Annotated in this window: 192 protein-coding genes, 5 tRNA genes, 4 pseudogenes and 1 riboswitch (1 of these 202 cut by a window edge); of the genes and pseudogenes, 119 read left to right on the top strand and 82 right to left on the bottom strand. The window is 58.4% G+C overall.

Going from position 1 to position 230,686, the window contains the following annotated elements; all coding sequences use genetic code 11:
• The 3 genes from EAH74_RS05680 to EAH74_RS05670 all read right to left on the bottom strand — a co-directional run.
• Positions 1-1,296, bottom strand: partial view of an RHS repeat domain-containing protein gene (locus EAH74_RS05680; RefSeq protein WP_140676901.1) — the start only. The gene continues 1,542 nt to the left of window position 1, outside the view; only the first 1,296 of its 2,838 coding nucleotides appear in the window; the start codon lies at positions 1,294-1,296; its stop codon lies off the left edge, out of view.
• A complete protein-coding gene (locus EAH74_RS05675) occupies positions 1,293-5,831 on the bottom strand; it encodes a SpvB/TcaC N-terminal domain-containing protein (protein ID WP_140676898.1) in 4,539 nt (1,512 codons plus the stop codon). Before EAH74_RS05675 ends, EAH74_RS05680 begins: the two co-directional genes overlap by 4 nt.
• Positions 5,832-6,066: 235 nt before the next feature.
• Positions 6,067-7,590, bottom strand: a complete 1,524-nt coding sequence (locus EAH74_RS05670; RefSeq protein ID WP_008156025.1) for a fumarate hydratase — start codon at positions 7,588-7,590, stop codon at positions 6,067-6,069.
• A gap of 447 nt (positions 7,591-8,037) precedes the next feature.
• On the opposite strand from EAH74_RS05670, the gene EAH74_RS05665 reads away from it, so the two are divergent.
• From EAH74_RS05665 to EAH74_RS05655, 3 genes are read left to right on the top strand one after another with little or no spacing between them, the layout of a single operon-like run.
• Positions 8,038-9,144, top strand: coding sequence for a GGDEF domain-containing protein (locus EAH74_RS05665; RefSeq protein ID WP_140676895.1), 1,107 nt, complete (start codon positions 8,038-8,040; stop codon positions 9,142-9,144).
• The gene (locus EAH74_RS05660; RefSeq protein ID WP_140676892.1) at positions 9,137-10,072 is read left to right on the top strand and encodes an iron-sulfur-binding ferredoxin reductase; all 936 of its coding nucleotides are present in this window, start codon (positions 9,137-9,139) and stop codon (positions 10,070-10,072) included. The genes EAH74_RS05665 and EAH74_RS05660 overlap by 8 nt, the downstream gene beginning before the upstream one ends.
• A 27-nt stretch (positions 10,073-10,099) precedes the next feature.
• A complete protein-coding gene (locus EAH74_RS05655; RefSeq protein ID WP_140676889.1) occupies positions 10,100-10,849 on the top strand; it encodes an enoyl-CoA hydratase-related protein in 750 nt (249 codons plus the stop codon).
• A 191-nt stretch (positions 10,850-11,040) separates the two neighbouring features.
• Here the strand turns inward: EAH74_RS05655 and pyk are convergent, their stop codons facing one another.
• A complete protein-coding gene (gene pyk / locus EAH74_RS05645; RefSeq protein WP_140676883.1) occupies positions 11,041-12,492 on the bottom strand; it encodes a pyruvate kinase in 1,452 nt (483 codons plus the stop codon).
• A 157-nt stretch (positions 12,493-12,649) separates the two neighbouring features.
• Here pyk and EAH74_RS05640 point away from each other — a divergent pair, with 157 nt between their 5' ends.
• Together EAH74_RS05640 and EAH74_RS05635 are read left to right on the top strand one after the other, a co-directional pair.
• Positions 12,650-13,036, top strand: a complete 387-nt coding sequence (locus tag EAH74_RS05640; protein WP_140676880.1) for a tetratricopeptide repeat protein — start codon at positions 12,650-12,652, stop codon at positions 13,034-13,036.
• 242 nt (positions 13,037-13,278) lie between these two features.
• A complete protein-coding gene (locus EAH74_RS05635) occupies positions 13,279-13,638 on the top strand; it encodes a PilZ domain-containing protein (protein WP_140677283.1) in 360 nt (119 codons plus the stop codon).
• Positions 13,639-13,787: 149 nt separating this feature from the next.
• Here the strand turns inward: EAH74_RS05635 and EAH74_RS05630 are convergent, their stop codons facing one another.
• Positions 13,788-14,159, bottom strand: coding sequence for a DUF6124 family protein (locus EAH74_RS05630; protein ID WP_140676877.1), 372 nt, complete (start codon positions 14,157-14,159; stop codon positions 13,788-13,790).
• Between the two features lie 466 nt (positions 14,160-14,625).
• Between EAH74_RS05630 and EAH74_RS05625 the strand changes: the two genes are divergently transcribed.
• The 4 genes from EAH74_RS05625 (at position 14,626) to EAH74_RS33045 (ending at position 31,568) form a co-directional block, all read left to right on the top strand.
• Positions 14,626-18,573, top strand: a complete 3,948-nt coding sequence (locus EAH74_RS05625; protein ID WP_140676874.1) for a hypothetical protein — start codon at positions 14,626-14,628, stop codon at positions 18,571-18,573.
• Between the two features lie 208 nt (positions 18,574-18,781).
• The gene (locus tag EAH74_RS05620; protein ID WP_170206611.1) at positions 18,782-23,482 is read left to right on the top strand and encodes a Tc toxin subunit A; all 4,701 of its coding nucleotides are present in this window, start codon (positions 18,782-18,784) and stop codon (positions 23,480-23,482) included.
• Positions 23,483-23,484: 2 nt separating this feature from the next.
• Positions 23,485-27,984, top strand: a complete 4,500-nt coding sequence (locus EAH74_RS05615) for a neuraminidase-like domain-containing protein (protein WP_140676871.1) — start codon at positions 23,485-23,487, stop codon at positions 27,982-27,984.
• Positions 27,981-31,568 (top strand): hypothetical protein, encoded by a 3,588-nt coding sequence (locus EAH74_RS33045; RefSeq protein WP_170206610.1) that lies wholly within the window; start codon positions 27,981-27,983, stop codon positions 31,566-31,568. Before EAH74_RS05615 ends, EAH74_RS33045 begins: the two co-directional genes overlap by 4 nt.
• A gap of 24 nt (positions 31,569-31,592) precedes the next feature.
• Here the strand turns inward: EAH74_RS33045 and EAH74_RS05605 are convergent, their stop codons facing one another.
• From EAH74_RS05605 to EAH74_RS05580, 6 genes are all read right to left on the bottom strand, one after another.
• A complete protein-coding gene (locus tag EAH74_RS05605; RefSeq protein WP_140676868.1) occupies positions 31,593-32,924 on the bottom strand; it encodes a DUF58 domain-containing protein in 1,332 nt (443 codons plus the stop codon).
• A 181-nt stretch (positions 32,925-33,105) separates the two neighbouring features.
• Positions 33,106-34,107: an AAA family ATPase gene (locus tag EAH74_RS05600; RefSeq protein WP_140676865.1), complete on the bottom strand. Its 1,002-nt coding sequence runs from the start codon at positions 34,105-34,107 to the stop codon at positions 33,106-33,108.
• Positions 34,104-35,267, bottom strand: a complete 1,164-nt coding sequence (locus tag EAH74_RS05595) for a DUF4350 domain-containing protein (protein ID WP_140676862.1) — start codon at positions 35,265-35,267, stop codon at positions 34,104-34,106. The genes EAH74_RS05600 and EAH74_RS05595 overlap by 4 nt, the downstream gene beginning before the upstream one ends.
• On the bottom strand, positions 35,264-36,808 hold the full coding sequence (locus EAH74_RS05590) for a DUF4129 domain-containing protein (RefSeq protein WP_140676859.1): 1,545 nt from the start codon (positions 36,806-36,808) through the stop codon (positions 35,264-35,266). The genes EAH74_RS05595 and EAH74_RS05590 overlap by 4 nt, the downstream gene beginning before the upstream one ends.
• Complete coding sequence (locus tag EAH74_RS05585; protein ID WP_140676857.1) at positions 36,795-37,772, bottom strand: stage II sporulation protein M; 978 nt, start codon at positions 37,770-37,772, stop codon at positions 36,795-36,797. The genes EAH74_RS05590 and EAH74_RS05585 overlap by 14 nt, the downstream gene beginning before the upstream one ends.
• On the bottom strand, positions 37,769-38,494 hold the full coding sequence (locus tag EAH74_RS05580) for an RDD family protein (RefSeq protein WP_140676854.1): 726 nt from the start codon (positions 38,492-38,494) through the stop codon (positions 37,769-37,771). Before EAH74_RS05580 ends, EAH74_RS05585 begins: the two co-directional genes overlap by 4 nt.
• Before the next feature lie 183 nt (positions 38,495-38,677).
• On the opposite strand from EAH74_RS05580, the gene sbcB reads away from it, so the two are divergent.
• Positions 38,678-40,108: an exodeoxyribonuclease I gene (sbcB, locus tag EAH74_RS05575; RefSeq protein ID WP_140676851.1), complete on the top strand. Its 1,431-nt coding sequence runs from the start codon at positions 38,678-38,680 to the stop codon at positions 40,106-40,108.
• 99 nt (positions 40,109-40,207) lie between these two features.
• Here the strand turns inward: sbcB and mvaT are convergent, their stop codons facing one another.
• The gene (mvaT, locus tag EAH74_RS05570) at positions 40,208-40,585 is read right to left on the bottom strand and encodes a histone-like nucleoid-structuring protein MvaT (protein WP_007933316.1); all 378 of its coding nucleotides are present in this window, start codon (positions 40,583-40,585) and stop codon (positions 40,208-40,210) included.
• A 339-nt stretch (positions 40,586-40,924) separates the two neighbouring features.
• Here mvaT and purU point away from each other — a divergent pair, with 339 nt between their 5' ends.
• Positions 40,925-41,773, top strand: a complete 849-nt coding sequence (purU, locus tag EAH74_RS05560) for a formyltetrahydrofolate deformylase (protein ID WP_008147434.1) — start codon at positions 40,925-40,927, stop codon at positions 41,771-41,773.
• Positions 41,774-41,859: 86 nt separating this feature from the next.
• Entirely contained in the window at positions 41,860-42,036 is a 177-nt protein-coding gene (locus EAH74_RS33040) for a hypothetical protein (RefSeq protein ID WP_170206609.1), read from the top strand.
• A gap of 217 nt (positions 42,037-42,253) precedes the next feature.
• Here the strand turns inward: EAH74_RS33040 and EAH74_RS05555 are convergent, their stop codons facing one another.
• The 5 genes and pseudogenes from EAH74_RS05555 to EAH74_RS33760 all read right to left on the bottom strand — a co-directional run.
• Entirely contained in the window at positions 42,254-43,249 is a 996-nt protein-coding gene (locus tag EAH74_RS05555; protein ID WP_140676848.1) for a lysylphosphatidylglycerol synthase transmembrane domain-containing protein, read from the bottom strand.
• Positions 43,246-44,022, bottom strand: coding sequence for a DUF2334 domain-containing protein (locus EAH74_RS05550; protein WP_140676845.1), 777 nt, complete (start codon positions 44,020-44,022; stop codon positions 43,246-43,248). The genes EAH74_RS05555 and EAH74_RS05550 overlap by 4 nt, the downstream gene beginning before the upstream one ends.
• Complete coding sequence (locus EAH74_RS05545; protein ID WP_140676842.1) at positions 44,015-45,136, bottom strand: glycosyltransferase family 4 protein; 1,122 nt, start codon at positions 45,134-45,136, stop codon at positions 44,015-44,017. The genes EAH74_RS05550 and EAH74_RS05545 overlap by 8 nt, the downstream gene beginning before the upstream one ends.
• Before the next feature lie 276 nt (positions 45,137-45,412).
• Positions 45,413-46,177: a methyl-accepting chemotaxis protein gene (locus EAH74_RS33765; RefSeq protein ID WP_409077343.1), complete on the bottom strand. Its 765-nt coding sequence runs from the start codon at positions 46,175-46,177 to the stop codon at positions 45,413-45,415.
• Positions 46,178-46,270: 93 nt separating this feature from the next.
• Positions 46,271-47,302, bottom strand: a pseudogene (locus EAH74_RS33760) (HAMP domain-containing protein); the annotation flags it as partial.
• 189 nt (positions 47,303-47,491) lie between these two features.
• Here EAH74_RS33760 and EAH74_RS05535 point away from each other — a divergent pair.
• Positions 47,492-48,979 (top strand): helicase HerA-like domain-containing protein, encoded by a 1,488-nt coding sequence (locus EAH74_RS05535; protein WP_140676835.1) that lies wholly within the window; start codon positions 47,492-47,494, stop codon positions 48,977-48,979.
• A 91-nt stretch (positions 48,980-49,070) separates the two neighbouring features.
• Here EAH74_RS05535 and EAH74_RS05530 read toward each other — a convergent pair whose 3' ends face one another.
• Positions 49,071-49,526, bottom strand: coding sequence for a DUF721 domain-containing protein (locus EAH74_RS05530; RefSeq protein WP_007945864.1), 456 nt, complete (start codon positions 49,524-49,526; stop codon positions 49,071-49,073).
• A gap of 307 nt (positions 49,527-49,833) precedes the next feature.
• Here EAH74_RS05530 and secA point away from each other — a divergent pair, with 307 nt between their 5' ends.
• The 4 genes from secA (at position 49,834) to EAH74_RS05510 (ending at position 55,664) form a co-directional block, all read left to right on the top strand.
• On the top strand, positions 49,834-52,569 hold the full coding sequence (secA, locus tag EAH74_RS05525; RefSeq protein ID WP_140676832.1) for a preprotein translocase subunit SecA: 2,736 nt from the start codon (positions 49,834-49,836) through the stop codon (positions 52,567-52,569).
• A gap of 122 nt (positions 52,570-52,691) precedes the next feature.
• Entirely contained in the window at positions 52,692-53,909 is a 1,218-nt protein-coding gene (gene argJ / locus EAH74_RS05520; RefSeq protein WP_123367875.1) for a bifunctional glutamate N-acetyltransferase/amino-acid acetyltransferase ArgJ, read from the top strand.
• Positions 53,910-54,084: 175 nt separating this feature from the next.
• Positions 54,085-54,717 carry a glutathione S-transferase family protein gene (locus tag EAH74_RS05515; RefSeq protein ID WP_140676829.1) on the top strand — a complete coding sequence of 211 codons (633 nt, stop codon included), beginning with the start codon at positions 54,085-54,087 and terminating at the stop codon, positions 54,715-54,717.
• Positions 54,714-55,664, top strand: a complete 951-nt coding sequence (locus tag EAH74_RS05510; RefSeq protein WP_140676826.1) for a Nudix family hydrolase — start codon at positions 54,714-54,716, stop codon at positions 55,662-55,664. The genes EAH74_RS05515 and EAH74_RS05510 overlap by 4 nt, the downstream gene beginning before the upstream one ends.
• A gap of 136 nt (positions 55,665-55,800) precedes the next feature.
• Here the strand turns inward: EAH74_RS05510 and EAH74_RS05505 are convergent, their stop codons facing one another.
• The 3 genes from EAH74_RS05505 to EAH74_RS05495 are packed head-to-tail and all read right to left on the bottom strand — an operon-like array spanning position 55,801 to position 59,384.
• Complete coding sequence (locus tag EAH74_RS05505) at positions 55,801-56,382, bottom strand: cob(I)yrinic acid a,c-diamide adenosyltransferase (RefSeq protein WP_140676823.1); 582 nt, start codon at positions 56,380-56,382, stop codon at positions 55,801-55,803.
• Between the two features lie 2 nt (positions 56,383-56,384).
• Complete coding sequence (locus tag EAH74_RS05500; protein ID WP_140676821.1) at positions 56,385-58,421, bottom strand: sensor histidine kinase; 2,037 nt, start codon at positions 58,419-58,421, stop codon at positions 56,385-56,387.
• A 45-nt stretch (positions 58,422-58,466) separates the two neighbouring features.
• Positions 58,467-59,384: a putative 2-dehydropantoate 2-reductase gene (locus EAH74_RS05495; protein ID WP_140676818.1), complete on the bottom strand. Its 918-nt coding sequence runs from the start codon at positions 59,382-59,384 to the stop codon at positions 58,467-58,469.
• A gap of 141 nt (positions 59,385-59,525) precedes the next feature.
• Here EAH74_RS05495 and EAH74_RS05490 point away from each other — a divergent pair, with 141 nt between their 5' ends.
• Entirely contained in the window at positions 59,526-60,011 is a 486-nt protein-coding gene (locus tag EAH74_RS05490; protein WP_028621905.1) for a YajQ family cyclic di-GMP-binding protein, read from the top strand.
• Between the two features lie 187 nt (positions 60,012-60,198).
• Entirely contained in the window at positions 60,199-61,041 is an 843-nt protein-coding gene (locus tag EAH74_RS05480; RefSeq protein WP_140676812.1) for a mechanosensitive ion channel family protein, read from the top strand.
• 228 nt (positions 61,042-61,269) lie between these two features.
• On the opposite strand, the gene EAH74_RS05475 is transcribed toward EAH74_RS05480, so the two are convergent.
• Positions 61,270-62,592 (bottom strand): OprD family porin, encoded by a 1,323-nt coding sequence (locus EAH74_RS05475; protein WP_140676809.1) that lies wholly within the window; start codon positions 62,590-62,592, stop codon positions 61,270-61,272.
• 916 nt (positions 62,593-63,508) lie between these two features.
• On the opposite strand from EAH74_RS05475, the gene EAH74_RS05470 reads away from it, so the two are divergent.
• A complete protein-coding gene (locus EAH74_RS05470; RefSeq protein ID WP_123367895.1) occupies positions 63,509-63,934 on the top strand; it encodes an HIT domain-containing protein in 426 nt (141 codons plus the stop codon).
• Positions 63,935-63,937: 3 nt separating this feature from the next.
• Entirely contained in the window at positions 63,938-64,144 is a 207-nt protein-coding gene (locus tag EAH74_RS05465; protein WP_008029236.1) for a SlyX family protein, read from the top strand.
• Positions 64,145-64,214: 70 nt separating this feature from the next.
• Here EAH74_RS05465 and EAH74_RS33580 read toward each other — a convergent pair whose 3' ends face one another.
• Positions 64,215-64,817: a cold-shock protein gene (locus EAH74_RS33580; RefSeq protein ID WP_008147390.1), complete on the bottom strand. Its 603-nt coding sequence runs from the start codon at positions 64,815-64,817 to the stop codon at positions 64,215-64,217.
• Between the two features lie 308 nt (positions 64,818-65,125).
• On the opposite strand from EAH74_RS33580, the gene EAH74_RS05455 reads away from it, so the two are divergent.
• The 19 genes from EAH74_RS05455 to nadA all read left to right on the top strand — a co-directional run bounded on the left by EAH74_RS05455 (position 65,126) and on the right by nadA (position 80,305).
• Positions 65,126-65,596: a Dps family protein gene (locus tag EAH74_RS05455; protein WP_140676806.1), complete on the top strand. Its 471-nt coding sequence runs from the start codon at positions 65,126-65,128 to the stop codon at positions 65,594-65,596.
• A 265-nt stretch (positions 65,597-65,861) separates the two neighbouring features.
• Positions 65,862-66,200 carry a ribbon-helix-helix domain-containing protein gene (locus EAH74_RS05450; protein ID WP_123367882.1) on the top strand — a complete coding sequence of 113 codons (339 nt, stop codon included), beginning with the start codon at positions 65,862-65,864 and terminating at the stop codon, positions 66,198-66,200.
• A 136-nt stretch (positions 66,201-66,336) separates the two neighbouring features.
• A complete protein-coding gene (locus tag EAH74_RS05445; protein WP_010457489.1) occupies positions 66,337-66,558 on the top strand; it encodes an FmdB family zinc ribbon protein in 222 nt (73 codons plus the stop codon).
• A gap of 122 nt (positions 66,559-66,680) precedes the next feature.
• On the top strand, positions 66,681-68,456 hold the full coding sequence (aspS, locus tag EAH74_RS05440) for an aspartate--tRNA ligase (protein WP_123367883.1): 1,776 nt from the start codon (positions 66,681-66,683) through the stop codon (positions 68,454-68,456).
• Positions 68,457-68,579: 123 nt separating this feature from the next.
• A complete protein-coding gene (locus EAH74_RS05435) occupies positions 68,580-69,326 on the top strand; it encodes a YebC/PmpR family DNA-binding transcriptional regulator (RefSeq protein ID WP_129437845.1) in 747 nt (248 codons plus the stop codon).
• Positions 69,327-69,481: 155 nt separating this feature from the next.
• Positions 69,482-70,006, top strand: coding sequence for a crossover junction endodeoxyribonuclease RuvC (gene ruvC / locus EAH74_RS05430; RefSeq protein ID WP_008147379.1), 525 nt, complete (start codon positions 69,482-69,484; stop codon positions 70,004-70,006).
• A gap of 115 nt (positions 70,007-70,121) precedes the next feature.
• Positions 70,122-70,736, top strand: coding sequence for a Holliday junction branch migration protein RuvA (gene ruvA, locus EAH74_RS05425; protein ID WP_046049661.1), 615 nt, complete (start codon positions 70,122-70,124; stop codon positions 70,734-70,736).
• The gene (gene ruvB / locus EAH74_RS05420) at positions 70,737-71,798 is read left to right on the top strand and encodes a Holliday junction branch migration DNA helicase RuvB (protein ID WP_046049660.1); all 1,062 of its coding nucleotides are present in this window, start codon (positions 70,737-70,739) and stop codon (positions 71,796-71,798) included.
• 127 nt (positions 71,799-71,925) lie between these two features.
• Complete coding sequence (gene ybgC / locus EAH74_RS05415; protein ID WP_008147372.1) at positions 71,926-72,393, top strand: tol-pal system-associated acyl-CoA thioesterase; 468 nt, start codon at positions 71,926-71,928, stop codon at positions 72,391-72,393.
• Positions 72,383-73,078, top strand: a complete 696-nt coding sequence (gene tolQ / locus EAH74_RS05410; RefSeq protein WP_046049659.1) for a protein TolQ — start codon at positions 72,383-72,385, stop codon at positions 73,076-73,078. The genes ybgC and tolQ overlap by 11 nt, the downstream gene beginning before the upstream one ends.
• A 23-nt stretch (positions 73,079-73,101) precedes the next feature.
• Complete coding sequence (gene tolR / locus EAH74_RS05405; protein ID WP_161807482.1) at positions 73,102-73,554, top strand: protein TolR; 453 nt, start codon at positions 73,102-73,104, stop codon at positions 73,552-73,554.
• A complete protein-coding gene (gene tolA / locus EAH74_RS05400) occupies positions 73,554-74,633 on the top strand; it encodes a cell envelope integrity protein TolA (RefSeq protein WP_140676803.1) in 1,080 nt (359 codons plus the stop codon). Before tolR ends, tolA begins: the two co-directional genes overlap by 1 nt.
• Positions 74,630-75,931, top strand: coding sequence for a Tol-Pal system beta propeller repeat protein TolB (gene tolB / locus EAH74_RS05395; protein WP_074879460.1), 1,302 nt, complete (start codon positions 74,630-74,632; stop codon positions 75,929-75,931). The genes tolA and tolB overlap by 4 nt, the downstream gene beginning before the upstream one ends.
• Positions 75,932-75,983: 52 nt before the next feature.
• Positions 75,984-76,481: a peptidoglycan-associated lipoprotein Pal gene (pal, locus tag EAH74_RS05390; protein ID WP_003178634.1), complete on the top strand. Its 498-nt coding sequence runs from the start codon at positions 75,984-75,986 to the stop codon at positions 76,479-76,481.
• 6 nt (positions 76,482-76,487) lie between these two features.
• Positions 76,488-77,327 (top strand): tol-pal system protein YbgF, encoded by an 840-nt coding sequence (gene ybgF, locus EAH74_RS05385; protein ID WP_140676800.1) that lies wholly within the window; start codon positions 76,488-76,490, stop codon positions 77,325-77,327.
• A gap of 167 nt (positions 77,328-77,494) precedes the next feature.
• Complete coding sequence (gene queE, locus EAH74_RS05380; RefSeq protein WP_008072914.1) at positions 77,495-78,142, top strand: 7-carboxy-7-deazaguanine synthase QueE; 648 nt, start codon at positions 77,495-77,497, stop codon at positions 78,140-78,142.
• A 1-nt stretch (position 78,143) separates the two neighbouring features.
• Positions 78,144-78,836: a 7-cyano-7-deazaguanine synthase QueC gene (queC, locus tag EAH74_RS05375; RefSeq protein ID WP_140676797.1), complete on the top strand. Its 693-nt coding sequence runs from the start codon at positions 78,144-78,146 to the stop codon at positions 78,834-78,836.
• Between the two features lie 63 nt (positions 78,837-78,899).
• Positions 78,900-78,975 (top strand) — tRNA-Lys (locus EAH74_RS05370).
• 271 nt (positions 78,976-79,246) lie between these two features.
• On the top strand, positions 79,247-80,305 hold the full coding sequence (gene nadA, locus EAH74_RS05365) for a quinolinate synthase NadA (RefSeq protein WP_123367889.1): 1,059 nt from the start codon (positions 79,247-79,249) through the stop codon (positions 80,303-80,305).
• Positions 80,306-80,400: 95 nt separating this feature from the next.
• Here the strand turns inward: nadA and EAH74_RS05360 are convergent, their stop codons facing one another.
• The 8 genes from EAH74_RS05360 to EAH74_RS05325 all read right to left on the bottom strand — a co-directional run bounded on the left by EAH74_RS05360 (position 80,401) and on the right by EAH74_RS05325 (position 90,202).
• Positions 80,401-80,889, bottom strand: a complete 489-nt coding sequence (locus EAH74_RS05360; RefSeq protein ID WP_140676794.1) for an RDD family protein — start codon at positions 80,887-80,889, stop codon at positions 80,401-80,403.
• A gap of 96 nt (positions 80,890-80,985) precedes the next feature.
• Positions 80,986-81,198: a cold-shock protein gene (locus tag EAH74_RS05355; protein WP_003175786.1), complete on the bottom strand. Its 213-nt coding sequence runs from the start codon at positions 81,196-81,198 to the stop codon at positions 80,986-80,988.
• Positions 81,199-81,601: 403 nt separating this feature from the next.
• On the bottom strand, positions 81,602-82,726 hold the full coding sequence (gene gcvT, locus EAH74_RS05350; RefSeq protein ID WP_140676791.1) for a glycine cleavage system aminomethyltransferase GcvT: 1,125 nt from the start codon (positions 82,724-82,726) through the stop codon (positions 81,602-81,604).
• Between the two features lie 38 nt (positions 82,727-82,764).
• A complete protein-coding gene (locus EAH74_RS05345) occupies positions 82,765-84,141 on the bottom strand; it encodes an L-serine ammonia-lyase (RefSeq protein WP_140676788.1) in 1,377 nt (458 codons plus the stop codon).
• A gap of 207 nt (positions 84,142-84,348) precedes the next feature.
• Positions 84,349-87,201: an aminomethyl-transferring glycine dehydrogenase gene (gene gcvP / locus EAH74_RS05340; RefSeq protein WP_140676785.1), complete on the bottom strand. Its 2,853-nt coding sequence runs from the start codon at positions 87,199-87,201 to the stop codon at positions 84,349-84,351.
• A gap of 11 nt (positions 87,202-87,212) precedes the next feature.
• Positions 87,213-87,596: a glycine cleavage system protein GcvH gene (gene gcvH, locus EAH74_RS05335; protein WP_008027813.1), complete on the bottom strand. Its 384-nt coding sequence runs from the start codon at positions 87,594-87,596 to the stop codon at positions 87,213-87,215.
• Between the two features lie 452 nt (positions 87,597-88,048).
• Positions 88,049-89,557: a sigma-54-dependent transcriptional regulator gene (locus EAH74_RS05330; RefSeq protein WP_140676782.1), complete on the bottom strand. Its 1,509-nt coding sequence runs from the start codon at positions 89,555-89,557 to the stop codon at positions 88,049-88,051.
• A gap of 279 nt (positions 89,558-89,836) precedes the next feature.
• Positions 89,837-90,202 carry a DUF5064 family protein gene (locus tag EAH74_RS05325; RefSeq protein ID WP_123367217.1) on the bottom strand — a complete coding sequence of 122 codons (366 nt, stop codon included), beginning with the start codon at positions 90,200-90,202 and terminating at the stop codon, positions 89,837-89,839.
• Between the two features lie 190 nt (positions 90,203-90,392).
• On the opposite strand from EAH74_RS05325, the gene EAH74_RS05320 reads away from it, so the two are divergent.
• Complete coding sequence (locus EAH74_RS05320; protein WP_140676780.1) at positions 90,393-91,256, top strand: DNA-3-methyladenine glycosylase family protein; 864 nt, start codon at positions 90,393-90,395, stop codon at positions 91,254-91,256.
• A gap of 200 nt (positions 91,257-91,456) precedes the next feature.
• On the opposite strand, the gene EAH74_RS05315 is transcribed toward EAH74_RS05320, so the two are convergent.
• The 5 genes and pseudogenes from EAH74_RS05315 to gap all read right to left on the bottom strand — a co-directional run bounded on the left by EAH74_RS05315 (position 91,457) and on the right by gap (position 96,987).
• Positions 91,457-92,800, bottom strand: coding sequence for a CoA transferase (locus tag EAH74_RS05315; RefSeq protein WP_140676777.1), 1,344 nt, complete (start codon positions 92,798-92,800; stop codon positions 91,457-91,459).
• Between the two features lie 113 nt (positions 92,801-92,913).
• Positions 92,914-93,441, bottom strand: a pseudogene (locus tag EAH74_RS33755) (methyl-accepting chemotaxis protein); the annotation flags it as partial.
• A 378-nt stretch (positions 93,442-93,819) separates the two neighbouring features.
• Positions 93,820-94,779, bottom strand: a pseudogene (locus EAH74_RS33750) (chemotaxis protein); the annotation flags it as partial.
• A 581-nt stretch (positions 94,780-95,360) separates the two neighbouring features.
• Complete coding sequence (locus EAH74_RS05305) at positions 95,361-95,825, bottom strand: methylglyoxal synthase (protein WP_008155845.1); 465 nt, start codon at positions 95,823-95,825, stop codon at positions 95,361-95,363.
• A 160-nt stretch (positions 95,826-95,985) separates the two neighbouring features.
• Positions 95,986-96,987 carry a type I glyceraldehyde-3-phosphate dehydrogenase gene (gene gap / locus EAH74_RS05300; protein ID WP_140676771.1) on the bottom strand — a complete coding sequence of 334 codons (1,002 nt, stop codon included), beginning with the start codon at positions 96,985-96,987 and terminating at the stop codon, positions 95,986-95,988.
• Positions 96,988-97,207: 220 nt separating this feature from the next.
• Here gap and edd point away from each other — a divergent pair, with 220 nt between their 5' ends.
• From edd to EAH74_RS05245, 11 genes are all read left to right on the top strand, one after another.
• The gene (edd, locus tag EAH74_RS05295) at positions 97,208-99,034 is read left to right on the top strand and encodes a phosphogluconate dehydratase (RefSeq protein WP_008155848.1); all 1,827 of its coding nucleotides are present in this window, start codon (positions 97,208-97,210) and stop codon (positions 99,032-99,034) included.
• Positions 99,031-99,990, top strand: coding sequence for a glucokinase (locus EAH74_RS05290; RefSeq protein WP_140676768.1), 960 nt, complete (start codon positions 99,031-99,033; stop codon positions 99,988-99,990). The genes edd and EAH74_RS05290 overlap by 4 nt, the downstream gene beginning before the upstream one ends.
• A 189-nt stretch (positions 99,991-100,179) precedes the next feature.
• Positions 100,180-100,911: a response regulator gene (locus EAH74_RS05285; RefSeq protein WP_008155851.1), complete on the top strand. Its 732-nt coding sequence runs from the start codon at positions 100,180-100,182 to the stop codon at positions 100,909-100,911.
• Positions 100,901-102,370, top strand: a complete 1,470-nt coding sequence (locus tag EAH74_RS05280) for an ATP-binding protein (protein WP_140676765.1) — start codon at positions 100,901-100,903, stop codon at positions 102,368-102,370. The genes EAH74_RS05285 and EAH74_RS05280 overlap by 11 nt, the downstream gene beginning before the upstream one ends.
• A 315-nt stretch (positions 102,371-102,685) precedes the next feature.
• Entirely contained in the window at positions 102,686-103,945 is a 1,260-nt protein-coding gene (locus EAH74_RS05275; RefSeq protein ID WP_140676762.1) for an AGE family epimerase/isomerase, read from the top strand.
• A 116-nt stretch (positions 103,946-104,061) separates the two neighbouring features.
• Positions 104,062-105,363 carry an ABC transporter substrate-binding protein gene (locus EAH74_RS05270; RefSeq protein WP_140676759.1) on the top strand — a complete coding sequence of 434 codons (1,302 nt, stop codon included), beginning with the start codon at positions 104,062-104,064 and terminating at the stop codon, positions 105,361-105,363.
• Positions 105,364-105,511: 148 nt separating this feature from the next.
• Positions 105,512-106,420: a carbohydrate ABC transporter permease gene (locus tag EAH74_RS05265; protein ID WP_046056150.1), complete on the top strand. Its 909-nt coding sequence runs from the start codon at positions 105,512-105,514 to the stop codon at positions 106,418-106,420.
• Complete coding sequence (locus EAH74_RS05260; RefSeq protein WP_123367208.1) at positions 106,413-107,258, top strand: carbohydrate ABC transporter permease; 846 nt, start codon at positions 106,413-106,415, stop codon at positions 107,256-107,258. The genes EAH74_RS05265 and EAH74_RS05260 overlap by 8 nt, the downstream gene beginning before the upstream one ends.
• Before the next feature lie 2 nt (positions 107,259-107,260).
• On the top strand, positions 107,261-108,421 hold the full coding sequence (locus EAH74_RS05255) for an ABC transporter ATP-binding protein (protein ID WP_140676756.1): 1,161 nt from the start codon (positions 107,261-107,263) through the stop codon (positions 108,419-108,421).
• Between the two features lie 195 nt (positions 108,422-108,616).
• On the top strand, positions 108,617-109,963 hold the full coding sequence (locus EAH74_RS05250) for a carbohydrate porin (RefSeq protein WP_123367206.1): 1,347 nt from the start codon (positions 108,617-108,619) through the stop codon (positions 109,961-109,963).
• 108 nt (positions 109,964-110,071) lie between these two features.
• Positions 110,072-110,926 carry a D-hexose-6-phosphate mutarotase gene (locus tag EAH74_RS05245; RefSeq protein WP_140676751.1) on the top strand — a complete coding sequence of 285 codons (855 nt, stop codon included), beginning with the start codon at positions 110,072-110,074 and terminating at the stop codon, positions 110,924-110,926.
• 95 nt (positions 110,927-111,021) lie between these two features.
• On the opposite strand, the gene EAH74_RS05240 is transcribed toward EAH74_RS05245, so the two are convergent.
• Positions 111,022-111,882: a MurR/RpiR family transcriptional regulator gene (locus EAH74_RS05240; protein ID WP_173667542.1), complete on the bottom strand. Its 861-nt coding sequence runs from the start codon at positions 111,880-111,882 to the stop codon at positions 111,022-111,024.
• Positions 111,883-112,121: 239 nt separating this feature from the next.
• Between EAH74_RS05240 and zwf the strand changes: the two genes are divergently transcribed.
• From zwf to EAH74_RS05220, 4 genes are all read left to right on the top strand, one after another.
• Positions 112,122-113,591: a glucose-6-phosphate dehydrogenase gene (zwf, locus tag EAH74_RS05235; RefSeq protein ID WP_008151108.1), complete on the top strand. Its 1,470-nt coding sequence runs from the start codon at positions 112,122-112,124 to the stop codon at positions 113,589-113,591.
• Positions 113,578-114,291, top strand: coding sequence for a 6-phosphogluconolactonase (gene pgl / locus EAH74_RS05230; RefSeq protein ID WP_140676748.1), 714 nt, complete (start codon positions 113,578-113,580; stop codon positions 114,289-114,291). The genes zwf and pgl overlap by 14 nt, the downstream gene beginning before the upstream one ends.
• Before the next feature lie 17 nt (positions 114,292-114,308).
• Positions 114,309-114,974: a bifunctional 4-hydroxy-2-oxoglutarate aldolase/2-dehydro-3-deoxy-phosphogluconate aldolase gene (locus EAH74_RS05225; RefSeq protein WP_140676745.1), complete on the top strand. Its 666-nt coding sequence runs from the start codon at positions 114,309-114,311 to the stop codon at positions 114,972-114,974.
• Positions 114,975-115,317: 343 nt separating this feature from the next.
• Positions 115,318-116,043: an intradiol ring-cleavage dioxygenase gene (locus tag EAH74_RS05220; protein WP_140676742.1), complete on the top strand. Its 726-nt coding sequence runs from the start codon at positions 115,318-115,320 to the stop codon at positions 116,041-116,043.
• A 2-nt stretch (positions 116,044-116,045) separates the two neighbouring features.
• Here EAH74_RS05220 and EAH74_RS05215 read toward each other — a convergent pair whose 3' ends face one another.
• Together EAH74_RS05215 and EAH74_RS05210 are read right to left on the bottom strand one after the other, a co-directional pair.
• On the bottom strand, positions 116,046-117,227 hold the full coding sequence (locus EAH74_RS05215) for an aminotransferase class V-fold PLP-dependent enzyme (protein ID WP_140676738.1): 1,182 nt from the start codon (positions 117,225-117,227) through the stop codon (positions 116,046-116,048).
• A gap of 36 nt (positions 117,228-117,263) precedes the next feature.
• Complete coding sequence (locus EAH74_RS05210) at positions 117,264-117,500, bottom strand: DUF3820 family protein (protein ID WP_007949456.1); 237 nt, start codon at positions 117,498-117,500, stop codon at positions 117,264-117,266.
• A 203-nt stretch (positions 117,501-117,703) separates the two neighbouring features.
• Between EAH74_RS05210 and EAH74_RS05205 the strand changes: the two genes are divergently transcribed.
• From EAH74_RS05205 to EAH74_RS05190, 4 genes are all read left to right on the top strand, one after another.
• Positions 117,704-118,171 carry a ferritin-like domain-containing protein gene (locus tag EAH74_RS05205; RefSeq protein ID WP_140676735.1) on the top strand — a complete coding sequence of 156 codons (468 nt, stop codon included), beginning with the start codon at positions 117,704-117,706 and terminating at the stop codon, positions 118,169-118,171.
• Positions 118,172-118,366: 195 nt separating this feature from the next.
• A complete protein-coding gene (locus EAH74_RS05200) occupies positions 118,367-120,355 on the top strand; it encodes an FUSC family protein (RefSeq protein ID WP_140676732.1) in 1,989 nt (662 codons plus the stop codon).
• Positions 120,342-120,548, top strand: coding sequence for a DUF1656 domain-containing protein (locus EAH74_RS05195; protein WP_008151119.1), 207 nt, complete (start codon positions 120,342-120,344; stop codon positions 120,546-120,548). Before EAH74_RS05200 ends, EAH74_RS05195 begins: the two co-directional genes overlap by 14 nt.
• Before the next feature lie 10 nt (positions 120,549-120,558).
• Entirely contained in the window at positions 120,559-121,419 is an 861-nt protein-coding gene (locus EAH74_RS05190) for an efflux RND transporter periplasmic adaptor subunit (RefSeq protein ID WP_140676729.1), read from the top strand.
• Positions 121,420-121,520: 101 nt separating this feature from the next.
• On the opposite strand, the gene EAH74_RS05185 is transcribed toward EAH74_RS05190, so the two are convergent.
• Together EAH74_RS05185 and EAH74_RS05180 are read right to left on the bottom strand one after the other, a co-directional pair.
• On the bottom strand, positions 121,521-121,991 hold the full coding sequence (locus tag EAH74_RS05185; RefSeq protein ID WP_008151121.1) for a MaoC family dehydratase: 471 nt from the start codon (positions 121,989-121,991) through the stop codon (positions 121,521-121,523).
• 40 nt (positions 121,992-122,031) lie between these two features.
• Positions 122,032-122,976, bottom strand: a complete 945-nt coding sequence (locus EAH74_RS05180) for an alpha/beta hydrolase (RefSeq protein ID WP_140676726.1) — start codon at positions 122,974-122,976, stop codon at positions 122,032-122,034.
• A 246-nt stretch (positions 122,977-123,222) separates the two neighbouring features.
• On the opposite strand from EAH74_RS05180, the gene fadD2 reads away from it, so the two are divergent.
• A complete protein-coding gene (gene fadD2 / locus EAH74_RS05175; protein WP_140676723.1) occupies positions 123,223-124,911 on the top strand; it encodes a long-chain-fatty-acid--CoA ligase FadD2 in 1,689 nt (562 codons plus the stop codon).
• Positions 124,912-125,271: 360 nt separating this feature from the next.
• The gene (gene fadD1 / locus EAH74_RS05170; protein WP_140676719.1) at positions 125,272-126,972 is read left to right on the top strand and encodes a long-chain-fatty-acid--CoA ligase FadD1; all 1,701 of its coding nucleotides are present in this window, start codon (positions 125,272-125,274) and stop codon (positions 126,970-126,972) included.
• 121 nt (positions 126,973-127,093) lie between these two features.
• Here the strand turns inward: fadD1 and EAH74_RS05165 are convergent, their stop codons facing one another.
• Complete coding sequence (locus EAH74_RS05165) at positions 127,094-127,471, bottom strand: hypothetical protein (protein ID WP_033056806.1); 378 nt, start codon at positions 127,469-127,471, stop codon at positions 127,094-127,096.
• Between the two features lie 199 nt (positions 127,472-127,670).
• Here EAH74_RS05165 and EAH74_RS05160 point away from each other — a divergent pair, with 199 nt between their 5' ends.
• The 3 genes from EAH74_RS05160 to def all read left to right on the top strand — a co-directional run bounded on the left by EAH74_RS05160 (position 127,671) and on the right by def (position 129,524).
• Complete coding sequence (locus EAH74_RS05160) at positions 127,671-127,862, top strand: CsbD family protein (RefSeq protein ID WP_129437765.1); 192 nt, start codon at positions 127,671-127,673, stop codon at positions 127,860-127,862.
• A 169-nt stretch (positions 127,863-128,031) separates the two neighbouring features.
• Positions 128,032-128,988 carry a YihY/virulence factor BrkB family protein gene (locus EAH74_RS05155; RefSeq protein WP_140676716.1) on the top strand — a complete coding sequence of 319 codons (957 nt, stop codon included), beginning with the start codon at positions 128,032-128,034 and terminating at the stop codon, positions 128,986-128,988.
• Positions 128,985-129,524 carry a peptide deformylase gene (def, locus tag EAH74_RS05150; RefSeq protein ID WP_123367191.1) on the top strand — a complete coding sequence of 180 codons (540 nt, stop codon included), beginning with the start codon at positions 128,985-128,987 and terminating at the stop codon, positions 129,522-129,524. The genes EAH74_RS05155 and def overlap by 4 nt, the downstream gene beginning before the upstream one ends.
• A 54-nt stretch (positions 129,525-129,578) precedes the next feature.
• Here def and EAH74_RS05140 read toward each other — a convergent pair whose 3' ends face one another.
• The gene (locus tag EAH74_RS05140; RefSeq protein ID WP_140676710.1) at positions 129,579-130,058 is read right to left on the bottom strand and encodes a GNAT family N-acetyltransferase; all 480 of its coding nucleotides are present in this window, start codon (positions 130,056-130,058) and stop codon (positions 129,579-129,581) included.
• Between the two features lie 350 nt (positions 130,059-130,408).
• Here EAH74_RS05140 and EAH74_RS05135 point away from each other — a divergent pair, with 350 nt between their 5' ends.
• From EAH74_RS05135 to EAH74_RS05120, 4 genes are all read left to right on the top strand, one after another.
• On the top strand, positions 130,409-131,350 hold the full coding sequence (locus EAH74_RS05135; RefSeq protein ID WP_140676707.1) for a fatty acid desaturase: 942 nt from the start codon (positions 130,409-130,411) through the stop codon (positions 131,348-131,350).
• Positions 131,351-131,493: 143 nt separating this feature from the next.
• The gene (locus EAH74_RS05130) at positions 131,494-132,285 is read left to right on the top strand and encodes a phosphate/phosphite/phosphonate ABC transporter substrate-binding protein (protein ID WP_140676704.1); all 792 of its coding nucleotides are present in this window, start codon (positions 131,494-131,496) and stop codon (positions 132,283-132,285) included.
• 220 nt (positions 132,286-132,505) lie between these two features.
• Positions 132,506-133,048 (top strand): sigma-70 family RNA polymerase sigma factor, encoded by a 543-nt coding sequence (locus EAH74_RS05125; RefSeq protein WP_140676701.1) that lies wholly within the window; start codon positions 132,506-132,508, stop codon positions 133,046-133,048.
• The gene (locus EAH74_RS05120) at positions 133,045-134,058 is read left to right on the top strand and encodes an ABC transporter substrate-binding protein (protein WP_140676698.1); all 1,014 of its coding nucleotides are present in this window, start codon (positions 133,045-133,047) and stop codon (positions 134,056-134,058) included. The genes EAH74_RS05125 and EAH74_RS05120 overlap by 4 nt, the downstream gene beginning before the upstream one ends.
• Before the next feature lie 142 nt (positions 134,059-134,200).
• Here EAH74_RS05120 and gstA read toward each other — a convergent pair whose 3' ends face one another.
• The gene (gstA, locus tag EAH74_RS05115) at positions 134,201-134,803 is read right to left on the bottom strand and encodes a glutathione transferase GstA (RefSeq protein ID WP_140676695.1); all 603 of its coding nucleotides are present in this window, start codon (positions 134,801-134,803) and stop codon (positions 134,201-134,203) included.
• A gap of 99 nt (positions 134,804-134,902) precedes the next feature.
• On the opposite strand from gstA, the gene EAH74_RS05110 reads away from it, so the two are divergent.
• The 3 genes and pseudogenes from EAH74_RS05110 to EAH74_RS33740 all read left to right on the top strand — a co-directional run bounded on the left by EAH74_RS05110 (position 134,903) and on the right by EAH74_RS33740 (position 137,512).
• Positions 134,903-135,775: a LysR family transcriptional regulator gene (locus tag EAH74_RS05110; RefSeq protein ID WP_140676692.1), complete on the top strand. Its 873-nt coding sequence runs from the start codon at positions 134,903-134,905 to the stop codon at positions 135,773-135,775.
• A gap of 417 nt (positions 135,776-136,192) precedes the next feature.
• Positions 136,193-136,969 (top strand): annotated as a pseudogene (locus tag EAH74_RS33745) (PAS domain-containing protein); the annotation flags it as partial.
• Positions 136,970-136,972: 3 nt separating this feature from the next.
• Positions 136,973-137,512: a methyl-accepting chemotaxis protein gene (locus EAH74_RS33740; protein WP_430539729.1), complete on the top strand. Its 540-nt coding sequence runs from the start codon at positions 136,973-136,975 to the stop codon at positions 137,510-137,512.
• 181 nt (positions 137,513-137,693) lie between these two features.
• On the opposite strand, the gene EAH74_RS05100 is transcribed toward EAH74_RS33740, so the two are convergent.
• The 3 genes from EAH74_RS05100 to EAH74_RS05090 all read right to left on the bottom strand — a co-directional run bounded on the left by EAH74_RS05100 (position 137,694) and on the right by EAH74_RS05090 (position 140,382).
• Positions 137,694-139,118, bottom strand: a complete 1,425-nt coding sequence (locus EAH74_RS05100; protein WP_123367182.1) for an MFS transporter — start codon at positions 139,116-139,118, stop codon at positions 137,694-137,696.
• Between the two features lie 143 nt (positions 139,119-139,261).
• Positions 139,262-139,894 (bottom strand): glutathione S-transferase family protein, encoded by a 633-nt coding sequence (locus EAH74_RS05095; RefSeq protein ID WP_140676686.1) that lies wholly within the window; start codon positions 139,892-139,894, stop codon positions 139,262-139,264.
• A gap of 56 nt (positions 139,895-139,950) precedes the next feature.
• Positions 139,951-140,382, bottom strand: coding sequence for a PACE efflux transporter (locus tag EAH74_RS05090; RefSeq protein WP_140676683.1), 432 nt, complete (start codon positions 140,380-140,382; stop codon positions 139,951-139,953).
• Positions 140,383-140,502: 120 nt separating this feature from the next.
• On the opposite strand from EAH74_RS05090, the gene EAH74_RS05085 reads away from it, so the two are divergent.
• Positions 140,503-141,375 (top strand): LysR family transcriptional regulator, encoded by an 873-nt coding sequence (locus EAH74_RS05085; protein WP_140676680.1) that lies wholly within the window; start codon positions 140,503-140,505, stop codon positions 141,373-141,375.
• Positions 141,376-141,495: 120 nt separating this feature from the next.
• Here EAH74_RS05085 and EAH74_RS05080 read toward each other — a convergent pair whose 3' ends face one another.
• On the bottom strand, positions 141,496-142,527 hold the full coding sequence (locus EAH74_RS05080; protein WP_123367178.1) for a LacI family DNA-binding transcriptional regulator: 1,032 nt from the start codon (positions 142,525-142,527) through the stop codon (positions 141,496-141,498).
• A gap of 294 nt (positions 142,528-142,821) precedes the next feature.
• Between EAH74_RS05080 and EAH74_RS05075 the strand changes: the two genes are divergently transcribed.
• Positions 142,822-143,355, top strand: a complete 534-nt coding sequence (locus EAH74_RS05075; RefSeq protein ID WP_046049516.1) for a gluconokinase — start codon at positions 142,822-142,824, stop codon at positions 143,353-143,355.
• Between the two features lie 82 nt (positions 143,356-143,437).
• A complete protein-coding gene (locus EAH74_RS05070) occupies positions 143,438-144,790 on the top strand; it encodes a GntP family permease (RefSeq protein WP_140676676.1) in 1,353 nt (450 codons plus the stop codon).
• Positions 144,791-144,967: 177 nt separating this feature from the next.
• On the opposite strand, the gene alaC is transcribed toward EAH74_RS05070, so the two are convergent.
• Positions 144,968-146,185 carry an alanine transaminase gene (gene alaC, locus EAH74_RS05065; RefSeq protein WP_140676673.1) on the bottom strand — a complete coding sequence of 406 codons (1,218 nt, stop codon included), beginning with the start codon at positions 146,183-146,185 and terminating at the stop codon, positions 144,968-144,970.
• Positions 146,186-146,324: 139 nt separating this feature from the next.
• Between alaC and EAH74_RS05060 the strand changes: the two genes are divergently transcribed.
• The 4 genes from EAH74_RS05060 to EAH74_RS05045 all read left to right on the top strand — a co-directional run bounded on the left by EAH74_RS05060 (position 146,325) and on the right by EAH74_RS05045 (position 148,298).
• Positions 146,325-146,987: a LysE family translocator gene (locus EAH74_RS05060; protein WP_140676670.1), complete on the top strand. Its 663-nt coding sequence runs from the start codon at positions 146,325-146,327 to the stop codon at positions 146,985-146,987.
• A gap of 67 nt (positions 146,988-147,054) precedes the next feature.
• Entirely contained in the window at positions 147,055-147,540 is a 486-nt protein-coding gene (locus tag EAH74_RS05055) for a GyrI-like domain-containing protein (RefSeq protein WP_140676667.1), read from the top strand.
• A gap of 97 nt (positions 147,541-147,637) precedes the next feature.
• Positions 147,638-148,135 carry a GNAT family N-acetyltransferase gene (locus EAH74_RS05050; protein ID WP_140676664.1) on the top strand — a complete coding sequence of 166 codons (498 nt, stop codon included), beginning with the start codon at positions 147,638-147,640 and terminating at the stop codon, positions 148,133-148,135.
• Entirely contained in the window at positions 148,128-148,298 is a 171-nt protein-coding gene (locus EAH74_RS05045; RefSeq protein WP_240050478.1) for a hypothetical protein, read from the top strand. Before EAH74_RS05050 ends, EAH74_RS05045 begins: the two co-directional genes overlap by 8 nt.
• A gap of 8 nt (positions 148,299-148,306) precedes the next feature.
• On the opposite strand, the gene EAH74_RS05040 is transcribed toward EAH74_RS05045, so the two are convergent.
• From EAH74_RS05040 to EAH74_RS05005, 8 genes are all read right to left on the bottom strand, one after another.
• Positions 148,307-148,993 (bottom strand): dTMP kinase, encoded by a 687-nt coding sequence (locus EAH74_RS05040; protein ID WP_140676661.1) that lies wholly within the window; start codon positions 148,991-148,993, stop codon positions 148,307-148,309.
• The gene (locus tag EAH74_RS05035; protein ID WP_140676658.1) at positions 148,990-150,126 is read right to left on the bottom strand and encodes a radical SAM protein; all 1,137 of its coding nucleotides are present in this window, start codon (positions 150,124-150,126) and stop codon (positions 148,990-148,992) included. The genes EAH74_RS05040 and EAH74_RS05035 overlap by 4 nt, the downstream gene beginning before the upstream one ends.
• A gap of 28 nt (positions 150,127-150,154) precedes the next feature.
• Positions 150,155-150,991 carry an inositol monophosphatase family protein gene (locus tag EAH74_RS05030; protein WP_140676655.1) on the bottom strand — a complete coding sequence of 279 codons (837 nt, stop codon included), beginning with the start codon at positions 150,989-150,991 and terminating at the stop codon, positions 150,155-150,157.
• 1 nt (position 150,992) lies between these two features.
• A complete protein-coding gene (locus EAH74_RS05025) occupies positions 150,993-152,045 on the bottom strand; it encodes a hypothetical protein (RefSeq protein WP_140676652.1) in 1,053 nt (350 codons plus the stop codon).
• Positions 152,046-152,102: 57 nt separating this feature from the next.
• Complete coding sequence (locus EAH74_RS05020) at positions 152,103-153,431, bottom strand: MATE family efflux transporter (RefSeq protein WP_140676649.1); 1,329 nt, start codon at positions 153,429-153,431, stop codon at positions 152,103-152,105.
• 93 nt (positions 153,432-153,524) lie between these two features.
• Positions 153,525-154,583: a hypothetical protein gene (locus tag EAH74_RS05015; protein WP_140676646.1), complete on the bottom strand. Its 1,059-nt coding sequence runs from the start codon at positions 154,581-154,583 to the stop codon at positions 153,525-153,527.
• A gap of 309 nt (positions 154,584-154,892) precedes the next feature.
• Positions 154,893-155,498, bottom strand: coding sequence for a pyridoxamine 5'-phosphate oxidase family protein (locus tag EAH74_RS05010; protein ID WP_140676643.1), 606 nt, complete (start codon positions 155,496-155,498; stop codon positions 154,893-154,895).
• 7 nt (positions 155,499-155,505) lie between these two features.
• Positions 155,506-155,991 (bottom strand): GNAT family N-acetyltransferase, encoded by a 486-nt coding sequence (locus EAH74_RS05005; RefSeq protein WP_140676640.1) that lies wholly within the window; start codon positions 155,989-155,991, stop codon positions 155,506-155,508.
• Positions 155,992-156,131: 140 nt separating this feature from the next.
• Between EAH74_RS05005 and EAH74_RS05000 the strand changes: the two genes are divergently transcribed.
• From EAH74_RS05000 to EAH74_RS04990, 3 genes are all read left to right on the top strand, one after another.
• A complete protein-coding gene (locus EAH74_RS05000) occupies positions 156,132-156,557 on the top strand; it encodes a YybH family protein (protein WP_074879292.1) in 426 nt (141 codons plus the stop codon).
• A gap of 80 nt (positions 156,558-156,637) precedes the next feature.
• The gene (locus EAH74_RS04995) at positions 156,638-156,988 is read left to right on the top strand and encodes a YciI family protein (RefSeq protein ID WP_140676637.1); all 351 of its coding nucleotides are present in this window, start codon (positions 156,638-156,640) and stop codon (positions 156,986-156,988) included.
• Positions 156,988-158,223, top strand: coding sequence for an RNA polymerase sigma factor (locus EAH74_RS04990; RefSeq protein WP_140676634.1), 1,236 nt, complete (start codon positions 156,988-156,990; stop codon positions 158,221-158,223). The genes EAH74_RS04995 and EAH74_RS04990 overlap by 1 nt, the downstream gene beginning before the upstream one ends.
• Positions 158,224-158,329: 106 nt before the next feature.
• On the opposite strand, the gene EAH74_RS04985 is transcribed toward EAH74_RS04990, so the two are convergent.
• On the bottom strand, positions 158,330-159,184 hold the full coding sequence (locus EAH74_RS04985; protein WP_140676631.1) for a LysR family transcriptional regulator: 855 nt from the start codon (positions 159,182-159,184) through the stop codon (positions 158,330-158,332).
• Positions 159,185-159,274: 90 nt separating this feature from the next.
• Between EAH74_RS04985 and EAH74_RS04980 the strand changes: the two genes are divergently transcribed.
• Positions 159,275-159,712, top strand: coding sequence for a multidrug/biocide efflux PACE transporter (locus EAH74_RS04980; protein ID WP_140676628.1), 438 nt, complete (start codon positions 159,275-159,277; stop codon positions 159,710-159,712).
• Between the two features lie 109 nt (positions 159,713-159,821).
• Here the strand turns inward: EAH74_RS04980 and EAH74_RS04975 are convergent, their stop codons facing one another.
• Positions 159,822-160,580, bottom strand: coding sequence for an SDR family NAD(P)-dependent oxidoreductase (locus EAH74_RS04975; RefSeq protein ID WP_140676625.1), 759 nt, complete (start codon positions 160,578-160,580; stop codon positions 159,822-159,824).
• Positions 160,581-160,701: 121 nt separating this feature from the next.
• On the opposite strand from EAH74_RS04975, the gene EAH74_RS04970 reads away from it, so the two are divergent.
• Positions 160,702-161,598 carry a LysR family transcriptional regulator gene (locus tag EAH74_RS04970; protein WP_140676622.1) on the top strand — a complete coding sequence of 299 codons (897 nt, stop codon included), beginning with the start codon at positions 160,702-160,704 and terminating at the stop codon, positions 161,596-161,598.
• A 121-nt stretch (positions 161,599-161,719) separates the two neighbouring features.
• On the opposite strand, the gene EAH74_RS04965 is transcribed toward EAH74_RS04970, so the two are convergent.
• The gene (locus EAH74_RS04965) at positions 161,720-163,333 is read right to left on the bottom strand and encodes an inorganic phosphate transporter (protein WP_140676619.1); all 1,614 of its coding nucleotides are present in this window, start codon (positions 163,331-163,333) and stop codon (positions 161,720-161,722) included.
• A gap of 193 nt (positions 163,334-163,526) precedes the next feature.
• The gene (locus EAH74_RS04960; protein WP_140676616.1) at positions 163,527-164,549 is read right to left on the bottom strand and encodes a transporter; all 1,023 of its coding nucleotides are present in this window, start codon (positions 164,547-164,549) and stop codon (positions 163,527-163,529) included.
• 275 nt (positions 164,550-164,824) lie between these two features.
• Between EAH74_RS04960 and EAH74_RS04955 the strand changes: the two genes are divergently transcribed.
• The 3 genes from EAH74_RS04955 to EAH74_RS04945 all read left to right on the top strand — a co-directional run bounded on the left by EAH74_RS04955 (position 164,825) and on the right by EAH74_RS04945 (position 167,506).
• Positions 164,825-166,450 carry a methyl-accepting chemotaxis protein gene (locus EAH74_RS04955; protein ID WP_140676613.1) on the top strand — a complete coding sequence of 542 codons (1,626 nt, stop codon included), beginning with the start codon at positions 164,825-164,827 and terminating at the stop codon, positions 166,448-166,450.
• Between the two features lie 111 nt (positions 166,451-166,561).
• On the top strand, positions 166,562-166,999 hold the full coding sequence (locus EAH74_RS04950) for a hypothetical protein (RefSeq protein ID WP_140676610.1): 438 nt from the start codon (positions 166,562-166,564) through the stop codon (positions 166,997-166,999).
• Between the two features lie 159 nt (positions 167,000-167,158).
• Positions 167,159-167,506, top strand: coding sequence for a hypothetical protein (locus tag EAH74_RS04945; protein ID WP_140676607.1), 348 nt, complete (start codon positions 167,159-167,161; stop codon positions 167,504-167,506).
• A 229-nt stretch (positions 167,507-167,735) separates the two neighbouring features.
• Here the strand turns inward: EAH74_RS04945 and EAH74_RS04940 are convergent, their stop codons facing one another.
• Entirely contained in the window at positions 167,736-168,041 is a 306-nt protein-coding gene (locus EAH74_RS04940; protein WP_140676604.1) for a PepSY domain-containing protein, read from the bottom strand.
• A gap of 109 nt (positions 168,042-168,150) precedes the next feature.
• Complete coding sequence (locus EAH74_RS04935) at positions 168,151-169,278, bottom strand: glycerophosphodiester phosphodiesterase (RefSeq protein WP_140676602.1); 1,128 nt, start codon at positions 169,276-169,278, stop codon at positions 168,151-168,153.
• A gap of 234 nt (positions 169,279-169,512) precedes the next feature.
• Here EAH74_RS04935 and EAH74_RS04930 point away from each other — a divergent pair, with 234 nt between their 5' ends.
• Positions 169,513-169,839: a DUF2025 family protein gene (locus EAH74_RS04930; protein WP_140676599.1), complete on the top strand. Its 327-nt coding sequence runs from the start codon at positions 169,513-169,515 to the stop codon at positions 169,837-169,839.
• A gap of 140 nt (positions 169,840-169,979) precedes the next feature.
• On the opposite strand, the gene EAH74_RS04925 is transcribed toward EAH74_RS04930, so the two are convergent.
• Together EAH74_RS04925 and EAH74_RS04920 are read right to left on the bottom strand one after the other, a co-directional pair.
• Positions 169,980-170,303: an antibiotic biosynthesis monooxygenase family protein gene (locus EAH74_RS04925; RefSeq protein ID WP_140676596.1), complete on the bottom strand. Its 324-nt coding sequence runs from the start codon at positions 170,301-170,303 to the stop codon at positions 169,980-169,982.
• The gene (locus EAH74_RS04920; protein WP_140676593.1) at positions 170,300-171,007 is read right to left on the bottom strand and encodes a CTP synthase C-terminal region-related (seleno)protein; all 708 of its coding nucleotides are present in this window, start codon (positions 171,005-171,007) and stop codon (positions 170,300-170,302) included. Before EAH74_RS04920 ends, EAH74_RS04925 begins: the two co-directional genes overlap by 4 nt.
• Before the next feature lie 15 nt (positions 171,008-171,022).
• Here EAH74_RS04920 and EAH74_RS04915 point away from each other — a divergent pair, with 15 nt between their 5' ends.
• A complete protein-coding gene (locus EAH74_RS04915) occupies positions 171,023-171,964 on the top strand; it encodes a LysR family transcriptional regulator (protein WP_140677277.1) in 942 nt (313 codons plus the stop codon).
• A 6-nt stretch (positions 171,965-171,970) separates the two neighbouring features.
• Here the strand turns inward: EAH74_RS04915 and EAH74_RS04910 are convergent, their stop codons facing one another.
• A complete protein-coding gene (locus EAH74_RS04910) occupies positions 171,971-172,513 on the bottom strand; it encodes a DUF1003 domain-containing protein (protein WP_140676591.1) in 543 nt (180 codons plus the stop codon).
• Between the two features lie 139 nt (positions 172,514-172,652).
• Positions 172,653-173,261 carry a TetR/AcrR family transcriptional regulator gene (locus EAH74_RS04905; protein WP_140676588.1) on the bottom strand — a complete coding sequence of 203 codons (609 nt, stop codon included), beginning with the start codon at positions 173,259-173,261 and terminating at the stop codon, positions 172,653-172,655.
• Between the two features lie 214 nt (positions 173,262-173,475).
• Here EAH74_RS04905 and EAH74_RS04900 point away from each other — a divergent pair, with 214 nt between their 5' ends.
• Positions 173,476-174,534 carry an MBL fold metallo-hydrolase gene (locus tag EAH74_RS04900; protein ID WP_140676585.1) on the top strand — a complete coding sequence of 353 codons (1,059 nt, stop codon included), beginning with the start codon at positions 173,476-173,478 and terminating at the stop codon, positions 174,532-174,534.
• A gap of 47 nt (positions 174,535-174,581) precedes the next feature.
• Here EAH74_RS04900 and EAH74_RS04895 read toward each other — a convergent pair whose 3' ends face one another.
• On the bottom strand, positions 174,582-174,899 hold the full coding sequence (locus EAH74_RS04895) for a helix-turn-helix transcriptional regulator (protein ID WP_140677275.1): 318 nt from the start codon (positions 174,897-174,899) through the stop codon (positions 174,582-174,584).
• Positions 174,900-175,175: 276 nt separating this feature from the next.
• Here EAH74_RS04895 and bglX point away from each other — a divergent pair, with 276 nt between their 5' ends.
• The gene (gene bglX, locus EAH74_RS04890; protein WP_140677273.1) at positions 175,176-177,449 is read left to right on the top strand and encodes a beta-glucosidase BglX; all 2,274 of its coding nucleotides are present in this window, start codon (positions 175,176-175,178) and stop codon (positions 177,447-177,449) included.
• A 41-nt stretch (positions 177,450-177,490) separates the two neighbouring features.
• On the opposite strand, the gene EAH74_RS04885 is transcribed toward bglX, so the two are convergent.
• Entirely contained in the window at positions 177,491-178,258 is a 768-nt protein-coding gene (locus EAH74_RS04885) for an AraC family transcriptional regulator (RefSeq protein WP_140676582.1), read from the bottom strand.
• A 110-nt stretch (positions 178,259-178,368) separates the two neighbouring features.
• Here EAH74_RS04885 and EAH74_RS04880 point away from each other — a divergent pair, with 110 nt between their 5' ends.
• The 3 genes from EAH74_RS04880 (at position 178,369) to EAH74_RS04870 (ending at position 180,360) form a co-directional block, all read left to right on the top strand.
• Positions 178,369-179,184: a sulfite exporter TauE/SafE family protein gene (locus EAH74_RS04880; RefSeq protein WP_140676579.1), complete on the top strand. Its 816-nt coding sequence runs from the start codon at positions 178,369-178,371 to the stop codon at positions 179,182-179,184.
• Positions 179,185-179,255: 71 nt separating this feature from the next.
• The gene (locus EAH74_RS04875; protein ID WP_140676576.1) at positions 179,256-179,624 is read left to right on the top strand and encodes a hypothetical protein; all 369 of its coding nucleotides are present in this window, start codon (positions 179,256-179,258) and stop codon (positions 179,622-179,624) included.
• Positions 179,625-179,655: 31 nt separating this feature from the next.
• A complete protein-coding gene (locus EAH74_RS04870) occupies positions 179,656-180,360 on the top strand; it encodes a DUF6933 domain-containing protein (protein WP_140676573.1) in 705 nt (234 codons plus the stop codon).
• Between the two features lie 14 nt (positions 180,361-180,374).
• Here the strand turns inward: EAH74_RS04870 and EAH74_RS04865 are convergent, their stop codons facing one another.
• From EAH74_RS04865 to EAH74_RS04840, 6 genes are all read right to left on the bottom strand, one after another.
• Positions 180,375-181,364: a hypothetical protein gene (locus EAH74_RS04865; protein ID WP_140676570.1), complete on the bottom strand. Its 990-nt coding sequence runs from the start codon at positions 181,362-181,364 to the stop codon at positions 180,375-180,377.
• 207 nt (positions 181,365-181,571) lie between these two features.
• The gene (locus EAH74_RS04860; protein WP_140676567.1) at positions 181,572-182,285 is read right to left on the bottom strand and encodes an HNH endonuclease; all 714 of its coding nucleotides are present in this window, start codon (positions 182,283-182,285) and stop codon (positions 181,572-181,574) included.
• A gap of 120 nt (positions 182,286-182,405) precedes the next feature.
• Entirely contained in the window at positions 182,406-182,939 is a 534-nt protein-coding gene (locus EAH74_RS04855; protein ID WP_140676564.1) for a BRO-N domain-containing protein, read from the bottom strand.
• 417 nt (positions 182,940-183,356) lie between these two features.
• Positions 183,357-184,607 carry a ribonucleotide-diphosphate reductase subunit beta gene (locus EAH74_RS04850; RefSeq protein ID WP_008034875.1) on the bottom strand — a complete coding sequence of 417 codons (1,251 nt, stop codon included), beginning with the start codon at positions 184,605-184,607 and terminating at the stop codon, positions 183,357-183,359.
• 517 nt (positions 184,608-185,124) lie between these two features.
• Entirely contained in the window at positions 185,125-185,400 is a 276-nt protein-coding gene (locus tag EAH74_RS04845; RefSeq protein ID WP_140676561.1) for a hypothetical protein, read from the bottom strand.
• A gap of 188 nt (positions 185,401-185,588) precedes the next feature.
• Complete coding sequence (locus EAH74_RS04840; protein ID WP_123368728.1) at positions 185,589-185,852, bottom strand: DUF2790 domain-containing protein; 264 nt, start codon at positions 185,850-185,852, stop codon at positions 185,589-185,591.
• Between the two features lie 446 nt (positions 185,853-186,298).
• Between EAH74_RS04840 and acs the strand changes: the two genes are divergently transcribed.
• The 7 genes from acs (at position 186,299) to argR (ending at position 194,358) form a co-directional block, all read left to right on the top strand.
• Positions 186,299-188,254: an acetate--CoA ligase gene (gene acs / locus EAH74_RS04835; protein WP_140676558.1), complete on the top strand. Its 1,956-nt coding sequence runs from the start codon at positions 186,299-186,301 to the stop codon at positions 188,252-188,254.
• 697 nt (positions 188,255-188,951) lie between these two features.
• Complete coding sequence (locus EAH74_RS04825) at positions 188,952-189,725, top strand: ABC transporter substrate-binding protein (RefSeq protein ID WP_008154331.1); 774 nt, start codon at positions 188,952-188,954, stop codon at positions 189,723-189,725.
• A 91-nt stretch (positions 189,726-189,816) separates the two neighbouring features.
• Positions 189,817-190,506 (top strand): ABC transporter permease, encoded by a 690-nt coding sequence (locus EAH74_RS04820; RefSeq protein WP_140676553.1) that lies wholly within the window; start codon positions 189,817-189,819, stop codon positions 190,504-190,506.
• On the top strand, positions 190,503-191,201 hold the full coding sequence (locus EAH74_RS04815) for an ABC transporter permease (protein ID WP_111451530.1): 699 nt from the start codon (positions 190,503-190,505) through the stop codon (positions 191,199-191,201). Before EAH74_RS04820 ends, EAH74_RS04815 begins: the two co-directional genes overlap by 4 nt.
• A 1-nt stretch (position 191,202) precedes the next feature.
• Entirely contained in the window at positions 191,203-192,315 is a 1,113-nt protein-coding gene (locus EAH74_RS04810; protein ID WP_140676550.1) for a M14 family metallopeptidase, read from the top strand.
• Between the two features lie 27 nt (positions 192,316-192,342).
• The gene (locus EAH74_RS04805; RefSeq protein ID WP_033056742.1) at positions 192,343-193,107 is read left to right on the top strand and encodes an ABC transporter ATP-binding protein; all 765 of its coding nucleotides are present in this window, start codon (positions 192,343-192,345) and stop codon (positions 193,105-193,107) included.
• 270 nt (positions 193,108-193,377) lie between these two features.
• The gene (gene argR, locus EAH74_RS04800; RefSeq protein ID WP_033056741.1) at positions 193,378-194,358 is read left to right on the top strand and encodes a transcriptional regulator ArgR; all 981 of its coding nucleotides are present in this window, start codon (positions 193,378-193,380) and stop codon (positions 194,356-194,358) included.
• A 31-nt stretch (positions 194,359-194,389) separates the two neighbouring features.
• On the opposite strand, the gene EAH74_RS04795 is transcribed toward argR, so the two are convergent.
• Positions 194,390-199,255 (bottom strand): leucine-rich repeat domain-containing protein, encoded by a 4,866-nt coding sequence (locus EAH74_RS04795; RefSeq protein WP_140676547.1) that lies wholly within the window; start codon positions 199,253-199,255, stop codon positions 194,390-194,392.
• Positions 199,256-199,542: 287 nt separating this feature from the next.
• Here EAH74_RS04795 and EAH74_RS04790 point away from each other — a divergent pair, with 287 nt between their 5' ends.
• The 7 genes from EAH74_RS04790 (at position 199,543) to astE (ending at position 207,400) form a co-directional block, all read left to right on the top strand.
• On the top strand, positions 199,543-200,763 hold the full coding sequence (locus EAH74_RS04790) for an aspartate aminotransferase family protein (protein WP_140676544.1): 1,221 nt from the start codon (positions 199,543-199,545) through the stop codon (positions 200,761-200,763).
• A 214-nt stretch (positions 200,764-200,977) separates the two neighbouring features.
• Complete coding sequence (gene aruF, locus EAH74_RS04785) at positions 200,978-201,997, top strand: arginine/ornithine succinyltransferase subunit alpha (RefSeq protein ID WP_056741423.1); 1,020 nt, start codon at positions 200,978-200,980, stop codon at positions 201,995-201,997.
• Between the two features lie 95 nt (positions 201,998-202,092).
• Positions 202,093-203,118 (top strand): arginine N-succinyltransferase, encoded by a 1,026-nt coding sequence (gene astA / locus EAH74_RS04780; RefSeq protein ID WP_008154313.1) that lies wholly within the window; start codon positions 202,093-202,095, stop codon positions 203,116-203,118.
• Positions 203,115-204,584 carry a succinylglutamate-semialdehyde dehydrogenase gene (gene astD / locus EAH74_RS04775; protein WP_170206614.1) on the top strand — a complete coding sequence of 490 codons (1,470 nt, stop codon included), beginning with the start codon at positions 203,115-203,117 and terminating at the stop codon, positions 204,582-204,584. Before astA ends, astD begins: the two co-directional genes overlap by 4 nt.
• Before the next feature lie 137 nt (positions 204,585-204,721).
• A complete protein-coding gene (astB, locus tag EAH74_RS04770; RefSeq protein ID WP_140676539.1) occupies positions 204,722-206,068 on the top strand; it encodes an N-succinylarginine dihydrolase in 1,347 nt (448 codons plus the stop codon).
• Positions 206,069-206,089: 21 nt separating this feature from the next.
• Entirely contained in the window at positions 206,090-206,377 is a 288-nt protein-coding gene (locus tag EAH74_RS04765; RefSeq protein ID WP_033056735.1) for a hypothetical protein, read from the top strand.
• Between the two features lie 12 nt (positions 206,378-206,389).
• Entirely contained in the window at positions 206,390-207,400 is a 1,011-nt protein-coding gene (gene astE / locus EAH74_RS04760; RefSeq protein WP_123368735.1) for a succinylglutamate desuccinylase, read from the top strand.
• Positions 207,401-207,531: 131 nt separating this feature from the next.
• Here the strand turns inward: astE and EAH74_RS04755 are convergent, their stop codons facing one another.
• Positions 207,532-208,041 (bottom strand): 6,7-dimethyl-8-ribityllumazine synthase, encoded by a 510-nt coding sequence (locus EAH74_RS04755; protein ID WP_140676536.1) that lies wholly within the window; start codon positions 208,039-208,041, stop codon positions 207,532-207,534.
• Positions 208,042-208,155: 114 nt separating this feature from the next.
• Positions 208,156-208,326, bottom strand: a riboswitch (FMN riboswitch).
• Between the two features lie 195 nt (positions 208,327-208,521).
• Here EAH74_RS04755 and ltaE point away from each other — a divergent pair.
• The 7 genes from ltaE to EAH74_RS04720 all read left to right on the top strand — a co-directional run bounded on the left by ltaE (position 208,522) and on the right by EAH74_RS04720 (position 214,491).
• Entirely contained in the window at positions 208,522-209,526 is a 1,005-nt protein-coding gene (gene ltaE / locus EAH74_RS04750; RefSeq protein WP_140676533.1) for a low-specificity L-threonine aldolase, read from the top strand.
• A 146-nt stretch (positions 209,527-209,672) separates the two neighbouring features.
• Positions 209,673-212,297, top strand: coding sequence for an alanine--tRNA ligase (alaS, locus tag EAH74_RS04745; protein ID WP_140676530.1), 2,625 nt, complete (start codon positions 209,673-209,675; stop codon positions 212,295-212,297).
• Between the two features lie 91 nt (positions 212,298-212,388).
• Entirely contained in the window at positions 212,389-213,630 is a 1,242-nt protein-coding gene (locus EAH74_RS04740) for an aspartate kinase (protein ID WP_140676527.1), read from the top strand.
• A gap of 187 nt (positions 213,631-213,817) precedes the next feature.
• Positions 213,818-214,006 (top strand): carbon storage regulator CsrA, encoded by a 189-nt coding sequence (csrA, locus tag EAH74_RS04735; RefSeq protein WP_002554426.1) that lies wholly within the window; start codon positions 213,818-213,820, stop codon positions 214,004-214,006.
• A gap of 62 nt (positions 214,007-214,068) precedes the next feature.
• Positions 214,069-214,159: transfer RNA gene (locus EAH74_RS04730), tRNA-Ser, on the top strand.
• 107 nt (positions 214,160-214,266) lie between these two features.
• Positions 214,267-214,343, top strand: a tRNA-Arg gene (locus EAH74_RS04725).
• A 71-nt stretch (positions 214,344-214,414) separates the two neighbouring features.
• A tRNA-Arg gene (locus EAH74_RS04720) sits at positions 214,415-214,491 on the top strand.
• 19 nt (positions 214,492-214,510) lie between these two features.
• Here EAH74_RS04720 and EAH74_RS04715 read toward each other — a convergent pair.
• A complete protein-coding gene (locus EAH74_RS04715; protein ID WP_140676524.1) occupies positions 214,511-215,029 on the bottom strand; it encodes an outer membrane protein assembly factor BamE in 519 nt (172 codons plus the stop codon).
• A gap of 320 nt (positions 215,030-215,349) precedes the next feature.
• On the opposite strand from EAH74_RS04715, the gene mgtE reads away from it, so the two are divergent.
• Positions 215,350-216,792, top strand: a complete 1,443-nt coding sequence (mgtE, locus tag EAH74_RS04710; protein WP_095130991.1) for a magnesium transporter — start codon at positions 215,350-215,352, stop codon at positions 216,790-216,792.
• 100 nt (positions 216,793-216,892) lie between these two features.
• Here the strand turns inward: mgtE and EAH74_RS04705 are convergent, their stop codons facing one another.
• Positions 216,893-217,219 (bottom strand): Arc family DNA-binding protein, encoded by a 327-nt coding sequence (locus EAH74_RS04705; protein ID WP_003178899.1) that lies wholly within the window; start codon positions 217,217-217,219, stop codon positions 216,893-216,895.
• Positions 217,220-217,329: 110 nt separating this feature from the next.
• On the opposite strand from EAH74_RS04705, the gene EAH74_RS33035 reads away from it, so the two are divergent.
• Positions 217,330-217,485 (top strand): hypothetical protein, encoded by a 156-nt coding sequence (locus EAH74_RS33035; RefSeq protein WP_170206250.1) that lies wholly within the window; start codon positions 217,330-217,332, stop codon positions 217,483-217,485.
• A 121-nt stretch (positions 217,486-217,606) separates the two neighbouring features.
• Positions 217,607-218,179, top strand: coding sequence for a phosphonate metabolism protein/1,5-bisphosphokinase (PRPP-forming) PhnN (phnN, locus tag EAH74_RS04700; RefSeq protein WP_140676521.1), 573 nt, complete (start codon positions 217,607-217,609; stop codon positions 218,177-218,179).
• Here the strand turns inward: phnN and EAH74_RS04695 are convergent.
• Both EAH74_RS04695 and EAH74_RS04690 read right to left on the bottom strand, forming a co-directional pair.
• Complete coding sequence (locus tag EAH74_RS04695; protein WP_140676518.1) at positions 218,154-218,333, bottom strand: PA3371 family protein; 180 nt, start codon at positions 218,331-218,333, stop codon at positions 218,154-218,156. The two genes, phnN and EAH74_RS04695, sit on opposite strands and share 26 nt — an antisense overlap.
• A gap of 22 nt (positions 218,334-218,355) precedes the next feature.
• Positions 218,356-218,589, bottom strand: coding sequence for a hypothetical protein (locus tag EAH74_RS04690; RefSeq protein ID WP_140676515.1), 234 nt, complete (start codon positions 218,587-218,589; stop codon positions 218,356-218,358).
• Positions 218,590-218,881: 292 nt separating this feature from the next.
• Between EAH74_RS04690 and EAH74_RS04685 the strand changes: the two genes are divergently transcribed.
• Positions 218,882-218,958, top strand: a tRNA-Arg gene (locus tag EAH74_RS04685).
• 83 nt (positions 218,959-219,041) lie between these two features.
• Here EAH74_RS04685 and EAH74_RS04680 read toward each other — a convergent pair.
• A complete protein-coding gene (locus EAH74_RS04680) occupies positions 219,042-230,282 on the bottom strand; it encodes a VCBS domain-containing protein (protein WP_140676512.1) in 11,241 nt (3,746 codons plus the stop codon).
• Positions 230,283-230,686 lie beyond the last annotated feature (404 nt).

Raw genomic sequence — 230,686 nt, 5'->3', positions numbered from 1 at the left:
GACCGATGCCAGTTGATCCAGGCTGTTCCACTGCAAGGCTTTGCCCGGCTGCAAGTCCTGGAGATTGCCGTGGCGGTCGAACAACTCGGGGAAATCGGGGGCAGGATCTCCCTCTTTCCAGCGCACACCGCGATTGCTGGCAGGGTCGATGAACATCTCGCGGGTCTGTGAGGCGCCTGCCCGCACATGACGCAGTTTGATCAGGTTGCCGCCGGAATCGTACTCATAGTCTTGTTGGTAGTTGAGCCGATTGTTCGGATCTCCGGGCAGGGGCCGCCCCGGAATATCCGACGGTGGGGCATCGTCGTAACCGCTGGCGCTGGTCAGCCGGTACAGCGAGTCATAGGTGAAATCGCGGTGGCCGTCGACGAACTGGTTGGCGAAATGAATCGGCTGGAAGGTGTGGTCTTCGAGGCGGGTGATGTTGCCGACGCGATCGTAGAAATATTCCAGATCCTGCAGCGCCGGCTCGGCGTTTTTTTGTGCGCGTTGCGTGGACAGGCGCCCATCGACCGGGTCGTAGCTCCAGGTGCTGAGCACGTCATTGCCGGCGCGTTGCTCGATGATCTGGCCGGCGGCGTTGTACTGCGCATCTTTCAGAACCGGTTGCCAACTCAAACTGTCTTTGATCCGCAGCTGAACCTGCTGGAGCTGCCCGGCAACGTCGTAACGCGGTTGTTGCTGGTGATCCCCTGCATCGGTCTGGCTCAACACCGTGCCCAGCGGGCTGTAAATTCGGCTGCTGCGGTAGGGGATGCCCTCGACCAGGGTTTGGGTTTCGCGCAGGGGTTGTCCGAGCAGGCTGTAGCTGTCGAGCTTCAAGGTGCCGGAGCGGTCGAGTTGTTCGGTCAACTGGCCGCGCCGGTTGAAAGCAGGATCGACGGAGGCATCGGCATAGGTAAAGATTTCGACGTTGGGCTCGTCATTTTCCTCGATGGCAATCGGGCGCAACAGAGCGTCGTAGGTGGTGCGCCAATGACTGCCGCGTTGATCCCAGTGCTGCAGTGCTTCACCGGTCAGCCCTGGCAGGCTCAAGCGCCAACCGGCATCCACAGAGGAGACCTTAAGCGGTTGACCGGACAGGCGGTAGACCGTGGTCAGGTTCGGGACGAGCCCAAACAGACGCGGATCCCATTGTTCGAGCAATCGCCCGGCAGCGTCGTAGTGCTGGCGGGTGATCAGGGTTTCCACGGGGCCGGCAGCGACCTTGCGCAAGTACTCGATCTGGCGAATCGGCAAGCCCCGACTATCAATAACCGCCAGGTTCGGCGTGCGCCAATGGACCCCGGTCGTCATGGTTTGCTCGCTTTCAGCTCACTTTCAGGCGGCGCAACGTAGGTGTCATTAAAGTCCAGGCTGGTGGTGTACCAGGGGTGGATGATCTCGAGCGCGACATCTCCTTTGGCATTGATGACTTTGTTCTGGCGACCCAGCACGTCGTAAAAGTTCTGATCGTGATGGCCGAACTCACGGAAGGAGTGGTCATTGATATAGCGGTGCCCGTTGGCGAAGTACGGGCGAAACACTCGCACGGGCAATCCTTTGTTGTTGTATTCCACTCGTTCGCTGACGCGCCAGCGCGGGTCGGCGTGCGCGACCTTTGGCTTGCCGTCTTCAATCACCAGCTCACCGTTTTCCACCACAAAAGCCTGCCCTGGCTCGACCAACTGTTTGGTCTGCAGTGGCCGGGCGAAACCATCCACAAAGGCTTTGACGATCTGGATTTGTTGCAGCTCATCATCCCAATAGCGGTCGGCGGTGAGGACGACGCTGTGCACTGGTTCGCGGGGAACCGTGTGAATCAGGTCGAGCAGCGCTTGTTCCGGCTCGCTCAGGGATTTGAGCCGGGACAGGCGACGGCGGGCGCTGGCGCAAATGTGCAGGCTGGGTAGCACGTAACCCTGCGCGATCCAGGTGGCCAGCCAGTCAGGTGTCTGTCTGACGGACTCGGGGAGTTCGCCCATCCAGCTGAACAGGTCCTTGCGCAATACGCTGGCCGCTTTTTGCAGGGCGCCTTTCGGATCTTCGATGGCAGGGTCCGGACGATGGTCCATAGGACGTTCGTGTTCGTCGAGGGGGCGAAAACCCATTTCTTTGCCGTCCTCAGTTCCATAAAAACTGATGGCAAGGGGTTGTCCGGACGGCTCGTAAAGGGCTTCCTCGACATTGTCATTGGCATCGATGCTGCGCATGAGTTGCAGCGCGTGATAGTCATATTCGAAACGGGCTTCGCACCCGTCCGGCTGCGTGATGCTTTTCGGCAGCAGGCAGTAGGCGTCGTAGCGGACTGTCGTGATGCCGTAACTGGGCGTTTCGTTGTACTCCATCACTTTGTAAAAACTATCGAGCTCGCCGTACTTGGCAAAACCATACCGGGACGACCATAGATTTCTCTCCTTGTCCTCTTCCTTGTCTGCCTCCTCGTCTACCCCCAGCACCAGAGGCATGGACGAATAGCCGATTTTTTCCAGTTCATCCCGAATAACGAGCGACGGCACCGTGTCGTAGGCTTGCAGTGCTGTCTTGTCCAGTTGGGCAATTTCCAGCGGTGCCCGCAGTGCCTCGAAATCGGCTTTGCCGTCGGCAAGCGGTGTTTGATCGGCAGTCTTGAGGTAGCGATAGATCGACTGCGTGGTCAGTAGCCTCTGAGCGACCCATTCGGGTGATTTGTACAGTTTGGTCAACCCTTCAAAGGATATCTCTTCAGGGATAAGTCCCTCGGGTACGAGCCCCTTGGGTAAGACCAACGCATTGCCACGTTGCAGATAGGGCAGGCCCAATCGCCAGCCTTGGAAATCCTCCAAGTGAATGAACTCGGCGCGGGACTCGCTCAGGTAATAGGATTGCTGGGCCGGGTCGTGGGCATCCGACCACCATGTTCTTTCGTCGGGATCTTCGAAGGGGTTTTCTATCTTGGTGTCGGTCCTTCGCCGTGCATAGCTCACGGTGATGGAATGGCTGGGCAGGCCAAACTCGTCATGGCTCAAAGTGATTTCATGTCGGCACAGAGGGTCATCCAGGAAACGTTCGTACTGATAGCTGATTGTTTCCAGCTGCGCTGGCAGCATGATCGGGTACGCGTCATGGTCTCCCTTTTTGCGCAGCTCGCGGACCTTGTAACGACTTTCCTGCACCGCGAACGGCACCGCCGTGGCCAAGTTATCGTCGGCGGCGTAGGTCTCCACGCGCAACACTGAACCTGCAAGGGCGCGGGCGATTTCATGGGCGGTGGCTTCATCGGGCGGCGGGATCGGCTCATCGAAAGCGTCGTTGCGGTGATATTGGCAAAACTGCGTGGATTTCAATGCAAGGGCTTCGGGATCGCGATTGAAATAGCCATCGCGTGGCAGGTCGATTTGCCGTCCGGTGTGAAACCAGGTGCAGACCAGCGCCGGGGCGGTAAAACCGATGTCGTCTGCACGTGCGGCAGTTTCGCTGTCTGTCTGGCGCAGCAGGCCAAAGCCGCGAAACTCACGGTTGCGGCCATCGTAGTAACCCTGCAAATACTGGAAAAACTGGTTCAGGCAGTTGCCGGTGATTTCATCGAGCTGGCTTTGTTGCTTGACCACGGGCACCGGGAACGGCAGGTAGCACACTGGGTCGATCGCCGGTTTTTCATCCAGCCATTCCTGTGCCGAACTGCGATACACCACCTGGGTGCTGCAGCCCATGTTGTTGTTACTGGCAACCAGCATGTAGGGCTTGGCGCTGACGAAGTCGTAGCGCCAGTGCCGTGGTTTCATGTGCGGCACGGTCAAAATCAGGCTCGCGCACCCCAGGCCTTGCAGGTCGGCGAGGGTGACCTGGCACAGGTTGTCGTAGCGGATTCCTTCGGGCCACGGGACCGTGACGGGGGTCTGCTCCAGACCATTGCCGCCGTGATTCAAATAGATCTCGAAACAGTCCGACCTCAGATAAATCAGTGCCGGTGCGCCGGAGCCGTTGAGGTCGGCAATGCGCACGCGCGCTGCATCGAATGTCGCGTAGTCGAAGGGCAGGTCACTCATGACAAAGCCCTCGCCGAACCGACCGTGACCGAGGTTCGGCCAGCATTTGATTTCGTTGTGCCGGATGCGGCACAGCTCGGTCATGTCGCTGCCGAGCAAATTGCCCAGCATCACCAGTTCGGTGCGAGAGTTGCTGAACAGCGGCAGGCGGTCGGTGTCGGGTGTGTGCTCAACGTCCTGACCGGGGGCGAAACCTTCCTCACGCCGATTGGCATACAGGCGCACGCTTCGCGGGCCGATCAGCGCCATCGAGCTGAGCCCGTCGCCCATCAAATCGCCAGACTGTGAAAGCGTGTGGAAGAACTCCACCGGGAACGCCGAAAAGGGAATGAAGCCTGACCAGCTGCGATCGGGATTCAGGGTATGGAAACCGCTCACGCCGGGTGAGGCGAGGATCCAGTCGAGCCGACCGTCGCCGGTCAGATCGGTTAACGCCTGATAGGTCGGTTGATTTCGATTGGCCACGGGAATTCGGGACAGTTCCGTCCATGGGCCGTAGTGGATGTCATCGGTCCCCGTCGGCGCGCGCAAGGGTTCGCGGTAATACCAGCTCTGGTCGTAACGACAGAGAAAACCCGGCACGCCTTCACCGAACAAATCAACGCACTGATGGAGCGCGCCGTCCTCGATACCGGGCATGTTTTCGAACGGGAAGAACGGGGTCGACTGCTTGTTGAGTTCGAAGCCCGAATAGTCGAATTCCACCGGTGGCATATTTTCCACGGCGCCGCTGGCGTCGTACGCCTGATAGTGCGCTTTTTCCAGTTGGGTGTACTCCAGGGGAGTCGTTTGGTATTGCAACAGCAATCGCCGAATCAGCGCCGGTCTTTGTTCTGATGTTGCGGGGAAATGGTGAAACATCAAGACCTGGTGGCACAGGCGTCGGGTGCCCAGTTCGAAACCATAGGTGTAGCTGTGGAAGGGGTCGCCGCGCAGTTGCCACTCACCATAACCCTCGCCGGGCGCATCGAACGGCGGGCCGTAGAGCGGCTTCTTTTCCAGATCGAGGGTGCGTTCGCCGTAGTCGAACACCAGGTGGAAATGCCAACCTAGGCTCGCCGGATTTTCCACCGTCCAGGCGTACAAATTTTCACTGGCCAGGGCATTGCCGTAATACACCCGGTGCAGAAAACGCTGGGCACGATAGTCGTGCGAGTCATCCGGGGAGTGAGTCTGATCTTCGGGCTTGTAGTCGAAACAGATGTGTTCGCCATGGGGGTTCATGCTTTCGAGCAGCAGCCACACACCGATACGCTGCGGCGCTTCAGGGTTGGCCGGGTCGACAGGTTCGGCACGGCGCGAAGCGTCGGTCTTGCCGTAGACATGCAAGCTGCCGTCGGCCCCATGCACCAGCCAGAAGGGCGCTTTTTCTGCTGGTTGCCAAAGCTCGATCAGGCTGAACGAACTCTCGACCCGCGGCCAGTAGCGCACCACGCTGTGCTCGCCGATGGAGAGGCCGCGATAGAACGTTTCGATTCTGGACTTGGGCTTGCCCTCGTCATCCAGTTCGGGCATCAACTCCTCGCCGCCGGGGCCGACCATGATGTCGGTGACGAGGTAATCGGGCACACCCTTGCTGGTCTGGCGAGTGATAGCGCTGGTGCCCAAACGCCAGCCAATGCCTAACGGACCGTTACCGCCCTGGCCGTCATAGCCCAGCGCCATGGCGGGATCGAAACCGCGCCCTCCGGAAAGGGGCAACGGTAACTCGAATGAAGCACTGCCCGTTACGCCGACCGATCCCCAGCTTTTGCCAATCGTGGCAATGGAAGCACTCTTGGCGATGGAGGGTTCAGTAATGCTCAGGGAGGCTTGCTCTTCCATTGGGCTGATCCTGTGTAGGCTTTGCGCTCTCCCGTAGCAACGGAGTTGCGTGATGAAGCAACGCTAACAAGATCAAGGTGCTGCGTGACCTGTCAGATGTGACAGGTAAGGCCGGTATTTTTAGACCGAATAAGATGGACGACACGACGCTTTATCGCGAATGGTAAAAGCGATGCCAAAAAAAACGGCCGGGTCATCTAAAAGACGACCCGGCCGTATTGGCAGGCTGAAGCGTTTACTGCACTTCTACCGCCAGGCTTTCACTGATCTTTTTCTGCCAGATGGCAGGACCGGTGATGTGGACCGACTCACCCTTGCTGTCGACTGCAACCGTCACAGGCATGTCTTTGACGTCGAACTCGTAGATCGCTTCCATGCCCAGTTCGGCGAACGCCACCACGCGGGATTTCTTGATGGCTTGTGCCACCAGGTAAGCCGCGCCGCCGACGGCCATCAGGTAAACGGCTTTGTGGTCCTTGATCGCTTCGATCGCGGTCGGGCCGCGCTCGGATTTGCCGATCATGCCCAGCAGGCCGGTTTGCTCGAGGATCTGACGGGTGAACTTGTCCATCCGCGTGGCCGTGGTCGGGCCGGCAGGGCCAACCACTTCTTCGCGCACCGGATCAACCGGGCCGACGTAGTAGATGAAGCGACCCTTGAGGTCCACCGGCAGGGTTTCACCCTTGTTCAGCATCTCGACCATGCGCTTGTGCGCGGCGTCGCGACCGGTGAGCATCTTGCCGTTGAGCAGGACGGTTTCGCCCGGCTTCCAGCTCTGCACGTCTTCCGGGGTCAGGGTGTCGAGGTTGACGCGACGGGCCGACGGGCCGGCTTCCCAGACGATTTCCGGGTAGGCGTCCAGCGGTGGCGCTTCCAGCGAGGCCGGGCCGGAACCGTCGAGCACAAAGTGGGCGTGACGGGTGGCGGCGCAGTTGGGGATCATGCAGACCGGCAACGACGCGGCGTGGGTCGGGTAATCCATGATCTTCACGTCGAGCACGGTGGTCAGGCCACCCAGGCCCTGAGCGCCGATGCCCAGTTGGTTGACCTTCTCGAACAGCTCCAGGCGCATCTCTTCGATACGGTTGGACGGGCCGCGCTTTTTCAGCTCGTGGATGTCGATGGATTCCATCAACACTTCCTTGGCCATCACGGCGGCTTTCTCGGCGGTGCCGCCGATGCCGATGCCGAGCATGCCCGGTGGGCACCAGCCGGCACCCATTTCCGGAACGGTTTTCAACACCCAGTCGACGATCGAGTCGGACGGGTTGAGCATGGCCATTTTCGACTTGTTCTCGGAACCGCCGCCCTTGGCCGCCACGTCCACTTCCACGGTGTTACCCGGAACGATGGAATAGTGGATAACGGCCGGGGTGTTGTCCTTGGTGTTTTTACGAGCGCCCGCCGGGTCGGCGAGGATCGAGGCACGCAGGACGTTTTCCGGCAGGTTGTAAGCCCGGCGCACGCCTTCGTTGATCATGTCGTCCAGGCCCATGGTGGCGCCATCCCAACGTACGTCCATGCCCACGCGAACGAAGACGGTAACGATGCCGGTGTCCTGGCAGATCGGGCGGTGGCCAGTGGCGCACATCCGCGAGTTGATCAGGATTTGCGCCATGGAGTCACGGGCCGCTGGCGATTCTTCGCGCAGGTAGGCTTCGTGCATCGCCTGGATGAAGTCAACGGGGTGGTAATAGGAAATGAACTGCAGGGCGTCGGCAACGCTCTGAATCAGGTCGTCTTGCTTGATCACGGTCATGAGTCGCGCTCCTCTAAAAGACGGGAACATTCAATAAGGTGCTTGCAGCTTGGGTGCATCGGTCGGTTGCAAGCACCTTTACAAGGCACGCCGGGGCAGCTGGCGCGACGCTAAAAAGGCGCGGCAGTATACCGCGCCTCGGTTCCGGGTACACCCGCCGGTAGTCAATCGTTGGTCGCATATCGAACACAATCCCTGTAGGAGCTGTGTAGGAGCTGTCGAGTGAAACGAGGCTGCGATCTTTTGATCTTGTCTTTAAAAAGCAAAGTCAAAAGATCGCAGCCTCGTTTCACTCGACAGCTCCTACAATGGAAATCAGTCAGCGTTCTGACGCCAGTTTTCTGCCCCGAAAATTGAATGGTCATTTATCAGGCACGCTACTAAAGTGGCATTCGGTCTGTAGAGTAGGACACTCAAGCAGCCTCCCTTCGCACGGTGAGTCAACGATTGACCCATAACGCCATCCAACGCTTGTTGCTCAAACGCTTTGCCCTCGCAGCCGGCACCTACGCCCTGGCTTTGTTGCTGTTGTGGCTGGCGTTTTTCACCGGTCATTACGATGAACCCCTGTCCAGCGTGGCCATCGGCAGTGCGCTGGTGGTTATCAGCCAGGCCGCGTTGTTTGCGGTGTTTTACAGCGGCTGCAACCTGCGTTTTTCCGACCCCAGCCTGACGGAAGCGCAAGTGTTGCTGGGGCTGGGTTGGCAAACCTGGCTGATCGCCCATCTGGACGAGGCACGCGGCGCGTTCCTGGTGTTCTACGTGCTGATTCTGCTGTTCGGGTTGTTCCATCTTTCGCGCCTGGCCTTTTTGCGGTGCGCGCTGTTGGTGTTTGTCAGTTTCAGCGCGATCACGCTGTGGGAGGGCTACCACTTCCAGTTACCCGACCCGGCACTGGCCGCGTTGCAGGTGTGCGTGCTGCTCATCGTGTTGGTCTGGCTGGAGCTTTATGCCCGTCACGTCCAGGCCTCCCGTCAACGCATGCGTCAGCGCCGATTTGCCTTGCAGGCGCATCAGGACACCCTGCGCGGGATGATGCGCCAGCTCGAAGACCTGGTGGCCACTGACGAACTGACCGGGCTGTTCAATCGCCGGCATTTCCTGCGCCTGGCCTCCCGCGAGCTCAAAGCCATGGGGGCCGATGTCGTGCATGGCCTGGCGCTGATCGACCTCGATCACTTCAAACGGATCAACGATGTACACGGCCACGCCGCCGGCGATCAGGTGCTGCAAGCCTTTGCCGCCGTGGCCACCGCCTGCTTGCGCGATGGCGATGTTCTGGCCCGTTACGGTGGCGAAGAATTCGTCGTGCTGTTGCCCGATTGCAACGCCGAGCGCTTGACCTCCTGTTGCGAGCGGCTGCGCATTGCGTTCACCGATGTAGAACTGATCGGACTCAACGTCGCCCATATCAGCTTGTCGGCGGGCATGACGTTGCTCGAACTGGGCGACGATCTCGATGAAGCCTTGCAGCGCGCCGATCAGGCGCTTTATCGCGCCAAGCGTGACGGCCGCAATCGTTGCGCGGCCGCGTGGGAGAACGTCGATGCCTGAGTTACGGGTCGGCGAACGCCAATGGTCGGTGGCGGCGGGCAGCAACCTGCTCGATGCGTTGAATCAGAACGGCGTATCGGTGCCCTACAGCTGTCGCGCCGGCAGTTGCCATGCCTGTCTGGTGCAATGTGTACAAGGGCTGCCGAGTGACAGCCGTCCCGACGCCCTGAGCGCAGACCAACGTCAGCAAGGCTGGCGCCTGGCGTGTCAGTGTCAGGTGGTCGAGGACTTGCAGGTGCACACCTTCGATCCGCAGCAGGATGGCCGCCCGGCCGAGGTGGCGGCTGTCGATTGGTTAAGCGCCAGCGTGTTGCGTTTGCGCCTGACCGCTCAGAGCCCTTTGCGCTACAGCGCCGGGCAGCATCTGGTGTTGTGGGCGGGTAACGTGGCGCGGCCGTATTCATTGGCCAGCCTGCCGGAAGAAGACCGTTTTCTGGAGTTCCATCTTGATTGTCGTCAGCCGGGGGAATTCAGCGACGCGGCCCGTCAGTTGAAAATCGGCGATTCGATCCGCCTCGGCGAGTTGCGCGGCGGGGCCTTGCATTACGACCCGGACTGGAACACCCGACCGCTTTGGCTGATGGCCGCCGGCACGGGTTTGGGGCCGTTGTTCGGTATCTTGCGTGAAGCGCTTCGGCAAGATCACCAAGGTGCCATTCGCGTCATTCACCTGGCCCATGATGCCGAGGCGCATTACCTGGCCAAACCCCTGCAGGCCATGGCCGCCAGCCGCCCGAACCTGAGCATTGAGCTGTGGACAGCGGCCGAGTTGCCAGAGGCTTTGGCACAACTGCGGCTTGTTTCACGGCAAACCCTGGCCTTACTCTGCGGGGCCCCTGACAGCGTCGACGCCTTTGCCCGGCGCTTGTATCTGGCGGGATTGCCGCGCAATCAACTGCTGGCGGACGTCTTTGTTCTCCGCGGTTGAGCGCTGATTTTCGATGCGAGACCGACCATGAGCGATGCCATCCAATTTGAACGTGAGCGCGGCCTGCTGACCCTGCGCCTCAACCGCCCCGACAAGAAAAACGCCCTGACCCGCGCCATGTACAGCCACTTGGCCGAAGCGCTGAAACTGGCGGATTCCGACCCGGAAATCAAAGCCGTGCTGATCACCGGCACTACCGAGTGCTTCACCGCTGGCAACGACATCGCCGACTTCATCCAGCAACCGCCGAGCAACCTCGACAGCCCGGTGTTTCAGTTCATGCTCACCCTGCTCGAATGCCGCAAACCGGTGATCGCCGCCGTGGCCGGCGCGGCGGTGGGCATTGGCACGACGATGCTGCTGCATTGCGATCTGGTGTATGTCAGCCGCGATGCGCGCCTTCGCATGCCGTTCGTGAATCTCGGTCTCTGCCCGGAGTTCGGTTCCAGCCTGATCCTGCCGCGACTGCTCGGGCAGGCCAAAGCCGCCGAGTTGTTGCTGCTGGGCGAAGGTTTCAGCGGTGAACAAGCCGCGCAGTGGGGCATTGCGACCGAAGCCTTGGGCAGTGGCGAAGAGGCACTGGCCAAGGCACGGGAGATGGCGTTGCGTTTCGAGTCGCTGCCACCGGAAGCGGTGCGTATCAGCAAGCAATTGATGAAAGCCCCGGACCGCGAACAACTGCGCAAGGCCATAGAAGAAGAGAGCGCACAGTTCACCCAACGGCTGCGCTCGCCGGAAGCGATTGCGGCGTTGACCGGGTTTATCAAACGCCATTGATTCTGCGGTGACTGGGCGGGCCCCTTCGCGAGCAGGCTCGCTCCCACATTGGATCTGTGGCGTACACAAAACCCCTGTGGGAGCGAGCCTGCTCGCGATGAGGCCAGCCCAGGCAACACATCTTCCGGATCAGAAACCAAAAAGCCCCGCCATTCACATGGCGGGGCTTTTGTTTTTCAGCAACCGGTCACTCAGACCATCTTGTCGCCAACGTGCAGGATTTTCATCCCGTTGGTGCCGCCGATGGTGTGGTAGCTGTCGCCCTTGGTCAGGATGACCCAGTCGCCTTTCTCGACTACGCCGCGCTTGAGCAACTCGTCGATCGCGGCCTGGCTGACTTGCTCAGGCGGCAGCGATGCCGGGTCGAACGGTACGGTGTAGACGCCACGGAACATGGCCGCGCGGGCCTGGGTTTCGCGGTGCGGGGAGAACGCGTAGATCGGCACCGAAGAACGGATGCGCGACATGATCAACGGCGTGTAGCCACTTTCGGTCAGGGCGATGATCGCCTTTACGCCCGGGAAGTGGTTGGCGGTGTACATGGCCGCCAACGCGATGCTCTGGTCGCAGCTTTCGAAGACCTTGCCGATGCGGTGGCTGGAGGTCTTGCTGGTCGGGTGCTTTTCAGCGCCGATGCAGATGCGCGCCATGGCTTGCACCGCTTCCAGCGGGTACAGACCGGCAGCACTTTCAGCCGAGAGCATCACGGCGTCGGTGTAGTCGAGCACGGCGTTGGCCACGTCGGACACTTCGGCGCGGGTCGGCATCGGGTTCTGGATCATCGACTCCATCATCTGGGTCGCGACGATCACAGCCTTGTTGTGGCGGCGTGCGTGCAGAATGATTTTCTTCTGAATGCCCACCAGCTCGGCGTCGCCGATTTCCACACCCAGGTCACCACGGGCAACCATGACGGCGTCGGATGCATTGATCAGCGCGTCGAGGGTTTCGTCGTCGGCCACGGCTTCGGCGCGTTCGATCTTCGCCACCAGCCAGGCAGTACCGCCGGCTTCGTCGCGCAGTTGACGGGCGTATTCCATGTCGGCAGCGTCACGCGGGAAGGACACGGCGAGGTAGTCGACCTGCATCTCGGCAGCGAGCTTGATGTCGGCCTTGTCTTTTTCAGTCAGGGCCGGAGCGGTCAGGCCGCCACCGCGACGGTTGATGCCTTTGTGGTCAGACAGCGGGCCGCCGATCAGCACGGTGCAATTCAGCTCGGTGGCATTGGCGGTATCAACGCGCATCACTACGCGGCCGTCGTCGAGCAGCAGCTCGTCGCCTACGCCGCAGTCCTTGACCAGATCCGGGTAGTCGATGCCGACGATGGTCTGGGTGCCTTCGGTCAGAGGATGGCTGGTGGAGAAGGTGAATTGATCACCGATCTTCAGCTCGATCTTCTTGTTGGTGAATTTGGCGATACGGATTTTCGGGCCTTGCAGGTCACCCAGCAGGGCGACGAAGCGGCCGTGCTTGGCAGCGAGGTCACGCACCAGCTTCGCGCGAGCCTTGTGCTCGTCGGGGGTGCCGTGGGAGAAGTTCAGGCGGGCGACGTCCAGGCCAGCCAGAATCAGCTGTTCGAGAACTTCCGGCGAGTTACTGGCCGGGCCAAGGGTAGCGACGATTTTGGTGCGACGGACGGACATGCATAGACTCCTGAGTTCAAGCGCTGAGTGAGGCTACTATGGTCCGAAGTTGTAGTCATTGTTCGTTTGCACTACTTATTCGTTTATATCTTTAACCGAACAATCCTGAAGATTTCTGCTCACGGGTCGATACAGAGCTCAAGACAGGAGAACCCCCATGCGATTCGTGCTCATTGCCGCCCTTGCCATCAGTGCCCTCAGCGTCACGGGCTGCACCCGTTGGTCGATGAACCATCATTTGAATAACGCCTACAGCGCCTACGACCGCGGCAATTGCGAGCAGGTGACGCTCGAACTGTCCAAAGTCGAACGCGCCAGTCGAGCTAGGCCTTATGTGTGGCCGGAAGTGTCGATGTTGCGCGGGTTGTGCCTGGAGCGGCAGAAACTGTTTGTCGATGCGGCACAAACCTACCAGTTCATCATCGCCTCGTACCCGCAAAGTGAATACGCCTACCGCGCCCGCGCCCGCCTGGAAACCTTGCAGTCGCTGGGCCACTATCCGCTACGCAGTGCTGCTGCGGTCGTGCGCCCGACGCAGTTCTGATGGTTGTAGTTGTTCAAAGGCTGGCTCACCGGCGGTGGTGAGCTATAGTCGAATAGATCGGTTTAGAGCCTTGCCTCTGATCGACGCAACACCTGTGATCGGCAGGAGTAAGCGGCAGCGGCTTTATGGACTGTCGCACCGGGATCGGGGAGAGCGCGCCCATGCCTCTGTATAAAAAGAAGCAGGCCCGTTCCGAAGCATTAGTGCGGCTCTGCTTAAGAGCCTTGCTGGGCCATTTGCGCATGTTTACTGACCGCCGGATCGAGCGGCATCAACTGCCGTATTTTCTAAGAGTGTTCAACAGCGTCACCGACAAACCCATCGGCTTTCTGGGCAACGTGTCCGAAGACGGGCTGATGCTGATCAGTCAGTTGCCGATGATGATCGGCGCCGATTTCGATTTGCGCCTGAAAATCCCCGCCAGCGATGGCTGCATGCAGGTCATTGATCTTCAGGCGTGTTGCCTGTGGTGCCATGAAGACACGACCCCTCACCACTATGACGCCGGGTTCAGCCTGCAACGGGCACCGCCGGAGTATGGGCAACTGATCAGCGCCTTGAAGCAATACTTCAGTTTTCAGCCGTTGCCTGCCTCTGCCTGAACGCCCACAACCTGTAGCAGCTGGCGCAGCCTGCGTTCGGCTGCGCAGCAGTCGTAAAATCAAAGCTCGCGGTGATCAGGTAGACCGTGCATCTCGGGTTTACGACTGCTGCGCAGCCGAACGCAGGCTGCACCAGCTGCTACAGGGGTTTAGGTCGTCTTGATCGCTGGCTCGTTAGCCAGCGACCTCTCTACCAGCATCAACCCCAACTCACTCAACTGATAAATCGCCATCGCCAGATGTCGCGGCTTGTCGTCCAGGCTTTCGGCCAGGTCGAGCAGCAGAATGCTGACGGTCGAAAAGGTCTCGTAGGTTTCGATGGTCAAGGCTTCGGGATTGGCATCGGGGACAACGGTGAACATTTTCATGGCACGGTCCTGGGATGAACGGAGGTGGTTGATGTCGGGTTTGAGGTAATGGTCCAGCGCCTTGTCGGCGGCGGCGTGGAGCTTTTTTGAATCGAGGGTGGCGTAGGGGGAAACCGGGTCGGTTTCGGGGGGATTGGGTGTGGCTTTGAACATGGTCGTATTGCCTCTATTAGGGCTACCACCGATTCGCGACTAAACGAGAGGGTGGCGGCTGTACGCAGGTTAGTCGACCGGGAGGCATACGAATTACCGGCGCGCCCGAGGGCGCCCTGCGCACAGCCACCATCGAGTGCGGGGATAGGGAATACCCGACTTGATGATGCTTATGCACCTACATATACCCACCGGGCGACTAAACCCGATCGCTGATTGGCAGCGACGCGGATCAAGTTACGGGGCAATACCAAGGCGCACAAGCCGGCGGATTCTGGCGGATCTGTAGGCAAATGCGCAAGACGCTGTAGCCGCGGACTGAGGCGTTGAAAACATTGGAGAAAGTGGCGGGGTGTAGGGTGACCGTTCGTCTGGACTGTCATATTTGACAGGTGTTGTGGCATAGGGAAACAGCCTAAAACAATTTTACGAGAAGTAAAAACCACCCCAGAACGGTAATACGATCATGACCGACGAACGCATTGACGTGGCTCCCGAAGAGGACGAAGTTCCAAGTGTGTCTACCCTGCCTGATTTGATCATAGAAGCTCCGATTAACGGAAGTATCCAATCCGGGGGCTTGGATGTCTGGTTCATGATTCCCGGGAACGGTTTTGTCTGGATGGAGTATTTTGTTAACGATGTAAAGATCTTCGAATACGATATTCAATTTTTCAGCGGGAATATTAGACACTGGAGACCCTTCGTATCCTACGTGCCGGGGCCGGCGCGCGTGGAGGGGTGGTGGAGTTACGGGCTCCAACCTTCCCGGCGAACGGTAACCAATTTTTGGATCAGCAACGTACCGATGATTACTTATCCGGCTGAAAATGAATTCATACAGAATCGCCGGCCAAAGATTACTGGGACCGGCGGCGGAAACTGTTCCCTCAAGGTGAGGAAAAGTTCCTCAACAATATCGCTAAGTGCTCCGTTCACGGCCACTGCAAATGAATGGACGGTAGACCTCAATCAGCGCTTGCCTTGGGGTGATTATTCAATTGCTATTGAACAATCAAGGGCGGGCTATACCACGCGTTACAGTCTAAACCGGACTTTTACAATTATCGGTGCAGAATTGTCTTCACCCATGGCCAATCAGATCGTGCCCAGCCATGAGCTTGTTTTCGAGGGCGAGAGTAATTCGGGTATGTCTGTTCACGTGGTTAGAGAGGACAATCATTATGTTGCGCTTAGTAACGCGGTTAACGTTCCTGGGAGCGAACAGTGGGAAGTGAAGCTGAAGGAGGATCTGGTTAGAACATTGCAAAGTGGTGAGTTAAGTGTAACAGCGCAATGGCGACGGGATGCATGGCGCTATGGTTATTCAGACATTTTGACTTTTAAAGTGTTAGGTGTGCCGGTCATTACCAGTCCCGCTGGGAGTAGTGCTCAGGAACAAACCTTTACCCTAAGCGGTAACAACGGATTAGCCGGGGCCAAGGTCGAAATATACGAGGACACGCAGACCGTCAAACTCGGTGAAAGCGGCGTGTTGACAGGGGCAACCTGGACCGTTCAGGTCGATCTGAAGCCAGGGCCTAGAAGTCTTGTTGCACTACAACGCCATAGCGGGAAACAGTCAGTGCGAGGTGCTCCCCGCTCCTTCAAAATCCGCCCCCCTGTACCCTCCATTACATCAAGGCTCAGTGGGGAAACCGTCACGCTATCGGGCACAGGCTATAACGGCACTGGTGTGCGTATGGACATTCACTTCCGTAACGATACAACGCCGTACCTGGACGCTACCGTCTCCGCAGGCAGCTGGTCGAAGGTCATTCCGCCGGATCTGCCGCCGTACAATTATAATTTCGGTGGTCGGCAAAGCGTTTCCGATGGCGGTAGCGGACGGATTTACAACACGGGCTGGGTCACTGATATTCCGGTCAACATCCCGACGCCTGTACCCACCTCCGTAAGCTTCACGGTCAACGGACAACGGGCAACCTTCAAAGGTCGGGGGCGCCAGTGGGGGACGGCTGCGGTCGGTGTCGGCATTTTCAATGACGGCGTTGCCCTGGCGGGTGTGCCCCACGCCAACGTACAGACAAACCTCAGTTGGGAAACGACCGCCATCGCTGACCTTGCTCCGGGCAACTACACACGGTTGACGGCCCGGCAAGGGGTGAACAGTCAGTGGTCTGCCGACAGTGCCAGATTTTCGATGGTCATAGCCTCGCCTCCTCCCACCTTTACCGCCCCTGGGGCGGGCGCCAACACCGGGCAACGCCCGACGATTTCCGGCACTGCCTGGCCCGGTTCGGCAATTGTCTTGACGATCCCGGGTAAAACCGATGTGCCGTTAACGGCAAACGGCGGCAACTTTAGCCTGACCGCCGCTGAAGACTGGGCGCCGACCACCTACACCATCACCGCAAAGGCGGTATCCGGCGGGCAGACTTCTACGGCCGCCAGCCGGACATTCACGGTCAAGACCCCGCTACCGATCATCACCACCGCCGCCGATGCCGAGGTCGACCTGTCTCCGGTCATCGACGGCGCAGGTTACAAAGGGTGTTGGGTGATCATCTATTCAAACGTTACCCACCAGTCCATCGGGGCCGGTCCGGTGGGCCCGGACAATAAATGGAAGGTGACACTGGTCGATCAGGCACCGGGCAATCTGGGTTATTACGCCATCCAGCAAGAAGAGCAAACCAGTAACAACCGGTCCGACCGAACCGCTGCGCGGACGGTAAAGGTGCGTGTGCCGAAGCCGTTAATCGGGGTGCCGACACAAAACGGCAAACCAGCGCGCGAGTCACTGTTTTCCGGTACGGGGCAATATCCCGGTACTGTCGAATTGTCGATCAAGGGACAGACCACGCCTTTTCTCAAAAACATCGTTGTGAAAAACGATGGCACCTGGCAGGCGCACGTGACGCTGCCGGCGGGCGGTCCCGTCATGCTGGAGGCGAGATTGCTGCAAAGAACCTATATCAGTGATCCGCTTGAGCACGTCGTTACGGTGGTGCCGGCGGTGCCGGTGATCGATACCCCCCGAAACGCAGAGGCGCTGGGTGCCCTGTTGAGGATTTCCGGGTTTGGTTATCCGGGGGACACCATACGTATCGACAGACGTAAAAATTTTGGGTACCTGGGTGTCGTTGAGGTAGCGGAGGCCGGCACTTGGTCGATGCTAGTCAGGCACAACATGGTTGCTGAAGACGGTATCTCTGCTATTGCGTATCCCGGCGGCAAGCCGGAATGGTGGTCGGGCTATTCATACATGCCTGTAATATCCTTGCTCCAACCCGCCCCAAAACTCACCGAGCCCCTGGCCGGCGACTGGGTCGGGATCAGACCGCAGTACAGCGGCCTGGCAATCCCCGGCGCGGCCATCACCGTCGCTTCATGGTTCGACGCCGACGACGTGCTGGCCCCGCCGACGACAGCGGACGCCAACGGTCGCTGGGCAGTGACAGGCAACAAGGATTTGCGTGAAGGTGCGATGCGGGTGGTGGTGCGTCAGACCGTGGACGGTACGCCTTCGGAGTGGTTCCAGAGCGAACGCTTCATGGTGGAGCGCAAGACCGCCGGCTTTGAGGCGCCCACCGTGCATTATCCGCTGGCGGGCCAACAGGTCGGACGGCGGCCAATGTTCTCCGGTTCGGGTGAGCCGGGCGCCGAGGTTCTGATCGTCAAGAAAGATTCGATGTCGACCGTGCTCGGCAGGACGCGAGTGGATCGTGAAGGACGCTGGGCGTTGCGATCGCAGATCGAGTTGCCGGTGGCGGCCACGTCTTATATCTATTCGGTGCAGCAGTCCCGCGATGGCGCCGTCTCGGACTGGTTGCTGCCCAATCGCAGCTTCGTCGTGACCCAGATTGCAGCCTCATTCGAAAAGCCGATTATCGACAAGCCGCTGGATAATGCCAGTCAGGTACTGGAGCGCCTGCCGCTGTTCTCCGGCAGGGGAGTGCCAGGGGCGGAGCTCAAAGTCCATCGGTTTAACACCAGCACTGTGCTGGCTACCACCCGGGTGGACGCCGCAGGCAACTGGTCGGTTCGCTGCGAAGTCGAGCTGACCGTACAGGCTGCCGCGCACCAGATCACGGCCCAGCAGAACATGGACGGCAAATTCTCGGTAGCTTCGTCCACTATCAGCTTCAAGGTCGAAGAGAAGCTGGACAAACCCGTATTCACCAGCCCGTCTCCCGAGAAAGCAGAGGTTTCGCCTCATGCAGTGATTCGCGGCACAGCATTACCGGGAGGCGAGGTGCGGCTGTACAAGTCGGGGAATCCCTACAGCGTATGGGGGCGTGGCATTGCCGATGTGCAAGGGCAGTGGGTGATTGTGACCGATGCGTTGCCGCTGCTGGAAGACTTCACAGTGGGGGGGCGGGTGTACAAGGGCGATATTTTCTCGCTATGGATGGACGAGCTTACGTTGAAAGTGGTCGATGGCGGTTGACCGCCCTTTGCGCCCTTGCATGGCCCTTCTCTGAGGGCCTTTTTTTTGTCATTTTCCGCGCGGTATATTCCGACCGACGGTCATAAAACCTGTCAGATATGACAGTAGTCAGGTTGCTCCGGCAAGCATTAAATCGACGAGACGCCAGCAATAGACAATCTCGCCTGGCGACCGATCACACGATTTTATGCCGAGGGGAATTACTGCGATGAATGAGTCTGACAATCGTCCGGTCAATCTATTGGTCAAGGCTGTGCTCGGAGAGAGGGACACGGACGAGGTCCTGCCTCTCGATGACTACATCGCACAGCAACCCAGCGTATTCGATTTGATCAAACTGCGGCCTGCTCAATTGCGCGAGCTCGGCTTGAGCCGCGCAGAGGCCCGATCTCTGCTGGCGCGTGGTAATGCCCTGGCGTTGTACATGGCCAGGCTGTTTCGCGAGCAGAGCCTGCGCGCAACGACGGCATCAGAGGATGAAAAGACATGGGTGCCGCTGCCCACGTACAAGGAGCAGTTCCAGCCCGATATCAACGCCGCCGCCCCGTCCGGCAGTCCCGAGCACAGTGCGTCGACCACCGCGTACATGGTGGCTCTGCGCGAGTGGATACAGGGCAAGATCGAGCCGCAGGGCGATCCGCAGCAGACTATCGGACTGGCGGAGCGTCGGCCCGATGTGGATGAACTGCTGATCGATGAAATGGCGATCACTCGCGGGCAATCGCGACTGGAGATCGCCAATTCGGTGCTGGAAGCGCAGATCCTGTCCAGGCCGAAAATATACTATTCGACCGTCAAGGCGTACCTGCGCACCGTGCGGTTTCATAACAGCCTGCCGTATGACCATGACTGGGAGAGTATTTCCCATGTCGTTGGCACGGCCCTGAAGGGTGGGGCACTGGGGGACATCATTCGCCGGGTCGATCCGGACTATCCGTATTTCAAGAATCCGGGTGCGCGGGGCGAGCGTGCCGATGTGGCCTTGCAGCTCGGTAGCGCCATCGGGCCTCTGAAATTATCGTTGCTGCTCGAAGACCCGTACTTCCCTCTGGATGCGACGATGGCCGAGGCGCCATTGCGCCGGGTGGATCCATTGACCCGACGGGTCGATCCGGATCCGCAGCAATCTGCGGACAGTTTTTATCCCGACAACTTCGGCAGTCTGGCGAATTTCCTCACTAGTCTGCGCATGTTGTGGATCTTCAAGGATGCGACACGCCTCGATCAGCGTCAGTTCGATTGCCTGCTGGGGCGCGGCGTCTTTACCCCCAAGCTTTCGGTCAACGCCCCCGTGTTGGGTAACCCGGATGTGCCGCTGACGGGGGTCGTGGCGGGCGCCCGGTTTATCCATGGTGGATCGGGGCCGGCCATCGATCTGGAGAAAGCGATTGTCGGTGGGGAGTTGACATTGGTGCGTGTGGGGGAAGCCGGCTTCACACAACTGGAACACCGCATTGATCGCATCAATCGCAAGTGTCGTCTGGATCGCATGCTGCAACTGCCCGGGCATCACGTCGATCAACTGCTCATCGCCGCCATGCAGGCCGAGCAGCGTGGCACCGGCGAGCCGTCAATCTGGATCCGTCCCAATACCCTGCGCTGTCTGGGCCTGTTCAAGGAACTCAACCTCGCTTACGAGTGCAAGGCCGAAGAGTTTGCGGCGCTGATCGATGTGCTGTCGGTGTATGGCCAGGATGGGCAACTGTCGCACTATGACCGCGTGTACAACCGCGAGGCCGTGTATGAGGAGGCGTTGCGAATCGATGATGTCGAGTTTGCAATCGTGCCGCGCACGCCAGCCGAGCAGCAAACGGTGCATCAGATTTGCAGCGCGCTGGAGATCAACTTCGAAACCTACCGTTACCTGGCCACGGTGATTGCCGAGGCATTCGGGCTCAAGACCCACTTGAGCCGCAGCCTGAACATTTTCTCGAGTTTCTGGCGACTGGTATTTATCGGCCGGCTGTTTGGCCTGACGCCGATTGAGTCGACGGCCCTGTTGCAGACCTTGAGCGCAGGGGAAGGCCTGGTGGCACAACTGGCAGGCGAGCCGGCGGTGTCCAGTTACGGTTCGGCGGACGGCGCTGACGCACTGAGTGCCATCCGCGGGTTGATGGCTTGCGCCAACTGGTGCCGGGAGCACGATTTGTCGCCGCTCTGGTTGGTGCAAAACGTCAATCCGGTGTATGTGCCGACGGTCTGGAGTGAATCCCAGGAGCAGTTGCTGCGCCAGTTGCGCAGCCAGGTGCAGGCGGTGCGGGTAGAGCAAGCCACCTTGCTGGAGGAAGGTGCGCCGCAGCGCGATGGTAACGAGCAGCTCATCGATTGGCTGGTTGCACTGACAGATCTGGTGGACGCCAACGGTCTGGTGATAGGCCGTGTCGGGGAAACACAGGACCAGTATCTCGAACGCGCCACCAGCGTGATCAAGCGCCTGGTTAAGACGATTTATCCCGATGCAGATGACAAGCAGCACCTACGTGAACCGCTGGAAACCGTGATCCGTACGATTGTATTGCGCTGCCGCGACGAGCAGCGGGTGGTGGTGGAAGCCGGTCTGTCGGTTTATCTGAAGCTCGATTCATTGCTGACGGCGCAGGTGATGTCCTGGGCGCAAGGCCAGGCTTATGATTTTTTGCAAGAAGCCATGCGTCTGCCGAACCTGACCACGCCGGGCGTGCAGGAGCAACCGGATTCATTTCTGCAAATGCTCGCGGAGCTTGAACGACGTGGCCGGATCGCTGACAAGCTGAAGCTGACGGCGACGATGCTCAGCACCCTGCTGGAGGGCGAGCAGTATCAATGGTTCAGCCTTGAGAGTCCCTACGAGATTTCGATCCGTGCGGTGTACTACCTGACGTTCTATCGTCGGCTGGTCTCCCGGGCCCGGCAGCCTGAAGAAAAAATCCTCGACTACCTCACCCAGGTCAATCAGTTACCCGACGACATGAGTGAGGATGGCCTGCGCCTGGTGCGCGACGCCGCTGCCGATAAACTGGCCAGTTATTTGGGCTGCGGTATCCGGCATGTGCTGGAGTGCGCCGAGCACATTAATCACGAGGTCGAAGGCAGCGCCAGCCCGGCCTGGCCGATTCTGCGCAATCTGGCGCAGCTGGATTTACTGGATCGCACGCTGGAACTGGCCCGACGCGGGATGGACATCACCGCTGCGCTCAGTCTGGGGGCGTTGAACCCGCTGGATCCGGAGCCGCTGTATGCACAGGCCGCGCAAAGTGCTCTGGAAAGCCTGGCCCGGTTCAACGCCACGACCACGCCGCAGGATTCGGCGGAGGTCGGCCAGAGTTTCACCACCCGTTGCGTGGTGGACAACCCGACCCTGATTGCCAACCTGCCGCAGGAAGTCGCCGAGTTCGAAATCACCCTGCTCGATTTCTACGGTGAACCGCTCAAGGGGGTGGTTCTCTACGTGGGAACCGACCTCGGGGCGGTGCTCACACCGGTGATTCGCACGGATGACAAGGGTCGTGCCTGGGCGCAATTGCAGGCCGGGGGCAGGATGGGCACCGCGCATCTGCACTACAGCGTGCCGCTGTACGAGCCGGTGTATGGCCCGTCGGTGGTCATCGATTGCGATGAGGCAACCTTGAAGTTCAATTCCGAGTTGAGCGGATTGCCGCCCACAGATCCGGTACTGGCCGGGCGTCTGTGGGAACAGGAGATGTATGCCGTGTTGATCGACGATTACGGCAACCGAGGCGCTCATCGCCAGGTGGCGTGGTCGACGACGCTGGGCGATATTCGCCCCAGTCAGACTTTCACCGACAGGGATGGCCTCAGTCGGGTGTGGATCTCCAGCCTGAGTCCTGGCGACGCCACCATCACGGTCGGCAATGTGGAGGGCAGTCACAGCCTCACGTTCAGTAGTTCCATTAAATTTGCCGACCAACCGCGAATTTTCAGCGCGCCCGTCATCACCACGGTGGCAATGGTCGGTCATGCCTTGCAGGTACGCTGCCGGGTTGTTGGACTGGACGATGCACCTGTGGAGGGTGGGAAGGTGATGTGGTGGACCAGTGCCGCGCTGGGCAAAGTCGAAGTGCCGAGCGGCGCTGACGGGTATTCGGAGTTTTCCGTGGACACTCCACCAGTGGGCGATCTGACCGTCTATGCGCAGCTGGACAGCAACCCGAGTGTCGAGGTCAAGGTGTGGGTGGCCAGTGATGCGCGGATCCAGAACTACTCGGAGGTTATTCGCTTCCCGGTCGCTGGCGCTGCACGACCGACTTTGCTTTGGGTCGATGTGAAAGAGTCCAGCGCTGCGGATGCGCGGCCGGTGAGCAACTACCCGGTGCAGTGGAAGGTCGAATTCATTCCTCCTGAAGAGGTGACGATTGCTACTGAAGAGGTGACGATTGCCACCGATGCCGAGGGCCGTTCGGTGTATCCGTTCAAGTCGACGAAGGAAGGGGACTTCATCGTGACGGCCAAACTGACACTCCACCCGGCACAACAGCGCCAGTTCGACTTGACCGTGTTGAAGGCCTTTGAATGGAAGGTGGAGTTGGTCGTCATCGAGGACGGCTCGGAAACCCGTACGCCGATCATTCCGGGGACCGATGAACTCACCCTGTTCAGGGACGGCCACTATCGCCTTGAAATTTCTCCGCTCAATACCTCGCAGCTCAAAGATAGCGGAGGTTCGCAGGGGTGGAGTTCCGACTACACCACTCAGGCGCTGGGCATGGTTTTCACACCACCACTGGCTACGCGTTTCACGTTCACCGACGACCCGTATCAGGTGGACATCCGCACCGCCAATATCCGCAATGGCCGCTTTCAGCTGAATCTTCACTGCGATCGCGTGATCGGGGCGCTGGTACTAGAAGGCACGTTGGGCAAGCGGCCCGCTACCCGCCGCGCGGGCAATCGCGCCGAGACAGGGAGATAACCATGGAAACGCTACAGATCAATGAACTGACAGAACGCTACACGGCGGCGATGGTGGAGGCGGTGCTGGGACAGAAACTGTGGACCGGTGCGGTCACCCTGAGAACCCCCGATGAGTTGAGCCGGTATCTGATGCTCGATACCCAGGACAGCGCGCAACTGCAAGCCACCCAGACTTCATCGACCGTGCGCTGTTTGCAGGAGCATATCCAGTCCGTCTACAGCGGCATGGAAAAGGGTTACGAAAACAGCCATTTCGAAGAGGAGGACCTGCAGTACTGGTATCAGTTTCTGAGCCACTACAGCACTTGGTCGGCCAATGTGCTGCTCAAGGATCAGGCGGAAAACTACATCGTCCCGTCACTTCGCCTGAAAAAAACCACCTTGTTCCGCGCCCTGGAAAACCGCTTGAATCAGATGCGCCTGAGTACCGGGTCGGTGCAACAGGGCTTGATGGAGTACACCCAGGCTTTCCAGCGCTTGTGCGATCTGGATGTGCTCAGCGGTTACATCGATGGCGAGAACGTTCAGGACGCACGCTATTACCTGATCGGGCAGGAACGCACGGCGCCGTTCGCCTATTTTTTGCGCAGTGTCAAAGTCGAGCTGGACAAGGAAAGCCGGAAAATCAATCCCGCCGCCTGGGGCGAGTGGCAGAAGATCGATGTCGCCACCACCGGCAGGGTGGTGGACATCCGTTGCGTGAACTGGCTGGGGCTGCCGGTGATGGTCTGGTGCGAATGGCGTGAACGCCAGATCGATAGCGACGGCGTGGTGCAGAACCCCTGGTCGCTGGAGATCAAGCTCGCCTTCAGTTCCCTGAACGGCCAGTGGTCGGCGCCGTTGTCGCTGCATCAGCGCGATTGCGAGTACGACGTTTCCAACGGTCGGCTGACTGTTGTGTCGTTGGGCGACGGTGATCCCCGGGACGACCGGTTGGCCGTCTGTTACACCAATCGGCATAGCCTGGACGGGCAGACCCCGTTCCACGACATCGAGATTCATGAAACCCGCGATGCATTGTTTCGCAAAGTGGCGGATGACACGGCAACCTTGCTGGCGATGACGTTCGGGCGTTTCAGCCACGTCGCCAGCCTGCAACAAAAGGTGGTGCCGGCGGATTATTCGACGGTCACCGTCAGCAGCGTGCCGGCCACGGTGGGGTCAATCACGGCAAATCTGTTTCTCGACGCTATCTATACGCGGGAACGTGCGGCGGACGACAACTTTTATGAAGTGATCAGGGTCCGCGGGCGCTGCGATGCGGTGGAAGAACAAGGGCGGGTACTCGAACGAGTGTCGATCAGTTGGCGGGCAACCACGGCCAGCACCTCCTTTGACGTCAGGATGGTCGAGGCCGGCGAGCAGCAACTGCGGATCACCCTGACCACGCGCCTGAAACCGACGCAGATTCATGTGGTGCAGTTGGTGAATGGCCAGGGCAAGGAAAATGTCCACTCGTTCGCCATCGCTGACTTCAAGGAAACCTCGCCGGGCGACGGCATTTGGGTGGCCGACGCCGTCGCCACGCTGACCAGCGAGGTGTTGGCGATTCTGCTGGCAAGAACCCTGGACGAGATTCGTGCCGGTGCCGGTTTCTCCATCACCGGTCTGGGCGATGCCGTGCTGAACGAGCTGAATCAGCTGGTACCGAAGGTGTTGTATGCCCCAGTGGTGTTCAGTCTAGTGTGGGCTGAACGCACGGTGGATGATCCGGCGGACTGGATCTCGACTGGCGTATTGAATGGCCAGTACGCAACGCCCTGGCGGACTTATCGTCGACAAACCCCGTCGATCGGTATCGGCAATTTTCCTATCGACTCACCGATCGACTTTTCTTTCGGTGAAGTGGATACGGGCAAGGAAGGCTATGGCCGCAACATGTTTTCAGTCACGCTCAAGGAGCGGCCGCGACTGTACGTGACCCCGTCCATCGACAAGAGCAGCGCCGAGGGCGCGCAGTTCCTGAGTTTCAACAATAGCAATCAGGCGCTCAAGTACACGCGAATAAACTCGACGTTCGGTCCCGTATTGACCAGTCGCGCCGCAGTCTCGGTGGATGCGTTGCTGGCCTGGGACACCCAGCATGTCGACGAGCCGCGCATGCCCGACGGCAACATTGAGGAAAACGGGCCGTTCGATGGCTGCAACGGTTTGTACTTCTGGGAGTTGTTCTTTCACACGCCGGATCTGGTAGGCGCTCGCTTGTCGGCAGAGGGTCGCCATCGCGAGGCGCAAGGTTGGTACGAGTACGTGTTCAACCCGCTGGCGCGTGAGGTGGAACCTGTCGAGAATCCGCAGCCCGATGACCCGCCGGTGATCCCGGCACCGGCCTACTGGCGCTGCCGTCCTCTGCAAAACGAACTTATCGAGTGTTCCCATGAAAGCGCCGCGCCATCGGATCCGGACGCCATCGGATACTGCGCACCGGTGCACTTCAAGATCGCCATTTTCCTGCGCTATGTGGAGAACCTGATCGCGTGGGGCGATGCACTTTATCGTCATCTGGATTACGACAGCATGGTGCATGCCGGGCTCAATTACAGCAGGGCCCTGACGTTGATCGGCGAAGAACCGGTCACTCGTACGGCGAGCACCTGGCAGCCGAAAAAGCTCAGCGAAGTATTGACCCTGATCAGCGGGCGCGATCCGCTCAAGGCGTTCGAAGCGGGTCTGAACCTCAGCCTTGCCGATGTGCCGAGCCAGATGCAGGTCACGCCGTACTTCGATCTGCTGGGTTCGGGGGTATTCCGTCCCGGGATCAATGAACGGCCCAAGGCGCTGTGGGATCTGCTCAACGCGCGGCTAAACAACTTGCGCAACAACCGCTCGATCGATGGCCAGCCCTTGTCGATCCCAATGTTCAGTCGGACGATGGACCCGCTGGAGCTGTTGCGTGCCCAGGCCAATGGCAATCAGGGCGCTGCGCGCAATCCGGGTGGCCAGGTGCAGGTGGTGCCATACAAATGGAACACCGTGTACAACCTGGCGCTGCAAGGTGTGGAGTTTCTGATCCAGCAGGAAGACCAGTTGCGCTCCTGGCTGGAACTGCGTGACCGCGGCGAGCTGGAGACGCTGCAGCAAGGTCACCTGATCGAGTTGGCCGACTACACCCGTGCAATCCATGAGACGACGATTGCCCAGCTCGAAGCCACTTCTGCGTCATTGCGGCAAAGCGAGAGCATGGTCAACGCCCGCGCGCAGCACTATGAAGCGTTGGCCGCGGAAGGGGTTTCCGAGGCGGAGCTAAGTGTTCTGGAGAAGAGCCAATCTGCCCGAGACTCTGCGGTAGTCGCTCAAGGGTTTCGGGTTGCGGGGGGCCTACTGGATCTGGCCCCCAATGTTTTCGGGACGTCTTTCGGCGGCGTTCGTATTGCCTCTCCCGTCTATGCTATTGCCGATATCCTTCAGATAGGCGTCGATGTCCTGCGGGGTGAAGCCGAAGAGATCGGCATCATCGAACAGCACCGGCGACGTCAGCAGGAATGGGAGCTCGCCCGCGATCAATCGTTTGCCGAAATGCGGGTGTTGCGCGAGCAACTGCTGGCCCAGGATCATGCGCTCGACGCTGCCCGTGCCAGTCTGCTACAGACCGAAATTGCCAACACTCAGGCCCTGGCGGTGTACGCGTTCTATCAGAATCGCACGACAGGTCAGGAGCTGAGCAATTGGGTGGTCGGGCAGATCAAAACCCTGATCTACCAGGTCTACGACGTCGTCGCCGGTGTGTGCCTGTGTGCCGAAACCTGTTGGCAGTATGAACTGGGCGATTACAAGAGCCGGTTTGTCCGCCCGGATGTCTGGATGGACGCCTGCCATGGGTTTACCACCGGCCAGTCGTTGAAACTCGATCTGTTGCGCATGGCCGCTGCGCGCATCAAGCGCGACGAGCACCGCTTGCAACTGGTTAAAACAATATCGCTCAAGAATCTGGACGCACACAAATGGGCGACTTTCAAAAGCTCGGGAACGCTGTCGATCGAGCTCAAAGAGAGTCTCTTCAACGAAGACTACCCGGGGCACTACTGCCGTCAGGTCAGAGGGGTATCACTGACCTTTCCCGGTCTGTTGGGACCCTATCAGAATATCTGTGCAACGTTGCTGCAGATCAGCAGTTCCACGCTGCTGGAGCCGGACATCGAGGCAGTCAAACTCCTGCATGGTCTTGAAGCTAAAGAGGTGCCGCCAGGTTCGCTGGTGCAGAACCTGCGTCCTTACCAGCAGATCGGCTTGTCCCTGGGGCTGGACGACAACGGCATCGCCACACGCATGGACGATGACCGCTATCTGCCGTTCGAAGGCACGGGCGCCCATGCTGAATATGTGCTGACACTGCCCCGACATGACAGCCCCTCCCAGGAACGACTTCTGGATTCTCTGACGGATGTCATTCTGACGCTGGTGTATCAGGCAAGGGACGGGGGCCAGAAGTTCGCCAGCCATGTTGAGGGCTTACCACCTCCAGCACCGTCAATGATTCGTCCAAGGAAGATACAGCCATGAATGAAGAATATATCCATGCCCGTCACAATTTCATCGTCAACGGCAATTTCACCAATGACCTGGAAGGCTGGACGATCGATGACGGAAGGAAGGTCACCCGTCAGGGAGGGTTATGGGAGGGCAGAACGGTCGACTTCATGAACGCCACAAACATGGGGCAAGGCTTTCAGACAATAACGCTGGCGTCGCTGCCACGCCCGATGCAGGGCAGAGCCGATTACAAACTGGTGTTCCACTACGAGGCGGTGCAGGGTGCGCTAGGTACGTTGCGGATCAATCCTGGTCTGGGTGGAGAAGTGGATCTGGACCTTGTGCCTTCGCGCCTGGCAGAACCCGAGCAAGCGGTTGGCCCCGATGGACTCCTGCTCGATCTGTATCTTGTCGAATATCCGCACATGCTTACGCTAGACCCAGCCGAGCAGACCGTCATGTTTACCGTCATCAGCCCTGACAATGGAGGGCCGGGCCGGCCTGGCGCCATACGGTTCACTTTTGCCCGCGTGGAGTTGTTGCTGGAGCCGTTACAGCTGGACAGTGTGGCCATCGATGGCGAACCACAATCGGTCGATGAAAAGTTGCACCTGTGCTTTGGTGCCAGCCATGAGCTTGCCTTGCAGCTGGCAAGCGACAGCGTCTGGTTCGGGACGCAGGCGGGATTGCTGGTCAATGATGATGAGCAGGATCCTGAAGGCATTCTCAATGCCGGCCCGCCCTGGGGGCAGGAGCATCCCGTAGCCGATCCGTGGACGATCAATTGCTCCGGGGTTGTTGAGGATACAGAGATCGAGCGTACCCTGGCCGTGCGCAGTCAGTACACCGCCGACACCTATCCGTTGCCAGCGGTCTGCGGGCATTTTCAGCTCGACGTCGTTGTGTTGCAGGAAGCCGAGTGGTATCCGGTGATCGACCTTGATCAGAGTGTGGACCTGCGCGTGCGGGTGCAATCGCATTACACCCAGACCCCGTTGGCCAACCGCGAGGTCACCTGGACGCTCAAGGGGGCCAATAGTGCGGATGATGTCGTGTTGGCCCGCCAACCCTCGGATCCGAACGGTGAGGCCTATTTAACCTGGACACCGGATACCGCTGGCGATTGGCGAATCGAAGCGTCGGTCGACAGTCACTATAAAAAGGAAAATGCCCGGCATGTGTTTGCGGTGCGGGCGCTGAAGGAGGATCCATGGCTGAGCGCCCGATTTTCTCTGGATGGCGCGCCGCGTGATTGGCTTTGGGGAGGCGAGACTGGCTACCCCTGCCGTGGCGCAACCCATGCCGTGGCCCTGGCGTTTGCGGCGGATCACGTCCTGGCCGAAACCGAATTGACATTGCATTGGGAGGGAGAAGACACCCCGGCCGGACTGAAGATGACGTTTACACCAAAGCTGGACGACGCCAATCCGGTGGAGGGGCCGGGACAGGTCTGGGTGATGGAGTGCGGCAATCAGAGGAACAGCTTTTTCAAATTCAATGTCAGTTGTTCGAAGCTGTTGAAACCCTCGCCTTTTCAGGCGCTGGAGCTTGCTCATAACAGGCTGGAGAGGGGTGAGGTGAAGTTTCGGACAAGGTTTCCTTCGGTCGACGGTGCGGCTTTGCCTTTACAGTTTCAGGTCCTGTCCAGTGTTCCGGGCGTGGGACCTGTGACAGGGGTCGATGTGGTATGGAGTCTCGCCGGCACGGAGGATCAGACACTGTCGACGGGCACTGACGGTTGGTCACAGTACGACTTCATTCCGAAAGAGGAAGGCTCGTTCACGGTCGCGGCCAAAGTTACCAGTCGCTATGACAGTGAGGAGATCGAGCATCCGTTCGAGATCACGGTGTTGGCTGAAAATCCGCTAGCGGGTTTGACAAAGGTGACACTGGCGGGACAGGAAGCCGGGGCGGTTGGATTGTTCTGTTTCCGCGACGCCGAGCCGGTAGAGCTGTTGATCAAGCCGGTTGGGAAAACGCTGGTGGACGAGTTCTTTTATCTGGAACTGAAAAGCGAAGATGGCTCCATTCCGGAGTTTCATTTTGAGCCTGCCATGGATGTTCTGCGCCGGTTACCGGAAGAAGGTTTGTCCTGGCAGGTCAGCTCTGCCTCCAGTGCCAGTGCCCGTTTCCTGTTGTATGTGTGCCATGACGAGATAACGCCCTACGAGTTACAGGGCAGATTATTGTCCAGAAACCTTGAGGACGAGGGTACCTTCACCTTTGACGGAAAAGCATTGGACATCACGAGCACGGCATATCCCTGCCTGGGTGGCCAGCACTTCCTGGAGTTCATGCCGAAGGTTGACAGCCCCTTGACCAGGCTTGAGGTCGCAGCACAATGGGTGGATGAGTCACATCGATCGCTCAATGCCAGGCTTGATCCTGTACATGCGCGGGACCTGCCGAGCGGTGGCCTGGAGTGGACGCTTGATGCGAGCAACAGCACTGAAAGCGGCCCGTTGGCGCTGGCGCTGACACTCCCGCAGGCCCGTTTCACATACCCTGCGATGACGATGTTGTTGGCCCACAACCGGATCGAGATCGCCGAGGTGCGCGGGCCAACGTTTGACATGGTCGTGGGCGAAACCGCTTATCTGGATATCAGGAATAAGTCGGTTTACACCGGACGATCCGTGCCGGGGATCGACGTCAGCTTCTCGTATCAAGGTGTTTCAACACCTATACGGACCCAGGACAATGGTTGGGCACGCTTTCCGTTCATTGCCACTCAAGTGGGCAAAGTGCAAGTGCTCGCCACGGTACCGAGCCCCTACAATGGCCCCGACAATTTCCCTTCATACAGCTTCGAGTTCACGGTATTGGCTGCTGTCGTGCAGGCGGACTCATCGTTGCCGGACAAGGTTCCACTCATTGCTGAAGGAGAGCAGCCAGTGTCTGTTGACGCCGAGATTGTCGAGGTGCGCGAGCCCACGTTCGACCCGGTGGAGGGAGAAAGTGTCTTGATGGGACTCAAGATTCACTTGTCGAACACCCGTCGGGCAGCGTCCGGTATTGCGGTGACCTTTCAGACCGGGCAAGAAACTGTGCAGGTGGTAACGGATAACGAAGGGTGGGCGCGTTTTTCCTACAAGGCCTCGTTTCCCAGGGATATGGCGGTAGTCGCCACACTGGACAGCTTCAACGACAGTGCCAGCGCAGTTCGATCCCACACCTTCCGCTTCAAGATATTGGCCGCCAATGTCTGGGACGATGCACTGATCCAATTGAACAGTGTGCCGAAAACGGTCTGGGGCGAGGAAACCCTGTTTCCCCGAACTCCACAGGTTCATACCATCAAGTTATCGGTCGACAACGTCGGCAGCCATTTGCTCAATCGCGAAATATGCCTCGGATTGAAGGGGTATTCATCCGCCCGGGACCTGGGATTGACTAATGTCCAGCCGGCATTGGGTGAGTATCAACGATTGACCAGTGCGGGGTTGAGCTGGCAGTGCACCGGTACGATCGGCGGTGCCTATGCCCTGCAACTGGAGGCATCGCGCCTGCTCAAACAGTCGCCTGTCAATGCGATGTCGTGGGGGCCAGTGCCGCCTGCCGGGTTGTCTGACGGTATTCCCGAAATCTCCAAAAATCCGGAAATTCCTGATTGAAGCTGGCGCTGTCTTGATCGATGGCTAGAAGGCCCCAGCCTTCTTCCAACTCAAATACTGCGTCACCAGCTCGGCCCCCAACTCCCCGGGCCGAACATCCAGCACCTGAACCCCATGAGCGCTCAACCGCTCATGGAGTTCGGCCCGCGCATTCAGGTAGTCCAGCGTGCCGCAATAGGCCAGTGCCTCTGGCAAGGTCTGTACTGGTGCCATTCTTGTCTGGTCGAAGATGTCTTCGCGCAAACTGGCGACCAATACGCGATGGTGTTTGCCCAGGCGTTTGACCGCACTCAATAGTTCGTCATCGTCCTCATCGCGCAGGTTGGTCACCAACACCACCAGCGCCCGACGCTTTTGCCGGGCGAGCAACTGGCTGGCGGCGGCCTGGTAGTCGGCGGGGCGCTGGCTGCTGTCGAGGTCATAAACGGCATTGAGCAACACGTTGAGCTGGCCGCTGCCTTTGACCGGGGCGAGGTGGCGTTGTCGATCGCCCGCGAAGGTGCAGAGGCCCACCGCATCGCCTTGGCGCAGGGCGATATAGCTGAGCAACAGGCAGGCATTGAGCGCATGGTCGAAATGCGCCAGTTCACCGTCCTGGCTGCGCATCCGGCGGCCGCAGTCGAGCATGAAAATGATCTGCTGGTCGCGCTCGTCCTGATACTCCCGGGCAATTGGAGTGCGCTGGCGGGCGGTGGCTTTCCAGTCGATTTGTCGCAGGCTGTCGCCTTCGCGAAATTCACGCAGCTGATGAAACTCCATACCCAACCCGCGACGCTGGCGCTGGCGGACGCCGAGCTGGCTGAGCCAGTTGTCCACCGCCAGCAATTGGCCGCCGTAGAGGCGGGCGAAGTCCGGGTAGACGCGGGTGTTGTCGGTGACGTTGAGCAGGCGTTTGTCGGACCATAAACCCAATGGGCTCGGCAGGTTGATTTCGCAGTGTTCAAAGGTGAAATGACCACGCTTGAGCGGGCGCAGGCGGTAGCCGACCTGGCTGTGCTGGCCGGGTTGCAGTTCGACCGACAGTGGCAGGTTTTCGAAGCTCAGGCCGTCCGGCACATGGTCGAAAATGTGTATGTTCAGTGGTTGGGCAAAGTCATGCTCGACCTCCAGTCGCACTTCACTCCATCGACCGAGTGCAAGGCTGCCGGGCATTTGTCGTTGTACGCGGGGAGTGGGCAGGCGTTTGAGGCGGATGGCGTCGAGTACTGCCAAGGCCAGCAGTGCCAGCAGCAATCCCCAGTTGATCGACAACAGGTTCGGCGCAACGCTGACGCCCAGCGCTCGGAGTGCGCCGAGCACAATGCTCAGGCCCAGCAGGGCGGCGAGCCAGATCAGCAAGAGGCGGGAGGGTTTCATCTTTCGTAACCCTGAGACTCGTTGAAGGGATCATGCACACCGAAGATCAAAGGATCGCAGCCTGCGGCAGCTCCTACGCCGACCGTATTCCCATTCCGATGATGGTGGTGTGCGCGATCCCGTAGGAGCTGCCGAAGGCTGCGATCTTTTCTGGTGTCGACGCGAATCTCGAGCACGGCGTTCACACTCTTGGAGCCGGCACTTGATCGAGCAATTGCTTGAGTACTTGATCGACGTCCAGCCCTTCGATGTCGAGCTCCGGCGCAATCCGCACACGGTGACGCAGCACCGCGAGGGCGCAGCCTTTGATGTCATCCGGGATCACAAAATCGCCACCACGCAACAAGGCGCGGGCCCGAGCGCAACGCACCAGGGCAATGGAGGCCCGAGGCCCGGCGCCGAGGATCAGGCCCGGCCAGGTGCGGGTGGTGCGGGCCAGGCGCACGGCGTAATCGAGCACCTGATCGTCCAGCGGCAAATCGCTGGCAATGCGCTGCAAGGCCAGCACGTCCTTGGCTTGCAGGACGGTGCGCAGTGGTTGCACATCAAGCATGTCGGCCCGGGTCGAGCGGCTGACCTGGCGGACCATGTTCAGCTCCTGATCGGCGTCGGGGTAATCCATGCGCACCTTAAGCATGAAGCGATCAAGCTCGGATTCCGGCAGCGGGTAAGTGCCTTCCTGTTCGATGGGGTTTTGTGTGGCGAGCACCATGAACGGTTGCACGATGGGCAGGGCGCGGCCTTCGAGGGTGACCTGGCGTTCCTGCATGGCTTCGAGCAACGCCGCCTGGGTTTTCGCCGGGGCGCGGTTGATCTCGTCGGCCAGCAGCAGGTTGGTGAACAACGGCCCTTTGCGCAGTTTGAATTGCTCGGTATGCAAGTCGTACACCGCGTGCCCGGTGACATCGCTGGGCATCAGGTCCGGGGTGAACTGAATACGTGCGAACTCGCCGCCGAAGCAGCGGGCGAGGGCGCGCACCAACAGTGTCTTGCCCAGCCCCGGCACGCCTTCGAGCAGTACGTGGCCACCGGCAATCAACGCAGTGAGGACGTCGTCGATCACGGTGTTTTGGCCGATCACGGCTTTCTGTAATTCGGTCCGTACTGCTTGGGCCAACTGGCTCGCGCGCTGGCGCTGCTGGGCGGCGTGGGTCTGTGTGCCGGGCTCGATCTGTTCACTCATAAGGCGTTCCTCAAGGTTTGCAGGTGGGCGACCTGACGGCTGAATTCAGCGCTGGACAGCCGCTGCTTCGGTCGCGGGCTCATGGCCTGGCTGATAGCGCGTGTGGATTGGCCGGTCAGGCGTGCGAGGACCAGCCATTGTTCGGCAACGCCGAGTTGTTCGAAACCGGGATGACGGCGCCGCACACGACGCAAGATGTCGTGCTGCAAGGCTTGCATCAGGTGTTGCTGACCGTTTCGGCGCAGCATGAAATCGGCGCTGGCGCGCAGGTGTTCCTGAAGTTGACGGCGGGCTCTCGGGGCCGGTTCCAGCAGCGGACCCTGGCGCACGCCGACGTGCCAGAAGCCAAGACCGATCAGGGCAAAAAGGGCGACCAATGCTTGGGGGAAATAGCGCAGGAGCAAGGTCAGAAGACTGTCGTGATCGGTGTTGAACAGCAGGGTCACGTTCGTGTCCGCGGTCAGGTACCAGAGCAGCCAGGCGTTGTCGTACTGGTCAATGGCCGGGGTTTTCCACAGGTCGGCGTCGGTGACCACGGTGATCGAACCGAGCCCGTGGGTCAGCTGCATCATGTGCGTGGCTTTGCCGCTGTTGGCCCAGGCCTGGGCGAGGTTTTTCGGGTCTTCGAGATGGAATGCGGTATCAAAACCGGCGTAGGCCGGCGCGTTTTCGTCTTCCAGATACAGCTTGGTCAGCTCGGGGTAAGGATCGTCGTCGATAGCGGGCGGCGGGTCCTTGAGGTCTTTGCTCAGCGACTGGTGCAACTGCACCCGGTCGAGCAACAGGTCATTGCTTTGGCCGATCTTCTCATCCCACAGCGACTGGGCGACAAACAAAAGTCGCCCGCCGGCCCGGGTCCAGTTCAACAGCTGATCGATCTGGCGCGGGGTCATGTTGTACCGGTCCCCGAGCAATAACAGACTGTGCTGATGCGGCTCCAGGGTTGGCATAATGTCGAGGCTGTTGGCGTGGTTCACCGACAGGCCCTGCTTGCGCAGGAAATACTCGGCGGCGAGATAGGGGTTGGCCTGGGCTTCGGGCGAGGGGCCATGATCGATATCTGTCTGATAGGGCGTCGCCTTGACGTACAGATAAACACTCAGCGCGATCAAGAGCACGGCGACGAACACGCCGACCGCCGGCCAGCGTTGCCGGTTCAACGCAACGCTCCCGGGCCGAACAGGGCTCGCCAGCCGTCACAGAGTTCCTGTTGCAAATGCGCGGGAGGCAGGCGATGCCCGTAGGCCATGTTCTGCCAGTGCCCGGTCAGGTTTTTACTGAAGGCCAGCAAGGCAGGTTGTTGCAGGTGTTCGATGCGCTCCAGGACCTGGCCTTCGGTGTCGGCGGGTTTCAGCGCCATGTTGAAGTCGTGCAGCAAGTGGCTGAGCAGACCGCGATAGAGCAATCCGAGGGCCTCGCGAGGATTGGTCTGCCAGAGGTGCTCGGCGCTGGCAGCGATGTCGGCGGGCAGGGTTTCGCGGTTGAGGTCCAGGCCGAAAGCCTGTTGCGGTAACGGCCGCGCGACCTTGCTGTTCAAGGCCGGTCGACGGCTGACGAAGGCTTGCAACCCGTCACGGTAATGCCAGATCAATAAGCCAATGGCACCGATCACGACACCCCATAACACAACTTCAATCAGCGAGGCCGCTGCGCCGAAGCGTTGGTTGTCCAGCAGCTTGAGCAGCGCCTTCAGCCATTCGGTTGTTTGGTCATCGTCTGCCGTATCGGCGGCGGGTTTTTCTTCGCCAAACCGATAGCGCGTGACCGATTCCTTGTTCTTGAACGGAGGCTGATCGAGGAGCGCCTTGATGCTGTCCCGGGATGCCTGACTGGTCAGTGGCTGGTCCAGCAGGCGTGGGCTGTCGGGTGAAATGACTGGCTCGGCGGCCCATACGGTGTGTGCTGTCGGTATCAACAGGAACGCTGCCAGCAGCAGGGTGACGGCGGCGCTGCTCAAGCGTTGGCGCATGCGACGGAACACCAGCTCGATATCCCAGGCCTCCAGCACCGTGCGCCGATTTAGATAAAGGCTGAAACCGCAGGCGACATAAACCGGTTCCCAGACAATGAGCACCAGTGCGTAAAAGGCGTTGGTCAGGTGCTCCAGCCATCGCCAGTCCTGTGTCGCGGCGGTGATCAAGGTCTGCCAGCTCCAGTCGAGTTCGACCTGTTGCGGCAAAAACAGGTAGAACAGCACCATCAGGCCGATCCACAGCGCGGTTTCCAGATGCACGCCGATGATGGTCAGCCACCGCGCGGCACCGGCGTTGCGCTGCAACAGCACCTGCAAGCGCTGTTGTCGCGTTTGCCCATTCAGCCCTTCGAGCTGCATCACCGGCATCAGGAAGCTGCGACTCAGGCTCAGGCGCCGCCAGGTCAGACTCACCAGCAGTTGCGGTTGGAGCAGCCGCGGAAATTGGCGCAACGCCTGCTTGAGCGTGGGCGTTTCGCCAAACATGGCTTTGGACAGTATGTACAGCGGCAGGCGGTCGAACGCCGGTTTCAGCCACCAGAAAATGAACACGGCGAGGGAGGGCGAATCCCACAGCACCCAGCTGAGCAGGGCGAAAACCGGCAAGGTCACGATGGCCCAACTGGTCATCAGCAGACACCGGTGTCGCTGGCTCAGCAGGACGCCCAGGTCCATGGCTTCCCAGGTGGTGCGCGGGCGGATGACAGCCGTGGCGTCACTCAGGCGCATGGCGGGTCCGTCCGGCAAACAGCAGATAGGTCGCCACCAACAACCAGAGCGCTGCACCGACCAGGTATTTGGTCATTGGCGCGACCCCGATCGTGGACGACCAGTAAGCTTCGATAAACGCCGCAATCAGCAGAAACAGCATGACCCCGCAAATCAGCAGTACGCTCTTGCGTGCCGCCAATCGCAGGGCTTCGGAGCGGGGCAGGCGTCCCGGCGCGATCAATGCCCAACCCAGTTGCAGGCCGGCGGCACCGGCCAGGGCGATAGCACTCAGTTCGAAGGCGCCGTGGCCAACCACGAATGACCAGAAGGTTTGCCCGTAGCCGATGTGCGTCAGGTGCCCGGCCACCGCGCCAATCATCAAACCGTTGAAGAACAGGAAAAACGCGCTGCCCAGGCCAAACAGCACACCGCTGGCGAAGGTCTGAAAGGCAATGCCGATGTTGTGCATGATGTAGTAACCGAACATCACCCAGTCTTCACTGGCCGCCCGTTCTGCCGAACGTCCCAAATGACCGGCGACGGGGTCGTACATGCCTTGCATCTCGCTGACCTGCTCGGCCGGGATCAGGTTGTAGACGAAGTCCGGGAACAGATACACCAGCAGCGCGATGCCGATCAGGCTGCCAAAAAACATCAGGCCGGCGGCGAGCACGAAGCGCCACTGTTCGCGCACCAGTCGCGGGAAGTCAGCCAGGATGAAGCCCAGCACGTTGGCACCCAGTCGACTGCGGTGGCGATAAAGCTGTTGATGCCCGCGCAGTACTTGTTGCTGTAATGAGTCGATCAGAAAGCTGCTGTAACCACGTTCCTGGGCCAGCGCCAGATGCTGGCAGAGACGACGATAATCGCTGGGGAAACCGGCGACTCGCTCTGCTTCCTTGCCTTGCTCCAGCTGTTCAAGCACGAGAGCAAATTGTTCCCATTCGGCCTTGTGGCGACTTTCGAAAAGGCTTTGTTTCATGTCGGGCCCAACAAGCCGCGGGCGATGCCATTGAGTTCGTCCACGGCCCCTGGCGCCGACACCTGCAACGTTTGCGCGAGTATGGCCGCCAGCTCTTTGACCCGTGCGTCAGAGAGTTCACCCTGACGCTCGGCAAACCCGAGGATGGCGCGTTGTTCGGTCAGCGTCAGCGCAAAGGCCGGGCGCCGGGGCTGGACGGCGGGCAGTTGTGGTCGGGCGAGCGGTTGTTCGCGGTAGATCACCAGCGTGCCGGCGGCCAGATCGCCGAGGCGTTTGAAGGTGGGATGTTGCAGGCAACTGATGGCCCCGAGGAAATAGCCGAACGGCAGCATGTCGACAAATCGCAGCAGGTTGCGCAGCAGCGAAGCAGACCAGCCGATGGGCGTGCCATCGTCCTGCACCACCCGCAGGCCCATCCATTGCTTGCCTGGTGAACGACCCTGGTTGAGCACTTCGAACAGCACCATGTACCACCAACTCACCACGAACAACAGAATCGAGCCGAGCCCTGCACCGAGTTTTCCGAGGAACGCCAGGACGATAAACAGCAGGCCGACGATCAACCCGCGCAGCCCGAGATCGATGGAGAACGCCAGCGCACGAACCATCAACCCGGCCGGGCGCAGTGGCAGGTCGATGCCTTCCGGCGTTTCGACTTGATACCGCGTATCCAGTGGCGGGGACAGCGTCGCATTCCTTGGCAGTGCTGTGGTCTCGAGCATGGGCAACCTTGATGTGGCCTGTTCGGGATTCGATGTCCGTCCGATGCTAGCAGCCTCTCGGGGGAAAACGACATAACTATGTATTGCACGGCACGTGGCCAGAGGTGATTGAATGAGAAGATTACTGGCCGGGGCGGGATGTGAACGCCTAGACTTCGCCGATCTTCAGTTCAGGAATAGCCCGTGACCTCTATCTTCTGGTACGACTATGAAACCACTGGCATCAACCCCCGTTGCGACCGCCCGCTGCAAATGGCGGGGATTCGCACTGACTTCGATCTCAACGAAATAGACGAGCCGGTCAACCTTTACTGCCAGCCCAGTGAAGACATCCTGCCCCATCCGGCAGCCTGTGCGATTACGGGTATCACGCCCGGCCGACTGGCCGAGCAAGGCTTGAGCGAAGCCGATTTCATGACCCGGGTGCATGCCCAACTCGCTGCGCCCGGCACGTGCGGGGCGGGGTACAACACGTTGCGTTTCGATGACGAGATGACCCGTTACAGTCTTTACCGAAACTTTTTCGACCCTTATGCGCGCGAGTGGCAGGGCGGTAATAGCCGCTGGGACTTGATCGATGTGGTGCGTGCAGCCTATGCCTTGCGCCCTGACGGCATCGTTTGGCCAACGGACGACGAGGGGCGGATAACGCTCAAACTCGAACGCCTGACCGCCGCCAATGGCATTGATCACGGAAATGCTCACGAAGCGCTTTCGGACGTTCGCGCCACCATCGCCCTGGCGCGTCTGATCCGGGAAAAGCAGCCGAAGTTGTATGACTGGTTGTTTCAGTTGCGCGGTAAACAAAAGGTGATGGATCAGATTCGTCTGTTGCAGCCGATGGTGCACATCTCCGGGCGCTTTTCGGCGGCGCGCAATTATGTCGGTGTGGTGCTGCCCTTGGCCTGGCACCCGAAAAACAAGAACGCCTTGATTGTCTGTGACCTGCACCTGGACCCTCAAGGTTTGCTCGATCTTGATGCCGACACCTTGCGCCAACGGCTGTATACCCGCCGCGATGACTTGGCCGAGGGCGAGTTGCCGGTGCCGCTCAAACTTATCCACATCAATAAATGCCCGGTGGTGGCGCCGTTGTCGGTTCTTCGTTCTGAAGATCAGCAACGTTTGGGGCTGGATATGCCGCTCTACCAAGAGCGCGCGCTGCGGCTAAGTGACGCACAAACAGTTCGGCGAGATAAAGTTCAGGCGATTTATGCCAGCGAAGCTTTCACCCCGAGCCAAGACCCTGAGCAACAGTTATACGATGGTTTTATCGGTGATAGGGATCGGCGTCTTTGTGAGCAAGTCAGGTCTGCCGACCCGGCTCAATTAGCGCAACAACAATGGCCTTTCGATGATGAACGATTGCCTGAATTATTGTTTCGATATCGCGCACGCAACTTCCCCGATACGTTGAATTTCGAAGAGCAAGAACGCTGGAGAATATTCTGTCAGCAACGTTTGTCAGCACCCGAGTGGGGGGCGCCAAATACGCTGGAAACTTTTGTAGAAGCCGCCGCCCAATGGAGTATTACGGCTACATCGTTTCAGCGAGAGGTGCTGAATGAATGGCAGAATTATGTCGAAGGATTACGCAAACGTTTGAATCTTTGAAATCGAAAATGTTCGGGGCTGAATACCGGACATAAAAAAACGCCAGCAGAGGCTGGCGTTCTTTTTTGTCGCGGATGAGTCTGCGACAAGCTCTGCGGCTTAGCCCAGCAGGGTAGCCCAGCCTTCAACCACGTCACCGCCCCACTTGGCTTTCCACTCTTTCAGAGTTTTGTGGTTGCCACCTTTGGTTTCGATGACTTCGCCGTTGTGCGGGTTTTTGTATTGTTTAACTTTGCGAGCACGCTTGGTGCCAGTAGTTTTTACTGCGCCGCCGCGTGGTGCTTTGGTTTTGGACTCTGGATCCAATAGCGCAATGATGTCACGCAGAGACTTGGAGTACTCGCCCATCAGGGTGCGCAGTTTGCCTTCGAATTCCAGCTCGGTTTGCAGTTTGTCGTCTTGGGACAGGTTCTTCAAACGGGCTTGCAGCTCTTTGATAGCTTCTTCGGTGGCGCGATATTCGTTGATCAAGGACATGAGGACTACCTTATGTTGGGGCGCTGGATGGCAGGTGACAGTGCGGCAATAATAGTCAGGGTGTTTCACCAAGTAAACATTTAACCGGAGTTTTATTTAAATTAGTTGCGGTGAATAGGCATAAATTGCCGGTGTAGTTAAATAGTGTGATGCAGTCATCACGAATATTCACAATTGGGCACTTGAAGATTGGCAACAGGAACACCATCGCGCGGGTTGCAGGTGCTGCCAGAACCTGTGCCGCTTACCTTTGTGTCGGGCCACACGTCATCAATACTGCAGTTTTGCTGCGCAATCGCTAGAATGGCCGCCTTTGCGAAGTTCTGGAGTTTGACCCTCATGCGCACTTTTCGGCTGGTGATTGCTTGCCCGGACCGCGTCGGCATCGTTGCTAAAGTCAGTAACTTTCTGGCGTCACATAACGGCTGGATCACTGAAGCGAGCCATCACTCGGACAATCTCAGTGGCTGGTTCTTCATGCGTCACGAAATTCGTGCCGATTCGCTGCCCTTCGGTATCGATGCCTTTCGCGAAGCGTTTGCACCGATTGCCGAAGAGTTCTCGATGAACTGGCGCATCACCGATACCGAGCAGAAAAAGCGCGTGGTACTGATGGCCAGTCGCGAGTCTCACTGCCTCGCCGACTTGTTGCACCGCTGGCACAGTGATGAGCTGGATTGCGAAATTTCCTGCGTGATTTCCAACCATGACGACTTGCGCAGCATGGTCGAGTGGCACGGGATTCCGTATTACCACGTACCGGTCAATCCGCAGGATAAAGAGCCGGCCTTCGCCGAAGTCTCACGCCTGGTCAAACAGCACGATGCCGAAGTGGTCGTACTTGCTCGCTACATGCAAATCCTGCCGCCCGAGTTGTGCCGCGAATATGCTCACAAGGTCATCAACATTCACCACAGCTTCCTGCCGTCGTTCGTCGGTGCCAAGCCGTATCACCAGGCATCGATGCGTGGCGTGAAGTTGATTGGCGCTACTTGCCACTACGTGACCGAAGAACTGGATGCCGGTCCGATCATCGAACAAGACGTCGTTCGCGTCAGCCACAGTGACAGCATCGACGACATGGTGCGTTTCGGTCGGGACGTCGAAAAGATGGTGCTGGCCCGTGGTCTGCGTTATCACCTGGAAGACCGCGTGCTGGTGCACGGCAACAAAACCGTGGTGTTCTGATAGCGATACAACACGGTTGAAATTCGAAGGGCCTGGGCGTTCAATCGCTTCAGGCCCTTCGCCGTTTCTGCACTGAGGACATGATCATGGCCGATCCACTCGACAAAGCCACTTCCAGGGCACCCGCCACGTTGGGCGAAGGGTGTTTGAGTCGTTATGACCCGGATGACATGAAACCCGAAGACGGTACGGAGTTTCCCGGTGCGGCGGAGTTGTGGGAGCAACTGAATCCGGAGTCCGACGAAGAAATGGGGGAGGCCTAAAAAGATCGTCCGAACGCGGCCCGAACCTTCGGCAGCGCCATGGAGATTTTCGGTGAATGATCCATCGTCATCGCGAGCAGGCTCGCTCCCACATTGGTCCTATGCCACACCGAAGATCCCCTGTGGGAGCGAGCCTGCTCGCGATGAGGCCCGAATCGGCGCTGCAAATCTCCATGTAGGAGCTGCCGAAGGTTCGGGCCGCGTTCAGACGATCTTTTTAGGCCTGCTTGAACTTCATCAACTTCTTCAGCAGCGGCCGCCCAAGCATCAGTAAAAATACCGGCCCGCCGACTACCAGATAAAAGTAATAAGTCACCGCCCGCCAGATCAGAATCGCCGCCGCCGCGGTGGATTTTCCCACCATCGGCGCCAGCAGCGCCGCCGACGTCAACTCCGCCGCCCCGGCACCGCCCGGCAACAGGCTGAACTGCCCCGCACTTAGCGAAAGCATCTGGATCAGAAAGCTCCAGGCCCACTGCAAATCCGCCCCAAGCCCACGCAATGCCAGATACAGCACGCTATAGCGCAAGATCCAATGCAGGCAAGTCAGGGCAAACACCTTGATGAGCGTCTGAAAGGGCAACTTCAGCGTGTCAGCAAAGGCCGCCAGAAAGTGCAGGAGTTTTCGCGCCCAGCGCAGACGCGTGGTGGTTTTGACATTCAGGCGAGCGAGCAATCGACCGCTCAGACGAATCAGTACTCGATGGTAGCGAGCGACCACCACGCAACTGAACAACCCGCCGAACATCGAAATGGCGCTGACAGTCAGCAGCCATTCCATGCGTTGGCTGAGGTGCTGGAACAACGCGTAAATCAGGATTCCGCTCAGCGCGCAGAGAAAAAACAGCAGATCGCTCAGTTGATCCATGGCAAACACGGCGCTGCCCCTGGCCGGACGCACGCCATTGCGCGCCAGCAGCGCCATGATCGTCAGCGGCCCGCCGCTGCCACCCGGTGTTGCGCAATAGGCGAATTCGGCGGCCATCACCACGCCGAGACTTTTTAGCGGGCCCACCTTGTCGCGCTGATCCCCTAGCAACAAACGCAAGCGCATCGTGTTCAGCACCCAGCACAGCAGGATCATGCCGAACATGATCAGTAACCATGTCAGCGGAAAGCTTTGCAGTCGATACCAGGTTTCGTTACCGCCCAGCAGCGACGGAATCAGCACCGCAGCAAGCAGCGCGACGAGCAGCAGAATCCCGCGACTCATGCGGCGCGACCGATACGGTCGCTTTGCAGCGCCAGCCAGCGTGCCTTGGTCATCGGCACACGTCCTTCGTCGAGCAGGCGCTTGAGGGTTTGTAGCCAGTAAGTACGCGAGAACTCATGGCGCATATCCACCGGGTGCAGGCCGAGACGAATCACCGGTGCTTGCTGCCAGCGTTGTTCGCGTTGATCACTGACGAGCTTCGACAACCCACGGCGCCAGGCACTGCGCGCACTCCAGACCAGTCCCGGCGCGTCGACCGCGGTGAAGTCTGGCAGACGATACAGATGCTGAGGATCGCTGGTGTAACGCAGGGGCAACTGGCGCAAGGCCTGGCGCGTCCCTTCGCTCATCAACCAGGCCGGGGCGACGAAGCCCTCCAGTGGCCAGTGATAACGGTGGAATATTTCGATACCGGCGCGCAGGCGGGCGAGGGCGACTTCTTGAGACAGGCTGTAAAACTCGCCTTCGTGGGTGTAGATCCGGCGCATGAACCAGTCTCGTGGGGTAGTGGGCGTGGGCGCTTCATCGCAATGAAAGTAACCGTGCAATGCCAGTTCGTCACCTCGGGCGATACGATGGGTGAGTAAACGTCGAAATCCCGGATGCTCCTCCAGATCGCTGTGCTTGTGGAAATCGGGCACCACCAACCAGGTCATCGGCACCTCGCCCAAGGCGTCGACAGCGTCGACAAAGGGTTGATAATCGGCCCAGGTTTGCGGTGCAACGTCGTGCAGCACGAGTAACAGGCTGGGCGGGTTCATGGGGTCAACCATTGGCCGTCAGTGGCCAGTGGCTGCCGAGCACGGCGTGATAGTGCCCCAGCAGGCTGTTGACCACCGTGTCCCAAGAGTAATGCCGTTCGACATGGCTACGGGCCTGTTTACCCAAAACCACGCTGCCCGAACTGAACAGCTCGCGCACCGCGTTGGCCATCGCCAATGAATTATTCGGCGGGCAGAGCAGGCCGCATTGATCGGTGATGATTTCCTGAAAGGCCCCGGCCGCCACGGCCACCACCGGAATGCCACTGGCCATGGCTTCAAGAATCACCAGACCGAATGTTTCCTGATCGCCGGCATGCAGCAGCGCATCGGCGCTGGCCATCAATCGCGCCACTTGTGCTGCCGGGCAGAACTCATCGACCACAGTGACGTTGTCGGGCACCACAGCCGGCATCGACGAACCTACCAGCAGCAGGTGATAACGTCGGCCCAGGCGTTTCATGCAGTCGAGCAGCACCGGCAGGTTTTTTTCCTTGGAGCCGCGCCCGGCAAAGATCAGCAAATGCGTGTTTTCATCAATGCCCAACTCGGCCCGCAGGCCCGTGTCTCGTGCAGAGGGATTGAAGGTTTGCAAGTCGACGCCCAACGGTTGAACGAAAACGTTCTTCACCCCCAGCCCGATCAGTTTGTCGGCCATGACCTGGCTGGGGGCCAGAACCCGATCGAAGTTGCCATAGAGCTTGCTGACATAGGCTTCGACGTTGGTGGTGACCCAGTTGCCCATGCGATTGCTGACCAGCAGCGGCAAGTCCGAATGATAAAAGCCGATCACCGGGACATCGAGTTGCCGCCGGGCATCGAGGGCCGCCCAAGCAGTGAGGTAAGGGTCGCCGACCTCGATCAGGTCGGGCTGTAAGTCCTGCAGAACATTGCGCCATGGCGCGAGACGGAGAGGGAATCGATAACCCTTGCCGAAGGGCAGGGCGGGGGCCGGAACCGTGTAAACGCCATCCTGTTCACTGAAGTAAGCCCCAGGGATCAGCAGACTGTGGCGAATGCCTGGCTTGATGCTCAGGCGACGGTGTTTTGCATCCAGATAAGTGCGCACGCCACCGCTGGCAGGGGCGTAGAACATGGTTATGTCAGCGATATGCACGATGAACATCCCTCCGGTCCGTTGTTCTCCCTTGGTTGACCTTTATGAAGGATAGATGTTCGGTTGGGGTTTTGTGGCGGGGCGTCGATCGCGCGCCCTCACCCTAACCCTCTCCCAGAGGTAGAGGGGACTGACCGAGTTGTTCTTAGAGCTACATCGACCTGAAAGTCCGAGTCGAACTCAGGTTTGAATGGCTTGAAGATCGGCTCCCTTTCCCCTCTCCCCACTGGGGAGAGGGCTGGGGTGAGGGGGGCTGCGCTTCAACGCCGATCCACCATCGAACCTTCAGATCCGGAAACTGCCCACCAACTGCTTCAACCGCGCCGCCTGCTGCTCAAGGTCAGCACACGCCCGCAACGTCGACTGCAGGTTTTCCACACCTTCCTGATTCAGCGTGTTGATCTCGGTAATGTCGACGTTGATCGACTCCACCACCGCCGTCTGTTCCTCGGTCGCCGTCGCCACCGACTGGTTCATCCCGTCAATCTCGCCAATACGCAACGTCACGCTGTTCAACCGCTCGCCGGCCAGGTTGGCGATTTCAACGCTGTCCTGACTGTGGCGCTGGCTGTCGCTCATGGTGCTGACGGATTCGCGGGCGCCGACTTGCAGCTCCTCGATCATGGTCTGTACCTGTTGCGCCGATTCCTGAGTGCGGTGTGCCAGGTTGCGCACCTCATCGGCCACCACGGCAAAACCACGTCCGGCTTCACCGGCGCGCGCCGCTTCGATGGCCGCGTTCAGCGCCAACAGGTTGGTTTGTTGGGAGATGCTGGTGATCACTTCAAGAATCTGCCCGATGTTCACGGTTTTGCTGTTCAGCGATTCGATGTTGGTGCTTGAGGCGCTGAGCATGCTCGATAGCTGATTCATCGCGACAATGCTGCGATCCACCACTTGCTGGCCATCTTCGGCCAGGCTGCGGGCATCGCTGGCCTGACTCGATGCTTGCGCTGCGTTGCGGGCGATTTCCTGAGCGGCGGCGCCGAGCTGGTTGATTGCCGCGGCCACGCTGCTGGTGCGCGAAGCCTGTTGGTCGGAGTTGAACATCGAGGAGTTCGAGGCGGCCACTACACGCAGTGCCACTTCGTTGACTTGCCCGGTGGCCGACGACACTTCGCGGATCGAACCGTGAATGCGCTCCACGAAGCGGTTGAACGCGGTACCGAGGACGCCGAATTCGTCGTTGTTCACGATGGTCAGGCGTTTGGTCAGGTCGCCTTCGCCGTCGGCGATGTCTGCCATGGCGCGGGTCATGACGTGCAGCGGCTGGATCAGGATGCGGATCAGCATGCCCAGCAGAGCGATGATGATGGCCACGGCAATGACCGTCGCTATGACCGCCGAAGCGCGGAATTCGCTGAGCATGGAGAAGGCTTTGTCTTTGTCCACCGACAGACCGATGTACCAGTTGACCGATGGCAGGCCTTTAATTGGGGTGAAAGTGACGATGCGGGTTTTGCCATCGACTTCCACTTCACTGAAGTCGCTGCTCAGGCGCGGGGTATTTTTCGGGTAGGCCTCGCTCAGGGACTTCATCACCATGGCTTTTTCCGGGTGGACCAGAATCTTGCCGTCGGCGCTGACCAGAAACGCGTAACCCATGCCGTCGAAGTCGCGGGCGCTGAGGGTGTCGATCAGGGTTTGCAGGCTCAGGTCGCCGCCCACCACACCGACGCTTTGCCCGGCCTTTTTCGAGGCGGTGGCGATCGAGATGATGGTTTGGCCGGTGGCTGCGTCGATGTAGGGTTCGGTCAGGGTGGCGGTGCTGCTGCTTTCGGCGCCTTTGTACCAAGGGCGAACCCGTGGGTCGAAGCCATCGGGCATCTTCGCATCCGGGCGGATGGTGAAGTGACCGGTGGCGTCGCCCAGGTAGGACGCCATGAAGGTCGACGTCAGGGCTTTCTGCTCAAGCAGGCTGGAAACGGTGGCCTGTTCGGGATTGATGGCGATGTTCTGGGCGAGGTTGTCGATCAGCAGGATGCGGCCGGCCAGCCAGGTCTGGATGTTGTTGGCGGTGACGTCTCCCATCTCATTGAGGTAGTTATCCAGGTCTTCGCGAATGGCGTTGCGCTGCAAATAGTCGTTGTACAGCGTGAACGTGGCGAAGGCGGCAATGACGATGAGGGCGGCGGCAAGCAGGATTTTATGGCTGAAGCGCAGATTTTTGTTCATGGCTCGGGGGGTCCGCTAAGGTCTTATTGTTCGGGGCGCGTTGCTGTTAATGCGCGCAAAATGAGTGCGCAACGGAGCGAGTCGGTAATTCCTGCTCTCCATAGGGGAATGTCGGACCTTGCTTTCAATTGGGTCTCTCGCTTATTTCTATCGGCCGTGAAGGATCAAAGATTAACCATGGGTGACCAAATGCCTGACTCATTGCAACTCGTTATCGGTGCTGATCTCGCCGGGCAGCCCATTGCCCAGGCCATGCGTCTGGCGAACCGTCATGGTTTGGTCGCGGGCGCTACCGGGACGGGCAAAACCGTCACCTTGCAGCGGATGGCCGAAGCATTCAGCGATGCCGGCGTGGCGGTGTTCGCCGCCGATATCAAGGGTGACCTGTGTGGTCTGGGCGCCGCCGGCAACCCTCAAGGAAAAATCGCCGAGCGGATTGCCGGGATGCCTTGGCTGCACCATAAGCCTCAGGCGTATCCAGTGACCCTGTGGGACATTCACGGTCAGTCCGGTCATCCGTTGCGCACAACCTTGAGCGAAATGGGGCCGTTATTGATTGGCAGCCTGCTGGAGCTGACCGACAGTCAACAGTCGGCGCTGTACGCCGCGTTCAAGGTGGCGGACCGTGAAGGGCTGTTGTTGCTGGACCTCAAGGACCTGAAGGCACTGCTCAATCACCTGCGTGACAACCCCGAATTGCTGGGTGAAGACGCCGCGCTGATGACCACCGGTTCCAGTCAGGCACTGTTGCGGCGTCTGGCGACCCTGGAACAGCAGGGCGCCGAAGCGCTGTTCGGTGAGCCGGCGCTGCAACTCGAAGACATTCTGCAGCCGACCGCCGAGGGTCGCGGGCGCATTCACCTGCTCGATGCCAGCCGTCTGGTGCATGAAGCGCCGAAGGTCTACGCGACGTTCCTGTTGTGGCTGCTGGCCGAACTGTTCGAGCAATTGCCAGAGCGCGGGGATTCGGACAAACCGCTGCTGGCGTTATTTTTCGACGAAGCGCATTTATTGTTCGCCGGTACGCCAAAGGCTTTGCAGGATCGTCTTGAGCAGGTGGTGCGGCTGATACGCTCGAAAGGCGTTGGCGTGTATTTCGTCACCCAATCGCCGGGCGACTTGCCGGATGACGTGCTGGCTCAGCTCGGTCTGCGCGTTCAGCATGGCCTGCGCGCGTTCACCGCCAAGGAACAGAAATCCTTGCGAGCGGTGGCCGAAGGCTTCCGGCCGAACCCGGCGTTCGATGCCTTGTCGGTGCTGACCGAGCTTGGGATCGGCGAGGCGCTGGTCGGCACTTTGCAGGACAAGGGCACGCCGGAGATAGTCCAGCGGGTTTTGGTGGCGCCGCCGCAATCGCGGATCGGGCCACTGAGCGAGACTGAGCGCACGGTGCTGATCGCGGGGTCGCCGTTCAAGGGACGGTATGACAAACCCGTTGATCGCGAATCGGCTTATGAAGTGTTGATGGGGCGCAAAGGGTTGGCGCCAGAGCCTGACGCTGTTCCGGGCAAACCGGCAGCCGAAGAGCCAAGCTTCACCGACAAGGCCGGGGAATTCCTCGGCACCGCGGCGGGGCAGGCATTGAAATCAGCGATGCGCCAGGCGGCCAATCAATTGGGCCGACAGTTGGTACGCGGTCTGATGGGGTCGTTGCTCGGCGGCAGCAAACGCCGCTAAAAGAGAAAGATCGCAGCCTGCGGCAGCTCCTACAGGGTGTTCGCCATCCCAATGTAGGAGCTGCCGCAGGCTGCGATCTTTTGACTTTGCGTTAAACCTTGGGTTTGGCGTGAGCCGCCAGCCGTTCCAGCGCCGCCCGCAGATTCGGATCGCTGATCCCGTCGGCAGTGGCCTGAATGGTCGCGCCAGCATCGGTCGACAAGCTGATGGTATGGCCGGCCGCCCCTTGCTGAACCGTGGGAGGCTGAACCTTGAACAGAATCCGCGTCAGGCTGGCGAATTCGTCGAACATCTGTAATTGCCGTTGCAGACGCTTTTGCTGATAACGCAGGCGGGTTGCCCAATGACCGTCGGTCACTATCAGCAACAAACTGCCTTCGCGCCACGACGCCACATGGCAATGCTCGCGGGCAGCGGGCTGCAATTGGCTTTCCAGCAGACGTTGTAAATGACCCAGGCGTTGAGCGTGGCCGAAGATGGCTTTCAGCGGTTTGGCTTCGCGAAGCAGGACGGCGGGTGCTCTGGCCGTAAGAGGGCGAAATGCCATGATCAGACACCTGAAGTAACAGAGCCGCCATGGTAGCAGAAAGCACCGGATGCACCCGAGCCATTGCTTTGTGAGCGCTTTACCCATTAAATCAACAAGTAACTTGTGCCGTGAATGGCTTGAAGTTCAGCAAAAAGCCCTTATTTTAAGTGAGCCCCGTCAAAGCGCTGTGCCAGCATCGTGGAATAACGCCACTTTCCTCACCATCGTTTCCGGGTAGAATGCTCGTTCGCATGCGGCCATGAGGGCTGCTCGGGCGACTCACGGGGCCGCCCTCCATCCCTTTAGTGTGGAAGATCCTGCCGATATGTTTGCGCCTTTGTTAAAGAAACTTTTTGGAAGCAAGAACGAGCGTGAAGTCAAACGCATGCTCAAGACGGTGCAACTCGTCAATGCCTTCGAAGAGCAAATGGTGGCCCTTTCGGACGATCAATTGCGTGCCAAGACAGATGAGTTCAAGGCCCGCATCGCCAAAGGGGAAACCCTCGACAAGCTGCTGCCAGAAGCCTTTGCGGTCGCCCGCGAAGCCGGTAAGCGCGTCATGGGTATGCGCCACTTCGACGTCCAGCTGATCGGCGGCATGACCTTGCATGAAGGCCAGATCGCAGAGATGCGTACCGGTGAAGGCAAGACCCTGGTGGCAACACTGGGCGTTTACCTCAACGCGCTGTCCGGCAAGGGCGTGCACGTTGTGACGGTGAACGACTACCTGGCCCGTCGTGACGCCAACTGGATGCGTCCGCTCTACGAATTCCTCGGAATGTCGGTCGGTGTTGTCACGCCGTTCCAGCCGCCGGAAGAGAAACGTCTGGCTTACGCTGCCGACATTACCTACGGCACCAACAACGAATTCGGTTTCGACTACCTGCGCGACAACATGGCGTTCAGCATGGAAGAAAAATTCCAGCGCGAACTCAATTTTGCCGTGATCGACGAAGTCGACTCCATCCTCATCGACGAAGCCCGTACCCCGCTGATCATTTCCGGTCAGGCCGAGGACAGCTCCAAGCTGTACATCGAGATCAACAAACTGATCCCGCAACTCGAGTTGCACATCGAAGAAGTTGAAGGCGAAGTCACCAAGGCCGGCCACTACACCGTCGACGAGAAGACCCGTCAGGTTGAGCTCAACGAAGCCGGTCACCAGTTCATCGAAGACATGCTGACCCGCGTTGGCCTGCTGGCTGAAGGCGAGAGCCTGTACTCGGCGCACAACCTCGGTCTGCTGACTCACGTTTATGCCGGTCTGCGCGCTCATAAACTGTTCAATCGCAACATCGAATACATCGTGCAGGATGGCCAGGTCGTTCTGGTCGACGAACACACCGGTCGCACCATGCCGGGTCGCCGTCTGTCCGAAGGCCTGCACCAGGCCATCGAAGCCAAGGAAAACCTGAACATTCAGGCCGAAAGCCAGACCCTGGCCTCGACCACGTTCCAGAACTACTTCCGTCTGTACAACAAGCTGTCCGGCATGACCGGTACCGCTGACACCGAAGCATTCGAATTCCACCAGATCTACGGTCTGTCGGTGATGGTTATCCCGCCGAACAAACCGCTGGCGCGTAAAGACTACAACGACCTGGTGTTCCTGACCGCCGAAGAGAAATACGCGGCGATCATCAATGACATCAAGGAATGCATGACCCAGGGCCGTCCGGTGCTGGTGGGTACTGCAACCATTGAAACGTCGGAACACATGTCCAGCCTGCTCGTGAAAGAAGGCATCGAACACAAGGTTCTGAACGCCAAGTTCCACGAAAAAGAAGCCGAGATCATTGCCCAGGCCGGTCGCCCAGGCGCACTGACCATCGCCACCAACATGGCCGGTCGTGGTACCGACATCCTGTTGGGCGGTAACTGGGAAGTGGAAGTGGCAACCCTGGAAGACCCGACCCCTGAGCAGATTGCCCAGATCAAGGCCGACTGGCAGAAACGTCACCAGCAAGTGCTCGAGTCGGGCGGTTTGCAGGTGATTGCTTCCGAGCGTCACGAATCGCGCCGTATCGACAACCAGCTGCGTGGTCGTGCCGGTCGTCAGGGTGACGCCGGTTCCAGCCGTTTCTACCTGTCGCTGGAAGACAGCCTGATGCGCATCTTCGCCTCTGATCGGGTGAAGAACTTCATGAAGGCCCTGGGCATGCAGCCAGGCGAGGCGATCGAGCACCGCATGGTGACCAACGCCATCGAGAAGGCTCAGCGCAAGGTTGAAGGCCGCAACTTCGATATTCGTAAGCAACTGCTCGAGTTCGACGACGTCAACAACGAACAACGTAAAGTGATTTATCACATGCGTAACAGTTTGTTGGCCGCCGACAACATCGGTGAAACCATCGCCGACTTCCGTCAGGACGTGCTCAACGCAACCGTCAGCGCACACATTCCACCGCAATCGCTGCCTGAGCAGTGGGACGTGGCCGGTCTGGAAGCGGCGTTGCAGAGCGACTTCGGTGTGGCGCTGCCGATCCAGAAATGGCTCGACGAAGACGATCACCTGTACGAAGAAACCCTGCGCGAGAAGCTCATGACCGAGCTGCTGGCCGCGTACAACGAGAAAGAAGAGCAGGCGAGCGCCGAAGCGCTGCGCACCTTCGAGAAGCAAATCGTTCTGCGTGTGCTCGACGACCTGTGGAAAGACCACCTGTCGACCATGGATCACTTGCGTCATGGCATCCACTTGCGTGGTTATGCGCAGAAGAACCCGAAGCAAGAGTACAAGCGCGAGTCCTACACGCTGTTCTCCGAGCTGCTGGATTCGATCAAGCGCGACTCGATCCGTGTGCTGTCCCACGTTCAGGTTCGCCGCGAAGATCCGATCGAAGAAGAACAACGCCTGCGTCAGGAAGCCGAAGCGCTGGCTGCGCGCATGCAGTTCCAGCACGACGAAGCACCGGGGCTTGAGCAACCGGAACTGCTGGGTGAAGAGGTCGATGTCGCCCTTGCCACCGCGCCGGTACGCAATGAACAGAAGCTGGGCCGTAACGAACTTTGCTACTGCGGTTCGGGCAAGAAGTTCAAGCATTGCCACGGGCAGATCCAGTAAAACCCGTTTCATACGCTGAAATACCCGCGCCGCGACCGGCTTATGCCGTCGCGGCGTTTTGCCATTTAAACCACCGTTCTTCCTGAAAGCGGTGCTGACATCATTTATTAAGGAGCGCATTCATGGCTGTTGGTCTTGGTCCTTTGCCAACGTTGCACCCGGTTGCCGGTTTTGAACTCGGTATCGCCTCGGCTGGCATCAAGCGCCCGGGGCGCAAGGATGTTGTGGTCATGCGCTGTGCCGAAGGTTCCACGGTCGCTGGCGTGTTCACCCTGAACGCTTTTTGCGCCGCTCCCGTGATCCTGGCCAAGCAGCGTGTGCAAGGTCCGGTGCGTTACCTGTTGACCAATACCGGCAATGCCAACGCCGGCACTGGCGAACCAGGCCTTGCCGCCGCCGAGCGCACGTGCGCCAAGCTGGCTGAGCTGACCGGCGTCGACGCCAGCCTGGTGCTGCCGTACTCCACCGGTGTGATCGGCGAGCCGCTGCCGGTCGAGAAAATCGAAGGGGCTCTGCAAGCCGCCCTCGACGACCTGTCGGTCAACAACTGGGAGGCTGCTGCCACCGGCATCATGACCACCGACACCCTGCCAAAAGGTGCCAGCCGCCAGTTCCAGCATGACGGCGTGACCATCACCGTCACCGGTATCAGCAAAGGCGCGGGCATGATCCGCCCGAACATGGCGACCATGCTCGGCTACATCGCCACCGACGCCAAAGTTTCCCGCGACGTGCTGCAAAACCTGCTGCTGGACGGTGCCAACAAATCGTTCAACCGCATCACCATCGACGGCGACACCTCGACCAACGACTGCTGCATGCTGATCGCCACCGGTCAGGCAGCACTGCCGGAAATCACTGAAGCCAGCGGTGATTTGTTCGCCAAGCTGAAACAGGCCGTGTTCGAAGTGTGCATGGACGTGGCCCAGGCCATCGTTCGTGACGGCGAGGGCGCGACCAAGTTTGTGACCGTAGAAGTCAATGGCGGCGGCAATCACCAGGAATGCCTGGACGTCGGTTACACCGTGGCTCACTCGCCGCTGATCAAGACCGCACTGTTCGCCTCCGACCCGAACTGGGGCCGCATTCTGGCGGCCGTGGGCCGTGCCGGCGTACCGAACCTGGACGTGAGCAAGATCGACGTGTTCCTCGGTGATGTCTGTATCGCCAGCCGTGGCGCTCGTGCATCGACCTACACCGAAGCCCAAGGCGCGGCCGTGATGCAGCAGGAAGAAATCACCATCCGTATCGAACTGGGTCGGGGTGATTGCAGCGAAACCATCTGGACCACCGACCTGTCCCACGAATACGTGAAAATCAACGCCGAGTACCGCACGTAATCAACCGTTAGACCGAGTCGCTGCATTCGCGAGCAGGCTCGCTCCCACAGGGGATCTTCAGTGGACACAGGTTTTGTGTACAGCAGGATCCAATGTGGGAGCGGGCCTGCTCGCGAAAGCGGTCTGTCAGTCACTCAATAGATTGGCTTGTCCCCTCCATCAAAAGGTCCCGAACATGAGCTTGCACCTGATCATCGGCGACAAACTGATTTCCTCCTGGTCCCTGCGCGGCGCGTTGGCCCTCGACCTGGCCGGCGTTCCTTACACCGAAGAACTGATCAAGCTGAACCAGCCGGATACGCGTGAGCGTCTGCTCAAGCACTCGCCGACCGCGAAAGTCCCGCTGCTGAAAACCGAACACGGCACCATCGCCGATTCCCTGGCGATTGCCGAGTATCTGGCAGAGCAGTTCCCCGACGCCGGCCTTTGGCCCAAAGACACCGCCGCCCGCGCCCAGGCCCGTTCGGCCTGCGCGCAGATGCACAGCGGTTTCTTCGCCATGCGCGGCAACATGCCATTCGACTTGAGTCACGACGCTGCGCTGTCGCCGACACCGGCTGACGTCCAGGCCGATATCGAGCGTATGTTGGCGTTGTGGGCCGAGTGCCGCGCCGACGCCACCGAAACCGGTCCGTTCCTGTTCGGCGGCGTGACCTTGGCGGATGCCTTCTTCGCACCGATCGCCGTGCGCCTGCGCACCTATCAGGTGAGGCTGCCCGCAGCGGACGCGGCCTACGTCGAAACCATCTACCAATGGCCAGCCTTCAAGGCTTGGCAGAAGGCAGGTCTGGAGGAAGTAGAACGGTGAAACGAGTCCACGTAGCTGCCGCTGTTATCCGTGATGGCAGTGGCAAGATCCTCATCGCCCGCCGTGCCGACACCCAGCATCAGGGTGGCCTGTGGGAATTTCCCGGTGGCAAGGTCGAGGCCGACGAATCCGTCGAAACCGCTCTGGCTCGCGAGCTCCATGAAGAGTTGGGCATCGTGGTCAACGCGGCTCGCCCGCTGATCAAGGTCCGGCACGATTACCCGGACAAGCAAGTGTTGCTGGACGTTTGGGAAGTGTCGGCCTTTACCGGCGAACCGCACGGCGCCGAAGGCCAGCCGTTGGAATGGGTCGCGCCCCGCGATCTGCTGAACTACGAGTTCCCGGCGGCCAACCAGCCGATTGTCGCGGCTGCTCGGTTACCCGCGCAGTATTTGATTACCCCGGAAGACCTGGAAACCCCGGCCTTGCTCCGCGGTATTCAAAAAGCCATTGCCGGCGGCATCAAGCTGATCCAGTTGCGGGCACCCAACGGCTACGATCCGAAGTACCGCGATCTGGCGGTGGACGCGGCGGGGCTGTGTGCGGGCAAGGCGCAGTTGATGATCAAGGGGCCGTTCGAGTGGCTGGGAGATTTCCCGTCTGCCGGTTGGCACATCACCTCCGCGCAGCTGCGTAAATACGCGGCGGCTGGCCGCCCGTTACCGGCGTCGCGCTGGCTGGCGGCGTCCTGCCATAACGCTGAAGAGCTGGCGTTGGCCGAGCAGATGGGGGTGGATTTTGTGACCCTGTCACCGGTGCAACCGACCCTGACTCATCCGGGGGCTCAGCCGTTGGGTTGGGAACAGGCTTGCGCGTTGATCGAAGGTTTCAGCAAACCGGTGTTCTTGCTCGGTGGTGTTGGCCCGACGGATCTTCAGGAAGCCTGGGAGACAGGGGCTCAAGGTGTGGCAGGGATTCGGGCGTTCTGGCCTGATTCTTTGGTGTAGCGGCTGGCCTCTTCGCGAGCAGGCTCGCTCCCACAATTGATCTTTGGTGTTCACAAATCTTGTGTTCACAGAAGATCCACTGTGGGAGCGAGCCTGCTCGCGATGAGGACCAGACAGGCGACAATGTTCTACCAGGTTAAACCCCAGGCTTCGCCGCCGGCTGCCACAAAATCTCGGCTATCCCTTGTCGCTTGGCAATCAACCGTGCCACCACAAACAACAAGTCCGACAACCGATTGATATACGCCAACCCAACCCCGGCCAGCGGTTCGACGGCGTTCAAATGCTGACAGCGCCGCTCGGCACTGCGCGCCAGGCTTCTGCACACGTGAGCCTGGGCAATCAACGGCGAGCCACCCGGCAGAATGAAATTCTCCAGCGGCCCCAATTCTTCATTCCACACATCGATCGCAGCTTCCAGCCGTTCGACTTCTGCCGTATTCAGTGCCTGATACACCGGCATCGCCAGTTCACCACCCAGGTCGAACAACCGATGTTGGCAGGGTGCCAAAACCTCGATCACTTCGTTCAAGCCTGGATACTCGCCAGTTTCCGCCGCCAACCCGGCCAATAGCACACCCACCTGACTGTTCAGCGTATCGACCTCGCCAATGGCTTCGATCCGCGGATGATCCTTGGGTACGCGGCGGCCATCGCCCAGCCCGGTTTCGCCTTTGTCGCCGGTGCGGGTGTAAATCTTCGACAAGCGAAAGCCCATGGTTACCTCGATAGCTGATTGAGTTCTTGAGAGACGAGCGGGGTGCCCGCCAAGGGCAGGCGCAAGGTGAAACATGTGCCTTGGCCCAGGGTCGATTGCACTTCCATCTGACCCTTGTGATTGTTGGTAATGATGAAATACGAGACCGACAGGCCAAGGCCGGTGCCCTGACCGATTTCCTTGGTGGTGAAGAACGGTTCGAAGGTGCGTTTGCGCACGTTCTCGCTCATGCCGATGCCGTTGTCCTCCACCTGGATTTCCGCCCACGGCGGATTCAGTTTGGTGCGCAGAATGATCCGTCCCGGCTCGCGGTCGTCTTCACGTTGGTGAATCGCCTGAGCGGCGTTTTTCAACAAATTGAGCAGCACTTGCTCCAGTTCGTTCGCGGTCCCGGGCACCGGGCCTAATGCTGGATCGAACTGGCGAATGATCGCCTGGCCCTTGAAGTCGAAACCGATCGCCAGGTCGAAGTCGTTACCGGCGATTTCCACCGCCTGATCGATCAGCGCCGGCAGGTCGCACGGGGCCATTTGCCGGGTACTGCGGCGGCTGAAACTGAGCATGTGCGTGACAATCTTTGCCGCCCGGGCGCCAGCCTGTTGAATGCCGTCGAGCAACTGCGGGACTTCGCGCGCTTGCAGGTATTTGTTGACCGTTTCCAGCGCGATCCCGGTTTGCTCGGCTTGTTCGAGGTTCTTCGGCAGATCAGGCGAAAGGCGTCGGCGTATGTTTTGCACGTTGTGCAGGATCGCGCCTAACGGGTTGTTGATCTCGTGAGCCATGCCCGCGGCAAGACCGCCGACCGAGAGCATTTTTTCCGACTGCACCATCATTTCCTCCAGCGACAGGCGCTGAGTGATGTCGTCGATCCGGATCACCACCCCGCGCCCGGCACCGCCCATCAGCGGGTAAAACGTCAGGGCGTAGTGCTTGGGTTCGTCGTCCTTGAACCAGGTGACACGCTCGATCTTGGCCACCGTGTGCTGCTCGACGGTTTGCTTGAGTTGCGGCAGAAACGGTTTGAGTGGTTCGAAAGCAAGGAAGATCGGCTGGTTCAAGGCTTCGTCGAGGCGGGTGCCGGAGAGGGCGCTGGCTTCCTGATTCCACTGCGTCACGTAGAGCTGTTCATCAAGGGCGATCAGCGCCGAGGGCATGGAATCGATGATGCTGTTGAGGTAGTTCTGGAAACCGGTGAGCTTCTTCTCGATCTTGCTGCGCACCTGAACTTCGAGTTCCAGTTTGCGATTGGTATGGCGGGTTTCTTCGGCCAGGCCCTGAGCCTGATCATACGCAGCCTGGGAATCGTCCCGGGCCCGCTTGAGTTGCTGCTCCCGGGCTTCGATCCGCGAGAGCATGGTGTTGAAGGCTTCGGCGAGGCTGCCGATTTCGTCATGGTTGCCGCGGGAGGCGCGCAGGGCGTAGTTCTCTTCCCGGGTCACTTGCCGGGACAGCTCTTCGAGCTGATGAATTGGCCGGGTGATCAGGCGTTTGATTTGTCGGGCAATCACCAGCCACAACAGCACACTGAAGATCAGAATCCCAAGACTGGCGGTGAGCGTCCCGGTATAGAACGCCATTGGCAGTTCGCTGCTGGCGACCAGTAACAGGTGGCCAGGCGCGGTGCCGGGGCGGGGCAGGGTGATGATTTGATTGCTGCGAAACTCCGTGGCTTGCCAGGACTCGATGTGCCGGTAGCGCTCCGGCAGGCTCAGCTTGTCGCCATGCTGCAACTGCGCCAGACGCTCGCCCTTGCCGTCATAAAGGGCCGCCGCGCGCAACGGTGAATAGCTGTTGAGCTCATTGAGCAGGCGTTCGGCGCTTTGCGGTGACTGCAAGGCTTCGGACACCAGGCTGGGGTTGGACACCAGGCGGCCGATGGTCTGCAAGGCCTGAGGTGCCATGCTTTCCTGGGAGATGTAGTACGCGGCGCTGATAAAGGTCAGGTTGGCGACCAGCAGGACGGTGGTCAACAGCACCAGCAGGGCGGCCAGCAATTTCTGGCCGACCGGAAGGTTTTCAAGGCGCTGGCGCAATGGCATCAGGTTCATCGCTGAAAAGGAACAAGTGGCCAGCGTAGCCGCTGCTCAGTCGCTGGGCAATCCAAGGCTGTGCAGATGGGTGATCAACCTTTGCTCAAGTTGATTGAGGTGTGGCAGGTTGAGTTGATGCCTCGCGGCGACTTTACAGGCATGACCCAATAGATAGCTGATCTCGGTCCGGCGCTGGTTCGCGACGTCCTGATACATCGATGAGTAATTGGCGGCGGTCGCGTGAATCACCCGTTCGACTTCCTGTTGAAGGTCCTCGGCTGCTGCTGGCTGACCGCACCGCTCAAGCAACTCGGTCAATTCGACGCAGAGGGTGGCGACTTCGCAGTGGTGTTCCTGTAAACCGCCATTACGGCAATCGTGCAGCACGGTCAGCGGATTGATCGCACAGTTGAGCGCCAGTTTTCGCCACAGCCGGGTCAGAATATCGGTGCTCCACTCATGGGGAATACCGGCGGCGCTCACATCATCCAGCCAGATCGGTGCTACGGGATGTCCGGCATCCCCCAGCCAGGTGTAACCGTGGCCGGCGAATACCACGCGCCAGTCGCCATCGCGAAAGGCACCTTCGGTGCTCGACGCACTAATACAGCGTGCCTGCGGCACCTGCGCAGCGACGGCGTCCTGGCTGCCAAGGCCGTTCTGCAACAGGATCAGCTCGGCGTCGGGAGCCAGGCGCGGAGCCAGTTGGGCCACGGCTTTCTCGGCATCGTAGGCTTTACAGGCCACCAGCAGGCGCTTGATCGGTTCACTGCTGTCGGGTGTCTCGGCAGGCACTGGATAGCTCTGCGCTTTACCGTGTTCGACCAGCGTCAACCCACCCGCAGCCTCATACGCCTGCAAGCGTGCAGCGTCCCGCACGATCAGCTTGACCGGCACGCCGGCCCGCGCCAGTCGAGTGGCCCATAAGGTGCCAAGGCTGCCGGAGCCCAGAACATGCCAGGTGGTGGACATCAGCTTTTTGCTCTGTTTATCGCGCGCATGGGAGGCTCGCAGTGAATGATGGGAAAGACCCGTTATAATCAGCGCGGATTTTAACCGCAAGCCAGGCGTGCTCCATCGTGATCGAGCATGCCCTTTTATTGGAGAGATTACATGCCGTCGTTCGACGTGGTATCCGAACTGGACAAACACGAAGTCACCAACGCGGTCGAGAACGCCGTCAAGGAACTCGATCGTCGTTATGACCTGAAAGGCAAAGGCACCTTCGAGTTCAAGGAAAAGGACCTGACCGTCAACCTGACCGCTGAAGCCGATTTCCAGCTCGAGGCGATGATTGAGATCCTCAAGCTGGCCCTGGTCAAGCGCAAAATCGACGTGCAGTGCCTTGAAGTCAAGGATGCCTATGCGTCGGGCAAGCTGATGAAGCAGGAAGCGGTCCTCAAGGAAGGCATCGACAAAGAGCTGGCGAAGAAAATCGTCGCTCATGTCAAAGACGCCAAACTCAAGGTTCAGGCTTCCATTCAAGGCGAGCAAGTGCGCATTACCGGCAAGAAGCGTGACGATTTGCAGGAAGCCATCGCGGCCCTGCGCGCCAAGACGTTCGATATGCCGCTGCAGTTCAACAACTTCCGCGACTGACCTTTCAGGCGGGAACCCTGTGGGAGCGAGCTTGCTCGCGATGAGGGCGTATCAGTCGACATCACTGTTGAATGACACACCGCAATCGCGAGCAAGCTCGCTCCCACAGGGATTGTGTTTATTCCGGCGGGTCTTTTTCTGCCGCTCATTTTTGCGTGCCGGATGGCCGGAAATCAGGAGAATGTAGATGGATTTGAATACTGAAGTGGACAACCTGGTCAAGGCGTCTCAAGCCTGGATTCCGATGATCATGGAATACGGCAGCCGTGTGTTGCTGGCGGTGATTACCCTGGCCATCGGCTGGTGGCTGATCAACAAGGTGGCGCAAAAGCTCGGCGGGTTGTTGGCGCTGCGTAACGCCGACCTGGCGTTGCAAGGCTTCATCAGCAGCCTGGCGAACATTATTCTCAAGGTTCTGCTGATCGTCAGCGTCGCGTCGATGATCGGGGTGGAAACCACTTCGTTCGTCGCAGCCATCGGTGCGGCAGGTCTGGCCATCGGTCTGGCCTTGCAGGGCAGCCTGGCGAACTTCGCCGGTGGTGTGCTGATTCTGTTGTTCCGCCCGTTCCGCATTGGTGACTGGATCGAAGCCCAAGGTGTTGCCGGCACGGTCGACAGCATTCAGATCTTCCACACTGTGCTGCGTACCGGCGATAACAAAACCATCATCGTGCCAAACGGCAACCTGTCGAACGGCATCATCACCAACACTAACCGTCAACCGACCCGCAAAGTTGTGTTTGATGTGGGCGTTGATTACGAAGCGGACCTGCAGAAGGCCCGTCATGTTTTGCTGGACCTGGCCAAAGATGAGCGCGTTTTGGCTGACCCGGCACCTCAGGCAGTGATTTCGACGCTGGGTGATAGTTCGATCACTGTTTCCCTGCGAGTGTGGGTGAAGACGGCGGATTATTGGGATGTGATGTTCATGTTTAACGAACAGTCCCGTGATCGTTTGAAAACGGCGGGTATCGATATCCCGTTTCCACAGCGGGTGATTCGAGTGGTTCAGGAAGCAACCGTGCAGTAACCATACTTTTATTAGTTGGCTGTCAGTAATGAGCCCAAGAGATTAATAGTCTCTTGGGTTTTTTTCTGCCCGCCAGTCAGTCCATTGAAAAAAGTTCTAATGTTATGACATGAAGTTGTTTGCTGGTGCGCCCGTTATTTGCCAGGCATAAAAAAACCGCCCACCTAAGCTGGTGAGCGGTTTTTGTTTAGAGCCAGGCTCTACGGTACTTCCGGTTTTACACCCTGATTACAGGATGCTCAGCGGGTACTCGATGATCAGACGGGTGTCGTAGTTGTCGGAAGCGTAGCCGCTGTACGCGCCGTTCGAGCGATAGTTGGCGAAACGTGCACGGAAGGACAGGTCTTTGGCTGGACCTTCTTGGATGACGTACTTGGACTCGAGGTTCCACTCGTTTTCCTTGCCTTCACCCAGACCGTTGGTCTTGATGTTATTACCCATTACGTAACGGGTCATGAAGCTCAGGCCAGGTACGCCGTAGGTAGCCATGTTCAGGTCGTAGCGAGCTTGATAGGATTTTTCCTCGCGGCCCACGAAGTCGGAGATCTGGATGGAGTTGGAAACGAAGATGGTGCTGTTGCCGTCAACGCCGTAGTAGTAAGCGTTGTCGCCGCTGGACTGCTGGTAAGCAAGGGTGAACTTGTGAGCGCCCAGGCTATAGGCAGCTGCCAGGGACCACAGGTTGTTGTCCACACCCAAGGTGCCGTCGCCAATGGCGTCAACCTGGTCACCACGTTTATCGCCTTTGGTTTTGTAACCGTTGAGGTCGAAGTTCAGGGACTGATTATCAGTGATCGGCAGCGTGTAGTTCAGGTTCGCGTAGTACTTTTTGAAGTACTCATCAGCATCCGACGCAGCCAGGGCTCCGGTGAAGTTGTCGGTGAAGGCGTAGCTGGCACCGAAGATGTTGATGCCGCTGCTCAGGCCTTTGGCATGGTTACCATCTTCATCTGGCAGGCCGCCGATGCTGTCACGAGCCATACCGGTTTGTTTGCTCAGAGCGGTGAAGCGACCGGCGCTCAGTTCCAGGCCTTTGATCTCTTTGGAAGTGATCAGTGTACCGGTAGCAACTTCTGGCAGCATACGGCTGTCGTCAGTAGCGAATACTGGGCTGGCAACAAACTGCTGGCCGTATTTCAGGACGGTGTCGGAAAGACGCAGTTTGACTGCACCGCCAATCTTGCCTTGGGATTTTTCAGGGTTGTTATCGCTATCGACTGCGAACAGACCGGTACCACGGTGGCCCGAACCGCCGTCAAGTTTGACCGCACCCATTGCCATTGCATCGAGACCGAAGCCTACGGTGCCTTGAGTGAAGCCCGACTCGTAAGTCAGCAACTGGCTGAGACCGGACTCCTGACGATAGCCGGAGTCTGCGTTGTTGCTTGCACCGTTCTTGAAATCGCGGTTCATGTACTCAAAACGGGTTTTGAGTTTCAGGCTCTGGTCGCCGAAGAAACCCTTGGATTCTTCCTGGGAAGACGCCATTGCGAACTGCGAGGTGCCTGCTGCAACTGCCAGTGCGATCATGCTCCACTTCATCACGCGCATCGTGATTTGCTCCTTTGGTTTTAGAAGAGTACTGCCGTCCCACCTGATTTATTATCTGGGCGGCTCTTTCTTTTTGTGTCGGCGCAAACTTATATCACGCCGACCATGTTGGCGATACTTGCGCATCTAACCTTTCAGCTTCTTTACGACCCTGTCGCAAACGGCTTGGTAGATGTCGCAAATTTACAGCCCCGACGCAAGCGGACTGACAACTTTTAGCGTTGTTTTCCAGGGCCTGAGCATCGGTAAAAAGAGTCCCTGGTGAAACGCTTGAATCTCCATCGGGCAACCCTGCCACTGTTTTTATTTGCCTTAAGGCTTCCACTTCCAGCGGACGCTTTAGAGGCGATGTGGGTGTGAATGCAACAAGCGTGCACAAATCAGAATCCTGTTGCTGTTTTTTTCTGAAAGCCTGCCTGTTGCTGTAAAAACCTCATAAAACCGGGGTGTTCAAGCACGTTTTGTTTGGGCTTGACGCCATGGTTTACATCGTGTTGCACCCTTGTGGCCGACTGCATGACAACCAAAAACGTTACCGGTTCACCCCGCCAGTGAGTAGATGGCGGATGCCTGACCGACTCAGCGTAGACGCAATGTGCGGTTTTGGTGCAAAAAATTTTAATCGTTGTGCTGAATTCATACAGTGCGGCTGTCTGCCAAATTCGAACGCGTCGTTGTTTATCAGTCAGTTCGGCGTTTTTTGTGTGGCTGCTGGTTCTGTAATGGTGCGTCCTGAACGAAAATGACTCATGTCGGGGCGCGTGACGGGTCGTTTGTAGTTTCTCGGGTTGGCTTCGACCATGGTTCGTCGTGAAGCCAGCGGCGTTCGCAGGTATGCTGCCGTCCTGTCGCTTGGTGCGCCGTCTCTCGGGATGGACGCTAAGCTGAAATTGATGACCAGGCGGGAGTGCGCGCAGTGTTCGCTTTAGATCCACGACTTCAACAAGACACGTTACCGATCGGGGATTTCCCACTCTGCCGGTTGCTGCTGTCCAACGATTCGAACTACCCCTGGTTCATTCTGGTGCCACGTCGCGAGGATATCAGTGAGATATTTCAGTTGGGTGTCGCAGATCAACAGCAGCTGTGGCAGGAAACGACCGCACTGGCGGAAATGCTCAAGGACTCGTTTGACGCGGACAAATTGAATGTCGCGGCCCTGGGTAACGTCGTCAGTCAGTTGCACATGCATGTGATTGTGCGCAAGCGTGAGGACGCCGCCTGGCCGGCGCCGGTCTGGGGGAAACACCCAGCCAAGCCTTATGGCTCAGAGCAGATCGCGCTGATTCGCGAACGGTTGCGCCTGGTATTGACCGATGACTTCACGTTTCTGGAGGGTTGAATCATGAGCCTGGAAGAACGCGTTACCGATCTGGAGAGCCAGCTGGCGTTTCAGGATGACACCATCCAGGCATTGAGTGATGTGCTGGCGACGCAGCAGCGTGCGGTTGAGCGCCTGCAACTGCAAATGGCCGCCTTGCTCAAGCGGCAAGAGGAAATGGCCGGTCAGTTCGAGACGTTTGAAGAAGAAGCGCCACCGCCTCATTACTGAGTGTGACCAACTGATGGGCAATAAAAAACCGCGAACAGCCAGGCTGTTCGCGGTTTTTTTTAGCCTTGGATCAGCGGCGCGGCAGTGCGGCGATCACATCTTCGGCTTGCAGGCCTTTGTCACGATTCATGACGGAGAACTCCACGCGCTGGCCTTCGACCAGGACGCGATGACCTTCGCCACGAATGGCCCGGAAATGCACGAAAATATCATCGCCGGAATCACGGGAAATAAAGCCGAAGCCTTTAGAAGTGTTGAACCACTTTACGGTACCGGTATCGCGGTTGCTCATGTCATAGCTTGGCGAGGCGGCAGCCGGTGAAGATTTGTAGAAGCTGATGGCCAGGTGCAGAAGAACGGCAATCAGGGCAGCGACCAGGCTGAACAGAACAGCAGGTTGACCGGCAATGACAGGCATTGGCGCGATCAGCGTCAGGGTTTGCAGGACGACGGTCAGAACCAGCAGGGCGCTGACCAGATTTTGCAGTTGATGACGTGGGCCTTTGTTCCAGTAGGGGATAACAGGAGCGAGGGTGAGGTTGAGCAGGCCGAAAAAGGCCAGGTACAGCGCATCAGGTTGTTGCAGGTAAGGTACGGCTTCGGATCGCAGGCTAGGGATGAAGGACAACAGCAAGGCTGCTGCGCCCATTAGCAGGTGGACAATTTTCAACATTTTGAGTAACTCACGTTAAGACGGATCACAAGGAAGAGCTGATGGAGCACGGTTCGCTTCAGAACAATAGGAGGCGTTGGACACGTACCCGGTACCAGCCTATGCGCAGCCCCCGGAAAATAGGCGGTAGCGACACACTGCCTATTTAACAGCAAAGCCTGCGGCTACTCAAATCAGGCAGTCCAGCGGTGCCCTGAGGGTCGATTTGTCGCAGGTGACCGGAACGTCCGGGGCTGCGGAGTGCCGGCAGGCTTGCTAGAGTGGTCCTGCACCTGCTGGATGAATTTCATCACCTTTAGGGGAAACGCATGGCAATCGATATCGGTATCAGTGAAGAGGACCGCAAGTCCATCGTCGACGGACTTTCGCGTCTGCTGTCGGACACTTATGTACTTTATTTGAAAACCCATAACTTCCATTGGAATGTCACCGGTCCAATGTTCCGGACCTTGCACTTGATGTTCGAGGAGCAATACAACGAGTTGGCCCTGGCCGTCGATTCGATTGCCGAGCGTATTCGTGCCCTCGGGTTTCCTGCGCCAGGCGCCTATTCCATTTATGCTCGACTGTCTTCTATTAAAGAAGAGGTCGGCGTGCCCAGCGCCGAAGACATGATCAAGCAACTGGTCGACGGGCAAGAGGCGGTCACGCGTACGGCGCGCGGGATCTTCCCGCTCCTCGATAAAGTCAGCGACGAACCGACGGCTGACCTGCTGACCCAGCGCATGCAAGTCCACGAGAAAACTGCGTGGATGTTGCGGTCTCTGCTGGATCAGTAACCTGCCAGTGCGCGGATGACGTTCGTTGGCGTTGTTCGCGTTCTGCTTCTTGTCTCTTTAAACCTCTTTCGCGCTAGTCAAATGGCGTCTGACTATGTAGGAAAATGGCCGGCCTAGGACGGTCTCCATGATCGCCCTTCAATTGTTGGCTTCTCCTACGTTGATGGTCATAAAGTCATCTGGATATACCTTTGCGCCTGCGCTTTTATAAGGCAACAGATATTGCTCTTAAAGAAGGCAAGGATGGCTAAGGAGTGTCAACGATATGGATTACGAAGACAGGAGAAGCGAGGGGAGGGTCGGTCCGGTCAAGGAGATAAGGATTGATCCATTTGTCAGTGAATTTGATATGGGGCTGGCCCAGCCTTTATCCCGATCGGTGCGGTTGAATGGCTTCGCCACCTGCTTGCGGCTTGAACAGGTGTACTGGGATATTTTGGGCGATATGGCCAAGGTCAATTGCTGTTCGGTCAGTGTGCTGTTGTCCCATCTGGACCGCGAGGTGCATTTGCGTCACGGTGGGGTCAAGAACTTCACCGGGCTGGTGCGGGTTGTGTGCGTCGTGCATAGCCTGAAGGAAGGCGGCTGCGTCGCCATGCCTTAGCCAACGCGGTGGAATGGGCAGAGTGTCGGTCTGTGCAGTCTTACGGCTGCACAGGCTGCATTTAATGGATATAATCCCGCTCTTTGCCGCAAAACCCAGCGTGTGCGGTAGCAATCTGATCGCCGAGACAACCCCCATGCCGATGTACGACTATCAATGTGCTTCCTGTGGTCATCAGTTGGAAGCCATTCAAAAGATCAGCGCAGCACCGCTGGTCGACTGCCCTGCCTGCCAGGCGCCAGAGCTTAAGAAGATGCTGTCCATGCCGGGCTTCCGCCTCAGCGGCACCGGCTGGTACGAAACCGATTTCAAGACCGGTTCCAAGAAGAATCTGGCCGGCGGCGACAAAGCTGACTAGGGTCTTGGACCTGAGTTGAACGACACGTGCGAGGTCTTGCATCATCTGGCGCCTTTCTAAAGGGCGGGGCTGTTGCAGGATCTCCAACCGAATTTCGAATTACGAGAAGTGAAACTACGACCATGATGCGCAGCCATTATTGCGGCCAACTGAACGAAAGCCTGGAAGGCCAGGAAATTACCCTTTGCGGATGGGTTCACCGTCGCCGTGACCACGGTGGGGTGATTTTCCTCGATATCCGTGATCGTGACGGTCTGGCCCAGGTGGTGTTCGACCCGGACCGCGCTGAAACCTTCGCCGCCGCCGATCGCGTGCGCAGCGAGTACGTGGTCAAGGTCACCGGTAAGGTCCGCCTGCGTCCGGCCGGTGCCGGCAACGCCAACATGGCGTCGGGCATGATCGAAGTGCTGGGCTACGAGCTGGAAGTATTGAACGAAGCGGAAACCCCGCCGTTCCCGCTCAACGAGTTCTCCGACGTCGGCGAAGAAACCCGCCTGCGTTATCGCTTCATCGACCTGCGTCGTCCGGAAATGCTCGAGAAGCTGCGTCTGCGTTCGCGCATGACCACCAGCATCCGTCGCTACCTGGACGAGAACGGCTTCCTCGACGTCGAGACGCCGATCCTGACTCGCGCTACCCCGGAAGGTGCTCGCGATTACCTGGTGCCGAGCCGTACTCACGCCGGTTCGTTCTTCGCCCTGCCGCAATCGCCGCAGCTGTTCAAGCAGCTGTTGATGGTTGCCGGCTTCGATCGCTACTACCAGATCGCCAAGTGCTTCCGCGACGAAGACCTGCGTGCCGACCGTCAGCCTGAATTCACTCAGATCGACATCGAAACCAGCTTCCTCGATGAAAAAGACATCATCGGCATCACCGAAGGCATGATCCGCAACCTGTTCAAGGAAGTGCTGGATGTGGAATTCGGCGAATTCCCGCACATGACCTGGGACGAGGCCATGCGTCGTTACGGTTCCGACAAGCCGGACCTGCGTAACCCGCTGGAACTGGTTGACGTTGCCGATCAGCTGAAAGAAGTCGACTTCAAAGTCTTCAGCGGCCCGGCCAACGACCCGAAATGCCGCGTGGCCGCCTTGCGCGTTCCAGGCGCAGCGAGCATGCCGCGCAAGCAGATCGACGACTACACCAAGTTCGTCGGCATCTACGGTGCCAAGGGCCTGGCGTACATCAAGGTCAACGAGCGCGCCAAAGGTGTCGAAGGCCTGCAATCTCCTATCGTCAAGAACATTCCTGAAGCCAACCTCAATGTGATCCTTGATCGCGTTGGCGCGGTTGACGGCGACATCGTGTTCTTCGGTGCCGACAAAGCCAAGATCGTCAGCGAAGCCCTGGGCGCGCTGCGGATCAAGGTCGGTAACGATCTGGACCTGCTGACTTGCCAGTGGGCGCCGATGTGGGTGGTCGACTTCCCGATGTTCGAAGAGAACGACGACGGCAGCTTCGCCGCCTTGCACCACCCGTTCACCGCTCCGAAGTGCACCCCGGAAGAACTGGAAGCCAACCCGGCGACCGCGCTGTCCCGTGCCTACGACATGGTCCTGAACGGCACCGAGCTGGGTGGCGGTTCGATCCGTATCCACCGCAAGGAAATGCAACAGTCGGTGTTCCGTCTGCTGGGTATCAGTGAAGCGGAACAGGAAGAGAAATTCGGCTTCCTGCTCGACGCCCTGAAATATGGCGCGCCGCCGCACGGTGGCCTGGCCTTCGGCCTGGACCGTCTGGTGATGCTGATGACCGGCGCCCAGTCGATCCGTGAAGTGATCGCCTTCCCGAAAACCCAGAGTGCCGCTTGCGTCATGACTCAGGCCCCGGGTGTGGTAGATGCCAAGGCATTGCGCGAACTGCACATTCGTCTGCGCGAAACGCCTAAAGCTGAGTAAGGCTGACCAGAAGGGCGCATCTTCGGATGCGCCCTTTCTTTATAGAATGGTCGAGATTTTTGTTTGCCGGCTGGCGCGTCAAGGCGCGGCGGGCAATGTTTCAAAGAGAATTCGGAGCGAGATATGGCGGGTCATTCCAAGTGGGCGAACATCAAGCACCGCAAAGAACGTCAGGATGCCAAGAAGGGCAAGATTTTCACCAAGTGGATTCGTGAGCTGACCGTTGCTGCCCGTCAGGGCGGTAGTGATCCGGGTTCCAACCCGCGTTTGCGTCTGGCGCTGGACAAGGCCCTTGGCGCGAACATGAGCCGCGACATCATCGATCGCGCGGTTGCCCGCGGCGCCGGTGCCGCCGACACCGACGACATGGTCGAGCTGACCTACGAAGGCTACGGCCCGGGCGGCGTGGCGGTGATGGTCGAGTGCATGACCGACAACCGCAATCGCACCGCAGCCGCTGTTCGGCACGCGTTCAGTAAGTGCGGTGGCAACCTCGGTACGGACGGTTCGGTGGCCTATCTGTTCGAGCGCAAGGGACAGATTTCCTTCGCGCCGGGCGTCGATGAGGATGCGCTGATGGAAGCGGCGATGGAGGCCGATGCCGATGACGTGGTGACCCACGAAGACGGCTCCATCGACGTATTCACCTCGTTCGCCGGTTTCTACTCCGTGCGTAACGCCCTGGAAGCGGCTGGTTTCAAAGGCGATGACGCGGAAATCGTGATGCTGCCGACCACCAGTGCCGAACTGGACCTGGAAGGCGCCGAGAAGGTTCTCAAGCTGATCGACATGCTTGAAGATCTGGATGACGTGCAAAACGTCTACTCCAACGCGGACATCCCTGAATCGGTGGCCGCACAGCTCGGTTGATGCATTTATTAAAGATCGCAGCCTTCACCTGGCCCCTGTAGGAGCTGGCGAAGCCTGCGATTTTTTGATTTTGGCTTTTTATTTAAAAGATCGCAGGCTTCGGCAGCTCCTACACAGTTATTCTCAAGCCACCGCGATCTCTTTCTGCAGGCGTTATGACTTTAATTCTTGGTATCGACCCCGGTTCGCGTATTACCGGTTATGGCGTAGTGCGTGATACCGGGCGTGGTTGCGTTTACGTGGCGTCGGGCTGCATTCGCACAGGTTCCGGCGAGCTGCATGAACGCCTGCAAATCGTCTATCGCGGCGTGCGCGAAGTCATCCAGACCTACGGCCCAGTGACCATGGGCATCGAAAAGGTCTTCATGGCGCGCAACGCCGACTCTGCGCTGAAACTTGGCCAGGCCCGCGGCGCAGCCATCGTTGCCGGGGCGGAAGAAAGCCTGGAAATCGCTGAGTACACGGCGACCCAGGTCAAACAGGCGGTGACCGGGACCGGCGCGGCGAATAAAGAGCAGGTGCAAATGATGGTCATGCATATGCTGAAACTGACCAGCAAGCCGCAAATCGATGCCTCGGACGCCCTGGCCATTGCCATTTGCCATGCTCACACCCGCTCCAGCCTCTTGCCCCATGGCCTGGGTACGGCACGCAGTCGTGGCGGACGCCTGCGTCTCTGATAGCATCAGCAATCATTTTTTATGGAACGAGGGTTTTGCGCCTGTGTCGTCGGCGCAAAACCCTTGTTCTGTCAGTCGCCAGCACTGATCTGGCCAACGCTCAAGGATCTGAAACGTGATTGGACGCTTGCGCGGCACACTGGCTGAGAAACAGCCGCCGCACCTGATTCTGGATGTAAACGGTCTGGGGTATGAGCTGGAAGTGCCCATGACCACGCTTTATCGCTTGCCGTCGGTCGGTGAACCGCTGACCTTGCACACCCATTTGGTCGTCCGCGAAGACGCGCAGTTACTCTATGGCTTCTTCGGCAAGCGCGAGCGAGACTTTTTTCGCGAGTTGATCCGTCTCAATGGTGTGGGGCCGAAATTGGCTCTTGCCCTGATGTCGAGCCTGGAAGTCGACGAACTGGTCCGCTGCGTGCAGTCCCAGGACACCTCGGCACTGACCAAGGTGCCGGGCGTGGGCAAGAAGACGGCCGAACGTTTGCTGGTGGAGCTCAAGGATCGCTTCAAGGCGTGGGAAACCGTGCCGGCGATGTTCGCCTTGGTGCCAAACCAGCCGGGTGGGCCAGATACGACGCCGGTCGCCACCGCCGAAAATGACGCGGTCAGCGCGCTGATCTCCCTGGGCTACAAGCCGCAGGAAGCCAGCAAGGCGATTTCTGCGATCAAGGAGAAAGGTTTGAGCAGTGAAGACATGATTCGTCGTGCCCTGAAGGGAATGATCTAAGTGATTGAAGCTGATCGTCTGATTACCGCCACACCGGGCCCTCGTGATCGCGAGGAAGTCCAGGACCGGGCGATTCGCCCTGTCAGCCTGGCCGAGTACATTGGCCAGCCGACCGTTCGCGAGCAAATGGAGTTGTTCATCCAGGCTGCCCGTGGGCGTAATGAATCCCTGGACCACACGCTGATTTTCGGCCCGCCGGGTCTGGGTAAAACTACCTTGGCCAACATCATCGCCCAGGAAATGGGGGTCTCGATCAAGAGTACCTCGGGCCCCGTGCTTGAACGCCCGGGTGATCTGGCTGCGCTGCTGACCAATCTTGAGCCACACGACGTGCTGTTCATCGACGAAATCCATCGGCTCTCGCCAATCGTCGAAGAAGTGCTGTACCCGGCCATGGAAGATTTCCAGCTCGACATCATGATTGGCGAAGGGCCGGCTGCGCGCTCGATCAAGCTTGACCTGCCGCCGTTCACCCTGGTCGGTGCGACGACGCGGGCGGGGATGCTGACCAATCCGCTGCGCGACCGTTTCGGGATCGTCCAGCGCCTGGAGTTTTACAACACCGCGGATCTGGCAACGATTGTCAGTCGTTCGGCTAACATCCTCGGCTTGCCGCTGGACCCGGAAGGCGCCTTCGAAATCGCCCGTCGTGCCCGTGGTACGCCGCGGATCGCCAACCGCTTGCTGCGCCGGGTTCGGGATTTCGCCGAAGTACGCGCCAAGGGCCACATTACCAAACCGATCGCCGACCTCGCCTTGAACCTATTGGATGTCGACGAGCGTGGTTTCGATCACCAGGATCGACGTCTGTTGTTGACCATGATCGAGAAGTTCGACGGTGGGCCGGTCGGGGTCGACAGCCTCGCCGCAGCCATCAGTGAAGAGCGCCACACCATTGAAGACGTGCTGGAGCCGTACCTGATCCAGCAGGGCTACATCATGCGTACGCCGCGGGGGCGAGTGGTGACCCGGCATGCGTACCTGCACTTCGGTTTAAACATTCCGTCACGATTGGGCGAGATGCCCGTGGTAGACGAGTTCCTCGATGCCGTGGACGATTAATAACCTTTGCGCGCTGATTTATTCGGGGTTTGTGCGGTCCTAGGACCGTACTTTCGCCACAAAGCCGTGAATCAATGAAAAACAGTTGCCTGGCCGGATTGGCAACCTGAGGAGTAAGCACTAGAGTATGCGCGCGCAAAACGGGCTTGAGCCTTTCGCACTTCGTTGTCGCGTTTATTACGAGGACACCGATGCGGGCGGCATCGTGTATTACGTTAATTACCTCAAGTTTATGGAACGGGCTCGAACCGAGCGGCTCCGGGAGCTGGGCTTTGCCCAATCCCAGCTTGCAGGTGAGGACCTGTTGTTCGTCGTGCATTCCAGCGAAGCGCGTTACCACGCGCCGGCGCGACTGGACGACGAGCTGCTGGTAAGCGCTGAAGTAATCGAATTGAACCGTGTCAGCCTGCGCTTCAAACAGCAGGTCAGGCGAGCCACGGATAATGCGCTGCTCTGCGAAGGGCAGTTTTTGGTGGCCTGTGTGCGCACTAACAGTTTGAAACCCCGGGCCATTCCCGAAGCTCTACGTGCGGCCTTTGCCGACGTGAGCGGCGCGGGTACACACTCAAAGCAGGAGATAAAGCGTGGAAGCTAACGTCGTCGACCATTCCTCCATGTGGAGCCTGGTCAGCAATGCCAGTATCGTGGTGCAACTGGTAATGCTGATCCTGGTAGCCGCATCGGTGACCTCATGGATCATGATCTTTCAGCGCAGCAATCTGCTGCGCGCCGGTCGACGTGCCCTGGAGAGCTTTGAAGAGCGCTTCTGGTCGGGTATCGACCTGTCCAAACTCTACCGTCAGGCCGGCAGCAACCCTGATCCGGATTCGGGCGTAGAGCAGATCTTCCGTGCAGGTTTCAAGGAATTCTCCCGTCTGCGCCAGCAGCCAGGCGTTGACCCGGAAGCGGTCATGGAAGGCGTGGCCCGTGCCATGCGCGTGGCCATTTCCCGCGAAGAAGAAAAGCTCGAGCAGAGCCTGCCGTTCCTCGCGACCGTAGGTTCCGTCAGCCCGTACATCGGTCTGTTCGGTACCGTCTGGGGGATCATGAACTCCTTCCGTGGTCTGGCAACTGCCCAGCAAGCGACGCTGGCCACTGTGGCTCCAGGTATTGCCGAGGCACTGATTGCAACCGCGATCGGCTTGTTCGCCGCCATCCCGGCCGTTATCGCTTACAACCGTTTTGCTGCTCGCAGCGAAACCCTGCTGAGCCGTTACTACACCTTCGCCGACGAATTCCAGGCGATCCTGCACCGCAAAGTGCACACCAGCGAAGAATAAGCAGGTAATTTCCAATGGCTTTAATCGCTCGAGCTCGCAAAAAGCGCAAGCCGGTTGCCGAGATGAACGTGGTGCCTTACATCGACGTGATGTTGGTGCTGCTGGTCATCTTCATGGTGACCGCTCCGATGCTCAATCAGGGCGTGAAAGTTGATCTGCCCAAGGTTTCCAGCGAAGCCTTGCCGCAGGACAACAACACCCAGGTCCTGACCATTTCGATCAAGGCTGACAAGACCTACTACTGGAACCTTGGCAGCGAAGTCGACACCGAAAAACAGCAGGACAAGGCCATGACCTTGCCGCAGATGACCGACGCCGTGACCAAAATCATTCGCGCCGGCACTGAAGGTGGCAAGCGTACTCAGGTGTTCATCCGCGGCGACAAAACCGTCGACTACGGTTCCGTCATGGGCGCCATGGGCGGGTTGCAGAAAGCCGGGGTCGGTAATGTTGGCTTGATTACCGAGGCACCCTGATGCAGCAAATGCGAGAGCCGTCCGCCTCGGAAAGCTACTTCTGGCCTAGTGTCTGGGCGCTTGTCTTGCACGTGCTGGTTTTCGGCATGCTGTTCGTCAGTTTTGCCTTCACACCGGAACTGCCGCCGGCCAAGCCGATCGTGCAGGCGACCCTGTACCAACTGAAATCGAAAAGTCAGGCGACCACCCAGACCAATCAGAAGATTGCGGGTGAGGCGAAGAAATCCGCCGCGCGCCAGACCGAAGTCGAACAGATGGAACAGAAAAAGATCGAGCAGGAAGCGATCAAAGCCGCGGAACAAAAGAAGGAAGATTCGGCTCAAAAAGCCGAAGAATCCAAAAAGGCCGACGAGACGAAGAAAGCGGAAGAGGCTAAAAAGGCTGATGAAGCCAAGAAAGCCGATGAAGCGAAGAAGACCGCCGAAGCTAAAAAGGCCGAAGAGAAACAATTGGCTGATATAGCCAAGAAGAAGTCTGAAGAAGAAGCCAAGAAAGCAGCTGAAGAAGAGGCCAAGAAAGCGGCCGCTGAAGAAGCGAAGAAAAAGATCGTCGAAGACGCGAAAAAGAAAGCCGCGGAAGACGCCAAGAAGAAATCTGAAGCTGAAGAGGCGAAGAAGAAAGTCGCCGAAGACGCGAAGAAGAAAGCTGCTGCCGATGCTGCGAAGAAAAAATCGCAGGAAGCGGCACGTAAATCCGCCGAAGACAAAAAGGCTCAGGCCCTGGCAGATTTGCTTTCCGACACGCCGCAGCGTCAGCAGGCCTTGGCGGATGAGCAGGGTGACGAAGTCGCCGGTAGTTTCGATGATCTGATCCGTGCTCGTGCAGCGGAAGGCTGGGCTCGTCCACCTTCGGCCCGCAAAGGCATGACAGTCGTGTTGCAAATCGGCATGTTGCCGGACGGTACGGTGACTTCGGTCAGCGTGGCCAAGTCCAGTGGCGATGGTCCGTTCGACGCTTCGGCTGTAGCGGCAGTGAAGAATATTGGACGTTTGACAGAAATGCAGGGAATGAAGCCGAGCGATTTCGCTCCGTATCGTTCATTCAAGATGACATTCACACCTGAGGATCTAGCCTTGTGAGAAACCTTCTTCGAGGAATGCTTGTCGTTATCTGCTGCCTGGCAGGGATAGCGGCAGCAGATGAAAAAAACATTCTGGTCACCAGCGGCAGTGATCGGGCCACCCCGATCGCAGTCGTTCCGTTTGGCAACCAGGGCGGCAGCGTTCTGCCGGACGACATGGCCGAAATCATCGGTAACGACCTGCGCAACTCGGGTTACTACTCGCCGATTCCTAAACAGAACATGATCAGCCAGCCAAGCCAGGCCAGCGAAATCATCTTCCGTGACTTCAAGGCGCTGGGCGCCCAGTACGTCATGGTCGGCAGCATTGCTCCTGCGGGCGGTCGTCTGCAGGTCCAGTACGCACTGTTCAACGTCGCCACCGAGCAGCAAGTGCTGACCGGCAGCGTGTCGGGTAGCGTCGATCAACTGCGCGACATGTCGCACTACATTGCGGACCAGTCGTTCGAAAAACTCACCGGTATCAAAGGTGCGTTCTCGACGCGTCTGCTGTACGTGACGGCTGAGCGTTTCTCCGAGAAGAACACTCGTTACACGCTGCAACGTTCGGACTATGACGGTGCCCGTGCTGTGACCCTGCTGCAATCGCGCGAGCCGATCCTGTCGCCGCGTTTCGCACCGGACGGCAAGCGCATCGCTTATGTGTCGTTCGAGCAGAAGCGTCCGCGTATCTTCATGCAGAACATCGACACCGGTCGCCGTGAGCAGATCACCAACTTCGAAGGCCTGAATGGCGCGCCAGCATGGTCACCTGATGGCAATCGTCTGGCATTCGTACTGTCGAAAGATGGCAACCCGGACATCTACGTGATGAACCTGGGTTCGCGTCAGATCACGCGTGTCACTAACGGTCCTGGCATCAACACCGAACCGTTCTGGGGTAAAGATGGTTCGACCATCTACTTCACCTCGGACCGTGGCGGCAAGCCGCAGATCTACAAAACCAGCGCAGGCGGTGGTGGTGCGGAACGTGTGACCTTTATCGGTAACTACAACGCCAACCCTAAGCTTTCGGCTGATGAAAAGACCCTGGTGATGATCCATCGTCAGGAAGGTTTCACTAATTTCAAGGTGGCGGCCCAGGATTTGCAGCGCGGAAGCGTAAAAATCCTCACTGATAGCACTCTGGACGAGTCGCCTACTGTTGCGCCCAACGGCACCATGGTAATCTACGCCACCCGCCAGCAGGGCCGGGGAGTCTTGATGCTCGTGTCCATTAATGGACGCGTAAGGCTCCCGCTTCCTACCGCACAAGGCGAAGTCAGAGAACCTTCCTGGTCCCCTTACCTGAACTGACGCGGCGCTACACGTTGTACTTAACACACTGGGGTTCATTAGGAGTTTCACGATGGAAATGCTGAAGTTTGGTAAATTTGCTGCGCTGGCTCTGGCCATGGCTGTAGCTGTAGGTTGCTCGTCCAAAGGCGGCGACAATGCCGGTGAAGGCGCTGTAGATCCAAACGCTGGTTACGGCGCAAACACTGGTGCAGTTGACGGCTCCCTGAGCGAAGAAGCTGCTCTGCGCGCAATCACCACTTTCTACTTCGAATACGACAGTTCGGACCTGAAGCCAGAAGCCATGCGCGCTCTGGACGTTCACGCCAAAGACCTGAAAGCAAACGGCGCTCGCGTTGTTCTGGAAGGCAACACCGACGAACGTGGTACTCGTGAGTACAACATGGCACTGGGCGAGCGTCGTGCGAAAGCCGTTCAGCGTTACCTGGTACTGCAAGGTGTTTCCCCAGCTCAGCTGGAACTGGTTTCCTACGGCGAAGAGCGTCCAGTTGCTACCGGCAACGACGAGCAGTCCTGGGCTCAAAACCGTCGCGTCGAACTGCGTAAGTAATTCGTCATGCGAACGTGCCGTCGTGCTGTAACTGTTTTGGCTCTCAGTCTCGCACCGCTTGCGGTGTGGGCTGCGGTTCCTGTGGTCGATAATGACTCCGGCTATAACAATAGCGGGACTAATAATCCGCCTGCGGGTTACGGTACGAACGGCGCCTATGCCGGGGGAGGGGTTTCGGCCCCTGTCTCGGCACAGGGCGAGCTGTTCAACCAACTGCAATCGATGCAGGAGCAGATCTCGCGCCAACAAGGCATCATCGAAGTTCTGCAAAATGATGTAGCGCGCATGAAGCAAGAAAACCTGGAGCGATATCAGGATCTTGATCGGCGCATAGGAACCGGCGTTGCACCAGCCGCGACTCCTGAAAATTCTTCCACCGGTGGCAGTTTGAATGCCCCCGGTGCAGCAGCGGGTGCAGCCGCAGGAGCGGCAGCCGCTCAAGCACCTGCCGCGGGTAGCGAACCGGCTGATCCGGCGAAGGAAAAACTGTATTACGACGCAGCCTTCGACCTGATCAAAGCCAAGGATTTCGACAAGGCCAGCCAGGCGTTTGCCGCATTCCTGCGCAAGTACCCGAACAGTCAGTACGCGGGTAATGCCCAGTACTGGTTGGGCGAAGTGAACTTGGCCAAGGGCGATCTGCAAGGTGCAGGTCAGGCTTTTGCTAAGGTTTCACAGCTGTACCCCAAGCATCCCAAAGTGCCTGATTCGCTGTACAAGCTGGCTGATGTAGAACGCCGCCTCGGTCATCCCGACAAGGTCAAAGGTATTCTGCAACAGGTTGTGTCCCAATATCCGGGCACTTCCGCCGCTCAGCTGGCCCAGCGTGATCTGCAAAAAATGTAAGGGCAGCTTGACCCGTTTTGAAGAAACCCGCGCTTGTCGCGGGTTTTTTCGTTAGAATTCACGCCCTTTTTATGAAATACGCTTTTTGGGATCTGCGCGGTGGCGGGGTTCCTAGAAGTGCCTGACGGAGGCGGACAGCCTGTTTAGCTGTTATGCCCGTGGCGACTATGCAAGACACATTGAGAATCACCGAAGTTTTCTACTCGTTGCAGGGTGAAACGCGGACTGCCGGGCTGCCCACTGTTTTTGTGCGCCTGACCGGTTGCCCATTGCGTTGCCAATACTGCGACAGCGCTTATGCATTCACTGGCGGCACCATTCGCACGCTCGACGATATTCTTGAGCAAGTGGCCGGTTTTCGTCCGCGTTACGTCTGTGTCACTGGCGGCGAGCCGCTGGCACAACCCAACGCCATCCCATTGCTCAAGCAGTTGTGTGACGCCGGTTACGAGGTCTCGCTGGAAACCAGCGGTGCCCTGGATATCTCGGCGGTCGATCCACGGGTCAGTCGCGTCGTCGACCTGAAAACCCCGGGTTCGAAAGAAGCCCATCGCAACCGCTACGAGAACATCGAACTGCTCACGCCCAACGATCAGGTGAAGTTCGTCATCTGCTCGCGGGAAGACTATGACTGGGCCGTGTCCAAGCTGATCCAGTACGGTCTGGATCAGCGCGCCGGCGAAGTCCTGTTCTCGCCAAGTCACCATGACCTCAATGCTCGGGACCTGGCTGACTGGGTGGTGGCGGACAACCTGCCTGTGCGTCTGCAATTGCAGTTGCATAAATATCTTTGGAATGACGAGCCGGGGCGCTGAAATGACTGAACAACTGAATACTGCTGAAAAACGTGCGGTCATCCTGCTGTCCGGCGGCCTCGACTCCGCGACCGTTGTGGCCATGGCTCGCGCTGAAGGCTACAGCTGCTACACCATGAGCTTCGACTACGGTCAGCGGTCTCATGCCGAATTGCACGCCGCCGCCCGCGTCGCCCGTGACCTGGGTGTGGTCGAGCACAAGGTGATCGGCTTGAACCTGAACGGTATCGGTGGTTCGGCATTGACCGACACCAGCATCGACGTGCCGGAAGAGGCGGGCGAAGGTATTCCGGTAACGTACGTGCCGGCGCGCAACACGGTGTTTCTGTCCCTGGCTCTGGGGTGGGCTGAAGTACTCGGCGCGCGAGACATCTTTATCGGTGTGAACGCAGTGGATTACTCCGGTTACCCGGACTGCCGTCCCGAGTTCATCGAGTCTTTCGAGCGCATGGCCAATCTGGCGACCAAGGCCGGTGTAGAAGGCAACGGTTTCCGCATCCAGGCACCGCTGCAGAACCTGAGCAAGGCGCAGATCGTCCAGGCAGGCGTGAAGCTGGGTGTTGATTATGGACTGACGGTTTCCTGCTATCAGGCCGACGATAATGGCCGCGCATGCGGCAAATGCGACAGCTGCCGCCTGCGTGCAGAAGGCTTTGCGGCAGCCGGGATCAGCGACCCAACACCTTATTTTTGATTTATTTCAAATTAGGTGTTGAATAGTCCTTAAAAATCAGTATTATACGCGCCACCACACAGCGGGTCGTTAGCTCAGTTGGTAGAGCAGTTGGCTTTTAACCAATTGGTCGTAGGTTCGAATCCCACACGACCCACCATTTTTGTAGCAGTTTTAAAAGTCTGGAAGGCCCACGCAAGTGAGGATTTCCGGATTTTTTTTTGCCCGCGATTTGAGCTCGCCCAGTTCCGGGCTGCAACCCGTGACGCAGGTCAGAATCATCTTTTGCATCCACGGGATATTCTGTAGCCTTGCGCAGCTTCAACGTTGTCCGTGCCTGATGATACTCACTCTCCCGGCGGTACCCTGAAGGGTCCGGAGCCGGGTGTATACTCGACTTTCGCGCGAATGCGCCTGCAGGTCTTGCGAACATGACGCAGATTTCCGAACGCCTTCTGGTTCAAGCCCACCTCGACGCCAAGCAGCCTAAGCCGCTGACTGCCGAGGAGGAGGCCTATTACCGTGCCGCCATCGCTGCCGAGCTCAAGGCTCAGGATGCAGTGCTGGTTGCTCACTTCTATTGCGATCCGGTCATTCAGGCCCTGGCCGAAGAAACCGGAGGCTGTGTCTCCGACTCGCTGGAGATGGCCCGCTTCGGCAATGCTCACCCGGCCAAGACCGTGGTGGTCGCCGGTGTGAAGTTCATGGGTGAGACCGCCAAAATCCTCAACCCGGAAAAACGCATCCTGATGCCGACCCTGGAAGCGACCTGCTCGCTGGATCTGGGTTGTCCGGTGGACGAGTTCTCGGCGTTCTGTGATCAGCACCCAGAGCGTACCGTGGTGGTGTATGCCAACACGTCGGCGGCGGTCAAAGCCCGGGCGGATTGGGTGGTGACTTCAAGCTGCGCGCTGGAGATCGTCGAAAGCCTGATGGATAACGGCGAAACCATCATCTGGGCCCCGGACAAACACTTGGGCACCTACATCCAGCGCCAGACTGGCGCGGACATGCTGCTGTGGGACGGTGCCTGTATCGTTCACGAAGAGTTCAAGTCCAAGCAGCTCGAAGACATGAAGGCGCTGTACCCGGACGCAGCGATTCTGGTGCACCCGGAGTCGCCGACGTCGGTGATCGAGTTGGCGGATGCCGTCGGCTCCACCAGTCAGTTGATTGCGGCAGCGCAGAGCCTGCCGAACAAGACCTTTATCGTCGCCACTGATCGCGGCATCTTCTACAAGATGCAGCAGCTGTGCCCGGACAAGGTCTTCATCGAAGCGCCAACGGCCGGTAACGGCGCAGCCTGCCGTAGTTGCGCACATTGCCCGTGGATGGCGATGAATACCCTTGAGCGCACGCTGAAGAGCTTGAAGGAGGGGACTAACGAGATTTTTGTCGATCCTGCCTTGATCCCGCAAGCGATTCGGCCATTGAAGCGCATGCTCGACTTCACCCAGGCAGCGCGGATGAAACTGGCCGGCAACGCTTAAGGGAAAGATCAAAAGATCGCAGCCTTCGGCAGCTCCTACGGGTATACATAGAACCTTGTAGGAGCTGCCGAAGGCTGCGATCTTTTTTTTGCGAGCTACTTTGTTTTCTTTGGAATCCGCACGAGCTGGGTATTGGAGTAGATGTCATGCCAGCTGCGTTTCTGATTGTCGAACAGCGACCAGAAAAAACCCAGCCCGACGCACAGCAAGGACGCGATCGACACCACAAAGCGCAGCAACGCCTGCCACAGGCTGATGGATGAGCCGTCGGCGTTTTGTACGCGGATGCACCAGACTTGCATGCCCAGGGTCTGACCGGACCAGGTCCAGAACTTGGCGAAGAAGCCGAACAGCACAAACAGCAGCACCGTTGACAGCAATGGATCGCCGTCCAGCGCGCCGGCTTCCGTCAGGGTGCGCATTTTGTCTTCGCCGATGATCGCCATCTGGATCATCTTGTAAATGCCGCTGGTGACGATCAGCAGGGCGGTACACAACAAGAAGTCGTAGAACATCGCTGCCAGGCGACGACCCAGAGTGACGGCAGGAAAGTCGCCCTGGGGGTTGAGAAGATGTTTCGACATGGCAGCCTCTGGACGGAAAAAAGAAGCCATTTTACGGATTTACGCGCACAAAAAAGCCCCTGATGTCAGCATCAGGGGCTTTTTCGTTACAGAAGATCAGGCTTCTGCTTGTACTTCGTCAGCCTGCATGCCTTTCTGGCCTTGCACAGCAACGAAAGTCACTTTCTGGCCTTCTTTCAGGCTCTTGAAGCCGTTGCCCTGAATAGCGCGGAAATGCACGAACAGATCCGGACCGCTTTCTGGAGTGATAAAACCAAAACCTTTCTCGTCGTTAAACCACTTGACGGTACCGCTCTGACGTTGGGACATTTCTTATTTCCTTTGACGCGAAAATTAATGACAGCCTCCTTCTTGTGAAAGAGTACTGGGGCTGGTTGCAGGAGAGTAAGAAGACGTCGAACGGGATGTAGCTAACTTGTAGGCTACTGCCCAGGTCACGATTCCAAGCGACCCATGCAAACACAGTGAATAAACTCTACGCCAACTACAGGAGAAAAAACAAGCCCTGTGGAGGGCCCGGATTTGCTCGCGCCGGGGCGTTTATCCCGCAACTAGTGTTGGCTTATGCAATCGCCGTGTTCAATTGTTTTCGATCGATATAAGCAAAGTTCATAAACGAAGCTTACAGGTAAAGTAATGCACTGTTTTATGGCGGTTGCGTTACACATTAGTGCACTGTTAACGCAACCGCGTTACTTATAGAAACAGTCAATCAGCCGCGGTAGTAGCGTTGTGGAACAAATGGCATTTTGCTTACAAGCAAAGGCACCTTTTTCCCACGAACGATCGCCCATACCGGCGTTTCGAGAGCGATATAAGCACTGTCGACGTAACCCATCGCCAAAGGGCCGCCCAGGGTCGGACCGAAGCCGCCACTGCAAACCGCACCAATAATGTCGCCTGCTTCATTAACGATTTCTGCACCTTCGCGCACCGGCGTGCGTTCCTGAGGCAACAGGCCAACGCGTTTGCGGCTGACACCGGCTTGTTGCTGTCCGAACACGGTTTCTGCGCCAGGGAAGCCGCCGGCACGTGCGCCATCAGCGCGACGAGGCTTGGAGATAGCCCACAGCAGGCTGGCTTCGATCGGGGTGGTCTCGGTATTCATGTCGTGACCATAGAGGCACAGGCCGGCTTCCAGGCGCAGGGAGTCGCGAGCGCCAAGGCCGATGGCCGCCACTTCAGGTTCGGCCAGCAGGGCGCGAGCCAGAGCTTCGGCATTGGCGGCCGGCACGGAGATTTCGTAGCCATCTTCACCGGTGTAGCCCGAACGGCTGACAAAGCAGTCCACACCCAGCAGTTTCACGCGGGCGAACTGCATGAAGGTCATCTTCGCCACTTCAGGTGCCAGGCGTGCGAGCACGGTGACAGCGGCCGGACCTTGCAGAGCCAGCAGGGCGCGCTCCTCGAACAGCGGTTCGATGGTGCACTGGTCGCCGATGTGTTTGCGCAGATGCGCCAGGTCCTGGTCCTTGCAGGCGGCGTTGACCACCAGGAACAGTTCGTCGTTACCCAGGTTGGCGACCATCAGGTCGTCGAGGATGCCGCCGGTCTCGTTGGTGAACATCGCGTAACGCTGCATCCCCACCGGCAGGTCGATGATGTCCACCGGCACCAGGCTTTCCAGCGCCTTGGCGGCATTGGCGCCGGTCAGGCGGATCTGGCCCATGTGCGAGACATCGAACAGCCCGGCCTGATCACGGGTGTGCTGGTGTTCTTTCATCACACCGAGCGGGTATTGCACCGGCATGTCGTAGCCGGCAAACGGCACCATGCGGGCGCCGAGTTCGATGTGCAGTGCGTGCAGCGGGGTTTTCGACAGTTGTTCGGTGGACATATTCAGCTCCTGAAAAAGTGTGCAAATGCGCGTGAGCATCAGCACTCGATAATGTTGACCGCCAAACCGCCACGGGCGGTTTCCTTGTATTTGCTTTTCATGTCGGCGCCGGTCTGGCGCATGGTGCGGATGACTTTGTCGAGGGAGACGAAGTGCTGACCGTCGCCGCGCAGGGCCATGCGCACCGCATTGATTGCTTTCACCGAGCCCATGGCGTTGCGCTCGATGCAGGGTACTTGCACCAGCCCGCCAATCGGGTCGCAGGTCAGGCCGAGGTTGTGTTCCATGCCGATTTCGGCGGCGTTTTCCACTTGTTGCACGGTGCCGCCGAGGACCTCGCACAGGGCGCCGGCCGCCATGGAACACGCCACGCCGACCTCACCCTGACAACCGACTTCAGCGCCGGAAATCGAAGCGTTTTCTTTATAGAGAATGCCGATCGCGGCTGCGGTCAGCAAAAAGCGTACGACGCCGTCTTCGCTGGCTCCGGGGATGAAGCGCATGTAGTAGTGCAAAACAGCGGGGACGATCCCGGCGGCCCCGTTCGTAGGTGCAGTCACCACGCGCCCGCCGTTGGCGTTTTCTTCGTTGACCGCCAGTGCGTAGAGGTTGACCCAGTCCAGCACCGACAGCGGATCGCGCAGGGACGATTCCGGGTTCTTGCACAGTTGTCGATGCAGCGCGGCCGCCCGACGCTTGACCTTCAAGCCACCCGGCAGGATGCCTTCGTTACGACAGCCGGCGTCGACGCAATCCTGCATCACTTGCCAGATTTTCAGCAGGCCGGCGCGGGTTTCCGCTTCCGGGCGCCAGGCACTTTCGTTGGTCAGCATCACCTGGCTGATGGATAAACCGTAGGTGGTGCAGTGACCGAGCAGGTCCTTCGCGCTTTTGAACGGGAAGGTCAGTGGCGTGGCGTCTTCGACGATGCGGTCGGCGCCGGCGGCGTCTTCATCGACCACAAAACCGCCGCCGACCGAGTAGTACTCGCGGCTGCGGATTTGTATGCCCGCCGCATCGAAGGCGCGAAAGATCATGCCGTTGGGGTGATAAGCCAACGGTTTGCGGATCATCGCCAGGTGCAATTTTTCATTGAATTCGATGGAGTGCTCACCGAGCAGGTTCAAGCGACCATTGCCACGAATCTCTTGCAAGCGTTCGGCGACGGTTTCGGTGTTCACGGTGTCCGGGTGTTCGCCTTCCAGGCCGAGCAGCACAGCCTTGTCGCTGCCGTGGCCTTTGCCGGTGGCGCCGAGTGAACCGTAGAGCTCGACTTTGACGCAGGTGGTTGCGGTCAGCAGCCCTTCACGGCGCAAACCTTCGGCGAAGCGCGCAGCAGCACGCATCGGGCCAACGGTGTGGGAACTGGAGGGGCCGATGCCAATCTTGAACAGGTCGAACACGCTTAAAGACATGGTTGTTCTCCGGTTTCTTGTTATAGGCGCAAATATCACGGGAGATGCACCCGGTAGGAGCTGCCGCAGGCTGCGATCTTTTGACCTTGCTCTTGAAGCCCGAGTGAATTCGAGAAAAAGATCAAAAGATCGCAGCCTGCGGCAGCTCCTACGGGGAAATGCGGTGTTCTTGAACGTGGGGGCAGGCGAACCCGCCCCCACACAGTTTTAAGCGTAGCTTTCGATCGACGGGCAGGCGCAGATCAGGTTGCGGTCGCCAAACACGTTGTCGACCCGACCGACCGGTGGCCAGTACTTGCCTTCGATCAGCGACGCTACCGGATAAACCGCTTGCTCACGGCTGTACGGATGCGTCCACTCGCCGACGATTTCCGCCGCGGTGTGCGGGGCGTTTTTCAGCGGGTTGTCGTCCTTGTCCAGGGTGCCGTTTTCCACCGCGCGGATTTCTTCGCGGATGCGGATCATGGCGTCGCAGAAGCGGTCCAGTTCTTCCCTGGATTCGCTTTCGGTCGGCTCGATCATCAGCGTGCCGGCGACCGGGAACGACATGGTCGGGGCGTGGAAACCGAAGTCGATCAGGCGCTTGGCGACGTCATCGACGCTGATGCCGCTGCTGTCTTTCAACGGGCGCAGATCGAGGATGCATTCGTGCGCCACCAGGCCGTTGCTGCCGGTGTAGAGCACCGGGTAGTGCTCTTCGAGGCGACGGGAAATGTAGTTGGCATTGAGGATCGCCAGTTGCGACGCACGCTTCAGACCGGCGCCACCCATCATCCGAATGTACATCCAGGTGATCGGCAAAATGCTCGCGCTGCCGAACGGTGCCGCGCAGACCGCGCCTTCTTTGCGCTCCATGGTCCCGTGACCCGGGAGGAAAGGCGTCAGGTGCGATTTGACGCCAATCGGGCCAACGCCCGGGCCGCCACCGCCGTGGGGAATGCAGAAGGTTTTGTGCAGGTTCAGGTGCGACACGTCGCCGCCGAACTTGCCCGGCGCGCAGAGGCCGACCATCGCGTTCATGTTGGCGCCGTCGATGTACACCTGGCCGCCATTGTCGTGAATGATGCCGCAGATTTCGCGGATGCCTTCTTCGAACACGCCGTGGGTCGACGGGTAGGTGATCATCAACGCCGCGAGGTGTTCGCGGTGCTCGATGGCCTTGGCGCGCAGGTCTTCGATGTCGACGTTGCCGCGGGCATCGCAGGCGGTCACCACCACGCGCATGCCGGCCATGTTGGCGGTGGCCGGGTTGGTGCCGTGGGCCGAGGACGGGATCAGGCAGATGTCGCGACGGTCTTCGCCACGGCTCTGGTGATAAGCGCGGATCGCCAGCAGACCGGCGTATTCACCTTGCGAACCGGCGTTCGGTTGCAGCGAGATCGCGTCGTACCCGGTGGCGGCACAGAGCATCGCTTCCAGCTCGTCGGTCAGCTGCTGGTAGCCGGCGCTTTGCGCGGCCGGGGCGAACGGGTGCAGGGCGCCGAATTCGGCCCAGGTCACCGGGATCATTTCGCTGGCGGCGTTGAGTTTCATGGTGCAGGAACCCAGCGGGATCATGGTGCGATCCAGGGCCAGGTCCTTGTCGGCGAGCTTGCGCAGGTAGCGCATCAGCTCGGTTTCCGAGTGATAACGGTTGAACACCGGGTGGCTGAGGATTGGCGACTGGCGTACCAGGGCGGCCGGGATCGCGCTGACCACCGAGGCGGCGAGGGCGGCGAAGTCCGGCAGGGGCTTGCCGTCGGCCAGCAGGGCCCACAGGGTTTCCACGTCGGCTTGCGACGTGGTTTCGTCGAGGGACAGGCCCAGACGCTCAGCATCGACCACGCGCAGATTGATCTGTTTTGTACGTGCTTTTTCGTGCAACGCGGCAGTGTTGGCGCCGGTGTTCAGGGTCAGGGTGTCGAAGAAGTTTTCCTGCTCGACGCTCAGGCCCAGTGCGCTCAAGCCTTGGGCCAGAATCGCCGTCAGGTGATGCACGCGGTTGGCGATCTGCGTCAGGCCTTTTGGCCCGTGGTACACGGCGTACATGCTGGCGATGTTGGCCAGCAAGACTTGCGCGGTGCAGATGTTGCTGGTGGCCTTCTCGCGACGGATGTGTTGCTCGCGGGTCTGCATCGCCAGGCGCAGGGCCGGCTTGCCGAAACGGTCCACGGAGACGCCGACCAGACGGCCCGGCATGTCGCGCTTGAACGCATCCTTCGTCGAAAAGTACGCCGCGTGTGGGCCACCGAAGCCCAGCGGCACGCCGAAGCGTTGCGCGCTGCCGATGGCCACGTCGGCGCCGAATTCACCCGGCGGGGTGAGCACGGTCAGGGCCAGCAGGTCGGCGGCGACCGCGACCAAGGCGTTGGCGGCGTGGAAGCGTTCGGTCAGTTCGCGGTAGTCGAATACATCACCGTTGCTCGCCGGGTATTGCAGCAGGGCGCCGAAGAACGGCGTCACGTCGCTCAGCTCACGCTCGTCGCCGACCACCACGTCGATGCCCAACGGCTCGGCACGGGTGCGCAGCACGTCGAGGGTTTGCGGGTGGCAATGCACGGAGGCGAAGAACGCGTGGCTGCCCTTGTTCTTGCTCAGGCGTTTGCAGAAGGTCATGGCTTCGGCGGCGGCGGTGGCTTCATCGAGCAAAGAGGCGTTGGCGATCGGCAGGCCGGTGAGGTCGCTGATCAGGGTCTGGAAATTCAGCAGCGCTTCGAGACGGCCCTGGGAAATCTCCGGTTGGTACGGGGTGTAGGCGGTGTACCAGGCCGGGTTTTCCAGCAGGTTGCGCAGGATCGGCGACGGCGTGTGCGTGCCGTAGTAGCCCTGGCCGATGTAGGTCTTGAACAGCTGGTTTTTGCCGGCGATGGATTTGATCAAGGCCAGGGCGTCGGCTTCACTCAGGCCGTCTTCGAGACCGAGGACGCTGGTGCCCTTGATGCTGTCGGGGATGACGCTGGCGCTCAGGGCTTCCAGGGAGTCGAAGCCGAGGCTGTTGAGCATGGCTTGCTCGTCGCCAGCGCGCGGGCCAATGTGGCGGGCGATGAATTCGTTGGCAGTGGTCAGGCTTACTTGAGTCATGTCAGTGCTCCTCAGGCTTCGGCGTTGGCTTTGATCAGACGGTCGTAAGCGTCTTGATCCAGCAGTTTGGCGACAGCCGATGCATCGGTTGGCTGGAAGCGGAAGAACCAGCCTTCGCCCAGCGGATCTTCGTTGACCAGTTCAGGGCTGCTGTCCAGCGCCGGGTTTACTTCCAGCACTTCACCGTCCAGCGGCATGTACACGCCGCTGGCAGCTTTTACCGATTCCACGGTGGCGGCTTCAGCGCCTTTGTCGTAGGACTGCAGCTCAGGCAGTTGTACGAAAACCACGTCGCCCAAGGCGTTCTGTGCGAAAGCGGTGATGCCGACTGTGACGCTGCCGTCAGCTTCGGTGCGCAGCCATTCGTGATCTTCAGTAAAACGCAACTCGCTCATGGAAACTCCTAAGGGGGCCAGACTCGTCTGGTGGACGCGATTGAATACTCGGCAATGCCGTACTTTATGGATGGTTACTAAGCAAAAACGCGGCCAATGTTTTTTTATTGTTATAAATCAATAAGTTATATGTTTGTTCGACGTGCGGCGATGTGCTGTCTGTAGCGAAATCGCTACAGACCAAGGCGGAGAAAAAAGCCTAAGTGGATCAAAGCCTTGCACAGCGGTGATCAGGAGAGGGTGTAGCGATATCGTTCCGCTGTAGCGCTTTCAGTACAGATGGAGGTCGCTTTTAAACAGATTTTCAGGCTGGACACAAAACTAATGTGGGAGCGAGCCTGCTCGCGAAAGCGGTGTATCAATCGCCATCAACGCTAGCTGACAGGACGCCTTCGCGAGCAGGCTCGCTCCCACAGTGATTTTGTGTTGGTAATGAGCTTGTATTGTCAGGCTTACGGCTTATTGGGAATGCCGTACTTGCGTAACCGATGGGCGATGGCGGTGTGGGAGGTTTGCAGGCGGCTGGCCAGTTGGCGGGTCGAGGGGTAGCTGACGTAGAGCTTTTCCAGCAGGGTTTTTTCGAACTCTTCCATGGCCTGTTCGAGGCTGTCGACGTCGCTGTCGCTCTCGCGCGCCACCGAGGTGCCCGCGATATCGAGGTCGCCAATGTCGACCAGGCTGCTTTCGCAAATGGCGGCGGCGCGGAAGATCACGTTCTGCAATTGCCGCACGTTGCCCGGCCAGCGATTGCCCAGCAGCGCCGGATAGGTGCCGGGCGCCAGGCGACAGACCGGGCGCTGGATCTGCGCGCAGGCCTGCTGCATGAAGTAGCGGGCCAGCAGCAGGATGTCCTGGCCGCGTTCGCGCAGGGGCGGGACTTCGACGTTCAGGACGTTGAGGCGATAGAAGAGGTCTTCGCGGAACGAACCTTCACTGACCATTTTTTCCAGGTCGCGGTGCGTGGCGCTGAGGATCCGCACATTGACCTTCACCTCACGATCCCCGCCCACCCGGCGGAAGCTGCCGTCGTTCAAGAAGCGCAGCAATTTCGCCTGCAGGTACGGCGACATCTCGCCGATCTCATCGAGAAACACCGTGCCCTGGTTGGCCAGTTCCATCAGCCCCGGTTTGCCGCCTCGTTGCGCGCCGGTGAAGGCGCCGGGGGCGTAGCCGAACAGTTCGCTTTCGGCGAGGTTCTCCGGCAATGCCGCGCAGTTCAACGCCAAAAATGGCGAACTGTGCCGGGCGCTGATGGCGTGGCAGGCACGCGCCACCAGTTCTTTGCCGGTGCCGGTTTCGCCCTGGATCAGCAACGGCGCATCAAGGGTCGCAACGCGCTGGGCGCGAGCCTTGAGGGTGCGAATCGCCGGAGACTCGCCGAGCAGCGCATCGAAACCTTCGGCATGGTCGTGGTGCAGCGCCGACAGGCGTTCGCCGATGCGGTTGGGTTGATACAGGGTCAGCAGGGCGCCGGCGTCGGTTATCGGTGTGGCATCCAGCAGCAACGTCTGGCCGTTGACGGTGACTTCCCGGAGCGGCAGGCGGAAGCCGTTTTCCAGCAGGGCTTCGAGCAATGCCGGGTCGGCAAACAGGTCGGCGATGCTTTCGCCGTCAGGCTCGCGACCGTACAACGCAATCAGTGCCGGGTTGGCCAGCAGCACCTTGCCGGCACTGTCTAACGCCAAAACCGGGTCAGTCATGGCCGCGAGCAACGCGTCAAGCTGCAGGTGCCGACGCTGACCGGGAAGAATGTCGACCACCGTCACCGCTTGCACGCCGCGCACGCTGAACAACGCATCGCGCAGTTCTTCGAGGACTTCCGGGCTCAGGGTCGGGGCGTCGATGTAGACGTTGGGCGGAACCATTTCCACCGCATCCAGATTGAGATTGCGCCCACCGAGCAGGGCCAGGACTTCCTGGGTAATGCCGACGCGGTCGATGAAGCTGACGTGGATACGCATGGGGCGTTGTTGGGTTCTGGAGTGCGGAGGGTGGCAAGTATGCCTTGGTGGAGGGCTGGGGTGAAATCTTGAGATTTATGGAGGATTCAAAAACCACCCCTCACCCCAGCCCTCTCCCCAGTGGGGAGAGGGGGAAAGGGGGCAGATATTTGTCGCTTTCAAAGCCTGAGTTCAATTTGGACTTTCAGGTCGATGTACATCGAAAGAGCAACGCGGTCAGTCCCCTCGCCCCTTGGGGCGGTCCGACGTTTCGGGAGGGTCAGGGTGAGGGGGTGGCCTTCAGATTCGATCCAGATGCTCAGGTTTTATCGGATCACCGGATTTGACGTGGAGCTGCGCCCGCACATCTTCAAACATGGCGTCGTACTCCTTGTGTATCGAGCCGATACTGGCCTCTTTGGGCATCCCGTACTTCTGCGCGATGCGCGTGGCATGCCGGGCGAAGTCGAAGGCCTGATCTTTGGGCAGGAAGAATTCTTCCTTTAACTCCTTGTCCCCAACCGTGCCATGCATCTTGAAGAGCATGCCTTCACCTTCCTTGGGGTCCTGACTGACGGCATATTCGATGTGCAGGTTGTAACTGTAATCGTCCTTGTTCAGCGCATGGCGCTCGATGTGCAGGTGACCGGGCTCGAACGTTGCCATTGGTGTCTCTCCTTCAAAAAGGCATTGAATCAGGGCAGACCTCAAGCCTGCCCTTGGAGTTTCTTTTATTGATAGCTCATCCGGGTGTCGCCGTGTCCGAGAGTGGACCGATCGACGCGACTTTTCCAGTCTGTCGGGCGAACTGGGTCCATCCTTGGTCTGGGTGAACTCATCGGTAATCGGAGGCGTTATGAAGGTGCTGCTGGAGTATCCACCGCCCTATGACTGGCCGGCGATGCTGGGTTTTTTGTCGGCACGGGCAATTGTGGGGATCGAGGCGGTGGTCGATGGTGTTTACTCGCGCAGCATCGGGTTGAACGGTGTTCATGGCACGTTTTCGATCAAGCCTGCGGCGGCGAATGCGCTTGAATTGACCCTGGATTTTCCTGATTCAGCGGCCGTGCCGGAGATCATCACGCGGCTGCGGCGGATGTTTGATCTGGATGCGGAGCTGGCAACGATTCATCGGCAGCTGGCGGTTGATCCCTTGATGGCGCGGTTGATTGCCGAGCGTCCGGGGCTGCGGGTGCCGGGGGCGTGGGATGGCCTGGAGTTGGCGATTCGTGCGGTGTTGGGGCAGCAGATTAGCGTGGGCGCGGCGATTAAGCTGGCGGGGAAACTGGTGGCGCAGTATGGCGAGCCGTTGGCTTCGTCGTTGCCCGGCGTGACCCATGTGTTTCCTCAGGCCGCCACTTTGGCGTTAGTGGACTTGGCGACGTTGGGGATGCCGAAAAGCCGTGGTCGAACCCTGTCGGGTGTGGCTCAGGCGTTGCTCGATGATCCTTTACTGTTTGAGCCGGATCGGGAAGGCGGCGTTGCCCGGCTACTGGCGTTGCACGGGATTGGTGACTGGACGGCGCAATACATCGCCTTGCGGCAGTTGCGCGATCCGGATGCGTTTCCGAGCGGAGATGTGGGGTTGATCAATGCGCTGGCGGCGCTTGAAGGTGAGGCGGTGACGGCTCGGGGGTTGTTGCAACGAGCTGAAGTCTGGAGACCTTATCGAGGCTATGCGGCGCAGGTGCTTTGGACTTCTTTGAATCGGGGGGATTGAGGGGGATGTTATCGGCTTGAAATCGACCCCTCACCCCAGCCCTCCCGAAACGTCGGACCGCCCCACAGGGGAGAGGGGAAAGGGAGCCGATCTCGGTTGCTTTCAAACCTGAGTTCGACGATTTCTCAGGTCGATGTACCTCCAAGTACACCTCGATCAGTCCCCTCTATCGCCTGGGGCGGTCCGACGTTTCGGGAGGGTTAAGGTGAGGGGTGGATCCACTGCGCACGATGCGACCCCAATTCAGAAGCCGGAATCGTCCACTGCAACGGCGTCCCCGTAATCTTCAGCGGCACATGAAGTCGATGCGCCGGTCCCCAAGGCGTCTGCTCAACCAACAGCCCTTGATCGTTGTCATCCTCCGCCCGCAACGGCTCATCTGTTCCCGCACCATTTTCAATCAACAACTTCGCCGTACGCGCCAACGACAACCGTGCCGATCCACTGCGCCCCAACAATCGAATCGCACTGGCCGCCATCAAATACCCGGTGGCGTGATCGAGCGCTTGCAAGGGCAATGGCGTCGGCTTGTTTGCACGTTTCCACTGCATGCCGGCGTCGGCGATCCCGCTGCTCATTTGTACCAGGCTGTCGAAGCCGCGGCGGTTCTGCCACGGGCCGCTCCAACCGTAGGCATTGAGGCTGACGTCGATCAGGCCGGGCGCCAGTTTCTGGCGTTCGGCGACACCGTAACCCAGGCGTTCCAGTGCGTCAGCACGGTAGCCGTGGAGCAGAATGTCAGCGTCCTTGAGCAGGCTTTCGAACACCGCGCGGTCAGTCTTGTCGTGCAGGTCCAGGCGTGCGCAGCGTTTGCCCAAGGTGACTTCCGGCACCACGCCCGGTTCGTTCCAGGTCGGTGGGTCGATCCGCAAAACGTCGGCGCCGAGGCCTGCCAGAAAACGGCTGGCGATCGGTCCGGCGAGCACTCGGGTCAAATCCAGCACCTTGATCCCGGCCAGCGGTTGCGCCACCGAGCCTTGCCACGGTTTCGCGTTCTGGCGGCTGTTGTCAGCCAACTGAATCAGCGGCTCGGCGTTCACGGCCTGACCTTGGGGATGCGCCTGCCATTGCGCCCAGCTACGCATCTCGGCGGCGCAGCCACCGGCATCGACCACGGCCTGCTCCAGATCACGTTTGGCCCATTGAGCAACCTTGCTCGCCATCGCTGTACGGTCGGCACAGGCGCCGAGCACTTTTTCGGCAGCGGCGCGGTGATGGGGTGCGTTGGTGTGCAGGCGAATCCAGCCATCCTTTGTGGCGTAGTCACCGGCGACCGGATCCCACAGCGGCGGGACGCTCCAGCCTATCGGGCGGATCGACGTGGCGAACCAGAAAGAGGCCAGGCGGCGGTCGACCTCAAGGCTTGGCAAGCGACCGGTTTGTTGCTGCAGCCATTCGCTGACAGCCTGGCCGGCAGCGGCAATGCTGGCGCACGCCAGGTCGGTGACGGCAAACGCCGAGGGCAAGGCGCCGCTCGAGGTGAACTTGACCTGGGTGTGAGGCAAGCCGAGTGCGGCTTGAATGGACGTGAGTAAATCAGTCATCGAAGGCCCTCCGGAAGAGAGGGGCAGCATAGATCAAAAGATCAAAAGATCGCAGCCTGCGGCAGCTCCAGGGATCGGTGTAGGAGCTGCCGCAGGCTGCGATCTTTTAAGGGTTACACCCGAAACTGATCCATCAATTTCATCTGATGCGAGCTCAACGAGTTGAGGTGGCTGCTGATCTGCGCCGATTCGGTGGCTTGGCCGGTCAGGGTTTCGGTGACCGTGCGGATCGCCGAGACGTTGCGGTTGACCTCTTCGGCCACCGCGCTTTGCTGTTCGGCGGCGCTGGCGATTTGCAGGTTCATGTCGCTGATGACCGTCACTGCGTCGCTGATTTTGCTCAAGGCCTGGACGGCTTGCTGGATCTGCCCGGCGTTGCTGTGAGCCTGGGTCTGGCTCGAATGCATCGTGGCCACCACACCGCGAGTACCGGACTGGATGCGCTCGATGACAATGCGGATTTCTTCCACCGAATCTTGCGTACGTTTGGCCAGGTTGCGCACTTCATCGGCGACCACCGCAAACCCGCGACCGCTCTCGCCGGCACGCGCAGCTTCAATCGCCGCGTTGAGCGCCAGCAGGTTGGTTTGTTCGGCGATGCTGCGGATCACTTCCAGCACCGAACCGATCTGCTCGCTGTTAACTGCCAAGGCTTCGACTTCGGTCACCGCCTTACTGACTTCGTCGGCCAGTTGATTGATGTCGCGGGTGCTGCGTTCGATGATCTGCATGCCGTCGCGGGCCGACTGGTCGGCACCCTTGGCTGCGTTAGCCGCGTTCGAGGCACTGTTGGCGACGTCGTGGGCGGTGGCGCTCATTTCGTTGGACGCGGTGGCGACCTGGTCGATTTCGCGGAACTGCACTTGCATGCCTTCGCTGGTCTGGCGGGCGATTTCCGAAGACTGGTCGGCGGTGCCGCGCGCATCGGTGATGCTTTGTTTGATCTGCGCGATGGTCGGTTGCAGCTTGTCGAGGAAGCGGTTGAACCAGCTCACCAGTTCGCCCAGTTCGTCTTTCTTGCTGTAGTGCAGACGCTGCGTCAGGTCGCCGTCACCGCTGGCAATCGCCTTGAGCATCTCGGCCACGCTATTGATCGGCCGGGTCACGCCGGACGCCGTGAGCCAGATCAGCAACAGTCCGACCAGGCCGGCAATCACTGCCACCAAAACGGCTTTGATCGTGCCGCTTTGCTGGGCGTCATCGACTAAGGCTTGCAACTTGACCGAGTCGGCCAGCAACACGTGTTTCGGCAGGTCGATCACCACGCCCCAGGCTTTGGACTCGGCAATCGGACTGACCGGGTACACCGCGCGGATCAGGTCGCCCTGTTCGAGAATCTTCGGCGTGCCAGCGCTGAGCAATTGCAGAACGTCCTTGCCGTCTGCGCCCAGGGTGTCGCCGATGCTTTTGCCGACCTTGCTCGCGTCCACGCTGTAGCCCGCGAGTACGCCACTACCGGAGACGATCAACATGTGCCCGGCGCTGTTGAACAGATCACGTTGGGAGTCGACAGCCGCCGCTTGCAGGGCGTCGAGGGCGATGTCCACACCGACCACGCCGATGGATTTGCCATCCACCAGCAGCGGTACGGAAATGGTGGTCATCAGCATTTCCTTGCCGGCGACGGTGTCGGCATACGGGTCGAGCAGGCAGGTGCGCTTGCTATCGCGAGGGCAGGTGTACCAGCTGTTATAGGGTGTGCCGCTGAGGCTCAAGGTGGTTTTGGTCATGTCGTCTTCGACCATGATCGTGTTGATCCCGACACCGCCGGCACGGCTCCAGTAGCTGGCGAAACGACCGGCTTCGTTGGATTGGCGAGCGGCATCGTTGGCGAACTCGCTGTCCTTGCCGTCGAGGCCATTGGGCTCGAATGCCAGCCAGATGCCGAGCACTTTGCTGTTGCGCTCGAAGGCGGTTTTCAGGCTCTGGTTCAACTCTTCACGCAGGGCACCGGCATCAAGGGAGCGCGTGCTCGCCATGGTGCGCATGTCCTTGATCTGGTCGGCCAGGGCAGTCACCACCAGCAGGCTTTCGCCGAAGGTCTTCTGCACCCGCACTGCTTGCTCGGCGGCCTTGGCCTGGAGCAGGTTCTGAACGCTGGCGGTGAGCATCTTGCTGCTGGAGGCACTGACCAGTTCATCGTTCTGATCGGTCTGGTAGATGTTCATCCCGACGATCAACGCGACCACGCCAAGCAGGCACAGACCGGAGAGCAGGACGATTTTCAGGCGGATGGAGAGAGAGTCGAACATGGGACGAGCTCGCGAATGGATGAGGTGTTGGCTGTGAGTCGGGATCGACCCAATTCGCCAAGTCCATTCAGCGCCATTTAATGCACATCGGCGTGAGCGGAGGTTGCATGAACGCAAAGCCGACGAACGGTAACAGGTGAACGTTTGCGCAGGAAAATGCCCTGAAAAGGGCAGAAATTCAGGAAATTGTCGGCACTGATTCCGCCCGTGCGGCAGGGGGAGGCAGGAGGCTCGATCGACAAGTCCTCCTGCGGGAGCAAGCGCCCACAGGAGGGCGCATTGAGTCAGGCAAGCAACAGAGTGAAGCTTTAGGCGCGGCCCAGCAGATAGGTCGCGTAATCGGGGATCCGATGTTCGTGCGCCTGCTCCATCATCGGGCTGCTGAGCAGGTAGTCGGCGCTGCATTCATTGCAGGCGACGGGAATGTTCCAGACCGCCGCGACGCGCAATAACGCCTTGATGTCCGGGTCGTGCGGCTGTGGTTCGAACGGGTCCCAGAAGAACACCAGCATGTCGACCCGCTGCTCGGCGATTCGCGCACCGAGTTGCTGATCGCCGCCCAACGGGCCGCTGATCATGCTCTCCACAGGCAAATCCAGGCGCTGTTGCAACAACAACCCGGTGGTGCCAGTGGCGACCAGTTCATGCTGTGCGAGCCTGTCTTTCTGCCGCTCCGCCCAGTCCAGCAAAAACACCTTGCAGTGGTCATGGGCGACCAAGGCAATACGCTTGCGCGCTGCCATGGTCTTTTGCGTAAAGCTGATACCGATCATCGGTGCTGCTCCGAGGCGTGATGCGTTGGCATAGGGCGCCACGCGAATACCTGTAGGAGCTGCCGCAGGCTGCGATCTTTTGATCTTGATCTTTTCGGGATCGCTGAAAATCAAGATCAAAAGATCGCAGCCTGCGGCAGCGCCTACTCGTAAGCTTCGCTTACTCTGCGTTGCACAGCGCCAGGCAGTTATCGAGCATGCGGTTGGAGAAGCCCCATTCGTTGTCGTACCAGGCCAGTACCTTGAGCAGCTTGCCGCTGGACTTGGTGTGGTTGGCGTCAAAGATCGACGACAGCGGGTTGTGGTTGAAGTCGCTGGAGACCAGCGGCAGGGTGTTGTAACCGAGAATCTTCGAGTGCTGGCTGGCTTCTTTGAGCAGCGCGTTCACTTCATCGGCCGACGCTTCGCGTTTGAGTTGCACGGTCAGGTCCACCAGCGACACGTTGATCACCGGCACGCGCACCGACATACCGGTCAGTTTGCCCGCCAGTTCCGGCAGCACCAGGCCGACCGCTTCAGCCGCGCCGGTTTTGCTCGGGATCATGTTCTGGGTGGCCGAACGCGCACGATACGGATCGACATGATAGACGTCGGTCAGGTGCTGATCGTTGGTGTAGGCGTGAATAGTGGTCATCAGACCGCTTTCGATACCCAGCTCGCGGTGCAACACCTGGGCCACCGGGGCCAGGCAGTTGGTGGTGCACGACGCATTGGAAATGATCTGGTGCGATTGGCGCAGAATGTCGTGGTTAACGCCATACACCACCGTGGCGTCGGCGCCTTTGGCCGGGGCCGAGATGATCACTTTGCGTGCGCCGGCCGTAATATGCGCGGCGGCTTTGTCGCGGTCGGTGAACAAACCGGTGCATTCGAATACAACGTCGATCTTCTCGGCAGCCCAAGGCAGTTCGGCCGGGTTGCGAATGGCGCTGACAGAAATACGGTCGCCGTTGACGGTCAGGCTTTCCAGATCGTGCTGGACATCGGCATCGAACGTGCCGTGAACAGTGTCGTACTTGAGCAGATGAGCGTTCATCGCGCTGTCGCCCAGGTCATTGATGGCAACGATCTGCAGATCCTGGCGATAACCTTGGGTATACAGTGCGCGTAGGACGTTACGGCCAATTCGGCCAAAACCATTGATTGCGATTCGAAGAGTCATTTAACAGGGCCGCCGTCGTTTTGTTGTTGGAATTACAAGATTATTCGCATAAAAATAGAAAACAAGCCTTTTTAATGGCAATATTTTGTTCAATCTACAACGAGTGACCTGAATCAACTGGTCCGACCGAACAAGAAAACCGTCTGTCATCCCATCGACAACGGCTCTTGCTCAGCATAGACAATCAGGTCGCCACATCCGTTAGCCTGGAGTTCTAAACATGCATCCCCGCGTCCTTGAGGTCACCGAACGGCTTATCGCCCGCAGCCGCGCCACGCGTGAGGCTTACCTTGCACTGATTCGTGGTGCTGCCAGCGACGGTCCAATGCGCGGCAAGCTGCAATGCGCCAACTTCGCCCACGGCGTGGCCGGTTGCGGCACCGACGACAAGAACAGTCTGCGGATGATGAACTCCGCAAATATTGCGATTGTTTCGTCATATAACGACATGCTCTCGGCGCACCAGCCGTACGAAGTCTTTCCTGAACAGATCAAAAAAGCCCTGCGTGAAATCGGCTCCGTCGGCCAGTTCGCCGGTGGCACCCCCGCCATGTGCGATGGCGTGACCCAGGGCGAACCGGGCATGGAACTGAGCCTGCCGAGCCGCGAAGTGATCGCGCTGTCTACTGCCGTGGCGCTGTCTCACAACATGTTCGACGGCGCGCTGATGCTCGGCATCTGCGACAAGATCGTGCCGGGCTTGATGATGGGCGCGCTGCGTTTCGGTCATTTGCCGACGATCTTCGTGCCGGGCGGGCCGATGGTCTCGGGCATTTCCAACAAGCAGAAAGCCGACGTGCGCCAGCGCTACGCCGAAGGCAAGGCCAGCCGCGAAGAGCTGCTGGAATCGGAAATGAAGTCCTACCACAGCCCGGGTACCTGCACCTTTTACGGCACCGCCAACACCAATCAGTTGCTGATGGAAGTCATGGGTCTGCACTTGCCGGGCGCCTCTTTCGTCAACCCGAACACCCCGTTGCGCGATGCCCTGACCCGCGAAGCAGCGCATCAAGTCACGCGTCTGACCAAACAGAGCGGCGACTTCATGCCGATCGGCGAAATCGTCGACGAACGTTCGTTGGTCAACTCCATCGTGGCCCTGCACGCCACCGGTGGCTCGACCAACCACACGCTGCACATGCCGGCGATCGCCATGGCGGCGGGCATTCAATTGACCTGGCAGGACATGGCCGACCTCTCCGAGGTGGTGCCGACCCTGAGCCACGTCTACCCGAACGGCAAAGCCGACATCAACCACTTCCAGGCGGCGGGCGGCATGTCGTTCCTGATCCGCGAACTGCTGGAAGCCGGGCTGCTGCACGAAAACGTCAACACCGTGCTGGGCCACGGCCTGAGCCGCTACACCATGGAACCGTTCCTCGAAAACGGCGAACTGGTCTGGCGCGAAGGCCCGATCGAAAGCCTCGACGAAACCATCCTGCGTCCGGTCGCTCGCGCATTTTCGCCAGAGGGCGGCTTGCGGGTGATGGAAGGCAACCTCGGCCGCGGTGTCATGAAAGTGTCCGCCGTCGCGTTGGAAAACCAGGTCGTCGAAGCACCGGCCATGGTGTTCCAGGATCAGCAGGATCTGGCCGATGCGTTCAAGGCCGGTTTGCTCGAGAAGGATTTCGTCGCGGTGATGCGCTTCCAGGGCCCGCGTTCCAATGGCATGCCGGAGCTGCACAAGATGACACCGTTCCTCGGTGTGCTGCAGGATCGCGGCTTCAAAGTGGCGCTGGTGACTGACGGGCGCATGTCCGGTGCGTCGGGGAAAATCCCGGCGGCGATTCACGTCAGCCCCGAAGCGTATGTGGGCGGCGCTTTGGCGCGGGTGCAAGAGGGCGATATCATCCGCGTCGATGGCGTCAAAGGCACCCTGGAGCTTAAGGTGGACGCCGAAGAATTCGCAGCGCGCGAACCTGCCAAGGGCCTGTTGGGCAACAACATCGGCAGCGGTCGCGAACTGTTTGGTTTCATGCGCATGGCCTTCAGCTCGGCGGAGCAGGGCGCCAGCGCCTTTACTTCTGCCCTGGAGACGCTTAATTGAAACTGGCTTTGGTCGGTGACATCGGTGGGACCAACGCACGTTTCGCGTTGTGGAAAAACCAGCAGCTGGAATCGGTCCAGGTGCTGGCAACGGCCGACCACGCCAGCCCGGAGGAGGCGATTGCTCTCTACCTGAGCGGGCTTGGCCTGGCGCCGGGTTCGATCGGTTCGGTGTGCCTGTCGGTGGCCGGCCCCGTCAGCGGCGATGAATTCAAGTTCACCAACAATCACTGGCGACTCAGCCGCAAGGCGTTCTGCAACACCTTGCAGGTGGATCAACTGTTGCTGGTCAACGACTTCTCGGCCATGGCGCTGGGCATGACCCGTTTGCAGCGGGGCGAGTTTCGGGTGGTTTGCGAAGGTACGCCGGAACCGTTGCGGCCGGCGGTGGTGATTGGTCCGGGGACTGGCCTCGGTGTTGGCACGTTGCTCGATTTGGGCGAAGGTCGTTTCGCCGCGTTGCCGGGGGAGGGCGGTCACGTCGATTTGCCGCTGAGCAGTCCGCGGGAAACTCAGTTGTGGCAGCACATCTTCAATGAGATCGGCCATGTCAGCGCTGAAACGGCCTTGAGCGGCAGCGGCTTGCCGCGGGTTTATCGGGCCATTTGTGCAGTGGACGGTCATGAGCCTGTGCTCGAAACGCCCGAAGCGATCACGGCTGCCGGGTTGGCGGGCGATCCGATTGCCCTGGAAGTGCTGGAGCAATTCTGCTGCTGGCTGGGGCGTGTGGCCGGCAACAACGTGCTGACCACCGGTGCGCGCGGCGGCGTGTACATCGTGGGCGGGGTGATTCCGCGGTTTGCCGATTTCTTCATCGAAAGCGGTTTCGCCCGGTGCTTCGCCGACAAGGGCTGCATGAGCGATTACTTCAAAGGCATCCCGGTGTGGCTGGTGACGGCGCCGTATTCCGGCTTGATGGGTGCGGGAGTGGCGCTGGAGCAAGCCAACCCAACTTGAAATGCAATCCTGTGGGAGCGAGCCTGCTCGCGAAAGCGGTGTATCAGTCAACGAATGTGTTGAATGTAAAACCGCTTTCGCGAGCAGGCTCGCTCCCACATTGGTTTTCCCACAGTTGGTTTTGTGGTGTTTGTAGATTCAGTGCTTAAGGCATAATCCGCCCAATTCAAACAACAAGGACGCCGCCCCGTGAGCTCAGTCAACAAGTCGATTTTGTTGGTCGATGACGATCAAGAGATACGCGAGTTGCTGGACACCTACCTGACCCGCGCCGGTTTCCAGGTTCGCACCACGCCCGACGGTGCAGGCTTTCGTCAGGCGATGAACGAGGCGCCGAGCGATCTGGTGATCCTCGATGTGATGCTTCCGGACGAAGACGGCTTCAGCCTCTGCCGCTGGATCCGTCAGCACCCGCGTCAGGCTCAGGTGCCGATCATCATGCTCACGGCCAGCTCCGACGAGGCCGATCGCGTCATCGGTCTGGAACTGGGCGCCGACGATTACCTCGGCAAACCCTTCAGCCCGCGTGAGTTGCAGGCGCGCATCAAAGCCTTGTTGCGCCGCGCGCAGTTCGGTCAGGAACGTTCCGGCAGTGAAGTGCTGGCCTTCGATGACTGGCGGCTGGACATGGTCAGCCACCGACTGTTCCACATCGACGGCGAAGAAGTGATTCTCTCCGGCGCCGATTTCGCGCTGCTGAAACTGTTCCTCGATCACCCCCAGGAAATTCTCGACCGCGACACCATCGGCAACGCTACCCGTGGTCGTGATTTGATGCCGCTGGATCGCATCGTCGACATGGCCGTCAGCCGTTTGCGCCAGCGCCTGCGCGACACCGAAAAACCACCGCGGCTGATCCGTACCGTGCGCGGCAGCGGCTACCAACTGGCCGCCAATGTGGTTGCCAGCAATGGCCACTGAGTTTTTCCGCAAGCTCGCTGCACGGATCCCCATGCCGCGCTCGTTGCTTGGACGGATGTTGCTGCTGACGCTGTTGGCGGTCCTGTTCGCCCAGACGCTGTCGAGCGTGATCTGGGTCTCGCAACTGCGCGCCACCCAACTTGAAGGCCTGGTCACCAGTGCTCGTAGCCTCGCTCATTCGATGACGGCCAGCGTCAGTTACTTCCGCTCTCTGCCGGTAGCGTTTCGGCCCTTGGTGCTCGACCAGTTGCGCAGCATGGGCGGCACCCGTTTTGTGGTGACGCTCAACGACAAACCCTTGGGCATGGAGGTGCTGCCGATCACCCCGCGCAAGGAAGCCGTGCTCAAAGCAGTGGATGAAGTATTGCGCCAGTCGCTAGGCCAGGACACGGATATCTCGGTGACGTTCGTCAGCCCCGAAGACCTGCGCATCTTCAACAGCGGTCTGAAACTCGATGAATTGCCGCGCTCCTGGGCGCATTACGCGTTGACCCTGGAGCCGGTGAATCCGCCGGTATTGGTCACGCAAATCCAGATGGCACCGGGCGAGTGGCTGTACATCGCCTCACTGTTGCCCGAGCCCTACACCAGTCTTGAAGAACAAGGCCTGCCGGCACAGCAAGTCTGGTTCATCGTGCTCACCAGCGGCTTCTTGTTGTTGTTCATTGGCGTGCTAGTGCACTGGCAGAGCCGGCCGCTCAAGCGCTTGGCGCGGGCTGCACGGGACATGTCCCTCGGCGCGGAAGTCGAGCCAGTGGCCGAGGGTGGTGGCAGTGAAGTGGTCGAAGTTGGCCGCGCCTTCAATGCGATGCGCGAACGCATCAGCCGTTACCTGACCGAGCGCAGCCAGTTGTTCAGCGCGATTTCCCATGACTTGCGCACGCCGATTACCCGCTTGCGATTGCGGGTTGAATTGCTTGAAGACGAAACGCTGCAAGCCAAGTTCGGCCGTGATCTGGATGAGCTGGAGCTGCTGGTCAAAGGCGCGTTGCAATGCGTGAAAGACACCGACATCCACGAAAACATCGAACCGGTGGACCTCAACCATGTGCTCGACTGTCTGGTGGAGCCGTATCTGGCGCCCAACGGTAATGGTCGCGTTACTCAGCAAGGGCGTGCGCTGGCGGCGTATCCGGGGAAGCCGCTGGCGCTCAAGCGTTGCATCGGCAACCTGATCGACAATGCCTTGAAGTATGGGCAGAAAGCGCATTTGCACATCGATGACGACCAGAGTGCGTTCATCCTGCATGTGGACGATGAAGGGCCAGGCGTGCCGGAACAGCGGATGGAGCAGGTATTCGAGCCGCACTTCCGCCTGGCCGGTCAGCAGCAGGGTTATGGGTTGGGGTTGGGGATTGCGCGAAATATTGCGCATAGCCATGGGGGGGAGGTCAGCCTGCAGAATTTGCGTGAGGGTGGGTTGAGGGTGACGTTGCATTTGCCGCGGTCGATTGATTAAGGTTTCGATATTTGCGTCTGGCTTGAAATCGACCCCCTCACCCTAACCCTCCCGAAACGTCGGACCGCCCCAAGGGGCGAGGGGACTGACCGAGTTGTTTAAAAGAAATTCGGCGACCTGAAATTCCGAGTCGAACTCAGGTTCTGAAAAGCGTGAAGATCTGCTCCCTTTCCCCCTCTCCCCCGTGGGGAGAGGGCTGGGGTGAGGGGTGGCTCTTTGTCACAACCCAGTGACAAAACCTGCCCCCTTCGTTACAAGCCCGCCACCGCCCGTTGTTTAGACTGCCCTCAGTCATAACAACAAAAAAGGCACCCCATGGACACCTTCCAACCCGCTTTCAGCAGTTGGCTGAACGCCCCCGCCCATCAGCACTGGCTCGCCGACGAAGGCCTGCGCCTGCTGGCCTTCGCCAAGGCTTCGAAGCTTCCCGAAGGCTTCGGCAATCTTGATGAAAAGGGCTGCCTCCCGGCCAACGCCCAAGCCGAAACCATGAACACCGCCCGCATGACCCACAGCTTCGCCATGGCCCACATTCAAGGCTTGCCGGGTTTCGCCGAGCTGGTGGATCACGGTGTCAAAGCCCTCAGCGGCCCATTGCGTGACGCCGAACACGGTGGCTGGTTCGCTGCCCCCGAACATCGCGACGGCAACACCGGCAAGGCGGCTTACCTGCACGCCTTCGTCGCGCTGGCCGCCAGTTCTGCGGTTGTCGCTCAGCGTCCCGGCGCGCAGGCCTTGCTCGACGATGCCATCCACATCATCGACACGCATTTCTGGAGCGAGGAGGAGGGCGCGATGCGCGAATCCTTCAACCGCGACTGGAGTGAAGAGGAAGCCTATCGCGGCGCCAACAGCAACATGCACGCCACCGAAGCGTTTCTCGCGTTGGCCGATGTCACCGACGACAACCGCTGGCTGGTCCGCGCCCAACGCATCGTTGAGCGAGTCATCCACGGTCACGCCGCCGCCAACGATTACCTGGTGGTCGAGCATTTCGACCGCGACTGGCAACCCTTGCGCGAATACAACCACGACAACCCGGCCGATGGTTTTCGCCCCTACGGCACCACACCGGGTCATGGTTTCGAATGGGCCCGGCTGATGCTGCATCTCGAAGCAGCGCGGGTTAAGGCCGGGATGCTGACGCCGGGCTGGCTCGTCAGCGACGCGCAAAAACTCTTCGATCACAACTGCCGTCACGGCTGGGATGTCGACGGGGCGCCGGGGATTGTCTACACCCTCGACTGGGACAATCGCGCGGTGGTCCGCCATCGCTTGCACTGGACTCATTGCGAAGCCGGCGCCGCCGCCAGCGCTCTGCTAAAACGCACGGGCGACGACCAGTACGAGCACTGGTACCGACTGTTCTGGGAATTCTGTGACAGTCATTTCATCGACCGATGTGATGGCAGCTGGCACCACGAGCTCGATCCGCAGAATCGCCCGAGCGCCGATATCTGGGCTGGTAAGCCTGATCTTTATCACGCCTGGCAAGCCGTATTGATCCCGCGATTGCCTCTGGCGCCCAGTATGGCGACTGCCTTGGCACAGTTATCCCAGAGCGCTCCTGTGTAACCATGTGGTGACATTCGAACGTCCCTTCGTTACCTGCCAAGGGATAACTCCTGTTTAAAATCCATGCAGCGCAAGCACCAGACTTGCATGCATAACAACAAGAAAGGTAATTCTAGATGAATGCGATTTCTCGCCTCGCTACTGTCATTTCTCTTGCCTCATTGCTCCCTCTCAGTGCATTCCCTCTCAGTACGCTTGCCGCCGATTCGAAAGGTTCGGTAGAAGTCGTTCACTGGTGGACCTCCGGTGGCGAAAAAGCGGCCGTCGATGTCCTCAAGGCCCAAGTTGAAAAAGACGGTTTCACCTGGAAGGACGGCGCAGTTGCCGGTGGTGGCGGTGCTACCGCCATGACCGTACTCAAAAGCCGCGCCGTGGCCGGTAACCCGCCGGGCGTAGCGCAGATCAAAGGTCCGGACATCCAGGAATGGGCGTCTACCGGTCTGCTCGACACCGACGTCTTGAAAGACGCTGCCAAATCAGAGAAGTGGGACAGCCTGCTCGACAAAAAAGTCTCCGATACCGTGAAGTACGAGGGTGACTACGTGGCCGTGCCGGTGAACATTCACCGCGTCAACTGGCTGTGGATCAACCCGGAAGTCTTCAAGAAAGCCGGCATCGAAAAAGCGCCAACCACCCTTCAGGAATTCTACGCGGCCGGTGACAAGCTCAAGGCTGCGGGCTTCATTGCGCTTGCCCACGGCGGCCAGCCTTGGCAGGACAGCACCGTGTTCGAAGCGGTGGTCCTTTCGGTCATGGGCGTCGACGGCTACAAGAAAGCCCTGGTGGATCTGGACAACGGTGCACTGACCGGTCCTGAAATGGTCAAGGCGCTGACCGAACTGAAGAAAGTCGCGACCTACATGGACGCCGACGGCAAAGGCCAGGACTGGAACCTGGAAGCGGCCAAGGTCATCAACGGCAAGGCCGGCATGCAGATCATGGGTGACTGGGCCAAGAGCGAGTGGACAGCGGCCAAGAAAGTCGCCGGCAAGGACTACGAGTGCGTAGCCTTCCCGGGCACCGACAAGGCCTTCACCTACAACATCGACTCCCTGGCCGTATTCAAGCAGAAAGACAAGGGCACTGCTGCCGCTCAGCAGGACATTGCCAAGGTCGTGCTGGGTGAGAACTTCCAGAAAGTCTTCAGCATCAACAAGGGCTCGATCCCGGTTCGAATCGACATGCTGAGCGACATGGGCAAGTACGGTTTCGACTCCTGCGCCCAGACCGCTGCCAAGGACTTCCTGGCGGACGCCAAGTCCGGCGGCCTGCAGCCGAGCATGGCGCACAACATGGCGACCACGCTGGCGGTACAAGGCGCGTTCTTTGATGTAGTGACCAACTTCATCAACGATCCGAAAGCCGATCCGGCTACTGCCGCCAAGCAACTGGGCACTGCCGTCAAAGCTGCCAAGTAATGCTTGGCCCCTGTAGGAGTGAGCCTGCTCGCGATAGCTGATTGTCAGACTCTGGATGTATCAACTGATACATCGCTATCGCGAGCAGGCTCACTCCTACAAGGAGTGCATTTCCAAAGTAATTTTTCCTCACGTACGGGATCTTCCCATGAGTTCTGTTGCTGTGTTCAGCAAGGCCTCGCCGTTCGATGCACTGCAGCGCTGGCTCCCCAAACTGGTGCTGGCGCCCAGCATGTTCATCGTCCTGGTCGGCTTCTATGGCTATATCCTGTGGACGTTCGTCCTGTCGTTCACCACGTCGACCTTCCTGCCGACTTACAAATGGGCGGGCCTGGCGCAATACGAGCGGCTGTTCGACAACGACCGTTGGTGGGTAGCGAGCAAGAACCTGGCGGTTTTCGGTGGCATGTTTATCGGCATCACGCTGGTGATCGGTGTGCTGCTGGCGGTGTTTCTAGACCAGCGCATTCGTCGCGAAGGTTTCATTCGCACCATTTACCTGTACCCGATGGCGCTCTCGATGATCGTCACCGGTACCGCCTGGAAGTGGCTGCTCAACCCGGGCATGGGCCTGGACAAATTGCTGCGTGACTGGGGCTGGGAAGGCTTTCGCCTGGACTGGCTGATCGACCCGGATCGCGTGGTGTATTGCCTGGTGATCGCTGCGGTATGGCAAGCCTCGGGCTTTATCATGGCGATGTTCCTCGCCGGTCTGCGTGGCGTTGATCAATCGATCATCCGTGCCGCCCAGATCGATGGCGCGAGCATGCCGCGGATCTACCTCAAAGTGGTGTTGCCGAGCCTGCGCCCGGTGTTCTTCAGTGCGGTGATGATCCTGGCCCACATCGCGATCAAGAGTTTCGACCTGGTGGCGGCAATGACCGCCGGTGGTCCGGGTTACTCCTCCGACCTGCCCGCCATGTTCATGTATTCCTTCACCTTCAGTCGCGGGCAGATGGGCATGGGCTCGGCCAGTGCGATTCTGATGCTCGGTGCGATTCTCGCAATCATCGTGCCTTACCTGTACTCCGAGCTGAGGACCAAGCGTCATGACTAGTTTCGCTGCCAAACCTTCCATCAGCCTGAGTCGCATTGCCATCTACGGCGTGCTGATCCTGGCCGTATTCCTTTACCTGATACCGCTGGTGGTCATGCTGTTGACCAGTTTCAAGACGCCGGAAGACATCAACACCGGCAACCTGCTGAGCTGGCCGACCGTGGTCAGCGGCATTGGCTGGGTCAAGGCCTGGGCCACAGTCGACGGGTATTTCTGGAATTCGATCAAGATCACCGTCCCGGCGGTAATGATCTCCACGGCCATCGGTGCGCTGAACGGCTATGTGTTGTCGATGTGGCGCTTCCGTGGGTCGCAGTTGTTCTTCGGCCTGCTGCTGTTCGGTTGCTTCCTGCCGTTCCAGACCGTCCTGCTGCCGGCCTCGTTCACCCTCGGCAAGATGGGCCTGGCCAGCACCACCACGGGCCTGGTGTTCGTACATGTGGTCTACGGCCTGGCGTTCACCACGCTGTTTTTCCGCAACTACTACGTCAGCGTTCCCGATGCGCTGGTGAAGGCGGCGCGGCTGGATGGCGCGGGTTTCTTCACCATCTTCCGCTTGATCATCCTGCCGATGTCCACTCCGATCATCATGGTCTGCCTGATCTGGCAGTTCACCCAGATCTGGAACGACTTCCTGTTCGGCGTGGTGTTCTCCAGCGGTGACTCGCAACCCATTACGGTGGCGTTGAACAACTTGGTCAACACCAGTACCGGGGCCAAGGAATACAACGTTGATATGGCGGCGGCGATGATCGCCGGGCTGCCGACCCTGCTGGTCTATGTGGTCGCAGGCAAGTATTTCGTGCGCGGGCTGACGGCCGGCGCAGTCAAGGGGTAATCATGGCTACGCTCGAACTTCGCAATGTAAACAAGACCTATGGCCCCGGCCTGCCGGACACCCTCAAGGACATCCATCTGTCGATCAAGGACGGTGAGTTCCTGATTCTTGTCGGACCTTCGGGTTGCGGCAAATCGACCCTGATGAATTGCATCGCCGGCCTTGAGACCATCACCGGCGGCGCGATCATGATCGATGACCAGGACGTCAGCGGCATGAGCCCGAAAGACCGCGACATCGCCATGGTGTTCCAGTCCTACGCGCTGTACCCGACCATGAGCGTGCGCGAGAACATCGCCTTCGGCTTGAAGATCCGCAAAATGCCCGCCGCCGACATCGAAGCGGAAGTGGCGCGGGTGTCCAAGCTGTTGCAGATCGAACACTTGCTCAACCGCAAACCTGGCCAGCTCTCCGGTGGTCAGCAACAGCGCGTGGCGATGGGCCGTGCCCTGGCGCGGCGGCCGAAGATTTACCTGTTCGACGAGCCGCTGTCCAACCTCGACGCCAAGCTGCGCGTCGAGATGCGCACCGAAATGAAACTGATGCACCAGCGTCTGAAAACCACCACGGTTTACGTGACCCACGACCAGATCGAAGCCATGACCCTGGGCGACAAAGTGGCGGTGATGAAGGACGGGATCATTCAGCAATTCGGTACGCCGAAAGACATCTACAACAACCCGGCCAACCTGTTCGTGGCGAGCTTCATCGGTTCGCCGCCGATGAACTTCATCCCCCTGCGTTTGCAGCGCAAGGACGGTCGTCTGGTGGCGCTGCTCGACAGTGGCCAGGCGCGCTGTGAATTGCCGCTGGGCATGCAGGACGCCGGTCTTGAAGACCGCGAAGTGATCCTCGGCCTGCGCCCGGAGCAGATCGTTTTGGCGGGCAGCGAGCCGAATGGTTTGCCGACCATTCGCGCCGAAGTCCAGGTCACCGAGCCAACCGGTCCCGATACCCTGGTGTTCGTCAATCTCAACGAAACCAAAGTCTGCTGCCGTCTGGCGCCGGACGTTGCACCGGCCGTGGGCGAGACCCTGACCCTGCAATTCGATCCATCGAAAGTGCTGTTGTTCGATGCCAAGACCGGGGAGCGCCTGGGGGTGGCTGGTCAACCTAAAACCGAGACTCACAGTGCCAATGTGGCGCAATTCAAAGGCCGCTGAAGATTAAAAATGTGGGAGCGAGCCTGCTCGCGATGACGGACTGACATTCAACATCGATGTCGACTGATACACCGCTATCGCGAGCAGGCTCGCTCCCACAAGGGGAAATCCATGGCGGGCGGACTGTCGCCCGTCGCAACCGATGTCACCGCGTTAAATAAAAACAGTTAATAACAATAAAACGAGGATGTAGGGATGAAGAAGAAGAACAACGCTCAGCTTATCTGCCAGTTGTCGGCGATTGCGGCAATGATGCTGGCCGGTAGCGTGCATGCGGCTGACGCGTTCAGCGCCGATTCCGAGTGGATGACTGGCGATTGGGGTGGCGAACGGACCAAGCTGATCGAGCAAGGTATCGACATCAAGATGGACTACGTCGGTGAAGTGGGCGGCAACCTCCACGGCGGCTACAACAACGACAAGACCGCACGTTACGCCGATCAGTTTGGCCTGGGCGTGGCGCTGGACCTGCAAAAGCTGTGGGGCTGGGATAACACCCAGGCCAAGATCCAGCTCACCAACCGTAACGGTGAGAACATCTCCAATGACCGTGTCGGCGATCCGCGTGCCGGCACCTTGAGTTCGTCTCAGGAAGTCTACGGCCGCGGCCATATGGTCCGTCTGACTCAATTGTGGATCAAGCACCAGTTCCTCGACGGTAAACTGGACGTCAAAGCCGGTTACTTCGGCGAAGGCGAAGACTTCAACACCTTCCCGTGCGAGTTCCAGAACCTGGCGTTCTGCGGTTCCCAAGCGGGTAACTGGGCGACCAACATCTGGTACAACTGGCCGGTCATGCAGGCTGCGGTTCGCGTGAAGTACAACATCTCGCCTGAGTTCTATGCGCAGATCGGCGCGTACAACCAGAACCCGTCGCAACTGGAACACGGTAACGGCTTCAAGCTCAGCGGCAGTGGCACTGCCGGCACCGTCTTGCCGGTCGAACTGGTCTGGTCGCCGAACCCTAACAACCTGCCCGGCGAATACCGTGTCGGTTACTACAAAAGCACAGCCAATGCCGATGACGTCCGCAAGGATGAAAACGGCAATGATGCAGCCACCAGCGGTAACGCCTATCGCAGCCACGATAGCAAGCACGGTTACTGGTTCGTGGCCCAGCAACAGCTGACCGACCACAACGGTGACAAGAGCCGCGGTCTGACCGTTTCGGCCAACGCCACGTTCCACGACAAGGACACCAACTTCGTCGACAACTACCAGTCGCTGATGTTTGTGTACAAAGGCCCGTTCGATGCACGTCCAAAAGATGACGTCGGTATCGGTTTCGCCCGTATCCATGTCAACGACGACGTGAAGAAAAACGCCGAGCTGGTCAACGCCTCCAATGGTGTTACCGAGTACGAGGATCCACTGTTCTCGCCGCTGCGTACCACCGAGTACAACTACGAGATCAACTACGGCTTCCACGTTACCAACTGGCTGACCGTGCGTCCTAACCTGCAGTACATCACTCACCCAGGTGGTGTTGATGAGGTCGACAACGCGCTGGTCGCCGGTCTGAAAATTCAGTCGGTGTTCTAACGTTGTTGCGATAAGCTCCTCTCTATGTGCGCATTTTTGCGGACAGCCCAGGCTGTCCGCTTTTTTTTGGGGGCTGCGCACCCCGGGTGATTTTCAGGACCGTGGCACATGCATGAGCATCCGCTACAACGCTTCTTCAAATCCTTGCGCGAACGTCCGGTGTTTGCGTGGGAGCGCTATCAGAAGCGCGACGTGCTGGTGATCGACCATCCGCTGTGTCAGGCGGTGTTCAGTCGGCAGGGTGCGCAGTTGCTGCACTTCCAGCCAAAGGGTCAGAAACCCTGGCTTTGGTGTGCGGCGAAGTGGCCCCAGGTCGGCGCGATTCGTGGTGGCGTTCCGGTGTGCTGGCCGTGGTATGGCCGTCATCCGAGCGAAAACGCCTGGCCGTCCCATGGCTGGGCACGGTTGATCGACTGGAAGCTGCTGGACAGCAGCACTGATGACGATGGCGTGCGCTTGCACTGGCAACTTCAGTTGTGCGACTGGCAAGTGGACCTGCACGCGCACTTGGGCGAACGCATGGATTTACGCCTGAGTACCGAGCATCAGGACAGTCTGCCGTGCCAATTGAGTCAGGCGTTGCATGCGTATTGGCGTATTGGCGATGTCGGCGAGGTAGCGCTGTCTGGCCTCGACGGGGCGCAGGGTTACGACCAGTTGAACCGTCAGATTTGTCATCAGGAAGGCGAATTGCGGGTAGAGGGTGGCTGTCAGCGGGTGTTCCAGCATGACGGCGAATTACAGATCAAGGACCACGCCTGGCAGCGTGAGTTGTGCATCGATACCGGCAACCATGCGGACACGGTGGTCTGGCATCCAGGCTCACGGCCGTTGCTGGGAGTGAGCTGGAATGAGATTTCGGAATTTGTGTGTGTTGAAGCCGCGAGTGGCGGGACCGATAGCCTGAGCCTGGCGCCGGGGGAGAGGGCGCATTTGAGTTTGCAGGCGCGGGTTGGGGCTTAAGATCAAAAGATCGCAGCCTCGTTTCACTCGACAGCTCCTACAAGGGGTCGTGTAAACCTGTAGGAGCTGTCGAGCGAAGCGAGGCTGCGATCTTTTTAATTAAACTCATCCCCGATCGGATACCGACTGGCATTCAAGCTTTCCTTGATCTTGCGCAAATGCGGCTGGAAATCCACGCCTCGGCGCAAGGTCATGCCGGTGGCGAGCACGTCCAGCACGGTCAGCTGAATGATCCGCGACGTCATCGGCATATAGATGTCGGTGTCTTCCGGTAGCGGAATGTTCAGGCTCAACGTGCTGGCCTTGGCCAGTGGCGAACCCTCGGCCGTCAGGCCCAGTACCGATGCACCGTTTTCCCGGGCAATACGCGCCACTTCCACCAGTTCGCGGGTACGGCCGGTGTAGGAAATGATCACGAACAACTCGCCGGTGTGCGCCACCGACGCAATCATGCGCTGCATCAGCACGTCCGCGTGGGCGGTGACCGCGAGGTTGAAGCGGAAAAACTTGTGCTGCGCATCCAGCGCCACCGGGGCCGAGGCGCCGAGGCCGAAGAAGTGGATCTGCCGGGCCTGGATCAACAGGTCGACGGCGCGGCTGATCAGGTTCGGGTCAAGCGCCTGTAATGCACTGTCCAACGAGGCGATGGCGCTGCCGAAAATCTTTTTGGTATAGGCCTCCGGATTATCATCGGCCTCGACCGCACGGCTGACATACGCCGCGCCACTGGCCAGGCTCTGGGCCAATTGAAGCTTGAGTTCCGGGTAGCCGCTAACGCCAAACGAACGGCAGAAACGGTTGACCGTCGGCTCGCTGACTTTAGAGGCCTGGGCGAGGGCGGCGATGCTGAACCGGGTGGCCTGCTCTGGGTTGAGCAGGATTACTTCGGCGACTTTGCGTTCTGCCTTGTTCAGGTCTTCAAGGCGATTCTGGATCTGTTCCAGTAAATTTCGCACGCGGTCCATATATGTTCCTTAGCTCCGCAAACATGAGAGCAATGCAAATAAGGGCCCCGGCTATGCAAATTGGGACTTTGATCGGGCCCGTAACGGTGGCCTATCCTACTGATGGCTCCGACCGTCCACCACTCGGAATCTGTATTTTGCGAAAATGTTATGGTTATTACTACATTTTCCCTTGAGTGATGCCTTAAAAAAAGGTATTTGTAGCTTAACTTGATAAAAGAACAAACATCATGCCTTCTATTACGGTTGAACCGTGCACCTTTGCCTTGTTCGGCGCCCTCGGCGATCTGGCCCTGCGCAAGCTGTTTCCTGCCCTTTATCAGCTCGATGGCGCAGGCCTCTTACACGAGGACACGCGAATTATCGCGCTGGCCCGTGAGCCTGGCAGCGAGCAGCAGCATTTGGCGTTCATCGCCTCCGAGCTGCGCCGCTACGTCGTCGCCAAAGAGCTGGACGAAGCCGTGGTCGAACGCTTTCTGGCCCGCCTGAGTTACCTGCACGTCGACTTCCTCAAGGCTGACGATTACGTCGCCCTGGCCGAAATGGCCGGCAGCGCCCAGCGAGTGATTGCCTACTTCGCGACACCGGCCGCCGTTTACGGCGCGATCTGCGAGAATCTGTCGAAAGTCGGTCTGACCGAAAACACCCGCGTGGTGCTGGAAAAACCCATCGGTTCGGACCTGGAATCCTCGCGCAAGGTTAACGACGCCGTGGCGCAGTTCTTCCCGGAGAACCGCACCTACCGCATCGATCACTACCTGGGCAAAGAAACCGTCCAGAACCTGATCGCCCTGCGTTTCGCCAACAGCCTGTTCGAAACCCAGTGGAACCAGAATTATATCTCCCACGTGGAAATCACCGTGGCCGAGAAGGTCGGGATCGAAGGCCGCTGGGGTTACTTCGACAAGGCCGGCCAGCTGCGGGACATGATCCAGAATCACCTGCTGCAACTGCTCTGCCTGATCGCCATGGACCCGCCGGCCGACCTGTCCGCCGACAGCATCCGTGACGAGAAAGTCAAAGTGCTCAAGGCGCTGGCGCCGATCAGCCCGGAAGGCCTGACCACTCAGGTGGTGCGCGGCCAGTACATCGCCGGTTACAGCGAAGGCAAATCGGTTCCCGGTTACCTGGAAGAGCCAAACTCCAATACCCAGAGCGATACCGAAACCTTCGTTGCGCTGCGTGCCGATATCCGCAACTGGCGTTGGGCCGGCGTGCCGTTTTACCTGCGTACCGGCAAGCGCATGCCGCAGAAGCTGTCGCAGATCGTCATCCACTTCAAGGAACCGTCCCACTACATCTTCGCTCCCGAGCAGCGCCTGCAAATCAGCAACAAGCTGATTATCCGCCTGCAACCGGACGAAGGCATTTCCTTGCGCGTAATGACCAAAGAACAAGGCCTGGACAAGGGCATGCAGCTGCGCAGCGGTCCGTTGCAGCTGAATTTTTCCGACACTTATCGCAGCGCACGGATTCCCGATGCCTACGAGCGGTTGTTGCTGGAAGTGATGCGCGGCAATCAGAACCTGTTTGTCCGTAAAGATGAAATCGAAGCCGCGTGGAAGTGGTGTGACCAGTTGATCGCCGGGTGGAAGAAATCCGGTGATGCGCCCAAGCCGTACGCGGCCGGGTCCTGGGGGCCGATGAGCTCCATTGCATTGATCACGCGGGATGGGAGGTCGTGGTATGGCGATATCTGAATTGAAACTGCCTCAGGGCGTCAGCGCCCATGAGTTCAAAAGCCCGGTGCTGCTGGCCGAAGGCCTGGCGCTGAATGTGGCCAAGCAACTGAGTGACGCGATCGACGCGCGCGGCACCGCGACCTTGGTGGTTTCCGGTGGACGCAGTCCGGTGGCGTTTTTCCAGCACCTGGCCAAGCAGACGCTGGACTGGTCCAAGGTTGTCGTCACCCTGGCCGACGAGCGCTGGGTTCCGGTTGAACACGCCGACAGCAATGCCGGTCTGCTCAAGCGTTACCTATTGCAAGGACCGGCGGCCAAGGCTCAGTTCCTGAGTCTGTACAGCGCCACGGCCAACCTTGAACTGGCAGCCGAGCAGGCGGATCGCTTGCTCGCCGAATTGCCGCCGATCGACGTGCTGATACTCGGTATGGGCGACGACGGTCACACCGCCTCGTTGTTCCCCAACAGCCCGAACCTGGCTGACGCCTTGAAAGCCGACGGCACACGTCGCTGCTACCCGATGCTGGCGCCGACCGTGCCGCATCAGCGCTTGACCATGAGCCGTGCGCTGCTGGCGTCGGCCAAGACCACCGTTCTATCGATTTCCGGTCAGTCCAAGCTGACCACTTTGAGTGCCGCATTGGCCGGTGACGATGTCGCCGCCATGCCGATTCGCGCGTTTCTGCAACCTACGTTAGAGATTTACTGGTGCCCATGAGCCAAGGAACAGCCGCTATGAAAACCCCATCCCCGACCGTTTCCATGGCGGACAAAGTTGCCCTGATCGACAGCCTCTGCGCCAAGGCGCGGATCCTGCCGGTGATCACCATCGCTCGCGAACAGGACATCCTGCCACTGGCCGATGCCCTCGCGGCCGGTGGCCTGACAGCCCTGGAAGTGACACTGCGTTCGCAGTTCGGCCTCAAGGCCATCCAGATTCTGCGCGAGCAGCGTCCGGAGCTGGTGACCGGTGCCGGTACTGTGCTGGATCGCAACATGCTGGCGGCTGCCGAAGCGGCCGGTTCGCAGTTCATCGTCACGCCGGGCATCACCCGTGACCTGCTGGAAGCCAGCGTCAACAGCCCGATTCCGCTGTTGCCAGGCATCAGCAACGCCTCCGGCATCATGGAAGGCTATGGCCTGGGTTACCGCCGCTTCAAGCTGTTCCCGGCGGAAGTCAGCGGCGGTGTCGCGGCTATCAAAGCTCTGGGCGGTCCGTTTGGCGAAGTGAAATTCTGCCCGACTGGCGGCGTCAGCCCGGCCAACATCAAGAGCTACATGGCGTTGAAAAACGTGATGTGCGTGGGCGGTAGCTGGATGCTTGATCCCGAGTGGATCAAGAACGGCGACTGGGCCCGCATTCAGGAATGCACCGCCGAGGCACTGGCGCTGCTGGACTGATCGGCTTTTACCAAACACTTCGTTGTGTGTTCTACGGCTTTACGGTGCGCTTGGTCGGTGCACCGTTTTTTTTTGCCCGGTGAAAACTCTTTTGGCGGTCGACTCGCTCTTTGTAGCAGCTGTCGAGCTTGCGAGGCTGCGTTCGGCTGCGTAGCAGTCGTAAAATCAGAGATTGCGGTACGTCAGACAGACCGCGTAAGCCGGATTCACGACTGCTATGCAGCCGAACGCAGCCTCGCAGGCTCGGCAGCTGCTACAGATCGACATCATGCGATACATAGTTACCGCATCTCGCTGCTCGGCCAGCGTTAACCTGCGTTCATCTTATGGAAGAGAGAACGTCATGGACGACAACAACCCGGTTTCATCCTCACCAGCGGTTTACCTGCTTTCACCCGAACAGATCGCCGGTCCTTATTTCCGAAATCCGAAATTGATCAGAAGAAACATCAGCGAAGGCATGGACGGTATTCCCTTGGTGCTGAGGCTGACGATCGTCGATGCCATGACCGGTCAACCAGTGACTGACGCGTTAGTGGATATCTGGCACTGCAACGCCCGCGGTGCGTATTCGGGCTGGAGCAAGGTCAATCCGGATAAGGAAGTCGACGTCGATGACATCGGCTCGATCCCGCGCACCGACGACGACACTTACCTGCGAGGCGGGCAATTCACGGACAAAAACGGCATCGTGCGGTTTACCACGATCTATCCGGGGTTCTACGCCGGCCGTGCCCTGCACATTCACGTCGTGGTACGCATTATGGAAGGCAACAACTACCTGGAAGAGAGGCATGTTGCCTGGGTCGGTCAGCTCTACTTTCCCGAGGTGGCCTCACGCTTGGTACTCAACGCCAGGGAGTACCGGGGGCGGGCCGTTTCGCCACTGACCAACGATCAAGACTTTTTCTATGAAAACATGGGCGGCGAAGCTTCGACCTTGAACGTTCACATCCTGAGTCGAGACTCGAATAAAGACGGCTACTTCGGGCACACGACCATAGGCATCGACACATTCGCGGTATCGACGCAGATCAAGCCCGAGGACTTCGACAAACACACCGTGTGACGTCAGCGCAGTTCGGTCAGCGCCCGGGCCAGTAGATCCATGTCTGCACCCGTGGTGGTAAGTCCCGGGGTTATGCGAATGCACGGACCACTCGCGGCACCACTGCGCGCCACGGTAAACAGGTTGTAGTCCTTGAGCAGCCGCTCGACCATCGCCTGTTGATCGGCATGCCGGGTAAAGCGCATCGAAGTGATGCCGCAATACAGTCGCGGGTCGTCCGGGGTCATGACTTCGATCCCCGGCAACTCGCGTACCGCGCTCACCCAGCGGTTGCGCAGGTAATTGAGCCGAGCGCCCTTGGCCGCGGAACCGCCCATGGCCAGATGTTCCTCGAATACCTGCGGCAGGGTCAGCAGCGCCGGGATGTTGGGCGTGCTGTACGGCGTGCGGGCGCGAATGTCGGTGACCGGGAAATGCATCTCGCCCATGTCCGGGTCGATGTCGGCCAGGCGTTCGGGGGCGATGTAAATGAAGCCCAGGGTCAGCGGCGCACCGATCCATTTGTGTAGATTGAAACCGGCGAACGCGATCCCAAGGTTATCGAGATTGAACTGGATCTGGCCGAGCGCATGGGCACCGTCGAGGATTACGTCGATACCGTGTTCTTTGGCGGCTGAGGCAATCGCCTGCACCGGCATCACCAGCCCGGTGCGGTGAGTGACGTGAGTCAGGGCCATCAGTTTGAGTCGCGGATAACGCTCGAAAGCTTCGCGGTAAGTGGCCAGCAAACTGTCGAAACTGGCAGGGTGCGAGTGTTCGATCTCGATCACTTCGACACCGCGATGACGTGCCAGCCAGTGCATGGCCCCTTTGACCGTGTCGTACTCCAGATCACACATCAGCACCTGATCGCCCGGCATCAGACGGTTGTAGTTGCGGATCAGCGATTGCAGACCGTCCGAAGCGTTGCGGGTGAGGGCGACGGTGTCGGCTGGAACGCCAACCAGTTCGGCAAGCTGCGCGCGGATTTCAAGACTTTCGCCCTGTTCGAAGCGTTGCCGCACGTGCACCGAGTTGCTGCGGTTGATCAGTTCGATGTTGCGCTGATACTCCTCGACCACCGTGCGCGACATGCGCCCGAAGTATCCGTTTTCGAGGTTGACCGGGCCGGGTTCAACCGCGTATCGGTCGGCAAAGGTTCGCCAAAAGGCTTCGTCACGGGCGCGGCGGGTATTATCGGGCATGGGTTACTCAATCAGGGGCCAGGTCTGGGTGTCGGGTCAATGGCGAGGGGCGGGTTTGCCATGTTTGGCGCGCAGGGGTTCGAGCAACTCCGACAGGCCGTTGTGATCGATTTCCTGCATCAAGGCCAGCAAGCCGCCGAGTTCGCCATGGGGGAAACCTTCGCGAGCGAACCAGTTCAGGTACTGGCCGGGGAGGTCGGCAATGATCCGGCCCTTGTATTTGCCAAAGGGCATTTCACGGGTAATCAACAGTTCGAGCTTTTCAGGATTCATCAATCAGTCGTCTTGATTCAAACAGTCTGGAAAATACAGGCATTCTGCATGCAGGCCAAATGACAGATCATGCAAATAAAGCGGATACAGTTTTCGCGTTAATCGATAAGCAGTTGAAATATAAGGAATAACTTATCAATTTAAAGCTGGCATGCAGGATGCAACACCTATTGCATCTTTCATCAACCCGCGAGGAATTGAAAATGACCGACATGAATAAAGAAGCCATCTCTGTACTCAACGACCTGATTGAAACCAGCAAAGACGGTCAGGAAGGGTTCAAGACTTGCGCTGAAGACATCAAACACCCAGAACTGAAATCGCTGTTCATGCAGCGTTCCGCCGACTGCGCCACTGCGGCTTCCGAACTGCAAGCGCAGGTGCATGCGCTGGGCGGCGATCCGGAAACCTCCACCAGTGTCAGCGGTGACCTGCACCGTCGCTGGGTCGACGTGAAAGCGATGTTCACCGGCAAGGATGAAGAAGCCGTGCTGAACGAAGCCGAACGGGGTGAAGACCATGCACTGAAGGCTTACAAAGAAGCCATCGAAAAAATCAACAAACACAACCTGGTGGGCATTCGTGACCTGGTTGAACGTCAGTACCACGGCGTGCAACGCAATCACGATCAGGTAAAAGCCCTGCGTAACCAGGCGCGAGCACGCTCATAAGCGTTCGTTGCCTGTCAAAAACGCCAGCCAGTCTGGCGTTTTTTTGTGCCTGGCGTTCAACGATGAAATTAGCCTTGTAGGAGCTGCCGAAGGCTGCGATCTTTTGACGGTATAGAGGTCGCCGGACAGCAAGATCAAAAGATCGCAGCCTTCGGCAGCTCCTACCGTTAAATCGCCTTTCCAAGAGTCCTTTACGTGCCTATCACTTTGCAGGCTTTGTTTGCGCCTGACCGCCGCGCCTTACAGTTCGCGATCAAAACCTTGATCGGCGGCGGCCTGGCGCTGTGGCTGGCATTACGCTGGGGTCTGGAGCAACCGGCATGGGCGTTGATGACGGCGTTCATCGTCGCCCAGCCCTTGTCGGGGATGGTGGTGCAGAAGGGCCTGGCGCGGTTGCTGGGGACTCTGGTCGGGACGATCATGTCAGTGGTGTTCATGGGGTTGTTTGCCCAGACGCCTTGGCTGTTTTTGTTGGCTTTGGCCTTATGGCTAGGGCTGTGTACGGCAAGTTCGACCTTGCTGCGCAGCGCCTGGTCCTATTCATTCGTGCTGGCCGGTTATACGGTGGCGATCATCGCGCTGCCGGCCATTACTCATCCGCTGACGGTGTTCGATCAAGCCGTGGCTCGCTGCACAGAAATCTGCCTGGGCATTCTTTGCGCCACCGCCGCCAGTGCGCTGCTCTGGCCGATGCGGGTCGAACGGCAACTGGCGGATCAAGCGCGGGCAGCGTGGCAAAGCGGTATGAACGCCGCGCGTGCAACCCTGGCCGGTGATGGTCAGGCGCGTAAAGGCTTACTGGAAATCCTCGGGAGAATCGTCGCCGTCGATGCACAGCGCGAGCATGCCTGGTTTGAAGGAAACCTGGGGCGGCAACGAGCCCGCGCGATCAGCGGCTTGAGTCAAAAGTTGTTGATGCTGCTGCGCATCGCCCGTTCGGCGCGTCGTCAGTGGAAACAATTGGAACCCCAGGAAGCCGAGCAGCTGTTGCCCTGGATGACGGAGGTCCAAGAGGCGCTCAATAGCGCGGATACCGTGACCCTGCAGGCGCTGCGGCCGAGGTTGCTCGACGCTTCCCACGACGCGCACATCAGCTCCGCGCAAAGTTACTGCCTGGCCCGTTTCAGCTTGTTGCTCGACACCGCCATGGCGGCGACTGCTGCATTGAAAGCGGTGGAGGAGGGCAAGGAAACAGTCGATCCACCGAGAACCCTGACACCACACCGTGACCTGTCATTGGCGCTGATTTTCGGTGCCCGTAGTGCCCTGGCGTTTCTGGTGGTCTCGTGCTTCTGGTTGGCGACCGCCTGGCCCGCCGCCTCCGGCGCGCTGCTGTTGACGTGCGTGGTGTGCAGTCTGTTTGCCAGCCGCGAGAACGGCGCTCAGATCGGTATGAGTTTTATGCGCGGGATCTTCCTGGCGATTCCGGCCGCGTTTATCGTCGGGCAGATTCTGCTGCCGCAATGGAGTGGTTTTGCCTTGCTGTGCATGGGCATGGGCGTGCCGTTGTTCCTCGGCGCGTTGGGCATGGCGAAACCGCAGATCGGTGCGACGGCTACCTCATTTTGTCTGCACTTCATCGTGCTGGTCTCGCCGCTCAATGCGATGAAATTCGATGTTGCGACGTTCTTCAACAGCGCTCAATCCATCGTGGTTGGTGTCGGCGCCGCCGTGCTGGCGTTCCATTTGTTGATCCTGCGCAACCCGACGTGGCATGGCCGACGTTTGCTGGCGGCGACCCTCGACGATCTGGTGCGCCTGACCCGGCGCAATCTGCGCGGTGCCGAAAGCTGGTTTGGCGGGCGCATGGCCGACCGCTTGCTGCAATTGGCGCGGCACTATCCCGAGTTGCCGGAACCGGCGCGCAGTCGCTGGGACGATGGCTTGCTCGGCCTGGACATCGGCGACGAACTGCTGCATTTGCGTTTGAGTCTGGCGGTGGCGCAGGCACCGGTCAGTGCGCCTCAACGGCGTTATCTTGAACAGCTGGAAAAAATCCTCGAGCAAGGCCCGGCCGGCAGTCGCGCCGAGGCGTTGGCGCAGCCGAGCGAAGAATTCTTGAAGACCTTGTACGCATTGCCCCCCAGCGATGCGGTGAAACTGGCCCAAGGCGCGGTGCTGCAATTGCAAAGCAGCTGGCGCGCCTGGTGCCGTCAACAGGAGCAAAGCCATGGGCTTGCGTGAGTGGTCGGTGGGTGGCGTGCTGCTCAGTCCGTTTCTGATTTATGTGCTGCTGGCGCTGCTCGTCACCGGAGCCTTGCGCATGCTCTTGCGCCTGACGCCGGTGGGCCGCTGGATCTGGCACGAAGCATTGTTTGATTGCGCCTTGTACGTCTGTGTATTGACCTTGATCACCGTCGTCCTCGGACCTTTATAAGGAGTTGAAAATGCGAACACCGATACGTGTCGCGGTGACCTTGTGCCTGGTGGCGGCGGCGATATTTGCCGGCTTTCATTTGTGGCAGTACTACATGCTCACGCCTTGGACTCGGGATGCGCGGATCCGCGCCGACGTGGTGGTGATCGCGCCGGACGTCTCGGGTTGGGTGCGTGAGCTCAAGGCTTTTGATAACCAGCAGGTCAAGGCCGGCGATTTATTGCTGAGCATCGACCGCGATCGTTTCGAAGCGGCGCTGGAGAAAGCCCAGGCGGTGGTGCAGACCCGCCAGCAGCAACTCAATCTGCGCGAACGCGAAGCCAGCCGCCGCGCTGCCCTCGGTCCGCAGGCAATCAGTGCCGAGCTGCGCGAGAACGCGCAAATCAACGCCGGCATCGCCCGAGGCGAACTGCGCGAAGCCCAGGCCGAAGCCAAGGTGGCGGAACTCAACCTCGCCCGTAGTCAGGTCCATGCGCCCCGCAATGGTCACATCACTAACCTGCGTCTGGCCGAAGGCAACTACGTGAATGCCGGGCAATCGGTGATGGCGTTGATCGACGATTCGACTTTCTATGTGCAGGCGTATTTCGAAGAAACCAAGCTGCCACGGATTCGTGTCGGCGATCCGGTGAAGGTCTGGTTGATGAGTGCGGGGGAGGCGTTGCAGGGGCATGTGGAAAGCATCAGTCGCGGGATTACCGATCGCAATACCACGCCGGATGGGCAGTTGCTGGCAGAGGTCGAGCCGACGTTTAACTGGGTGAGGCTGGCGCAGCGGATTCCGGTACGGATCAAGATTGATCAGTTGCCGGAGGGGATGAATTTGAGTTCGGGGATGACGGCGAGTGTGCAGGTGCAGGAAGGGCCTTAAGATCAAAAGATCGCAGCCTCGCTTCACTCGACAGCTCCTACAGGTATACGCGAAACCCTGTAGGAGCTGTCGAGTGAAGCGAGGCTGCGATCTTGAAGCAATCAGCCAATACTGATAGCAGGCAACGTCGGCAACGTCACCGTCTGTTGCTTACGCGGGGCCAGAATCTCCGCCTCACCATCCACTACCAACTCATCGCGCTGGTTAAACACGCGAGTGGCAATCCGCACACGAAACTTCGGCAGCTTCTCGAGAATCTCCAGACGCACAGTCAGCGTGTCGCCAATTTTCACCGGCTTCTGAAAGCTCATTTGCTGACCGATATAAATAGTCCCCGGCCCAGGCAACTCGCAGGCAACGGCAGCGCTGATCAGCGCACCGCTGAACATGCCGTGAGCGATGCGCTCCTTGAACATGGTGCCGGCGGCGAATTCAGCGTCCAGGTGCACCGGGTTGTGATCGCCGGACATCGCGGCGAACAACTGAATGTCGCGCTCTTCGACCGTCTTGCTGTAGCTGGCGGTCTGGCCGACTTCAAGGGCCTCGTAAGGGGTGTTGGTAACCTGGGTCATCTGTTTCAATTCCTGTCACGAAAAAATAAATTCAAAAAAACTATTCCGATCTGGGTGGCCGGCGGTGGCTCAGCGCCTGGGCAATCCAGCTCAACACGTCATTGATCACTTCATCGCGGTTGCTCTCGTTGAACAGTTCATGCCGTGCTTGCGGGTAAATAGTCAGTTGCAGGCTCTGGCTGCCGGCAGCGCGCAGCGCATGGGCCAGATCTTTCAGACGCTTGCCATCGCTCACCGGATCACATTCACCGCCGATGACCAGCAATGGCAGGCCCGGATCAATCTGAGCGAGATTGGACGCTTTGCTGATTTGCTGCAACCCACCGAGCAAATCGATCCACAGCTGATTGGTGCAGCGAAAGCCGCAGAGCGGGTCGTTGGCGTACAGGTCGACCTGGGCCGGGTCGCGGCTGAGCCAGTCGAACTGCGTGCGCGCCGGTTTGAATTTTTTGTTGAACGAACCGAACGACAGCCATTCGATCAGCGCGCTGCGACCCTTCGGGCCCTGACGCAAACGTTCTAACCGCGCAATCTGGCGCGCCGCGCGATAGAGCGCCACCGGTTGGAAGTTCGACCCGCTGAGAACGGCCCCGTGCAGGCTGGCGCTGTGGTGCAGCAGATAGGCCTGGGCGATGTAGCTGCCCATGCTGTGACCGAGCAACACAATCGGCACTCCCGGATGTTGTTGGCCGATGTGCTGGTTGAGGCTCGCCAGGTCGCCGACCACCTTGCACCAACCGTCATCGTCGGCGAAATGGCCGAGTGTCCCGTTTTCGGCAGTTTTGCCATGTCCACGCAGGTCCGGCGCATACACACCGTAGCCCTGATCACAGAGTTTTTCCGCCAGTCGCGCGTAGCGGCCACTGTGTTCCGCCATGCCGTGGGCCAGCAGGATCACTGCTTTTAAAGGCGCGGCGGGCAGCCACTGGTTGACGAAGAGGCGGCTGCGGTCGCTCGCGGTCAGCCAGAAAGTGTCGTGGATCATGGCGGTTCCTTTGCGTAGGGCTGCATGGGGCATGGGCGTCGTTGCATTGTATAGCGCATCCAAAGCGTGCCGTCTGATCAGGCCACGCCACGGCAGCAAGATTCACACGATCAATGTCGACCGTGCGCATATTTGCCTGATTCGTCATAGCTGCTAGTGTCCGTGGAGTCCCGCTTTTTCGCTCTTTGTTTTGAAGAAAGACAGAAAAGCGGCCCCGGATAGGTTCAGGTAAAGAGGACAAGAACAATGCAACCTGATTTCTGGAATGACAAACGCCCGGCCGGCGTGCCCCTGGACATCGATCAAGGGGCCTATAAGTCGGTGATCGAGGTGTTCGAGCGTTCCTGCAAGAAATTTGCTGACCGCCCGGCATTCAGCAACATGGGCGTAACCCTGACCTACGCCGAACTGGAACGCTACAGCGCAGCGTTCGCCGGTTACCTGCAAGCCCACACCGACCTGGTGCCCGGGGATCGCATTGCGGTGCAGATGCCCAACGTCCTGCATTACCCGATTGCCGTATTCGGAGCCCTGCGAGCCGGGCTGATCGTGGTCAACACCAACCCGCTGTACACCGCGCGGGAGATGCGTCATCAGTTCAAGGACTCCGGTGCCCGGGCGCTGGTCTACCTGAACATGTTCGGGGCCAAAGTCCAGGAAGTGCTGCCCGACACCGACATCCAGTACCTGATCGAAGCCCGGATGGGCGACCTGATGCCCACCGCCAAGGGCTGGCTGGTCAATACGATGGTGAGCAAGGTCAAGAAGATGGTCCCGGCGTACTCCTTGCCGCAGGCCACTTCCTTCAAGAGCGCGCTGCGCCTGGGCCGGGGCCTGGGCATCAAGCCGCTGAAGATCGGGCTCCACGACATCGCCGTGCTGCAATACACCGGCGGCACCACCGGCCTGGCCAAGGGCGCGATGCTGACCCACGGCAACCTGGTGGCCAACATGCAGCAAGTGCGGGCGTGCCTGGAGCAGTTCGGCAATGACGGCCAGCCGCTGTTGCGCGAAGGGCAAGAGGTCATGGTCGCGCCGCTGCCGCTGTACCACATCTATGCCTTCACGGCGAATTGCATGTGCATGATGGTGTCGGGCAACCACAACGTGCTGATCACCAATCCGCGAGACATCAAGGGCTTTATCAAGGAGCTGACGAACTGGCGGTTCTCGGCCCTGCTGGGGTTGAACACCCTGTTCGTTGCGCTGATGGATCACCCGGACTTCAAGACCCTGGATTTCTCCAGCCTCAAACTCACCAACTCCGGCGGCACCGCGCTGGTCAAGGCCACGGCCGAGCGTTGGGAACAGCTCACCGGTTGTCGCATCACCGAAGGTTACGGCCTGACCGAAACCTCGCCGGTGGCCTGCACCAACCCGTACGGCGACAAGTCGCGCCTCGGCACGGTTGGCCTGCCGGTGCCGGGCACCACGCTGAAAGTCATCAACGATGAAGGCGTCGAGCAGGCGCTGGGCGAGCGCGGCGAACTGTGCATCAAGGGCCCGCAGATCATGAAGGGCTACTGGCAGAAACCCGAAGCCACCGCCGAAGTGCTGGATGCCGAAGGCTGGTTCAAGTCTGGCGACATTGCGGTAATCGATCCGGACGGTTTTGTGCGCATCGTCGATCGCAAGAAAGACATGATCATCGTCTCGGGTTTCAACGTGTACCCGAACGAGATCGAAGACGTGGTCATGGCTCACCCGAAAGTCGCCAACTGTGCGGTGATCGGGGTGCCGGACGAGCGTTCGGGGGAGGCGGTGAAGCTGTTTGTGGTGGCCCGTGAAACGGGTGTCAGCCTTGAAGAGCTGAAGGCCTACTGCAAGGAAAACTTCACGGCGTACAAAGTGCCCAAGCACATTGTTCTGCGAGAGTCGTTGCCGATGACGCCGGTGGGCAAGATATTGCGGCGGGAGTTGCGTGATATCGCGTAACCGCTCGTAGACCGAGGTGCTGCCAAAAGATCGCAGCCTTCGGCAGCTCCTACAGGGGATCGCACTCCTTTGTAGGAGCTGCCGAAGGCTGCGATCTTTTGCTTTTAAGCCCCATATTTATGGGGCTTTCAAGGCTGTATAGAATTTTTGCTCTAAAATGACTGCCGGCCATTCTTGAGTCATTAAAGTGACCGTAGAGGCCGATTTTGGCTCTGGTCGGCCCTTGGCAAAGCTGCTACTCTCGGCGCGCTTTGTGACTTCTCGGCCTATATAAATAGCCAGACTCACCAACAAACACACACCAATAATAATCGCATCAAATGCGGTGATGAAATTCGCGTTGCTGAGGAGTGGGCTTCCATGATCGAAGACTTTTGGAAGGATAAGTACCCTGCCGGGATTGCTGCCGACATCAATCCGGACGAGTATCCGAATATTCAGGCAGTGTTGAAGCAGTCCTGCCAACGCTTTGCCGACAAACCGGCGTTCAGCAACCTGGGCAAGACAATCACCTACGGTGAACTGTACGAATTGTCCGGTGCCTTTGCCGCGTACCTGCAACAGCATACCGACTTGCAGCCGGGCGATCGAATCGCCGTGCAGTTGCCCAACGTGTTGCAGTACCCGGTCGCCGTCTTCGGTGCCATCCGCGCCGGGCTGATCGTGGTCAACACCAACCCGCTGTACACCGCGCGGGAAATGGAACACCAATTCAACGACTCCGGTGCCAAAGCCCTGGTCTGCCTGGCCAACATGGCGCACCTGGCCCAGCTCGTCGTGCCGAAAACCGGCGTCAAGCACGTGATCGTCACCGAAGTGGCCGACCTGCTGCCGCCGCTCAAGCGCCTGCTGGTCAACAGCGTCATCAAGTATGTAAAGAAGATGGTCCCGGCGTATCACTTGCCCAAGGCCATCAAGTTCAACGACGTATTGAACAAGGGCCACGGCCAGCCAGTGGCTGAAGCCAACCCGGCCAGCAGCGACGTTGCCGTGCTGCAATACACCGGCGGCACCACCGGCGTGGCCAAGGGCGCAATGCTGACCCATCGCAACCTGGTGGCGAACATGCTGCAGTGCAAGGCGCTGATGGGTTCCAACCTCAATGAAGGTTGCGAGGTCCTGATCACGCCGCTGCCGCTGTACCACATCTATGCCTTCACCTTTCATTGCATGGCGATGATGCTGATCGGCAACCACAACATCCTGATCAGCAACCCGCGCGATTTGACGGCGATGGTCAAGGAGCTGTCGAAGTGGAAGTTCAGCGGTTTCGTCGGGCTCAATACGCTGTTTGTCGCGCTGTGCAACAACGAAGGTTTCCGCAAGTTGGATTTCTCTGCACTGAAAGTCACCCTGTCCGGTGGCATGGCCCTGCAACTGGCCGCCGCCGAGCGCTGGAAAGCGGTCACCGGTTGCGCCATCTGCGAAGGTTACGGCATGACCGAAACCAGCCCGGTGGCCACCGTAAATCCAATCCAGAACATCCAGATCGGCACCATCGGTATTCCGGTTCCGTCGACCCTGTGCAAAGTTATCGACGATGCCGGCGTTGAACAGCCGTTAGGCGACATCGGCGAGCTGTGTGTGAAAGGTCCGCAAGTGATGAAGGGCTACTGGCAGCGTCAGGACGCCACCGATGAAATCCTCGACAGCGAAGGCTGGTTGAAGACCGGTGACATCGCGCTGATCCAGCCTGACGGTTACATGCGCATCGTCGATCGCAAGAAAGACATGATTCTGGTCTCCGGTTTCAACGTGTACCCGAACGAACTGGAAGACGTGCTGGCGACCCTGCCGGGCGTGCTGCAATGCGCAGCCATTGGCGTGCCGGACGAGAAGTCGGGCGAGGCGATCAAGATCTTCATCGTCGCCAAACCGGGCGTGACGCTGACCAAGGAACAGGTGATGGAGCACATGCGCGCCAACGTCACCGGATACAAAGTGCCGAAAGCCGTGGAGTTCCGCGATGCGCTGCCGACCACCAATGTCGGCAAGATCCTGCGCCGCGAGTTGCGCGACGAAGAGCTGAAGAAGCTCGGCGTCAAGAAGGTAAGCGCGTAACAACAAAAGCCCCGCAGATGCGGGGCTTTTTGTTGAAGATCAAAAGATCGCAGCCTTCGGCAGCTCCTACATGGATTGGTGTACACCTGTAGGAGCTGCCGAAGGCTGCGATCTTTTGCTGTTACAGGCGGAACTGCGCGAAATTGACGTTGGTACCCGCCGGGCGCATGTCCTGGAGGTACGAGTCCTTGTCGGCGCTCAGTTCCAGGCTCAGGGCCGCTTTGCGTTTACCTTCGTTGCGCACCACCAGACCTTCGAGCTTCTCGCGCAGGAACACCGTCGGCACTTTCAGGTGCAGCAGTTCGTCGGTATCCGGGGTGTGCATCAGCAGGTGAACCCATTCGTACTGACCAATGGCCAGGCGCGCGACCGGAATATCAAACCACCAGATGTTGCGGTTGCGGTTCAATTCGGTGAAATGGCAGTTGTTGACGCCAAGCACAGCACCGCCAAGTTCCTGGTTTCTGCGGGCAATGGCCTGCTTTTTATCGAGTTTCATAACATTCCTACGGGATTGGATCTTCAGCGCCATGGCCTGAATACGTTGCGCATTCTCGGGGGTTGGTCGGCAAACATAAAGCCCAACCTGCACTGAACGATGAAATGTCGCCGTGAAAATAAATGAAACTCCACGCAAACGCCTCCGGTCAACCTTGTGTAACGACTTTTTCCGTTGAATGTTCACAGGAGAAAACACCATGAGCAGCACTGGCGATAAAGCAAAAGGCTTGGCCAACGAAGCAGTCGGCAATGTCAAACAAGGCGTCGGCAAGGCCACCGGTAACGACAAAATGCGCACCGAAGGCGTGGTGCAGGAAAGGAAAGGCGAAGCCCAGCAAGCGGTTGGCAAAGCCAAAGACGCGATCAAGAAAGGCATAGACAAGGCGTGATCCGGTCTTTGATGAACGTAAAAACGGCCATCCGCGGATGGCCGTTTTTGCGTCAGCCTGAACTTGCACAAGGAAATTGTTTCAAACTCGCCAAGTAGGCTACTTTGATGTAGAAAACGGCCCCTGAGTCGCCACGACTTCAACCTTTTTGCGGCGAAAGGAGACGCTAATGTTTTTCCCTCACATGAAAGGTCAGCGCCTGCACCGTGTCATGGTGCGCACGATCACCGAGTTCGTCGACGACGAGATGTCGACCTATGCCTCGGCGTTGGCCTATCAGATGCTGTTCTCGCTGTTCCCCTTCATTCTTTTCCTGATTGCCCTGATCGGTTTCCTGCACCTGCCGGACTTCTTCTCCTGGCTGCGACTGCAATCGGAACTGGTGCTGCCGCCCCAGGCGCTGGAACAGGTGAACCCGGTCATCGACCAGCTCCAGCAATCCAAGGGTGGCTTGCTGTCGGTCGGTATCGTGATTGCCCTGTGGACCGCGTCCGCCGGTGTGCGGCTGATGATGAGCGCGATGAACGCCGCCTACGACGTGGTCGAAGGCCGGCCGGCGTGGAAGCGTTTCCCGCTGTCGATTTTCTACACCATCGGCATCGCCGGCATGCTGCTGGTGGCCGCTGCGCTGATGGTGCTCGGGCCGCAGGTGATGGGCTGGATCGCCTCGCAAGTCGGCCTCGAAGACTTCATCGTGACCCTCTGGACCATCGTGCGCTGGCCGGTGGTCGTGATTCTGTTGATGATGGCGGTGGCGCTGATTTATTACGTCATGCCCGACGTCAAACAAGAGTTCCGCTTCATCACCCCGGGCTCGGTGCTGGCGGTGGTGGTGTGGATCATCGCGTCGGTGGGTTTCGGCCTGTACGTCAAGACGTTCGCCAACTACAACGCCATGTATGGCAGTATCGGCGCGATCATCGTGCTGCTGCTGTACTTCTACATTTCCGCCGCGGTGCTGTTGCTCGGCGCCGAGATGAATGCCGTGATCGAACACATGTCGACCGAGGGCAAGGATGATGGCGAAAAATTCCCCGGCGAGCACAGCCACGAACCCAAACACCACGTGTCGGGACTGGGTCGGGATCACTCGATCAAGCCGACCACTGACGAAGTCATCAAATGATCCGTGAAATTCTGAAAATGGGCGACGAGCGCCTGCTGCGCATTGCCCCGCCGGTGCCTGCCGAAATGTTCGACAGCCCGGAGCTGTGGCAACTGATCGACGACATGTTCCAGACCATGGAAAGCGTCGGTGGCGTTGGCCTGGCTGCGCCGCAGATTGGCGTCGACCTGCAACTGGTGATCTTCGGTTTCGAGCACAGCGAACGCTATCCGGACGCCGAAGCGGTGCCGCAGACGATTCTGATCAACCCGTTGATTACGCCGTTGAGCCCGACGCTGGAAGAGGGTTTCGAAGGGTGCCTGTCGGTGCCCGGCCTGCGCGGCGCGGTGGATCGCTATCAGCAGATTCGCTATGAAGGTTTCGATCCAAAGGGCAATCCGATCGTGCGTGTTGCCGAGGGGTTTCATGCGCGGGTAGTGCAGCATGAATGCGATCACCTGATCGGCCGGTTGTACCCGTCGCGCATCACTGATTTCAGCAAGTTCGGGTTTACCGACGTGATGTTCCCGGATCTCGATCCGAACGCCGACGACTGATCCGAAAACACCACAACCCCCTGTGGGAGCGAGTCTGCTCGCGAAAGCGGTGTGTCATTCAACGATGATGTCGAATGAAACGCCGCCTTCGCGAGCAGGCTCGCTCCCACCAGTCGAACTCACCAACGGTTCCAGGCCCATGACGATCATCGGTTTGCTGCGCGCGTAGCGGCTCAAGCGTTCGCTCATGGCGTAGGGCATTTGCGGATCGAAGGAAAACCCTCGGCGTTCATAAAAGCCCCGCAAATCGGGATGGCAGAACAGCCAGACCGGTTGGTCGAGACCGCGCACCGCTTCGGCGATCAGCGCCGCCGCGATGCCTTGTTCCCGACAAGCCGGATCGACGAACAATCCCGTCAACCAATGTCCGCCCGAGACTGGCCGCAAACACAGCGCGCCAATGATCTCCTCGCGTCTGGCGACCCACAGCTGAGCGTCGCGAACCGCTTTCATCGACGATTGGTGAGCGCGATAAAACTTGTTCATCAAGGGCCACAAAGGCTCGGCGAGCAAGGTGTACTGGGTGTTGGGCATGGTCTTCGACTGTCGGTGCGCAAAGCGGGCGATTATAAAAGAACGCGCGCGCAGCGATAGGTGTATACCTGATCTCACATCCCGTATGAGTGGAGTAAGTATCATGGCCAAAGGCATGGATTCAAAAAAAGCGGCAAAGAAAAAACCGGCAAAAACCGCCGATGAAAAGCGCGCGGACAAGAAGGCCAAGAAGGTGGATGTGTTCGGTCATTGATCCCGCCGCTGGTAAATGATCGTTCCCACGCAGACGGTTCGACGCCTCGACGTGGGAACGATCCTCAAAAATAATCTGCAAGAAAACCCTGCTCCATTGCACAGAAGGGGACTGGTCCCCGATCTGAGCAACGCCAATGCCCCATTACTTCGATACCGCCCACCGAAAAGAAATCGAAACCCTGCGCCAACGCCTGACCGCTCGCACCGAGTGGCCGACCTGGTTGCTGCTGATCGGCGTGTACGCTGGTTGGTTCAGCATTGTTTTGGGGAGCCATCGGTTGGGGCTTTGGTGGAGCACTGTGCTGTTGATTCCGTTGGTGGTGCTCTGGTTATCGGTGCAGCACGAATTGCTTCACGGTCATCCCACCCGCTGGACATCGTTGAACAAGATCCTTGGCTACGCGCCGTTCGCCGTCTGGTATCCCTACACCCTGTATCGCGACAGCCATTTGCTGCATCACCGCGACGAAGACCTGACCCTCCCGGGTCGCGATCCGGAAAGCCGTTACCTGAGCGCCGAGCAGTGGCAGGGCAGTTCACTGTTCGAACAGAGTCTGCACTGGCTGAACAAAACCGTACTCGGACGCTTTGCCCTCGGGGCACCGCTGGCCTTGCTGGCGCTGGCCAGGGAAGAACTGCAACGTCTAAAGGCAGGTGAGCGGCAGGCCTGGTTGATGTGGCTGACCCACGGCACGTTGGCCCTGCTGATGTTGCTGTTTGTCGCCCACTACAGCGTGCTGCCGGTGTGGCATTACCTGTTGTTGATCAGCGTGCCGGCGCTATCGATTGCGATGATTCGCTCCTACTATGAACACCGTCCCCACGCCGAGCCCGAGCAAAGAACGGTCATCAATGAAGCCGCCTGGCCGTGGCGCTGGCTGTTCCTCAACCTCAATCTGCATTTGGTGCATCACGATTTGCCGGGGCTGCCCTGGTACGACTTGCCCCGCGCCTACCACGCGCGTCGCGAGCAATGGCTGGCGCGCAGCGGCGGGTTTCTGGTGCAGGGTTATGGGCAGTTGTGGCGACAGCACGGGGTGAAGGCCATCGACAGCCCGCGCCATCCGTTTCACTGATTTTTATGATCGACACCTGACCCCTGTGGGAGCGAGCCTGCTCGCGATAGCGATGTTACTGGCAACATCAATGTTGAATGTAATGACCTCATTCGCGAGCAGGCTCGCTCCCACAGTGAAATTTTGTCGCCTGGAAGGTTTCGATGACTGAACACATCGCTGAATTACTGATGTACGTCGCCCCCGAACCGATCCGCGAGGCCAACGAGCGCTGGCTGACGCGAATGCTTGAGCGACTGGATGCCACCCGCCGCAACGCCGAGGGCCTTTCGCTGATGGACCTCTGGTTGTCCCCGCACTTGCTGTTGACCCAAACCTGCGGCTACCCGCTGATGACAGCGTTGCGCGGTCGGGTCCGGGTCATCGGTCGTCCTCGTTATGAACTGCCGGACGCCAACGGTGGCAACCATTGCAGCCTGTTGTTGAGTCGCGCCGATGATCCACGGCGCAGCTTGCCGGCCTTTCGCGACAGTCGTGGGGTGATCAATGGCGAAGACTCCAACAGCGGCATGAACCTGCTGCGTCACCGGCTGGCGCCGCTGCATCGAGACGGGCAGTTCTTCGCCAGTGTCGGTATCAGCGGCAGCCACCGCGAAAGCCTGCGCGGGTTGCGTGAAGGGACAGCGGACCTGGCGGCCATCGACAGCGTCACCTTCGCCTATCTGGCGCGGCACGCCGAAGAAGAAGTGGCCGGCCTGCGGGTCATTGCGCGAAGTGCGTTCAGTCCGACCTTGCCGTATATCACCGCCGCGACCGTCACCGATGAACAGGCCGAGGCGCTGCGACAGGTGATGAACACGACGTTGCAGGCATTGCCCGAAGTCAGGGAAATCCTCGGTCTGCAAGAGGTATTGCCGGCCGGCGAAAGCGACTATCAGATTGTGCTCGACTATCAGCTAGAGGCTGAAGCGCTGGGGTATGGGCGATTACGGTAGGGGGGAAGAACGCAGCCTCGTTTCACTCGACAGCTGCTACAGGAAATCGGTGTACATCTGTAGCAGCTGTCGAGTGAAACGAGGCTGCGTTCTTTTGATGTTTAATTCCAGTATGGAATATAAAAATGCTTTTTAAGTATTATTAATGAATAAGGCTCCTTGCTAGGATCGCGTCACCGGATCACCGGACATTCAGCGACCCCTAACCCTTGGAGCCTCTATGTCCGGCACCGACCTTTCCCATCGCAACGACGTGGGCGGATTGTTCCGCGCGCACTACCCCTGGCTGTGCGCACGGTTGCGCCGGTATCTGGGCGCCAGTTCCAGCGTCGAAGACATCGCTGCCGAAACCTTTTTGCAGCTACTCGAATCGCCGGGGCTGACCCCGATTCGCGAGCCTCGTGCCTTGCTCACCACCATTGCCCAGCGGTTGATCTATCAGCTCTGGCGCCGCCGTGAGCTGGAGCGCCAACACCTCGATCAGTTGCAACACCTCGATCAGCCTCAAGCGATCTCGCCCGAAGAACGGGTGCAACTGACCCAGGCCTTGCATGGCCTCGACCGTACGCTGGAGCGCTTGCCGGGCAAGGTTCGCGCAACGTTCCTGTTGTCGCGAATCGACGGTCTGACCTACCCGCAAATCGCCGCCGAACTGGGCATTTCACAGCGCTCGGTCAGCGTTTACATGACTCGTACCCAAGCCCTGTGCGCTCGGCACAGCGCCAACCAATCCTCGAATCCCCTGACCCGGAGGTCCGCATGAGATCGATCAAAACCCTGCTCGGCAGTTCGCTGCTGGCCCTGAGCCTTGTGGCAACCCACGTTCCCGCCGTGGAGAAAACTGCGCCGATCCACTTCGGCGACATCACCTGGGAAAGCGGCAGCCTGATCACCGAAATCCTGCGATTGATTGTCGAGAAAGGTTACGGCTACCCGACCGATACCTTGCCGGGCAGCACCGTCAGCCTCGAAGCGGCACTGGCCAGGAACGATATCCAAGTGATCGGCGAAGAGTGGGCCGGGCGCAGTCCGGCGTGGGTCAAAGCCGCCTCGGAAGGCAAAGTGTTTGGGCTGGGCGACACGGTCAAAGGCGCCACCGAAGGCTGGTGGGTGCCGGAATACGTGATCAAGGGCGACCCCGAACGCGGCATCAAACCCCTGGCCCCGGAGCTGAAATCCGTCGCTGATCTGGCGCGCTACAAGGACGTGTTCCGCGACCCGGAAGACCCGAGCCGAGGACGCTTCCTCAACAGCCCGACCGGCTGGACCTCGGAGATCGTCAACAGTCAGAAACTCAAGGCCTATGACCTGACCGGCAGCTTCGTCAACTTCCGTACGGGTTCTGGCGCCGCGCTGGATGCCGAGGTGGCTTCGTCGATCCGTCGTGGCAAACCGGTGCTGTTCTACTACTGGTCGCCGACGCCGCTGTTGGGGCGTTTCAAACTGGTGAAACTCGACGAGCCGGTCTTCGACGCCGACGCCTGGAAGACCCTGGCCGACGCCAATAACCCGAATCCAAAAGGCACGCGGTCGATGCCGGCAAGCCTGGCAATCGGCGTGTCTGCGCCGTTCAAGGCGCAGTACCCGGACCTGGTGGCGTTCTTCGAAAAGGTCGACCTGCCAATCGACCTGCTGAACCATACGCTCGGCCAGATGAGCGAAAAGCGCCTGCAACCGCGTCAGGTGGCCGAAGCGTTTTTGCGTGATCAGCCGCAGGTATGGAAGGGCTGGGTGCCGGGGGAAGTGGCTACCAAGGTGAGTGCAAGTTTGTAGTTTTTTCCTGATGTTTTTGCAGTGCATGAGCTACCGCATTCGCGAGCAGGCTCGCTCCCACAGGTGATTTCGGGTGTTCACGAAGTTGTGATCGACAGAGATCCCTTGTGGGAGCGAGCCTGCTCGCGAATGGTCTTAAGTCCTACACCCACTCCGCAGCCAACGCCGCCTTAACGGCTGGCCTCTGGTCAATTCTGACCTGAAATCGCACCAACGCCGGCCACTGATCCAGATCAATCGCAAACAGGTGCGCCCAGCGCAACACCGTAAACAAATACGCATCAGCAATGCTGAACCCGTCAGCCATCAAATAATCCTGGCGCTCCAACGCCTGGCTCAACACAACAAAACGCTTGAACAGTTTCTCCTTGATGAGCGCTTTGACCTCATCCGGGAACTGCGAACTGAACAGCCAACCCAGCCCGCCATGAATCTCGGTCGAGATGAAATTCAGGCACTCCTGCAACCGTACCCGCTCGAACGTACCGTTCGCTGCCGCCAGGTTCGCCTCGGGTCGCAGGTCTGCCAGGTATTGCAGGATCGCCGGGCCTTCGGTCAGCACTTGGCCATTGTCCAGTTGCAATGCCGCGACGTAACCCTTGGAGTTGATGGCGAGGAAGTCCTCGCCGCTTGCGGTTCTTTTGGTGGTGTTGTCGACGTGGATCAATTCGAACGGTAGACCCAGTTCGCGCAGCACGATATGCGGCGCGAGCGAGCAGGCGTGTGGGGCGTAATACAACTTCATTGGCAGGGCTCTGGCTGGGGATTTACGCCAGTGTCATAGTGCGCGGCACCCTCGGTAAAATTAATCTTTCAGAAAGCGGCCATAAGGAAAGCTACTGCCATGATGAATCTGATGCATTGGCGAATGGTGGTGGCAGTGGCTGACACGGGCAACATTACCCGGGCTGCCGAGCGGGTCGGCATGACCCAGTCCGGTGCCAGCCAGGCCTTGGCGTTGATTGAAGAAACCCTGGGCGTTCAGCTGTTCAGTCGGGAGAGTCGCCAGACGTTACCGACGGCGATCGGCCTGTCTGTCATCGAGCACGCGAGAACCATGCTCGGTGCCCTGGAAAACATCCGCACCAGTGTCGATGCCACCAAAGACATTCAGCGCGGGACGATTCGCCTGGCCAGTTTCCCCATGGTGTTGGCGACTTTTCTGCCGCCGGTGCTGCGTCAGTTCACTCGGCTTTATCCCGGCATTCAGGTGGTCGCGCTGGAAGTCAGTGACGATGAAGTGGAAACATTGCTCGGTGCCGGGCTGGTGGATGTCGGCGTGGTGTTAAACCCGGCGTCTGAGCGCAATGCCGGTCGCCTGGGACGTGATGCCTGGATGGCTGTGGTGCCCGGCGGCCATCCCTTGGCTCGCCGTTCCAATGAAGAAGGTGTCTCCCTGGCGGAGTTGGCGGAGCAACCTTTTGTACTGGCTACGGGCGGTTGCTCTACCAACGCTCGCAGTCTGGCGGAGGATGCCGGGCTGCAACTGCTTGATGTGCGGGTCGAAGTCCGTGAATGGAGCAGTGCGTTCACCCTGGTGCGGGAAAACATCGGCGTGACGCTGGTGCCGCAGATGACACTGCCGAGCCAACTTCAGGGGCTGCGCGTGGTGCCGGTCAAACCGCGTATCGATCGCGAATTTGCCTTGGTGGCCGCTGCGAACAAGCCTCCCTCGGCGGCGGTGCAGGCGCTGATGAGTCTGCTTGCCGAGAAATGACTCATACCGAAGCTGAACCGATTTTGTCCTCAAGACTGGCCGACTAGTGGCCTTGCTTACCTGTCTCGCCTGTCTATGCTGACTCGTAACTAACTATGTCGACCGCCATGTGAAGGCCGTCATACACGTTAAAAGTGTGCGCAACCCAAGGCACCGACTCTGAACAACACGGAGCTGTCCGGTCAATGGAATGTCTTATCAGATCGTTAGGGCTGGTCCGATTCCGGGCTATCAAGAGACGGATGTCTTGATAAGAGCGTTGCGGCATGGACTCTCCGATTAAACATCATTGATCACCTGACCAAGTCCTTCCTGTGGAGGGATGCGTGTGCCTGTTCCTTGGAACGTAGTGGTGGAGCTGTTGAAAGACCAAAGAACTTTCATCAAACAAAAGACCGCGCTGAAGGTGATACGACCATGTTTAACCGACGTCACAAGACTGACCTGCTGGAAATCGAACGATTCAGTTGCGCGCTGGCCGAGGCTAACGCGAAGTTGGCCGCGGTCAGTCGCTCGATGGCTATGATTGAGTTCACCCCCGAAGGGATCGTGCTCGATGCCAACGACAACTTTTGCAGTGCCATGGGTTACAGCGCCGAAGAAGTGCGCGGTAAGCATCACCGGATCTTTTGCGAAGAAGCGTTTTATCGAAGCGAAACCTACGCCAAGTTGTGGCGTGACCTGGCCCGTGGCGAACCGGTGAGCGGGACCTTTTTACGCTTGAACAGGAGAGGCAAGGAGATCTGGCTTGAAGCCAGCTATATGCCGGTGTTCGGCGCTGATCGTCAGGTTCGGAGTGTGATCAAAGTCGCCACTGACATCTCCGCCAGGGTCTCCAAGGAGCACGAAAACGAGAGCATGCTCGCGGCGATCGGTCGCTCCATGGCCGTGATCGAATTCACTCCGGATGGCAAAGTCATCACGGCCAACGACAACTTCTTGAAGAGCATGCATTACTCGCTCAACGAAGTGGTTGGCCAGCACCACAGCCTGTTTTGTCATCGTGCAGAAGCCGAATCGCAGGCCTACAAAGCGTTCTGGGCCTCGCTCAATCGCGGCGAATATCACTCGCACCGTTTCGAGCGCAAAGATAAGCACGGTCATACAGTTTTCCTGGAGGCCTCCTACAACCCGCTGTTCGACACCAAGGGGCGGTTGTACAAAGTAGTCAAGTTCGCCAGCGACATCACCGATCAGGTGACCACCCTGCAAACCGCCGCGGAGTCGGCCCACAGCACCTCGGTTCAAAACGACGCTTGTGCGCAGAAAGGTTCTCAGGTGGTGCAGCAAACGGTGCAGACCATCCAGGACATTTCCAAAGACTTGAACGAAGCGGCGCTGAGCATTGATGCCGTCAGCAAACAGTCCGACATCATAGGCACCATCGTTCAGACCATTCGCGGCATTGCCGATCAGACCAACCTGCTGGCGCTCAACGCCGCGATCGAAGCAGCCCGGGCCGGGGAGCACGGACGCGGGTTCGCGGTAGTCGCCGATGAAGTTCGCAGCCTTGCGGCACGAACGAGCCAGGCAACGGTGGAGATCGTTGAAGTGGTGCGCAAGAACCACGATTTGTCATTGAGTGCAGTGTCGAGCATGCAGTCCAGTTTGAGTCGAACCGGGCTTGGGGTGGAACTGGCGAATGAGGCGGGAGCGGTGATTCTGGAGATTCAACAAGGGTCGCGGCATGTGATGGATGCGATCAGTCAGTTCAACTCGACCTTGCAGATAAGTTGATAGCGGCACCTTGGAAAGGGTCCCGCCGAGCGCAATGCCAGTCAGTTAAGGCGCAGAACTTGTGGGAGCGAGCAAGCTCGCTCCCACAAGGATAGCGGTGCTCAAATCCTTAACTGATCAGCATTACCCTTCGAGATACCCTCTTTTATTGATTTCCGCACTTTTAAAGCGAAGCGGTGGCTCAGCGATGAGCGATGTTTTCCAGTGCCAGGTTGCGGGTTCTTGGGCCGAACCAGCCGATGGTGATCATCACGATCAGCATGCTACTGACAATGAACGCCAGCACCCCCGGCGTGCCGAAGTGCTCGAGGAAAATCCCGATCAGTAAACTGCTGAACACCGTCGACAATCGACTGAATGAATAACAAAACCCCACCGCCCTGGCGCGGATGTTGGTCGGGAACAATTCGCTTTGGTAAGAGTGATAACTGAAGCTCAGCCAGGCATTACAGAAGGTGATCATCACCCCGCAGAAGATCAGGCCGAAGGCGCTGGTTTGCCAGGCGAACAGCGTGCCGAAGGTCATGGCACCCAAGGCCGAGCCGACAATCTGCCACTTGTTCTCGAAGCGGTTGGCGAACTTCACGAACAGCAACGGCCCGAGCGGGTAGGCGAGGGTGATGATGAACGCGTACATCAGGCTGTGCGTCACGCTCACGCCCTGGCCGGACAGCAGCGCCGGTAACCAGTTGCCGAAGCCGAAGAAACCGATGGCCTGGAACACGTGGAAGACAATCAGCATCAACGCCCGACGGCGATAAGGCGGCTGCCAGATATCGGCGAAACGCCCCGAGCCCTGAACATCCACCACCGCCAACTCCGGTTCATCCAGCGGCTTGCCCTGATCCTTCACGCAGCGGGCTTCGATGCCATCGAGAATCTTGCTGGCTTCGTCGAACCGTCCATGCTGGGCCAACCAGCGCGGCGACTCCGGCAACCGCGAACGCAGCCACCAGATGAACAGCGCAAACACCGCGCTCGCCAACACCACCCAACGCCAGCCGGACACACCGAACGGCGCTTGCGGCACCAGCCACCACGACATCAACGCCACCGCCGGCACCGACAGAAACTGTACGAAAAACGCAAAGGCAAATGCCGAACTGCGCATGCGTTTTGGCACCAGTTCCGAGAGGTAGGCGTCGATGGTCACCAGTTCGATGCCCAGTCCGATACCCACCAGAAAGCGCATGCAGATGATGCCGATGGCTGAACTCTGAACGCCCATCGCCACCGTCGCGACGGTGTACCAGATCAACGCGAAAGTGAAGATGGCACGTCGACCGAAGCGGTCGGCCAACGGGCTCAACAGACTCGCACCAAGGAACAACCCGAGAAACGTCGCCGAGGCGAAGGCGGCCTGATCTGAGAAGCCGAACACGCCTTGGTTGCCGGTGGCGAAGATGCCGTCGCGAATCAGGCCGGGGCTGATGTAGGCCGTCTGGAACAAGTCATAGAGCTCGAAAAAACCACCGATCGAGAGCAGCGCCACCAGCCGCCAGATCGTGGAGACGGCGGGGAGTCGGTCGATGCGGGCGGAAATTTGCGCGGCCCGGACGGGGTCGATTCCGTCAGGTTGAGCAAAGGCGGGGGAGTGAGCAGTCATGGGCTGATCCAATACTTATCGTGGGAGAAGCTTAGCCTGCTATCGGAAATGAATGATTGTGAATCTCGGTGGCTTTGCGTCGAGATTCACTCAGTTATTGCAATGAATGTTTACATTTTAGCGATTTGTAGCGCAGGAACCGCTCAAGGCAGGCCGTTGCAGCCATGTTTCAGGAATCCCGGGCGTTGTGCCAATCGTTGGAAATACTCGTCGATGGCCGGGTAGTCGGGGCGCTCCATCGGTGTCATCAGCCAGCGGTTGACCGACAGTCCGATGACGATGTCGGCCAGCGTAAAGTGTGGCCCGGCGACATACGCTTTGGTGGCCGCGAGCTGATGCTCGAGGATGCCCATTTTCTGATTCCAGCCGTGTACACCGGCGGCAATGTGATGCGGGTCCTGGAACTCCGGATCTTTACGTACCAATGCGGTGAACGCATAGCTCAAGGAGGCATTGAGTTCAGTCGCTTGCCAATCCATCCACTGTTCCACCCGAGCGCGGGCCGCGGGTTCGTGGGGTAGCAGATCAGTGTTGTGGTGTTTGCCGGCCAGATAGCGACAGATGGTATTGGACTCCCACAGCACGCCGGCCTCATCGATGATCACCGGCACCAGTGCGTTGGGGTTGAGCCTGAGAAACTCCGGCGTGTGGGTCGACGCATAACCGCCGCCCCAGTCCTCACGTTCGTAGGCAACACCCAGTTCCTCACAGGTCCACAGGACTTTTCTGACGTTGATGGACGAGGCTTTACCCAAAATCTTCAGTGCATGTTCCATTGAGCTACTCCGTTAGCGATTCGACGCTTCAGGAATCTAACAGACATTCAGCGTTTTCAAACCGGGTTCGGCAGTGCCGAAGTTGGCAAACCAAACGTGCGATCAAACAGCCAGTTGAAGGCGAAGGTGTAGCACGGGATGAAAATGATCAGCGCCGCGTCCAGCAGGAAGGCTTGCACCAGGCTGATGTTCATCCACCAGGCGATCAACGGGATGAGGAACACTATCAAGGTTAGTTGAAAACCCACGGCATGGGCGATGCGCCGTTTAACGGTGCGGGTTCGCGAAGGCTGACGACTTTCCCAGCGCTCAAACAGCGTGGTGTAGAAGAAATTCCAGGTCACCGCGATGGTGGTAATGATCACGGCCAACGGGCCTGTGCTGCCGGGCGAGGTGCCGGACAACAACGCCAGACCCAAGGCCGAGAAGGTCATGCCGATGACCTCGTAAAGCGACACGTAGAGCAATTTTCGTTTAACGCCTTGCATGGGAATTTGCCTCTTTCCGCAAACTTGAAGCCAGGAGCACTGGCGAAGGCGACAAAAGATAGCTTCAATAGGCGTGATAGAAAAAGTCGGTAGCTTTCAGTTGTATTGATAGGAAGAGGAATGAATTTCAACAGTGACAGCATCGAGTTGTTCCTCGCGGTGATCGAGCGCGGCTCGTTTTCCGCTGCCGCCCGGGCGCTGGGTAAAGTGCCGTCGGCGGTGAGCATGGGCATCGCCAACCTGGAAGCCGAACTCGGTTATCCACTGTTCGACCGCAGCCATCGCGAGCCGGTGCCGACGGCGATGGCCAGTGCTTTGGTACCGCATGCGCGGCTGATCGCCGAGCAGCTCAAACAGTTGCAAGTGCATGCAGTCGAATTGTCGCTGGGGCTGGAAAGCAAGTTGTCGATCGGGGTAGTGGCGGACATCGACAAGGGCCGCGTGATGGCGGCGATCAAGGTCATCGCCGAGCGTCATCCGCTACTGGAAATCGAAGTGCTCAGCGCGCCGCAGGACGATGTGCTGGCGATGCTCCACAGCAGCCGGGTCAGCGTTTGCCTGGCGTTCGCCGGGCTGAGCATAAACGTGCTGGAGCGGTTCCAGTTCGTCGGTACCGAGCGGATGATTGCCACGTTGGCGGCGGATAATCCGCTGTTTCAAGGCCAGGATTTGTTTCTCGAAGATTTGGTCCACGTACGGCAAATCATCGTCGCCAGCCGCGACCTGCCGATCAGCGAAACCCGGCCACTGGTGGCCGAGTCTTACTGGCGCACCGACACCCTGGCCATGGCGCTGGAAATGGTCGAAGCCGGATTGGGTTGGGGCAATTTTCCACTGTCGGTGGTCCAGCCGTTGCTGGAGGCCGGAAGGCTCAAGCGCCTGAGCTTTCGCAACATCGAGAACGGGTTGGTGCTGCCGGTGCATGCGGTGTGGCTCAAGAGCCAGCCGTTGCAGAAGGGGGCGTTGGCGTTTGTGGAGTTGATGGGGCGCTGAGCGGTGATCCTCTGTGGGAGAGAGCCTGTTCGCGAAAGCGGAGGGGCATTCACCAATGATGTCGAATGACACACCGCTTTCGTCGGAACGCCGCCCGGAGCCAGCTCGCTCCCACACGGGTCAGGTGCTTTCGCGCACCTTCAACTCAAATCCCATGTCCTGCACCGGTTTGGCCACCGTATTACCAGCCATCAACGTCAACATCTGCTCCGCCGCGCGGCGGCCGATGGCTTCTCGTGGGGTGCTGATGCTGCTCAGACGCGGGACCATGTGGGCCGAGGCCGGCAGGTCGTTGAAGCCGAGGATCGCCACTTGTTCGGGGATCTTGATCCCGCAGCGCATGGCTTCGAGCAGTGCGCCCTGGGCCAGGTCGTCGTTGCCGAAGAAGATCGCGTCGACATCGGGATGAGTGGCGAGCAGTTGCAGGAACAGTTCGCCACCAAGGCCGACGGAGGAAGAGCGAGGTGTCAGCACTTCCAGGTCCGGGTCATACAAACCGGCCTTTTGCAGGGCTTTGCGGAAACCTTCGCCGCGCAGCAACGTGCGTTGATCCAGTTGCGCGCCGATGTAGGCCAGACGCTTGCGACCCCGTGACAGCAAATGTTCGGCCGCTGTCTCGCCGGCAGCGAGTTGCGAAAAGCCTACGCAATTGAGCCCGGCTGCGCTGTCCAGTTCCATCATGTACACGCACGGAATGTTGCTGGCCTCGATCATCCGGCGCGAACTTTCGGTGCGGTCGAAACCGGTCAGCAGCAAACCGCGAGGCTGATATGCCATGTAGTTGCGCAGCAGGTTTTCTTCTTCATCACGTGAGTAATGGAAGTTCCCGATCAGCACTTCGAAGCCTTTTGGGCGCAAAACCTGATGAATGGCTTCCAGCGTGTCGATGAACAATAAGTTGGACAGTGACGGCACCAATACCACCACCGAATGGCTCTGGGCCGAGGCTAACGCGCGGGCGGCAGGGTTGACCACGTAGTTGAGTTCAAGCGCCGCTTTCTGCACTTTTTCCACCAGTTCGGTGGCCACCGTGCTGACCCCGCGCAGGGCGCGAGAGGCGGTGATCGGGCTGACACCGGCCAGCCGTGCGACTTCGTTCAAGGTGGGGCGGCCAGTGGTGCGCGTATTTTTATCGTTTTTAGGGGAGATCATCGGACGGCTTGCCAAACAAAATTCGAGGCACTAAGGTAGCGCTGTCTCGACGCAGCTGCAAATGCGTGAGCGGGGTTTGCCTGATCCCCGTTTTTTGGCGTCGGGAACGAACATGCTGCAACCCACAAAAATGACAAGAAGGCGTCGGCAACTTCTGCTTTTGATTGGGAGTGTCCTGTCTCACAAATACTGTTCATTTTTGACGATGTCTCGTCGAAAAGGAACGTATTTGTGAGACAGGACACTAATGTCCTAACTGTCAAAGGTAGCGCTGTCTGCGCGCTGAGGTGTTACATGAATCATCCAATCACCGCCCTGGTCATCATGGGCGTTGCCGGTTGCGGCAAGACTTGCGTCAGCGAGGCCTTGTGCCAACTCAGCGGCGCGACCGCCATTGAAGGCGACACTTTCCACCCCGCCGCCAATATCGAAAAGATGAGCGCGGGTATCCCCCTGAACGACGACGACCGTGCCGGCTGGCTCGACAGCCTGTGCGATGAATTGCGCCGTATTGACGCCAAGGGCGAACGCCCGGTGCTGACCTGCTCGGCCCTCAAACACATTTACCGCGAACGTCTGCGCAGCGCCTTGCCGGGCCTGGGCTTCGTGTTCCTTGAATTGACCCCTGAAGTTGCCGCCGATCGTGTCTCCCATCGACCGGGCCATTTCATGCCGTCGACGCTGATCGACAGCCAGTTCGCCACCCTTGAATCGCCCGTTGGTGAGCCCCTGACCCTGGCTCTGGACGCTTCGAATCACAGCGTCGACCAATTGGCGAAGCAAGCTCATGACTGGTGGCAGGCGCATGGCCTGAAACACGCCGTATGAGTTTTGCCAGAAGAGATAGCGCTGTCCTGTTGGCTTGCGAATTACCCGCTTTAATAACAACAACAACCAGGAGACACCCCTAATGTTTGGCATGTCCCACGAGACGTTCCTGCTGCTAGACGCAGTGGTCACGGTGATCGGGCTTATCGTCCTGATTACCAAGTTCAAGCTTCATCCGTTCATTGCCCTGATCATCGCCGCCGCTTTTCTCGGGCTGACCTCCGGCATGCCGATCGGCACCATCATCAAGGCGTTCCAGGACGGCTTCGGTGGGGTGCTTGGTTTCGTCGGGATCATCCTTGCGTTGGGCACGATGCTCGGCAAAATGATGGCCGAGTCGGGCGGGGCGGATCAAATTGCCCAAACCCTGATTCGCGCGTTCGGCAAGGACAAGGTGCAGTGGGCGATGATGTTCGCGGCCTTCCTGGTCGGCATTCCGCTGTTCTTCGAAATCGGCTTCGTGCTGCTGATCCCGCTGGTGTTCATCGTGGCCCGGCGTACCGGCGTGTCGATCATCAAGATCGGTATCCCGCTGCTGGCCGGTCTGTCCGCCGTGCACGGTCTGGTTCCGCCGCACCCGGGTCCGTTGCTGGCCATCGGCGTGTTCGGTGCCGACATTGGTAAAACCATTCTTTACGGCCTGATCGTTGCGCTGCCGACGGCCATCATCGCCGGCCCGATCTACGGCACGTTCATTTCCAAATACATCCCGGGTCATCCTAACCAGGAACTGGTCGATCAACTGGCGCGCGAGCCCGAGGCGGCTGAGCTGCCGAGCTTCAGCATCACCCTGATCACCGTGCTGTTGCCGGTGTTCCTGATGTTGCTCAAGACCTTTGCTGACGTGGTGCTGCCGGACGGCAATTTCTTGCGCACCTTCATGGACCTGGTCGGTCACCCGATCTCTGCGTTGTTGCTGGCGTTGCTGCTGTCGCTGTACACCTTCGGGCACCGTCAGGGCATGGGCTCCAACAAGATCCTCAAGTTGCTCGACGCGAGCCTTGCGCCGACCGCCGCGATCATTCTGATCATCGGTGCCGGTGGTGGCTTCAAGCAGATGCTGGTGACCAGCGGCGTGGGTGATGTCATCGGCCACATGGCGGTGAACGCACAGATCTCGCCGATCCTGCTGGCCTGGCTGGTGGCGGCGGTGATTCGTATCGCCACCGGTTCGGCAACCGTGGCGACCATTACCGGCGCCGGCATCGTGGTGCCGGTGGTGGGGATGATTCCGGGTGTGAACCGTGAACTGCTGGTACTGGCGACCGGTGCTGGCTCGTTGATCCTGTCTCACGTCAACGACGCGGGTTTCTGGCTGGTGAAGCAGTACTTCAACATGACCGTGGCAGAAACCTTCAAGACCTGGACGGCGATGGAAACCATCCTGTCTATCGTAGCGCTGGGCTTTATCCTGCTGCTGTCGATGTTCGTCTGACGCGATCACCAGACACAAAAAAACCGCAGAGATGCGGTTTTTTTGTGGGTGATGAATCGAAATCCCTGTAGGAGCTGTCGAGTGAAACGAGGCTGCGATCTTTTGATTTTGTTTTTTTAGATCAAGATCAAAAGATCGCAGCCTCGTTTCACTCGACAGCTCCTACAGTGTTAAGTGTCAGACGTTGGTCTTGGTAGCTAGCCCATCCGCCCGGAACATCCCGCGAATCCCGCGCACGGCCTGACGAATCCGGTCCTGGTTTTCGATCAGCGCGAAGCGCACGTGATCGTCCCCATACTCACCAAACCCCACGCCGGGCGAAACGCAAACCTTAGCCTCGGACAGTAGTTTCTTGGCAAACTCCAGCGAGCCCAAGTGCGCATAAGTCTCGGGAATCTTCGCCCAGACATACATCGACGCTTTCGGATTCTCGACCATCCAGCCCAGTTCGTGCAGGCCTTTGACCAGCACGTTGCGACGCTGCCGATACTGCTCGGCGATGTCTTTGACGCACTGCTGATCACCTTCCAGCGCCGCAATGGCCGCGACTTGCAGCGGGGTGAACGTGCCGTAGTCGTGGTAGCTCTTGATCCGCGCCAGGGCATTGACCAGTTCGGCATTGCCGACCATGAAGCCGATGCGCCAGCCTGCCATGTTGTAGCTCTTGGACAGGGTGAAAAACTCCACCGCGATGTCCTTGGCGCCCGGTACTTGCATGATCGACGGGGCTTTCCAGCCGTCGTAGACGATGTCGGCGTAAGCCAGGTCGTGCACCACCAAAACGTCGTACTGCTTGGCGAGGGCGATCACTCGCTCGAAGAAGTCCAGCTCCACGCATTGAGCAGTGGGATTCGACGGGAAGCCGAGGATCATCATTTTCGGTTTCGGAATCGAGCCGCGAATGGCGCTTTCCAGTTCGGCGAAGAAGTCCACGCCCGGAATCAGCGGCACCGAACGCACCTGGGCGCCGGCAATCACGGCACCGTAGATGTGAATCGGATAGCTCGGGTTCGGCACCAGGACGGTGTCGCCCTGGTCGAGGGTGGCCAGCATCAAATGCGCCAGGCCTTCCTTGGAACCGATGGTCACGATAGCTTCGCTTTCCGTGTCGATATCGACCTCGTAGCGATCCTTGTACCAGTTGGAAATCGCCCGGCGCAGACGCGGAATGCCTTTGGACGTCGAGTAACCGTGGGTGTCTTCGCGCTGGGCGACGGTCACCAGTTTTTCGACGATGTGCGGCGGGGTAGGGCCATCAGGGTTGCCCATGCTGAAATCGATGATGTCTTCGCCACGACGACGGGCGGCCATCTTCAGCTCAGCAGTGATGTTGAATACGTAAGGGGGGAGTCGATCTATGCGCGCAAAGCGGCGCGGCGAACCTGGGTTAGCCATTGTTGCCTCGGATAACGTGAGCGCCCGGAACCGTCCGAGCGACGCTGGTCACTGCGGTGACCTGTGGCGGAATGTAAGGGCTGATATGGCAAACTGTCCAGTGACTATGTAAACAAATTTGTCCGAAGGAAATCGGTTGATGGAATTTACCAGTGGCTTCTTGCTGAGCCTTTCGCTGTGCCTGGACATCGGCGTGGCCAACATCGCGATGATCACGTTGGCGATGCAGCGTGGCTATTTTCAAGGCTTCGCGCTGGGTTTGGGGACCTGTGTCGGCGACCTGATCTACGCCGTGCTGGCCTTGGCCGGGATGACCGTTTTGTTGCAATACGAAAGCGTGCGTTGGGTGCTGTGGATCGGAGGTTCGGCGCTGTTGTTGTACTTCGCGGCGAAGATGATCTATTCGGCGATTCACCATGAGGCGGTGCTGGCGCAGGCCGAAGATGTGGGACAGAACTCCCATCGGCGGGAGTTTTTTCGCGGGATCTTCCTCGCCATGTCGTCACCCAGCGCCATTCTCTGGTTCGCGGCGGTGGGCGGCACATTGATTGCTCGCTCCGGCGGCGGAGGCGCCCTTGGTTCGGCGCAGTTTCTCGGCGGGTTTCTCTGCGCCGGGGTGCTCTGGTGCGTCGCTTTGTGCTTCGCCGCGAGTCACGGCGGCAAGTTGCTGGGTGACAAGTTGCTGCGTTACTCCTATCTGGCATCGGCGGCGATCTTCTGCTATTTCGCGGTCTACGTGATCCTATCGGGTTATAACGAATTCGTCGGTGCAGGTGCCGTCGAGCAGTTGCATGCACTGTAACTGGGCGAATCGGGTTTGGGTTCTATACTCCCAGCCGAACCCACTTTTTTGTTCCAGGAGTTGAGCCATGGATGAGCAAACAGGCGTCGAAACGGCCAAGCCACGCTTCGAACACGGGCACTTCCTGCTCATTGCAGGGCTTGGCGGACGATTTACCCAGGAAACCTCCAAAAAAATCCCCGAACTCTGGGAGAAATTCATCCCCGAGATTGGCAAAATTCCCGGTCAAAAAAACGAAGTGACCTACGGCATCTGTTGCAATCCGGATGGCAAGGGCGGCTTCGAATACATCGCCGGCGTTGAAATCAGCAAGCTCGACGACCTGCCCGAGAAATACCGTTGGGTTGAGGTCCAGCCTCAGCACTATGCGGTGTTCGAGCACAAAGGCTCTCTCGATCAGTTGCCCCAGACCTTCCAATACATCTGGAAAACCTGGCTGCCACAGTCCGGTTATCAGGCGGCGGACGCGCCGGAATTCGAACGCTACAGCGAAGACTTCAACCCGAAGCTCAACACCGGTGTGCTGGAAATCTGGCTGCCGCTCAAGGCGTAATGGCTGCATCGGGAGGCGGATCGGTGATTCGCCTCTCGATGTCGTGTTGGCGCTGATTTATGATCCCCAGCCTTTCCCCCGCTGATCCCGAGCTGCCATGAACACCGTCATCCGTCACGTCACACCTGCTGATCTGGACCGCTGCTACGCCATCGAAACCGCTGCCTACGAAGGCGACGAAGCCGCCACCCGCGAGAAAATCGCCACCCGCATCGCCACCTGGCCCGAAGGTTTCATCGTGGCCGAAGTCGACGGCGTCGTAGCCGGTTTCATCAATTCCGGTGCGGCGTTTCAGGTGGAAATGTCGGACGAGGCGTTCAAGGAACTGATCGGCCACGACCCAGCCGGCCCGCACGTGGTCATCATGTCGGTGGTGGTGCACCCGGATTTTCAGGGGCTGGGGCTGGCGAAACGGTTGATGGTCGAATTCATCGAGCGGATGCGCGCGCTGGGCAAGACCAGCATCCATCTGATGTGCAAGGAGCGGCACATTCCGCTGTATGCCGGGTTCGGGTTTGCCTACATCAAGCCTTCAGCGTCTGACCATGGCGGGATGGCGTGGCATGAGATGGTGTTGGAGTTATTACATGATTAAGTCCTGCAATGAACGTAAACGTCGAGACGAGGCCATCGCGCTGATCAAGCTTCTTTCCTTTTCCACACGCGACAAGGAGCAACGAAAGTTGATTTCTGGCGAGACGCTTCTGGGCAGACTGGCGCTGCAGCGCCGGTTGAGCCAAGACGATAATGGTGTCTGAGCTGTGCTCTATGTCCCGCGGAGTATGTTGTGTACCGCGCTCACCGCTCTATCGAGTACAGCCGCCTCACTAAGGTCGGTCGTATCGATCCTCACCCAATTAGCCAAACCACATCGCTCATAACTGGATCGAACTCTATTTTGATAATCAATGAAACTTTTAAGGCGATTTTCATTGCCACCATCGTAGGCCCCGCTCTCGCTAAGACGAAAAGATCCTTTTCTCTGCGCCGCAAGAACCGGATCGACATCCAGGAAAATGACGGCATCAGGTTTTCTAATTGTTGAGAATATTGCTAACGCCTCTTCAGCCAAACCTGCGTCTTTGAGTAAAAAGCGCGCTAAATATTTATAGTACCAACCATCTGCGATGCAGCTAACCCCGGAGTCCATTAATGGCCTGATGGCAGCATAGTCTGTCGCTTGAAACCATGCTGCAATTAAACTTATCCAATGCCTATCGCCTAATTGATCCAAGGGGGCGTCATCTGGGTAATCCCAAAGGATTTCACGTATGCGGGACATATGAAATTCTGTATACCCCAATGATACTGGTGGTCGATTTTTATCTATATATTTGAGTTTGGAATGGGATTCATAAATCTTGTCATATGTTGCCCTTGCAACAGTAGATTTCCCTGCTCCGTCAGTGCCTTCAAATGCGATAAATAAAGCTTGTTTAGCTAAATGACTCATGCGAATCCCCCTAAGTAAGCTTCAGTATCCAACGAGTTTCTACCGCTACCCTCAATTAATGGTTTAAACCCCTCTCTGCGATATATGTCCGACATTTTTTTTCCAAGTGACTTGAGGAAGTCCATTGAGGGGCGCCTCCTGTTAGAGTATTGTGAGCCCGCGTCAGGGTGAAACACTGCAACAGCAGGTACTACTCCCATGTCCCCAAAGTATTCAATGCCCTCAATAATTGACTCTAATGGTTCCATTCCAGCAACAAACCCTGCATATACATTACCGCGACCTAAAACTTCCACAGCTGCCTCGAAAGCGGCAAGAAATCTTTCGCGAGTATAATCGCGAGCTTTACCCGGGCAAACTTCCGAAAATAATCTAGGATTAAATACCTCCAGGCTCATTGACATATTATTGCCAATTTTTTTGAATCGATCAAAAAGACGAAAGTCCTTGGGAGGCATCGAAATTAAGTGGTAGTCCAAACGACTTTGCAAGTTTTTATTCTTTACCTGTTCAAGTAAGTCCATATGTATTGAGTATCCTTTGTCGTAGTTTGGAATCGTGCCTCCATTCAATAATACCCTCTTGTATCGTTCGCTCTCATTGTTAATAGCCATGCCTATTGCTTCGCCAGCCATGCCGCCTTTTATTCGCATCTTATGATCAGATAAGCTGTCTCTTGCTGATCCCAGAGAGCAAAATTTGCATTCATGACCATCGTTAAAATAATAACAGTGTCCGGGGGAGAAGATACCGAGTGTAGAATTACCATAGACGGTTATATGCTGCTCAAATAGCTCGCCATTACTCAGGTACTTTCCATAAGATATAGGTCTCCTAGGGAATGTAATTCTCGCGGTTTTTCTTTCATGTTTAAGAACTGGGGTTTCTTGCTCTAAGGCTATACGGTAATCTGAGTTTGGGTTGTGATTGACAGCGGAGATAATCTGCCCTTCGAGAATTATTTCTTGTGGAGTGCGAATGCTTGAGCTAAGAATTATACTGTCACCTGTTCCGTAAGCTCGCCTTTTTTCAATGTGATCCATTTGAGCTTGATAATACTCTAAAAAGTCTCTAGTAAAGCTAACTCCGTTGCATAACAATTCAAGTTTCAGATTTACAGTGTTTATTAACATGATTTATCTCCAGTAAATTGGCCAGGCACTACAAGATAAGTCGTATCAGCTCTTCGGAAGACAAGGCAATCAACGTTCCATTGTCTAAAAGGGAAGCGGCCGATGGAGGCAGGGAGAATCTAGGATGTCCTGTCTTATCAAATAATGATCCACCCGCTTCCCTTAGAATCAACTCTGCTGCGGCAATATCGCAGCTGCGTTCATGTCCCGGTGTATCTATATCAATAAAGGCATCAAGAGCCCCGGCAGCGATAAGGCAAATTTCCAATGATGAGCAAGAGTAGACGCGGATTTTACATGCGGACCATATGATATTTTCGATTATGGCTCTTTCTCTTTTATCTTTAGGGCGATGAAAAGAGATGTGCATGTCTTCTATTCGCTGAACTTTACGGGTCTGAAGTCGTTTCACAATAACGGGCGACTGAAGGTAAGCTCCCTCACTTAATGCGGCGGTATAGACTAAGTCTCTTGAAATATCATAGATCCAGCCAAACACATAGGCACCTTCGTGGTAAAGTGCCACGCTAGATGTATAAGCAGGAAACCCTAATGCTGCGTTGTGTGTACCATCTAGAGGGTCTATAAGTAGATAGAAGTCACCACGGTCACCAAATGTGACTGTTGAAGCATTCTCTTCGGAATAGATCGTGATTCGCATGCTGATATTAGAAAGGCAGTTATATAATATGTCCTGACAATCTAAGTCATATTGAGTCTGGGAGTTATTCCAGTATTTGTTTCCCGCGTCGAAGTTTGGTAGGCCGGCCAGGGTTCCTGCCCAATAACGGCGTAATTGTTTTCTGGCCTCGTAGAGGCATTCTTCTAACTCAGGAATGTGTTCCCGTTTAAATAATGGTCTCATTTTATTGTTCCATTATTAATTGTATATGCCATTGGTCTCGATCTAATCGAGGGGCATAAGACCTGACTTCAAATAGCTTTCCAGCATAAACAGCATAATCTGCGCTCATGAAAGCACTAAGTGATTTTGGGAATAGTGCTACTGTTTTAACATCGATATCATATCCAAACCTTTTCCTGATCATATTTGCTGCTTGTCTAAGACTTCCTCCGGTATAGGCTTTATCTACAATTAACCAAGGCTCGTTCGATGGTAGGGGGGAAGGGAAAACATCTTGAAAAGCAAAATCTCTGCCCAGTAGACTAGAGTCGTTTTGCCGATGAACTTCTGAAAAGAAAATATTTTGATCTCCGGTTGCCGCTAAATAGCCTAGTGCAATTGGCAAACCTGCCGACAATAAAAATAACTTGTTTTTTGATATTTTTTCTATCTGTCGCCAAACTGAGTGGTCCTCGTAAATATATCTCGTGTTTAAGGCGAAACTGCTGTCCCAATGTTCGTGAGATATATATTTGCTATAGAAGGCGCAGAACCTGTTGTGGAACGCCATGGTCTCGTTGTTTGTGTTTATAAGTAACCTGTTCTTGGTTATGCCTCGAACTGGATCTTTCATGGCAATGGGATGCACGTCGCGATGATAATGCGCAAATGCTTCACTAATAAGCGAATTCTTTAATTTAATAAGGTGTGATTTTGACGGGCCAGAAATAGCTATTTCTGGTGATAGTCCATCTCCTTTAATTCTACGCACCTCATCGAACTCAACTCTACTTGTACTTAAATTCAAGTAATCCCATATTCGTACAATGTCATCATCGGACATTCCGTTGTAAATTGGCTCAAGGTTGCTCAGATCACAAACCATTTCTTCAGGGTGTCGAAGATCGAAAGAAGCCTTTTGAAGATGGCATCCATTGAGTATGGCGTTGCGGTAGGCGTAATAGTCGCTTGTTTGTATGCCACTCAACGTTCGCCAACCATGATGCTCGCTAATAATGGTTATAAGACTAGTAAGCTGGAGTGGCGAATGTTGTGGGTAAGGTGCGTGATTCATAGTTAAATCCTCACGATAGTGCGTAAGATTAATAAAATCAGTCGTAAGTGTCGGAGTTTATGCTCTGTCGTATGGAAGTTGACGCTCTACTAATTGGTGGTTGAGTTGTCTTAAAAGACTGCCTAAACGCCAAAGTAAAAACGACATCAGAAAAAACGAACAGAGCACTAGAGCTACGAATATTGAGTGAACGCTATAGTTGTAAAAGGATAGAAGTCCGACGGAAAGTATCATTCCGAGAATGTTGAGTAACGATATGGTGAATAATGTGGGGATCCAGAAGTCGCCCATGCTTCTTAATGTCATTCGGGTCACAACATAAATATATTCAAATACTAAAAAAGGGATCGAGATCAGAAGATTTCCCTCAATTAATTTTCTTGTTGGTACGTCGGACGTATAAATTATAGATATGTATTCATTAAAGAAAAAGCAAGCCAGTAAAAACGGAGTCAATATGAAAGCTCCGAGCTTTATGCCTTGTATATAGGTTGTACTCAATGAGTAAAATTTCTTTAGTTTAAAATGTCTTGCGGCCACTATTCCTGTAGCATTTCCCACTCCGATTGAAATCATGTATACGACACTTAAAAAATGGAGCGATGCCTGGTACGCTGATAGGCTAGCATCGCCTAAACTCTTTGAAATAAAAGAGAGCATAAGAAATAACAGGCTTTCACCACCAAAGCAAAGTGCCATGGGGAGACTGCTAATAAAGTAATTAACATATGCTTTCGTTGGGATACTTTGTGAGTGCCGAAATTTTAAGATGTGTTTGTGGATTTTTCGATCAAAAAAACAGAATGCAAGCACAACAAAAAAACACCGTAGGCCCACATATGTGGATATGAAATGAATAGCGTTTGTGTTCGTGTTCGTTGCAATCAAAATTGCGCAAGCTGAGGCAAGCGTGGCGTTGAATAGCCATGTATATATTAACTCGTATTTGGCTATTTTTATGGCGTTAAAAAAATTGAAGATAGTTATCTGCAAGTACAAGGCAGGAATGGAGAGTGAGAGTATCAATAGTAATTTCAATCCTTCTAAATTACCGTTATCCGTAAGCGATCTTGATTCGCTAATGCTATATACAAATATAGCGGAAACAATAATTGCTCCATAAAGAAATGCAAGCCTGAAGGAAATAACTAAATCAAGTTCAACGCTTTCCGCATTTAGGTCAGTGGATCCAGCTACCTTCATCAACGATGTTGAAAAAAAGCCAATGCCAACGACTGTTAGAAAGGAAGTTAATGCCCATGCGAATGAGGCATGGCTGAGAGAGCTAATTATAAAGTGCCCAATAAATGAGAAATAAAATAATGATACGGTCATCTCGCCAAGTCTGGAGAGTATTAGCGGAATGGCTAGCCGGGTAACTTCCATGCGTGATCTCGTGTTTATATAAAATATAATTATGAGCTGGAAGGTTTTTGTATCCGTCACGCTAACAAGGACTTGATGTGCTATGTGCTGTTCTCAATCCCATTCTTTGAGTAGGCTGATTAGAGAGGGAGTTCCTTTCGCAGCAAAATATTTTTTTCTGAAGTAATACTCGCACATAGATATTCTATGTTTGGTTTGTTTTCGTTTGTTGAATTCATTGTCCAAAGCGGAAAGAGATTTTAGCGTAGATGGATAGAGATCTGATTTTTTTAACAACTTCTCAATTGCCAAAAATACCAGGTCTAAATATTTCAGTGTTTCTTGAATGTATGAGCGACATTCAGCTTCTGTGGTCGCCCCCTTTCTGGCCAACGCAAAGAAACTATTTTTGATATCATCAAACCCACTAACTCGGAACATGTTTGAGTAAACCCACTTATAGTGTTTGTTTGTTGTGCCTGTTAAATAAGTAAAGCTCATGGTCGTCTTTAGCATCATGTCCCGTGCGATCTCACAACCCATCCAGAGGTTTCCCGATTGCCAGCAACCTTGAATATCCTGAAATGCATAAAATACAGGCAGTTTCTCACGGTGAGCTACATAAATATGTTTCTCCAAAGGAATCCTGGATTTCAATTGACTGAATTTTTCCTCGTTTTCCAACGCATGCCCAATTAATGATCTATGAATGACATTGTTCTCTGTGTTCGATAATACTGGGCTATAGAGAAAGCGCTGATCATAGGTGATTTCATCAAATGCTTTTTCAATTTTCGCAAAAATTTCTTCCAGTTCGGAAAATGTTATATAGTCTGCATCAATATGGATGCTGGTGTTACCGTAAAAATCTGTTGTATTATGAACCTCCTCATCTTCAGTGATGTAGTGGTAGTTTATATCTGTAACCAATGCGTGTTCACAGTTTTCGATGTTGTTAGCTTTAGGTCGTTGCTCGCAAAGAATGATACAGTCGATGTCGGAATGAATGGTTCCAATCCCTTCGATTAAAGATCCTGAAACAATAAGAATGCTCGTGCTTTCTAAAAAAGCTCTTTCGCGTAGGTAATCTTTCGGAATTAAGATTTTTCCATCTAGTATGGAGATTTCATTGTTCGAGATTTTTGACTGCGAGGTTTTTACGAGGGCGGTCATTTCATGTTGCTCCCAGGGTAATGGCGAGAATATAAACTGAGGCACTTGAACCTGAACAACAATGCTCTGAAAAAAAAGAGGGGTGAGTATTTTACCTAGAGTTCCCCAGCGCAGAAGTAATAGCGTTCATGTGCTAAAACCCTAGTGTCGATATAGGCTGTTCGTCAATATTTATATATAAAATCAGAAGCGCCTTACAAACATTGAAGTCCAACTGTTTAATCTTTGAGTGAAGTTTCTTTTTTCTTTGAGAGATTACTCCTACAGGTCGCCGCCTGGGACTCTGTAGGAGCAAAGCGGAGGATCGTGTCAGTAAAGGCTATCCCGCACTCTCACCGGAGCTTCGCGGTCATATGTCTCGGCATCGAACTGCCCATCGTTCAACCGCTTGTGAAACGCACCCGCCGTCGGCAGCGCCGAGCGCTCCAGATGTTTCTCAGGGTTCCATAAATCCGAACGAACGATGGCCTTGGAGCAGTGGAAATACGCCGCTTCCACCGTCACCAGCATCACCGTGCGCGCCGGTTTGCCATTCACCGCAAAGCTCTCCAGCAACCCAGGTTCGGCGCTGATCTGTGCCGTGCCGTTAACCCGCAACGTTTCGCCAATCCCGGGAATGATGAACAGCAGCGACACCCGCGAATCGAGCACGACGTTGCGCAGGGTGTCGATGCGGTTGTTGCCTGGCCGATCGGGGATCGCCAGGGAGCGTTCATCAATGATCCGCACGAAACCCGGCGTGTCGCCCCGCGGCGAACCGTCCATCCCGTCAGGTCCCACCGAGCTGACGATCACCAGCGGCGAGGCGCGGACCATCGCCTGATAATCGTCGTTCAGAAAGGGGATCTGCTTGCGCACGGCGCGGTCGTGGGGTTGGCCATAGAGGGCTTCCAGTTCTTCGATGCTGTCGAGCATAACTACCTCAGAAAATCAGACCCATGCGCCGTTCGTAACCGATCCGGCCCCTGTAGGCTTCGCCGCTGTCGACCCAGCCGAATTTTGCGTAAAGCGCAATGGCCGATGCGTTATCCGCATCCACCGACAACTCCAGCCCCTTTATTTCCGGAAACGCCTGACGCGCCACGTAGGGCAGGGCTTGCAGGCAGGCCTTGCCATAGCCTTTGCCCTGAGCCCGATGATCGACTTGCAGTGCGTGAAGGGTGGCGCTGTGTTCATCGGCCCACGTTGGCAATACGGGCGGGCGTTTGAGCAGCAGAAAGGCCACGGGAACATCCTCGACCAGTAGCGCAAATCCTTTGACGCCGGGGCCGGGTTTGGACAGCAAGGTGTGCAACGCACCGTGAATGTCGCCGGAGAACCTGATCTGCTCTTTGTGAACTTCAATGGCCTCGACCTGCTGGCGCTGGAGCGCGTTCAGGCTGTCGTAAGGCACGAGTCGGGCTGTCACTGGAGTGTCCTTTTTCCAACAAAATGTGTTTCGGATTCTAACGAGTTTGCGTCCATGGATTATTTTTATTTGGGCTGTCGATTTGGCTTTTCGCCAGACGACTAAGGGTGTCTTCACAACAAAAACCACGGAGAACCACCATGAACGCTACCCACGAAATCCAGACCCTGATCGACACCTATCGTCAGGCGGTCATCGCCAAGGATGTCGAGAAACTCATGCCCCTGTATGCCGAGGACATCGTCTCCTACGACGCGGTCAAGGCCCTGCAGTTTCGGGGCAAGGCCGCCTACCGCGCGCATTGGCAGGAATGCATGGAAATGTGCCAGGGCGCGCACAAGTTTGATTTCGACCATATGAATATCGTGGCGGACGAGCATATCGCCTTCGCCCATTGGCTGGCCCATTGCGGCGGCACCAACGAGAAGGGCGAAACCCAGGCCTGCTGGATGCGCGTGACTGCCTGCTATCGGCGCGACGATGGGCAATGGCGCATCGTCCACGAACACTGGTCGGCCCCGTTCGACATGATGAGCGGCACGGCGCTGTTCAACCTGGAACCCTGAGCGTCAGGCCGATTCGTCGGGAATGTCGCGAAAGCGTCAATCAGCAGCCATAGTTGATCCGTTCGATTCAGGAGAGCCCCATGAAGTATTTATGCCTGGTCTACAGCAACGAGCACGAGTTGCACTCGCTGCCCGAAAGCCCGAATGACGCTGAATGCATGGCTTACGCCGAGGCGATCCAGGGCAGCGGCCGAATGGTCGCCGCCGAGGCGCTGGAGTCGGTGCAGACCGCGACCACGGTGCGGATGCGCAACGGGAAAATGTCTATCACTGACGGCCCGTTCGCCGAAACCAAGGAGCAATTGGCCGGCTTCTACCTGATCGATGCCAAGGACCTCAATGAAGCCATCCAGGTTGCCGGCAACATCCCGGCGGCCCGGGTCGGTTGTGTCGAGGTGCGTCCCGTTCGTCAGTTGAATACCCGCGCCTGATGTCGGCCGAGTCGGTACGGGCGCGGGTCGAGCAGGTTTACCGCGAAGACTCACGGCGGATCCTGGCGACCCTGATCCGTTTGCTCGGCGATTTCGACCTCGCCGAAGAAGCCTTGCACGAGGCGTTTTTCGTCGCGGTCGAGCGCTGGCAGCGTGACGGTGTACCGGACAATCCGCGTACCTGGCTCGTGTCCACCGGGCGTTTCAAGGCCATTGATGTGTTGCGTCGGCGCGCACGCTTCATCGCGTCGCAACCGATGTTGATCGCTCAACTGGAGGCGCTGGAGCAGGCCGACTGGAGTGACGAAGACGTGGAAGACGATCGCCTGCGCCTGATCTTCACCTGTTGTCACCCGGCACTCGCGGCGGACGCCCAGGTGCCGTTGACGCTGCGCGAAGTCTGCGACCTGACCACGGAAGAAATCGCCCGAGCCTTTCTGTCGGCGCCAGCGACCATCGCCCAGCGCATCGTGCGCGCCAAGGCCAAAATCCGTGACGCGAAAATTCCTTATCAAGTGCCGACCCTGGCGGAATTGCCCGAGCGCCTGGACAGCGTGCTGCGGGTGATTTACCTGGTGTTCAACGAAGGCTATTCCGCGTCCATGGGCGCGGAACTGACCCGTGATGATTTGACCCGCGAGGCGATTCGGCTCGGTCGTTTGCTGATGGAACTACTGCCCGAACCCGAGGTGATGGGGCTGCTGGCGCTGATGCTGCTGCACGAGTCCCGTCGCCCGGCCAGGACATCGGCGAGCGGAGAGTTGGTCGTGCTGGATGAGCAGGACCGTTCGTTGTGGGACGCTTCGATGATCGAAGAAGGTTGCGCGTTGGTAGAGCGGGCGCTGACGACTCGGCGCTTCGGGCCTTATTGCCTGCAAGCGGCGATTGCGGCGTCGCATGCCGAAGCGCCCACGGCGGCGGAAACGGACTGGCTGGAGATTGTGGGTCTGTATGACGTGCTGTTGCGGGCGGCGCCTTCGCCAGTGATCGAATTGAACCGTGCGGCGGCGATCTCCAAACGGGATGGGCCGTTGGCGGGCTTGGCGTTGGTAGACGGGATTCTGGGTCGGGGGGATTTGCTGGATTACCACTTGGCGCACGCGGCGCGGGGGGAATTTTGTCGGCAGTTGGGAAGGGTTGATGAGGCGCGGGCGGCTTATGAACGGGCGCTTGAGTTGACGCAGCAAGTGCCGGAACGGAGGTTTATCGAGGCCCGGATCATGGCTTTACAATAAGGTGAATTCGCCGGCCCCATCGCGAGCAAGCTCGCTCCCACAGGTTTAGCGCAAACCCTGTGGGAGCGAGCTTGCTCCGGGCGGCGTTCCGACGATGGCAGCGCCGCTATTCCAGCATCTTACCGAGCAACCAACTCCCCGCCGGACCTGGCGGATGCAGCCGCGACCACAGTGCATCGACGAACACCGGTTTTGGCCAGCCGCGCACGTCCAGTTCCTGCAACGTCCCAGGCCCAAACCGCTCCACCAGCCACCGGGGCAACGGTGCCCAGCCGAATCCGCCCTGAGCCATTTCCAGCAGCATCAGGTAACTCGGCGCCGACCAGACGCGCCCCTTTGCCCGGCTTTCATACGGATTGACGATCGTCGCCAGACGCAGCTCCCGGTGTTGTTGCAACACGTCCTGATTGATGTGGCTCAGCGCCGCCAACGGATGTTCGCGGGACACGAACAGGGCAATTTCGGCCCGTTCTTCCATGGTCGAACTGACCAGGTCCGGCGGGTAGCTGTCCTGTTTTTCGGCGAAGGCCACATGCGCCCGACCCCGTTGCACCAACGCCACCAAGTCATCGCACTCGGCGATCAGGCATTCAAGTTCCAGGTCCGGATAACGCTGCTCGAAGGCGCTGAGCGCCGCTTCGAATCGGTCGGACTGATACGTGTCGGAAATCGCCACGGTCAGCTTCGGCTCGACCCCTTGGGACAGTTGGCTGGCGGCCATTTCCAGTCGGCTGCTGGCGGCCAGAATGTCCTCGGCCCGTTGCAGCATCACGTGCCCGGCCGGGGTCAGGCTCGGTTTGCGGCTGCTGCGGTCGAACAGCGTCAGGTTCAAGTCGATTTCAAGGCTGGCCACGGCGGCGCTGATGGTCGACTGACTGCGGCCCAATTTGCGCGCCGCGGCGGAAAACGAGCCTTGAGTCGCTGCCTGAACGAAGGCCTGCAACACTTCTTGGGAGGCCATGAACTATCGCCTTGATCGATGGTTATTGGTTATGAAGTATCGGAGTGAAGAAGGATCATGGCAACCACAGTCACTCAGAGGAGTCTGGCCATGAGCGCCAACAAATCCATTACTGAACGTATTTTCCAGGCCATTGGTTTCGAATTGTTGGCCATCCTGATCTGTACGCCGCTGCTGGCGTGGATCATGGACAAACCGATGGTCGAAATGGGCGTCGTGACCATGGCTATCGCGGCACTTGCCCTGGCCTGGAACGTGGTCTTCAACGGGTTGTTCGACCGTGCGCTCAAACACTACGACATCGTGCACAACGCGTGGGTACGTGTTGTCCATGCGCTGTTGTTCGAAGGCGGTCTGGTCGCGGTGGGTGTGCCGTTGATTGCCTGGTGGCTGAAGGTCAGCCTGTGGCAAGCGTTCCTGCTGGACATCGGTGTGCTGCTGTTTTTCCTGCCATACACCTACGTCTACCACTGGGTCTATGACGTGGTGCGTGAGCGGGTGGTGATGCGCCAGGCTGTCTCGGGATAAAAGCAAAAGATCGCAGCCTCGTTTCACTCGACAGCTCCTACAGGGATCGCATTCCAATGTAGGAGCTGTCGAGTGAAACGAGGCTGCGATCTTTTGATCTTGATGGCGTTTACAAAAACATCCCGCCCGACGCTTCCACGCGCTGCCCGTTAATCCACTGGCTGCCCGGTGCCAGCAGCAGCGCAATCGCGGCGCCGATATCGTCCGGATGACCAACGCGCCCCAACGCGGTATTGCCGGCGACATAGCTGTTCACGTCGCTGTTATCACGCACCGTGCCGCCGCCGAAATCGGTTTCGATCGCCCCGGGTGCCAGGGTATTCACGGAAATGCCGCGCGCACCGAGTTCCTTGGCCTGATAACGCGTCAGCACTTCCATCGCGCCTTTCATCGCCGCGTAGGCGCCGTAACCCGGCAAGCAGAAGCGGGTCAGACCGCTGGAAACGTTGAGGATACGGCCACCGTCAGCCATCAGCGGAAGCAGGTTCTGGGTGAGGAAGAACGGCCCCTTCAGATGGATGTTCATCAGTAAATCGAACTGGGCGACGGTGGTGTCAACGAAAGTCGCATTCAGGCCGATGCCGGCGTTGTTGAGCAAAAAGTCGAAGTGCTCGCGATCAAAACGGCTGCGCAACACATTGGCGACCTGCGTGGCGAAATCTGCGAAGCCTTCACTCTGACCAACGTCCAGTTGCAGCATGACTGCACGAGCGCCGAGGGTTTCGATTTCTGTGACCAGTGCTTGTGCCTCTTCGGCGCGGCTGTTGTAGGTGCCGATGATGTCGATGCCTTGGGCTGCCAAATGCAGGGCTGCGTTTTTGCCAAGGCCGCGGCTGGCGCCGGTGATCAGTGCGATTTTACGGTTCATGGGGCTTCCTCAAGGAGCAGTGGGTGATGATGTGGAGGAAGTTTATTTATCCGTCCTGAAGTGATAAACAGGCTGAAATCGGAATCACTGGTCGGTTGATCCGAACAATAAAGGTCGGCCCATGAACAAGCTGGAACTGTTGCGCACTTTCGTTCGCGTCACCGAGATGTCGAGTTTTACCCTCGCCGGTGAAAGCCTGGGTTTGCCCAGGTCCACCGTGTCCGAGCACGTCCAGGCCCTCGAAATGCTGGTAGGCACGCGGTTACTGCAACGCACCACGCGTAAGGTTCAGGCGACTCAGGATGGCCTGGTGTTGTACGAGCGCAGCAAGGATTTGCTGTCGCACATGGACGAAATCGAAGGGTTGTTCCGCCAGGACGAAGCGTCGCTCGTTGGGCGGATTCGCATCGACATGCCGAACATTCTGGCCCGTCGGGTGGTGATGCCGCGTCTGCCCGAGTTCATGGCTCAGCACCCCAATCTCGAGCTGGAAATCAGCAGCACCGACCGCCGGGTCGATGTGCTCAGCGAAGGGTTTGATTGCGTGGTGCGAGTCGGCGCGCAGCCGGATCAATCGGTGGTCGCGCGTCACTTGTGCGATTTCACCATGGTCAACTGCGCCAGCCCCGAGTATCTGCAGCGTTATGGCGTGCCTGAACGGCTCGAAGACCTGACGCAGCATCGACTGGTCCATTACGTCGGCGTATTGGGTTCGCGGTCGGAGGGTTTTTTGTACGAGCAAGAGGGCAAGCTGCATCGATTGCCAATGGCGGGCAGCGTCACGGTCAACAGCACCGATTGTTACGAGTCGGCGTGTCTAGGCGGTTTTGGTTTGATCCAGGCGCCGCTGATGGGCATGCAGCCCCACCTGCGCAGCGGCGAGCTGGTGGCGGTGCTGCCGCAATTCAATGCGCCATCCATGGAGGTTTCGCTGCTCTACGCCCGGCAACGGCATTTACCGTTGCGGGTGAGAGCGTTCATGGATTGGCTCGGGCAAGTGATCCAGTCCACCACTTGAAAAATAATACAAAACCTGTGGGAGCGAGCTTGCTCGCGATAGCGGACTGGCAGTCAACATCGATGTTGAATGTGATGGCCTCATCGCGAGCAAGCTCGCTCCCACAGGGTATTGCGCGGCTTCAGAAGAGTTTGGTGAAGAGCCAATACAAACTGCCCGACAACAAAATCGCCGCCGGCAAGGTCAGCACCCAGGCCATCAGCAGGTTGCGGATGGTCTTCATCTGCAAGCCGCCGCCGTTGGCGACCATGGTCCCGGCCACGCCCGATGACAGTACGTGTGTGGTCGACACCGGCAGGCCGAACATGTCCGCCGCGCCGATGGTCAGCATCGCGACGGTTTCCGCCGAGGCGCCTTGCGCATACGTCAGGTGGGTCTTGCCGATCTTCTCGCCGACCGTCACCACGATACGTTTCCAGCCGACCATGGTGCCCAGCCCCAAGGCGATGGCCACCGCGATTTTCACCCATAGGGGAATGAACCGTGTGGCGTTGTCGATCTGCTGCTTGAACAGTTGCAGCTTGCCGCTGGTGTCGGCGTCGAAGTTGCCGACCTTGTTTTTGTCCATCAGGCGAATGGTTTCGCTGGTCAGGTACATGTCGTTACGCACGTTGCCCATGGCCTCGGCCGGGACTTTCGAGAGTGAGCCGTAGCCCTTCACTTCGTTCCCGATATAGCCGGTCAAGGCGGCGAGGGCGGGGATCAGTTGGGGTGAGGCTTCCTTGCTGCGCATGTATTCGGACAACACCGCGCGAGGATCGGCGGGCGCTGGCAGCGGCGAACTTTTGACCAGCGCTTGTTGGGTGACTTCGGCCACGGCGGCAAACTGCAGCGCCTGGTCCGCCGGCATGGTGCGGTTCAGTGCGTAAGCCATCGGCAGCGTGCCGACCAGAATCAGCATGATCAGGCCCATGCCTTTCTGGCCGTCGTTGGAACCGTGAGCGAAAGACACACCGGTGCAGGTCAGGATCAACATGCCGCGAATCCACCAAGGTGGCGGCGTGTTGCCCTTCGGTGCTTTATACAGCGCACGATTCTTGACGAAAGCCCGCAAGGCCAGCAGTAACAGCGCGGCGAACGCGAAGCCGATCAGCGGCGACAGCAACAGCGCGTAACCGACTTTGGTTGCCTGCGCCCAGTCCACGCCGCTGGTGCCGTCACGACCGTGCATCAGGGCATTGGCCACGCCGACACCGATGATCGAGCCGATCAGGGTGTGCGACGAAGACGCCGGCAAGCCCAGCCACCAGGTGCCGAGGTTCCACAGGATCGCGGCGATCAACAGGGCGAAAATCATCGCGAAACCGGCGGAGGAACCGACTTGCAGAATCAGCTCCACCGGCAGCAGGGCGATGATGCCGAACGCCACCGCGCCGCTGGACAGCAGCACCCCGAGGAAGTTGAAGAACCCGGACCAGGCCACCGCGAAATTCGGCGGCAAGGAGTTGGTGTAAATCACTGTGGCCACGGCGTTGGCGGTGTCGTGAAAACCGTTGACGAACTCAAAACCGAGGGCAATCAGCAGCGCCACGCCCAACAGTAGAAACGGCGTCCAGGTGGTCACCACGGTGCCGAGTTCATTCATGTCGTGCATCAGGCTGTAGGCGGTGAACAACAGCCCGCTCCCCAGCACTGCGAAGAAAATCACGATGGTGAGCAAGCCGGGCTTTTTATCGAGGTGCGGTTTGGCGCTACTGGTGGGCGCGTGGGCGGCGGTGAAGGAAGGAGTAGCCATGACGGACAATCCTGAGGGAGAAGGAGTGTCGCCCATGATCGTTGCTGAATGTTACAGAGAGGCTGCGTTGGGTCAGTGTTTTGGGTTTTTAGAGTCAGAAGATCGCAGCCTCGTTTCACTCGACAGCTCCTACATTTGGAATGCGCAACCCTGTAGGAGCTGTCGAGTGAAACGAGGCTGCGATCTTTTGATCTTAATAATCCTGGCGTTTACGAAACGCCCAACGCCCGGCGATCACGGTAAACGTCGCGACCAACGCCACCAGAATCCAGAACCCTTCCGGGTCGCCGGAAAGCGGCACCCCACCGACGTTCATGCCAAAGAACCCGGCGATGATGTTGATCGGCAACGCCAGCACAGTGACCACGGTCAGGGTGAACAGCGTGCGGTTGCTCTGTTCGTTGAGGTTGGCGGCGATTTCTTCCTGCAACAGCTTGATCCGTTCGCCCAGCGCCGTGAGGTCGTTGATGATCAGCGCGAACTCCTCGGTGGACTTGCGCAATTCCTTCACATCCTCCTTCTGCAACCACAGCGGCGGGCGATTAAGCAGGCGCAGCAACGAGCCCGGTTCCAGCGCCAACAAGCGTTGCAGGCGTACCAGCACCCGTCGGTTGGCACCCAGCTCTGCCCGGTTGGTCGACAGCCGCGAGGACAGCAATTCATCTTCGATCTGATCGACACTGAGGCTGGTCTTGCGCACGATCTGGGTCAGCACTTCGCCCTGATCGCGCAGCAGATGCACCAGCAATTCCAGCGGTGAGCGAAAGCATTCACCGGCCTTCACCGACGAACGCAGCTTGTCCACCGAGTGCAGCGGTTGCAGTCGCGCGCTGACGATCAGCCGACTGCGGGCGCAGACCCACAGCGTCGAAACATCGGAGGAAACCATGCTACTGAGGTTGAACACCACGTCGTTGACCACCGCCAGCAACGCTGAATCCACATGCTCGATGCGCGTCGAACGGGAGCCCTCATGCAGCGCTTCGAAAAATTCGTCGGGCAATTCCAGATGGCTTTTCATCCAACGCTCGCACGCCGCATGAGCCAGGTTGAGGTGCAGCCAGAGAAATTCGTCGTTGTCGCCGGGCTGTTGCAGGCACTGCAACGCCTTGGCCGAATCGAGCTCCCGGCCGCGCTCGCCGGGGCGAAAACTGAAACCGTACAGCAGACCGAACAGGTCCGTGTCGCGATGACTTTGGTCGATGCTGTGGTTCATGAGGTCTCGCTGTGAGGAGGCGCCTGTCGCGGGTTTCACAGGTTCACTTGAGCCGCATCATCGCAAGGAGTTTTAACAGTTTTGTGACAGAGCAGTGAAGGCGAAGTAGTGGCACTGCCGACGGTCGGATTTGATTAAAGAACCGCTCTGGGACGCCGATCTTGCTTACGTTAACTTGCACGGTTTTGGCCACTGGCCAAGGTCGCAGACAGGGATGTCCGGACACCTTTCACGCCTGATCGCGGCGTGCCTTATCCCTGCCATGAGATCACTCGATGTTTTTGCAAAAATCCCTGAGAGCACAAATCCTTGCCTTGTTGAGCGGCAGCCTGTTGGCCATGTTGCTGATCGCCCTGGCCTGCTTTCACTTTCTGTCCAGCGGTGTTCAGAACTACGCGAATCTGATCGAAGGCCCGCTGCACACCTCGCAATTGATCGATGAAGCCAACCTGCAATTCAAGGTGCAGGTTCAGGAATGGAAAAACGTTCTGCTACGCGGCAAGCAGCCTGCGGACTTGGACAAATACTGGAAGCAATTCGAGGACCGTCAGCGCGATGTGCAGGACATCCTCGGTGAACTGGCCGGACAGAAGGGTATCGAGCCGTCACTCAAGACTCGCATCGAACGCCTGCGGGACGAACATCGTCTGTTGGGCGCGGCTTATCAGAAGGGCCGTGACGCCTACGTGGCGGCAGGTGCCGAGCCAACGGTTGGCGACACGGCGGTCAAAGGTGTGGACCGCGCGACCAGCGAGCAGATGAGTGAGTTGGTCAGCGAATTGCGCAAGCAGGGTGCTGAGCAATCGAAGCTGATCAGCGCCGACGCCGACCGCACCGTGTTGCTGGGGATCATAGTGATGCTCGCCTCGGGTCTGTTGATCGGGTTATTGAGCCTGTGGCTGGTCAACCGCAACCTGGTGGAACCGATACGCAAACTGATCGAGTACGTGGCGCAACTCAGCCAGGGTCGTTTCGCCGAACGCGTGGCCAGCACCCGTCAAGACGAGTTGGGCAAACTGGCGATGGCCGCCAATACCCTGCGCGATTTTCTTGCCGAAACCTTCAACCGTTTGCAGCGCAGCGCCTCGGATCTGGACAGCGCCAGCGGTGAGCTGAATTCCATCGCCAGCCTGATGGCCAGTGGCACTAACGAGCAGTTCAACCGCACCGATCAGGTGGCCACGGCGATGAACGAAATGTCCGCTACCGCGCAAGAAGTCGCACGTCACGCTGCCGATGCGGCACGTGCCGCCGATGATGCCGACCAGTCCGCCCAGCAGGGCGAAAAGGTCATGCAGGGCACCATTCACACCATCACCCAAATGCGCGGCGAAATCGCCAATACCGCCACGGTCATCCGTCGTCTGGAAACCGACAGCGGGCGCATCGGCAAGGTACTGGAAGTGATTCGCGGCATCGCCGAGCAGACCAATCTGCTGGCGCTCAACGCCGCCATCGAAGCAGCCCGTGCCGGTGAAGCCGGGCGCGGTTTTGCGGTGGTGGCCGATGAAGTCCGCAGCCTGGCCCAGCGCACGGCGGCGTCGATCATCGAGATCAACCAGATCATTCAAACGGTGCAAACCGGTGCGGTGGACGCCGCTCAGGCAATTGAAAGCGGTCAGTCGCGCAGTGAGGAAAGTGTCGAGCAAGTGACTCAGGCCGGCGCCATGCTGGAGCGCATCACCCTTGCCGTGGAAGCCATCCGCGACATGAACCGCCAGATCGCCACCGCCGCGGAAGAGCAGACATCGGTGGCTGAAGACATCTCGCGCAACCTCACCGAGATCACCAGCATCGCCAGCACCAATCTGGATAACGTGCAGCGCACCGAAGCGGCCAGCCACAACCTGCATGGGTTGTCAGGGCAGTTGAATGAAGTCACGGCGCGTTTAAGCGCGTAACGGGAATGACTGTGTACCGGTTTGCTTACTGAGTCGGTACACAGTCGATCTCAAGTCCGCAGTGTCGATGTCGATGACCACGGTAATCCCAAATCCCAATGGAAAACCGCCATGGTCAGCATCACTTCCGTTTCGATCACCCCGACGGCCTCGACTGCTTCGAACAAGACTGCCCTCAGCGACAGCACCGAAGACACCTCAGTCACGGCAACCGCTGAGGCGTCCAGCGACACCACCAAGGTATCCGCCGGCGGCGCCCCCGCGGCGAGCGGCAGCAGTTCCAGCAGTAGCGAAGAATCCGATACGGTGAAAGAACTGCGCAAGCAGATCGCCGAGCTGCAAAAGCAATTGCAGGAACAACAGCAGCAACTGCAAGCGGCCCAGGCCAAACAGGAAAGCGCCGAAGCCAAAGCGGCGGAGGTTGCGGCGGCTCAGTCGCAGATTGCGACGACTTCGGGCTCGTTACAGACCGCGACGGCGGCGTTGTTGCTGGCGTTGCAGGAGTCCGGTTCAAGCACTTCGGGGTCTCTGGTCAGCACTTCGGCCTGATATCCCGTTCAGTAGGCATGACCGCTGGTCGGATTCGACGCTTCAAACCCATTGATTTAGAGGGTACCTGTTACTTCTGACAGTAGACGGGGAGCGTTCCGAACGGCTTGATGATCGGGTCAGCGCAATGGCGCGATTATCCCGATAAGGAGTGTTCCTATGTCTACGCTTGAAGTGTTGGAAAAACTGACGATCCCGAGCATGACGCCGGTCGAAGGTCAGGAGTATGAGGGCGAGGTGTCTTTACCCTCGGCTCCCGGTCTGCGGGCGTTAGTCCCTGGCAAACAGGGTTTGAGCGAAGGGGATCATCTTGAGGTGGTATGGATCACCAACGCTGGCACTGAAACAGTTTTTACGCATGAGATCACCGAGATCGAAGAAGTAAACCCTGTGCATTTCTATGTGAAGGAAAGCTTCATCACACCGGGTTTGGTGACTACCTTTTACGAGGTTGTCAGAGACGACCGAATCTGGCGCTCCAAGCCGTTGATCATTATGGTCAAGTGATTCGAGCCTGGCAGATCACACCCGCAAGCTGGAATCGCCGGCACCGCACTGATCCGACCGATCGTGGCGATGTCTGCTGCCGCTGCTTGCCCCATTTCAATCCATCTCTGCATGAACAGTGTGGTGGGATTCTAGCGGGCTGATGCTGCGTTGGCGCGGCTTGATTGCCTGAATTTGACGTGCAAAAAAGCCGCGCGATCCGAAGATCGTGCGGCTTGGTGTTTGTGTATCAGGTGTCTTGTTTGTTGCTCAGTACTTTGCCGGTGGTGGCATCGAAGTCCACATCAAATTCTTTGCCGTCAGCGGTTTTCAGTTCCACTTCGTATTCATAGTTATTGAAGTGGTTGTCCAGATCCGTGTCGGTGATGGTCGCGCCCGGATGCAGTTTTAGAGCAGCCTGGTTCATTTCTTCCAGTGGCTTGATCTTGCCGCTTTTGACCAGCTCGGGAATCTGGTCGACGCGGACATCGGCCTGGGCCAGACCAGCGGTAAGAGTCAGGGCTGCGGCAGTGAACAGGGCAGTCAGGGTTTTCATGAAGTTCTTTCCTTGGGTGATTCGTTTAAGTGGGATCAAGTTAACCGGCGCAACTTAATCCACCCTTAATTCTCCAAACACGACTGGGTAGCGATCGTTCCCACGTTCATCAATAACCGTTGTTCTGCAGCAACTGCGCAACGCTGGCCGCCGCCGGGCGCTTGTAAAACTTCAGCAGTTCGCTGGCGCGGTTGGTGAAGATGCCGTCGACACCGGCGTCCATGACTTTCTGGTAATCCACGGCATCGTCGATGGTGTAAACGTGCACCAACAAGCCCTGATCGTGGGTGTACTGGTTCATCCAGGGTTGCACCAGGTCCGAGTAACTCTGATCACCGCCCTTGGTCAGCGCGGCAGAAGGGCCGGTGCCGATTGCGCCCTGGGCTTTGGCGTACTCGACCCATTGCTGGAATTCGGCTTTGTCTTTCGGTTGCTGTTTGGCGTAGTAAGTGGCTTTGTCCTTGTCGCCGGACTCGGCAAACGTCACTTTGGATTTCGGCTCGATGCTGCCTTCACCGACCCACAGCAGGAGAATTTTCGGCACTTTCGGCATTTCCTTCTCAAGCAGTTCGAGGCTGCTCTTCTCGAAGGTTTGCAGCACGACTTTACCTTTGCCCTGGCCAACCGCCAGGTCGCTCTTCGCCAGTTTCGAGCCGGCCGGGCTCAACCAGCCGCGATCCTGAAGTTTTTCCTTGAGGTCGCGCTCGATCCCGGGAAATTGCTTCGGTTCTTTGGTTTCGATGTACAGACCGGGCTTGTGCATCGGATTGCCTTGGGCAATGTCGATGATTTCGTCGAGGGTCAGAATTTTCAGACCGACATACGAAGGACGCGCGCGATCCGGGTAGGCGGTGTTGAACCAGCTGCCAGCATCCAGGGTTTTCAGCTCGGCGATAGTGAACTCGTTGGCCGGGCGGTCCTTGCGCTCAGGGAATTTACTGGCGACGTCGGTGGTGCGTTGCAGGTTGTCGTCGTGCAGGGCGAACAGCACGCCATCCTTGCTGCGTTGCACGTCCATTTCCAGGTAGTCGGCACCCAGGTCGCGGGCCAGTTTGTAGGCCGCTGCGGTGGATTCCGGGGCATCGAAGGACGCGCCACGGTGGGCGATCACGGCCGGATGCGGAATGCCCATACGGGTTGCCAGTGCGGTGGGGCTTGGCTCGCTGGCGGCCTGTGCCTGGCCGAGGCCCAGCATCAGGCTCAGCAACAGGGCGCTCTTGGTGAAGGTAACAGGCATGGTCGAGGTCCTTTCGCAGATTTTCAAAGACGTCTCTTTTAACAACTGAGCGCCGCTTGCGCTATCGCCAGACCGACATAAACGTGTTTAAAGCAGATTTTTTCAGCGCTTTTGTGCGCTTCTTTGCAGTACTCTTGGCCCCGGCAGTTACCCCGGCAGAGGGAACGCCCATTCGCTTGCCCTGCGTGTAAACCATCGATCACCGGTCCTTTGCGACCTTCTGTGAGGTTTATCATGCGCATCACTTCCGAGCTCATCTGCCAGGCCGCCGACCAACTCAAAGGCTTCGTCGGCCTCAATCGCAAGACCGGCCAGTACATTGTTCGTTTCAGCGAAGACTCCTTCGGCATGGACGTGGCTGACGACGGCATTATTCCCTCCAGCGAATTCGTCTGGGCCCCAGGTTCCGCGCAGGCCATGACGCTCAAGCGTGAGTTGATTCAGTTGTTGCTGGATCAGAATATCGATGACCGGATCAACATCACCGAGCCGTTGCGGGTGTACATGAATCGGCTGGAGGTGCCGGAGATTTCGGCGGTTCGCAGTCTTGTGCAGAGCTGAGTTTTGCGGTGACTGTGCGGGCCCTATCGCGAGCAAGCTCGCTCCCACATGGATTATGTGTCGATCACAAGACCAATGTGGGAGCGACGGTGCGACGATTCGACCTGCTCGCGAAGACGGACTGAAGAGCGCCGCATCATTTACTGTTTGAACGCATACGCCCGCTCAACCTTGCACACCCGCGTATGACACGCCGAATACCACGTCGACCGCCCGCGCTCGCGAATCTCACTGTGCTCGGGATGATGTTTCCACGCCAGAATCGCCGCTTCGCTGGCCCAGTAGGACACCGTAATCCCGAGCCCGTCTTCACCCCGAGCCGATTCCACTCCCAGGAAACCGGGTTGCTCACGGGCCAGTTCGACCATGCGCGTGGCGGCCTGCTCGTAACCGTGATCACCGTCGGTGCGCAGGGAGGTAAAAATCACCGCGTAGTAAGGCGCTGGTGGAGTCTTGGCGATCATGGCTTCTGCTTCTTGCAGGCGGCGATCAACGCACGGACCAGTGGCGGCAGCTTGCCCTTGAGCGCTGCTCGTTCAGGTTGGAACAGCGTCGCGACGAAGAACGGATGCCCTTTGAGTTCCACCGCCCGCAAGTCGCCCGAAGCATCGTGTCCAACGGCGCACAGCTGTTGGGTCAACAACTCACGTTCGAACGCCGGATTAACGCCGTAGCGGCAGCGATACCCTTCGACAATCTCAGCGCTTTCGTACGCCTCGGCGATCAACGAGCCTTCAACCAGATGGATGCTGTTGACGGCCTCCACCAGCGAACAGGTCAGTGGCGTGATCAGCGCTCGCGTCGCATCCGGCGATGTCTCGCCATGTTCGGCATCGTCCCAACCCAGAACATTTCGGGCGTATTCGAGTACGGCGTGTTGAAAACCGCCACAGGTACCCAGGAAGGGCCGTTGCTGCTCACGGGCAAAACGAATTGCCCGCAACGCACCGTCCATATCGCGGTAAGGGCTGGCGGGCACGCACCAGAAACCGTCGAAATCAGCCAATGGCGCATCGGCGCTGATGCGGTCGGTGGCCAACCATTGGAACTGCACGTCTGTGTTTGCCTGTTCAGCAGCCATGCCGAGGGCGATGGGAATGGCCTGGTGAGCAGTGACTTGCGGATCGTAATCGCCGATCAGGGCGATGCGGATTGGGCGGGTTTCCATGTGTGCGCTCCACGCTTGTTGATTCCTGGCACCCACTATAGATTGGCGTTCACGCACTCAATATTGGCGTTATCCCAATTGATCAATGCACCGACGCACTATCGACTGGACTACTCCGACCTGTCCCTGATCCTCGCGTTGGTACGCGGCGGTTCTCTGGCCCGGGCATCGACGTTGTTGAAGGTCGACGTCTCGACCGTATTTCGCGCCGTGCGCCGACTGGAAGCTGCGCTGGGCCAGCAACTGTTCGAAAAAAGCCGCGCCGGCTACTTGCCCACCACCTTGGCGCAAACTTTGGCCGAGCAGGCTGAGCGGGCCGAACAGGCGCTGGAGGCGGCACGCATTGGCGTGGAGCAGGGCGGTGAAGTCATCAGCGGCACGGTGCGCCTGACCTGCACCGATTCGGTCTTGCAGGGCTTGCTGCTGCCTGCGTTGGCGACGTTCATGCCCGGCTACCCGGCGCTGACCATCGAGCTGAGTACCTCCAACGACTTCGCCAATCTCAGCCGCCGGGATGCGGATATCGCCTTGCGCCTGACTCGTACACCGCCCGAGCACTTGGTGGGCAGGCGATTGGCGCAGGTTTCCTATCGAGTCTGTGCCAGTGAGGCGTATCTGAAATCGGTCGATTCCGAAGACTTGGCTTCGCTGACCTGGATTGCCCCGGACGAATTCCTTCCCGATCACCCCACCGTCGTGTGGCGACGTCAGCAGTTGCCCGGCGTCACACCGGGTTATCGCTGCAACAGCATGTTGTCGGTGACTGAGCTGGTGCGGGCCGGGCTCGGTGTCGCGGCCTTGCCGGACTTCCTCATCGGTGACGGGCTGCAGCCGTTGAGCGAACCACTACACGGTTACGACACAGCGCTCTGGTTGCTGACCCGCCCGGACTGCCGCGCCTTGCGCTCGGTGGTGACGTTGTTCGATGAGTTGGGGCGGGCGTTGAAGTTGCCTTGAGGGGCTTCACGCGTTCGGTGGATCCTTGCGCACCAGGTGTTGATGCATCTCCGAAGTCAGGCTTTCGATGCGTTCGGTGAGGGCCTTGGTCATTTCGGTGAGCCGAGTGTTTTGCTCGAGCAGTTCCAGCAGTTGCGCGGTGTTCTGCGCCGCTTGTGCCTGGCGTTCGCTGTTAGCGACGGCGAGGGATTCGCGGTGTAGGGCGTCGGCTTCGGACTGGGCCTTATCCCGCGCCGCCTGGCGGGTCTGGGCCAGCAGGATCAGCGGCGCGGCATACGCCGCTTGAAGGCTGAAGGCGAGGTTGAGCAGGATGAACGGGTAGAGATCGAAGTGGGCCACGCCCAACAGATTGAGGCAAATCCATACCACCACGATCAACGTCTGCGCGCCGAGAAAGGTCGGTGTGCCGAAGAACCGCGCAAAGGCCTCGGCGCGCAGGGCGAACTTGTCGTTGCCGAAGGTGGGCGCCAGGTGTGCGTGGGTGCGATGAAAGCGCAGGTGGTCGACTGGGGGGAGGGCGTGTTTAGTGTCAGAAGTCGTGGTGGTCATGGTGCTCTCTGCTATGGCGCTGGGACTGAGGCTCACTATAGCCCCAGCGCCAGTTTCATTCTGAAACACATTGCGGAGTTTTTTCGGCGTTACCGATTACCGCTGAAGCAGCGGACATTGTCATTTATTGCAACTCGATTTAGAGCTGATAGCAGGCCAGGAACATGTCCAGCGCCGACTCCACCACCGTGGTCTGCATCTCCGCTGACAGGCCAGGCAGGCCCATGGAAATCTGTGGCCAGAATGCAAAGGATTTGAGCATTCCCTGAATCTGTTGCGCAGCGAATTCGGGGTCGACCGGTTTCAAGCGGCCGTCGGCCTGAGCGGCGCGGATCCACACGGTCAGGCCTTCTTCGTGCTCACCCATTCGCGCGACCATATTCTGGGCGCGCTCCGGGGAATGGATGGTGGCGGCGATGGCCACACGAGCCAGGTCGAGAAAATTGTCATCGCCCAGCATCTGCAATTTCGCCATCAGCATCTGGCGCATCTGGTCGCGCAGCGGCAGGTCGGGGTGGTAGGGCGTTTCCTGCTCTGCCGTCACCCGCGCCCACAATTGATTGAGGATTTCGGCGAACAACTCTTCCTTGCTGGGGAAATGGTTGTACACCGTGCGCTTCGACACACCGGCGGTGGCAGCGATCTTGTCCATGCTGGTGATGTCGAAACCGTTGGCACGGAATTCGGCAATCGCCGCCTGAATGATGGCTTCGCGTTTTCGGTCGGTGAGGCGCTGTGGAGCTGTCATAAGTACGCTTCGGCAGGAAGTGGTGAGAATTACACTCGGCAGTTTACTTGCGATCGGCTTTGATGCAACCTAGAAACTACACTGTGCAGTGTAATGTTTTGTTAATCCTGTGCAGTGAAGAATAGAATCTCCGGCTGATGCGTGCGTGCCTTGGCCATTTATCGTCCCAAGCGGAAAACTGCGAGTCAGGTGGTTTTCCTGGAGTCATTCAGTCATGGCCACTTCAACTTCCCCATCGGATAACGCCTCTACGCCGCAAGCTTCCCGTCAGGTAGAAGGGCTCTTTCGAAACCATGCGCTGGTAAAGCGCGAAGGCTTTCGAAAAACCCTGCGCATCATGTGGAACATGATCTTCCACAAACCGCGTGACACCCGCCCGACGGCGCCTGTCCCGGTGCAAACCCTGACGCAGGCAGCGTTGATCGCCGCCCCTGACCACAGCGTTTATCGCCTCGGCCATTCCACCGTACTGCTGAAACTGCGGGGCAAATTCTGGATCACCGACCCGGTCTTCGCCGAGCGCGCCTCACCCGTGCAATGGGCCGGCCCCAAGCGCTTCCATCAGCCGCCGATCAGCCTCGAAGAGCTGCCGCCGATTGAAGCGGTGATCCTGTCCCACGATCACTACGACCACCTTGATTATCAAGCGGTGCTCAAACTGGCGGATAAGGCCAAGTACTTCCTTACACCGCTGGGCGTGGGCGACACCCTGATCAAATGGGGCATCGACGCCAGCAAAGTCCGACAACTGGACTGGTGGCAGGGCACCGAGGTCGACGGTATTCAGTTCATCGCCACACCTTCGCAACATTTTTCTGGTCGAGGTCTGTTTGATGGCAACAGCACGCTGTGGGCCTCGTGGGTGATGATCGATGGCGACACGCGAATCTTCTTCAGCGGCGACAGCGGTTATTTCGATGGCTTCAAACGCATCGGTGAACAGTACGGCCCATTCGATCTGACGCTCATGGAAACCGGTGCCTACAACGTTGAGTGGCCGCATGTTCACATGCAGCCGGAGCAAACCCTACAAGCACACATCGACCTCAAAGGCCGCTGGTTATTGCCGATTCACAACGGCACGTTCGATCTGTCGATGCACGCCTGGTACGAACCTTTCGACCGCATTCTGGCGTTGGCCTGGGAGCGGAATGTGTCGATCACCACGCCGCAGATGGGGCAGGCGTTTAATGTGATGTATCCGCAGCGGGGTAGCACTTGGTGGTCGGAGATGGAAAACGTTGGCGATCAGGTGGAGCCTCAGAACGCATAACGTTGTGAAGCCGGGCTGCTTACCTGCAAGCGGCCCGGGCCGACACCTCACTCAACCATCGCATAATCCGCCCGCCCCACCGGATCAGGTGTCGCCCCTTTCACATTCATCCCTCTCCCCGGCGCAAACCCCGGGAAGAACACCAACCCCTCCGATTCAAACCGATATGCCAGTGCCAGCCTCGTAACATCCAGCACATCGCGTTCATCCTCAAATCGCTGAATAGCGTCCACCGAAACCCCGGATTCCCGAGACAGCTCCTCCACACTCCAACCCAGCATCGCTCGGGCCTGAGCGCTATGCGCGGGGGTGAACTGGAAAAGGGCGATACGTTCCAGGGTGATTTTCATCGCAAGAGAGGCCATGGTGTTCTCCGGGCTCAAGAGTGCTGATTCAAAAAAATACTGTGTTTTTGTACAGTTGTTTTGAGCCCGAATCAAACTCATTTTTTGATCGATTCTATTTTTCCTCTCAGGCAGGCGCGTTGGACCGACTACGCTATTTTTAGGCGGGCTGAAAGCTCAATGGGTTTTCAACACCCGTCAGCAGCAATGTTTGAACGTCAGCTTTCTGATTTTCAATACAAGGAAAGGTGGCGTTTCAGAGGCTGTGCGCCACAGCGTTATGCAGGGAAGGGAATCATGAAAAGACTACGTCTGCTATGTGCCCTGATCGGTTTTACAAGTCTGCCCGTCCTGGCCGATATGGAATCGTCGAACAAAGATGCCTTTGTCACCCACCTGATAAATCAGATGACCCTGGAAGAAAAAGTCGGCCAACTGCGACTGATCGCGATTGATGAAAACATGACGCCCGAAAGGATGTGCCAAGAAATCACTGCCGGGCGCATTGGGGGTACGTATGGCTCTGTGAGCCGTTACATAAACCGACCCATGCAGGACGCGGCTCAACATAGCCGCCTGAAAATACCGATGTTTTTCGGCTGGGACGTGATACACGGTCATCGAACCATTTTTCCCATTGGCCTGGCATTGGCCTCCAGCTGGGATATGGACGCTATCGAGTTGAGCGGTCGAACGGCGGCGAAAGAAGCCAGTGCGGACGGTATCGATATGACCTTTGCACCGATGATAGATATCGCCCGTGATCCTCGCTGGGGGCGTACATCCGAAGGCTTCGGTGAAGACACCTATCTGGTTTCGCGCATTGCCAAAGTGATGGTTCAGGCCTACCAGGGCAAAAGCCTGAATGCACCCGACAGCATCATGGCCAGCGCCAAACACTTCGCGTTGTATGGAGCTGTCGAGGGTGGACGCGACTACAACAGCGTCGACATGGGCCTGGCCAGAATGTACCAGGACTACCTGCCACCTTATCGCTCGGCGATTGAGGGTGGCGCGGGAGCGGTGATGGTGGCGCTTAACTCGATAAATGGTGTGCCGGCAGCGTCCAATGCATGGTTGATGCAAGACCTGCTTCGCAAAGCATGGGGCTTCAAGGGGCTGGTCATCAGCGACCATAACGGGATAAACGATCTGGTTCAGCATGGTGTTGCGAAGAATCCCCGCGAAGCGGCCAAGCTCGCGATCAGGGCCGGGGTTGATATGAGCATGAACGACTTCTCCTATGGTCCGGAGCTACCCGGGCTGCTTGAGTCTGGCGCTGTTTCCCAGAGCAATATCGATAACGCAGTGCGGGAAGTCCTGGGGGCCAAGTACGACATGGGGCTGTTCGAAGACCCTTACCGGCGCATCGGCGTTGCCAGTGAAGACCCCGCTGATAACAATGCCGAAAACCGTCTGCACAGAGCGACAGCCCGTGAGGTGGCACGCAAGACATTGGTGCTGCTGAAGAATGAAAACGGGCTCTTGCCGCTAAAAAAAGAGGGCGTGATCGCGCTCATAGGCCCGTTGGCAAAAAGTACCGTCGACATCATGGGCAGTTGGTCCGCAAGCGGCGTGCCCTCGCAATCGGTGACGATCTACGACGGGCTGAAAAGCGCTATGGATAAGGGCTCGCTGATCTATGCCCGAGGCGCCAATCTCGAGGAGGATCAGGAGGTTGTTAAATACCTGGAATATCAGGGGGTGTCCGAAATCGCGAACGACGCTCGTCCGGCAGCAGAGATGATTGACGAAGCGGTCAAGGCTGCACAGCAAGCCGATGTTGTGATTGCAGTGGTGGGCGAGCCCCGCAGTATGTCTCATGAGGCGGCCAGTCGAACCAGCCTTGATCTGCCTGGGCGCCAGAGTGAATTGATCACCGCCCTGAAAGCCACCGGCAAGCCGCTGGTACTGGTATTGATGAACGGCCGGCCACTGTCCATCGGCAAGGAGCAGAAACAGGCCGATGCAATTCTGGAAACCTGGTACAGCGGCTCCGAGGGAGGCAACGCCGTTGCCGATGTATTGTTCGGTGACTACAACCCCTCCGGCAAGTTACCCATCACCTTTCCACGCTCCGTGGGGCAGATCCCCAATTACTACAGTCACTTGAACACCGGTCGCCCCTACCTGCCAGGTGGGCTTCGCAACTACACGTCTCAATATTTCGATCAATCCCCTGGTCCGCTTTATCCCTTCGGCTATGGGCTGAGTTATACCGATTTCAGCCTGACCGACATGGCCCTGTCTTCGGCCACACTGAACAAAACCGACAAGCTCGTCGCCAGCGTCATAGTGAAGAATACCGGCCAGCGCGACGGCGAAACGGTGGTTCAGCTGTATATCCGCGATGTCGTTGGCTCCCTCAGCCGTCCGGTCAAAGAACTGAAGAACTTTCAAAAAATCATGCTCAAGGCCGGAGAAGAGAAAGCGGTCCACTTCAGCATTGATGAGAACGACTTGAAGTTCTTCAACGCTCAGTTGGAATACGCCGCCGAGCCGGGCGAGTTCCAGGTGCAGATCGGTCTGGATTCTCAGGATGTGAAGGCGCAGAGTTTTGAGCTGCTATAAGGCCGAGGTATTAGCGGCAGTGGCCTCTCTTTTTGGGCTAACTACTTCGCCCCCTCCAACCAGACGGACGGTGCCTGCCCCAGTACACGACGAAACATGGTCGAGAACGCAGCGGGGCTGTCATAGCCAAAATCCAGGGCAATCCGCGTCACCGGTTCACCCACCGCCAAGCGCGCCAGTGCCAGCGCCACACAGGCCCGCTGCCGCCATTGGCTGAAACTCATACCGGTTTGTTGGCGGAACAGGCGATTGAAGGTGCGCAGACTGATATGCAACTGATCGGCCCATTGCTGTGGCGACTGGTGAGCGTCGGGCCGCTGCACAAAGCCCTGGCACAACGCGAGCAGCCGCGCATCGACGGGCAGGGGAATGTGCAACGGCAGGTGAGTGCTGCGCGTCAGTTCATGCAGCAGCAAGCCGATCAACGTACCGTCGCGCCCACGCTCGTCATACGCCAGCGGGATCTCCACCGCCTCCATCAGTAAATGCCGCATCAACGGCGAAACGCTGATCACCTGGCAGCGATCCCCCAGATCCATCGCCCCCGGCTCGATATACAAACTGCGCGTGCTCACCCCCAGCATCAGCACCTCATGCGCCACCCCCGGCGGAATCCACACCGCCCGCTGCGGCGGCACCACCCAACTGCCATCATGTGTACTGACCTGCATTACCCCCGTGGTGCCGTACAACAATTGCGCCCGCCGATGTGTATGACGAGGCAACAAATGGCCGTGGGAATAATCCGTACCGATGGCCACCACCGGCCGTGGCGTGTGGTCCAGCAGATCAATCGAAACATTGCGCATCGAGCAGTCCCAGCGGTTGGCGTAAACGCGAACATTATTGGCTGACTTGCTGAGGCAGGCCAAGGCTCATCGTTCTATCGTCGACCGCTCTCAACCAACGGACGACCTCAATGTTCTATCTTCTGCTGGCACTCTTTGGCTGCATGACCGGCATCACCGCGGTGCTGTTCGGCTTCGGCGGCGGCTTCGTCGTCGTGCCATTGCTGTACCGCATGCTCATGACCAGCCACGGCACAGACGACCCCGTCAGCCAATCGGCGATGCACATTGCTGTGGCAACCTCGACCTGCGTCATGATCGTCAACGCAACGATCGCCACCGGAAAACACCGACGCGCCGGTAATCTCATTCGTCATTACCTGTGGCCGTTGGGCGGGTTTATCGGCGTGGGCGCGGTAGTCGGCGCCATAGCGGCGATGTGGGTAAGTGGCGAGGTGATTCGCTATGCCTTCATCGCGTACCTGGGCGTGACCATCGCCGATTGCGTGTTGCGACGCGGCTTTCTTACAGCGCCCGACACCGCCATCCCACGGCGATTGGGAAGGGCAGAAGTGTCTGGCGGCGGTGTAGGAATCGGCACCATCGCCACGTTTCTCGGCGTAGGCGGCAGCGTCATGACCGTGCCGTTGTTGCGGCGTTGCGGGCTGAGCATGTCCCAGGCGACGTCCATGGCCAATCCGCTCAGTTTGCCCGTGGCGCTGGCCGGGACGCTGACTTACATGGTGATGGCTGGGTTTACTGAGTATGGTCTGGGGCCGTGGTTTGTCGGTTATGTGGATCTGTTGGCGTTTGCGGTTTTGACGGTGGGGTCGCTGGTGGGGATTCGGTTGGCTACGCCATGGATTGGGCGGATACCGGATCGAACCCATGCGCGGGTGTATATCGGTTTGCTGGTTTTGGTGATGCTTGGTATGTGGGTCAAGTAGGGTTGGAATCAGGAGGTTTTTTCGCAAGAATAAGTCTTTGCATTGATCAAGATTTCACGCAGGAGAACTGCATGTCGATCCTCGAAAGTGACTGGAAGAAATTCAAGGAGCTGCGCAAGATTGCGTTAGATCGTTTCTGCCAAGGTGTTCTCGCCGATGCCAAAGCTATCGCCGAACATGGCGCGCTTTCGGCGCATGCTCGATATGGAATGCTCTACGGCCTGATCCATGATCGAAACAAGGACATGGCCCGAGCCTTTGACCAATACAGCCAATCCCGTTCCAGCGCGCTCACTGGTTTGCGTTTGATGGTCATGCATGACTTGCTGACCGACGCAGAGTTATCAGTTCTGAGCAAAGATGCGCTGGACTACATCTCGGATGTTGGTCGCCGGCCCTATGAGCTTGAATGGGTCGAAGAGATCGTGAGCCGGGACTGACAGTCGTACAGATTTCATAAAAGGACCACGCATGTTGATCTTCAACTGCACCGAAGCAGCCAGCAACCTTTTCAGCCGCGTCCACAAGGGTAAGAAAATGACCCCGGTGGAGAAACCGCCATCGCCCGTTATCGAGGACGATGAGCCGGTTGAATTTGCGGAGCAGTGGCTGGTCCATGCCATCACCGTGCAACGCAAACACGTGCTGTTCGTCATTCACATACAAACCCGCTACTGCATGATTTTTGCGGATGCGAAGAAGGCTGACGTTAAAGGTTTCATTCAGCGGTTTTCTGATCGTTGGATGAACGGACTGATGCGTGATGCACTGCACCATGATGTCCTGCAATGGGTTGGTCATGACTCTATGCTTGAACGATTCAATGAAAGCTGCCGCCAATACAGGCTGTACAAACGCGGTCATCGCAGTGCGCAAGGCCATATAGGCGAAATCGCCTGGATCTTTGAGGATTACGCCGCAGAGTGGGGTTGTTTGCCACCTGACGAGATCATGGCAGGTCGCTTTGACGCGAAGATGAACCACTTCATTAGAGGCAGCAAAAACGCCAAAGGCTATTTAGTGCCGGATGAGGAGATGATGGCTCACTGGATGCGTCAGTACTGTGGACTCGACGAGCCTGGCATCCAGGCCGCACGTAATCGACGTGATGAAGTCAAACGAGAAATACGGGAGCTGGAAGCGGCCTACGCGAAGCAGGGCCAGCCACCGCAGTAATGCTATGAAGCAAGTTACTTATCCGCCAACCCCGGCGCTTCACGAACAATAAAGTGATCCAGGTTCTCAATATTTGCACTGAACCCCCCGAACGTCTGCTCGGGGTTTTTCTTGCTCGGCACCTGCTTCAACTCCGGCGTCACACCATAAAAGAAGCAATACAACTCTTTCCCGCTCTCACTGGCGTGCTTGATCTCTTCCAGAAACGCTTTGCGCTTGCGGTAGTTGTCGATCAGCTTTTTGCTCAGGTAAACGTTGACTGAATAAGGCTTCTTCTTTGCCTCGTCCGCTTGCTTGAACCAGACCTTTTGTTCGAAGTCGATGCGAAAGCTCTGCGTGTAATCCTTGATCTCCTTGATCTTGCCCCAGTAAATCAGCCCCCTGTTGTCCGTCAGGTATTCGATCTTTTTGAAGAACGACCCATAAGGCGCCGTGTGCTCGCCAATCTTCAGCGGCATGCGCTTGAGCAGCTCCTTGTCCTCGAAGTTCGACACAAAACACTCCACCGGATGGGCGAAGACACTGGTCTTGTCCGGTGCCGACTCGCGGCTCGGGTGTTCGACATCACTGGCCGCTGAAGAGGGTTTCGGATCGTCCCGCACCACGTCAGCCGCCACCGCCGGGTTCGACGGCTTACGCACATACTCACGCCGCGTCAGCAACAACTCCGACGGGAAATGCTCCTCGCGACTGTCATCCGTTTCCGCGCCGTCCGCGTCCGCACCTGACGCCGAAGCCTTGAGACTGACATAAGGACAATCCGCCACATGCCGGGTGCTGGGCGTGTTCTTGAAGTGCGGGGTGCGCACGTAGTTCACGTTTTTGGCGTTGAACGTGGTCAAGACATTCGCCGCATCGAAGGCCAAACGACAGGCATCGTTGGGGCATTGGAAGTGTTCTTTGGCGGAATCGAAATCCATGGTCTCGTCGAAATTCAAATCGCGCACGTCATAGATCGACAGCTTGTCGTCGAGGCTGAGGCAGTAGGCGAGGTCGAATTTCATGGTGGGCTCGGGTCCTTGAGGGGGGAAGGGTATTAATAGCGGGAGGCGGGACGGGTTGCACTGACTGTTTTCAATACAGCGCAAAAACTGCGGCGACACACCAAGCCTGTGGGAGCGAGCCTGCTCGCGAATCCCTGCATCAACTCGGTCTACATGCCCCGCGCTGAGTCAGTAGCAACGCAACTTACGGTGATGAATCCAGTTCAACTACTCAGCCTTCAGCCGCTCCACCTTCGTATACAGCGAGGAAGTGAATTCATCCCTGTCGCTCGAATGGTGACAACGACGATGACAGTTCGGGCAAAGCGCCACAGCATTGCTCGTGCGATCCGAGCCCTCCTGCGCCAAATGCTTAACGTGATGAACCTCAAGAAACGGCCTGCCATCCTTTTCAAACGGAGCCGGCTCGCCACAGCCTTCGCATTTGCCTTCAGCCTGCTGGCGAACCCACGCTCTCACTTCAGGATCGCGAACATAAGACTTTCCGCTCGACTGAGTTTGCTCTGGTCGCTCAATCCCCTTCGGCTCATCTTTAAGCGGTTGCCGCTCAAGTTTGGCTGCTCGCAGCTCCAGCGTTACCTCGTCTGCCGTCGGGGCAAAATCCTCGGGCGTCAAAGTGCTTGGCGCGTTTAGCGCTTCACGAATGCTTCGCGCAACATTCGCGCCGACATTCTTGGCGGGTTTGTATCCCTCAATGCGAGCTCGGCCCAGTTCGACCAGCACGGTAGAGATGTTTTGCATCCGAAACTCAACAGATCCTTTAGTCCTACCGGCTAAGGCTCCCTCACGCAGGATGCGATTTTCCTCAGTCTTAACGACTTTCTGACCGCTCTGTTCGCGGGACAACATGCTGAGATAGGCATCGACCGCAGCCTGAATCTCCACGTCACTCCAATCGCTATTGCTCTTTTCAGTGTCCATACAATCGCCGAGGGTTGAAAACCCTCGGACGATACTGAGTGGCTATTACGACTGTCTACGAAAATTCCTACAGAAAAGTCAGATGCATCGCTCAATCGATCCTACAAGGGGACCACCGCACTAACCCACCGAATGCTTTGACGACTGAAACACCTCCACAACCTTCCGCCACCAAGGCTTAACCACCGGCACCCGCCGCCGCGTGCGATTGAGCAACAGATAAGGCATGTCCCGCAGCCGAATCCAGCCTTCATCCTGCCAATGCAACAGACTCAACGACATCTCCGGCCAATCCAACAAACTCAACATCGGCCGATCCGTGTTCTTCGACGGCGTCGCATCACGCAAGGCAGGAACCACCTGATGAGTCAGCCATTCACGCAACAACCGATGCCCCGGCGCGTAGTGATATACCAGCAACGCATACGCACCGGACTCGCTGATCATCAACCGCTTCTCCGGTTGGCCGTGGTACTCAATCAACAACGTATGTCTCTGATCCTCGTCCAGTTTGCTGACCACACGATCATTCAGATGGAAGCCCATTAAGCGACCTAGACCGCGGGCGCAGAACCATGGCTGGTTTTCTAGTAGGAGGGCATGTAGGGCAAGGTTGTGGCGAGTGAAGATTGTTACAGAGAAGGGATCAGTCATGACTGATCTCCAGAATGGCGAGAGTGCGGGGTAGATCGTGTTCAGGCATATCCATTACCTCTACGTTTAGATTTAGGAGGGCCTGACCCCAACGTAGAGTGGACTTAAAAAATCCCAACGAACAAAGCCTTCACACATCCGAACAACAAATCACCAAAAAGGTGAATTGTGCATCTGTGTGATTGGCCAAGCTTCTACGTTGGGCGTTTCTTAGGCACCTTCAATGGAGCTTAGAGGTGCTTTGAATGGGCATCAATGCGGACGGAGCTGTAAGTGCTGTAGGAGTTTTAGCGTCGTAGCGTAGGGAAGGAAAAAAGTTTTTCATTCCCCAATAAAAAGCCCCGATCAGATCGGGGCTTTTGCTTTTCGATTTTTCGATTCAGAGCGCAATCGTCAAATCGCGGCGAGCTCCAGGAATCAATCCCAGCTCAACGCCCCACCAGTCTGATACTCAATAACCCGAGTCTCAAAGAAATTCTTCTCTTTCTTCAAGTCCATAATCTCGCTCATCCAAGGGAACGGGTTAGTTGTCCCTGGGTACTCTTCCTTCAACCCAATCTGCGACAAACGACGGTTAGCGATGAACTTCAGGTAGTCCTCCATCATCGCCGCGTTCATGCCCAACACGCCGCGAGGCATGGTGTCACGCGCGTATTCGATTTCCAGCTGAGTGCCTTGCAGAATCATCTGCGAAGCTTCTTCCTTCATTTCAGCATCCCACAGGTGCGGGTTTTCGATTTTGATCTGGTTGATCACGTCGATGCCGAAGTTCAGGTGCATGGATTCGTCGCGCAGGATGTATTGGAACTGCTCGGCGACGCCGGTCATTTTGTTGCGGCGGCCCATGGAGAGGATCTGGGTGAAGCCGCAGTAGAAGAAGATGCCTTCCAGAACGCAGTAGTAGGCGATCAAGTTGCGCAGCAATTCTTTGTCGGTTTCGACGGTGCCGGTTTCGAACTTCGGATCGGAGATCGAACGGGTGTATTTGAGGCCCCAGGTGGCTTTTTTCGCGACCGATGGGATCTCGTGGTACATGTTGAAGATCTCGCCTTCATCCATGGCCAACGATTCGATGCAGTACTGGTAGGCGTGGGTGTGGATCGCCTCTTCGAACGCCTGGCGCAGGATGTACTGGCGGCATTCCGGGTTGGTGATCAGGCGGTACACGGCCAGCACCAGGTTGTTGGCAACCAGGGAGTCGGCGGTGGAGAAGAAGCCGAGGTTGCGCATGACGATGCGGCGCTCGTCGTCGGTCAGGCCTTCCGGGTCTTTCCAGAGGGCGATGTCGGCGGTCATGTTGACTTCTTGCGGCATCCAGTGGTTTGCGCAACCGTCCAGGTACTTCTGCCAGGCCCAGTCGTACTTGAACGGGACGAGCTGGTTGAGGTCGGCGCGGCAGTTGATCATGCGCTTTTCGTCGACAGCCACACGGGCGGAGGCGCCTTCGAGTTCGGCGAGGCCTTCGGCGATGTCGAGGTTGTCCAAGGCAGCTTTTGCACGGGCGATTGCGGCGGAGTCGGACGCGGTTACAGCGCGGGCTTCTTGAGCCGCGACGCCACCAGCGGTGTCGAGGCGGTCCATGTTGGCTTCAGTTGCGTGGCCAGCGTTGGCGCCTTTTACAACGGTTTCGCCGCTGTCTTCTTTGTCGAATTCGTCCCAGCTCAGCATGACGTGTCGTCTCCTGCGTGAGGGCCATTTGCCCGTGTGAAAACTGATTGGTTGTTTTTCACACGACCGTACTGGCCGCGTTGGATAGCGTTTTTTGCAGCGGTACACGCAGGCAAATAAACATAATTTTGTACGGGGTTCCGAGAGCCTCTGACGGGCGCTGAAATCGGTGAGGACTTCGGCGTGGGCTTCAGACTGGCTGTTATCCCTGTAAGGGAATATTGCAGGCCCGTTTAAGGCGGCATTATAGGGAAATTTTTGCGGTCGTGGTGGGGCGAATCCGCGCATGGAGCGCACGAGAAGGAGTGTTTTTCGGTCGGAGCGAGGGTTTACAGGGCTTTGGCTGGATGTCGCGGGTGCAGATTTTTTTTCATAAATTTTAGCGGGCAATTTTTTTGTTCAAAAAACAGCCAAAAAATTGCCTTTTTCACTACATGTTGTGTTTTGAGTCGGTTTTCGAAGGCCACAGACACAACTAAGCCCGACCGAAGTCGGGCTGTAACGTCACGCTACATGATCAGCTGAAGCGAGCGGCACCCACGTGATCTGCGCCATCGGCAGCCAGTTTGGCAGCGCCGGTGTGATCAAAACCGTCAGAGGCGAGTTTGGCAGCGCCCGTGTGGTCGGAGCCATCGGAGGCGAAAGACGCCGAACCGGTATGGTCGTAACCGTCAGAAGCGACAGCTGCTTGTGTGGTGTAAGTAGCCGAGCCAGTGCGGTCGTTGCCGTCAGCGGCGAAGGTGTTAGCGGCCAGGACGGAGAGGGTCAGGGCGAGGATCAGTTTGGTTTTCATGGTAGTGGCTCCAGGTTCGTTGGCGTCTTGTGCCTTGGTGTGGAATTGATACTACGCCAACTAATTCGATTAAAAAGCGCAAATAAACGCTTAAATAAATCGTATAAGTCGATATATAAGGTTCGGCGCTTCATCTGCCTTAAATAGCGGGCGGGTGGGTCGAACCTTGGGAGGGTGAGAGCGGGTGATTAGCCGTTAGAGCAGCCGTTACCCATGACGCTGTAACGAAGAATGTGGCGTTGGCCTTTGGAGTCGTCGTATTCCATTGTGGCTGGAACAACTTCACACACATTCGGGATTTCGCTCATGGAGATAACTTTGGCGATGTCCAGGTGAGTGGAGTAAGTGTATTCCTCAACGGCGGGTTGCTGCTGTGCGACATCAGTCGGGACCTCGTCTGCCATGGCGGTTGCGCACAGGCTGCTGAGGGCCAGAACTAATAAAGCTTTCATTTCAGATTTACCTTTTAGAGGTCGAGTGGGGTCACGCAACCTTTTTGGGGTTGCGTGTAGAACTTAAGTACTGGTTTTGGATTAACTGCCTTCGTGGGGGCTGCAACTGGGTTAATCACGTTGCCTGGTTGGCGAGGCTGATTTTAGGCGTGGGGTTTACATTCATATAGGCGTGCTTTTGATAAACACCTTTGGCGAATTTCGTAACAATCCCTGTAGGAGCTGCCGCAGGCTGCGATCTTTTGATCTTGGCGGCCGTTGAGGATCAAAAGATCGCAGCCTTCGGCAGCTCCTACAGGGGCCCTGGATAGCCGGGCTTGAGCGTGTCGACGAGGTATAGCCACATTTTGTAGGGGCTTGTTACTACCATCGTCGAATGGTTCTATAGGCCCGGCCCGGCTACAACTGGGTCATACAAAAACAACTATTCCACCGAGGTAACAAAGATGAGTGCGGCTTCTCTGTATCCCGTTCGTCCCGAGGTTGCGGCCAACACGCTGACTGATGAGGCGACCTACAAGGCCATGTACCAGCAGTCCGTCGTTAACCCGGACGGCTTCTGGCGCGAGCAAGCCAAGCGCCTCGACTGGATCAAGCCTTTCACCACGGTGAAACAGACTTCCTTCGACGATCACCATGTCGACATCAAATGGTTCGCCGACGGCACCCTGAACGTTTCCTACAACTGCCTCGACCGTCATCTGGCCGAGCGCGGCGATCAAATCGCGATTATTTGGGAAGGGGATGACCCTGCCGAAAGCCGCAACATCACCTACCGCGAGCTGCACGAACAAGTCTGCAAGTTCGCCAATGCCCTGCGTGGCCAGGATGTGCACCGCGGCGACGTGGTGACTATCTATATGCCGATGATCCCCGAAGCCGTGGTCGCCATGCTGGCGTGTACCCGGATCGGCGCAATTCACTCGGTAGTGTTCGGTGGTTTCTCGCCGGAAGCCCTGGCGGGTCGGATCATCGACTGCAAATCCAAAGTGGTGATCACGGCCGACGAAGGTGTTCGTGCCGGCAAGAAGATCCCGCTCAAGACCAACGTCGACGACGCGCTGACCAACCCGGAAACCAGCAGCATCCAGAAAGTCATCGTGTGCAAGCGCACCGGTGGCAACATCAAGTGGAACCAGCATCGCGACATCTGGTACGAAGACCTGATGAAAGTGGCAGGCACTGTGTGCGCGCCGAAAGAAATGGGTGCTGAAGAAGCGCTGTTCATCCTTTATACCTCCGGTTCGACCGGTAAGCCGAAGGGTGTACAGCACACCACTGGCGGCTATCTGTTGTACGCGGCGATGACCCACGAACGCGTGTTCGACTACCGTCCGGGCGAAGTCTACTGGTGCACCGCTGACGTCGGTTGGGTCACTGGCCACACCTATATTGTCTATGGCCCGCTGGCCAATGGCGCGACCACTTTGCTGTTCGAAGGCGTGCCGAACTACCCGGACATCACCCGGGTGGCGAAAATCGTCGACAAGCATAAGGTCAACATTCTCTACACCGCCCCTACCGCCATCCGCGCGATGATGGCGTCCGGCAAAGCCGCCGTTGAAGGCGCCGATGGCAGCAGCCTGCGTCTGTTGGGTTCGGTCGGTGAGCCGATCAACCCGGAAGCGTGGGATTGGTACTACAAGAACGTCGGCCAGTCCCGTTGCCCGATCGTCGACACCTGGTGGCAGACCGAAACCGGCGCGACCCTGATGAGCCCGCTGCCGGGTGCGCACGCGCTCAAGCCGGGTTCTGCGGCACGTCCGTTCTTCGGCGTGGTGCCGGCGTTGGTGGATAACCTGGGCAACATCATCGAAGGCGTTGCCGAGGGCAACCTGGTGATTCTTGATTCGTGGCCAGGCCAGGCGCGCACGCTATATGGCGACCATGACCGCTTCGTCGATACCTACTTCAAGACGTTCCGCGGCATGTACTTCACCGGTGACGGTGCGCGTCGTGACGAAGACGGTTACTACTGGATTACCGGTCGCGTGGATGACGTGCTCAACGTGTCCGGCCACCGCATGGGGACCGCCGAGATCGAAAGCGCGATGGTCGCTCACCCGAAAGTCGCCGAAGCGGCCGTGGTCGGTGTGCCGCACGACATCAAAGGGCAGGGCATTTATGTCTATGTCACGTTGATCGGTGGCGAAGAGCCGAGCGAGCAACTGCGTCTGGAACTGAAAAACTGGGTCCGTAAGGAGATCGGTCCGATTGCTTCGCCGGATGTCATCCAGTGGGCGCCGGGTCTGCCGAAAACCCGTTCGGGCAAAATCATGCGCCGCATCCTGCGTAAGATTGCTACGGCCGAATACGATGGGTTGGGGGATATCTCCACTCTGGCCGATCCGGGTGTGGTGCAGCATTTGATTGATGAGCACAAGATCATGAACGTCGCTTAAGCGGTTCTTGAGTCACCAAAGCCCCGCCCGGCATTGCGTCTGGCGGGGCTTTTTATTGCCTGATGTTTTTGTGTCGGCAGTTCGGGCCTCTTCGCGAGCAAGCTCGCTCCCACAGGGGATCTGCGCCTGGCACAAATCTTATGCTCACTGGAGATCAACTGTGGGAGCGAGCTTGCTCGCGATGGCGATCTGTCAGACACCACATCAACAACGGCCAATAATTATCGGCTTCGTCTGTAGGTGATTTCCCACTGTTACCTGCAAGCCTTCAAGTAACTGAATGTGTAACCGCTCGCTCCCATACGGGGCATTGGGAAACGCAAAGCCCCATCATCGGGCCGCACCAACCCCCATAAAAATAAGACACAACGCTATGCTTGCCGGATTAGAAGGCTTTGCCAATAATAGGCCCGCAATTTGCAGCATAGATCGGTTCACTGTCTTTTGCTCTTGCATGAATTTGCAAGGCTGTCAACGCGCCCAAGCGGCTTTCTCGGTGCTTCTGTAATTAGTTGTCGCATTGAAGAAATATCGGCTTCGGGCCTGTCGTTAGAATGCCGATCACTCGCTCGTTGTTGCTCGCGTTGAAAAAAACGCGCGATTCATACGACGCAGCACCGCTTTGCGGTTCCACTCATTCGCATATTGGGCTATCGCTCACTCTGCCGTTTTAGCCCTTTACCGATGGAGTCCCAAGATGAAGAAACTCGTGCTGCTTGGCGCCCTGGCACTGTCCGTGCTGTCCCTGCCGACTTTCGCCGATGAAAAGCCTCTGAAAATTGGTATCGAAGCGGCTTACCCTCCGTTTGCTTCCAAAGCGCCGGACGGCAGCATCGTTGGTTTCGACTACGACATCGGCAACGCTCTGTGCGAAGAGATGAAGGTCAAGTGCGTTTGGGTCGAGCAAGAGTTCGACGGTCTGATCCCGGCACTCAAAGTGCGCAAGATCGACGCGATCCTGTCGTCCATGTCGATCACTGAAGACCGCAAGAAGTCCGTGGACTTCACCAACAAGTACTACAACACCCCGGCTCGCCTGGTCATGAAGGCCGGCACTCCAGTCAGCGACAGCCTGGCTGAGCTCAAGGGCAAGAACATCGGCGTGCAACGTGGTTCGATCCACGAGCGCTTCGCCCGTGAAGTCCTGGCCCCGCTGGGTGCCGAGATCAAGCCTTACGGTTCGCAGAACGAAATTTACCTCGACGTGGCTGCTGGCCGCCTCGACGGCACCGTGGCAGACGCTACGCTGCTGGATGACGGTTTCCTGAAAACCGATGCTGGCAAAGGTTTCGCCTTCGTTGGCCCTGCGTTCACCGACGTCAAATACTTCGGCGACGGCGTAGGTATCGCGGTTCGCAAGGGTGACGCGCTGAAAGACAAGATCAACACCGCGATCACCGCCATTCGTGAGAACGGCAAGTACAAGCAAATCCAGGACAAGTACTTCGCCTTCGATATCTACGGCAAGTAACACGTCCCGGCGACAAGTCCGAAATGGCGCAAGCAACAGGATCTCTGAGGTTTGCGCCATTTTTTCATCCCCCTTTTCGAGGACCTGAATCATGTTGAAAGGCTACGGGGCTGTCATCCTCGATGGCGCATGGCTGACGCTTCAGCTCGCCTTGTCGTCCATGGTCTTGGCCATTGTTCTGGGTCTGATCGGCGTTGCGCTGCGTCTGTCCCCGATTCGCTGGCTGGCCTGGCTGGGCGACCTGTATTCCACGGTGGTCCGCGGGATTCCCGACCTGGTGCTGATCCTGCTGATTTTCTACGGTGGTCAGGACCTGCTCAACCGCGTCGCGCCGATGCTCGGTTTTGACGACTACATCGACCTCAATCCGTTGGCCGCTGGTATCGGCACCCTGGGCTTCATCTTCGGTGCGTACCTGTCGGAAACCTTCCGTGGTGCCTTCATGGCGATTCCCAAAGGTCAGGCAGAAGCCGGCATGGCGTACGGCATGAGCAGTTTTCAGGTGTTCTTCCGGGTGCTGGTACCACAGATGATTCGCCTGGCGATTCCGGGTTTCACCAACAACTGGCTGGTACTGACCAAGGCCACCGCGCTGATTTCGGTGGTGGGGCTGCAAGACATGATGTTCAAGGCCAAGCAGGCGGCAGATGCCACCCGCGAGCCTTTCACCTTCTTCCTCGCAGTGGCGGCAATGTACCTGGTGATCACCAGCGTCTCGTTGCTGGCATTGCGTCACCTTGAGAAGCGCTACTCGGTAGGCGTAAGGGCGGCTGATCTATGATCTTCGACTACAACGTCATTTGGGAGGCCCTGCCGCTGTACTTCGGCGGCCTGGTGACCACCCTCAAATTGCTCGCGCTGTCGCTGTTTTTCGGCCTGCTGTGCGCGTTGCCGCTGGGCTTGATGCGCGTCTCGAAAAACGCGGCCGTCAACATGAGCGCCTGGCTCTACACCTACGTGATCCGCGGCACGCCGATGCTGGTGCAGCTGTTCTTGATCTACTACGGTCTGGCGCAGTTCGAAGCGGTACGTGAAAGCTTCCTCTGGCCGTGGCTGTCCAGCGCGACGTTCTGTGCGTGCCTGGCCTTCGCGATCAACACCAGCGCCTACACCGCTGAAATCATCGCCGGTAGCTTGCGTGCCACGCCGAACGGTGAGATCGAAGCGGCCAAGGCCATGGGCATGTCGCGCTTCAAACTGTACAAGCGCATCCTGCTGCCATCGGCCCTGCGCCGGGCGCTGCCGCAGTACAGCAACGAAGTGATCATGATGCTGCAGACCACCAGTCTGGCGTCCATCGTGACCCTGATCGACATCACCGGTGCCGCGCGCACGGTCAACGCTCAGTTCTACCTGCCGTTCGAAGCCTACATCACCGCCGGCGTGTTCTACCTGTGCCTGACCTTCATTCTGGTGCGGATGTTCAAACTGGCCGAGCGCCGCTGGCTGGGCTATCTGGCCCCGCGGAAGCACTGATATGGAACGCATCGATCATTCATTGCCGTGGAGCCACTTGGGCAGCGAACGCCAGATTTCGGTGTTCCGCTTCGGCAGTGGCGAGCGCAAGGCTTACATCCAGGCCAGCCTGCACGCCGATGAATTGCCGGGCATGCGTACGGCTTGGGAGCTGAAAAAGCGCCTGACCGAACTTGAAGCCCAAGGCTTGCTCAACGGTGTGATCGAGCTGGTGCCGGTGGCCAATCCACTGGGCCTCGGCCAACTGCTTCAGGGCAATCATCAAGGGCGTTTTGAGGCGGGCAGCGGCAAGAACTTCAACCGGGATTTCGTCGAGCTGAGCGCGCCAGTGGCCGCCGAGCTGGAAGGGCACCTGGGTGATGATCCGCACGCCAATATTCAGCTGATCCGTCAGACCATGAGTGATGTGCTCGCCGCATTGCCGCAAGCTACAAGTCAGTTGCAAGGCATGCAGCGCATTTTGCTGAGCCATGCCTGCACTGCTGACGTGGTGCTGGATCTGCATTGCGATGCCGAAGCGGCGCTGCACATGTACGCCTTGCCGCAACACTGGCCGCAATGGCGTTCGTTGGCCGCGCACCTGAACGTAAAGGTGGGGCTGCTGGCGGAAGATTCTGGCGGCAGTTCGTTTGACGAAGCGTGCTCGCTGCCGTGGTTGCGTCTGTCGCGTCTGTTTCCTGATGCGCAGATTCCCCTGGCCTGCCTGGCGACTACCATTGAATTAGGTGGTCAGGCCGATACCGGTCGCGCTGAAGCCTGCGCTTACGCGGAAGGCATTCTGGCGTTCCTGGCCGAGCAAGGCCTGATCAGCGGCGAATGGCCAAAACCTGCGCAAGATGCTTGCGAAGGCATGCCGTTCGAAGGCACTGAATTGCTGTTCGCGCCGCATCCTGGCGTGATCAGTTTCTTGCGTAAACCCGGTGAGTGGATTGAAGCCGGCGATGAGATTTTCGAAGTGATCGATCCGTTATCGGATCGGGTCAGCACGGTGTGTGCTGGTACGTCCGGGGTGCTGTTTGCCATTGAACGGCTGCGTTATGCCCAACCCGGTTTCTGGCTGGCCAAGGTGGCGGGGCGCGAAGCGCTGCGTCACGGGCGCTTGCTCAACGACTGACTGACTGTTTTTGTGAGAACCGACCGCATGTACAAACTTGAAGTCCAAGACCTGCATAAACGCTATGGCAGTCACGAAGTGCTCAAGGGCGTGTCCCTGAAAGCGGCGGCTGGCGATGTGATCAGCATCATCGGCTCCAGTGGCTCCGGCAAAAGTACTTTCCTGCGTTGCATCAACCTGCTGGAGCAGCCGCACGCGGGCAGGATTCTGCTCAACAACGAAGAGCTGAAACTGGTTGCCAACAAGGACGGCGCGCTGAAGGCAGCCGACCCGAAACAGCTGCAACGCATGCGTTCGCGCCTGTCGATGGTGTTCCAGCATTTCAACCTGTGGTCGCACATGACCGCGCTGGAAAACATCATGGAAGCGCCGGTCCACGTGCTCGGCATGTCCAAGGCCGAAGCCCGCGAGAAGGCCGAGCACTACCTGAACAAGGTCGGTGTGGCGCATCGTAAAGATGCTTACCCGGGCCACATGTCCGGCGGCGAACAGCAGCGTGTGGCGATTGCCCGTGCGTTGGCGATGGAACCTGAGGTAATGCTGTTCGACGAACCGACGTCGGCGCTCGACCCGGAACTGGTTGGCGACGTGCTGAAAGTCATGCAGGCCCTGGCACTGGAAGGCCGGACCATGGTGGTGGTAACGCACGAAATGGGCTTCGCCCGTGAAGTGTCGAACCAGCTGGTGTTCCTGCACAAAGGTGTTGTCGAAGAAAGCGGCAACCCGCGTGAGGTGCTGGTCAATCCACAGTCCGAACGTTTGCAGCAATTCCTGTCGGGTAGTCTGAAGTAAACCGAACTCCCGTTGCGCACCGGGATAGTGCATGCTTCGCAATATAAAGGCTGACCCCGATCCCCTGTAGGAGCTGCCGAAGGCTGCGATCTTTTGATCTTGATTGTTCAAATCAAAAGATCGCAGCCTCGTTTTACTCGACAGCTCCTACAGGGGGGGGCGACAAGCCCGCTCCCACATTTGATCGTTGTTGGTTTCGAGATTTGCGTTCATTTACGGGCTAGCATTGGCCCATGCCTTCATCACTGTTTTCGTTTCGGATTGCCCGCCATGACTGCCCATCGAATTGGTTTCCTGATTTGGCCCAGCACTAAAGCACTGACGCTTGCGCTGGCTGAGGAGGCCTTGCGTGTTGCCCAGCGTGTGCATCCGGACGTTGTCTACGAGCTGTCGTTTTTGCAGGCCGAACCGCCGACCGAAGGCGCCTGGCAATTACCGGGTGAGCCGTGGGCCGGCAAGCTCGAGAACTTTCAAAAACTGTTCCTGCTCGCCGATGAGCCGCCGACCACACTCGCGCCGGCACTCAGTAGTTCGCTGAAACAACTGGTGCGTGCTGGCTGTGTGATCGGTGGTTTGTCGGCCGGTGTTTACCCGCTAGCGCAACTGGGTTTGCTCGACGGTTATCGCGCTGCCGTGCATTGGCGCTGGCAGGACGATTTCACCGAACGCTTCCCGAAAGTCATTGCTACCAGCCATCTGTTCGATTGGGATCGCGATCGTCTGACCGCGTGCGGCGGCCTGTCGGTACTCGACTTGCTGCTGGCCGTGCTGGCCCGCGACCACGGCGCCGAACTGGCCGGTGCGGTGTCGGAAGAATTGGTGGTGGAGCGCATCCGCGAAGGCGGCGAGCGCCAACGCATCCCGCTGCAGAACCGTCTCGGCTCCAGCCATCCGAAGCTCACCCAAGCGGTGTTGCTGATGGAAGCCAACATCGAAGAGCCGTTGACCACTGACGAAATCGCCCAGCATGTGTGCGTGTCCCGTCGGCAGCTTGAGCGGATCTTCAAGCAATACCTCAACCGCGTGCCGAGCCAGTACTACCTGGAACTGCGCCTGAACAAGGCCCGGCAAATGTTGATGCAAACCAGCAAGTCGATCATCCAGATCGGCCTGTCGTGTGGCTTCTCCTCGGGGCCGCATTTCTCCAGCGCTTACCGCAACTTCTTCGGTGCCACGCCGCGGGAAGATCGCAACCAGCGGCGCAGCAGCAGCCCGTTCGAATTGTCGTCGGTGCCATCGGAGCGTGGGTGACAGAGCAATCACGTCACCTGCTGAGGCTGATTTACTCCTCTATTTCGGAGCCTTCAGAAGTCGAGATCTCCATCTCTCCTCGATTGATCACCTCTTCCACGCCAAAGTCCATACCCGTCCGTTCGAAGTAACCGATCAGCCGTAGCAGGCTCTCCCCGGAAAACCGATTACCTCGAAAACTGATGTTTTCAGCGATTTCCACCGGCAGTTCCAACACGTCGCTGGGGACTTCGGTGATGGCGTTGCCACTGAGGTCGGCCCAGTCCAGCGCTGTCATTTGCAGCAGGCCGTGCGGTATTTCGGTGATACCGGTGTCATTCAGCAGTACGGTCGTGAGCTCCATCATCTGACTCAGGTCAGGCGTTTGCCCCAGGGGGTTGCGGGCCAGATCGAGATAGTCGAGCTGTTCCATTCCCGCCAGCGCACTTGCCGATTCCATTGACAGTGCGACGCGGCATTTAGGGAGCGACAGCGACCGCAGTTGACCCATCTTGAACACCGCATCGGGAATGTTGCCCAGATTACAGTCGCGCAGTTTGAGACGTTTGAGGTTGGGGAAAGACTCCAGAAAATGCCCGGTGCGGGTCACTCCGTCGGCGCTGCGTAACTCCAGCGATGTCACATGACTGAAGTCGGCGTTCAGGGTAGGCAAGTCGCCGTTGATGCAGGAGTCGAAAACGAGTTCATAGGTGGGCTCCAGCGCCTCATTGAAATCATCCAGTTCGCTTTCATGCCGCCAGCACTGCTCCAGTGTCTGTTTGAACTGGTCGCGGTTCATGTGTTCCACAAGCTGTTGTTGGGCGGTGAACGGTTCGCCCGTCAACGGGTGTTGGGCCGGAAGGTCGGCGGTCCATACCGCCAAGTCGTTGCTCAGTTGTGTCAACTCTGCTTCAAGGTTTGTCAGCTCGATCCGGCCGTCTGCCAGTGTGCCTGCCAGTTCATAGACAAACTCGCTCGCCTGTTCGACCTCCAGGTTCGGGTACAGCGCCCTGACTCGGTTGATGTCCGCCTCTGGGGCGTAGATACCCAAATCGTATGAGCTGTCGAAGTAGTGATGCTTGATCAGTTGTCGGGCGTTATCCGAAAGCGGATTGTGCGTCAGGTGTATTGCTTGTTTGGTGTACACCGGGCTTTCGAACAATTGCGAAGGCAGCTCACTGATCCTGTTGTGTAGCAGCTTGGCGGTATCAAGTTTGGGGTGGCGAACTACGCTGTCGGGAATGTCGGTCAGGCCGGTACGGCTCAGGTCCAGGTGAACAAGCTCAGGCATGGATTCGACACTGGGCACCATAGTGAACGGGTTCTGGTACAGATCCAGCATGACCAGTTTGTTCAATGAAGACAGCTTCGACCAGTTGGCTGCATCGAACCTGATTCCGCAATCGCTTAACACCAGCGCATCGAGGTCCGTCATTCGAGGAATGGCCTCGGGGAGGGAGGTCAGGAAAAAGCGTTTTAATTCGAGGCGGCGCAAACCATTGAAGCGCTGCAGGAACTCAGTAACACCCTGCACAGCATGACTGCCTTCAAGGGACAGCAATGACACATGGGGGAAATCGGCCGTCAGCGTGGGTAGATCGCCAAGAATCGGCTCGGAAAATCTGAGCGCATAGCGCGGCGTGTCATCCGGGCCATCGGCGTCCCGCTCTGATTGTCGGCGCCAACTGCGCTGGATTTCCTGGGCCAGGAGCCTGCGATTGTGTTGAGCGGCCTGTCGTTCCAATTCGTTCAAAGGGGCTCGGGTTTGCGGGTGAACAGTGGGCGAGTCATTTATCCAGGTGTTCAGGTCCTGACTCAGTCGCGAGAGTTCGCTGGACAGGCGTGAGAGCGCCATGCGCGCGCCATCGGGATGCGTTTGTAACTGTTGAACAACAGACTGGAGTTCCTCCTCGGAAAGGCTGGGGTAAACCTCGCGAACACGGTCGTTGAGGGATGGCGTCGGGGAGGGGCTGCGCTGGTATCCATTTGAGCCGCCAGGCAAGCGCATGGTCGTCGGATCGTAAAACGGTTTTCGATTGGGATTTTTTGCGAACAGCTTGCGGAGTACCGGTTGATTCAATGCATGTTCGGCGATACGTAGTTTGAGTGACTGAGCATTTGCGATCGATGGGCTCAACGCATTGCGCTGTGCTTGCGGCAGCGCCTGAAAAAGTCCCTGATAAAAATCACCGGGCACCGATTCGCGGTCTTGATAAACCTGGTAAGTGCCGTCTTCGGCGCGCACCAGTGTTTTCACGATCGGTGCATCGGCCTGGCCAATGCTGTCGCGGACAAGTCCGTCATGGGTGTAATCCCTCACTTCAATACGCAGTTCGGCGGGAAAGCCGGGCAGCGAACTCAGGCTATGCAAGGCCAATCGATGGGTGTTGGTGTTGTCCAAAACGTCGGAATAAAGGCCTTCACAGGCTCGGGTTGCGCGTACGGCCTCCATGGCTTTTAGTGCTGCCTCCTTGAGCCGTGGGGGCGTGCGACCGTTGTGCAGATGGCGTAACTCGGTCCCGGTGGCATTGCTCACCAGCTCTTGCGCGACATCGGTCGGCAATCCATTTACGTCGTCGAGCAATCGCTGAAGGTGCGGATCATCGGTTTTTTCCTGTGCGCGGTAGCGTGTCTCGAACAGCGATTGGTGGTGCTTTCGGGCGAGTTCGGCTGTTAGTTTTCTGAAGGCTCGCGTTTGTGTTTCCGGTGCCGGCATTGGCGTGTCGACAGGCCATGAATCGAAGCCGGTCAGCAGTTGGTGTTGCAGGGTCACATCGGCCTTCCGATAGCGCTCGGGTTGGTCGCTGCCGATCTGTTCGATAAAGGTTTCGATGTCCCGGTTGATCCTGAAGCGCTTGATCGTGTCTGTCAGCAGCGAAGGCGGGCGATAACGTTCGACATGCATTTCGCGCACTACGTTGTCGTGGTAACCGCTGACTCGCAGGATCTGTTCGCGCTCGGCACTGGTGAACGACTCGACGCTATGGCCGAGGCGACGCATGACCTTTTCCCGGTCCCAGTTCAGCGGTTGCTCCAGTTCTGTGTGCCAGGCGCCGTGGTTGTTATGCAGCAGAGGTGGCTGATAAGCATCAGTTCGGTTCGGATGCTCAATCTGAAACGTGCCTGGCACGCGGTCGGGCTTCACGGCATACAGTTTTCCCTCCAGTAGCAGCAGCGCCTTGCCCTCGTATTGATAGAGGCCGTGATGATCGGGTTTTGCTCCTTCGGGCAAAGTGAGTGCTTGTTCGTAAGGCTTGAGATCCGGCTTCCAGTAGCGGGTTTTTCCTTCGGGCGTTGTGACGGGTTTGAGTGGGTCGACAAGCGCAATAGCTTCACGCGAGAGCAAACGGCTGAGGGTCCGGGCAGCGATGGCACCGCCCACCGCAAATGTCCCCACCTGAACCACCGTTTCGACGAACGTCATCAGATGCCCGAACGCTTCTGTTTTCAGCCCTTCAGCCAGGTCCACTATGCCTTCGAAGGTTTCGTCGAGTAACTGGTAGGCCATGTAGCCCAGCATCAATTCGCCGAGAAACGGGACGAAAGGCAACGCAACAAACGTCGCGATTTCAAGGATTGTCGAGGCCACTTTGCTGAAGGCATTCCATAATGCCCATCGCGCGTTGCTGTCGGCCGTGGCGGTGGAGACGGCGAGCGTGCTTGCATCGTTGAGGATCTTGTTCAGCTGTCGCTGATAGAGATGGTTCCACAGGTCCGCTCTGAACGGGATCGCCGAAAACCGCAAGTCAGGCTTGTCGATGGGCGTTTCGCGCCAGCTCGGCAGTGGGTCGCCCTGTCGGTGTTGATGCCAGGTCACGCTCTGGAGGCGACGGTTGATATCCGCGAAAAAATGTCCTCTTTCCTTGTGGTCGACGAAGCGACTGAAGAACGTTTGATAAGCGGGCGAGCGCAGTTTGCGGGTCAGCTCGGCCATAAACGCCAACGTGTTCGGGTATTCCTTGAGAGGATGCTCTGGATCATCGGGAATGTAGGCAATGATCCGTGTTGCTGTGCATGCGCGTTCCAGGCTCGCCGAGAAAATGACAATGCCGGTCAGCGAGGAGGACATCATTGTCAGGTCGTGACCATACAGCGGCTGCCCATCCAGTCGAGCACCCGAACGCCCCTCCAGAATGCGCAGGATCGAGAGATGGGCATCCGCTGGAATATCCTTTCGGATTTGCGCCATCTGCAGCGCAGATTTGAGTGCTGTTTTGTGCGAGCCGATCACCTTCGATTTCAACACCGCACCGGCCACCGGGTTGGACAGCCCCAGATGGTCTTTGAGGTAAGCGTTGTACCGCGCGCCGATATCCAGTTCCCGGCATAGCCGGGTAAAGGCCGGGACAGTGAGCTTTTGCTTGACCGTCGGCAGCGTATCGAACTGCCCTGTGGGCGAAGGTTTGGTGATGAACGTCGAGGCTGACTCGTAAGCCCCTGCCGCTGTTTCCGATTGCTGAAAGTTATGCAGGACGGCGTCGAGCATCGACACGGTCCAGGTGCGCGCGGCGCCAGTCTTGATTCCGAAAAGCGGTACGGTTTGAGGGATGTACAGGCGCAGGAAGGTGGTTTTGACATCCAGATCCAGGTCAAACCGGGTTTTCAGCGCGTCGCTCAGCAGCGGTTCGGCAAAGGCTTGTGCGCTTTGCAGCTTCGACAGCATTGAGTCCAGACGATTTCGATGGGTCCAGTGTTCCTGACTGATCTTTTTCAGCGACTGGTGCTGCAGCGGTGTTGCGGTGCCATGCCAGTCCGGCGTCATAAGCGTGGCGTTCTTGAGCGCTCGGTGTGTACTGGACGATGCTTCTAATACCCAGACTGGCAGATTGTTGAACAGGTGATGGTAGTGATCGTCCGGTTGCGTAGCGGATCCACTGCCTCCAGTAGAGGAAAGGCGATCGTTCTCGTATCGGCTCATGCGCTATTCCCTTAGCGTTTTGAATGAGCCGCCAGCAAAACAGACGATGATCGGTTCCGTGCGGTACATATTTACCGCACCGCTCGACAACCCTGCCTATAACCTGTGCCGGCGGTTTAAACTGCGCCTTTGCGACCCTATATGTCGCATTGCCGTAAACCCGGGAAAAACCGGGGTTTGCGCTATAAGAAGTTGTCGCTTGGCGGCAAGGCCGGGCTGAAAACTGTCCTTACAATCCCCTCATCGCTCGCCAGTTTCAGGCGAGTGTTCCTCATCAGGAGACTCCGATGTCCGTTGAGCACGCTGCGGTACAACGCGCCGATTTCGACCAGGTAATGGTTCCCAACTACGCGCCTGCCGCATTCATCCCTGTGCGTGGCGCCGGTTCCCGCGTCTGGGACCAGTCTGGCCGCGAGCTGATCGACTTCGCCGGCGGGATTGCCGTTAACGTATTGGGCCATGCGCACCCGGCGCTGGTCGGTGCCTTGACCGAGCAGGCGAACAAGCTGTGGCACGTGTCCAACGTGTTCACCAATGAGCCGGCGTTGCGCCTGGCCCATAAGCTGATCAACGCCACATTTGCCGAACGCGCGTTCTTCTGCAACTCCGGCGCCGAAGCCAACGAGGCCGCCTTCAAGCTGGCCCGTCGCGTCGGTTTCGATCGTTACGGCAGCGAGAAGTACGAAATCATCGCCGCGCTCAACAGCTTCCACGGTCGTACCTTGTTCACCGTGAACGTCGGTGGCCAGTCGAAGTACTCCGACGGTTTCGGTCCGAAAATCACCGGTATCACCCACGTGCCGTTCAACGATCTGGCCGCTCTGAAAGCGGCTATTTCCGACAAGACTTGTGCCGTGGTGCTCGAACCGATTCAGGGTGAGAGCGGGGTCATCCCGGCCGAACTCAAGTACCTGCAAGGTGCCCGTGATCTGTGCGACGCGCACAACGCGCTGTTGGTGTTCGATGAAGTGCAGACCGGCATGGGCCGCACGGGCAAGCTGTTCGCCTACCAGCAGTACGGCGTGATTCCAGACATCCTGACCACCGCCAAGAGCCTGGGCGGCGGTTTCCCGATCGCCGCAATGCTGACTACCGAAGACCTGGCCAAACACTTGGTCGTCGGCACTCACGGCACCACCTACGGCGGCAATCCGCTGGCGTGCGCTGTCGCTGAAGCCGTGATCGACGTGGTTAACACCCCCGAAGTGCTGGCCGGCGTCAACGCCAAGCACGACAAGTTCAAGGCCCGCCTGGAACAGATCGGCGAGAAGTACGGCCTGTTCACCCAGGTCCGTGGTATGGGCTTGTTGATCGGTTGCGTGCTGAACGATGCCTGGAAAGGCAAGGCCAAGGACATCTTCAACGCCGCTGAAAAAGAAGGCCTGATGATTCTGCAAGCCGGCCCGGACGTGGTTCGTTTCGCGCCAAGCCTGGTGGTTGAAGACGCCGATATCGATGCCGGTCTCGACCGTTTCGAGCGCGCCGCGGCCAAACTGACTCAAGCCTGATAGGCCCTTCGACGCCTGATTTTCAGGCGTCGAAACAATTTTTTGTTCCAGACCGGACCAAATGTGGGAGCGAGCCTGCTCGCGAAGAGGGCCTGACAGCCAACATCTTTGTTGACTGACAGGACGCAATCGCGAGCAGGCTCGCTCCCACAGTGTCTCAGTGATCTGTCTGGACTATTTCCCTCAAAGAGTTTTTCGAGAAAGGAGTGACACCATGCTGGTGATGCGCCCCGCGCAAATGGCTGATCTGGGCGAGGTACAGCGTCTGGCTGCGGACAGCCCGATTGGTGTCACTTCCTTGCCGGATGACGTTGAACGCCTGAGCGACAAAATCGCGGCAAGCGAAGCTTCGTTCTCCGCCGAAGTCAGCTTCAACGGTGAAGAGAGCTATTTCTTCGTCCTCGAAGACACCGCCACCGGCAAACTGGTGGGCTGCTCGGCCATCGTTGCGTCGGCCGGTTATTCCGAGCCGTTTTACAGCTTCCGTAATGAAACCTTTGTGCACGCCTCCCGCGAGCTGAAGATTCATAACAAGATCCACGTGCTCTCCCAGTGCCACGACCTGACCGGCAACAGTTTGCTGACCAGTTTCTACGTGCTGCCGGAACTGGTGGGTTCGGCCTGGTCGGAGCTCAACTCCCGCGGCCGCTTGTTGTTCGTGGCCAGCCATCCGGAGCGTTTCGCCGATTCTGTTGTGACCGAGATCGTCGGTTATAGCGATGAAAACGGTGATTCGCCGTTCTGGGATGCCATCGGCCGTAATTTCTTCGACCTCAACTACGCCGCTGCCGAACGTCTGTGCGGTCTGAAGAGCCGGACGTTCCTGGCCGAGTTGATGCCGCATTACCCGATCTATGTGCCGTTGCTGCCGGACTCCGCTCAAGAGGCGATGGGCCAGGTGCACCCGCGGGCGCAGATCACCTTCGACATACTGATGCGCGAAGGCTTCGAGACCGATCACTACATCGACATTTTCGACGGCGGGCCGACGTTGCACGCCCGTGTCTCGGGGATCCGTTCGATCGCCCAGAGCCGAGTAGTCCCGGTGAAAATCGGCGAGCCGGTCAAAGGCGCCGGTCGTCAGTACCTGGTGGCCAACGCCCAGTTGCAGGATTACCGCGCCGTTTTGCTTGAGCTCGATTACGCGCCGGGCAAACCCGTGACCCTGGATCTCGAAGCGGCCGAAGCCTTGGGCGTCGGTGAAGGTGCCAGCGTGCGCCTGGTGGCGGTTTAACGCCTGCTGCTACGCCTGGAAAGATTGCTTGGAAAGAATGCCTAAAAAGCAGCGAGTTTCACGGGTGGCGCAAGCGGCCCGTTTGAGGAGATAGCATGATCGTTCGTCCCGTACGCAGCAGCGATTTACCCGCTCTGATCGACCTGGCCCGCAGCACCGGCACTGGCCTGACCACCTTGCCTGCCAATGAAGAGCGTCTGGCCCATCGGGTCGGCTGGGCCGAGAAGACCTTCCGCGGCGAAGCCGGGCGGGGCGATGCAGACTACCTGTTCGTGCTCGAAGATGATGACGGCCGCGTGGTGGGTATTTCCGCCATCGCAGGCGCCGTCGGTCTGCGTGAGCCTTGGTATAACTTCCGGGTTGGCCTGACGGTCAGCGCTTCGCAAGAGTTGAACATCTACCGCGAAATCCCGACGCTGTTCCTGGCCAACGACCTGACCGGTAACTCCGAGCTGTGCTCGCTGTTCCTGCACGCCGACTACCGCACCGGCCTCAACGGCCGTATGCTGGCCAAGGCGCGGATGCTGTTCATTGCCGAGTTCCCGCAGCTGTTCGGCAACAAGATCATCGCCGAGATGCGCGGCATGTCCGACGAAGCGGGGCGTTCGCCGTTCTGGGAAAGCCTGGGGCGTCATTTCTTCAAGATGGAATTCAGCCAGGCTGACTACCTGACTGGTGTGGGCAACAAGGCGTTCATCGCCGAACTGATGCCGAAATTCCCGCTTTACACCTGCTTCCTGTCGGAAGATGCGCGCAACGTGATCGGCCAGGTTCATCCGGACACCGAGCCGGCGTTGGCCATGCTCAAAAGCGAAGGTTTCAGCTATCAGGGCTACGTCGACATCTTCGACGCCGGTCCTGCTGTTGAGTGTGAAACCGGCAAGATCCGCGCAGTGCGTGACAGCCAGGCGCTGGTGCTGGCCATCGGCACGCCGGGTGACGACGCCACACCGTTCCTTATTCATAACCGCAAGCGCGAAGACTGCCGGATCACTGCTGCTCCTGCACGTTTCGCCGCCGGTACGCTGGTGGTCGATCCACTGACCGCAAAACGTCTTCAACTCAACGCCGGCGATCAAGTGCGCGCCGTTCCGTTGTCCGCTGCCAGGGAGTCGAAATAATGAATTCGCTATACATCGCAGGTGAATGGCTGGCTGGCCAGGGTGAAGCCTTTCAGTCGCTGAACCCGGTAACCCAACAAGTGCTGTGGGCCGGCGAAGGCGCTACCACTGCTCAGGTTGAATCGGCCGTGCAAGCCGCGCGCCAGGCATTCCCGGGCTGGGCCCGGCGTACCCTGGAAGAGCGCATCACCGTGCTGGAGGCCTTTGCCGCCGCGCTGAAGAACAATGCTGACGAACTGGCTCGCACCATCGGTGAAGAAACCGGCAAACCTTTGTGGGAAGCGGCGACCGAAGTCACCAGCATGGTCAACAAGATTGCGATCTCGGTGCAGAGCTACCGCGAACGTACCGGCGAGAAGAGCGGCCCGTTGGGCGACGCCACCGCCGTGTTGCGCCACAAGCCACATGGCGTAGTGGCGGTGTTCGGTCCTTACAACTTCCCTGGTCACTTGCCGAACGGTCACATCGTGCCGGCGCTGCTGGCCGGTAATAGCGTGCTGTTCAAACCCAGCGAACTGACGCCGAAAGTCGCCGAACTGACGGTCAAGTGCTGGATCGAAGCCGGTCTGCCGGCAGGCGTGTTGAACCTGCTGCAAGGCGCTCGCGAGACCGGTATCGCCCTGGCGGCGAACCCGGGCATTGATGGCTTGTTCTTCACCGGCTCCAGCCGCACCGGCAATCACCTGCATCAACAGTTTGCCGGTCGTCCGGACAAGATCCTCGCGCTGGAAATGGGCGGTAACAACCCGCTGGTCGTCGATCAGGTCGCAGACCTCGATGCTGCCGTTTACACCATCATTCAGTCGGCATTCATTTCTGCCGGTCAGCGTTGCACCTGTGCACGCCGCTTGCTGGTGCCACAGGGCGCCTGGGGCGACACACTGCTGGCGCGTCTGGTGGCGGTCAGCCGTACGATTGAAGTCGGCGCGTTTGATCAGCAACCGGCACCGTTCATGGGCTCGGTGATCTCCCTCGGCGCTGCGAAAGCATTGATGGATGCGCAAGAGCATCTGCTGGGCAACGGCGCAGTCGCGCTGCTGGAAATGACCCAACCACAAGCTCAAGCTGCCTTGCTGACCCCAGGCATTCTGGACGTCACGGCAGTGGCTGATCGCCCTGACGAAGAACTGTTCGGCCCGCTGCTGCAAGTGATCCGCTACGCTGATTTTGAGGCGGCGATCGCTGAAGCCAACGATACCGACTATGGCCTGGCGGCCGGTCTGCTGTCGGATTCCGAAGCGCGTTATCAGCAGTTCTGGCTGGAAAGCCGTGCGGGCATCGTCAACTGGAACAAACAGCTGACCGGTGCGGCGAGCAGCGCGCCATTCGGCGGTGTCGGCGCCTCGGGCAACCACCGCGCCAGCGCCTACTACGCGGCAGATTACTGCGCGTACCCGGTTGCATCGCTGGAAACCCCGAGCCTGGTGATGCCTGCGACCCTTACGCCAGGCGTGAAAATGGCGTAACGCCCGTTCGCGAGCAGGCTCGCTCCCACATTGGAATGCATTTCCCTGTGGGAGCGAGCCTGCTCGCGAAGGCCGCGCCTCGGTCTCAAAGAATAGTTACAGAAGCCATAACAACAGATTCTCGTGGAGCCTCGCTGATGAAATCCTATGAAGTCAATTTTGACGGTCTAGTGGGGCCGACCCATAACTACGGCGGTTTGTCCTACGGCAACGTCGCGTCCCAGAGCAATAGCCAGCAGTCTTCGAACCCGAAGGAAGCCGCGCTGCAAGGCCTGGCGAAAATGAAATCGCTGATGGAAATGGGCTTTCAGCAAGGTGTTCTGGCGCCACAGGAACGCCCGGACGTGGCAGCCCTGCGTCGCTTGGGGTTCAGCGGCACCGACGCTCAGGTGATCGAGCAGGCAGCTAAAGACGCGATGCCGTTGCTGGTGGCCAGTTGCTCAGCGTCGAGCATGTGGGTGGCCAACGCCGCCACCGTCAGCCCGAGCGCCGACACCGCGGATGGCCGTGTGCATTTCACCGCGGCCAACCTGAACTGCAAATATCACCGCAGCATCGAACACCCGACCACTAGTCGCGTACTGGGGGCAATGTTCGCTGACCAGAAACACTTCGCTCACCACGCCGCCTTGCCGGCCGTGGCGCAGTTCGGGGACGAGGGCGCAGCCAACCACACCCGTTTCTGCCGTGAATACGGCGAAGCAGGCGTCGAGTTTTTCGTGTTCGGTCGCAGCGCGTTCGACACCCGTTACCCGGCACCGCAGAAATACCCGGCCCGCCAGACCCTCGAAGCCTCCCAGGCGGTTGCCCGCCTGCACGGCTTGAGCGATGACGGCGTGGTCTACGCTCAGCAGAACCCTTCGGTGATCGATCAGGGCGTGTTCCACAATGATGTGATCGCGGTGGGTAATGGCGAGGTGCTGTTCTATCACGAGGACGCGTTCCTCGACACCGAGCAGATGCTCGCTGAATTGCAAAGCAAGCTCGCAAAAGTCGGTGGGAAATTTCAGTCGATCTGCGTACCGCGTTCCGCGGTCACCGTGGAAGACGCCGTTCGCTCCTACCTGTTCAATAGCCAGCTGCTGACGCGTCCTGACGGCTCGATGCTGTTGATCGTGCCGGAAGAATGCCGTGGCAACGAGCGCGTCTGGCAATACCTGCAGGGTTTGACCAGCTCCGGCGGCCTGATCCGCGAAGTGAAAGTGTTCGATTTGAAGCAAAGCATGCAGAACGGCGGCGGCCCGGCTTGCCTGCGACTGCGCGTCGCGCTCAACGAAACCGAACTGGCGGCCGTCAACCCAGGGGTTATCATGACGGCACCGTTGTACGGCACGCTGACCGAATGGGTCGACAAGCACTACCGCGACCGCATGACCGAAAACGATCTCGCGGACCCGCAATTGCTGCTTGAGTGCCGGACGGCACTGGATGAACTGACGCAAATCCTTAAACTGGGCGCGGTTTATCCATTCCAGATCAATTGAACGTCGAGAGCGTAAAAAAACATGAGCGATACCCTGCAGCTGATCCTTGAAGACACCGACGGCACGCAACTGGAAACTTCCTGCACCCGCGTCGCGGTCATGTGGCAAGGCAAAGAGCTGTGGATTCAGCAAGACGGCCGCGGCCAATTGCTGATCGGCGTGGACGTCGAAGAAGGTGACGCTGAATACGCAAACCTGCTGCTGCGCCCATTGGCGACTAATCTGGTAAGTCTGCAACTGGAAATGGAACCGGCTGAAGTCGGTGACGAAGACCACGTGCACGGCCCGGATTGCGCACACGACCACTAAGGAAACCGCTCTATGCTCGCCCTCGGCAAACTGCTTGAACTGACCCTCGCCGGCCGCGAACCGGCGGAGAAGACTCAACTGACTGTCGAAGGCGTGCGCATGCGCTGGTTGAGCGAAGGTGCGCTGGAAGTCCGGCCACCTGAAGCTCGCGACAATGGCCTGGACCTGCTGCTATCAGCCGGCATCCACGGCAACGAAACAGCGCCGATCGAGTTGCTTGATCGCCTGTTGCATGACATCGCCCGCGGCGACTTGAAACCGCGTACACGTATTCTGTTTCTGTTCGGCAACCCGGAAGCGATTCGCAAAGGCGAGCGTTTCGTCGAGCAGGACGTCAATCGGCTGTTCAACGGCCGTCACGAACAAAGCAGCGGCTCCGAAGCCCTGCGCGCGTGTGAACTGGAGCGGCTGGCGGCGAGTTTCTTCAGCCTGCCGGACCGCGAGCGTCTGCACTATGACCTGCACACGGCAATTCGTGGCTCGAAAATCGAGCAGTTCGCACTGTATCCCTGGAAAGAAGGCCGTCAGCATTCACGTCTGGAACTGGCGCGCCTGCGCGCTGCCGGCATGGAAGCGGTGCTGCTGCAAAACAAGCCGTCCATCGTTTTCAGCTCTTACACTTACGACAAACTCGGTGCCGAGTCTTTTACCCTTGAACTGGGCAAGGCGCGACCATTCGGGCAGAACGATGGGGTCAACGTCGATCTGCTGGAAACCCGCCTCAAACAGATTATCGAAGGCAACGAGCCGGCCCAGACCGAAGAGGCGCTGGACGGTTTGCAGCTGTTTAGCGTGGCACGAGAAATCATCAAGCACAGCGATAGCTTCCGCTTGAACCTGCCAGCGGACATCGAGAACTTTTCGGAGTTGGAAGTGGGTTACCTGCTGGCCGAAGACATCGCCCAGACCCGGTGGATCATTGAGGAGGAGGGTGCCCGGATCATCTTCCCGAACCCCAAGGTCAAGAATGGCCTGCGCGCCGGCATCCTGATTGTGCCGACTACCGACGAAAACCTTGCCTGACCCAATCTCGGGCTGAACATAAAATCCAAGTGGGAGCGAGCCTGCTCGCGAAGGCGGACTAACAAACAACATCATCGTTGAATGTTATTCCGCCTTCGCGAGCAGGCTCGCTCCCACAGGTTTTTCGGCGTTTAGACGGCTACCGCACGGTGTTCACTACGACGCAACGCACGCATCTTGTGCAGCGTATCCGCGCACGTTTTCGCTGCTTCCTGGCCTTTATGCACAAAGTGCTCGAAGAAGAACTTCTGATGTTCTTCGCCAGCATGGAAGTGGTGCGGGGTCAAAACCACGGAGAACACCGGCACTTCGGTTTCCAGCTGAACCTGCATCAAACCGCTGATCACCGACTGGGCGACGAATTCGTGGCGATAGATGCCGCCGTCGACTACCAGACCCGCCGCGACGATGCCTGCATAACGACCGGACTTGGCCAACAGCTTGGCGTGCAGCGGAATTTCAAAGGCGCCGCCGACTTCGAAGAAATCGATCTCCGATTCCTGATAACCCTGAGCAATCATTTCGGCCACAAAGCCCTTACGGCTCTGATCGACGATTTCCTTGTGCCAGCAGGCCTGGATGAACGCAACGCGCTCGCCCTGATGGTTTTTGCTTTTGCTATCGATTGCGGTGGGTTGCATGTTCTGACTCCTGTTTATGTAAAAAACAGGGCATATGAATCGAATGGGATTTAAGGGTACGCAAGCACAAATGCCTGCGGACGGCGCTTTGGTATAGAGCCTAGGCGGCGCCAATCCCGTTCTCTCTTCATCCGGACTATGACCGTCGGCCCCGGGATCACACCGGGTCTGCTGACCTTGCCGACATCACAGCCATTGCCGTACCTGTCGCCAAGCGCTCGCGGGCTATGCGCATTGCGCGCAATTACCGCCGGTGGGGAGTTGCACCCCGCCCTGAGAACGTTTTGCCGCCAGATTGTTTGGCGGCGAAGCGTTTTTAACACATATTTCTCACCTGTGCATTGCTGCTATCTGATGATTGCTATCGACTTTTTCGTCGGTTCAGGAAGCCTTTTCCTGCCCAAGGGTTGATTATTCGTCTGCATGACCGCAGTAACTCCTGACTGAAAGGGATTTTCCCTGCTTACCGAGGCCAGATTCATGAGCGTTATTGATCTTCGCAGCGACACCGTCACCCAACCGACCGCAGGGATGCTCGACGCGATGGCCAGCGCGGCCACTGGTGACGACGTTTACGGCGAAGATCCGACGGTTAATCGACTGGAAACCGAGCTTGCGAATCAGTTGGGTTTTGCCGCAGCGCTGTTTGTGCCGACGGGCACCATGAGCAATCTGCTGGGTTTGATGGCCCACTGCGAACGCGGTGACGAATACATCGTCGGCCAGCAGGCTCACACGTATAAGTACGAAGGTGGCGGCGCGGCGGTGCTCGGTTCGATTCAGCCGCAACCGCTGGAGGTGCAGGCCGATGGCTCGCTGGACCTGGCCCACGTGGCGGCCGCGATCAAACCGGACGACTTCCACTTCGCCCGCACCCGTTTGCTGGCGCTGGAAAACACCATGCAAGGCAAGGTTTTGCCATTGGAGTATCTGGCGCGGGCTCGAAGCTTTACCCGTGAACATGGGTTGCAGCTGCACCTGGACGGCGCGCGGCTGTACAACGCGGCGGTCAAATTGGGTGTCGATGCTCGCGAGATCACCCAGTATTTCGATTCCGTCTCGGTCTGTCTGTCCAAAGGCCTGGGCGCGCCGATCGGTTCGGTGCTGTGCGGCTCGGTCGAGTTGGTCGGCAAGGCGCGACGCCTGCGCAAGATGGTCGGCGGCGGCATGCGCCAGGCCGGGATTCTGGCAGCGGCAGGTTTGTACGCACTTGATAACAATATTCAGCGTCTGGCTGACGACCACGCCAATGCGCGGTGGCTGGCCGAAGGCTTGCGAGCCGCGGGTTACGAGGTCGAGCCGGTGCAGACCAACATGGTTTACGTGCAGATGGGCGACAAAGCCGAGGCCATCAAGGCGTTTGCCGCCGAACGCGGGATCAAGTTGAGCGCTGCCGGACGTCTGCGCATGGTCACGCACATGGACGTCAGCCGCGCTCAAATCGAGCAGGTCGTCGCGACATTCGTCGAGTTTTCGCGCAACTGATAGCGTTAGCGGTCCAATTGACCGTTTCTATCGTATAAACACGCTGTACCCCGCGCGCAGGGCCGATATAATGCGGCCCTTTGCCGTCGCTTCGTCTGTTGACGTTTCGCACAGGCCTTTGGCCGCAGCCTCCGTGGAAGAACCTAATGAAAAGCGCAGAAATCCGTGAAGCCTTCCTTCGCTTCTTCGAAGAGCAAGGCCACACCCGTGTAGCCTCCAGCTCTTTGATTCCGGGCAACGACCCAACCCTGCTGTTCACCAACGCGGGGATGAATCAGTTCAAGGACTGTTTCCTGGGCCAGGAAAAGCGCGCGTACACCCGCGCGGTCAGCAGCCAGAAATGCGTGCGCGCCGGCGGCAAGCACAACGACCTGGAAAACGTCGGTTATACCGCCCGTCACCACACATTCTTCGAAATGCTGGGTAACTTCAGCTTCGGTGATTACTTCAAGCGCGACGCGATCACCTACGCCTGGAACTTCCTGACGTCCGACAAGTGGCTGAACCTGCCGAAAGAAAAGCTCTGGGTCACCGTCTACGCCAGCGATGATGAGGCCTACGACATCTGGACCAAGGAAATCGGCGTTCCGGCCGAGCGCATGGTCCGTATCGGCGACAACAAAGGCGCGCCGTACGCGTCCGATAACTTCTGGACCATGGGCGATACCGGCCCGTGCGGTCCTTGCACCGAGATTTTCTACGATCACGGCGCCGACATCTGGGGCGGCCCACCGGGCTCGCCGGAAGAAGACGGCGACCGTTACATTGAAATCTGGAACAACGTGTTCATGCAGTTCAACCGCACCGCCGATGGCGTGTTGCACCCGCTGCCAGCGCCGTCGGTCGATACCGGCATGGGCCTGGAGCGGATCAGTGCCGTGCTGCAGCACGTTCACTCGAACTATGAAATCGACCTGTTCCAGAGCCTGCTGAGTGCATCGGCCAAGGCAATCGGTTGCACCAACGACAATCAGGCGTCCCTGAAAGTCGTCGCCGACCACATTCGCTCGTGCGGTTTCCTGATTGCCGACGGCGTGCTGCCGTCCAATGAAGGTCGCGGCTACGTGCTGCGCCGCATCATTCGTCGCGCTTGCCGTCATGGCAACAAACTGGGCGCCAAGGGCAGCTTCTTCTATCAGATCGTTGCGGCACTGGTCGCCGAGATGGGCGAAGCCTTCCCAGAGCTGAAATCCCAGCAAGCGCACATCGAGCGTGTACTGAAAGCTGAAGAAGAGCAGTTCGCCAAGACCCTGGAGCAGGGCCTGAAAATCCTCGAGCAGGATCTGGCCGATCTCAAAGGTGACGTGGTTCCGGGCGATGTCGTGTTCAAGTTGTACGACACTTACGGTTTCCCGATGGACCTGACCGGCGACATCGCTCGCGAACGCAGCCTGACCATCGACGAAGAAGGCTTCGAGCGCGAAATGGAAGCCCAGCGCGTCCGTGCCCGTTCCGCCAGCTCCTTCGGCATGGACTACAACAGCCTGGTCAAGGTTGATGTGGCCACCGAATTCACCGGCTATGAAGCGACTAAAGGTTCGGCGAAAGTCGTTGGTCTCTATAAAGATGGCCAGTCGGTCGACGTACTCAGCGAAGGCGAAGAGGGTGTGGTCGTACTGAACCAGACGCCGTTCTACGCTGAATCCGGCGGTCAGATCGGCGACTGCGGTTACCTTCAGGTCGGCAACGCACGCTTTGACGTACGCGACACCACCAAAACCGGCGGCGCATTCTTGCATCACGGCGTGCTGGCGTCGGGCAGCCTGACCATCGGCGCGCCGGTAGAAACGCATGTTGATGCTGAAGTGCGTCACGCGACTTCGTTGAACCACTCGGCGACTCACTTGCTGCACGCGGCATTGCGTCAGGTATTGGGCGATCACGTTCAGCAGAAAGGCTCGTTGGTCGACAGTCAGCGACTGCGCTTTGACTTCAGCCATTTCGAAGCCATCAAGCCTGAACAGTTGAAGGCGCTGGAAGACATCGTCAACGCCGAGATTCGCAAGAACTCCGAAGTTGAAACCGAAGAAACCGATATCGAAACCGCCAAGCAGAAGGGCGCCATGGCGCTGTTCGGCGAGAAATACGGCGACAGCGTGCGCGTACTGAGTATGGGCGGTGATTTCTCCGTCGAGCTGTGCGGTGGTATCCACGTCAACCGGACTGGCGACATCGGCCTGCTGAAGATTATCAGCGAAGGCGGTGTGGCTTCCGGCGTGCGTCGTATCGAAGCGGTCACCGGTGCCGCGGCGCTGGCATACTTGAACGCTGCTGAAGAACAACTCAAGGAAGCGGCCAACCTGGTCAAGGGTAGCCGCGACAACCTGATCGACAAGCTGTCGGCTGTGCTGGAGCGCAACCGTCTGCTGGAGAAGCAACTCGAGCAGTTGCAGGCCAAGGCTGCCAGCGCGGCGGGCGACGATCTGTCGGCTTCTGCCCTGGATGTCAAAGGCGTGAAAGTGCTGGCCGTGCGTCTGGACGGTCAGGACGGCAAGGCGCTGCTGGCGCTGGTCGATCAACTGAAAAACAAACTCGGCCGCGCAGTGATCCTGCTCGGCAGTGTCCATGAGGAAAAGGTCGTTCTGGTTGCAGGTGTAACCAAAGACCTGACTGGCCAACTCAAAGCCGGTGATTTGATGAAGCAAGCCGCTGCGGCAGTGGGCGGGAAGGGCGGTGGTCGTCCAGACATGGCGCAAGGCGGTGGTACTGACGCTGGCGCACTGGATGCGGCATTGGCCCTGACTGTTCCATTTGTAGAGCAGGGTTTATAAGGCAGTGTGTCCGGCCCGCAGTCTAGTGGCGGGTCGGAACTCTGTTTGAGTGATTATTTGGGCGCCCTTCATGGGCAGAGGCGGCTTTGAAATGGCTTTGATCGTACAGAAATTTGGAGGCACCTCGGTCGGCACTGTCGAGAGAATCGAACAGGTCGCCGACAAGGTTAAGAAGTTCCGCGAAGCCGGCGATGACCTGGTGGTTGTGCTGTCTGCAATGAGCGGCGAAACCAACCGTCTGATCGATCTGGCCAAGAAAATCAGTGGCGACAGCCAACCGGTTCCTCGTGAGCTGGACGTGATCGTCTCCACCGGTGAGCAGGTGACGATTGCACTGTTGGCCATGGCGCTGATCAAGCGCGGCGTGCCAGCGGTGTCCTACACCGGCAATCAGGTGCGGATTCTGACGGACAGCGCTCACAATAAAGCGCGTATCTTGCAGATTGATGACCAGAAGATTCGTGGCGATCTGAAGGCCGGTCGTGTGGTGGTTGTCGCCGGTTTCCAGGGCGTCGACGAGCACGGCAACATCACCACCCTCGGTCGTGGCGGTTCCGACACCACCGGCGTGGCGCTGGCGGCAGCCTTGAAGGCTGACGAATGCCAGATCTACACCGACGTCGACGGCGTCTACACCACCGACCCGCGTGTGGTGTCCGTGGCTCAGCGCCTGGACAAGATTACCTTCGAAGAGATGCTGGAAATGGCCAGCCTCGGTTCCAAGGTGTTGCAGATCCGTGCGGTGGAATTCGCCGGCAAGTACAACGTTCCGCTGCGCGTACTGCACAGCTTCAAGGAGGGTCCGGGCACCCTCATTACTATTGATGAAGAGGAAACCATGGAACAGCCGATCATTTCCGGCATCGCTTTCAATCGCGATGAAGCCAAGCTGACCATCCGTGGCGTGCCAGACACCCCGGGCGTTGCATTCAAAATTCTCGGCCCGATCAGCGCCGCGAACATCGAAGTCGACATGATCGTGCAGAACGTTGCGCACGATAACACCACCGACTTCACCTTCACTGTGCACCGCAATGACTTCCAGGCGGCGCAAACCGTGCTGGAAAACACCGCTCGCGAGATCGGTGCCCGTGAAGTCGTTGGCGATATCAAGATTGCCAAGGTGTCGATCGTCGGTGTCGGCATGCGCTCCCACGCAGGCGTGGCCAGCCGCATGTTCGAATCCCTGGCCAAGGAAAGCATCAACATCCAGATGATCTCGACTTCGGAAATCAAAGTCTCCGTAGTGATCGAAGAGAAGTACCTGGAACTGGCTGTGCGCGCGCTGCACACGGCTTTCGAACTGGACGCACCGGCCCGTCAGGGCGAGTGATGCGTTAACCGAAGGGCGCGGTCTGACCGCGCCCTTTTGTTTTTTTGAATGGCGCGACTCGAGGCTGTTCTTTTGCTCGCGCTAGTCAATACTCAGGCATGTAGGGCTGCGATCGTTCAGGTTGTAGGTCGAGTGCCTTTTTTTTGCAGACTGTTGTCCCTGAAATGAAATGCGTGAGGAGAAAGGTATGCTGATTCTGACTCGTCGGTGCGCAGAAAGCCTGATTATTGGTGATGGCGAAATCACCGTGACCGTGCTCGGCGTCAAAGGAAATCAAGTGCGTATCGGTGTCAACGCCCCGAAAGAGGTTGCGGTCCACCGTGAGGAAATTTACCTGCGTATAAAGAAAGAGAAGGACGAAGAACCAAGCCATTAATTTTTATCGTTTTTTATGTTTGCAAACGGGGAAGAAGCTGGTTAATATACGCCCCGTGTTGCGGAGAGCTGGCCGAGTGGCCGAAGGCGCTCCCCTGCTAAGGGAGTACACCTCAAAAGGGTGTCGGGGGTTCGAATCCCCCGTTCTCCGCCATTATTTGCGTAGTACGTTGTAATCTAGCTTCTTCGGTAAGTGTTTGAAATTACTAGAAAAAGTGCTTTACATAGAGATTAAACGGCCTATAATGCGCGGCAACAAATGCACTCGTAGCTCAGCTGGATAGAGTACTCGGCTACGAACCGAGCGGTCACAGGTTCGAATCCTGTCGAGTGCACCATTTAAGAGTTGTTTGCAGTAATGTGAATGACTTGGCTTCAACCAGTTGTGATCTGGTATAAAAACACAAATGCACTCGTAGCTCAGCTGGATAGAGTACTCGGCTACGAACCGAGCGGTCACAGGTTCGAATCCTGTCGAGTGCACCAAACACCAAAAAGCCCGCGTTTAACGCGGGCTTTTTGCCGTCTGGGATTTGGCTTTTCCTTTGGTGCATCCTCTCTCATCGAACTCGACATGTGCGCTACGACCTCGCTGGGTGTCGTAACGGTAGCTCGTGGCCGAATTGTGAATACTGATCTTGTCTGGCTTGCCAAGGGCGCTCTCGACATCCTGCTGGCTCATGCCGGCAACAATCCGTTGATTGATGATCGCTTCGCGGCGTTCTCTGGCGCTGATGAGGTTTCCACATTTGTCCTCGGTCTTGCCGATGACAGTCGGATCCCTCCTTTTGATTTTCATACCTGATGTTTCGCGATTCTCGGCTTCCGGCATGAGAGCGGTCACGCTGCCTGGGGTGAAGGTGCGGACATCCTGAAGCGAAAGGCTGTCTCCGGCCGCACAGCTCAACGTAGTGAAGGTAATGCGCCCGTCGGCCGCCTCGCAGCGGTGAACGGTCGTGGCAAGCGCGCAGGACGGCGGCCAGAGCAGGGTAATCAATAAAAAATAATGTGCATTCGATGGCATTAAACGTCCTCCATGACGGTCCATCTGAAGGGTAGTCGTTACATTTTTCGGCGGTGGTGTGTTTTCTTTTCAGGATGAGTCGTCGCAGTTTCATGGATCAGGGCGGTGCTCAGGATTGTCTTGCAAGCGCTTGTTTCAGCCACGATTTTTTAACGTTTAAAACCGTCGGGCGGTGTATCATTGCGCCCGTCAGCCCCGCCGGGGCTTGTGGAATACCTCCATGGACTTACCCAGTAGTTACTCAGTACCCCGTTTTTCCAATCATGAATTGACTGATTGATCCTTCCGGCGTGCCCCGCTGCTGGGAGTGGAGTTCGCCTATGTCTGAAGTTGAAGTAAAGAAAACGCAGGAAAGCTTACAAGACCGCCTCGCTCAAGTTGTTGAGCTGCTGCAGCGTCAGCGGGTGGTCGAAGACCTGACTCATCGCCAGGAAGGTCCGCATCACGACCGGGTCGAGAACCTGGTTCACCGGCAAAACCTCGTCGAGTTGCAACGCAAGCTCGATGATCTGCACTCCGCCGACGTCGCCTACATCCTTGAAGCCTTGCCGCTGGACGATCGTCTGACGCTCTGGCAATTGGTCAAGGCCGATCGCGACGGCGACATTCTGCTCGAAGTATCCGATTCGGTTCGTGAAACGCTGATCGCCGACATGGACGATCACGAGCTCCTGGCTGCGGCCAAGGACATGGACGCCGACGAACTTGCTGACCTGGCCTCCGAGCTGCCGCGAGACGTCGTCCACGAGCTGATGGAAACCCTCGATGGTCAACAGCGTGAGCGCGTCCGCTCTGCGTTGTCCTACGACGAGGAGCAGGTCGGTGCGCTGATGGACTTCGAGATGGTGACGATCCGTGAGGATGTCAGTCTCGAAGTGGTTTTGCGTTACCTGCGCCGCCTCAAGGAGCTGCCAGGCCATACGGACAAACTGTTTGTGGTCGATTACGACGGCGTGCTCAAGGGCGTGCTGCCAATCAAGCGTTTGTTGGTCAACGACCCGGAAAAACAGGTTTCTGAAGTCATGGCCAGCGACCCGGTGAGTTTTCACCCGGACGAAGACGCCTATGATGCTGCTCAGGCGTTCGAACGTTACGACTTGATCTCGGCGCCTGTGGTCGACAAGAACGGCAAGTTGATCGGCCGTCTGACCATCGATGAAATGGTCGACCTGATTCGTGAGGAGAGCGAAAACGAAGTTCTCAACATGGCGGGTCTGCGTGAAGAGGAAGATATTTTTGCGTCAGTCTGGAAATCCCTGCGTAACCGTTGGGCCTGGCTGGCAATTAACCTGATCACTGCGTTCATCGCATCCCGGGTGATCGGTCTTTTCGAAGGCTCCATCGAGAAATTGGTGGCGTTGGCGGCACTGATGCCGATCGTGGCGGGTATCGGTGGCAACTCGGGTAACCAGACGATCACTATGATCGTTCGGGCCATGGCGCTGGATCAGGTCAGCACCGGCAATACTTCGCGCCTGATGCGCAAGGAGTTGGCGGTAGGCTTGATCAATGGCCTGGTGTGGGGTGGTGTGATCGGCGTCGTTGCCTATCTGCTGTATGGCAGTTGGTCTCTGGGGGTGGTGATGACCGCTGCCATGACGCTCAACCTGTTGTTGGCGGCATTGGCGGGGGTATTGATTCCCATGACCCTGGCGCGGCTTGGGCGCGACCCTGCGATGGGCGCCAGTGTGATGATCACCGCCATGACGGACAGCGGCGGGTTCTTCATCTTTCTCGGGTTGGCGACGATCTTCCTGCTCTGACTTATCGACATTAAAAACCCGCCAATCGGCGGGTTTTTTATGCCCGAATTTCAGGCAAAAAAAAGCCAGCGATTAAGCTGGCTTGAACTTTCGGATGAAATCAGGAAGCGTCTGCGGCCATTTCGGCATCATGCGCAATCAGCGAAACAAGAGCGTTCTGCTGACGGTGGGAGAGTTGGCGGAAGCGTTGCAGCAGTTCACGTTCGTGCAATGACAGCTCCGGGCTGTCCAGGCGCATGCTCAATTCTTCGCCCAACGCGCCTTCCTGAATAAGGCTTTGCTCAAGGCGCGCGATGATTTCGGAGTTCATGCTGCGATGATGATTGCGAGCCACCTCGGCAATGCGTTCACGCATTCCGTCTGGCAGACGTACGACGAACTTGTCAGCCGTACGGCTGGAATAAATTGCCTGTTTCAATGGGCGCATATATTTAACCGGTTAGTTCAGGGGAGCGGTTCTCGGGATTGGCCGCAGGATGTCTGATAGGACAAGCGGTCTGGCCAAATGTTCAACCTGAATTGATAAAGGCTCGCATCATGCCTCAAGGCAGCCAGTTCATTGGCGTCAATTCTGTGACAAATATTGAACTGGATAAAGGCGTTATGCCAGCACCAATCATCAGAAATGCGGACTGGTTTGAAAAGTTTGCCCTGGTCCGTATTACTGACCGCCTCCTCCTGCCCGACAGGTGATGTCCCTGGGACGCCTGAAAGCGCATGCTGTGCAGATTCGATCAGTGTTCCTTACTTGTACAGGATAGTGGCAATTGGCCGATTTACTAGGGGAAGACGTGCAGTGCGAGGTGATTTCAAGATGGATGGCAGGCTGATTTACTTGATGGGGCCTTCTGGTTGCGGCAAGGACAGCCTCATCGAAGCCGCTCGAGAGCCGTTGCAGACGCTCAATTGTGAAGTGGTGCGTCGGGTCATCACGCGGTCGGCCGAATCAGTGGGCGAAGATGCGATTGGCGTTTCGCGGGAAGAGTTCGAGCAACACAGAGTCGAGGGCGATTTCGCGCTGTGCTGGAACGCCAATGGCCTGGATTACGGTATTCCGATCGAAATAGATCAATGGCTCAATGACGGTCGGCATGTCTTGGTCAACGGCTCTCGCGGTCATCTGGCTCAGGCGCTGCGCCGGTATCCGACGCTATTGCCGGTTCTTTTGACGGTCAAGGATGAAGTCCTGCGAGAGCGTCTGCTGCGCCGTGGTCGCGAAAGTTTTGCTGAGATCGAAGCGAGGCTGCACCGCAATGGGTTATTCACGGCAGAGGGTTCAGACGGAGATGCGCGGATCCATCGACTCGACAATTCAGGTGAACTGTCCACCACAGTTGCCCATTTGCTGGACCTGTTGAGGATTAACGCAGTATCGGATCGAATTTGATCTTGCGCCCGGCAATCAGCGCCAGCACAAACAGCGCACCGAACACGCCGCTGGCGATCAAAGGCAGGGTAAGGACCGTATCCTGGACCACTGACAGATGAAGAATGCCGCTCAGTAAGGCGAGGATGAAAAACCCTGCGGCTGATTTGGACATGCGGTGCTCCTGATGGGGTGATTCAAAATACCAAACGTTCTGAAGACTGAGCCGGCAGCAGAATGCCTTCCTGGCTCACCTCCTGGCTGACAAAGCTGCGCTGATCGCTCATTACCGCCAGTTGAGGCGCTCTTTGCACCTGAAGGTAATGAGGCATGCGTTGAGCAACCGGTTCTACACCGCTCTCGGGGACAAATTGAAAGCCCAACAAAATCGCCAGAGCGATCGCGATCGAGAGTAAAAGGGCGCTGTTCATGAGGCTGGCCTCCGTTGTTCTTCGAGAACAGCTAAAGCAGCCGGCATGCCAAGAGTCTAACGGTAATTAAATCCTTTAAAAACAATGAATTAAGTTATTTGATAGAAGCACCTGCATTGCATTTTGCAATGATGGCTTTTTGCGGTGATGCAATTTGCACGGTAAACAAAGCCACGCACCTGCGAGGCGTCTGCCTACACTTAAAAAGCTCAACGGACGACATGACAAAAGCGGGCCTGCCCGTTAACATGCACGCCGTCCATCGCACCGCGTTTCTTCGTGGTCGATCTGTGTCTCAGTAGCTCAATTGGATAGAGCATCCCCCTCCTAAGGGGAAGGTTGGCAGTTCGAACCTGCCCTGGGACACCATATATTTGAAAGCCCCACGCAGAGTGATCTGGTGGGGCTTTTTTGTGGCTGTCTGCAGCGGTGGATTCAACTCCAGCCCAACATCAAGCCGTCAGCGTATGGTCAGCCTCCCCAAACCAGGTGCGCACCAGATCGGTACCGCTCGTGCCCGTGTTGGCAAGGACCGCCACATCGGCGAAGTTCGTACCATTGGCTGCGCCATCGACATCCACCTTCACGGTTATGTCGCTGCCGGACTGCGCCAGTTGGACAAAGTCGGACACCTGGCTGGTGCCGTTAACGAAGTTGGCGTTGAGCAGCGCGGAGAGGTCGACTGTGTCACCTTCGGCGAAGTTGTAGTCGAGAATATGGTCGCCGCCTTCATTCACGTTGAAGTAGGCGAACACATCGGCTCCCGCGCCACCGCTGAGAGTGTCCTCCCCGCCACGACCCACAATGATGTCGTTGCCGTCGCCGCCACTGAGTACGTCCGCCGCCATAGTCCCCACCAGTGTGCCGCTGGATTCGCCGTGGTAACTGACCTGGGTGCCGGCCTCGCCACCGTCGGTGGCCTGGAAGTCATTCACTGAGTAGTGCCCCAGCAGATTCACTTCAGCCCGGTGCACACCGTCATCCACCGTCAGCAGGCCGCCGGCGCCAGAGGCGTTGGCGTTGTAGCTGAGTTGGGTGTTGGCGCCGAAGGCGAGATCGCCGAAGGTCAGCATGTCATCGCTTTCCAGACCGAGGATGCCGACCAGCGAGCCCGCCGCTTCGGCCTGTGCGATCACCAGTGTGCCCGCACCTTCGCCGTGGAAGGCGACTGAGGTATGGGCGGTGCCATCGAAGCTCAGGGTTGCGTCGCCGTCGATGGTGGCGCTGCCGTTGCCCATCACGTCGGCCAGCAGGTGCAGGTCGCCACCATTGGCCCACAGGTGGCCGGAGTTGTCGACCGCACTGGCCACCGTCATGCCGCCTGTACCCGTAGATTCCAGCACTCCGCTGTTGGTTATGGTGTGGGTGCCGGTGTCGAGCACCAAGCTATTCAGCCCGCTGGCCAGGATCAGCCCCGCATTGACCAGCACCATCTGCCCTGCGCCCAACTGGCCGGCGCCGGAAATGCGGTTGTCGACATTGGTCAGCACGGTGTCGGCGCTGCCACCGAAAATCACGTTCTGCGCGCTGTCGGATAGCTGCACCTGACCGCCACCGGTCAAGGTTGCGCCACGAAACAGAATCTCAAGGTGGGTCGCACTGCCGGCGGAGCCGAGTTCGATCGTGCCGCTGTTATGGATGCTGCCACCGAACGGCATGATCGCGCCGTCGGCAATGCTGAGGGTACCGGCGTTGTTGGTGAGCGGGTCCACATCGAACTGGAAGTTCGCTTCGCTCAAGTCCGCCGCATCGACACCTTTCAGGGTGACCGTCTGGCCGGAGCCGATGTTGACCAGCGCATCGCCGTTTGCGTCGTTAGCGATACTCACGTCAGCATAACCAGTGACACCGGTGAAGCCGATCAAGTCGATCTTGTCCGCCGTCGCATCGAAGCTATGGATGACGTTATTGCCGATCGGCTGGGCGAACACGAACAGGTCGGCGCTGCTGGAACCGGTGAGGTTGTCGTCCGCTGACAAGGCGAAGATCGGCGAACCAGGGGCGTAGGTCTCGACGTTGTCGCGAATCACTTCGCTATCCACCGTGCCATCGGCATTGGTCCAGGTCATGGTGACCGGCAAAACCCTGGCGCCCACGAAATCCGCTGCTGTCGTGACCGTCAATGTGTCCAGGCTGCTCTGGTCCACCGTCCAGGTGCCATTACCATTGTCGGTGCCCTGGTTCAGGGTCCAGCCTGCGGGAAGACCGGAAATGCTCACCGTGGTGACACCTGCGTGAGTCACCGCATCGGCGAGGCCCATGTTAATCGGGCTGCCGGCAACACCGGCTGGACCGAGGGTACTGTCGTGGACAACGATGTCTGAGGCTGTGATGTTAGCGACCCCGGCCAACGTCGTAACGTTGTTCAGCGTTGCCACTTGTACCCGACTCGCCGTATTGCTCCAGTCTGTGTCAAACCAGATTTCGCCCTTGCCTGTCGTCGAGTTGAATACGATCACGTAGGTGTTGGTGGCACCGCCGCCAGCGCCGGTTGTGATCTGTGACGTTGTCTGCGAACTCGCGTCGATCAGATCAATCTTGTTGTCGTCGTTGTTGTTGATGTTGTTGATGCTGTTGCGGGTTTGAAAGTCGGTGGAGAGAAGCGCTGTACCGGCCGAACTCCCAACGGTTGTGAAGCCGACACCACCCGTTACGGCACCACTCAGGAAGCCAATCTTGTCGATGTTGTCCGTGTAGTCGGTGATCGTGTCCGTGCCACCGTTGGTGCGCAACCGGAATTGGTCAGCCCCACCATTACCGGTCAGCGTATCGTTGCCCGCCTGGCCGTTGATGGTGTCGGCCCCGCTGCCGCCGCTGATGTTATCGACGCCGGATGAACCATTGATATTGAAGGCTTCGGTCTGGTTGCCCAGGTTGAGCGTCAGCCCGGAAGTCGTCAGCGTCACGTTTTCGATATTGGCGATCTGGGCATTGCTGGTGCTGGTGAAGTTCGCGCTGACGTTGAGCGTATCGGTGTTGGCTCCGCCGTCGAGCAGCGTGTCGTTCTGCGCACCGTTGATGATGTCGTTGCCACCCGCCGCACTGATGCTGTCTGCACCTGTGCCGCCGGTGATGGTGTCGACACCCGAAGAACCGGTAATGGTGAAGCCTTCGGTCTGGTTGGAGAGGTTCAGGGTCGCAGCCGTTCCGATCAATACATTCTCGATACCCGTAATCTGCCCGTCGCTTGTGCTCGTGAAGAGGGCACCCGTACTCAGGGTATCGGAACCGGTGCCGCCATCCAGCAGTGTGTCGTTGTCAGTGCCAAAGATCGTGTCATTCCCGCTGCCCGCGACGATTTGATCGGCACCTGAAGTACCAAAGATGGTGAAGCTTTCGGTTTGGGCATTCAGGATCAGTACTCCTGACGCTGCGGTGAGTTGTATGTTTTCAATATTCGCGATCTGGCTGTCGCTCGTATTGACGAAGACACTACCGACATTGAGGGTATCGGTTCCGGTGCCGCCGTCGAGCAGGCGGTCATTCGCCGCGCCGACGATCACGTCGCTGCCCGCGCCGCCAAAAATCCAGTCAGCACCGGTACCGCCGGACAGATTGTCCGTGCCACCGAAGCCGTAGATCGCTGTGTCGGAGCTGCCCGCCGAGAAATTGTTGCCCGCGCTCGTGCCGAGATAGAGCTCCACTACGCCCGCCGCGACACTGCCATCTTTCACCTGCAAGGTACCCGACACCACGGAGCCTTGCTCCACGGGGGACAGATTCGTGCTGGCGCCGCTGGTGATCGAGGGGTTGCCGAATGCTGCGGCAAATGGACTCTGCAGTGACAGCGTCGCATTGTCCGGGTCGGTCGCGACGAAGCTGATCGACGTCTCGGTTATGGCCAGGCCGGAAGTCGTCGGTGCGTCGTTGACTGCCGCCACCGTGATGGTCGTTGTCGCGACATTGCTCGCGTGGTTGGTCGCAGCTCCATCATCAACTTGGAAGCTAATCGTGCGCGCCGTTGTTGAGGGGTTGTCGCTACTGTTGGAGTAGGTCACCGAGCGCAGCGCGGTCTGATACTGCGCCACCGTAGCAGCTCCGGTCAGTGTCAGCACGCCAGTGCCCGCATTGTAGTTGCCGGTAATGCCGTTCTGGTTGGTGAACGCGAGTACGTCTTGACCCGCGGCGAAGTTGCCGGTGATCGATACCGTAGCGCCCGTCAGGTTGCTACTGTCGACATCGGTGACCGTCAGCGCCGAGTTGATCGCCGTTACTGCCTGGTTTTCTGTGTATGACAGCGACGCACCTGCCGTCATTACCGGCGCGTCGTTGGTCCCGGCGATGTGGACGGTGACCGAGGTGAGGGTGCCGTCGGCACTGCTTACCGCGAAGGTGTCGGTGTAAGTGGTGCCGGCGACGAACTCGTTGTGAGCGGAGTCGGCGACATAGGTCCAGGCACCGCCAGCGTTGATGGAGAACTGGCCATAGTTGCCGGCGGTATTGGACTGCGCGACGAAGGTCGCGGCGCTGTCGACGTCGCTGATGGTCAGGCTGCCATTGGTGGTCAACGGGGCATCGGTCTCGGTCAGGGTGACGCTGGCCGAGGACAGCACGGCGGCGTCGTTGCTGCCGAGGATATGCACGGTGACCGAGGTGAGGGTACCATCGGCGCTGCTCACCGCGAAGGTGTCGGTGTAGGTGGTGCCGGCGGCGAACTCGTTGTGGGCGGAGTCGGCGACGTAGCTCCAGGCACCGTCGGTGCCGATGGAGAACTGGCCATAGTTGCCGGCAGTGTTGGTCTGGGTGACGAAGGTCGCGGTGCTGTCGACATCGCTGATGGTCAGGTTGCCGGCGGTGGTCAGCGGGGCATTGGTTTCGGTCAGCGTGACGCTGGCCGAGGACAGCACCGCGGCGTCGTTAGTCCCGGTGATGCTGACCGTCACCGCGGTCGCGGTGCCGTCGGCACTGAGTACCGTGAAGGTGTCGGTCAGGCTGTCGCCGACATTGAGTGCGTCGAAGGCCGAGTTGGCGGTATAGCTCCAGTTACCTGCGGCATCGATGGCGAAGGTCCCGTTGGCGCCGGCGGTACCGGATTGGGCCTGGAAGGTTTCCGGGCTGTCGACGTCGCTGATGGTGAGGGTGCCAGCCGTGGTCAGCGGGGCATTGGTTTCGGTCAGCGTGACGCTGGCCGAGGACAGCACGGTGGCATCGTTGCTGCCGTTGATAGTGACCGTCACTGCGGTCGCGGTGCCGTCGGCACTGAGTACCGTGAAGGTGTCGGTCAGGCTGTCGCCGATATTAAGTGAGTCGAAGTCCGAGTTGGCGGTATAGCTCCAGTTACCTGCGGCATCGATGGCGAAGGTTCCGTTGGCGCCGACGGTACCGGATTGGACCTGGAAGGCTTCCGGGCTGTCGATGTCGCTGATGGTCAGGCTGCCATTGGTGGTCAACGGGGCATCGGTCTCGGTCAGCGTGACGTTGGCCGAGGACAGCACCGCGGCGTCGTTGCTGCCGAGGATCTGCACGGTGACCGAAGTGAGGGTACCGTCGGCGCTGCTCACCGCGAGGGTATCGGTGTAGGTGGTACCGGCGACGAACTCGTTGTGGGCGCTATCGGCGACATAGCTCCAGGCACCGTCGGTGCCGATGGAGAACTGGCCATAGCTGCCGGCGGTGCCAGACTGGGCGACGAAGGTCGCGGCACTGTCGACGTCGCTGATGGTCAGGCTGCCATTGGTGGTCAGCGGGGCATCGGTTTCGGTCAGGGTGACGTTGGCCGAGGACAACACCGCGGGGTCGTTGCTGCCGGTGATCTGCACGGTGACCGAGGTGAGGGTACCGTCGGCGCTGCTCACCGCGAAGGTGTCGGTGTAGGTGGTGCCGGCGACGAACTCGTTGTGAGCGGAGTCGGCGACATAGGTCCAGGCACCGTCGGTGCCGATGGAGAACTGGCCATAACTGCCGGCGGTGTTGGTTTGCGCGACGAAGGTCGCAGCACTGTCGACGTCGCTGATGGTCAGGCTGCCATTGGTGGTCAGCGGGGCATCGGTTTCGGTCAGGGTGACGTTGGCCGAGGACAACACCGCGGCGTCGTTGCTGCCGGTGATCTGCACGGTGACCGAGGTGAGGGTACCGTCGGCGCTGCTCACCGCGAAGGTGTCGGTGTAGGTGGTGCCGGCGACGAACTCGTTGTGGGCGCTATCGGCGACATAGCTCCAGGCACCGTCGGTGCCGATGGAGAACTGGCCATAACTGCCGGCGGTGTTGGTTTGCGCGACGAAGGTCGCAGCACTGTCGACGTCGCTGATGGTCAGGCTGCCATTGGTGCTCAGCGGGGCATCGGTCTCGGTCAGCGTGATGCTGGCCGAGGACAGCACCGCGGCGTCGTTGCTGCCGGTGATCTGCACGGTGACCGAAGTGAGGGTACCGTCGGCGCTGCTCACCGCGAAGGTGTCGGTGTAGGTGGTGCCGGCGACGAACTCGTTGTGGGCGCTATCGGCGACATAGCTCCAGGCACCGTCGGTGCCGATGGAGAACTGGCCGTAACTGCCGGCGGTGTTGGTCTGGGTGACGAAGGTCGCGGTGCTGTCGACATCGCTGATGGTCAGGCTGCCATTGGTGGTCAACGGGGCATCGGTTTCGGTCAGGTTGACGCTGGCCGAGGACAGCACGGCGGCGTCGTTGCTGCCGAGGATCTGCACGGTGACCGAGGTGAGGGTACCGTCGGCGCTGCTCACCGCGAAGGTATCGGTGTAGGTGGTACCGGCGACGAACTCGTTGTGGGCGCTATCGGCGACATAGCTCCAGGCACCGTCGGTGCCGATGGAGAACTGGCCGTAACTGCCGGCGGTGTTGGTTTGCGCCTGGAAGCTTTCCGGGCTGTCGACATCGCTGACGATCAGGCTGCCATTGGTGGTCAACGGGGCATCGGTCTCGGTCAGGGTGACGTTGGCCGAGGACAACACCGCGGCGTCGTTGCTGCCGAGGATCTGCACGGTGACCGAAGTGAGGGTGCCATCGGCGCTGCTCACCGCGAAGGTGTCGGTGTAGGTGGTGCCGGCGACGAACTCGTTGTGGGCGGAGTCGGCGACGTAGCTCCAGGCACCGTCGGTGCCGATGGAGAACTGGCCATAGCTGCCGGCGGTGCCAGACTGCGCGACGAAGGTCGCGGCACTGTCGACATCGCTGATGGTCAGCGTACCGGTGGTGGAGATGTCAACGGCGGCATCGGTCTCGGTCAGCGTGACGTTGGCCGAGGACAACACCGCGGCGTCGTTGCTGCCGGTGATGTGGACGGTGACCGAAGTGAGGGTGCCATCGGCGCTGCTCACCGCGAAGGTATCGGTGTAGGTGGTACCGGCGACGAACTCGTTGTGGGCGCTATCGGCGACATAGCTCCAGGCACCGTCGGTGCCGATGGAGAACTGGCCGTAACTGCCGGCGGTGTTGGTCTGGGTGACGAAGGTCGCGGTGCTGTCGACATCGCTGATGGTCAGGCTGCCATTGGTGCTCAGCGGGGCATCGGTTTCGGTCAGGTTGACGTTGGCCGAGGACAGCACCGCGGCGTCGTTGCTGCCGAGGATCTGCACGGTGACCGAAGTGAGGGTACCGTCGGCGCTGCTCACCGCGAAGGTGTCGGTGTAGGTGGTGCCGGCGGCGAACTCGTTGTGGGCGGAGTCGGCGACGTAGCTCCAGGCACCGTCGGTGCCGATGGAGAACTGGCCATAGTTGCCGGCAGTGTTGGTCTGGGTGACGAAGGTCGCGGTGCTGTCGACATCGCTGATGGTCAGCGTACCGGTGGTGGAGATGTCAACGGCGGCATCGGTCTCGGTCAGTGTGATGCTGGCCGAGGACAGCACCGCGGCGTCGTTGCTGCCGAGGATCTGCACGGTGACCGAAGTGAGGGTACCGTCGGCGCTGCTCACCGCGAAGGTGTCGGTGTAGGTGGTACCGGCGACGAACTCGTTGTGGGCGCTATCGGCGACATAGCTCCAGGCACCGTCGGTGCCGATGGAGAACTGGCCATAGCTGCCGGCGGTGCCAGACTGGGCGACGAAGGTCGCGGCACTGTCGACGTCGCTGATGGTCAGGCTGCCATTGGTGGTCAGCGGGGCATCGGTTTCGGTCAGGGTGACGTTGGCCGAGGACAACACCGCGGCGTCGTTGCTGCCGGTGATGTGGACGGTGACCGAAGTGAGGGTGCCATCGGCACTGCTCACCGCGAAGGTATCGGTGTAGGTAGTGCCGGCGACGAACTCGTTGTGGGCGGAGTCGGCGACATAGCTCCAGGCACCGTCGGTGCCGATGGAGAACTGGCCATAACTGCCGGCGGTGTTGGACTGGGCGACGAAGGTCGCGGCACTGTCGACATCGCTGATGGTCAGCGTGCCGGTGGTGGAGATGTCGACAGCGGCATTGGTTTCGGTCAGCGTGACGCTGGCCGAGGACAATACGGCCGCGTCGTTAGTGCCGGTGACGGTGACGGTCACTAGTTGAGTGTCCACGCCGCCGAGGCCATCGCTGACCCGCACGGTGAACACTTCATCGTGACTTTCTCCAGCCCCCAGCGACTGCACCGCACTGGCGACACCATCGGTGCCATTGGCCAGGGTGTAAGTCCATTTTCCGGTGCTGTCCACCGCGATCGAACCGTAGGTGCCGGTATTCGACCCGGCAATGCTCCAGGTGGCCGTAGCAGCGTGATCGATGTCAGCCGAACTGAACTGGCCGCTCACGCTGAGCGTGGTGTCTTCCTGCACCGCGCCGGCATCGTTGCCCGTCGCGAAGCTGAGCACCGGCGCATCGTTACTACCAGTGACGGTAACGGTCACCAGTTGAGTGTCCATGCCGCCGAGGCCATCGCTGACCCGCACGGTGAACACTTCATCGTGACTTTCTCCAGCCCCCAGCGACTGCACCGCACTGGCGACACCATCGGTGCCATTGGCCAGGGTGTAAGTCCATTTTCCGGTGCTGTCCACCGCGATCGAACCGTAGGTGCCGGTGTTTGTACCGGCAATGCTCCAGGTGACCGTAGCAGCGTGATCGATGTCGGCCGAGCTGAACTGGCCGCTCAAGCTGAGCGTGGTGTCTTCCTGCACGGCGCCGGCATCGTTTCCTGTCGCGAAGCTGAGTACGGGGGCGTCGTTGTTGCCAGTGACGGTGACGGTCACCAACTGGGTGTCCACGCCGCCGAGGCCATCACTGACCTGCACGCTGAACACTTCATCGTGACTTTCGCCAGCCTTCAGCGACTGCATCGCACTGGCGACACCATCGGTGCCATTGGCCAGGGTGTAAGTCCACTGGCCGGTGCTGTCCACCGCGATCGAGCCGTAGGTGCCCGAAGCCGAGCCATTGATGGTCCAGGTGGCCGTCGCAGCGTGATCGACGTCGGCGGAGCTGAACTGGCCGCTGACGCTGAGCGTGGTGTCTTCCTGCACCGCGCCAGCATCGTTGCCCGTCACGAAGCTGAGTACGGGCGCATCGTTGCTGCCGGTAATAGTGATGGTGACGGTCTGCGTTGCCGAGGCGGCATTAGCCGCACCGCTGTCGTCGGTCGCAACCACCGCGTACGAGAAAGTGATGGTTTCACCCGCACCGAGGAAGTCGAGGTTCTGATTGCTGCTGTAGTCCCAGCTGTTCTGGTCGACCGAGAAACCGGCCACCAGTGCCGAGACCACGCCCGCATTGAGCGTGCCGCCGCTCCAGGCGATGTCGCCGTTGGAGGTCTGCGACACGGTCACCGTGTCATTGCTGTCCAGATCGCTAAAGCTCAGTGCGCCGCTGTCGCTCAGGGTGACCGTGCCGTTGCCTTCGTTCATTGCCCCGGCGGTGTCGGCTATTGTCAGCGTCGGCTGGTCGTTGGTGCCGGTAATCGTGATAGTCACGGTCTGCACCGCGCCGTCGCCGATCGCCACGTTATAAGTCTGGGTGAGGGTCTGGCCTGCGCCGAGGAACTGCAGGGTGGTGTTGTTCACCGCGAAGTTCCAGCCCAGCGAACCGCTGCCCGTACCGGTGCTGTCGCTCAGTGGATTGGTGGTGAAGCTGCCCAGGTAGCCGGAAGCGCCCGGCGTGACAGTGACGCTGTGGGTGTCGATCCGGTCGACGTCGGTAAAGGTGATGCTGCCGTTGGCTGCGTAGTCGCCGCTGTCTTCCCTGGCATCGCCGGCTTGCACGCCGCTGGTGATCTGCACCTGATCGTTGGTGCCGGTAATCGTGATAGTCACGGTCTGCACCGCGCCGTCGCCGATCGCCACGTTATAGGTTTGGGTGACGCTCTGGCCTGCGCCGAGGAACTGCAACGCGGAGTTGTTCACCGCAAAGTTCCAGCCCAGCGAACCGCTACCCGTGCCGGTGCTGTCGCTCAGTGGGTTAGTGGTGAAAGTGCCCAGATAGCCGGAAGCACCTGGCGTGACGGTGACGCTGTGGGTGTCGATCAGGTCGGCGTCAGTGAAGGTGATGCTGCCGTTGGCTGCGTAGTCGCCGCTGTCTTCCTTGGCATCGCCGGCTTGCACGCCGCTGGTGATCTGCACCTGATCGTTGGTGCCGGTAATCGTGATAGTCACGGTCTGCACCGCGCCGTCGCCGATCGCCACGTTATAAGTCTGGGTGAGGGTCTGGCCTGCGCCGAGGAACTGCAGGGTGGTGTTGTTCACCGCGAAGTTCCAGCCCAGCGAACCGCTGCCCGTACCGGTGCTGTCGCTCAGTGGATTGACAGTGAAGCTGCCCAGGTAGCCGGAAGCTCCCGGCGTGACGGTGACGCTGTGAGTGTCGATCCGGTCGACGTCGGTAAAGGTGATGCTGCCGTTGGCTGCGTAGTCGCCGCTGTCTTCCTTGGCATCGCCGACCTGTACGCCGCTGGTGATCTGCACCTGGTCGTTGGTGCCGGTGATGGAAATAGTCACATTCTGCGTGGTCGACGAGCCATGCCCATCATTGATGGTGACCACATAGGTTTCAGTAACAGTCTGCCCCTGGGCCAGGTATTGGGCTGCCGCATTATTCAGGGTGTAAGTCCAGTTAACGGTGCCGTTGGCTGCGTTTGCCGCTTCAGTTACTGATGCAAGGGTGAAGTTGCCCAGCGCTGTGGCATTGCCTCCCGCAGCCACGAAAGAGGCGGTATGCGTGTCACTCAGGTCAACATCGCTAAAGGCAATAGTGCCCGAGGTGCTCAGCGAGTCGGTCGGGCTCGGCGTCGTGGTCGCATCTTCGGTTACCGTGCCGGCCTGAACGCCGACGTTCATCGTCACACTGTCATTCATGCCAGCGAACTGCACCTGCGCAGTGGCCCAACTGAGCGTGCCGTTGCCGAGACGAATCGCATAGGTAAAGCTGTCCGTCAGGGACCCTCCAGCGGCAAGCGACTGGAGTTGCGCCTTGAAAGCAGTCGACAACGTTGCAGCGTCGTAGCCGACCTTGCCATCCGACGTAATCCAGATCTTTGCCCCATTGAAACTGGTGTCAGTACTCGTCGCCTCAATTCTGCCCGTGTCCTGGATCAGGAGATCGGCCGGCGCATAAACCTTGGTGGCAGTAGAAAGACTGGTCGCGTCATCGAGTGACCACAGTGTCTTTGCGCTACCGCCGAGGTCATTGGACATGACGTCCAGGTACACGACCCCCAGCAGGTCTTCAGTGATGGCCGCGGTGCCCGTGCCAATAACACCGGTAGTGAAAATGTCGTCCTGCGCCTGCGGAGTGTTGGAAAGCGAAGTAACGGTGCCGCCGCTGGTCGTTGTGGTGGTAGTCATGTCTTTCTCCCGAAAATGCCATTTTTTTATTTTTAGAATCGCTAGGGACTGCTAACAGGACGAAGTCCCGTTCTTGCACCGCTCAGGTAGTTCAGGAGTGGTGCGAGGCGGCCGCCGGACATCGCCGGCCTGACGGGCCGGGCGCTGCCGGCAGAGGCGCGCGGGTATTGCGGGGATGGAAAAGTTCGCCGCGCTTGAGGAGCGGATCGCAGGACAGGTCGGGCGAATGTGAGCCCGAGGCTGGTGCTGCGCTGCACATGGCACGCAATAGACGGAGAGCACCCATGTGGTAGGGACTCCTGAAATAATGGCTGGATGAGGCCGTGTTTTGAGGTAGCACTGACTCAGGGATACGGCCTTTCGTGATATCAGTTTGATGTGTGTTAGTTGTGGGGTCAGGCTTT

The sequence above is a fragment of the Pseudomonas mandelii genome (assembly GCF_006438925.1).
Classification (GTDB): domain Bacteria; phylum Pseudomonadota; class Gammaproteobacteria; order Pseudomonadales; family Pseudomonadaceae; genus Aquipseudomonas; species Aquipseudomonas mandelii_C.
The sequence above is the reverse complement of the archived record's forward strand: the minus strand, read 5'-3'. Positions and strand labels throughout refer to the sequence as shown.

Excerpts from the sequence above, each read along its gene's own strand:
- EAH74_RS05515 (WP_140676829.1), top strand. The coding sequence starts at position 54,085 with ATGAGCTTGCACCTGATCATCGGCGACAAACTGATTTCCTCCTGGTCC.
- ybgC (WP_008147372.1), top strand. The coding sequence starts at position 71,926 with ATGCGCGCGCAAAACGGGCTTGAGCCTTTCGCACTTCGTTGTCGCGTT.
- EAH74_RS05070 (WP_140676676.1), top strand. The coding sequence starts at position 143,438 with ATGTTTGGCATGTCCCACGAGACGTTCCTGCTGCTAGACGCAGTGGTC.
- purU (WP_008147434.1), top strand. The coding sequence starts at position 40,925 with ATGCGCACTTTTCGGCTGGTGATTGCTTGCCCGGACCGCGTCGGCATC.
- EAH74_RS04990 (WP_140676634.1), top strand. The coding sequence starts at position 156,988 with ATGTCGGCCGAGTCGGTACGGGCGCGGGTCGAGCAGGTTTACCGCGAA.
- argJ (WP_123367875.1), top strand. The coding sequence starts at position 52,692 with ATGGCTGTTGGTCTTGGTCCTTTGCCAACGTTGCACCCGGTTGCCGGT.
- gcvT (WP_140676791.1), bottom strand. The coding sequence starts at position 82,726 with ATGTCCACCGAACAACTGTCGAAAACCCCGCTGCACGCACTGCACATC.
- EAH74_RS05530 (WP_007945864.1), bottom strand. The coding sequence starts at position 49,526 with ATGGCATTTCGCCCTCTTACGGCCAGAGCACCCGCCGTCCTGCTTCGC.
- EAH74_RS05095 (WP_140676686.1), bottom strand. The coding sequence starts at position 139,894 with ATGGAACATGCACTGAAGATTTTGGGTAAAGCCTCGTCCATCAACGTC.
- EAH74_RS04850 (WP_008034875.1), bottom strand. The coding sequence starts at position 184,607 with ATGCTGAGCTGGGACGAATTCGACAAAGAAGACAGCGGCGAAACCGTT.
- EAH74_RS04980 (WP_140676628.1), top strand. The coding sequence starts at position 159,275 with ATGAGCGCCAACAAATCCATTACTGAACGTATTTTCCAGGCCATTGGT.
- EAH74_RS05125 (WP_140676701.1), top strand. The coding sequence starts at position 132,506 with ATGTCCGGCACCGACCTTTCCCATCGCAACGACGTGGGCGGATTGTTC.
- EAH74_RS05135 (WP_140676707.1), top strand. The coding sequence starts at position 130,409 with ATGCCCCATTACTTCGATACCGCCCACCGAAAAGAAATCGAAACCCTG.
- mgtE (WP_095130991.1), top strand. The coding sequence starts at position 215,350 with ATGTCTGAAGTTGAAGTAAAGAAAACGCAGGAAAGCTTACAAGACCGC.
- EAH74_RS05025 (WP_140676652.1), bottom strand. The coding sequence starts at position 152,045 with ATGAATCACGCACCTTACCCACAACATTCGCCACTCCAGCTTACTAGT.
- EAH74_RS05165 (WP_033056806.1), bottom strand. The coding sequence starts at position 127,471 with ATGAAACTCGATAAAAAGCAGGCCATTGCCCGCAGAAACCAGGAACTT.
- EAH74_RS04765 (WP_033056735.1), top strand. The coding sequence starts at position 206,090 with ATGAGCGATACCCTGCAGCTGATCCTTGAAGACACCGACGGCACGCAA.
- csrA (WP_002554426.1), top strand. The coding sequence starts at position 213,818 with ATGCTGATTCTGACTCGTCGGTGCGCAGAAAGCCTGATTATTGGTGAT.
- EAH74_RS05260 (WP_123367208.1), top strand. The coding sequence starts at position 106,413 with ATGACTAGTTTCGCTGCCAAACCTTCCATCAGCCTGAGTCGCATTGCC.
- EAH74_RS04940 (WP_140676604.1), bottom strand. The coding sequence starts at position 168,041 with ATGAAAACCCTGACTGCCCTGTTCACTGCCGCAGCCCTGACTCTTACC.
- astA (WP_008154313.1), top strand. The coding sequence starts at position 202,093 with ATGATCGTTCGTCCCGTACGCAGCAGCGATTTACCCGCTCTGATCGAC.
- EAH74_RS04895 (WP_140677275.1), bottom strand. The coding sequence starts at position 174,899 with ATGGCCTCTCTTGCGATGAAAATCACCCTGGAACGTATCGCCCTTTTC.
- phnN (WP_140676521.1), top strand. The coding sequence starts at position 217,607 with ATGGATGGCAGGCTGATTTACTTGATGGGGCCTTCTGGTTGCGGCAAG.
- EAH74_RS33045 (WP_170206610.1), top strand. The coding sequence starts at position 27,981 with ATGAATGAAGAATATATCCATGCCCGTCACAATTTCATCGTCAACGGC.
- EAH74_RS05355 (WP_003175786.1), bottom strand. The coding sequence starts at position 81,198 with ATGTCCCAACGTCAGAGCGGTACCGTCAAGTGGTTTAACGACGAGAAA.
- EAH74_RS05030 (WP_140676655.1), bottom strand. The coding sequence starts at position 150,991 with ATGAGACCATTATTTAAACGGGAACACATTCCTGAGTTAGAAGAATGC.
- gstA (WP_140676695.1), bottom strand. The coding sequence starts at position 134,803 with ATGAAGTTGTATTACGCCCCACACGCCTGCTCGCTCGCGCCGCATATC.
- EAH74_RS05275 (WP_140676762.1), top strand. The coding sequence starts at position 102,686 with ATGGACACCTTCCAACCCGCTTTCAGCAGTTGGCTGAACGCCCCCGCC.
- EAH74_RS05185 (WP_008151121.1), bottom strand. The coding sequence starts at position 121,991 with ATGACCCAGGTTACCAACACCCCTTACGAGGCCCTTGAAGTCGGCCAG.
- EAH74_RS05545 (WP_140676842.1), bottom strand. The coding sequence starts at position 45,136 with ATGTTCATCGTGCATATCGCTGACATAACCATGTTCTACGCCCCTGCC.
- EAH74_RS05670 (WP_008156025.1), bottom strand. The coding sequence starts at position 7,590 with ATGACCGTGATCAAGCAAGACGACCTGATTCAGAGCGTTGCCGACGCC.
- EAH74_RS04885 (WP_140676582.1), bottom strand. The coding sequence starts at position 178,258 with ATGCGCAATGTTTCGATTGATCTGCTGGACCACACGCCACGGCCGGTG.
- EAH74_RS04960 (WP_140676616.1), bottom strand. The coding sequence starts at position 164,549 with ATGAACCACAGCATCGACCAAAGTCATCGCGACACGGACCTGTTCGGT.
- EAH74_RS04740 (WP_140676527.1), top strand. The coding sequence starts at position 212,389 with ATGGCTTTGATCGTACAGAAATTTGGAGGCACCTCGGTCGGCACTGTC.
- EAH74_RS05280 (WP_140676765.1), top strand. The coding sequence starts at position 100,901 with ATGGCCACTGAGTTTTTCCGCAAGCTCGCTGCACGGATCCCCATGCCG.
- edd (WP_008155848.1), top strand. The coding sequence starts at position 97,208 with ATGCATCCCCGCGTCCTTGAGGTCACCGAACGGCTTATCGCCCGCAGC.
- EAH74_RS05265 (WP_046056150.1), top strand. The coding sequence starts at position 105,512 with ATGAGTTCTGTTGCTGTGTTCAGCAAGGCCTCGCCGTTCGATGCACTG.
- EAH74_RS05660 (WP_140676892.1), top strand. The coding sequence starts at position 9,137 with ATGCCTGAGTTACGGGTCGGCGAACGCCAATGGTCGGTGGCGGCGGGC.
- EAH74_RS05580 (WP_140676854.1), bottom strand. The coding sequence starts at position 38,494 with ATGCTCGAGACCACAGCACTGCCAAGGAATGCGACGCTGTCCCCGCCA.
- EAH74_RS04695 (WP_140676518.1), bottom strand. The coding sequence starts at position 218,333 with ATGTCCAAATCAGCCGCAGGGTTTTTCATCCTCGCCTTACTGAGCGGC.
- EAH74_RS05015 (WP_140676646.1), bottom strand. The coding sequence starts at position 154,583 with ATGACCGCCCTCGTAAAAACCTCGCAGTCAAAAATCTCGAACAATGAA.
- EAH74_RS05060 (WP_140676670.1), top strand. The coding sequence starts at position 146,325 with ATGGAATTTACCAGTGGCTTCTTGCTGAGCCTTTCGCTGTGCCTGGAC.
- EAH74_RS05675 (WP_140676898.1), bottom strand. The coding sequence starts at position 5,831 with ATGGAAGAGCAAGCCTCCCTGAGCATTACTGAACCCTCCATCGCCAAG.
- ybgF (WP_140676800.1), top strand. The coding sequence starts at position 76,488 with ATGCGAACGTGCCGTCGTGCTGTAACTGTTTTGGCTCTCAGTCTCGCA.
- EAH74_RS05255 (WP_140676756.1), top strand. The coding sequence starts at position 107,261 with ATGGCTACGCTCGAACTTCGCAATGTAAACAAGACCTATGGCCCCGGC.
- EAH74_RS05010 (WP_140676643.1), bottom strand. The coding sequence starts at position 155,498 with ATGCTCGACAGCATCGAAGAACTGGAAGCCCTCTATGGCCAACCCCAC.
- EAH74_RS05535 (WP_140676835.1), top strand. The coding sequence starts at position 47,492 with ATGCCTGACTCATTGCAACTCGTTATCGGTGCTGATCTCGCCGGGCAG.
- EAH74_RS05655 (WP_140676889.1), top strand. The coding sequence starts at position 10,100 with ATGAGCGATGCCATCCAATTTGAACGTGAGCGCGGCCTGCTGACCCTG.
- EAH74_RS05245 (WP_140676751.1), top strand. The coding sequence starts at position 110,072 with ATGCATGAGCATCCGCTACAACGCTTCTTCAAATCCTTGCGCGAACGT.
- argR (WP_033056741.1), top strand. The coding sequence starts at position 193,378 with ATGACTGCCCATCGAATTGGTTTCCTGATTTGGCCCAGCACTAAAGCA.
- EAH74_RS05270 (WP_140676759.1), top strand. The coding sequence starts at position 104,062 with ATGAATGCGATTTCTCGCCTCGCTACTGTCATTTCTCTTGCCTCATTG.
- EAH74_RS04975 (WP_140676625.1), bottom strand. The coding sequence starts at position 160,580 with ATGAACCGTAAAATCGCACTGATCACCGGCGCCAGCCGCGGCCTTGGC.
- queE (WP_008072914.1), top strand. The coding sequence starts at position 77,495 with ATGCAAGACACATTGAGAATCACCGAAGTTTTCTACTCGTTGCAGGGT.
- EAH74_RS05635 (WP_140677283.1), top strand. The coding sequence starts at position 13,279 with ATGTTTACTGACCGCCGGATCGAGCGGCATCAACTGCCGTATTTTCTA.
- EAH74_RS05020 (WP_140676649.1), bottom strand. The coding sequence starts at position 153,431 with ATGGAAGTTACCCGGCTAGCCATTCCGCTAATACTCTCCAGACTTGGC.
- EAH74_RS04860 (WP_140676567.1), bottom strand. The coding sequence starts at position 182,285 with ATGGACACTGAAAAGAGCAATAGCGATTGGAGTGACGTGGAGATTCAG.
- EAH74_RS05140 (WP_140676710.1), bottom strand. The coding sequence starts at position 130,058 with ATGCCCAACACCCAGTACACCTTGCTCGCCGAGCCTTTGTGGCCCTTG.
- EAH74_RS04825 (WP_008154331.1), top strand. The coding sequence starts at position 188,952 with ATGAAGAAACTCGTGCTGCTTGGCGCCCTGGCACTGTCCGTGCTGTCC.
- EAH74_RS04910 (WP_140676591.1), bottom strand. The coding sequence starts at position 172,513 with ATGACCACCACGACTTCTGACACTAAACACGCCCTCCCCCCAGTCGAC.
- EAH74_RS05210 (WP_007949456.1), bottom strand. The coding sequence starts at position 117,500 with ATGAATCCTGAAAAGCTCGAACTGTTGATTACCCGTGAAATGCCCTTT.
- EAH74_RS04880 (WP_140676579.1), top strand. The coding sequence starts at position 178,369 with ATGTTCTATCTTCTGCTGGCACTCTTTGGCTGCATGACCGGCATCACC.
- gcvH (WP_008027813.1), bottom strand. The coding sequence starts at position 87,596 with ATGAGCGAGTTGCGTTTTACTGAAGATCACGAATGGCTGCGCACCGAA.
- EAH74_RS05445 (WP_010457489.1), top strand. The coding sequence starts at position 66,337 with ATGCCGATGTACGACTATCAATGTGCTTCCTGTGGTCATCAGTTGGAA.
- EAH74_RS05130 (WP_140676704.1), top strand. The coding sequence starts at position 131,494 with ATGACTGAACACATCGCTGAATTACTGATGTACGTCGCCCCCGAACCG.
- def (WP_123367191.1), top strand. The coding sequence starts at position 128,985 with ATGATCCGTGAAATTCTGAAAATGGGCGACGAGCGCCTGCTGCGCATT.
- EAH74_RS05000 (WP_074879292.1), top strand. The coding sequence starts at position 156,132 with ATGAACGCTACCCACGAAATCCAGACCCTGATCGACACCTATCGTCAG.
- EAH74_RS05120 (WP_140676698.1), top strand. The coding sequence starts at position 133,045 with ATGAGATCGATCAAAACCCTGCTCGGCAGTTCGCTGCTGGCCCTGAGC.
- EAH74_RS04755 (WP_140676536.1), bottom strand. The coding sequence starts at position 208,041 with ATGCAACCCACCGCAATCGATAGCAAAAGCAAAAACCATCAGGGCGAG.
- EAH74_RS05330 (WP_140676782.1), bottom strand. The coding sequence starts at position 89,557 with ATGCGTATCCACGTCAGCTTCATCGACCGCGTCGGCATTACCCAGGAA.
- EAH74_RS05050 (WP_140676664.1), top strand. The coding sequence starts at position 147,638 with ATGAACACCGTCATCCGTCACGTCACACCTGCTGATCTGGACCGCTGC.
- EAH74_RS05605 (WP_140676868.1), bottom strand. The coding sequence starts at position 32,924 with ATGAAACCCTCCCGCCTCTTGCTGATCTGGCTCGCCGCCCTGCTGGGC.
- pgl (WP_140676748.1), top strand. The coding sequence starts at position 113,578 with ATGGCGATATCTGAATTGAAACTGCCTCAGGGCGTCAGCGCCCATGAG.
- EAH74_RS04795 (WP_140676547.1), bottom strand. The coding sequence starts at position 199,255 with ATGAGCCGATACGAGAACGATCGCCTTTCCTCTACTGGAGGCAGTGGA.
- EAH74_RS05455 (WP_140676806.1), top strand. The coding sequence starts at position 65,126 with ATGGCAATCGATATCGGTATCAGTGAAGAGGACCGCAAGTCCATCGTC.
- EAH74_RS33765 (WP_409077343.1), bottom strand. The coding sequence starts at position 46,177 with ATGTTCAACTCCGACCAACAGGCTTCGCGCACCAGCAGCGTGGCCGCG.
- aspS (WP_123367883.1), top strand. The coding sequence starts at position 66,681 with ATGATGCGCAGCCATTATTGCGGCCAACTGAACGAAAGCCTGGAAGGC.
- EAH74_RS04925 (WP_140676596.1), bottom strand. The coding sequence starts at position 170,303 with ATGATCGCCAAGACTCCACCAGCGCCTTACTACGCGGTGATTTTTACC.
- EAH74_RS05435 (WP_129437845.1), top strand. The coding sequence starts at position 68,580 with ATGGCGGGTCATTCCAAGTGGGCGAACATCAAGCACCGCAAAGAACGT.
- EAH74_RS04865 (WP_140676570.1), bottom strand. The coding sequence starts at position 181,364 with ATGAAATTCGACCTCGCCTACTGCCTCAGCCTCGACGACAAGCTGTCG.
- EAH74_RS05085 (WP_140676680.1), top strand. The coding sequence starts at position 140,503 with ATGAATTTCAACAGTGACAGCATCGAGTTGTTCCTCGCGGTGATCGAG.
- EAH74_RS05620 (WP_170206611.1), top strand. The coding sequence starts at position 18,782 with ATGAATGAGTCTGACAATCGTCCGGTCAATCTATTGGTCAAGGCTGTG.
- EAH74_RS05190 (WP_140676729.1), top strand. The coding sequence starts at position 120,559 with ATGCGAACACCGATACGTGTCGCGGTGACCTTGTGCCTGGTGGCGGCG.
- EAH74_RS04950 (WP_140676610.1), top strand. The coding sequence starts at position 166,562 with ATGGTCAGCATCACTTCCGTTTCGATCACCCCGACGGCCTCGACTGCT.
- EAH74_RS05155 (WP_140676716.1), top strand. The coding sequence starts at position 128,032 with ATGTTTTTCCCTCACATGAAAGGTCAGCGCCTGCACCGTGTCATGGTG.
- secA (WP_140676832.1), top strand. The coding sequence starts at position 49,834 with ATGTTTGCGCCTTTGTTAAAGAAACTTTTTGGAAGCAAGAACGAGCGT.
- EAH74_RS05225 (WP_140676745.1), top strand. The coding sequence starts at position 114,309 with ATGAAAACCCCATCCCCGACCGTTTCCATGGCGGACAAAGTTGCCCTG.
- EAH74_RS04680 (WP_140676512.1), bottom strand. The coding sequence starts at position 230,282 with ATGACTACCACCACAACGACCAGCGGCGGCACCGTTACTTCGCTTTCC.
- nadA (WP_123367889.1), top strand. The coding sequence starts at position 79,247 with ATGACGCAGATTTCCGAACGCCTTCTGGTTCAAGCCCACCTCGACGCC.
- EAH74_RS05345 (WP_140676788.1), bottom strand. The coding sequence starts at position 84,141 with ATGTCTTTAAGCGTGTTCGACCTGTTCAAGATTGGCATCGGCCCCTCC.
- alaS (WP_140676530.1), top strand. The coding sequence starts at position 209,673 with ATGAAAAGCGCAGAAATCCGTGAAGCCTTCCTTCGCTTCTTCGAAGAG.
- EAH74_RS05590 (WP_140676859.1), bottom strand. The coding sequence starts at position 36,808 with ATGCGCCTGAGTGACGCCACGGCTGTCATCCGCCCGCGCACCACCTGG.
- EAH74_RS05490 (WP_028621905.1), top strand. The coding sequence starts at position 59,526 with ATGCCGTCGTTCGACGTGGTATCCGAACTGGACAAACACGAAGTCACC.
- EAH74_RS04690 (WP_140676515.1), bottom strand. The coding sequence starts at position 218,589 with ATGAACAGCGCCCTTTTACTCTCGATCGCGATCGCTCTGGCGATTTTG.
- EAH74_RS04955 (WP_140676613.1), top strand. The coding sequence starts at position 164,825 with ATGTTTTTGCAAAAATCCCTGAGAGCACAAATCCTTGCCTTGTTGAGC.
- EAH74_RS05180 (WP_140676726.1), bottom strand. The coding sequence starts at position 122,976 with ATGATCCACGACACTTTCTGGCTGACCGCGAGCGACCGCAGCCGCCTC.
- EAH74_RS33580 (WP_008147390.1), bottom strand. The coding sequence starts at position 64,817 with ATGTTGAAAATTGTCCACCTGCTAATGGGCGCAGCAGCCTTGCTGTTG.
- EAH74_RS05075 (WP_046049516.1), top strand. The coding sequence starts at position 142,822 with ATGAATCATCCAATCACCGCCCTGGTCATCATGGGCGTTGCCGGTTGC.
- ruvC (WP_008147379.1), top strand. The coding sequence starts at position 69,482 with ATGACTTTAATTCTTGGTATCGACCCCGGTTCGCGTATTACCGGTTAT.
- EAH74_RS05630 (WP_140676877.1), bottom strand. The coding sequence starts at position 14,159 with ATGTTCAAAGCCACACCCAATCCCCCCGAAACCGACCCGGTTTCCCCC.
- EAH74_RS04920 (WP_140676593.1), bottom strand. The coding sequence starts at position 171,007 with ATGGAAACCCGCCCAATCCGCATCGCCCTGATCGGCGATTACGATCCG.
- EAH74_RS05035 (WP_140676658.1), bottom strand. The coding sequence starts at position 150,126 with ATGTTAATAAACACTGTAAATCTGAAACTTGAATTGTTATGCAACGGA.
- EAH74_RS05615 (WP_140676871.1), top strand. The coding sequence starts at position 23,485 with ATGGAAACGCTACAGATCAATGAACTGACAGAACGCTACACGGCGGCG.
- EAH74_RS04995 (WP_140676637.1), top strand. The coding sequence starts at position 156,638 with ATGAAGTATTTATGCCTGGTCTACAGCAACGAGCACGAGTTGCACTCG.
- EAH74_RS04930 (WP_140676599.1), top strand. The coding sequence starts at position 169,513 with ATGCGCATCACTTCCGAGCTCATCTGCCAGGCCGCCGACCAACTCAAA.
- EAH74_RS04870 (WP_140676573.1), top strand. The coding sequence starts at position 179,656 with ATGTTGATCTTCAACTGCACCGAAGCAGCCAGCAACCTTTTCAGCCGC.
- EAH74_RS05220 (WP_140676742.1), top strand. The coding sequence starts at position 115,318 with ATGGACGACAACAACCCGGTTTCATCCTCACCAGCGGTTTACCTGCTT.
- alaC (WP_140676673.1), bottom strand. The coding sequence starts at position 146,185 with ATGGCTAACCCAGGTTCGCCGCGCCGCTTTGCGCGCATAGATCGACTC.
- EAH74_RS05110 (WP_140676692.1), top strand. The coding sequence starts at position 134,903 with ATGATGAATCTGATGCATTGGCGAATGGTGGTGGCAGTGGCTGACACG.
- EAH74_RS33035 (WP_170206250.1), top strand. The coding sequence starts at position 217,330 with ATGCCTCAAGGCAGCCAGTTCATTGGCGTCAATTCTGTGACAAATATT.
- EAH74_RS05475 (WP_140676809.1), bottom strand. The coding sequence starts at position 62,592 with ATGCGCGTGATGAAGTGGAGCATGATCGCACTGGCAGTTGCAGCAGGC.
- EAH74_RS04820 (WP_140676553.1), top strand. The coding sequence starts at position 189,817 with ATGTTGAAAGGCTACGGGGCTGTCATCCTCGATGGCGCATGGCTGACG.
- EAH74_RS05625 (WP_140676874.1), top strand. The coding sequence starts at position 14,626 with ATGACCGACGAACGCATTGACGTGGCTCCCGAAGAGGACGAAGTTCCA.
- EAH74_RS05600 (WP_140676865.1), bottom strand. The coding sequence starts at position 34,107 with ATGAGTGAACAGATCGAGCCCGGCACACAGACCCACGCCGCCCAGCAG.
- EAH74_RS05080 (WP_123367178.1), bottom strand. The coding sequence starts at position 142,527 with ATGATCTCCCCTAAAAACGATAAAAATACGCGCACCACTGGCCGCCCC.
- EAH74_RS05040 (WP_140676661.1), bottom strand. The coding sequence starts at position 148,993 with ATGAGTCATTTAGCTAAACAAGCTTTATTTATCGCATTTGAAGGCACT.
- EAH74_RS04790 (WP_140676544.1), top strand. The coding sequence starts at position 199,543 with ATGTCCGTTGAGCACGCTGCGGTACAACGCGCCGATTTCGACCAGGTA.
- EAH74_RS05160 (WP_129437765.1), top strand. The coding sequence starts at position 127,671 with ATGAGCAGCACTGGCGATAAAGCAAAAGGCTTGGCCAACGAAGCAGTC.
- tolA (WP_140676803.1), top strand. The coding sequence starts at position 73,554 with ATGCAGCAAATGCGAGAGCCGTCCGCCTCGGAAAGCTACTTCTGGCCT.
- gap (WP_140676771.1), bottom strand. The coding sequence starts at position 96,987 with ATGACTCTTCGAATCGCAATCAATGGTTTTGGCCGAATTGGCCGTAAC.
- EAH74_RS04855 (WP_140676564.1), bottom strand. The coding sequence starts at position 182,939 with ATGACTGATCCCTTCTCTGTAACAATCTTCACTCGCCACAACCTTGCC.
- EAH74_RS04935 (WP_140676602.1), bottom strand. The coding sequence starts at position 169,278 with ATGCCTGTTACCTTCACCAAGAGCGCCCTGTTGCTGAGCCTGATGCTG.
- EAH74_RS05195 (WP_008151119.1), top strand. The coding sequence starts at position 120,342 with ATGGGCTTGCGTGAGTGGTCGGTGGGTGGCGTGCTGCTCAGTCCGTTT.
- EAH74_RS04805 (WP_033056742.1), top strand. The coding sequence starts at position 192,343 with ATGTACAAACTTGAAGTCCAAGACCTGCATAAACGCTATGGCAGTCAC.
- queC (WP_140676797.1), top strand. The coding sequence starts at position 78,144 with ATGACTGAACAACTGAATACTGCTGAAAAACGTGCGGTCATCCTGCTG.
- gcvP (WP_140676785.1), bottom strand. The coding sequence starts at position 87,201 with ATGACTCAAGTAAGCCTGACCACTGCCAACGAATTCATCGCCCGCCAC.
- EAH74_RS05450 (WP_123367882.1), top strand. The coding sequence starts at position 65,862 with ATGGATTACGAAGACAGGAGAAGCGAGGGGAGGGTCGGTCCGGTCAAG.
- EAH74_RS05320 (WP_140676780.1), top strand. The coding sequence starts at position 90,393 with ATGAAGGTGCTGCTGGAGTATCCACCGCCCTATGACTGGCCGGCGATG.
- EAH74_RS05495 (WP_140676818.1), bottom strand. The coding sequence starts at position 59,384 with ATGTCCACCACCTGGCATGTTCTGGGCTCCGGCAGCCTTGGCACCTTA.
- EAH74_RS05555 (WP_140676848.1), bottom strand. The coding sequence starts at position 43,249 with ATGAGTCGCGGGATTCTGCTGCTCGTCGCGCTGCTTGCTGCGGTGCTG.
- EAH74_RS04905 (WP_140676588.1), bottom strand. The coding sequence starts at position 173,261 with ATGACAGCTCCACAGCGCCTCACCGACCGAAAACGCGAAGCCATCATT.
- EAH74_RS05465 (WP_008029236.1), top strand. The coding sequence starts at position 63,938 with ATGAGCCTGGAAGAACGCGTTACCGATCTGGAGAGCCAGCTGGCGTTT.
- EAH74_RS05215 (WP_140676738.1), bottom strand. The coding sequence starts at position 117,227 with ATGCCCGATAATACCCGCCGCGCCCGTGACGAAGCCTTTTGGCGAACC.
- EAH74_RS05045 (WP_240050478.1), top strand. The coding sequence starts at position 148,128 with ATGATTAAGTCCTGCAATGAACGTAAACGTCGAGACGAGGCCATCGCG.
- EAH74_RS05360 (WP_140676794.1), bottom strand. The coding sequence starts at position 80,889 with ATGTCGAAACATCTTCTCAACCCCCAGGGCGACTTTCCTGCCGTCACT.
- aruF (WP_056741423.1), top strand. The coding sequence starts at position 200,978 with ATGCTGGTGATGCGCCCCGCGCAAATGGCTGATCTGGGCGAGGTACAG.
- EAH74_RS05090 (WP_140676683.1), bottom strand. The coding sequence starts at position 140,382 with ATGCAAGGCGTTAAACGAAAATTGCTCTACGTGTCGCTTTACGAGGTC.
- EAH74_RS05315 (WP_140676777.1), bottom strand. The coding sequence starts at position 92,800 with ATGACTGATTTACTCACGTCCATTCAAGCCGCACTCGGCTTGCCTCAC.
- EAH74_RS04845 (WP_140676561.1), bottom strand. The coding sequence starts at position 185,400 with ATGAAAACCAAACTGATCCTCGCCCTGACCCTCTCCGTCCTGGCCGCT.
- EAH74_RS04815 (WP_111451530.1), top strand. The coding sequence starts at position 190,503 with ATGATCTTCGACTACAACGTCATTTGGGAGGCCCTGCCGCTGTACTTC.
- EAH74_RS05325 (WP_123367217.1), bottom strand. The coding sequence starts at position 90,202 with ATGGCAACGTTCGAGCCCGGTCACCTGCACATCGAGCGCCATGCGCTG.
- EAH74_RS04875 (WP_140676576.1), top strand. The coding sequence starts at position 179,256 with ATGTCGATCCTCGAAAGTGACTGGAAGAAATTCAAGGAGCTGCGCAAG.
- EAH74_RS05550 (WP_140676845.1), bottom strand. The coding sequence starts at position 44,022 with ATGGTTGACCCCATGAACCCGCCCAGCCTGTTACTCGTGCTGCACGAC.
- ltaE (WP_140676533.1), top strand. The coding sequence starts at position 208,522 with ATGAGCGTTATTGATCTTCGCAGCGACACCGTCACCCAACCGACCGCA.
- EAH74_RS05100 (WP_123367182.1), bottom strand. The coding sequence starts at position 139,118 with ATGACTGCTCACTCCCCCGCCTTTGCTCAACCTGACGGAATCGACCCC.
- EAH74_RS04840 (WP_123368728.1), bottom strand. The coding sequence starts at position 185,852 with ATGAAAGCTTTATTAGTTCTGGCCCTCAGCAGCCTGTGCGCAACCGCC.
- pyk (WP_140676883.1), bottom strand. The coding sequence starts at position 12,492 with ATGTCCGTCCGTCGCACCAAAATCGTCGCTACCCTTGGCCCGGCCAGT.
- EAH74_RS05500 (WP_140676821.1), bottom strand. The coding sequence starts at position 58,421 with ATGCCATTGCGCCAGCGCCTTGAAAACCTTCCGGTCGGCCAGAAATTG.
- EAH74_RS04705 (WP_003178899.1), bottom strand. The coding sequence starts at position 217,219 with ATGCGCCCATTGAAACAGGCAATTTATTCCAGCCGTACGGCTGACAAG.
- fadD2 (WP_140676723.1), top strand. The coding sequence starts at position 123,223 with ATGCAACCTGATTTCTGGAATGACAAACGCCCGGCCGGCGTGCCCCTG.
- EAH74_RS05480 (WP_140676812.1), top strand. The coding sequence starts at position 60,199 with ATGGATTTGAATACTGAAGTGGACAACCTGGTCAAGGCGTCTCAAGCC.
- astB (WP_140676539.1), top strand. The coding sequence starts at position 204,722 with ATGAAATCCTATGAAGTCAATTTTGACGGTCTAGTGGGGCCGACCCAT.
- EAH74_RS05250 (WP_123367206.1), top strand. The coding sequence starts at position 108,617 with ATGAAGAAGAAGAACAACGCTCAGCTTATCTGCCAGTTGTCGGCGATT.
- EAH74_RS04810 (WP_140676550.1), top strand. The coding sequence starts at position 191,203 with ATGGAACGCATCGATCATTCATTGCCGTGGAGCCACTTGGGCAGCGAA.
- EAH74_RS04715 (WP_140676524.1), bottom strand. The coding sequence starts at position 215,029 with ATGCCATCGAATGCACATTATTTTTTATTGATTACCCTGCTCTGGCCG.
- mvaT (WP_007933316.1), bottom strand. The coding sequence starts at position 40,585 with ATGTCCTTGATCAACGAATATCGCGCCACCGAAGAAGCTATCAAAGAG.
- EAH74_RS05505 (WP_140676823.1), bottom strand. The coding sequence starts at position 56,382 with ATGGGCTTTCGCTTGTCGAAGATTTACACCCGCACCGGCGACAAAGGC.
- EAH74_RS05305 (WP_008155845.1), bottom strand. The coding sequence starts at position 95,825 with ATGATCGGTATCAGCTTTACGCAAAAGACCATGGCAGCGCGCAAGCGT.
- zwf (WP_008151108.1), top strand. The coding sequence starts at position 112,122 with ATGCCTTCTATTACGGTTGAACCGTGCACCTTTGCCTTGTTCGGCGCC.
- fadD1 (WP_140676719.1), top strand. The coding sequence starts at position 125,272 with ATGATCGAAGACTTTTGGAAGGATAAGTACCCTGCCGGGATTGCTGCC.
- EAH74_RS04970 (WP_140676622.1), top strand. The coding sequence starts at position 160,702 with ATGAACAAGCTGGAACTGTTGCGCACTTTCGTTCGCGTCACCGAGATG.
- EAH74_RS04900 (WP_140676585.1), top strand. The coding sequence starts at position 173,476 with ATGGCCACTTCAACTTCCCCATCGGATAACGCCTCTACGCCGCAAGCT.
- EAH74_RS05205 (WP_140676735.1), top strand. The coding sequence starts at position 117,704 with ATGACCGACATGAATAAAGAAGCCATCTCTGTACTCAACGACCTGATT.
- EAH74_RS05585 (WP_140676857.1), bottom strand. The coding sequence starts at position 37,772 with ATGAAACAAAGCCTTTTCGAAAGTCGCCACAAGGCCGAATGGGAACAA.
- astE (WP_123368735.1), top strand. The coding sequence starts at position 206,390 with ATGCTCGCCCTCGGCAAACTGCTTGAACTGACCCTCGCCGGCCGCGAA.
- EAH74_RS05055 (WP_140676667.1), top strand. The coding sequence starts at position 147,055 with ATGGATGAGCAAACAGGCGTCGAAACGGCCAAGCCACGCTTCGAACAC.
- EAH74_RS04945 (WP_140676607.1), top strand. The coding sequence starts at position 167,159 with ATGTCTACGCTTGAAGTGTTGGAAAAACTGACGATCCCGAGCATGACG.
- EAH74_RS04985 (WP_140676631.1), bottom strand. The coding sequence starts at position 159,184 with ATGGCCTCCCAAGAAGTGTTGCAGGCCTTCGTTCAGGCAGCGACTCAA.
- acs (WP_140676558.1), top strand. The coding sequence starts at position 186,299 with ATGAGTGCGGCTTCTCTGTATCCCGTTCGTCCCGAGGTTGCGGCCAAC.
- EAH74_RS05640 (WP_140676880.1), top strand. The coding sequence starts at position 12,650 with ATGCGATTCGTGCTCATTGCCGCCCTTGCCATCAGTGCCCTCAGCGTC.
- bglX (WP_140677273.1), top strand. The coding sequence starts at position 175,176 with ATGAAAAGACTACGTCTGCTATGTGCCCTGATCGGTTTTACAAGTCTG.
- EAH74_RS33040 (WP_170206609.1), top strand. The coding sequence starts at position 41,860 with ATGGCCGATCCACTCGACAAAGCCACTTCCAGGGCACCCGCCACGTTG.
- EAH74_RS04965 (WP_140676619.1), bottom strand. The coding sequence starts at position 163,333 with ATGGCTACTCCTTCCTTCACCGCCGCCCACGCGCCCACCAGTAGCGCC.
- pal (WP_003178634.1), top strand. The coding sequence starts at position 75,984 with ATGGAAATGCTGAAGTTTGGTAAATTTGCTGCGCTGGCTCTGGCCATG.